Annotated in this window: 205 protein-coding genes, 1 tRNA gene, 1 other RNA gene and 1 pseudogene; 117 read left to right on the top strand and 91 right to left on the bottom strand. The window is 61.1% G+C overall.

The genetic code is table 11. The features are described from left to right. Positions 1-250: 250 nt before the first annotated feature. Together JFT44_RS16695 and JFT44_RS16690 are read right to left on the bottom strand one after the other, a co-directional pair. Positions 251-745 (bottom strand): SprT family zinc-dependent metalloprotease, encoded by a 495-nt coding sequence (locus JFT44_RS16695; RefSeq protein ID WP_057960419.1) that lies wholly within the window; start codon positions 743-745, stop codon positions 251-253. A gap of 128 nt (positions 746-873) precedes the next feature. Then, the gene (locus tag JFT44_RS16690) at positions 874-1,476 is read right to left on the bottom strand and encodes a Yip1 family protein (protein ID WP_057439628.1); all 603 of its coding nucleotides are present in this window, start codon (positions 1,474-1,476) and stop codon (positions 874-876) included. Between the two features lie 363 nt (positions 1,477-1,839). Between JFT44_RS16690 and ttcA the strand changes: the two genes are divergently transcribed. Continuing rightward, on the top strand, positions 1,840-2,664 hold the full coding sequence (gene ttcA, locus JFT44_RS16685; RefSeq protein ID WP_057439627.1) for a tRNA 2-thiocytidine(32) synthetase TtcA: 825 nt from the start codon (positions 1,840-1,842) through the stop codon (positions 2,662-2,664). 67 nt (positions 2,665-2,731) lie between these two features. Beyond that, complete coding sequence (locus tag JFT44_RS16680) at positions 2,732-3,403, top strand: DNA-3-methyladenine glycosylase I (RefSeq protein WP_057960415.1); 672 nt, start codon at positions 2,732-2,734, stop codon at positions 3,401-3,403. A 35-nt stretch (positions 3,404-3,438) separates the two neighbouring features. Here JFT44_RS16680 and JFT44_RS16675 read toward each other — a convergent pair whose 3' ends face one another. From JFT44_RS16675 to arsC, 3 genes are read right to left on the bottom strand one after another with little or no spacing between them, the layout of a single operon-like run. Then, a complete protein-coding gene (locus JFT44_RS16675) occupies positions 3,439-3,858 on the bottom strand; it encodes a DUF2069 domain-containing protein (protein ID WP_057439625.1) in 420 nt (139 codons plus the stop codon). Continuing rightward, on the bottom strand, positions 3,842-4,456 hold the full coding sequence (wrbA, locus tag JFT44_RS16670; protein WP_057960414.1) for an NAD(P)H:quinone oxidoreductase: 615 nt from the start codon (positions 4,454-4,456) through the stop codon (positions 3,842-3,844). Before wrbA ends, JFT44_RS16675 begins: the two co-directional genes overlap by 17 nt. Beyond that, complete coding sequence (gene arsC / locus JFT44_RS16665; protein ID WP_057439623.1) at positions 4,453-4,806, bottom strand: arsenate reductase (glutaredoxin); 354 nt, start codon at positions 4,804-4,806, stop codon at positions 4,453-4,455. The genes wrbA and arsC overlap by 4 nt, the downstream gene beginning before the upstream one ends. Positions 4,807-4,921: 115 nt before the next feature. On the opposite strand from arsC, the gene JFT44_RS16660 reads away from it, so the two are divergent. After that, complete coding sequence (locus JFT44_RS16660; RefSeq protein ID WP_057439622.1) at positions 4,922-5,383, top strand: TlpA disulfide reductase family protein; 462 nt, start codon at positions 4,922-4,924, stop codon at positions 5,381-5,383. A gap of 54 nt (positions 5,384-5,437) precedes the next feature. Here the strand turns inward: JFT44_RS16660 and JFT44_RS16655 are convergent, their stop codons facing one another. From JFT44_RS16655 to JFT44_RS16635, 5 genes are all read right to left on the bottom strand, one after another. Further along, positions 5,438-5,842: an META domain-containing protein gene (locus JFT44_RS16655; protein WP_057439621.1), complete on the bottom strand. Its 405-nt coding sequence runs from the start codon at positions 5,840-5,842 to the stop codon at positions 5,438-5,440. After that, the gene (locus tag JFT44_RS16650; protein WP_057439620.1) at positions 5,839-6,279 is read right to left on the bottom strand and encodes a hypothetical protein; all 441 of its coding nucleotides are present in this window, start codon (positions 6,277-6,279) and stop codon (positions 5,839-5,841) included. The genes JFT44_RS16655 and JFT44_RS16650 overlap by 4 nt, the downstream gene beginning before the upstream one ends. Positions 6,280-6,350: 71 nt before the next feature. Then, positions 6,351-7,340, bottom strand: a complete 990-nt coding sequence (locus tag JFT44_RS16645; protein ID WP_115128759.1) for a 2-hydroxyacid dehydrogenase — start codon at positions 7,338-7,340, stop codon at positions 6,351-6,353. Positions 7,341-7,451: 111 nt separating this feature from the next. Next, positions 7,452-10,205: a response regulator gene (locus JFT44_RS16640; RefSeq protein ID WP_057960410.1), complete on the bottom strand. Its 2,754-nt coding sequence runs from the start codon at positions 10,203-10,205 to the stop codon at positions 7,452-7,454. 219 nt (positions 10,206-10,424) lie between these two features. Then, entirely contained in the window at positions 10,425-10,940 is a 516-nt protein-coding gene (locus tag JFT44_RS16635; RefSeq protein ID WP_057439617.1) for a DUF2062 domain-containing protein, read from the bottom strand. Positions 10,941-11,076: 136 nt separating this feature from the next. Between JFT44_RS16635 and JFT44_RS16630 the strand changes: the two genes are divergently transcribed. The 12 genes from JFT44_RS16630 (at position 11,077) to JFT44_RS16575 (ending at position 22,523) form a co-directional block, all read left to right on the top strand. Then, positions 11,077-13,332, top strand: a complete 2,256-nt coding sequence (locus JFT44_RS16630) for a DNA internalization-related competence protein ComEC/Rec2 (RefSeq protein ID WP_198830929.1) — start codon at positions 11,077-11,079, stop codon at positions 13,330-13,332. A gap of 75 nt (positions 13,333-13,407) precedes the next feature. Next, positions 13,408-14,043, top strand: coding sequence for a MotA/TolQ/ExbB proton channel family protein (locus JFT44_RS16625; protein WP_029299724.1), 636 nt, complete (start codon positions 13,408-13,410; stop codon positions 14,041-14,043). After that, positions 14,040-14,468 carry a biopolymer transporter ExbD gene (locus JFT44_RS16620; RefSeq protein ID WP_170059654.1) on the top strand — a complete coding sequence of 143 codons (429 nt, stop codon included), beginning with the start codon at positions 14,040-14,042 and terminating at the stop codon, positions 14,466-14,468. The genes JFT44_RS16625 and JFT44_RS16620 overlap by 4 nt, the downstream gene beginning before the upstream one ends. After that, positions 14,468-15,478: a tetraacyldisaccharide 4'-kinase gene (lpxK, locus tag JFT44_RS16615; RefSeq protein ID WP_169990641.1), complete on the top strand. Its 1,011-nt coding sequence runs from the start codon at positions 14,468-14,470 to the stop codon at positions 15,476-15,478. The genes JFT44_RS16620 and lpxK overlap by 1 nt, the downstream gene beginning before the upstream one ends. Positions 15,479-15,502: 24 nt before the next feature. Continuing rightward, positions 15,503-15,688, top strand: coding sequence for a Trm112 family protein (locus JFT44_RS16610; RefSeq protein ID WP_003174668.1), 186 nt, complete (start codon positions 15,503-15,505; stop codon positions 15,686-15,688). After that, a complete protein-coding gene (gene kdsB, locus JFT44_RS16605) occupies positions 15,685-16,449 on the top strand; it encodes a 3-deoxy-manno-octulosonate cytidylyltransferase (RefSeq protein ID WP_120733916.1) in 765 nt (254 codons plus the stop codon). Before JFT44_RS16610 ends, kdsB begins: the two co-directional genes overlap by 4 nt. Next, positions 16,449-16,913 carry a low molecular weight protein-tyrosine-phosphatase gene (locus tag JFT44_RS16600; protein ID WP_057439613.1) on the top strand — a complete coding sequence of 155 codons (465 nt, stop codon included), beginning with the start codon at positions 16,449-16,451 and terminating at the stop codon, positions 16,911-16,913. The genes kdsB and JFT44_RS16600 overlap by 1 nt, the downstream gene beginning before the upstream one ends. Continuing rightward, positions 16,910-17,929: a UDP-N-acetylmuramate dehydrogenase gene (murB, locus tag JFT44_RS16595; protein WP_198830928.1), complete on the top strand. Its 1,020-nt coding sequence runs from the start codon at positions 16,910-16,912 to the stop codon at positions 17,927-17,929. Before JFT44_RS16600 ends, murB begins: the two co-directional genes overlap by 4 nt. A 244-nt stretch (positions 17,930-18,173) precedes the next feature. Then, on the top strand, positions 18,174-18,644 hold the full coding sequence (locus JFT44_RS16590) for a (2Fe-2S)-binding protein (protein ID WP_057960403.1): 471 nt from the start codon (positions 18,174-18,176) through the stop codon (positions 18,642-18,644). After that, on the top strand, positions 18,641-20,962 hold the full coding sequence (locus tag JFT44_RS16585) for a xanthine dehydrogenase family protein molybdopterin-binding subunit (protein ID WP_198830927.1): 2,322 nt from the start codon (positions 18,641-18,643) through the stop codon (positions 20,960-20,962). The genes JFT44_RS16590 and JFT44_RS16585 overlap by 4 nt, the downstream gene beginning before the upstream one ends. Beyond that, a complete protein-coding gene (locus JFT44_RS16580; RefSeq protein WP_198830926.1) occupies positions 20,962-21,948 on the top strand; it encodes an XdhC family protein in 987 nt (328 codons plus the stop codon). The genes JFT44_RS16585 and JFT44_RS16580 overlap by 1 nt, the downstream gene beginning before the upstream one ends. Then, on the top strand, positions 21,945-22,523 hold the full coding sequence (locus JFT44_RS16575; protein WP_198830925.1) for an NTP transferase domain-containing protein: 579 nt from the start codon (positions 21,945-21,947) through the stop codon (positions 22,521-22,523). Before JFT44_RS16580 ends, JFT44_RS16575 begins: the two co-directional genes overlap by 4 nt. Before the next feature lie 137 nt (positions 22,524-22,660). Here the strand turns inward: JFT44_RS16575 and rne are convergent, their stop codons facing one another. Continuing rightward, positions 22,661-25,888 carry a ribonuclease E gene (gene rne, locus JFT44_RS16570; protein WP_181818272.1) on the bottom strand — a complete coding sequence of 1,076 codons (3,228 nt, stop codon included), beginning with the start codon at positions 25,886-25,888 and terminating at the stop codon, positions 22,661-22,663. Between the two features lie 701 nt (positions 25,889-26,589). On the opposite strand from rne, the gene rluC reads away from it, so the two are divergent. Genes rluC through sppA form a run of 3 tightly spaced genes read left to right on the top strand, consistent with a single transcriptional unit; the run spans position 26,590 to position 29,209 of the window. After that, complete coding sequence (rluC, locus tag JFT44_RS16565; RefSeq protein WP_005790558.1) at positions 26,590-27,549, top strand: 23S rRNA pseudouridine(955/2504/2580) synthase RluC; 960 nt, start codon at positions 26,590-26,592, stop codon at positions 27,547-27,549. After that, positions 27,536-28,198, top strand: a complete 663-nt coding sequence (locus JFT44_RS16560) for an HAD-IIIA family hydrolase (protein WP_057439607.1) — start codon at positions 27,536-27,538, stop codon at positions 28,196-28,198. Before rluC ends, JFT44_RS16560 begins: the two co-directional genes overlap by 14 nt. Positions 28,199-28,219: 21 nt before the next feature. After that, positions 28,220-29,209 carry a signal peptide peptidase SppA gene (gene sppA / locus JFT44_RS16555; protein ID WP_057439606.1) on the top strand — a complete coding sequence of 330 codons (990 nt, stop codon included), beginning with the start codon at positions 28,220-28,222 and terminating at the stop codon, positions 29,207-29,209. Positions 29,210-29,341: 132 nt separating this feature from the next. Here the strand turns inward: sppA and JFT44_RS16550 are convergent, their stop codons facing one another. Beyond that, positions 29,342-29,920: a nucleoside triphosphate pyrophosphatase gene (locus tag JFT44_RS16550; protein WP_198830924.1), complete on the bottom strand. Its 579-nt coding sequence runs from the start codon at positions 29,918-29,920 to the stop codon at positions 29,342-29,344. Between the two features lie 105 nt (positions 29,921-30,025). On the opposite strand from JFT44_RS16550, the gene JFT44_RS16545 reads away from it, so the two are divergent. From JFT44_RS16545 to JFT44_RS16465, 17 genes are all read left to right on the top strand, one after another. Then, a complete protein-coding gene (locus tag JFT44_RS16545) occupies positions 30,026-30,556 on the top strand; it encodes a YceD family protein (RefSeq protein WP_057960396.1) in 531 nt (176 codons plus the stop codon). Positions 30,557-30,569: 13 nt separating this feature from the next. Further along, positions 30,570-30,752, top strand: coding sequence for a 50S ribosomal protein L32 (gene rpmF / locus JFT44_RS16540; RefSeq protein ID WP_004371305.1), 183 nt, complete (start codon positions 30,570-30,572; stop codon positions 30,750-30,752). A 4-nt stretch (positions 30,753-30,756) separates the two neighbouring features. Next, positions 30,757-31,767: a phosphate acyltransferase PlsX gene (plsX, locus tag JFT44_RS16535; protein WP_081044296.1), complete on the top strand. Its 1,011-nt coding sequence runs from the start codon at positions 30,757-30,759 to the stop codon at positions 31,765-31,767. Positions 31,768-31,894: 127 nt separating this feature from the next. Beyond that, positions 31,895-32,833 (top strand): ACP S-malonyltransferase, encoded by a 939-nt coding sequence (gene fabD, locus JFT44_RS16530; RefSeq protein WP_198830923.1) that lies wholly within the window; start codon positions 31,895-31,897, stop codon positions 32,831-32,833. Positions 32,834-32,850: 17 nt separating this feature from the next. Continuing rightward, positions 32,851-33,594, top strand: coding sequence for a 3-oxoacyl-ACP reductase FabG (fabG, locus tag JFT44_RS16525; protein WP_057439602.1), 744 nt, complete (start codon positions 32,851-32,853; stop codon positions 33,592-33,594). A 192-nt stretch (positions 33,595-33,786) separates the two neighbouring features. Next, positions 33,787-34,026, top strand: a complete 240-nt coding sequence (gene acpP / locus JFT44_RS16520; protein ID WP_057439601.1) for an acyl carrier protein — start codon at positions 33,787-33,789, stop codon at positions 34,024-34,026. A gap of 107 nt (positions 34,027-34,133) precedes the next feature. Next, positions 34,134-35,378 carry a beta-ketoacyl-ACP synthase II gene (gene fabF, locus JFT44_RS16515; protein ID WP_057960393.1) on the top strand — a complete coding sequence of 415 codons (1,245 nt, stop codon included), beginning with the start codon at positions 34,134-34,136 and terminating at the stop codon, positions 35,376-35,378. Beyond that, entirely contained in the window at positions 35,378-36,193 is an 816-nt protein-coding gene (pabC, locus tag JFT44_RS16510; protein WP_115128750.1) for an aminodeoxychorismate lyase, read from the top strand. The genes fabF and pabC overlap by 1 nt, the downstream gene beginning before the upstream one ends. A gap of 1 nt (position 36,194) precedes the next feature. Further along, positions 36,195-37,286, top strand: coding sequence for an endolytic transglycosylase MltG (mltG, locus tag JFT44_RS16505; protein WP_057960418.1), 1,092 nt, complete (start codon positions 36,195-36,197; stop codon positions 37,284-37,286). Positions 37,287-37,305: 19 nt separating this feature from the next. Next, positions 37,306-37,938: a dTMP kinase gene (tmk, locus tag JFT44_RS16500; protein ID WP_057960391.1), complete on the top strand. Its 633-nt coding sequence runs from the start codon at positions 37,306-37,308 to the stop codon at positions 37,936-37,938. Then, positions 37,931-38,917, top strand: coding sequence for a DNA polymerase III subunit delta' (locus JFT44_RS16495; protein ID WP_198830922.1), 987 nt, complete (start codon positions 37,931-37,933; stop codon positions 38,915-38,917). Before tmk ends, JFT44_RS16495 begins: the two co-directional genes overlap by 8 nt. Before the next feature lie 65 nt (positions 38,918-38,982). Next, a complete protein-coding gene (locus JFT44_RS16490) occupies positions 38,983-39,765 on the top strand; it encodes a TatD family hydrolase (protein ID WP_120733904.1) in 783 nt (260 codons plus the stop codon). Between the two features lie 426 nt (positions 39,766-40,191). After that, positions 40,192-40,845, top strand: a complete 654-nt coding sequence (locus tag JFT44_RS16485; RefSeq protein ID WP_057439597.1) for a TetR/AcrR family transcriptional regulator — start codon at positions 40,192-40,194, stop codon at positions 40,843-40,845. Positions 40,846-40,984: 139 nt separating this feature from the next. Further along, positions 40,985-41,953, top strand: a complete 969-nt coding sequence (locus tag JFT44_RS16480) for a GTP 3',8-cyclase MoaA (protein ID WP_198830921.1) — start codon at positions 40,985-40,987, stop codon at positions 41,951-41,953. 74 nt (positions 41,954-42,027) lie between these two features. After that, positions 42,028-42,633, top strand: coding sequence for a DUF4823 domain-containing protein (locus JFT44_RS16475; protein WP_057439595.1), 606 nt, complete (start codon positions 42,028-42,030; stop codon positions 42,631-42,633). Between the two features lie 16 nt (positions 42,634-42,649). After that, the gene (locus JFT44_RS16470) at positions 42,650-43,216 is read left to right on the top strand and encodes a DUF1285 domain-containing protein (protein ID WP_057439594.1); all 567 of its coding nucleotides are present in this window, start codon (positions 42,650-42,652) and stop codon (positions 43,214-43,216) included. Positions 43,217-43,223: 7 nt separating this feature from the next. Next, a complete protein-coding gene (locus JFT44_RS16465) occupies positions 43,224-43,961 on the top strand; it encodes a bifunctional 2-polyprenyl-6-hydroxyphenol methylase/3-demethylubiquinol 3-O-methyltransferase UbiG (protein WP_198830920.1) in 738 nt (245 codons plus the stop codon). Between the two features lie 65 nt (positions 43,962-44,026). On the opposite strand, the gene JFT44_RS16460 is transcribed toward JFT44_RS16465, so the two are convergent. The 3 genes from JFT44_RS16460 to JFT44_RS16450 all read right to left on the bottom strand — a co-directional run bounded on the left by JFT44_RS16460 (position 44,027) and on the right by JFT44_RS16450 (position 45,973). Further along, entirely contained in the window at positions 44,027-44,287 is a 261-nt protein-coding gene (locus JFT44_RS16460; RefSeq protein ID WP_057960387.1) for a hypothetical protein, read from the bottom strand. Between the two features lie 53 nt (positions 44,288-44,340). After that, positions 44,341-44,679, bottom strand: coding sequence for a hypothetical protein (locus JFT44_RS16455; RefSeq protein ID WP_057439593.1), 339 nt, complete (start codon positions 44,677-44,679; stop codon positions 44,341-44,343). An 85-nt stretch (positions 44,680-44,764) separates the two neighbouring features. Continuing rightward, positions 44,765-45,973, bottom strand: coding sequence for an MFS transporter (locus tag JFT44_RS16450; protein WP_198830919.1), 1,209 nt, complete (start codon positions 45,971-45,973; stop codon positions 44,765-44,767). Positions 45,974-46,157: 184 nt separating this feature from the next. Between JFT44_RS16450 and JFT44_RS16445 the strand changes: the two genes are divergently transcribed. Continuing rightward, positions 46,158-46,637, top strand: coding sequence for a GNAT family N-acetyltransferase (locus JFT44_RS16445; protein WP_057439591.1), 480 nt, complete (start codon positions 46,158-46,160; stop codon positions 46,635-46,637). A gap of 71 nt (positions 46,638-46,708) precedes the next feature. Further along, positions 46,709-47,512, top strand: a complete 804-nt coding sequence (locus tag JFT44_RS16440; protein WP_057960385.1) for an IclR family transcriptional regulator — start codon at positions 46,709-46,711, stop codon at positions 47,510-47,512. On the opposite strand, the gene JFT44_RS16435 is transcribed toward JFT44_RS16440, so the two are convergent. After that, positions 47,513-48,565, bottom strand: coding sequence for an NAD(P)-dependent alcohol dehydrogenase (locus JFT44_RS16435; protein WP_198830918.1), 1,053 nt, complete (start codon positions 48,563-48,565; stop codon positions 47,513-47,515). It abuts the gene before it with no gap. A 182-nt stretch (positions 48,566-48,747) separates the two neighbouring features. On the opposite strand from JFT44_RS16435, the gene JFT44_RS16430 reads away from it, so the two are divergent. Further along, entirely contained in the window at positions 48,748-49,641 is an 894-nt protein-coding gene (locus tag JFT44_RS16430; RefSeq protein ID WP_057439589.1) for an AraC family transcriptional regulator, read from the top strand. Between the two features lie 97 nt (positions 49,642-49,738). Here JFT44_RS16430 and JFT44_RS16425 read toward each other — a convergent pair whose 3' ends face one another. Next, complete coding sequence (locus JFT44_RS16425) at positions 49,739-51,403, bottom strand: electron transfer flavoprotein-ubiquinone oxidoreductase (protein ID WP_115128743.1); 1,665 nt, start codon at positions 51,401-51,403, stop codon at positions 49,739-49,741. Positions 51,404-51,959: 556 nt separating this feature from the next. On the opposite strand from JFT44_RS16425, the gene JFT44_RS16420 reads away from it, so the two are divergent. From JFT44_RS16420 to JFT44_RS16350, 15 genes are all read left to right on the top strand, one after another. After that, positions 51,960-52,709: an electron transfer flavoprotein subunit beta/FixA family protein gene (locus JFT44_RS16420; protein ID WP_057960382.1), complete on the top strand. Its 750-nt coding sequence runs from the start codon at positions 51,960-51,962 to the stop codon at positions 52,707-52,709. A gap of 2 nt (positions 52,710-52,711) precedes the next feature. After that, entirely contained in the window at positions 52,712-53,641 is a 930-nt protein-coding gene (locus JFT44_RS16415; RefSeq protein ID WP_057960381.1) for an electron transfer flavoprotein subunit alpha/FixB family protein, read from the top strand. An 80-nt stretch (positions 53,642-53,721) separates the two neighbouring features. Next, on the top strand, positions 53,722-54,537 hold the full coding sequence (locus tag JFT44_RS16410) for an ABC transporter substrate-binding protein (RefSeq protein WP_057439586.1): 816 nt from the start codon (positions 53,722-53,724) through the stop codon (positions 54,535-54,537). A 9-nt stretch (positions 54,538-54,546) separates the two neighbouring features. Beyond that, a complete protein-coding gene (locus tag JFT44_RS16405; protein ID WP_057439585.1) occupies positions 54,547-54,903 on the top strand; it encodes a DUF4398 domain-containing protein in 357 nt (118 codons plus the stop codon). Further along, complete coding sequence (locus JFT44_RS16400) at positions 54,900-55,703, top strand: OmpA family protein (protein WP_057960379.1); 804 nt, start codon at positions 54,900-54,902, stop codon at positions 55,701-55,703. Before JFT44_RS16405 ends, JFT44_RS16400 begins: the two co-directional genes overlap by 4 nt. Before the next feature lie 299 nt (positions 55,704-56,002). Next, positions 56,003-57,442, top strand: coding sequence for a PLP-dependent aminotransferase family protein (locus JFT44_RS16395; protein ID WP_057960378.1), 1,440 nt, complete (start codon positions 56,003-56,005; stop codon positions 57,440-57,442). 104 nt (positions 57,443-57,546) lie between these two features. Beyond that, on the top strand, positions 57,547-58,035 hold the full coding sequence (locus JFT44_RS16390) for a translation initiation factor 2 (RefSeq protein WP_115128740.1): 489 nt from the start codon (positions 57,547-57,549) through the stop codon (positions 58,033-58,035). A 160-nt stretch (positions 58,036-58,195) separates the two neighbouring features. Next, positions 58,196-58,450 carry a YkgJ family cysteine cluster protein gene (locus JFT44_RS16385; RefSeq protein ID WP_076961156.1) on the top strand — a complete coding sequence of 85 codons (255 nt, stop codon included), beginning with the start codon at positions 58,196-58,198 and terminating at the stop codon, positions 58,448-58,450. Between the two features lie 41 nt (positions 58,451-58,491). Further along, positions 58,492-59,100: an START domain-containing protein gene (locus JFT44_RS16380; RefSeq protein ID WP_057439582.1), complete on the top strand. Its 609-nt coding sequence runs from the start codon at positions 58,492-58,494 to the stop codon at positions 59,098-59,100. Positions 59,101-59,203: 103 nt separating this feature from the next. Continuing rightward, positions 59,204-59,440 (top strand): hypothetical protein, encoded by a 237-nt coding sequence (locus JFT44_RS16375; protein ID WP_233093274.1) that lies wholly within the window; start codon positions 59,204-59,206, stop codon positions 59,438-59,440. A 211-nt stretch (positions 59,441-59,651) separates the two neighbouring features. Next, positions 59,652-59,993 (top strand): ribonuclease E inhibitor RraB, encoded by a 342-nt coding sequence (locus tag JFT44_RS16370; protein WP_029299641.1) that lies wholly within the window; start codon positions 59,652-59,654, stop codon positions 59,991-59,993. Between the two features lie 4 nt (positions 59,994-59,997). Further along, a complete protein-coding gene (locus tag JFT44_RS16365) occupies positions 59,998-60,384 on the top strand; it encodes a hypothetical protein (protein ID WP_198830917.1) in 387 nt (128 codons plus the stop codon). A gap of 71 nt (positions 60,385-60,455) precedes the next feature. After that, complete coding sequence (locus JFT44_RS16360; RefSeq protein WP_057960374.1) at positions 60,456-61,865, top strand: circularly permuted type 2 ATP-grasp protein; 1,410 nt, start codon at positions 60,456-60,458, stop codon at positions 61,863-61,865. A 4-nt stretch (positions 61,866-61,869) separates the two neighbouring features. Continuing rightward, positions 61,870-62,820 (top strand): alpha-E domain-containing protein, encoded by a 951-nt coding sequence (locus JFT44_RS16355; RefSeq protein ID WP_169989625.1) that lies wholly within the window; start codon positions 61,870-61,872, stop codon positions 62,818-62,820. Further along, positions 62,817-63,620 (top strand): transglutaminase family protein, encoded by an 804-nt coding sequence (locus JFT44_RS16350; RefSeq protein ID WP_057960372.1) that lies wholly within the window; start codon positions 62,817-62,819, stop codon positions 63,618-63,620. The genes JFT44_RS16355 and JFT44_RS16350 overlap by 4 nt, the downstream gene beginning before the upstream one ends. A 39-nt stretch (positions 63,621-63,659) precedes the next feature. Here the strand turns inward: JFT44_RS16350 and JFT44_RS16345 are convergent, their stop codons facing one another. Continuing rightward, positions 63,660-64,481, bottom strand: coding sequence for a cytochrome c (locus JFT44_RS16345; RefSeq protein WP_198830916.1), 822 nt, complete (start codon positions 64,479-64,481; stop codon positions 63,660-63,662). A gap of 145 nt (positions 64,482-64,626) precedes the next feature. Next, positions 64,627-64,836, bottom strand: a complete 210-nt coding sequence (locus JFT44_RS16340; protein WP_169960798.1) for a hypothetical protein — start codon at positions 64,834-64,836, stop codon at positions 64,627-64,629. 303 nt (positions 64,837-65,139) lie between these two features. Between JFT44_RS16340 and JFT44_RS16335 the strand changes: the two genes are divergently transcribed. The 3 genes from JFT44_RS16335 (at position 65,140) to JFT44_RS16325 (ending at position 69,326) form a co-directional block, all read left to right on the top strand. Continuing rightward, positions 65,140-66,345 carry an acetyl-CoA C-acetyltransferase gene (locus JFT44_RS16335; protein ID WP_169960807.1) on the top strand — a complete coding sequence of 402 codons (1,206 nt, stop codon included), beginning with the start codon at positions 65,140-65,142 and terminating at the stop codon, positions 66,343-66,345. Between the two features lie 16 nt (positions 66,346-66,361). Then, on the top strand, positions 66,362-68,506 hold the full coding sequence (locus JFT44_RS16330) for a 3-hydroxyacyl-CoA dehydrogenase NAD-binding domain-containing protein (protein WP_198830915.1): 2,145 nt from the start codon (positions 66,362-66,364) through the stop codon (positions 68,504-68,506). A gap of 97 nt (positions 68,507-68,603) precedes the next feature. Continuing rightward, positions 68,604-69,326, top strand: coding sequence for an amidotransferase (locus JFT44_RS16325; RefSeq protein ID WP_057439578.1), 723 nt, complete (start codon positions 68,604-68,606; stop codon positions 69,324-69,326). A gap of 24 nt (positions 69,327-69,350) precedes the next feature. Here the strand turns inward: JFT44_RS16325 and JFT44_RS16320 are convergent, their stop codons facing one another. The 3 genes from JFT44_RS16320 to JFT44_RS16310 form a co-directional block, all read right to left on the bottom strand. Next, positions 69,351-70,322: a magnesium and cobalt transport protein CorA gene (locus tag JFT44_RS16320; protein WP_115128735.1), complete on the bottom strand. Its 972-nt coding sequence runs from the start codon at positions 70,320-70,322 to the stop codon at positions 69,351-69,353. Between the two features lie 80 nt (positions 70,323-70,402). Next, entirely contained in the window at positions 70,403-71,125 is a 723-nt protein-coding gene (locus JFT44_RS16315; protein WP_057439577.1) for a 1-acylglycerol-3-phosphate O-acyltransferase, read from the bottom strand. A gap of 335 nt (positions 71,126-71,460) precedes the next feature. After that, positions 71,461-72,150, bottom strand: a complete 690-nt coding sequence (locus tag JFT44_RS16310; protein WP_057960362.1) for a crotonase/enoyl-CoA hydratase family protein — start codon at positions 72,148-72,150, stop codon at positions 71,461-71,463. Positions 72,151-72,483: 333 nt separating this feature from the next. Here JFT44_RS16310 and JFT44_RS16305 point away from each other — a divergent pair. From JFT44_RS16305 to JFT44_RS16295, 3 genes are all read left to right on the top strand, one after another. Further along, positions 72,484-72,573, top strand: a tRNA-Ser gene (locus tag JFT44_RS16305). 612 nt (positions 72,574-73,185) lie between these two features. Continuing rightward, positions 73,186-74,178, top strand: a complete 993-nt coding sequence (locus JFT44_RS16300; RefSeq protein WP_057960361.1) for a hypothetical protein — start codon at positions 73,186-73,188, stop codon at positions 74,176-74,178. A 411-nt stretch (positions 74,179-74,589) separates the two neighbouring features. After that, a complete protein-coding gene (locus tag JFT44_RS16295; RefSeq protein WP_170059610.1) occupies positions 74,590-75,612 on the top strand; it encodes an alpha/beta fold hydrolase in 1,023 nt (340 codons plus the stop codon). Positions 75,613-75,622: 10 nt separating this feature from the next. Here JFT44_RS16295 and JFT44_RS16290 read toward each other — a convergent pair whose 3' ends face one another. After that, positions 75,623-75,994 carry a DUF2784 domain-containing protein gene (locus JFT44_RS16290; protein WP_057439546.1) on the bottom strand — a complete coding sequence of 124 codons (372 nt, stop codon included), beginning with the start codon at positions 75,992-75,994 and terminating at the stop codon, positions 75,623-75,625. Between the two features lie 143 nt (positions 75,995-76,137). Here JFT44_RS16290 and JFT44_RS16285 point away from each other — a divergent pair, with 143 nt between their 5' ends. Then, a complete protein-coding gene (locus JFT44_RS16285; protein WP_198830914.1) occupies positions 76,138-76,827 on the top strand; it encodes an HAD-IA family hydrolase in 690 nt (229 codons plus the stop codon). 38 nt (positions 76,828-76,865) lie between these two features. Here the strand turns inward: JFT44_RS16285 and JFT44_RS16280 are convergent, their stop codons facing one another. After that, the gene (locus JFT44_RS16280; RefSeq protein ID WP_057444986.1) at positions 76,866-77,612 is read right to left on the bottom strand and encodes a 3-oxoacyl-ACP reductase family protein; all 747 of its coding nucleotides are present in this window, start codon (positions 77,610-77,612) and stop codon (positions 76,866-76,868) included. A gap of 127 nt (positions 77,613-77,739) precedes the next feature. Here JFT44_RS16280 and JFT44_RS16275 point away from each other — a divergent pair, with 127 nt between their 5' ends. Together JFT44_RS16275 and JFT44_RS16270 are read left to right on the top strand one after the other, a co-directional pair. Continuing rightward, positions 77,740-78,663: a LysR family transcriptional regulator gene (locus tag JFT44_RS16275; RefSeq protein ID WP_115128731.1), complete on the top strand. Its 924-nt coding sequence runs from the start codon at positions 77,740-77,742 to the stop codon at positions 78,661-78,663. A 76-nt stretch (positions 78,664-78,739) separates the two neighbouring features. Beyond that, positions 78,740-79,231: an anti-virulence regulator CigR family protein gene (locus JFT44_RS16270; protein WP_374068244.1), complete on the top strand. Its 492-nt coding sequence runs from the start codon at positions 78,740-78,742 to the stop codon at positions 79,229-79,231. A 14-nt stretch (positions 79,232-79,245) separates the two neighbouring features. Here JFT44_RS16270 and JFT44_RS16265 read toward each other — a convergent pair whose 3' ends face one another. The 3 genes from JFT44_RS16265 to JFT44_RS16255 all read right to left on the bottom strand — a co-directional run bounded on the left by JFT44_RS16265 (position 79,246) and on the right by JFT44_RS16255 (position 82,754). After that, positions 79,246-79,974, bottom strand: a complete 729-nt coding sequence (locus tag JFT44_RS16265) for an aspartate/glutamate racemase family protein (RefSeq protein ID WP_198830912.1) — start codon at positions 79,972-79,974, stop codon at positions 79,246-79,248. A gap of 15 nt (positions 79,975-79,989) precedes the next feature. Then, entirely contained in the window at positions 79,990-81,519 is a 1,530-nt protein-coding gene (locus JFT44_RS16260) for an NCS1 family nucleobase:cation symporter-1 (RefSeq protein WP_198830911.1), read from the bottom strand. Between the two features lie 500 nt (positions 81,520-82,019). Continuing rightward, positions 82,020-82,754 (bottom strand): phosphoadenylyl-sulfate reductase, encoded by a 735-nt coding sequence (locus tag JFT44_RS16255; RefSeq protein WP_057960355.1) that lies wholly within the window; start codon positions 82,752-82,754, stop codon positions 82,020-82,022. A gap of 154 nt (positions 82,755-82,908) precedes the next feature. Between JFT44_RS16255 and thrH the strand changes: the two genes are divergently transcribed. Next, a complete protein-coding gene (gene thrH, locus JFT44_RS16250; protein WP_120733877.1) occupies positions 82,909-83,526 on the top strand; it encodes a bifunctional phosphoserine phosphatase/homoserine phosphotransferase ThrH in 618 nt (205 codons plus the stop codon). 131 nt (positions 83,527-83,657) lie between these two features. On the opposite strand, the gene JFT44_RS16245 is transcribed toward thrH, so the two are convergent. The 6 genes from JFT44_RS16245 to JFT44_RS16220 all read right to left on the bottom strand — a co-directional run bounded on the left by JFT44_RS16245 (position 83,658) and on the right by JFT44_RS16220 (position 88,932). After that, positions 83,658-83,876, bottom strand: a complete 219-nt coding sequence (locus JFT44_RS16245) for a type II toxin-antitoxin system HigA family antitoxin (protein WP_115128727.1) — start codon at positions 83,874-83,876, stop codon at positions 83,658-83,660. Beyond that, positions 83,873-84,178, bottom strand: coding sequence for a type II toxin-antitoxin system HigB family toxin (locus JFT44_RS16240; RefSeq protein ID WP_120733875.1), 306 nt, complete (start codon positions 84,176-84,178; stop codon positions 83,873-83,875). Before JFT44_RS16240 ends, JFT44_RS16245 begins: the two co-directional genes overlap by 4 nt. A gap of 239 nt (positions 84,179-84,417) precedes the next feature. After that, positions 84,418-85,761, bottom strand: coding sequence for an aminodeoxychorismate synthase component I (pabB, locus tag JFT44_RS16235; protein WP_198830910.1), 1,344 nt, complete (start codon positions 85,759-85,761; stop codon positions 84,418-84,420). 110 nt (positions 85,762-85,871) lie between these two features. Further along, the gene (locus JFT44_RS16230) at positions 85,872-86,858 is read right to left on the bottom strand and encodes an alpha-L-glutamate ligase-like protein (RefSeq protein WP_057960353.1); all 987 of its coding nucleotides are present in this window, start codon (positions 86,856-86,858) and stop codon (positions 85,872-85,874) included. After that, on the bottom strand, positions 86,858-88,390 hold the full coding sequence (locus JFT44_RS16225) for an inactive transglutaminase family protein (RefSeq protein WP_057960352.1): 1,533 nt from the start codon (positions 88,388-88,390) through the stop codon (positions 86,858-86,860). The genes JFT44_RS16230 and JFT44_RS16225 overlap by 1 nt, the downstream gene beginning before the upstream one ends. 5 nt (positions 88,391-88,395) lie before the next feature. Then, positions 88,396-88,932 (bottom strand): ATP-dependent zinc protease, encoded by a 537-nt coding sequence (locus tag JFT44_RS16220; RefSeq protein WP_057960351.1) that lies wholly within the window; start codon positions 88,930-88,932, stop codon positions 88,396-88,398. Positions 88,933-89,205: 273 nt separating this feature from the next. Here JFT44_RS16220 and JFT44_RS16215 point away from each other — a divergent pair, with 273 nt between their 5' ends. The 7 genes from JFT44_RS16215 to JFT44_RS16185 all read left to right on the top strand — a co-directional run bounded on the left by JFT44_RS16215 (position 89,206) and on the right by JFT44_RS16185 (position 98,782). Next, positions 89,206-89,916, top strand: coding sequence for a GntR family transcriptional regulator (locus JFT44_RS16215; RefSeq protein WP_057439536.1), 711 nt, complete (start codon positions 89,206-89,208; stop codon positions 89,914-89,916). After that, positions 89,913-90,806, top strand: coding sequence for a methylisocitrate lyase (gene prpB, locus JFT44_RS16210; protein WP_029298299.1), 894 nt, complete (start codon positions 89,913-89,915; stop codon positions 90,804-90,806). Before JFT44_RS16215 ends, prpB begins: the two co-directional genes overlap by 4 nt. Positions 90,807-90,847: 41 nt before the next feature. Next, complete coding sequence (gene prpC / locus JFT44_RS16205; protein ID WP_057439535.1) at positions 90,848-91,975, top strand: 2-methylcitrate synthase; 1,128 nt, start codon at positions 90,848-90,850, stop codon at positions 91,973-91,975. 202 nt (positions 91,976-92,177) lie between these two features. Continuing rightward, on the top strand, positions 92,178-94,772 hold the full coding sequence (acnD, locus tag JFT44_RS16200) for a Fe/S-dependent 2-methylisocitrate dehydratase AcnD (protein WP_198830909.1): 2,595 nt from the start codon (positions 92,178-92,180) through the stop codon (positions 94,770-94,772). 11 nt (positions 94,773-94,783) lie between these two features. Beyond that, complete coding sequence (prpF, locus tag JFT44_RS16195; RefSeq protein WP_169960539.1) at positions 94,784-95,974, top strand: 2-methylaconitate cis-trans isomerase PrpF; 1,191 nt, start codon at positions 94,784-94,786, stop codon at positions 95,972-95,974. A gap of 235 nt (positions 95,975-96,209) precedes the next feature. After that, on the top strand, positions 96,210-97,694 hold the full coding sequence (gene prpD, locus JFT44_RS16190; RefSeq protein WP_198830908.1) for a 2-methylcitrate dehydratase: 1,485 nt from the start codon (positions 96,210-96,212) through the stop codon (positions 97,692-97,694). Between the two features lie 137 nt (positions 97,695-97,831). Then, positions 97,832-98,782 carry a hypothetical protein gene (locus JFT44_RS16185; protein ID WP_198830907.1) on the top strand — a complete coding sequence of 317 codons (951 nt, stop codon included), beginning with the start codon at positions 97,832-97,834 and terminating at the stop codon, positions 98,780-98,782. 53 nt (positions 98,783-98,835) lie between these two features. Here JFT44_RS16185 and JFT44_RS16180 read toward each other — a convergent pair whose 3' ends face one another. The 5 genes from JFT44_RS16180 to JFT44_RS16160 are packed head-to-tail and all read right to left on the bottom strand — an operon-like array spanning position 98,836 to position 104,305. After that, positions 98,836-99,564, bottom strand: a complete 729-nt coding sequence (locus JFT44_RS16180) for an alanyl-tRNA editing protein (protein ID WP_115128717.1) — start codon at positions 99,562-99,564, stop codon at positions 98,836-98,838. 2 nt (positions 99,565-99,566) lie between these two features. Further along, positions 99,567-100,559, bottom strand: a complete 993-nt coding sequence (locus tag JFT44_RS16175) for a serine O-acetyltransferase (protein WP_057960345.1) — start codon at positions 100,557-100,559, stop codon at positions 99,567-99,569. A 23-nt stretch (positions 100,560-100,582) separates the two neighbouring features. Beyond that, entirely contained in the window at positions 100,583-101,497 is a 915-nt protein-coding gene (locus tag JFT44_RS16170; protein WP_057439531.1) for a PLP-dependent cysteine synthase family protein, read from the bottom strand. A gap of 25 nt (positions 101,498-101,522) precedes the next feature. Further along, a complete protein-coding gene (moeB, locus tag JFT44_RS16165; RefSeq protein WP_128592853.1) occupies positions 101,523-103,385 on the bottom strand; it encodes a molybdopterin-synthase adenylyltransferase MoeB in 1,863 nt (620 codons plus the stop codon). 26 nt (positions 103,386-103,411) lie between these two features. Beyond that, positions 103,412-104,305: a DMT family transporter gene (locus JFT44_RS16160; protein ID WP_162947804.1), complete on the bottom strand. Its 894-nt coding sequence runs from the start codon at positions 104,303-104,305 to the stop codon at positions 103,412-103,414. Positions 104,306-104,465: 160 nt separating this feature from the next. On the opposite strand from JFT44_RS16160, the gene JFT44_RS16155 reads away from it, so the two are divergent. Further along, a complete protein-coding gene (locus tag JFT44_RS16155; protein WP_115129428.1) occupies positions 104,466-105,890 on the top strand; it encodes a PLP-dependent aminotransferase family protein in 1,425 nt (474 codons plus the stop codon). A gap of 140 nt (positions 105,891-106,030) precedes the next feature. On the opposite strand, the gene JFT44_RS16150 is transcribed toward JFT44_RS16155, so the two are convergent. Further along, positions 106,031-106,849, bottom strand: coding sequence for a pyruvate, water dikinase regulatory protein (locus JFT44_RS16150; RefSeq protein ID WP_032863389.1), 819 nt, complete (start codon positions 106,847-106,849; stop codon positions 106,031-106,033). A 178-nt stretch (positions 106,850-107,027) separates the two neighbouring features. Here JFT44_RS16150 and ppsA point away from each other — a divergent pair, with 178 nt between their 5' ends. The 8 genes from ppsA to JFT44_RS16110 all read left to right on the top strand — a co-directional run bounded on the left by ppsA (position 107,028) and on the right by JFT44_RS16110 (position 115,155). Further along, entirely contained in the window at positions 107,028-109,403 is a 2,376-nt protein-coding gene (gene ppsA, locus JFT44_RS16145; protein ID WP_029298284.1) for a phosphoenolpyruvate synthase, read from the top strand. 99 nt (positions 109,404-109,502) lie between these two features. Then, the gene (locus JFT44_RS16140; RefSeq protein WP_120733862.1) at positions 109,503-110,492 is read left to right on the top strand and encodes an alpha/beta fold hydrolase; all 990 of its coding nucleotides are present in this window, start codon (positions 109,503-109,505) and stop codon (positions 110,490-110,492) included. 229 nt (positions 110,493-110,721) lie between these two features. After that, a complete protein-coding gene (rraA, locus tag JFT44_RS16135; RefSeq protein WP_029298280.1) occupies positions 110,722-111,213 on the top strand; it encodes a ribonuclease E activity regulator RraA in 492 nt (163 codons plus the stop codon). A gap of 23 nt (positions 111,214-111,236) precedes the next feature. Beyond that, positions 111,237-112,232, top strand: coding sequence for a zinc transporter ZntB (locus tag JFT44_RS16130; RefSeq protein WP_169960534.1), 996 nt, complete (start codon positions 111,237-111,239; stop codon positions 112,230-112,232). Between the two features lie 85 nt (positions 112,233-112,317). After that, positions 112,318-112,563, top strand: coding sequence for a hypothetical protein (locus JFT44_RS16125; protein ID WP_038442312.1), 246 nt, complete (start codon positions 112,318-112,320; stop codon positions 112,561-112,563). A 2-nt stretch (positions 112,564-112,565) separates the two neighbouring features. Continuing rightward, positions 112,566-113,390 (top strand): mechanosensitive ion channel domain-containing protein, encoded by an 825-nt coding sequence (locus JFT44_RS16120; RefSeq protein ID WP_057439525.1) that lies wholly within the window; start codon positions 112,566-112,568, stop codon positions 113,388-113,390. An 86-nt stretch (positions 113,391-113,476) separates the two neighbouring features. After that, on the top strand, positions 113,477-114,067 hold the full coding sequence (sigX, locus tag JFT44_RS16115; RefSeq protein ID WP_057439524.1) for an RNA polymerase sigma factor SigX: 591 nt from the start codon (positions 113,477-113,479) through the stop codon (positions 114,065-114,067). Positions 114,068-114,174: 107 nt separating this feature from the next. Continuing rightward, entirely contained in the window at positions 114,175-115,155 is a 981-nt protein-coding gene (locus tag JFT44_RS16110; RefSeq protein WP_057444927.1) for an OmpA family protein, read from the top strand. Positions 115,156-115,215: 60 nt separating this feature from the next. Here the strand turns inward: JFT44_RS16110 and cobA are convergent, their stop codons facing one another. The 8 genes from cobA to JFT44_RS16070 all read right to left on the bottom strand — a co-directional run bounded on the left by cobA (position 115,216) and on the right by JFT44_RS16070 (position 126,654). Then, complete coding sequence (cobA, locus tag JFT44_RS16105; RefSeq protein WP_057960343.1) at positions 115,216-115,953, bottom strand: uroporphyrinogen-III C-methyltransferase; 738 nt, start codon at positions 115,951-115,953, stop codon at positions 115,216-115,218. 11 nt (positions 115,954-115,964) lie between these two features. Then, positions 115,965-118,673: a nitrate reductase gene (locus JFT44_RS16100; protein ID WP_198830906.1), complete on the bottom strand. Its 2,709-nt coding sequence runs from the start codon at positions 118,671-118,673 to the stop codon at positions 115,965-115,967. Beyond that, a complete protein-coding gene (gene nirD / locus JFT44_RS16095; protein WP_057439522.1) occupies positions 118,673-118,990 on the bottom strand; it encodes a nitrite reductase small subunit NirD in 318 nt (105 codons plus the stop codon). The genes JFT44_RS16100 and nirD overlap by 1 nt, the downstream gene beginning before the upstream one ends. Then, positions 118,987-121,440 (bottom strand): nitrite reductase large subunit NirB, encoded by a 2,454-nt coding sequence (nirB, locus tag JFT44_RS16090; RefSeq protein WP_169960532.1) that lies wholly within the window; start codon positions 121,438-121,440, stop codon positions 118,987-118,989. The genes nirD and nirB overlap by 4 nt, the downstream gene beginning before the upstream one ends. A 272-nt stretch (positions 121,441-121,712) precedes the next feature. After that, positions 121,713-123,380: a bifunctional protein-serine/threonine kinase/phosphatase gene (locus tag JFT44_RS16085; protein ID WP_198830905.1), complete on the bottom strand. Its 1,668-nt coding sequence runs from the start codon at positions 123,378-123,380 to the stop codon at positions 121,713-121,715. Continuing rightward, the gene (locus JFT44_RS16080) at positions 123,380-124,591 is read right to left on the bottom strand and encodes a NarK/NasA family nitrate transporter (RefSeq protein WP_057960340.1); all 1,212 of its coding nucleotides are present in this window, start codon (positions 124,589-124,591) and stop codon (positions 123,380-123,382) included. Before JFT44_RS16080 ends, JFT44_RS16085 begins: the two co-directional genes overlap by 1 nt. A gap of 247 nt (positions 124,592-124,838) precedes the next feature. Beyond that, the gene (locus JFT44_RS16075) at positions 124,839-125,414 is read right to left on the bottom strand and encodes an ANTAR domain-containing response regulator (protein WP_057439520.1); all 576 of its coding nucleotides are present in this window, start codon (positions 125,412-125,414) and stop codon (positions 124,839-124,841) included. A gap of 13 nt (positions 125,415-125,427) precedes the next feature. Continuing rightward, positions 125,428-126,654, bottom strand: coding sequence for a CmpA/NrtA family ABC transporter substrate-binding protein (locus JFT44_RS16070; protein ID WP_198830904.1), 1,227 nt, complete (start codon positions 126,652-126,654; stop codon positions 125,428-125,430). A gap of 246 nt (positions 126,655-126,900) precedes the next feature. On the opposite strand from JFT44_RS16070, the gene JFT44_RS28995 reads away from it, so the two are divergent. The 4 genes from JFT44_RS28995 to JFT44_RS16050 all read left to right on the top strand — a co-directional run bounded on the left by JFT44_RS28995 (position 126,901) and on the right by JFT44_RS16050 (position 129,988). Beyond that, entirely contained in the window at positions 126,901-127,770 is an 870-nt protein-coding gene (locus JFT44_RS28995) for a secretin N-terminal domain-containing protein (protein WP_057960338.1), read from the top strand. 194 nt (positions 127,771-127,964) lie between these two features. After that, positions 127,965-128,387, top strand: a complete 423-nt coding sequence (locus JFT44_RS16060) for a winged helix-turn-helix domain-containing protein (protein WP_169960529.1) — start codon at positions 127,965-127,967, stop codon at positions 128,385-128,387. Continuing rightward, positions 128,384-128,848, top strand: coding sequence for a transglycosylase SLT domain-containing protein (locus tag JFT44_RS16055; protein WP_057444923.1), 465 nt, complete (start codon positions 128,384-128,386; stop codon positions 128,846-128,848). Before JFT44_RS16060 ends, JFT44_RS16055 begins: the two co-directional genes overlap by 4 nt. Before the next feature lie 90 nt (positions 128,849-128,938). Beyond that, positions 128,939-129,988 (top strand): quinone-dependent dihydroorotate dehydrogenase, encoded by a 1,050-nt coding sequence (locus JFT44_RS16050; RefSeq protein WP_057960337.1) that lies wholly within the window; start codon positions 128,939-128,941, stop codon positions 129,986-129,988. Between the two features lie 142 nt (positions 129,989-130,130). Here JFT44_RS16050 and rmf read toward each other — a convergent pair whose 3' ends face one another. Next, entirely contained in the window at positions 130,131-130,346 is a 216-nt protein-coding gene (gene rmf, locus JFT44_RS16045; protein ID WP_002553055.1) for a ribosome modulation factor, read from the bottom strand. A gap of 534 nt (positions 130,347-130,880) precedes the next feature. On the opposite strand from rmf, the gene rlmKL reads away from it, so the two are divergent. Next, positions 130,881-133,151 (top strand): bifunctional 23S rRNA (guanine(2069)-N(7))-methyltransferase RlmK/23S rRNA (guanine(2445)-N(2))-methyltransferase RlmL, encoded by a 2,271-nt coding sequence (gene rlmKL, locus JFT44_RS16040; RefSeq protein WP_057439518.1) that lies wholly within the window; start codon positions 130,881-130,883, stop codon positions 133,149-133,151. 135 nt (positions 133,152-133,286) lie between these two features. Beyond that, positions 133,287-135,686, top strand: coding sequence for a GGDEF domain-containing protein (locus tag JFT44_RS16035; protein ID WP_057960335.1), 2,400 nt, complete (start codon positions 133,287-133,289; stop codon positions 135,684-135,686). Positions 135,687-135,833: 147 nt separating this feature from the next. Here JFT44_RS16035 and dacB read toward each other — a convergent pair whose 3' ends face one another. Next, complete coding sequence (gene dacB / locus JFT44_RS16030; protein WP_186625625.1) at positions 135,834-137,294, bottom strand: D-alanyl-D-alanine carboxypeptidase/D-alanyl-D-alanine-endopeptidase; 1,461 nt, start codon at positions 137,292-137,294, stop codon at positions 135,834-135,836. Positions 137,295-137,531: 237 nt separating this feature from the next. Between dacB and JFT44_RS16025 the strand changes: the two genes are divergently transcribed. Continuing rightward, positions 137,532-137,876 carry a YggL family protein gene (locus JFT44_RS16025; protein ID WP_038442289.1) on the top strand — a complete coding sequence of 115 codons (345 nt, stop codon included), beginning with the start codon at positions 137,532-137,534 and terminating at the stop codon, positions 137,874-137,876. Between the two features lie 53 nt (positions 137,877-137,929). On the opposite strand, the gene JFT44_RS16020 is transcribed toward JFT44_RS16025, so the two are convergent. Then, complete coding sequence (locus JFT44_RS16020; RefSeq protein WP_057439514.1) at positions 137,930-139,120, bottom strand: benzoate/H(+) symporter BenE family transporter; 1,191 nt, start codon at positions 139,118-139,120, stop codon at positions 137,930-137,932. Positions 139,121-139,339: 219 nt separating this feature from the next. Here JFT44_RS16020 and JFT44_RS16015 point away from each other — a divergent pair, with 219 nt between their 5' ends. Beyond that, positions 139,340-140,104 carry a GntR family transcriptional regulator gene (locus JFT44_RS16015; protein WP_057439513.1) on the top strand — a complete coding sequence of 255 codons (765 nt, stop codon included), beginning with the start codon at positions 139,340-139,342 and terminating at the stop codon, positions 140,102-140,104. A 174-nt stretch (positions 140,105-140,278) separates the two neighbouring features. On the opposite strand, the gene guaD is transcribed toward JFT44_RS16015, so the two are convergent. The 4 genes from guaD to xdhA form a co-directional block, all read right to left on the bottom strand. Beyond that, positions 140,279-141,583: a guanine deaminase gene (gene guaD / locus JFT44_RS16010; RefSeq protein WP_057439512.1), complete on the bottom strand. Its 1,305-nt coding sequence runs from the start codon at positions 141,581-141,583 to the stop codon at positions 140,279-140,281. Between the two features lie 7 nt (positions 141,584-141,590). After that, positions 141,591-142,433 carry a xanthine dehydrogenase accessory protein XdhC gene (gene xdhC / locus JFT44_RS16005; protein WP_057960333.1) on the bottom strand — a complete coding sequence of 281 codons (843 nt, stop codon included), beginning with the start codon at positions 142,431-142,433 and terminating at the stop codon, positions 141,591-141,593. Positions 142,434-142,548: 115 nt separating this feature from the next. Then, the gene (gene xdhB, locus JFT44_RS16000) at positions 142,549-144,948 is read right to left on the bottom strand and encodes a xanthine dehydrogenase molybdopterin binding subunit (RefSeq protein WP_057439510.1); all 2,400 of its coding nucleotides are present in this window, start codon (positions 144,946-144,948) and stop codon (positions 142,549-142,551) included. Next, entirely contained in the window at positions 144,941-146,389 is a 1,449-nt protein-coding gene (xdhA, locus tag JFT44_RS15995; protein ID WP_186625619.1) for a xanthine dehydrogenase small subunit, read from the bottom strand. Before xdhA ends, xdhB begins: the two co-directional genes overlap by 8 nt. A 267-nt stretch (positions 146,390-146,656) precedes the next feature. Here xdhA and JFT44_RS15990 point away from each other — a divergent pair, with 267 nt between their 5' ends. The 6 genes from JFT44_RS15990 to ffs all read left to right on the top strand — a co-directional run bounded on the left by JFT44_RS15990 (position 146,657) and on the right by ffs (position 155,933). After that, on the top strand, positions 146,657-147,316 hold the full coding sequence (locus JFT44_RS15990; RefSeq protein WP_057439508.1) for a GntR family transcriptional regulator: 660 nt from the start codon (positions 146,657-146,659) through the stop codon (positions 147,314-147,316). A 2-nt stretch (positions 147,317-147,318) separates the two neighbouring features. Next, positions 147,319-150,807, top strand: a complete 3,489-nt coding sequence (gene smc, locus JFT44_RS15985) for a chromosome segregation protein SMC (RefSeq protein ID WP_198830903.1) — start codon at positions 147,319-147,321, stop codon at positions 150,805-150,807. 253 nt (positions 150,808-151,060) lie between these two features. Further along, positions 151,061-151,924, top strand: coding sequence for a cell division protein ZipA (gene zipA, locus JFT44_RS15980; protein ID WP_057444921.1), 864 nt, complete (start codon positions 151,061-151,063; stop codon positions 151,922-151,924). A gap of 88 nt (positions 151,925-152,012) precedes the next feature. Continuing rightward, positions 152,013-154,370, top strand: coding sequence for an NAD-dependent DNA ligase LigA (gene ligA, locus JFT44_RS15975; protein ID WP_198830902.1), 2,358 nt, complete (start codon positions 152,013-152,015; stop codon positions 154,368-154,370). A gap of 155 nt (positions 154,371-154,525) precedes the next feature. Then, positions 154,526-155,692 carry a putative zinc-binding metallopeptidase gene (locus JFT44_RS15970; protein WP_120733837.1) on the top strand — a complete coding sequence of 389 codons (1,167 nt, stop codon included), beginning with the start codon at positions 154,526-154,528 and terminating at the stop codon, positions 155,690-155,692. 144 nt (positions 155,693-155,836) lie between these two features. Continuing rightward, positions 155,837-155,933: signal recognition particle sRNA small type (gene ffs, locus JFT44_RS15965), an RNA gene on the top strand. A gap of 147 nt (positions 155,934-156,080) precedes the next feature. On the opposite strand, the gene JFT44_RS15960 is transcribed toward ffs, so the two are convergent. Both JFT44_RS15960 and JFT44_RS15955 read right to left on the bottom strand, forming a co-directional pair. Beyond that, positions 156,081-156,983 carry a DUF2167 domain-containing protein gene (locus tag JFT44_RS15960; protein ID WP_057960327.1) on the bottom strand — a complete coding sequence of 301 codons (903 nt, stop codon included), beginning with the start codon at positions 156,981-156,983 and terminating at the stop codon, positions 156,081-156,083. Between the two features lie 190 nt (positions 156,984-157,173). Further along, positions 157,174-157,488 carry a helix-turn-helix domain-containing protein gene (locus JFT44_RS15955; RefSeq protein ID WP_029298195.1) on the bottom strand — a complete coding sequence of 105 codons (315 nt, stop codon included), beginning with the start codon at positions 157,486-157,488 and terminating at the stop codon, positions 157,174-157,176. 458 nt (positions 157,489-157,946) lie between these two features. On the opposite strand from JFT44_RS15955, the pseudogene JFT44_RS29165 reads away from it, so the two are divergent. The 3 genes and pseudogenes from JFT44_RS29165 to JFT44_RS15945 form a co-directional block, all read left to right on the top strand. Further along, positions 157,947-158,228 (top strand): annotated as a pseudogene (locus tag JFT44_RS29165) (PAS domain-containing protein); the annotation flags it as partial. Between the two features lie 216 nt (positions 158,229-158,444). After that, positions 158,445-159,512 (top strand): methyl-accepting chemotaxis protein, encoded by a 1,068-nt coding sequence (locus tag JFT44_RS15950; protein ID WP_374068243.1) that lies wholly within the window; start codon positions 158,445-158,447, stop codon positions 159,510-159,512. Between the two features lie 18 nt (positions 159,513-159,530). Next, a complete protein-coding gene (locus JFT44_RS15945) occupies positions 159,531-161,222 on the top strand; it encodes a bifunctional diguanylate cyclase/phosphodiesterase (RefSeq protein WP_057960325.1) in 1,692 nt (563 codons plus the stop codon). Here JFT44_RS15945 and JFT44_RS15940 read toward each other — a convergent pair. Next, positions 161,201-161,968: an ABC transporter substrate-binding protein gene (locus tag JFT44_RS15940; protein WP_057960324.1), complete on the bottom strand. Its 768-nt coding sequence runs from the start codon at positions 161,966-161,968 to the stop codon at positions 161,201-161,203. The two genes, JFT44_RS15945 and JFT44_RS15940, sit on opposite strands and share 22 nt — an antisense overlap. Before the next feature lie 134 nt (positions 161,969-162,102). Here JFT44_RS15940 and dnaX point away from each other — a divergent pair, with 134 nt between their 5' ends. The 5 genes from dnaX to JFT44_RS15915 all read left to right on the top strand — a co-directional run bounded on the left by dnaX (position 162,103) and on the right by JFT44_RS15915 (position 167,724). Further along, positions 162,103-164,154, top strand: a complete 2,052-nt coding sequence (dnaX, locus tag JFT44_RS15935) for a DNA polymerase III subunit gamma/tau (protein WP_198830901.1) — start codon at positions 162,103-162,105, stop codon at positions 164,152-164,154. 66 nt (positions 164,155-164,220) lie between these two features. After that, positions 164,221-164,559, top strand: a complete 339-nt coding sequence (locus JFT44_RS15930) for a YbaB/EbfC family nucleoid-associated protein (protein WP_057439500.1) — start codon at positions 164,221-164,223, stop codon at positions 164,557-164,559. A gap of 141 nt (positions 164,560-164,700) precedes the next feature. After that, positions 164,701-165,726 carry an NADP-dependent oxidoreductase gene (locus JFT44_RS15925; protein ID WP_057439499.1) on the top strand — a complete coding sequence of 342 codons (1,026 nt, stop codon included), beginning with the start codon at positions 164,701-164,703 and terminating at the stop codon, positions 165,724-165,726. 58 nt (positions 165,727-165,784) lie between these two features. Next, positions 165,785-166,387, top strand: a complete 603-nt coding sequence (gene recR, locus JFT44_RS15920; protein ID WP_057439498.1) for a recombination mediator RecR — start codon at positions 165,785-165,787, stop codon at positions 166,385-166,387. A gap of 188 nt (positions 166,388-166,575) precedes the next feature. Then, positions 166,576-167,724, top strand: a complete 1,149-nt coding sequence (locus JFT44_RS15915; RefSeq protein ID WP_057439497.1) for an acyl-CoA dehydrogenase family protein — start codon at positions 166,576-166,578, stop codon at positions 167,722-167,724. 82 nt (positions 167,725-167,806) lie between these two features. Here the strand turns inward: JFT44_RS15915 and JFT44_RS15910 are convergent, their stop codons facing one another. Together JFT44_RS15910 and fnr are read right to left on the bottom strand one after the other, a co-directional pair. Then, positions 167,807-168,355, bottom strand: coding sequence for an adenine phosphoribosyltransferase (locus JFT44_RS15910; RefSeq protein WP_057439496.1), 549 nt, complete (start codon positions 168,353-168,355; stop codon positions 167,807-167,809). Between the two features lie 90 nt (positions 168,356-168,445). Continuing rightward, positions 168,446-169,180, bottom strand: a complete 735-nt coding sequence (gene fnr / locus JFT44_RS15905; protein ID WP_032863348.1) for a fumarate/nitrate reduction transcriptional regulator Fnr — start codon at positions 169,178-169,180, stop codon at positions 168,446-168,448. A 154-nt stretch (positions 169,181-169,334) separates the two neighbouring features. Here fnr and JFT44_RS15900 point away from each other — a divergent pair, with 154 nt between their 5' ends. Further along, complete coding sequence (locus tag JFT44_RS15900) at positions 169,335-169,805, top strand: hypothetical protein (RefSeq protein WP_057960322.1); 471 nt, start codon at positions 169,335-169,337, stop codon at positions 169,803-169,805. A 6-nt stretch (positions 169,806-169,811) separates the two neighbouring features. Here JFT44_RS15900 and hemN read toward each other — a convergent pair whose 3' ends face one another. From hemN to ccoN (JFT44_RS15820), 16 genes are all read right to left on the bottom strand, one after another. Further along, positions 169,812-171,194, bottom strand: coding sequence for an oxygen-independent coproporphyrinogen III oxidase (gene hemN, locus JFT44_RS15895; RefSeq protein WP_057960321.1), 1,383 nt, complete (start codon positions 171,192-171,194; stop codon positions 169,812-169,814). Between the two features lie 102 nt (positions 171,195-171,296). Next, positions 171,297-171,980, bottom strand: a complete 684-nt coding sequence (locus tag JFT44_RS15890) for a sulfite exporter TauE/SafE family protein (RefSeq protein ID WP_057439492.1) — start codon at positions 171,978-171,980, stop codon at positions 171,297-171,299. Continuing rightward, a complete protein-coding gene (gene ccoS / locus JFT44_RS15885; protein ID WP_057960320.1) occupies positions 171,973-172,200 on the bottom strand; it encodes a cbb3-type cytochrome oxidase assembly protein CcoS in 228 nt (75 codons plus the stop codon). The genes JFT44_RS15890 and ccoS overlap by 8 nt, the downstream gene beginning before the upstream one ends. Before the next feature lie 22 nt (positions 172,201-172,222). Beyond that, positions 172,223-174,673, bottom strand: a complete 2,451-nt coding sequence (locus JFT44_RS15880) for a heavy metal translocating P-type ATPase (RefSeq protein WP_198830900.1) — start codon at positions 174,671-174,673, stop codon at positions 172,223-172,225. Between the two features lie 96 nt (positions 174,674-174,769). Beyond that, the gene (locus JFT44_RS15875) at positions 174,770-175,309 is read right to left on the bottom strand and encodes a FixH family protein (RefSeq protein WP_057960318.1); all 540 of its coding nucleotides are present in this window, start codon (positions 175,307-175,309) and stop codon (positions 174,770-174,772) included. 14 nt (positions 175,310-175,323) lie between these two features. Continuing rightward, entirely contained in the window at positions 175,324-176,739 is a 1,416-nt protein-coding gene (ccoG, locus tag JFT44_RS15870; protein WP_198830899.1) for a cytochrome c oxidase accessory protein CcoG, read from the bottom strand. 207 nt (positions 176,740-176,946) lie between these two features. Then, positions 176,947-177,357: a type II toxin-antitoxin system VapC family toxin gene (locus JFT44_RS15865; protein WP_057439489.1), complete on the bottom strand. Its 411-nt coding sequence runs from the start codon at positions 177,355-177,357 to the stop codon at positions 176,947-176,949. Then, a complete protein-coding gene (locus tag JFT44_RS15860; protein ID WP_029300038.1) occupies positions 177,357-177,611 on the bottom strand; it encodes a type II toxin-antitoxin system Phd/YefM family antitoxin in 255 nt (84 codons plus the stop codon). The genes JFT44_RS15865 and JFT44_RS15860 overlap by 1 nt, the downstream gene beginning before the upstream one ends. Before the next feature lie 142 nt (positions 177,612-177,753). Next, entirely contained in the window at positions 177,754-178,737 is a 984-nt protein-coding gene (gene ccoP, locus JFT44_RS15855; RefSeq protein WP_198830898.1) for a cytochrome-c oxidase, cbb3-type subunit III, read from the bottom strand. Further along, positions 178,734-178,919 (bottom strand): CcoQ/FixQ family Cbb3-type cytochrome c oxidase assembly chaperone, encoded by a 186-nt coding sequence (locus JFT44_RS15850; protein ID WP_003175465.1) that lies wholly within the window; start codon positions 178,917-178,919, stop codon positions 178,734-178,736. Before JFT44_RS15850 ends, ccoP (JFT44_RS15855) begins: the two co-directional genes overlap by 4 nt. A gap of 5 nt (positions 178,920-178,924) precedes the next feature. Next, a complete protein-coding gene (gene ccoO, locus JFT44_RS15845; RefSeq protein ID WP_057439487.1) occupies positions 178,925-179,533 on the bottom strand; it encodes a cytochrome-c oxidase, cbb3-type subunit II in 609 nt (202 codons plus the stop codon). After that, a complete protein-coding gene (gene ccoN / locus JFT44_RS15840; protein ID WP_057439486.1) occupies positions 179,533-180,975 on the bottom strand; it encodes a cytochrome-c oxidase, cbb3-type subunit I in 1,443 nt (480 codons plus the stop codon). Before ccoN (JFT44_RS15840) ends, ccoO (JFT44_RS15845) begins: the two co-directional genes overlap by 1 nt. Positions 180,976-181,497: 522 nt before the next feature. Next, positions 181,498-182,421, bottom strand: coding sequence for a cytochrome-c oxidase, cbb3-type subunit III (gene ccoP / locus JFT44_RS15835; RefSeq protein ID WP_128592861.1), 924 nt, complete (start codon positions 182,419-182,421; stop codon positions 181,498-181,500). Further along, on the bottom strand, positions 182,418-182,636 hold the full coding sequence (locus tag JFT44_RS15830) for a cbb3-type cytochrome c oxidase subunit 3 (RefSeq protein WP_057439484.1): 219 nt from the start codon (positions 182,634-182,636) through the stop codon (positions 182,418-182,420). Before JFT44_RS15830 ends, ccoP (JFT44_RS15835) begins: the two co-directional genes overlap by 4 nt. Before the next feature lie 3 nt (positions 182,637-182,639). Further along, the gene (gene ccoO / locus JFT44_RS15825; protein WP_029300055.1) at positions 182,640-183,248 is read right to left on the bottom strand and encodes a cytochrome-c oxidase, cbb3-type subunit II; all 609 of its coding nucleotides are present in this window, start codon (positions 183,246-183,248) and stop codon (positions 182,640-182,642) included. A gap of 10 nt (positions 183,249-183,258) precedes the next feature. Beyond that, complete coding sequence (ccoN, locus tag JFT44_RS15820; RefSeq protein WP_070994710.1) at positions 183,259-184,683, bottom strand: cytochrome-c oxidase, cbb3-type subunit I; 1,425 nt, start codon at positions 184,681-184,683, stop codon at positions 183,259-183,261. Positions 184,684-184,762: 79 nt separating this feature from the next. Between ccoN (JFT44_RS15820) and JFT44_RS15815 the strand changes: the two genes are divergently transcribed. Beyond that, positions 184,763-185,455, top strand: a complete 693-nt coding sequence (locus tag JFT44_RS15815) for an alpha/beta family hydrolase (protein ID WP_198830897.1) — start codon at positions 184,763-184,765, stop codon at positions 185,453-185,455. A 103-nt stretch (positions 185,456-185,558) separates the two neighbouring features. Here the strand turns inward: JFT44_RS15815 and JFT44_RS15810 are convergent, their stop codons facing one another. From JFT44_RS15810 to acnA, 9 genes are all read right to left on the bottom strand, one after another. Beyond that, complete coding sequence (locus JFT44_RS15810; protein WP_057960312.1) at positions 185,559-187,124, bottom strand: PAS domain-containing methyl-accepting chemotaxis protein; 1,566 nt, start codon at positions 187,122-187,124, stop codon at positions 185,559-185,561. Positions 187,125-187,208: 84 nt separating this feature from the next. Beyond that, positions 187,209-188,381 carry a glycosyltransferase family 4 protein gene (locus JFT44_RS15805; protein ID WP_198830896.1) on the bottom strand — a complete coding sequence of 391 codons (1,173 nt, stop codon included), beginning with the start codon at positions 188,379-188,381 and terminating at the stop codon, positions 187,209-187,211. Further along, a complete protein-coding gene (locus JFT44_RS15800) occupies positions 188,378-189,586 on the bottom strand; it encodes a glycosyltransferase family 4 protein (protein ID WP_128592862.1) in 1,209 nt (402 codons plus the stop codon). The genes JFT44_RS15805 and JFT44_RS15800 overlap by 4 nt, the downstream gene beginning before the upstream one ends. A gap of 31 nt (positions 189,587-189,617) precedes the next feature. Next, on the bottom strand, positions 189,618-190,430 hold the full coding sequence (locus tag JFT44_RS15795) for a hypothetical protein (RefSeq protein ID WP_128592863.1): 813 nt from the start codon (positions 190,428-190,430) through the stop codon (positions 189,618-189,620). Next, positions 190,354-194,025 (bottom strand): glycosyltransferase, encoded by a 3,672-nt coding sequence (locus JFT44_RS15790; RefSeq protein ID WP_233098368.1) that lies wholly within the window; start codon positions 194,023-194,025, stop codon positions 190,354-190,356. The genes JFT44_RS15795 and JFT44_RS15790 overlap by 77 nt, the downstream gene beginning before the upstream one ends. Positions 194,026-194,047: 22 nt before the next feature. After that, a complete protein-coding gene (gene wecC / locus JFT44_RS15785) occupies positions 194,048-195,310 on the bottom strand; it encodes a UDP-N-acetyl-D-mannosamine dehydrogenase (protein WP_198830894.1) in 1,263 nt (420 codons plus the stop codon). Then, positions 195,307-196,446 carry a non-hydrolyzing UDP-N-acetylglucosamine 2-epimerase gene (gene wecB / locus JFT44_RS15780; protein ID WP_057444914.1) on the bottom strand — a complete coding sequence of 380 codons (1,140 nt, stop codon included), beginning with the start codon at positions 196,444-196,446 and terminating at the stop codon, positions 195,307-195,309. The genes wecC and wecB overlap by 4 nt, the downstream gene beginning before the upstream one ends. Before the next feature lie 219 nt (positions 196,447-196,665). Next, positions 196,666-197,457, bottom strand: coding sequence for a CPBP family intramembrane glutamic endopeptidase (locus tag JFT44_RS15775; protein ID WP_115128688.1), 792 nt, complete (start codon positions 197,455-197,457; stop codon positions 196,666-196,668). A 148-nt stretch (positions 197,458-197,605) separates the two neighbouring features. Continuing rightward, positions 197,606-200,347, bottom strand: a complete 2,742-nt coding sequence (acnA, locus tag JFT44_RS15770) for an aconitate hydratase AcnA (protein ID WP_057960305.1) — start codon at positions 200,345-200,347, stop codon at positions 197,606-197,608. A 190-nt stretch (positions 200,348-200,537) separates the two neighbouring features. Between acnA and rlmM the strand changes: the two genes are divergently transcribed. Beyond that, positions 200,538-201,611 carry a 23S rRNA (cytidine(2498)-2'-O)-methyltransferase RlmM gene (rlmM, locus tag JFT44_RS15765; RefSeq protein WP_029300064.1) on the top strand — a complete coding sequence of 358 codons (1,074 nt, stop codon included), beginning with the start codon at positions 200,538-200,540 and terminating at the stop codon, positions 201,609-201,611. 23 nt (positions 201,612-201,634) lie between these two features. Then, positions 201,635-201,886: a sulfurtransferase TusA gene (tusA, locus tag JFT44_RS15760; protein WP_057438513.1), complete on the top strand. Its 252-nt coding sequence runs from the start codon at positions 201,635-201,637 to the stop codon at positions 201,884-201,886. Here the strand turns inward: tusA and JFT44_RS15755 are convergent. Then, positions 201,883-203,268, bottom strand: coding sequence for an MATE family efflux transporter (locus JFT44_RS15755; RefSeq protein WP_282405419.1), 1,386 nt, complete (start codon positions 203,266-203,268; stop codon positions 201,883-201,885). The genes tusA and JFT44_RS15755 overlap by 4 nt on opposite strands. Before the next feature lie 142 nt (positions 203,269-203,410). Between JFT44_RS15755 and pdxB the strand changes: the two genes are divergently transcribed. Continuing rightward, the gene (gene pdxB / locus JFT44_RS15750) at positions 203,411-204,553 is read left to right on the top strand and encodes a 4-phosphoerythronate dehydrogenase PdxB (protein ID WP_198830892.1); all 1,143 of its coding nucleotides are present in this window, start codon (positions 203,411-203,413) and stop codon (positions 204,551-204,553) included. 63 nt (positions 204,554-204,616) lie between these two features. Here the strand turns inward: pdxB and JFT44_RS15745 are convergent, their stop codons facing one another. Continuing rightward, on the bottom strand, positions 204,617-204,790 hold the full coding sequence (locus JFT44_RS15745; RefSeq protein WP_032863322.1) for a PA1571 family protein: 174 nt from the start codon (positions 204,788-204,790) through the stop codon (positions 204,617-204,619). A 245-nt stretch (positions 204,791-205,035) separates the two neighbouring features. On the opposite strand from JFT44_RS15745, the gene JFT44_RS15740 reads away from it, so the two are divergent. Next, entirely contained in the window at positions 205,036-206,811 is a 1,776-nt protein-coding gene (locus tag JFT44_RS15740) for an ABC transporter transmembrane domain-containing protein (protein WP_164844806.1), read from the top strand. Between the two features lie 63 nt (positions 206,812-206,874). Here JFT44_RS15740 and JFT44_RS15735 read toward each other — a convergent pair whose 3' ends face one another. Continuing rightward, on the bottom strand, positions 206,875-208,803 hold the full coding sequence (locus tag JFT44_RS15735; protein ID WP_198799599.1) for a transglycosylase SLT domain-containing protein: 1,929 nt from the start codon (positions 208,801-208,803) through the stop codon (positions 206,875-206,877). 212 nt (positions 208,804-209,015) lie between these two features. On the opposite strand from JFT44_RS15735, the gene JFT44_RS15730 reads away from it, so the two are divergent. Next, positions 209,016-210,932, top strand: a complete 1,917-nt coding sequence (locus tag JFT44_RS15730) for an ATP-binding cassette domain-containing protein (RefSeq protein ID WP_057960300.1) — start codon at positions 209,016-209,018, stop codon at positions 210,930-210,932. Between the two features lie 178 nt (positions 210,933-211,110). Here the strand turns inward: JFT44_RS15730 and JFT44_RS15725 are convergent, their stop codons facing one another. Then, a complete protein-coding gene (locus tag JFT44_RS15725) occupies positions 211,111-211,548 on the bottom strand; it encodes a universal stress protein (protein ID WP_057438517.1) in 438 nt (145 codons plus the stop codon). A gap of 95 nt (positions 211,549-211,643) precedes the next feature. Between JFT44_RS15725 and JFT44_RS15720 the strand changes: the two genes are divergently transcribed. Next, on the top strand, positions 211,644-212,081 hold the full coding sequence (locus tag JFT44_RS15720; protein ID WP_057438518.1) for a hypothetical protein: 438 nt from the start codon (positions 211,644-211,646) through the stop codon (positions 212,079-212,081). A gap of 105 nt (positions 212,082-212,186) precedes the next feature. Here the strand turns inward: JFT44_RS15720 and JFT44_RS15715 are convergent, their stop codons facing one another. Next, on the bottom strand, positions 212,187-212,528 hold the full coding sequence (locus tag JFT44_RS15715) for a hypothetical protein (protein ID WP_157717225.1): 342 nt from the start codon (positions 212,526-212,528) through the stop codon (positions 212,187-212,189). Between the two features lie 17 nt (positions 212,529-212,545). Here JFT44_RS15715 and fadB point away from each other — a divergent pair, with 17 nt between their 5' ends. From fadB to JFT44_RS15685, 6 genes are all read left to right on the top strand, one after another. Then, positions 212,546-214,693 (top strand): fatty acid oxidation complex subunit alpha FadB, encoded by a 2,148-nt coding sequence (gene fadB / locus JFT44_RS15710; protein WP_057438519.1) that lies wholly within the window; start codon positions 212,546-212,548, stop codon positions 214,691-214,693. Positions 214,694-214,722: 29 nt separating this feature from the next. Next, positions 214,723-215,898 carry an acetyl-CoA C-acyltransferase FadA gene (gene fadA, locus JFT44_RS15705; protein ID WP_005786153.1) on the top strand — a complete coding sequence of 392 codons (1,176 nt, stop codon included), beginning with the start codon at positions 214,723-214,725 and terminating at the stop codon, positions 215,896-215,898. A gap of 95 nt (positions 215,899-215,993) precedes the next feature. Continuing rightward, positions 215,994-216,230, top strand: a complete 237-nt coding sequence (locus tag JFT44_RS15700; RefSeq protein WP_029300088.1) for a DUF1653 domain-containing protein — start codon at positions 215,994-215,996, stop codon at positions 216,228-216,230. A 114-nt stretch (positions 216,231-216,344) separates the two neighbouring features. Then, entirely contained in the window at positions 216,345-218,966 is a 2,622-nt protein-coding gene (gene topA, locus JFT44_RS15695) for a type I DNA topoisomerase (protein WP_057438521.1), read from the top strand. 129 nt (positions 218,967-219,095) lie between these two features. After that, entirely contained in the window at positions 219,096-219,617 is a 522-nt protein-coding gene (locus JFT44_RS15690) for a DUF6586 family protein (RefSeq protein ID WP_057438522.1), read from the top strand. A 122-nt stretch (positions 219,618-219,739) separates the two neighbouring features. Continuing rightward, entirely contained in the window at positions 219,740-219,973 is a 234-nt protein-coding gene (locus tag JFT44_RS15685; protein ID WP_026136850.1) for a hypothetical protein, read from the top strand. 150 nt (positions 219,974-220,123) lie between these two features. Here JFT44_RS15685 and sulA read toward each other — a convergent pair whose 3' ends face one another. Both sulA and lexA read right to left on the bottom strand, forming a co-directional pair. Further along, positions 220,124-220,603, bottom strand: coding sequence for an SOS-induced cell division inhibitor SulA (gene sulA / locus JFT44_RS15680; RefSeq protein ID WP_057438523.1), 480 nt, complete (start codon positions 220,601-220,603; stop codon positions 220,124-220,126). A gap of 10 nt (positions 220,604-220,613) precedes the next feature. Beyond that, positions 220,614-221,222, bottom strand: a complete 609-nt coding sequence (gene lexA, locus JFT44_RS15675) for a transcriptional repressor LexA (protein ID WP_029300096.1) — start codon at positions 221,220-221,222, stop codon at positions 220,614-220,616. A 263-nt stretch (positions 221,223-221,485) separates the two neighbouring features. Here lexA and JFT44_RS15670 point away from each other — a divergent pair, with 263 nt between their 5' ends. Both JFT44_RS15670 and nagZ read left to right on the top strand, forming a co-directional pair. Then, positions 221,486-222,193: a TetR/AcrR family transcriptional regulator gene (locus tag JFT44_RS15670; RefSeq protein ID WP_057438524.1), complete on the top strand. Its 708-nt coding sequence runs from the start codon at positions 221,486-221,488 to the stop codon at positions 222,191-222,193. Between the two features lie 140 nt (positions 222,194-222,333). Continuing rightward, the gene (gene nagZ / locus JFT44_RS15665; RefSeq protein ID WP_057438525.1) at positions 222,334-223,344 is read left to right on the top strand and encodes a beta-N-acetylhexosaminidase; all 1,011 of its coding nucleotides are present in this window, start codon (positions 222,334-222,336) and stop codon (positions 223,342-223,344) included. Positions 223,345-223,860: the final 516 nt, after the last annotated feature.

The raw sequence follows: 223,860 nt of genomic DNA, 5'->3' as shown, positions 1-223,860 counted from the left end.
GGCCACCTCATGAACGCTACTGGCAGACAGACACTCTTCAATCAGTGATTGCTTGAGCGCTAGGTTGTATTTCGTCATGGAACACCCTCCCGAGGGGTCAGGTGTCCAACATTCGGGGGGCAGTTCACGTAAGGGCGGAACCAATAGCCGCCATGACCGCAGCAACGGATATGTACACAAACCTAAGAATCACTAAAAAGATGTGTAGATACCTATGCCGCGATGGGGCCAGTGAAACCACCCCAAAACCTCACTCCACCCGAGTCTCCCCGGTAAACACCAACGTCCCCCGACACTTGCGGCACAAATACCGCCGCCCCTGATTCACCAACCCATGGCGCTGGGCCGAGAACGGGAAGTCACTGTCGGCACACGGGCACCGATAGATATAGCGGGTCACCCGCCGACGCTGAATCTCATAGGTATGGCAGCGATCGGGCGGCAGTTCGTAGACCCCGCGCATGATCAACTGCCATTCCTCACCATGGGGCTGGATGCGCTCGCCGAACAATTGGTGGGCGATCAGGTGCGCCACTTCGTGGGCCACCGTCTGTTTGAGGAAGTGTTGGCTGTTTTCCCGGTACAACTGGGGATTGAAGCGCAGCAGGTTCTCGTGCAAATGCGCGACACCGGCTTTCTGCCCACGCAGCTTGAGGCTGACCTGGGGGCGTTTGAAGCTTCGTTTGAAAAAGGATTCGGCTTGCAGGAAACAATCTTCGACGCGGGTATTGAGTTGCTCGGGCATGCTGTACATATCTCCAGAGATGTCCAGTATGCCGCATCCAGGGGTGTTTCCGAATCGGTCAGGCGCCGAATGGTCATGCATAACGCAAAAGCCACCTTGCGGTGGCTGTTCCTGCGCTGAAAAGACGGCTAGTTGGTGTAGATCGGACCGACGCCCAGGCCCCAGACAATCACGGTAAACGCCATGATCGCCACCAGGACCACCAGGCCTACCGCCAGCACCGAGCTGGAAAACAGGAAGCCTTCATCGGGGTCGATGCTCATGAAGGTCGGCAGCCCCACATAGAGCAGGTACACCGTGTAGCAGATGGCGGCCGTACCGACGACCATGCCCAGCCACATATGCGGATACAGCGCTGCCAGCCCGCCGATAAACAGGGGCGTGGCGGTATAGGTAGCGAACGCCACGCAGCGCGCCATGCTGGGGTTGGCGTCATAGGTGCGCGCCATCCAATGGATGAAGGCGCCCATTACCGCAACGCCGCCGAGCATCGCCAGGTAGGACATGATGGTCATCCACAGCGCACTTTCCTGGGTCAGCATGACCGGGGAGCGATTGCCGATGACCCACCCGACCTGGGTGGTGCCGATAAAGGCTGATACGGCGGGGATCGCCGCGAGAATCAGCGTATGGGTGAGGTACATGTGGCCGATGCTTTCTTCTTTATCGCCACGAATTTCCCGCCATTCCTGGTCGGGATGGGTGAAAAGCCCCACGACGTGATGGATCATGCCAGTCACTCCTGTCGTTATTGCCATCGCCCCCCAAGCGGAGCGCCCGCCGGCCAAGTGGCCTGAAAGGTCTGGATATGTGTGCGACCTTATGTCGCAGTATAGGAAGTCATGACCGGAAAAAGTGTGGGGCTTTAGAGCAAATTGCGCTGTAAACACTGGGCTTAATCGCGCCTGGGTCTGTGACGTGGAATGCAGCCCCCTGTGGGAGCTGGCTTGCCTGCGATGGCGGTGGGTCAGCCATGCATTTGTCGACTGACCTACCGCCATCGGGCGCAAGCCCCTCCCACATTGGAACTCGGTCGTTCATATCGTTAAAATACCCGGCTTTTCGTCCCACACCTTTTCGCGGATCCAAGCGCCATGGGCACCCTTACCGTCAATCAGAACAAACTGCAAAAACGCCTGCGGCGCCTGGCCGGTGAGGCTGTCGCTGACTTCAACATGATCGAAGAGGGCGACAAGGTCATGGTCTGCCTGTCCGGCGGCAAAGACAGCTACACCATGCTGGACGTGCTGCTGCACCTGCAAAAGGTCGCGCCGATCAAATTCGACATAGTGGCCGTCAACATGGACCAGAAGCAGCCCGGGTTCCCCGAGGACGTGCTGCCGGCCTACCTCAAGACCCTGGGCATCGAGTACCACATCGTCGAGAAAGACACCTATTCGGTGGTCAAGGAGCTGATTCCGGAAGGCAAGACCACCTGCTCGCTGTGTTCGCGCCTGCGCCGTGGCACGCTGTACACCTTTGCCGATGAAATCGGTGCAACCAAGATGGCCCTGGGTCATCACCGCGATGACATCGTCGAGACCTTCTTCCTCAATATGTTCTTCAACGGCTCCCTCAAGGCCATGCCGCCCAAGCTGCGCGCTGACGACGGGCGCAACGTGGTGATCCGCCCGCTGGCGTATTGCAACGAGAAGGACATCCAGGCCTACTCCGACTTCAAGCAATTCCCGATCATCCCCTGCAACCTCTGCGGTTCCCAGGAGAACCTGCAGCGCCAGGTGGTCAAGGACATGCTCCAGGAGTGGGAGCGCAAGACGCCGGGGCGTACCGAAAGCATCTTCCGCAGCCTGCAGAACGTGATCCCCTCGCAGTTGGCCGACCGCAACCTGTTTGACTTCACCAGCCTGCGCATCGACGAAACTGCGGCTTCGCGCTTCGTCAACATTGTGAACCTCTGAGCCTTTTCCAGGCTCTGACAGACGGCGCTGATGGGCGCCGTTTTCATTTCAACCCGTAGGAGAGGGCATGCGCGATTACAAATGGCTGCACGAATACTGTCTGAACCGCTTTGGTTCGGCAGCCGAGCTGGAAGCCCACCTGCCCGTGCCCAAGACCCCGGCGCAACTGCGCCAGATCAGCGACGACCGCTACCTGTCGACTCTGTCGCTGCGGGTGTTCCGCGCCGGGCTCAAGCACAGTGTGGTGGACGCCAAATGGCCGGCGTTCGAGCAGGTGTTCTTCGGCTTCGATCCCGAGAAAGTCGTGCTGATGGGCGCCGAGCACCTTGAGCGCCTGATGCAGGACACGCGGATCATCCGCCACCTGGGCAAGCTCAAGAGCGTGCCGCGCAACGCGCAGATGATTCTCGACGTCGAGCAGGAAAAGGGCAGCTTCGCGGCATTGATCGCCGACTGGCCGGTGACCGACATCGTCGGCTTGTGGAAATACCTGAGCAAGCACGGCCACCAGTTGGGCGGGCTGTCGGCACCGCGCTTCTTGCGCATGGTCGGCAAGGACACGTTTGTACCGAGTTATGACGTGGTTGCGGCATTGAATGCGCAGGAGATTGTCGACAAGGCCCCCACCAGCCTGCGGGACCTGGCGACGGTGCAGGCGGCGTTCAACCAGTGGCATGCCGAGAGCGGGCGGCCGATGTGCCAGTTGTCGATGATGCTGGCGTTTACCGTCAACCATTGAGACCGCGATGGGGCCTGATCGGCCCCACATAATCCTCAGGCTGGCTGACCTTCCCCCGCCAACCGCCGATTCAGCTGGAACCGCCAGCGCACATACAGCAGCGCCGTGCAGAACACCGCCAGGCTTGCCAGCATCTCCAGCACGCCAAACCACTGGCGGTTCGGGTCATAGGCCGCCAGGGCGCCTTTGATGAAATACAGGTTCACCACAAAGCACATCCACGAATGCCCGCGCGCACTGCCCATCAGCATGCCCGGCGCGAGGATCAGCAGCGGCACCAGTTCGATCAGCAGGATGACCCAGGGCCGTGCGCCATGCAGGTCGGCGATCAGCAGGTAATACACGCAGAGCAACCCCACCAGGCCGAAAAACGCCAGCAGGCTCAAGGCCCGTGCCACTTTGACCCGGGGCTCCAGCCAGGCCTGGGCCGGCAGGACTTTAGGCTTCTTGGCCACGGCCACTCTCCAGTTTCGCCGCAGTCTTCGCCAGGCGCAGGCCCAGGGCACGGCACAGGGCGATTTCATGGGGGTCCAGGGCACGTTTGCCATCGGCGCCGGAATGGTGGCTGGCGCCGTAGGGCGTACCGCCGCCCTGGGTGTCGAGCAGGGCCTGTTCGCTGTAGGGCAGGCCGGTGATCAGCATGCCGTGGTGCAGCAACGGCAGCAGCATCGACATCAAGGTGGTTTCCTGGCCGCCGTGCAGGCTGGCGGTCGAGGTGAAGACCCCGGCCGGCTTGCCGACGAGGGCGCCGGTCAGCCACAGGTTGCTGGTGCCGTCGAGAAAGTACTTCAAGGGCGCGGCCATGTTGCCAAAGCGCGTCGGGCTGCCCAGGGCCAGGCCCGAACAGTTCTTCAGGTCGTCGAGGCTGGCATACAGCGCGCCTTCGGCCGGGATGCTCGGGGCGACGGCTTCGCACTCGCTGGAGATCGCCGGCACGGTGCGCAGGCGCGCTTCCAGGCCGCCTTGCTCGATGCCTCGGGCAATCTGCCGGGCCATTTCACTGACCGAGCCGTTGCGGCTGTAATACAGCACCAGGATGTAGGGCGCGCTCACGGCAGAAGCTCCAGGATGTTTTCCGGCGGCCGGCCAATCACGGCCTTGTCGGCAGTGGCCAGGATCGGCCGTTCCATCAGCTTGGGATGGGCGGCGATGGCGGCAATCAATTGCGCCTCGCTGAGGCTGGCGTCGGCCAGGTTGAGGGTCTTGTATTCGTCTTCGCCGGTGCGCAGCAATTGCCGGGCGCTGATCCCCAGCTTGCCGAGCAGGGCTTCAAGCTGCGTGGCGTCCAGCGGGGTTTCCAGGTAGCGCACCACGTTCGGCGTGAGGCCACGGGCCTGCAGCAGTTCGAGCGCACCGCGGGATTTCGAGCAGCGCGGGTTGTGATAAAGCGTCAGATCGGTCATGTGCGGGTCGCATCTTGCGTAAGGTGGCGGGTATTCTACCTGCGCTGCGGCGTGTCCTTAAACCGTAAGAGGCGATCGGCCGCAGCCCACGTTCATTTTTGCTAAGGATTACCCCATGACACGGCGACTGATAGGCGCACTGGCAGTTATCACCACACTCCTGCTCAGCGGCTGCGGCAATGATTATGGCGTTGACCAATACGGCCAGAAAGTCGCGTCCGAGCGCGTCGACAAACAATGGTTGGTGATCAATTACTGGGCCGAATGGTGTGGCCCGTGCCGCATCGAAATCCCCGAGCTCAACGCCCTGGCCGAGCAGCTCAAGGGCCAGCCGGTCAGCGTGTTCGGCGTCAACTTCGATAATGTGCAGGGCGAAGAGCTCAAGAGCGCCAGCGAGAAGCTGGGCATCAAGTTCACGGTACTGGCACAGAACCCCGAGGCGATTTTTGATATCCCGCGCAGCGAAGCGTTGCCGGTGACCTACATCATTGATGACAAGGGCAAGGTGCGGGCGCAGATGTTGGGCGAGCAGACGGCGGCGGGGGTATTGGCCAAGCTCAAGGAACTGCGCGGCTAAACGGTTGCTCGCTGGCGATTGCGGTATGCCCGGCACACCGCAATCGTCAACGGATCAGCCTTCTTCCAGCCACAAACGCAGTGGCTTGCCCTCGGCAGGCCAGAAACGGGTCTGCTCGATGGGCGAGATGTCCCAGCGCTGCACGGTTTCCAGGGCCTTGAAGAAGCGCTGTTCCTGCTCCATCAGGGCTTCGGCACACAGCTTGCGGGTGCTGCCGATCTTGCCGAAGCTGAGTTTGTCACCCTCCAGGCTGTACGGCGCGAACCAGTGGTTGCAGCCGCCATTGCCATAGGCCCGGCCATCGGCACCGAGGGTCACGGTCAGGTGGGCGTAATCCATCAGGGGCCGTTCGCCGATCCACTCCACGATGTAGCTGTGATCCTGCTTGAGCTTGACCTCGTCGCTGGCGCAGCCGGCAAGGCCTGCGCCCAGCACTGCGATCATCAGCAGGCTCTTCATGGCGCGGCCTGCTGGCATTTCGGGCAACGGTGCTTGTCGCCGACGGTGGCCCAGCCCAACTCGGCAATGCGCGCAGTGGCGGCCGGTTGCAACGGTTCCTTGGTCAACTTGGTTTCCACCGCGAACTCAAACTCCAGCACGGCGTCGCAGCTGTCGCAATTGACCTTCCAGGTGTGAATCTCCAGCTCGCCGAACTTCGGCCCTTGCGCCATGGCAACCCATTGCCCGGCCGGGCGGATGGAGTAGCGCGCATCGCCTTCGACGGTCAGGCGCATCGACAGGGTTTTGCTGCCGCGCAAAGTGACGATCAGCACGTCGCCATGCTTGATCGAGCCACCATTGCCGGTGACTTGATAACGACCGGGCACCAGGGCGCGGCATTCGATCAGGGTGTGTTGTGGGCTCAGCAAACTGAAGCGGAAATCGTGTTCGGCCATGGATCCTCCAAATAGGCGCGGCATCCTATCACGCTCGCCTGTTCACCATGCGCGCGGTAGATGACCGTTGATCATCCCTGTACCAGGTTTTGCGCCTGGCCGTTGGCCCAGGCCTGGATATTGGCCAGGGTGGTCCCGGCAATCGCCGCCAGGGCCTCGCGTGTGAGGAATGCCTGGTGCGCGGTAATGATCACGTTGGGGAAGGTCAGCAGGCGTGCCAGCACATCGTCCTGCAAGGGCAGGTCCGAACGGTCTTCAAAAAACAGCTGGGCTTCTTCCTCGTACACATCCAGGCCCAGGTAGCCCAGCTGTCCATCCTTGAGCGCTTCGATCAATGCCGGGGTGTCCACCAGGCCGCCGCGCCCGGTGTTGATCAGCATCGCTCCCGGCTGCATATGGGCCAGGGATTGCGCATTGATCAGGTGCTTGCTGTCGGCGGTCAGCGGGCAGTGCAGGCTGATGATCTGTGCCTCGGCCAACAACTGGGGCAGGCTGACATAGCGCGCGCCAAGGGCTTCGACCTGCGGATTGGGGTAGGGATCGTATGCCAGCAAGCTGCAGCCAAAGCCGGCCATGATCTTGGCAAAGGTCGCGCCGATCTGCCCGGTCCCCACCACACCCACGGTCTTGCCCACCAGGTCGAAGCCGGTCAGGCCGTGCAGGCTGAAGTCGCCGTCGCGGGTACGGTTGTAGGCGCGGTGCAGGCGGCGGTTGAGGGCCAGCACCAGGGCCACGGCATGTTCGGCCACTGCATGGGGCGAGTACGCGGGCACCCGCACGATGGTCAGGCCCAGGCGCTTGGCGGCGGCCAGGTCCACATGGTTGTAGCCGGCCGAGCGCAGGGCAATCAGTTGTGTGCCGCCGGCCGCGAGGTGTTCGAGCACCGGGGCGCTGAGGTCGTCGTTGATAAAGGCACAGACCACTTCGTGCTTATCGGCCAGGGCCACGGTGTCGAGGTTCAGGCGTGCCGGTTGGAACTGCAACTCCATGCCCGCGGGCAAGGGTTCGGCGAGAAAGCTGTCGCGGTCATAGGTCTGGCTGCTGAAGAGGATGATGCGCATTAAGGGGCTCCCTGCAAAATAGCGTGTGGTGACACAAAACCTGTGGGCGCCGGCTTACCGGCGCCCACAGGAGATGTTGCCCGTCATTGGCGTTGGGCGTGTTGCTCTGCATCAGGCGTTGACCCGGGCCTCGCTGGCAAGGCGGGCGATGGCCATGTCCAGTTCATCCAGGGCAGCCATGGCCTTGGCGTCATCCTGCTTGAGCAAGGTTTCGGCGCGTTGGCAGGCTGCGCGCAATTGCGGCACGCCGCAGTAGCGGGTGGCGCCGTGCAGGCGGTGGACCCGTTCGATCAGGGCATTGTTGTCGTTGGCTTCGCGGGCGACGCAGACGGCCTCACGGTCAGCTTCCAGGGACGCCAGCAACATGGCCAGCATATCGGCGGCCAAGTCCGCCTTGCCGGCCGCCAGGCGCAAGCCCTCCTCATGGTCGAGTACCGGCAGTTGCGCGGCGGGGCCGTGGCCTTCGACTGCGCGTTCCGGGCCTTGATTGCGCAAGGCCAGGCCGGTCCATTTCAGCACCACCTGGGCCAGTTGCCGCTCGCTGATGGGTTTGGTCAGGTAGTCATCCATGCCGCTTTGCAGCAGGGCGCGTTTTTCATTGGCCATGGCGTGGGCCGTCAGGGCGACGATAGGCAGTGGCGTGCCGTGGCGCTCGCTTTCCCACTGACGAATCGCCTCGGTGCTCTGGCGCCCGTCCATGCCGGGCATCTGCACGTCCATGAGCACCAGGTCGAAGGCTTCTTTCTTCACCGCTTCGATGGCGCTATAGCCGCTTTCCACGGCCTGGACCTTGGCGCCCATGTCTTCGAGCAGGGTCTGTACCAGCAGCAGGTTGGCCGGGTTGTCGTCCACACACAGCACCCGTGGCGCACGGCTGGACAACGGCTCGCCCGGTTCACTGCGCAAGGGGCGCGGGCTGATCAGGTCGGACAGCGCCCGGCGCAATTTTCGGGTGCAGGCCGGCTTGGCCTGCAACTGGCTATTGGGGTTGGGCACCGACAGGTTGAACAGCATCTGCTCGGTGGTCGGGCACAGCACCAGCACTTTGCAGCCCAGGTGCTCAAGGTCCCACAGGTGTTGGTTGAGGCGCTCCGGCGGAATATCGTTGGCGGTGATGCCCAGTACCGCGAGGTCGATGGCCTGCTCGGTCTGGTGTGCGCTGGTGATGCCGTTGGTCAGGTTCTCCAGGCTGTTGAACGGCGTGACCTCCAGGCCGCAGTCTTCCAACTGGTGTTGCAGGGCCTGGCGCGCCAGTTCGTGGTTCTCCAGCACCGCCACACGCCGGCCCAACAGCGGCGGGGCGGGCAAGTCTTCGATATCGTCGCGGGTTTTTGGCAGGTTCAGGCTGATCCAGAACTCCGAACCCTCGCCTGGCGTGCTGTCGACGCCTATTTCGCCGCCCATCTGCTCGATCAGGCGCTTGGAAATCACCAGCCCCAACCCGGTGCCACCGGGCTGACGGGACAAGGAGTTATCCGCCTGGCTGAAGGCCTGGAACAGGGCGCGCACATCCTGGTTCGACAGGCCGATGCCGGTGTCCTGCACGCTGATGCGCAGTTGCACGCTGTCTTCCTGCTCGTCTTCGAGCATGGCCCGGGCGACGATGGTGCCTTCGCGGGTGAATTTGATGGCGTTGCTGACCAGGTTGGTGAGGATCTGCTTGAGACGCAGCGGGTCACCCACCAGGGACAGCGGAGTATCGCGGTAGACCAGGCTCACCAGCTCCAGCTGTTTGGCATGGGCGGCCGGGGCGAGGATGGTCAGGGTGTCTTGCAACAGGTCGCGCAGGTTGAACGGGATACTGTCGAGCACCAGCTTGCCGGCTTCGATTTTCGAGAAGTCGAGAATCTCGTTGATGATGCCCAGCAGGTTGTCGGCGGATTTTTCAATGGTGCCCAGGTAATCCAACTGACGGGGCGACAGCTCGCTTTTCTGCAACAGGTGGGTGAAACCGAGGATGCCATTGAGCGGTGTGCGGATTTCATGGCTCATATTGGCCAGGAACTCCGACTTGATGCGGCTGGCCTCCAGGGCCTCCTTACGGGCCAGGTCCAGCTCGATGTTCTGGATCTCGATGGTTTCCAGGTTCTGGCGCACGTCTTCGGTGGCCTGGTCGATGCTGTGTTGCAGTTCTTCCTGGGCGTTTTGCAGGGTTTCGGCCATGCGGTTGATGCCGGATGCCAACTGATCCAGCTCCTGGCTGCCCAGGGGCGGCAAACGGGTTTCCAGGTTGCCGTCCTTGAGCTGCGCCACCGCTTGTTTGATCTGGCCGATAGGCGAGTTGATCGTGCGGCTGATGCGCAGGGCCAGGGCCGCCGTGCAGATCAGGCCGATGGCAATCAACAGCAGGCTGGCGAACAGGCTGCGATAGCCGCGCAGCAGCATGCCGTTGTGGGACAGTTCCAGCTCGACCCAGCCCAGCAGGCGATCGGCTTCGTCGGGAATCAGCTCGCCGGCGAGATTGCGATGGCGGCCGAACACCGGCAGCAGGTAGCGGGTGGCGTCATTGCCGGTGCGTTGCAGCAGGTGTGAGCTGTTGCCGATGGGCGGCTGGTTGAGCATGGTCGGGCCGGCATGGGCCAGGGCCGAGCGGTCGGGCGCTAGGAAAGACACGGCCCGCACGTCGACTTGCTCCAGGGACTGGGTGGCGATGCGTTCCAGCAGGTCGGTGTTCTTGTTACCCAGTGCCGGTGCCACCAGCGGCGCCAGCTGTTCGGCGATCATCTCGCCGCGATTGAGCAGTTGGGTTTGCAGCTCCGAGAGCTGCATCCAGGTGAAATATCCGCCCAGGAGCAATGCCATCAGGCTGGTAGGCAACAAGGTCAGCAACAGTACGCGGCCTTTTATCCCCATTCTTCTTAGCACGCCACTCTCCTGCTACCACACTGATGTCGAGATTCTACGCAGGCATCCGGCCTGCGCTACCTGCGCAGTGTAGCCATATGAGGGGCTTGGAATCTTGCAAAAGATGCTTGAGGGGGGGGATGGCGGGCTTATTGAACCCATATCCGTTGCTGCGGTGCTCACCGGGACACCGCGGGTTGTCAGGCAGACAAACCAGCTCACAACAGGGGCGTTCGCCGACTACCGATTACGTTGCTGCCGTTTTTTCCACTGGTGCCCCACCCACCACCGCCAATACACCATGGTCATGCAGTACGCCAGCGCGCCCAAGACCAGGCCCAGCACCACCGAGCCCAGGAGGAACGGTTGCCACATGGTCGACAGTTGCCCGCTGATCCATTCCCAGGTCAGTTCATCGGGCAGGGTGCGGGCGGGGATGTTCATCAGCCAGGTGCCGGTCATATAGGTGCAGAAGAACACCACGGGCATGGTAATCGGGTTGGTCAGCCACACCAGGCTCACGGCAATGGGCATATTGCCGCGCACGGAAATGGCGAGGAAGGCCGCCAGCAGCATCTGCAAGGGTATGGGGATGAAGGCGGCAAACAGGCCGACAGCCATGGCCCGGGCAACTGAATGCCGATTGAGGTGCCAGAGGTTGGGATCATGGAGCAGCGTGCCGAGAAAGCGTAAGGACTTGTGTTCCCGAATGCTGGTCGGATCGGGCATGTACCGTTTGAATAAGTGCCGTGGCATAAGGGGTCCAGATCAGTTCGAGGGTCAAGTATGCCCGTATTCTACGAACGGGAAATTCAGACTTTGTGACAAAAAATCATAGTTCGCCCTGAACCACTCGGCTAACACTCAATGGGTCACTCTCAAGGAATGATCCATGCGTACAGGGATGTTTGCGCTGGCGTTGGGGCTGCTGGCGTTGCGCCTGCTGCCCGTCTTGCCGCCGGTCGGTTGGTTGCTGGTGTTGCCGGTGGTGGCGTTGATGCTACTGCCGTTTCGTACTTATCCGCTGGCGTTTTTCCTGTTGGGCCTGGCGTGGGCCTGTTTCAGCGCGCAACGGGCGCTTGACGACCGGCTCATCCCCGCGCTGGACGGCCAGACCCGCTGGCTGGAAGGGCGCGTCAGCGGGCTGCCGCAGCAGAGTGGTGGGGTGGTGCGCTTCGAACTGAGCGACAGCCGGTCACGCCAGGACCGGCTGCCCCAGCGCATCCGTGTGAGCTGGCAGGGCGGCCCGCCCGTGCGCAGTGGTGAGCGCTGGCGTTTGGCCGTGACCCTCAAGCGACCCTCCGGCCTGTTGAATTTCCAGGGCTTCGATCAAGAGGCCTGGCTGTTGGCCCAGCGTGTGGGGGCGACGGGGTCGGTCAAGGATGGCCAGCGCCTGGCGCCGGCCCGACATGCCTGGCGCGATGGGGTCCGCCAGCAGCTATTGGCGGTAGACGCCCGGGGGCGTGAAGCCGGGCTGGCCGCACTGGTGCTGGGCGATGGCTCCGGCTTGGCCGCCGAGGATTGGCGCATTTTGCAGGACACCGGCACCGTGCATCTATTGGTCATTTCCGGCCAGCATATCGGCCTGTTGTCGGGGTTGATCTATGCCTGGGTGGCCGGGCTGGCCCGCTACGGCTGCTGGCCCAGGCGTTTGCCCTGGCTGCCTTGGGCCTGCGGTCTGGCATTTGCCGCAGCGCTGGCCTACGGCTTGCTCGCCGGCTTTGCCGTGCCAGTGCAGCGGGCCTGTGTGATGGTGGGGCTGGTGTTGCTGTGGCGCCTGCGGTTTCGCCACCTGGGGATCTGGTGGCCACTGCTGCTGGCCCTGAATGCGGTGCTGCTCCTCGAACCCCTGGCCAGCCTGCAACCGGGTTTCTGGCTGTCATTTGCCGCCGTGGCCGTGTTGCTGCTGGCCTTCAGCGGCCGCCTGGGGCCCTGGCGGGCGTGGCAGGCCTGGACCCGTGCCCAATGGCTGATCGCGATTGGGCTGTTTCCGCTGCTACTGATCCTCGGTTTGCCGATCAGCTTGAGTGCGCCGCTGGCCAATCTGTTTGCGGTGCCGTGGATCAGCCTGCTGGTGTTGCCGCTGGCGCTGGCGGGCACGCTGTTGCTAGCGGTGCCATGGCTGGGCAGTGGCCTGTTGTGGCTGGCGGGGGGCGCGCTGGATTGGCTGTTCAAGGCCCTGGCCTGGCTGGCCGGGCACGTGCCAGCCTGGATGCCGGCCGAGGTGCCTGTGGGCTACTGGTTGCTCAGTCTGCTGGGCGCGGTGCTGTTATTGATGCCCAAGGGCATTCCCTTTCGCCTGCTGGGTTGGCCCCTGTTGCTGCTGGCGGTGTTCCCGCCCCGTGAGTCGATCCCGTTGGGCCAGGTGGCGGTGGAGCAACTGGATGTCGGCCAGGGCTTGTCGATTGTGTTGCGCACCCGCAACCACGTGCTGTTGTATGACGCCGGGCCACGGGTGGGGGATTTCGATCTTGGCGAGCGCTTGGTATTGCCGGCGCTGCGCAAGCTGGGGGTTGGCCAGGTGGACTTGATGCTGCTCAGCCATGCTGACGCCGATCATGCCGGTGGCGCGGCGGCGGTGGCCCGTGGGTTACCCGTCCGGCGCGTGGTGGGCGGGGAAACCGAGGGGTTGCCGGCGTTCCTCGGCACCCAGGCCTGTGTCAGCGGTGAGCAGTGGGAGTGGGACGGCGTGGTGTTCCAGCTGTGGCAATGGGCAGATGCCCGCAACGGCAACGCGAAGTCGTGCGTGCTGCAGGTCCAGGCCAATGGCGAGCGGTTGCTGCTGACCGGCGATATCGACCGCGAGGCCGAGCGGGCCTTGCTGGCCACGCCGCTGGCGGTCGCCACGGATTGGCTGCAAGTGCCCCATCATGGCAGTCGCAGTTCCTCGTCCTGGCCGTTTGTCCAGCAACTGGCCCCCAAGGCGGTGCTGATCTCCCGTGGGCGAGGCAATGGTTTCGGTCATCCGCACCCGCAAGTGGTGGCGCGTTACCAGCATTTGCGCAGCACCCTTTATGACAGCGCCGAACAGGGCGCGGTGCGTCTGCGCCTGGGGGCTTTCGAGGCGCCGGTCATGGCACGCAGCCAGCGCCGTTTCTGGCGCGCGCCTGTCATCGACAGTTACCAAAGGCCGGTGCCTGCGACATGATGGCTGTCGGCCGGCAGGCCCTTCCTCGCCAGCCTATATGCTAAAGTGGCGCACTTTTTCGAGGGGACATTCACTGTGTGGGAATTGGTCAAATCCGGCGGCTGGATGATGTTGCCGATCATTCTGAGCTCCATCGCCGCACTCGGCATTGTTGCCGAACGCCTGTGGACCCTGCGCGCCAGCCGTGTAACCCCTGATCATCTGCTGGGGCAGGTCTGGCGCTGGATCAAGGACAAGCAACTGGACAAGGAAAAGCTCAAGGAACTGCGGGCCAATTCCCCTCTGGGCGAGATCCTCGCTGCGGGCCTGGCCAACTCCAAGCACGGTCGCGAGATCATGAAGGAGTGCATTGAAGAAGCCGCCGCCCGGGTAATCCACGAACTGGAGCGCTATATCAATGCCCTGGGCACCATCGCGGCAATGGCGCCATTGCTGGGCTTGCTTGGCACCGTGCTGGGCATGATTGATATCTTCAGTGCCTTCACCGGGTCCGGCATGACCACCAACGCCTCGGTATTGGCCGGGGGTATTTCCAAGGCCCTGATCACCACGGCGGCGGGCCTGATGGTGGGGATCCCAGCGGTGTTTTTCCACCGATTCCTGCAACGCCGCATCGACGAGCTGGTGGTGGGCATGGAGCAGGAAGCCATCAAACTGGTGGAAGTGGTCCAGGGCGACCGTGATGTCGACCTGGTCGAGGGCAAAGCGTGAAATTTCGCCGCAAGCCCCGGGAAACGGTCGATATCAACCTGGCGTCGTTGATTGATGTGGTGTTCATCCTGCTGTTGTTTTTTGTCGTCACCACCACCTTTACCCGGGAAACCCAACTACGGGTCGAACTGCCGGAAGCCGTCAGCGGCTCGCCGGCCGAAGACCAGCAGCTCAAGCAACTGGAGATCACCATCAGCGCCGAAGGGGTGTTTTCGGTGAACAACCAGTTACTCGAGAAAAACGACGTGACCAGCGTGATGGATGCGCTGCAGAAGGAGTCCGGCGGTGATACGCAAATGCCGCTGTCCATCAGCGCCGATGGCAAGACCCCACACCAGGCTGTGATCACCGCGATGGATGCAGCCGGCAAGCTCGGTTTCAGCCATTTGCGCATGACCACCGTCGAGGCGGCGGGGCAACCCTGATGGCCTTGTCCGATCGTTTGCTCAAGGCCTGGTATGACGGCCACCCGGCGCTCAAGCTCCTGCAACCACTGGAGGCACTCTATCGCCGGGTGGTCAGGCGCAAGCGCGAGCGGTTCCTGGCGGGTGAGGGCACGATCTACCAAGCGCCGGTGCCTATAGTAGTGGTCGGCAATATCACTGTGGGTGGCACCGGCAAGACGCCGTTGATCCTGTGGTTGATCGAGCATTGCCAGCGCAGTGGCCTGCGGGTCGGTGTGGTCAGCCGTGGCTACGGGGCCAAGCCTGCGCAGTTGCCATGGCGGGTGCAGGCCAGCGACAGCGCGCAAGTGGCCGGCGACGAGCCCTTGTTGATCGTGCAGCGCAGCGGCGTCCCGCTGATGATCGACCCCGATCGCAGCCGGGCGGTGCAGGCGCTGTTGGCCAGTGAGCCCCTGGACCTGATCCTGTCCGACGATGGCTTGCAGCATTACCGTCTGGCCCGTGACCTTGAGTTGGTGCTGATCGACAACGCCCGTGGCCTGGGCAATCGCCGCTGCCTGCCTGCCGGGCCGTTGCGCGAGCCGGCCGAGCGCCTGCGCAGCGTCGATGCCCTGCTATATAACGGCGCCGGAGCTGATCGCGAGGATGGCTTTGCTTTCCGTCTGCTGCCGACCACGTTGGTCAACCTGCTGACCGGCGAGCGGCGGCCGCTGGACCATTTTCCCGTGGGGCAACGGGTGCATGCGGTCGCGGGCATCGGCAACCCACAACGTTTCTTCAATACCCTCGAAACGCTACACTGGCTGCCGATACCCCATGCGTTTGCCGACCATGCGCCCTACAGCGCCGAGGTCCTGAATTTTACGCCGTCACTGCCCCTGGTCATGACCGAAAAGGACGCGGTGAAGTGCCGCGCCTTTGCCCAGGCACACTGGTGGTACCTTGCAGTCGATGCCGCACCGTCACCGGCGTTTATCGCCTGGTTCGACACGCAACTGATGCGTCTGCTGCCTGCTCGACTTTTGCCTTAAAACGTTTTTATCCAGGAAACCCCCATGGACACCAAACTGCTCGATATCCTCGCTTGCCCGATCTGCAAAGGCCCGCTCAAGCTCAGTGCCGACAAGACCGAACTGATCAGCAAGGGCGCCGGCCTGGCGTACCCGATCCGCGACGGCATCCCGGTGATGCTGGAAAGCGAAGCCCGCACCCTGACGACCGACGAGCGCCTGGATAAATGACCACTGCCTTCACTGTTGTCATCCCCGCGCGCTACGCCTCCACCCGCCTGCCCGGCAAACCGCTGCAGATGATCGGCGCCAAGCCGATGATCCAGCTGGTCTGGGAGCAGGCCTGCAAAAGCAGCGCCCAACGCGTAGTGGTGGCCACTGATGATCTGCGGATCATCGAGGCCTGCAAGGGTTTTGGCGCCGAAGCGGTACTGACCCGTGAAGATCACAACTCCGGCACCGACCGCCTGGCCGAAGTGGCCACGCACCTGGGCCTGGCGCCGGACGCCATCGTGGTCAATGTGCAAGGCGACGAGCCGTTGATCCCGCCGTGTGTCATCGACCAGGTCGCGGCCAACCTGGCCGCCCACGCCGAAGCGCGCATGGCGACCCTGGCCGAGCCTATCGAAGACCTCGAGACCCTGTTCAACCCGAACGTGGTCAAGGTGGTCAGCGACATCAATGGCCTGGCCCTGACCTTCAGCCGTTCGACCCTGCCCTGGGCACGTGACGAATTCGCCAAACAGCGTGATGTGTTGCCGGCGGGCGTGCCGTATCGCCGCCATATCGGCATTTACGCCTACCGCGCCGGCTTCCTGCATGACTTCGTCACCTGGGGCCCGTGCTGGCTGGAAAACACCGAGGCCCTGGAGCAATTGCGGGCCCTGTGGCACGGCGTGCGTATTCATGTCGATGATGCGATGGAAGCGCCGCCGGCCGGTGTCGATACGCCGGAAGACCTCGAGCGCGTGCGTCGGTTGCTGGGGGCTTGATGGAAGTCCTGTTTGTCTGCCTGGGCAATATCTGCCGCTCGCCCACCGCCGAGGGCGTGCTGCGCCACAAACTGCGGGCCGCCGGGTTGGCGGACCAGGTCGAGGTGGCGTCTGCCGGTACCGGTGAATGGCATATCGGCAAGGCCCCGGACAAGCGCAGCCAGCAAGCAGCGCTGCGTCGTGGCTACGACTTGTCGGCCCAGCGCGCCCAGCAGGTGTCGCGCGCCGACTTTGCGCGCTACGACCTGATTCTGGCGATGGACCAGAGCAACCTGCGCAACCTCAAGGCCATGCAACCGGCCCAGGGCAAGGCCGAGCTGGACCTGTTCCTGCGCCGCTACGATGGGGCGGTGGATGAAGTGCCGGATCCGTACTACGACGGCGAGCAAGGTTTCGAGCAGGTCCTGGACCTGATCGAGGCCGCCTGTGATTTGCTGGTGATCGAATTGAAGGGGCGGTTATGAGTCTGGATGTGCAGCCCCAGGTTTCCCTGAAGGCCTTTAACAGTTTTGGCATTGATGTGCGTGCGCAATGGTTCGCCGAAGCCCATAGCGACGCCGATGTGCGCGAGGGCCTGGCCTATGCGGCCGCACAGCAGTTGCCGTTGCTGGTGATCGGGGGCGGCAGCAACCTGCTGCTGACCCAGGATATCCCGGCGTTGGTGTTGCGCATGGCAACCCAGGGGATCCGGGTACTGCACGACGACGGCCAGCAGGTGGTGGTGGAAGCCGAGGCGGGCGAGGCCTGGCATCCGTTTGTGCTATGGACCCTTGCACAAGGGTTCTCTGGCCTGGAAAACCTCAGCCTGATTCCCGGCACTGTCGGGGCGGCACCGATGCAGAACATTGGCGCCTACGGTGTCGAGATCAAGGATGTCTTCGCCGGGCTGACCGCCCTCGACCGCCAGACGGGCGAGTTGCGGGATTTCAGCCTGGAGGAATGCAACTTCGCCTACCGCGACAGCCTGTTCAAGCACGAAGTGGGGCGCTGGCTGATCCTGCGGGTGCGTTTTGCCCTGAACCGCGTCGCACACCTGAAGCTCGGCTATGGCCCGGTGCAACAGCGCCTGGCAGAGCAGGGCATTGCCCAGGCGACCCCGAGCGATGTCAGTCGGGCCATTTGCAGTATTCGCAGTGAAAAGCTGCCCGATCCTGCGGTCTTGGGCAACGCCGGCAGTTTCTTCAAGAACCCGCTGGTCTCCCAGGAGCTGGCGGCGCAGTTGCAGCTGCAATATCCCGATCTGGTGGCCTATCCCCAGGCGAATGGGCAAGTGAAGCTGGCGGCCGGCTGGTTGATTGAAAAGGCCGGCTGGAAGGGCTTTCGCGAGGGGGATGCCGGTGTGCATCGCTTGCAGGCGCTGGTGCTGGTCAATTATGGCGCGGCCACCGGCCTGGATATTTCCAGCCTGGCCCAGCGCATCCAGCGCGATATCGCCGAGCGCTTCAAGGTCGACCTGGAAATGGAGCCCAATCGTTATTGAGCTACGCTTCTAGCGTGTTGAACCAAGCCCTGCATTGCAGGGCTTTTTTGTTAATGCTGGGTTAACTTAGCAGGCTAACGATGCCTGTTTATTGTTCGATAGACCCTGTTTATCAAAGGCCCGGTGAAGACCTGTCTTCACAAGAGAGCCCGATTAGCCTGAGCCATCTGCGTGTACCGACTCCGCTCCCTTGAAAGCGGCAGATAGCTCGACCCCATAATCCAATCACTATGCGGGCGTGCCCATGATTACTCTGAAACTCAACGGTCAAGATCATCCACTGGATGCCACCGAGGATATGCCTCTGCTGTGGGCGATCCGCGATGTAGCGGGTTACAACGGCACCAAGTTCGGTTGCGGCATGGGGCTGTGTGGCGCCTGCACCATCCATATCGACGGTGCGCCGGCGCGCAGTTGCATCACGCCCATCGGCTCGGTCAAAGGGCAGAACGTCAGCACTATCGACAACCTGCATAACGACCCGATTGGCCAGGTGGTGCAGCAGGCGTGGCTGGATACGGCGGTGGCGCAATGCGGTTACTGCCAGGGCGGGCAGATCATGTCGGCCACGGCCTTGCTGAAAACCAACCCCAACCCCAGCGATGCACAGATTGAAGAAGCCATGGTCGGCAATATCTGCCGCTGCGGCACCTATAACCGCATCAAGACGGCGATTCGCCAGGCCGCGACTCAGTTGCAGGGGGCCAAGGCATGAGCCAGTTACCGAGCAATTTCGCCCTGAGCAACCTTAGCCGGCGCGGTTTCCTCAAGGGCGTCGGCGCGACCGGCGCGCTGGTGGTGGCTGCCAGTTGGGGCTTGCCCCAGGCCTTTGCCGACGAAGTGAAGCAATACGGCGGGGCCGCGATGCCCAATGGCCTGGTCGATGATCCCAAGGTCTATGTCAGCATCGCCACCGATGGCACCGTCACCGTGATCTGCAACCGCTCGGAGATGGGCCAGGGCGTGCGCACCAGCCTGACCATGGTGGTGGCCGATGAACTGGAGGCCGATTGGGCGCTGGTGAAGGTTGCGCAGGCGCCGGGTGACGAAGCGCGTTTTGGCAACCAGGATACTGACGGTTCGCGCAGCATGCGCCATTGGTTCGAACCGATGCGCCGCTGCGGCGCCGCCGTGCGGACCATGCTGGAACAGGCCGCTGCCGAGCAGTGGAAAGTCCCGCTGGGCGAATGCCGTGCACAGTTGCATAAAGTCATTCACCAGCCCAGCGGCCGCGAACTGGGCTATGGCGCCCTGGCCGCTGCCGCCAGCGCGTTGGCAGTGCCGGCGCGCGACAGCCTGCGGCTCAAGCAGCCCTCGGAGTTTCGCTATATCGGCAAGGAAGCCACCAAGGCCATCGACGGTGCCGATATCGTCAACGGCCGGGCGGTGTACGGCGCCGATGTGCATTTTGACGGCATGCTGTTCGCGACCATTGCGCGGCCCAAGGTATACGGCGGCAAGGTCAAGTCGTTCGATGCCAGCGCGGCGCTGAAAGTCCCCGGGGTGATCAAGGTCCTGCAAATCGAAAGCCGACCCATACCCTCGGAATTCCAGCCATTGGGTGGTGTGGCGGTGGTTGCCAGCAATACCTGGGCGGCGATCAAGGGCCGTGAGGCGTTGCAGATTGTCTGGGACGACGGCGCGAATGCTGGCTACAACTCCACCGACTATCGCAAGACCCTGGAGGCCGCGGCGCTCCAGCCCGGCAAAGTGGTGCGCAATACCGGCAGTATCGAGCAGGCCCTGAACGATGCCGACAGCACCCTCGAAGCCACGTATTACTTGCCACACCTGGCGCAGTCGCCGATGGAGCCGATGGTGGCCGTGGCCCGTTATCAAGACGGGCGATGCGAGGCCTGGGCTCCGAGCCAGGCACCGCAGGTCACGCGGGAACGGGTGGCCGAGCGCCTGGGCTTGCCGTTCGATAACGTCACGATCCACGTCACCCTGTTGGGCGGTGGCTTTGGGCGCAAGTCGAAACCGGATTTCATCATCGAAGCTGCGCTGCTGGCCAAGGAATTCCCCGGCAAGGCCGTGCGGGTGCAGTGGACCCGTGAAGACGATATTCATAACTCCTACTTCCATACCGTCTCCGCCGAGTACCTCAAGGCCGGCCTGAACAAGGACGGCCTGCCCTCTGGCTGGCTGCACCGCACCGTGGCACCCAGCATCACTGCGCTGTTTGCGCCGGGCATGAACCACGAGGCAGCGTTCGAGCTGGGTATGGGCTTTACCAACATGGCCTACGCCATTCCCAATGTGCGCCTGGAAAACCCCGAAGCGGCTGCCCACACCCGCGTGGGTTGGTACCGTTCGGTGTCGAACATCCCCCATGGGTTTGCCATTCAGAGCTTTGTCGATGAACTGGCCCATAAGGCCGGCCAGGATCCGCTGAAATATCAACTCAAGCTGCTGGGCCCGGATCGTCAGATTGATCCGCGAACCTTGAGTGAAGAGTGGAACTACGGCGAGTCCCCCGAGCGTTATCCGATTGATACCGCGCGCATGCGCGGCGTGCTGGAAACCGCCGCCAAGGCCGCCGGCTGGGGGCGCACGCTGCCCAAGGGGCGCGGCCTGGGGCTGGCGGTGCACTACAGCTTTGTGACCTATGTGGCGGCGGTGATCGAGGTGGAGGTCAAGGATGATGGCACGCTGATCGTGCATAAGGCTGATATTGCGGTGGACTGCGGGCCGCAGATCAACCCGGAGCGCATCCGTTCACAGTTCGAGGGCGCCTGCGTCATGGGCTTGGGCAATGCGGTCCTGGGAGAAATCAGCTTCAAGGATGGCAAGGTCCAGCAGGACAACTTCCATATGTATGAAGTGGCGCGCATGTCCCTGGCCCCCCGGGAAATCGCCATACATTTGGTCACGCCAGAAGGAGAGGTGCCCCTGGGTGGCGTCGGTGAGCCGGGCGTGCCACCGATTGCGCCAGCGCTGTGCAACGCGATATTTGCCGCCACCGGCAAGCGTATCCGCAGCTTGCCCGTGCGTTATCAACTGCAGGGCTGGCAACAGGCGGCGAAAGCCTGATGGACAGCGTGGATCTGAACGTCCTGCGCAGCGTGCTGGAGTGGCGCCGCGCGGGGCAGCGGGTGGTGCTGTACAGCGTGGTCCAGACTTGGGGTAGCGCGCCACGGCCGCCGGGGGCGATGCTGGCCCTGCGCGGCGATGGGGTGGTGATCGGCTCGGTTTCCGGTGGCTGCATTGAAGATGACCTGATCGCTCGGCTTTACGATGGTCGCTTGCCTGACGAAGGGCCGCCGGTGCAACTGGTGACCTATGGCGTGACCCGGGATGAAGCGGCGCGCTTTGGCCTGCCCTGCGGCGGCACCTTGCGCCTGACGGAGGAGCGGGTAGGTGATCCTGCCTGGGTCGCCGAGTTGCTGGCGCGTTGTGAGGCCCATGAAATAGTGGCCCGGGAGTTGGACTTGGCGACGGGCACCGTGCGTCTGAGCGCGGCGAGCCAGTCCGACATTGTCAGTTTTGATGGTGAGCGCTTGCGGGCCATCTACGGCCCGCGCTGGCGCCTGTTACTGATCGGTGCGGGGCAGATGTCGCGCTATGTGGCAGAAATGGCGCGGCTGTTGGATTTTGAAGTGCTGATCTGCGATCCACGCCAGGAGTTTGTCCATGGCTGGGAAGAACAACACGGGCGCTTTGTGCCGGGAATGCCCGATGAGGCCGTGCTCAATATCCAGACGGACGAGCGCACGGCCATTGTGGCCCTGACCCACGATCCGCGCCTGGACGACATGGCGCTGCTGACCGCGTTGAACTCCCGAGCGTTCTACATTGGTGCCCTGGGCTCGCGGGCCAATAGCCGCAAGCGTCGGGAGAACCTGGCGGTGTTGGGGCTGGGAGCCGAGGCGATTGCGCGGCTGCATGGTCCGATCGGTCTTCATATCGGCAGTCATACGCCGGCAGAGATCGCCTTGTCGCTGATGGCACACATCGTCGCGATCAAGAACGGTGTGGAACTGTTGCAAGCAAAACCGGTGCGGGAGGTGGTCAGTTGACGAGCACCATTACCGCCATCGTCCTGGCGGCGGGGCAGGGCAGCCGGTTCCGCGCGCAAGCCGGCCAGGACAAACTGCTGGCCCCTTGTAGGGGGCGTGATGGGGTGACACGGCCGGTCTTCGAGCAGGTGTTGGTCAATTTACCGGCCAGTATCACCCGGCGCTGGGTCGTCACCTCGCCTGCGCGCAGCGAGGTTATTCGCCTGGCCAGGGCATACGGTTGCGAAGTGCTGCTTGTGGATTCGGCGGGCATGGGCGACAGCATTGCGGCTGCCGTTGCCGCCAGTGGCCCGGCGGCGGGTTGGCTGGTGGTGTTGGGGGATATGCCGTTTATCCAGGCGGCGAGTATTGAGCGGGTGATAGAGCGGGTGGAGGGTGTCAGTGTGCCGGTGCATGCCGGTCAGCAGGGCCATCCTGTTGCGTTTGGCCCGGCACTGGGGCCTGCCTTGATGGGGTTGACTGGGGATCGTGGGGCCAGGGCGGTGTTTGCCCTGGCTGAGGTGCGGGAAGTGCCGGTGGATGATCCTGGGGTGTTGTGGGATGTGGACGTGCCGCAATCACTGGAATTCAGGTAGGGGCTGGAAGAGCTGGTCGGGGTGTCAGGTATTTATCCGTCATCGCTAACGATCATCGCAGGCAAGCCAGCTCCCACATGTCGCATAAAAAAGCCCCGCCTGATTGCTCAGGCGGGGCTTTTTAATTGCCGTTGGAATTAAGCGAGGGGTTTAGGCTCGTGCTCTTCTTCCAGGGCTTTTGGGTTGTGCTCTACCACTTCTTCAACGGAACGCAGGTTCTCGTCGATGGTTGGGGCAGTGTGCTCAACTTCTGCTTCGATGGCCGGTGCTGGCGCAACCGCTTCGACGACGGCCGGGGCCGCCGCTGCTGCTTCGGCTTCTTTCTGCAGACGCTCGGCTTCACGCTTGCGACGACGCACTTCACGCGGGTCGTTAGGCGCACGGCCGTTTTCGGTCAGGGCGCTGACAGGGGCTTCAACCACTGGGGCGACCACTTCGGCAACCACTGGGGTTTCCACAACCACCGGAGCAGGTTCGGCAACCACAACCGGTTCTGCAACCACCGCTGGTTCGGCGATAACCACTTCAGCAACCGGTGCTGGAGCTTCTTCTACCGGTGCCGGGGCAGGTGCTTCGGCGACGACGGCCGGCTCGGCAGTCCACTGGAAGGCGGTCTGTTCTTCGCGAACTTCACGCACTTCTGGGGTTGCTTCAGCGGCTGGCGCTTCGACAACAGCTTCGACCACAGGCTGGGGCTCAACCACGATTGCAGGTGCAGCCACTACTTCGGCTTCAGGCTGGGCTTCGCGGACCGGTGCAACTTCAACTTCTACAGCGGCAGGTGCTTCGACCACGGTGGTGGCTTCGACAACCGGTGCTTCAACTGCGGCAGTTTCCTGCACGGCAGCGGTGGCACGTTCGGCCTGCTGGTTGGCTTCGGCTTCGGCAGGTGCACTGATGACCGAGCTGGCAACTGCAGCGGTAACGGCCAGGCCAGCAGCCAGTTCGGTGCTGGTCGGTTCGTTGTTGGCGCTTTCTTCAGTGGCTTCGCCGGTCTCTTCCGAGCCTTCGATCACATTGCCGTTGGCGTCACGCTGACGCTCACGGCGGTTGCTGCGGCGACGCTGGCCACGGGAGCGGCGGCGTGGACGATCGCCTTCGGCGTTGTCCTGGCCATCTTCCTGTGGCTGTTCGTCGTTGTTCAGCAGTTCTTCTTCGCTGGCTGCGGCAGCCTGCTCGGCGCGTGGTTGACGCTCTTCACGCGGTGGGCGTGGAGCGCGTTCTTCACGGGGCTGGCGGGCCGGGCGTTCTTCAGTCGCGACATCAGTTGCTACGGCGGCAACAGCTGGGGCTGCGTCCAAAGGTTCACGCAGTTCACGTACACGTTCTTCACGCTCGCCACGTGGCTTGCGATCTTCACGCGGGGCGCGAGGGGCACGCGGTGCGCGTTCTTCACGTGGTGCACGCTCTTCGCGCGGAGCACGTTCTTCACGGGCTACGGCCGGGGTTTCTTCACGGGCTTCGCGCGGCTGGCGCTCTTCACGGGGTGCGCGCTCTTCACGCGGTGCACGTTCTTCGCGAGGCTTGCGCTCTTCGTCACGGCGACCGTTGCGGTTACGGCTCTGCTGGCGACCGTTGCGACGCTCTTCGTTGCGTGCAGGGCGTTCAGCGGCTGGCTTCTCGACCACGGCTGGAGCAACAGGCTCTTCCTTGGTGGCGAACAGGCTGACCAGCGACTTCACCAGGCCCTTGAACAGGCTTGGCTCCGGCAGGACGGCAGGCGCGGCCACCGGGGCGGCGACTTCAGTCGGTACCGGTGCGTTGGCACGGGCCGGTGCGGTCTTGACCGCGGCTTCCTGGCGCACCAGGGTGCGGGTTGCGGCGGCTGGCTGGACTTCTTCGACTTCGGCAGCGGCAGCGGCGATTTCGTAGCTGGACTGGCCGCTGTGGGCTTCCGGGCTGTCATCACGCAGGCGCTGGACTTCGAAGTGCGGCGTCTCGAGGTGATCGTTCGGCAGGATCACGATACGGGCACGGGTGCGCAGTTCGATCTTGGTGATCGAGTTGCGTTTTTCGTTGAGCAGGAAAGCTGCAACCGGGATCGGCACTTGTGCGCGGACTTCGGCGGTGCGGTCTTTCAGGGCTTCTTCTTCGATCAGGCGCAGGATCGCCAGGGACAGCGATTCAACGTCACGGATGATGCCGGTGCCGTTGCAACGCGGGCAGACGATGCCGCTGCTTTCGCCCAGGGATGGACGCAGGCGCTGACGGGACATTTCCAGCAGGCCGAAGCGCGAGATACGGCCAACCTGTACGCGGGCGCGGTCGGCTTCCAGGCATTCGCGGACTTTTTCTTCCACGGCGCGCTGGTTCTTGGCCGGGGTCATGTCGATGAAGTCGATCACGATCAGGCCGCCGATATCACGCAGGCGCAGTTGGCGCGCGATTTCTTCGGCTGCTTCCAGGTTGGTCTGCAACGCGGTTTCTTCGATGTCGCTGCCTTTGGTGGCGCGCGCCGAGTTGATGTCGATGGACACCAGGGCTTCGGTCGGATCGATCACGATGGAGCCGCCGGACGGCAGTTCGACCACGCGCTGGAAGGCGGTTTCGATCTGGCTTTCGATCTGGAAGCGGTTGAACAGCGGTACGCTGTCTTCGTACAGCTTGATCTTGCTGGCGTACTGCGGCATCACCTGGCGGATGAAGGTCAGGGCTTCGTCCTGTGCTTCAACGCTGTCGATCAGCACTTCGCCGATGTCCTGGCGCAGGTAGTCGCGGATGGCGCGGATGATCACGTTGCTTTCCTGATAGATCAGGAATGGCGCGGAGCGGTCCAGGGATGCTTCTTTAATAGCGGTCCACAGTTGCAGCAGGTAATCGAGGTCCCACTGCATTTCTTCGCTGCTGCGGCCAAGGCCGGCAGTGCGCACGATCAGGCCCATGTCGGCCGGAGCGATCAAGCCGTTCAGCGCTTCACGCAGTTCGTTGCGCTCTTCGCCTTCGATGCGACGGGAGATGCCGCCGGCACGCGGGTTGTTCGGCATCAGGACCAGGTAACGGCCAGCCAGGCTGATGAAAGTGGTCAGGGCGGCGCCCTTGTTGCCACGTTCTTCTTTTTCGACCTGGACGATGACTTCCTGGCCTTCGCTCAGGACGTCCTTGATGTTCACGCGGCCTTCAGGGGCTTTCTTGAAGTATTCGCGGGAGATTTCTTTGAGGGGCAGGAAGCCATGGCGCTCAGAGCCAAAATCGACAAAGGCAGCCTCAAGGCTTGGCTCGATGCGAGTAATCCGGCCTTTATAGATGTTGGCCTTCTTCTGCTCGCGTGCACCGGACTCGATGTCCAGGTCGTAGAGGCGTTGGCCATCTACCAGTGCAACACGCAACTCTTCGGGTTGAGTTGCGTTAATCAGCATTCTTTTCATGTTGTACCGTCGGTTTCCGGGCTGCCGGAAACGGCGTTCGGCACACACGACTTCTCACGGTCGGTGTCAGGTGCGTCAAGAGTGGTTGGCCACTCCAGTGTCCAGCAATACCGGCCAATTGGGCTGGTATCGCGACTTACGCGTCCTGCTTGCTGTGGTGACTTAATAAGCACTCAGTCAGGAGGAGGAATCAACCGGCGACTGTGGACGAGATGAAGCGTCTAAATATAAGCCTAGTGCTACACAGTCCGACGGTTGTGCATCTCCACCCTACACGTATCCCTGATAATTCGGGTGCTGCCGCGCGCAGAATCCGCAGCGGGTTGGCATTTACCGTGTTCTCCAATGGGGAGTTCACGCTCATGGCTAATAACAGGCGTTGTTTCCGAAGCATTCGCCGTGGTCTGGTACAAGACTGACTGCACTTTGTGAACTGGCCGTAAATATCGGCGCAAGAGACGAGTAATCACTCTGTTTCTTGCACTCGCTTCAGGCCTCATGTCACCTGCGCTTGTTACAATCTTGAGCCTTCCAGTGTGGCAAGAGCCCCGTAGGACGGCCTCGCGTCCTGATGAATTGCGATGGTCAGGGGCGGCAGTTTGCCGCGAGTCCTCTGTCCAGGCCGCTTTTGGCGGCGTTCGCGACTATAGCAGCAATGATTAAGTGCTTCAATTCCATAAAAAATTGTTATCATTCCCGACATGACGACTACCACCCCCCCGACCCCCAGCGTCCAGCTGCTTGAGGTCTCGCCGGAATATGCCGGCCAACGCATCGACAATTTTCTTCTGGCCAGGCTCAAGGGCGTGCCCAAGACCTTGATTTATCGCATTTTGCGTAAAGGCGAAGTGCGGGTGAACAAGGGCCGGATCAAGCCTGAGTACAAGCTGCAGGCGGGCGATATCGTCCGGGTGCCGCCGGTTCGCGTGCCTGAGCGTGACGAGCCTGTGCCGCTGGCCCAGGGCCTGTTGCAGCGCCTTGAAGCGTCGATTGTCTTCGAAGACAACAAGCTGATCGTGATCAACAAGCCGTGCGGCATTGCGGTGCACGGCGGTAGCGGCCTGAATTTCGGGGTGATCGAAGCCTTTCGTCAGTTGCGTCCGGATGCCAAGGAGCTGGAACTGGTCCATCGCCTGGACCGCGACACCTCCGGCCTGTTGATGATTGCCAAGAAGCGCAGCATGTTGCGTCACCTGCATACCGCCCTGCGCGGCGATGGTGTGGACAAGCGCTATATGGCCCTGGTGCGTGGCAACTGGGCATCTTCGATCAAGAGCGTGCGGGCACCGTTGCAGAAGAGCAACCTGCGCTCCGGCGAGCGCATGGTCGAGGTAGACGAGGAGGGCAAGGAGGCGCTGACCCTGTTCAAGGTGCTGCGGCGCTTCGGTGACTTCGCAACCATGGTCGAGGCCAAGCCGGTGACCGGGCGTACCCACCAGATTCGTGTGCATACCCTGCATGCGGGTCACTGTATTGCGGGCGATACCAAGTACGGCGACGAGGGTTTCTCCAAGGAGATTCGTGACCTTGGCGGCAAACGCCTGTTCCTGCATGCCTACATGCTGACGGTGCCATTGCCCGATGGTGGCGAATTGAAATTGCAGGCCCCTGTGGATGAGATGTGGGCCAAGACCGTGGAGCGCCTGAGTGTCGCGCCCTGACTACAAGCTGCTGATTTTTGACTGGGATGGCACCCTGTGCGATTCCATTGGTCGGATTGTCGAGTCCATGCACGTGGCCTCGACCCGTTCCGGCTTCGAGCTGTGCAGTGATCTGGCGGTCAAGGGCATTATTGGCCTGGGATTGCCCGAAGCCATTCGCACCTTGTACCCGCAGATCGCTGACAGTGAGCTGGTGGCGTTTCGCGAGCATTACGCCGATCACTACATTGCCCTTGAGTCCGAGCCTTCGCCTTTGTTTGAAGGGGTGGTGCAGTCGTTGGCGGCATTGCGTGAGCAGGGCTATCACCTGGCCGTGGCCACCGGCAAAGCCCGGCGTGGCCTGGATCGGGTGCTCAAGGCCAATGGTTGGGAAGACTATTTCGACGTCACCCGCGCTGCCGATGAAACCGCGAGCAAGCCCCATCCATTGATGCTGGAGCAGATCATGGCCCATTGCGGCGTGTCTGCCCGTGAGTCGCTGATGGTCGGCGATGCTTCGTTCGATCTGTTGATGGCGCGCAATGCCGGCATGGACAGTGTTGCCGTCAGCTACGGCGCCCAGTCCCCCGAAGCCTTGCAGGCTTACGAGCCGCGACTGACGATTGATCGGTTTTCGCAATTGCACGCCTGGCTCAACCAGGCCCATTAAGTTTTTGCTGGGGTAGATGGCATGACCGATGAGTGGAAGGCACCGACCAAGTCCGGTGCTGACAATGGCGATGATAAAAGCTGGAAGTTGTTGGAAAAGACCCTGCTGGCGGGCGTCCAGGAACAGCGCCGCGCCCGGCGCTGGGGGATCTTCTTCAAACTCCTGACCTTCACCTACCTGATTGGCATGCTGGTGTTGTTCAGTCCTTTGGTCGATATGGAAAAAAGCGCCGCCCGCAGTGGTAGCTATACCGCGTTGATCGAGGTGAGCGGGGTGATTGCCGACAAGGAGTCCGCCAGTGCCGACAATATCGTCAGCAGCTTGCGCACGGCCTTCGAGGATCCCAAGGTCAAGGGCGTGGTGTTGCGCATCAATAGCCCTGGCGGCAGTCCGGTGCAGTCGGGTTACGTCTATGACGAGATTCGCCGGCTGCGTGCCTTGCATCCAGAGACCAAGCTGTACGCGGTAATCTCTGACCTGGGCGCCTCGGGTGCCTATTACATCGCCAGCGCCGCCGACCAGATCTACGCCGACAAGGCCAGTCTGGTGGGTTCGATTGGCGTGACGGCGGCCGGCTACGGTTTTGTCGGGGCAATGGAGAAGCTGGGGGTTGAGCGTCGTACCTACACCTCCGGGGAGCACAAGTCGTTCCTTGACCCGTTCCAGCCGCAAAAGGCTGACGAAACCCAGTTCTGGCAGAGCGTGCTCGACACCACTCATCGCCAGTTCATTGCCAGCGTCAAGCAGGGGCGCGGTGAGCGGCTCAAGGATAAAGAACATCCGGAGTTGTTCTCGGGCCTGATCTGGTCGGGTGAGCAGGCATTGCCGCTGGGCTTGATTGATGGTCTGGGCAGTGCCAGTTCAGTGGCGCGGGATGTGATTGGCGAGAAGGAGTTGGTGGACTTTACCGTCCAGGAATCGCCGTTCGACCGTTTCTCCAAGAAGCTGGGGGCCAGTGTGGCGGAGAAGCTGGCGCTGTACATGGGCTTCCAGGGGCCGGCCTTGCGCTGATCTCGCGATTGGCATAGCTCAAAATGTGGGAGCGGGCTTGCCCGCGATTGCGGTGGGTCAGCCAACCAATGGGTTGCTGACAGGCCGTCATCGCGGGCAAGCCCGGCTCCCACATTGTTTTTTGTGGGGCTCTCAGGGGATTTGCACGCCTTCGGCCAGCAACATATCCACCAGGCGGATCAGCGGTAGGCCGATGAGGCTGGTGGCGTCTGGCCCTGCGGTGCTCTGAAACAGGCTCACCCCCAGTCCCTCGGCCTTGAAGCTGCCAGCGCAATCGTAGGGCTGCTCGATCCGCAGGTAGCGCTCGATCTGTGCCGGCGCCAGTTGGCGCATTGTGACGGTGAAGGGGATGCAGTCCACCTGGCAGTGCCCGGTGTCGCTATTGAGCAGGGCCAGGCCGGTCAGGAAGCTGACCTGTCTGCCACTGGCCGCCAGCAATTGCTCGCGGGCCTTTTCAAAGGTGTGGGGCTTGCCGATGATCTGGCCGTCCAGGGTCGCCACCTGGTCCGAGCCGATGATCAGCTGCCCTGGATGACTACCGGCCAGGGCGCGGGCTTTCTCTTCGGCCAGGCGCTTGACCAAGTCGATCGCGGACTCATTTATGCGATGGCTTTCGTCGATATCCGGAGAGCTGCAGATGAACGGCAGATGCAGGCGGTTCAACAGTTCCCGGCGATAAACCGAGCTGGAAGCGAGTAATAAAGGCAACATGTGGCTCTCCTCAAGGCAGTCGCGGATTCTAGCGAGCGGACAGTCTGGCGCACAGGGCTGAATTTCCTTTGACATGGGCGGGTGCATCCCTATAATGCTGCGCCTATGTTGAATGACCCGATTCCACCTCACGTTGACCCGCGCAAATTGGCTGATCGTGGCACCACCCTCCAAGGTGAAGTGTTGCTGGCCGATTTGGAGAGACTCTGCGACCCGCTTTCCGACACTGTCGGTACGGTGCAGGCTAAATTCGTTTTTGAGCGAGATGAACGTAAATCTGTGGTAATCCACAGCTTTATCGACACCGAGGTCAAAATGGTTTGCCAGCGTTGTCTTGAGCTGGTCACCCTGCCGATCCACAGCGAATGCAGTTATGCTGTGGTGAAAGAGGGTGCGAATACCCAGTCGTTGCCGAAAGGTTATGACGTGCTGGAACTGGGCGAAGATCCTTTGGATCTGCATGCACTGATCGAGGAGGAGCTTTTGCTCGCCTTGCCCATTGTGCCTGCTCATCATCCGGAAGAATGCCAGCAGCCGGCGGGGCTCGATGACGAGTCCGAACCGAGCGAGGACGAGGTAACGCGGTCCAACCCGTTCAGTGTATTGGCGCAGTTAAAGCGTGACCCAAACGTTTAGGAGTTAATCAATTATGGCTGTTCAGCAGAACAAAAAATCCCGCTCTGCCCGTGACATGCGTCGTTCGCACGATGCCCTGACGGCAAGCACTCTGTCTGTAGAAAAAACCACCGGTGAAGTTCACCTGCGTCACCACGTATCGCCAGAAGGCGTATACCGTGGCCGTAAAGTGATCGACAAGGGCGCTGACGAGTAATCACTTGTCTGCTCAAGTCATCGCGATTGACGCAATGGGCGGGGACTTCGGTCCCCGCAGCATTGTCCAGGCATGCATTGCCAGCCTGTCTGCTACGCCCTCGCTGCACCTGACCCTCGTCGGTCAACCTTCCCTTCTTGAAGAGCTGATTGCCAGTCATCCGGCTGTGGATCGCGCGCGCCTGACAATAATGCCGGCCAGCGAAACCATCGGCATGGATGAAAAGCCGGCCCAGGCCCTGCGTGGCAAACCTGATTCGTCAATGCGCGTGGCGCTTGAGTTGCTGCGCGATGGCAAGGTCCAGGCCTGTGTCAGCGCTGGCAATACCGGGGCCTTGATGGCGCTGTCGCGGCATGTGCTGAAAACCCTGCCGGGTATTGATCGGCCAGCGATGGTCGCGGCGATTCCGACGCAGGGTGGCTATTGCCAGTTGCTGGACCTGGGGGCAAATGTCGATTGCAGCGCCGAGCACCTGCTGCACTTTGCCCTGATGGGCTCGGTCGCGGCCGAGGCGCTGGGTGTGGTGCGGCCACGGGTGGCCTTGCTGAACATCGGCACCGAGGACATCAAGGGCAACCAGCAGGTCAAGTTGGCCGCTAGCCTGTTGCAGCAGGCGCGGGGCTTGAATTACATCGGGTTTGTCGAAGGCGATGGGTTGTATCGTGGCGAGGCCGATGTGGTGGTTTGTGACGGGTTTGTCGGAAATATCCTGCTTAAGTCCAGCGAAGGCCTGGCTACGATGATTGCTGCGCGGATCGAGGCGTTGTTCAAGCGCAATCTGGCTTCGCGGCTGGTGGGTGCCCTGGCGTTGCCGTTGATGCGGCGCTTGCAGGCGGACCTGGCCCCGGCGCGGCACAACGGCGCAAGCTTCCTCGGTCTGCAGGGTATTGTGGTAAAAAGCCACGGTTCTGCAGGTGTCCAGGGCTTTCAGAGTGCTATTGCGCGCGCGCTGATCGAGATCCAGGAGAACCTGCCGCAACGCTTGCATGGCCGTCTTGAGGATCTGTTGCCTTAGGCGAATCGGGCCGGGAATGCTTAAATGTGACCGGCCAGTTCAATTGACCATCCAATCTGTCAGTTTCTTGCGCTCCCAGCTGTGGGGCGTCAATTCACCGACGACCAGATCATTAGGGGCTTGTTACATGTCTACATCCCTCGCATTCGTCTTTCCAGGGCAGGGTTCGCAGTCCCTCGGCATGTTGGCCGAGCTGGGCGCGCAATACCCGCTGATCCTGGAAACATTCAAGGAAGCTTCCGCGGCCTTGGGCTACGACCTCTGGGCATTGACCCAGGACGGTCCGGAAGAACTGCTCAATCAAACCGATAAAACCCAGCCGGCCATCCTGGCGGCGTCCATCGCGCTGTGGCGCGTTTGGCTGGCCGAAGGCGGCGCACGCCCGGCTTTTGTTGCCGGTCACAGCCTGGGCGAGTACAGCGCCCTGGTTGCGGCAGGCAGCCTGACCCTCGCTGAAGCGGTCAAGCTGGTAGAGCGCCGTGGCCAACTGATGCAAGAGGCGGTTCCGGCCGGGCAGGGCGGCATGGCCGCGATCCTGGGCCTGGACGACGCGGTGGTGATCGAAGCCTGTGCCGAAGCGGCCCAGGGCGAAGTGGTCAGCGCGGTCAACTTCAACTCCCCTGGCCAGGTGGTGATCGCCGGCGCCAAGGCAGCAGTTGAGCGTGCCATCGAAGGCTGCAAGGCCCGTGGGGCCAAGCGTGCCTTGCCGCTGCCGGTCAGCGTACCGTCCCACTGCGAACTGATGCGCCCGGCGGCCGAGCGTTTTGCCGAGTCCGTCGCCGCCATCAACTGGCAGGCACCGCAGATCCCGCTGGTGCAAAACGTCAGCGCCGACGTGGCCCCGGACCTGGAAACTCTCAAGCGCGACCTGCTGGAGCAACTGTACAAGCCGGTGCGCTGGGTTGAATCCGTGCAGACCCTGGCTGCCAAGGGCGCGACCCAACTGGTTGAGTGTGGCCCGGGCAAAGTCCTGGCCGGTCTCAACAAGCGCTGCGCCGAAGGCGTGTCGACTTCCAATCTCAATACCCCGGATGGCTTCGCAGCCGCCCGCGCCGCACTGGCCTGAACTAAGGAGAAGCCTGCATGAGTCTGCAAGGTAAAGTTGCACTGGTTACCGGCGCAAGCCGTGGCATTGGCCAGGCGATTGCCCTGGAACTGGGCCGTCAGGGCGCGGTAGTGATTGGTACTGCCACCTCTGCCTCGGGCGCCGAGCGTATCGCCGCGACCCTCAAGGAAAACGGCGTGCAGGGCACCGGCCTGGAACTCAACGTGACCAGCGATGAGTCCGTGGCTGCTGTGCTTGCCGAGATCACCGCACAATTCGGTACGCCGGCTATTCTGGTGAACAACGCCGGTATCACCCGTGACAACCTGATGATGCGCATGAAAGACGACGAGTGGTACGACGTGGTCGATACCAACCTGAACAGTCTGTTTCGCCTGTCCAAGGGTGTTTTGCGCGGCATGACCAAGGCGCGTTGGGGGCGAATTATCAATATTGGCTCCGTAGTGGGTGCCATGGGCAACGCAGGCCAAGTAAACTACGCCTCTGCCAAGGCCGGCCTGGAAGGTTTCAGCCGTGCCCTGGCGCGTGAAGTCGGCTCGCGGTCGATTACGGTCAACTCGGTGGCTCCAGGGTTCATCGACACCGATATGACCCGCGAACTGCCAGAAGCGCAGCGTGAAGCGTTGCTGACGCAAATTCCGCTGGGTCGTCTGGGCCAGGCTCAAGAGATCGCCAATGTGGTCTCTTTCCTGGCATCTGACGGTGCGGCATACGTGACTGGGGCTACAATCCCGGTGAACGGCGGGATGTACATGAGTTAAATTGTGACGGATCGCTTCAAAAAAATGTCATACGAGCTGTCTAAAATCCGTTATAAAGCTGCAATCTATTTATAGACAGGTGGTCGGTAGGGTACGAGGGTGAAGCTTTCAGTTGAAAAGCTGAAAAGCCTTTCTATACACTTACCCACTGGCCAGCTGCCTGAATTTGTCCATTAGGAGTGAAAACAAGGTATGAGCACCATCGAAGAGCGCGTCAAGAAAATCGTTGCCGAGCAACTGGGCGTTAAAGAAGATGAAGTGAAAAACACTTCTTCCTTCGTTGAAGACCTGGGTGCCGACTCCCTTGACACCGTTGAGCTGGTGATGGCTCTGGAAGAGGAATTCGAGACCGAAATCCCGGACGAAGAAGCTGAAAAAATCACTACTGTTCAAGCTGCTATCGACTACGTTACTGCTCACAACGACAAGTAATTTGTAGTCGTCGCTTGCTGTTGGGAAAAACCGCACTGCTATAACGGCGTGCGGTTTTTTCTTTAGGTTTGATGCAAAGTGTCGTCATCAAGAAAAAGGAGAGTGCTGTGTCGCGTAGACGCGTCGTAGTCACCGGTATGGGTATGTTGTCGCCACTGGGCACGGATGTGCCGAGCAGTTGGCAGGGCATTCTGGCTGGCCACAGTGGTATTGGTCTGATTGAGCATACGGACCTTTCTGCCTATTCCACCCGTTTTGGCGGCTCGGTAAAGGGCTTCAATGTCGAGGAATATCTCTCGATCAAGGAATCCCGCAAACTCGACCTGTTCATTCAATACGGCCTGGCAGCCGGTTTTCAGGCAGTGCGTAATGCTGGCCTGGAAGTCACCGATGCCAACCGTGAGCGCATCGGCGTGGCCATGGGTTCGGGTATTGGCGGTTTGACCAATATCGAAGAAACCAGCCGCACGCTGCACGAATCCGGCCCTCGTCGAATTTCACCGTTCTTCGTCCCGGGCTCGATCATCAATATGATTTCCGGTTTCCTGTCCATCCATCTGGGTGCCCAGGGGCCTAACTACGCCATTTCCACGGCGTGCACCACGGGCACTCACTGCATCGGCATGGCGGCGCGCAATATCGCCTATGACGAGGCGGACGTGATGATTGCCGGTGGCGCCGAAATGGCCGCCTGTGGCCTGGGCATGGGCGGCTTCGGCGCGTCCCGTGCGCTGTCGACGCGCAATGACGAGCCAACCCGCGCCAGTCGTCCGTGGGACAAGGGCCGTGATGGCTTTGTACTGTCCGACGGTGCCGGTGCCCTGGTCCTCGAAGAGCTGGAGCATGCCAAAGCGCGCGGCGCAACGATCTATGCCGAGTTGATCGGTTTTGGCATGAGTGGCGACGCGTATCACATGACGTCGCCACCCGCCGACGGCGCAGGCGCTGCGCGCTGCATCAGCAATGCGTTGCGCGATGCGAAGATCAATGGCGATCAAGTGCAGTACATCAATGCCCACGGCACCTCGACACCCACTGGCGATCTGGCGGAAGCGCAGGCCATCAAGTCGGTGTTCGGCGAGCACGCCTACAAGCTGGCGGTCAGTTCTACCAAGTCCATGACCGGTCACCTGCTGGGTGCGGCAGGTGCGGTTGAGGCGATCTTCAGCGTGCTGGCGATCAAGGACCAGGTCGCACCGCCGACCATCAACCTGGATGAGCCGGATGAAGGCTGCGACCTGAACTTCGTACCTCACGAGGCGCAGAAAATGCCGATCGACGTGGTGCTGTCCAACTCGTTCGGCTTTGGCGGTACCAACGGTTCCCTGGTGTTCCGCCGGTTCGCCGAGTAATGCGCAGCTGGGTCGACGGTCAGCCAGCGGACGCAGTGCCGCTCAAAGATCGCGGCCTGGCCTACGGCGATGGTTTGTTTGAAACCCTCGCGGTCAAGGCCGGGCAGCCCGTGCTGCTCGACCGCCACCTGCAACGCCTCGACGAGGGTTGCAGGCGCCTGGCGCTCGTTGCTGATCAGGCACTGATCCGCGACGAGTTACTGGCCTATGCGGCGGCCCTCGGTGACGGCGTGCTCAAATTGATCCTGACCCGGGGCGATAGCCTGCGGGGGTATGGCATCAACGCAGGCGCACCCGTGCGCCGTATCCTGCAAGGCAGCCCGCCTGCTACCTATCCCCCGGCCCACGGTTCATCAGGTGTCCGCCTGTTCCCATGTGTCACGCGTTTGTCCGAGCAACCCTTGCTCGCCGGCCTCAAACACCTCAATCGCCTTGAACAGGTCCTGGCTCGCGCCGAGTGGCAGGATGCCGATCACGCGGAAGGATTGATGCTGGATATGTCCGGGCGCGTCATCGAAGGCGTGTTCAGCAACCTGTTCCTGGTGGATAACGGCCAGTTGTTGACTGCCGACCTGAGCCGCTGTGGTGTGGCTGGCGTCATGCGGGCCGAGCTGTTGGCCCGTGCCGAGGCGTTGGGGCTCGTCACGACCGTGACCGATATCAGCCTTGCGCAGCTGCAGCGGGCTGACGAAGTGTTTGTCTGCAATAGCGTATATGGCATTTGGCCGGTGCTTGGATGTGGGCCAATGAGCTGGTCGGCCGGGCCGCTCACCCGTAAACTGCAAGGCATTGTTCGCGCGCTATTGGGTGTTTGATTTGAGACGTAAAATTGTATTGCTGCTGGAGATCGGTCTGGTCCTGGCGGGTTTGCTATTGGGCTTTTCCGCCTGGAAGCTGAACTCGGCCTTGAAGCAACCGCTGAATCTGCCCCAGGAGCAATTGCTGGATGTAGCTGCTGGCGCGACCCCTACGGGCACTTTCAATCGTCTGGAAAGTGACGGTGTGCTGGAGGATGCCTTTTGGCTGCGTCTCTACTGGCGCTTTAACCTTGACGGCCAACCGCTGCACAGTGGCGAATACCGCATGACGCCAGGCCTGACGGCCCAGGGCCTGATTGGCCTGTGGCAGCGTGGCGAAGTGGTGCAGTACAGCCTGACCCTGGTGGAGGGCTGGAACTTCCGCCAGGTACGCAGTGCCTTGGCCAAGCATGAAAAGATCGAGCAGACCCTGTCGGGCTTGAGTGACACTGAGGTGATGGAAAAAATCGGCCATCCCGACGTGTTCCCCGAAGGGCGGTTCTTCCCCGATACCTACCGTTTCGTGCGCGGCATGACCGATGTCGAATTCCTGAAGAAAGCCTATAACCGCCTGGACGACGTACTGGCCCAGGAATGGCAGCGACGTGCCCCGGATGCGCCCTATACCGACCCCTACCAGGCGCTGATCATGGCGTCTCTGGTCGAGAAGGAAACCGGCGTGCCTGAAGAGCGTGGGCAGATTGCCGGGGTGTTTGTGCGGCGCCTGAAGATTGGCATGCTGCTGCAAACCGATCCCACGGTGATCTACGGCATGGGCGAGCGCTACAACGGCAAGTTGACGCGCGCGCACCTGAAAGAAGCCACACCCTATAACACCTACATGATCAGCGGCCTGCCGCCGACGCCGATTGCCATGGTTGGCCGCGAGGCGATTCATGCCGCGTTGAATCCGGTACCGGGCAGCAGCCTGTATTTCGTGGCCCGGGGCGATGGCAGCCATATTTTTTCCGATAGCCTGGACGCCCATAACGCGGCGGTGCGCGAGTACCAACTCAAGCGCCGCGCCGATTACCGCTCCAGCCCGGCACCCGCGCCGACCACCGTTGAGCCTGCCGCGCCTGACGCTGCGCCCGCGCAAAGCCCGCAATGACTCTGACTAAGGACTGCCTGTGACTGGCTTGTTTATTACCCTGGAAGGCCCGGAAGGCGCTGGCAAGAGTACCAACCGTGAATACCTGGCCGAGCGCTTGCGGGCTGAAGGTATCGAGGTGCTGCTGACCCGCGAGCCTGGCGGCACGCCCCTGGCCGAGAAGATCCGTGAGGTGTTGCTGGCCACTGGCGACGAGGTCATGCACCCGGACACCGAGCTGTTGCTGGTGTTTGCCGCCCGTGCCCAGCACTTGGCCGAAGTGATTCGCCCGGCGCTGGCCCGGGGCGCGGTGGTGATCTGCGACCGCTTCACCGATTCCACCTACGCCTATCAGGGCGCTGGCCGCGGCCTGTCCCTGGAGCGCATTGCGACCCTGGAGACCTTCGTCCAAGGCGACCTGCGCCCGCACTTGACCCTGGTCTTCGACCTGCCGGTAGACATCGGCCTGGCCCGGGCCAGCGCCCGTGGGCGCCTGGATCGTTTCGAGCTGGAAGGCCGAGCCTTTTTCGAGGCGGTGCGTGCGGCCTATCTCAAGCGTGCCGAAGCCGCGCCGTCGCGCTACTGCCTGCTGGATGCCGCTCAGCCCCTGGAACAGGTGCAGCGGGCCATCGATGAGCTGCTCCCCAAACTGTTGGAGCTGTACCGTGGCTGAAGCCTATCCGTGGCAGGACAGCCTCTGGCAGCAATTGGCCGGGCGTGCCCAGCACGCCCATGCCTATCTGCTCCATGGGCCGGTAGGCATCGGCAAGCGCGCCCTGGCCGAGCGCTTGATGGCCCGCCTGCTCTGCCAGCAGCCGGCAGGGCTGGAGGCCTGCGGGCACTGTAAGTCGTGCCTGCTGCTCAAGGCCGGCAGCCATCCGGACAACTACGTGCTGGAACCGGAGGAGGCGGACAAGGCGATCAAGGTCGACCAGGTGCGCGACCTGGTGAGCTTCGTGGTGCAGACCGCGCAGATGGGCGGGCGCAAGGTGGTATTGATCGAGCCGGTGGAGTCGATGAATATCAACGCCGCCAACGCCTTGCTCAAGAGCCTTGAGGAGCCTTCTGGTGATACGGTGTTGTTGCTGGTGAGTCACCAGTCCAGCCGTCTGCTGCCGACCATTCGCAGTCGCTGCGTGCAACAGGCCTGCCCACTGCCAAGCGAGGCCATGAGCTTGCAGTGGTTGGGCCAGGCCTTGCCCGAATGCACTGAGCAGGAGCGGGTCGAATTGCTGACCCTGGCAGCCGGCTCGCCCTTGGCAGCGGTCAGCCTGCAGGCCCAGTGCGTACGCGAGCAGCGTGCGCTGGTGGTCGACGGGGTGAAGAAGCTGCTCAAGCAGGAGCAGTCTGCCACGCAGTTGGCCGAAGGCTGGAAAGACGTGCCGCTGTTGCTGCTGTTTGACTGGTTCTGCGACTGGTCCAGCCTGATCCTGCGATACCAATTGACCCAGGACGAAAACGGCCTGGGCTTGATGGACATGCGCAAGGTGGTGCAATACCTGGCGCAGAAAAGTGCCCAGGACAAGGTATTGAACATCCAGGACTGGATCCTCGCCCAACGCCAGAAGGTGCTGGGTAAGGCCAACCTGAACCGGGTGCTGCTGCTTGAGGCCTTGCTGGTGCAGTGGGTCGGGCTGCTCGGTCGACGTTGATATTTTCGGGGCCGACGGATGTTTCGTCGGCCAGACACTTCCTGTGACGCAAGTTGTAACTTCTTATGCTCGTAGATTCCCATTGCCACCTTGATCGCCTCGACCTCGCCGCCCACAACGGCTCCCTGGACGCTGCCCTCGACGCTGCGCGTCAGCGTGGCGTCGGGCACTTCCTGTGCATTGGCGTCAGCGCCGAGAACGCCGCCGACGTCAAGGCCCTGGCCGAACGCTATGCCGATGTGGATTGCTCGGTGGGCATCCACCCCCTGGACCTCAAGCCCGGTGAAGCCCCGGCCCTTGAGTGGCTGCTGGACGAACTCAATCACCCGCGGGTGGTGGCTATTGGCGAGACCGGCCTGGACTACCACTACGAGCCGGAAGCCGCCGAGTTGCAGCAAGCCTCGTTCCGCCTGCACCTGCAAGCGGCGCAGCAGACCGGCAAGCCGGTGATCGTGCATACCCGCGGCGCCCGCGCCGACACCCTGGCCTTGCTGCGTGAAGCGGCGCTACCCCAGGCGGGTGTGTTGCACTGTTTTACCGAGGACTGGGAGATGGCCAAGGCGGCCCTCGACCTGGGGTTCTATATTTCCTTGTCGGGCATCGTCACCTTCCGCAACGCCGAGGCCCTGCGGGACGTGGCGCGCCAAGTGCCGGCCGATCGCTTGCTGGTCGAGACCGACTCACCCTACCTGGCGCCGATCCCCCATCGCGGCAAACCCAACCTGCCGGAATATGTGCGGGATGTGGCGGATTACCTGGCAATGCTGCGCGGCGAGTCGGTGGAGCGTTTTGCCGAGCAGACCACCGCCAACTTCAAGCGTCTGTTCCCGCTGGCCCACGTTCGCTGAATCCCAGGCAAAAAAAACCCGGGTTCTGGGGGGTGAATCCGGGCTAAGACCATTAGGAGTAAACAAGGATACGCGGTCCGTTGGTACCCATATCGGTGTGTCACTTGGGGGAGATGTCACACCGACAGATGAAGTATTGATCAGTATCCCGTGCAGTCCAGCCGCTTCTGGTCGTTTTTTAAACAGATTTGGAATACATCCGCTTCGCTTGAGTTCTCATGGGGCGGCAGTACATCGTGCGAATCTATGCTTTATTTCTGACCGATAGCGCCTGATTCGTTGGCGTGCTGTAAGTTTAGTGTATGGGTTGTTCATATAGACGTTGCCCAACGACCGTGCAGTCGGGATAATCCCTCGCACCGGGTAAAACGTTCCGTCATCGGCACGCTCATCCCTTCCAATACTGACCTCTGCAGACCTCTTTCTATGCACAAAGAACCCCGTAAGGTCCGTGAGTTTCGCCGCCGTGAGCAGGAAATTCTCGACACCGCGCTCAAATTGTTCCTCGAACAGGGTGAAGACAGCGTCACCGTCGAGATGATTGCGGATGCCGTGGGTATCGGCAAAGGCACGATCTATAAGCACTTCAAGTCCAAGGCCGAGATTTACTTGCGCCTGATGCTCGACTACGAGCGCGATTTGAACGAGTTGCTGCATTCGGCCGATGTCGACAAGGACAAGGAAGCCCTGTCCCGGGCGTACTTTGAGTTCCGCATGCGTGACCCGCAGCGTTACCGCCTGTTTGACCGCCTGGAAGAAAAAGTGGTCAAGGGCCACCAGGTGCCGGAAATGGTCGAGGAACTGCACAAGATCCGTGCCTCGAACTTCGAACGCCTGACCCTGCTGATCAAAGGTCGGATCAGCGAAGGCAAGCTGGAAGATGTGCCGCCTTATTTCCATTACTGCGCCGCGTGGGCGTTGGTGCATGGCGCCGTGGCGCTGTACCACTCGCCATTCTGGAGCAATGTGCTGGAAGATCAGGAAGGCTTCTTCCAATTCCTGATGGACATCGGCGTGCGCATGGGCAACAAGCGCAAGCACAGCAGCGACCAGCCTAACCCCGAGACGCCTGCCACCTAAGGCATTCATCCGGGCAATGGCCGGCTGATTTACTGCCGTATGTGATAACCCAGGAATATACTCAGGCAAGGACCTTGCTAAAATCTGATTTATGAGTCAGGTTTTAGCGCGCCCGAATTATCCTCTGCCGGAGTGATCCATGATCGTTGATCGTCAAGGCAGGCGTTTTCGCAATTTGCGGATCAGCCTGACCTCAGCCTGCAATTACGCCTGTACCTACTGCGTGCCCAACGGCAAGCGGCTGGTGGCTGCGCAGGACGAACTCTCGGCCGAGGCCATGGCGCGTGGCGTGGCCTACCTGATCGAGGCAGCGGGCATTGATCGCCTGCGGATCACCGGTGGCGAGCCACTGGTCAGCCCCAAGCTCGAAACCTTTATGCAGGCCGTCGGGCAGATGGGCTTGAGTGATATCAGCCTGACCACCAATGGCCAGTTACTGGCGCGCAAGTTGCCACTGCTGGTGGATGCCGGCATTCGTCGTATCAATGTGTCCCTTGACACCCTGGATGCCGATGCCTTTCGCGGGATTGCCCGGGGCGGCGACCTGGCCACGGTGCTCGATGGCATGGACCAGGCACGTGCGGCGGGGATCAAGATCAAGGTCAATATGGTGCCGCTGCGCGGGCAGAACCTCGACCAGGTGATGCCGCTGCTGGAATATTGCCTGGCGCGCGGTTATGAACTGCGTTTTATCGAGTTGATGCGCATGGGCCACCTGGCCAGCGACTCCAACGCCTTCCTGCAGCAATTTGTCAGCCTGCAACAACTGTTGAGCCTGATTGGCGAACATCACGAATACCTGCAGGCCGACGCCCCGGTGGATGCCACGGCCGTGCGCTATGAAATTCCCGGCCAGGGCTACTTCGGCGTGATCGCCAATGAAAGCGTGCCGTTTTGCCGAACCTGTTCACGCCTGCGTCTGTCTTCCACAGGTTGGCTGCACGGCTGTCTGTCTTCGAGCAACCGCCACTATGTCGGCGACTTGTTGGACAAGCCGCGTCATCAGGCCTTGCCGGCGTTACAGGGCTTGCTGGTCAAGGCCTTGGGCGATAAGCAGGAAGTGGCGTTTTCGGGCGGGGTGACGGTGATGAAGATCATTGGCGGCTAGCCAGGCAAGCTGGCGCAAAATCTGCATCTCGTGCCCATTCGCCGGTTTTCCGTCACCGGCCTCTGGAGGATAGGATGCGTAGTCTGGTTTTGTTGCTGGCGTCGTTTGCGCTGGGTGGCTGCATGACAGTCAGCGATATGGCCGAAGGCACTCGCTATCAGATGAGCGATGCCGGTTTGCTGGACCACAGCGACACACGTCGTTCCAACTCGGTTCGCATTCAGCCCGATTCCTTTGTGTTTATCGCCCAGGGTGCGTTCACGCCGCCGGGCAGTGCCTACCCGCGACCCAATGTGGTGGCCGAAGAAGCCTTCAACGGTTTTATCGAATACTTCCCCATGGTCCGCCGCGCCCGCGCCCCGGAAGGTTTGGAGCAGGCCATGGCCGAAGCCCGTGAAGCAGGTGCCCATTACCTGTTGTACACGCGGTTCGCCAAGGCTGATGATCGCATTGGCAATGCAGATGAATGGGCCGACCAGGAAGCCCTGGACCGGCTGGGTGTCGACAGTGGCGTGATCCAGATTATGTTGATCGAGACCAGCACCCAGTATTTGATTGATACTGCACGGATCCGCAGTCGTGGCGGTTTACTGACGTTCCACGACAATAAACCCGAAGATTTGCTTGGCCCACCGTTGCGGCAGTACGCCCGCAGCCTGCTGGGCATGAGCGACCAGTAATTCAAAGGAGAACAGCATGACGGGTTCGGCCAAGGCCAATGATTTGTTGGCACAGTTGCCCAAGGGCAAGGGACCGGCTCCGGTTCATCTGTGGAACCCGGATTTCTGTGGCGATATCGACATGCGTATCGCCCGCGACGGCACCTGGTACTACCTGGGCACCCCCATCGGGCGTAAACCGATGGTCAAGCTGTTCTCCAATATCATCCGCCGCGATGGCGATGATTACTTTTTGATCACTCCGGTGGAAAAGGTCGGGATCAAGGTAGATGACGCGCCATTTGTGGCGGTGTCGATGGAGGTCGAGGGGCAGGGCGAAAGCCAACTCCTGCGGTTTACCTCCAATGTCGAAGACGTCATCGAAGCCGGCCCCGAACACCCGTTGCGGGTGGTGATTGATCCGCAGACCCAGGAACCGTCGCCCTACGTGCGGGTGCGCAACAACCTTGAAGCACTGGTTCATCGCAACGTGTTCTACCAGATGGTGGAGCTGGCGGTGACGCGCCTGATCGACGGCGAGAGTTGGCTGGGCATCTGGAGTGGCGGGGTGTTCTTTCCGATAGGCTTGGAACCCAGGGATTGATACCGCCGTGACGCAGAATATCTACGATACCCCAGCCTTTTTCGCGGGCTACAGTCAAATGGGCCGCTCCCTGCAAGGGTTGGCAGGTGCGCCGGAATGGCCCGCGTTGCAGGCGTTGTTGCCGCTGATGCAGGGATTGAAGGTGGTGGACCTGGGCTGTGGTTATGGCTGGTTCAGCCGCTGGGCCCAGGAACAGGGCGCCGAACAGGTGCTGGGGCTGGACGTCTCGCAGAAGATGTTGGCGCGGGCGAAGGAAATGACTTCATCCTCGGCCATTACTTATAGCATTGCCGACCTCGAGCAGCTTGATCTGCCCGATGCGGCTTATGACCTGGCCTACAGCTCGCTGGCCTTTCACTACATCGCCGATCTACCCGGGCTGTTTGCCCGTATTCATAAAGCCCTGAAGCCGGGAGGACGGCTGGTTTTCTCCATCGAGCACCCGATCTTCATGGCGCCCCGGCAACCGGGCTGGCAGGTCGATGAGCAAGGGCGTAAAAGCTGGCCGCTGGACAGTTATCAACTGGAAGGGCCACGGGTCACCGACTGGCTGGCCAAGGGTGTGATCAAGCAGCACCGTACCCTGGGCACGCTGCTCAACATGTTGATCAAAGCAGGCTTGAGCCTGAGCCATATTGAAGAATGGGGCCCGAGTGCCGCGGACCTTGTGGCCCGGCCTGAGTTGGCGGAGGAGCTGGAGCGGCCGATGATGTTGCTGGTGGCTGCGCAACGCCCAACGCTGTAGGTGATGCCTGGCGAAAGGGCGAGCACTGCGCACTCAAGCGCAGCCTCGCCAGGGCTCGACAGCCGCTACGGCTGGCTTTCCAGCTTGCGGGCGGCGTCCACGCCAGAGGCCGTCAGTTTGATCGGCAGGTGCAGCGCGTGTTCGCCGGCCTCGTTGCAGGTCACGTGGCCTTCCTTGATCAGTCCACGCTCCTGAAGAGTGGCCAGGGTGCTGGCCACGATTTTTTCGCCCCGGTAGTTATCCAGCACCTCCTTACCCAAACCGTTCGGGTGCGCGTGCAGCAGGCGGGTGAGAACTTCTTTCTCCAGGTTTTTATCGACGTTCATGCATACCTCTTCAGGGTCAGTGGTGGGGTAGTGTTCGTCTGTCGGTCAAGGGGTCAAGGTTGTTTCGGTGCGCCGGGCAGGTTGTCATCGTTGCCGCTCGGGGCGGCGTTCTTGCCGGGACCGATCTTGCCGTTCTCCACATCGGTACCCAGGCCCTGGCGGTTGCCGTCATTGCCTTGGGTGCGTGGGTCGGCACCGTTCTGGATGATGGCTCCGCCATTGGTATCCAGGCCGGTGCCCATGGAGTCTTTGCTCTCTTGGGTGGCAGGGTTGGGCGGGCTGCCAATCGGGTCGGTCTTGCCGGTGGAAGGGTCGGACGCGGCGAAGCTGCCTAGAGATACCGCAGACAGCAAACCGGCGAGGGCGAGGGCAGTCACTTTGGAAGTATTCATGGTGGAGCCTCCATAGGAATAAAGTCCTTACCTTAGGTTGGTCTGCCCGCCCTTATTGTTGGTGCCTGGATCACGACGAACGGTGTCAGCTCACCTGTAAGATTTTGTGTTTGGCAACCCGGCGCCAGATCAGGCGCGCCAGCGTAATCAGCCAGTTGAGCAAGGCGATGCCCAGTACGCTCGCCAGTAGGGTCGGTACGCCTTGCTCGACGATCAGCTTGCCGGCCAGCAGCGGGAAGCCGAAGACCCCTATAAAGTACGACAGGCTGAACAGCAGCAAGGCCTGGGACGTGCTGGCGCTCGGCGCTTCATTGGCGGCCAGGCCGTTGATCACCGAATAGGTCAGGCCGTAACCGACCCCCAAGGTAACGGCCGCCAGCAAGTAGCTGAAGTTGTCATGCACGCCGAAGCTCAACAGCAGGATCGACACCACCATCAACCCAGACAACACACAGGCCGACCAGTACGCATCGCGCCTGACCAAAAAGCTGGCAATCAACAAACGACTGGTGATTGCCGCCCCCATGAAGCCCAGAAAGAACAGCGAATAATCCAGCCCATGGCTTGCCGCGTAGCTGGTCTGGAAACTCGACAGCCCGCCAAATACACAGCCGCCCAGGCCGACCATGATGATCGCGAACACCGCCTTGGACCCCAGCACACGCCGGGTGCTGGCCCAGGAGATTTTCGAGACGGCGCCGGCGCCCAGCGAGTTGGGTTGTTGCTGGAGATGGCTGCCCAGGCGCCAGAAGATCAGCACGCCCACGAGGCTTGCGAGGGCCGCGATATAAAACGCGGTTTCCAGGGGCAGGCCCAGGGCGCTGGCCGCCCGTCCCAACAAGGGGCCCGAACCGATGCCGGTCATCATGCTGCCCGACAGCCAGGCGAAATATTTGGCTCTTTGGCTGGGCTGCACCAGCATCGCCACGATGATCGGGCCCAGGGTATAGAACACGCCCCAGCCCAGCCCGAGGGCCAGGCCGAACAGCATCAGGCCCTGGCCAAAACCCGGCGTCAGGGCAAAACCCAGGCAGGCGGCCACCAGCAGGCTCCCCAGGCAGGCAATCGCGCGTGCGGCATCCAGGGCGTCGGCCAGGTGCCCGGACACAATCACCGCGATAAACGTACTGAGCATCGCCATGGAGATCACGCTGCCGGCGTCATGCTCGTTGCCGCCTCTGGAATCAATCAGCAGCGATAACAAAAACGTCGAACCGTACGACAGTGACAGCAGGTAGCTGGCAAGGCACAACAAGGCGAAGAGCTTTCCGCCAACCGGAGCAGTGGGGTGCATGGGCGAACCTGGGCGTCTGTTGGATTTATGGCGGACTTTTTACCATGCGCTACCGCCCGGTTTGTTCTGTGGTTACCGGTGCCAACATTGCTACAGGACGGAGTAATCACCTGCATAAAACCCTGCAAGCGGTCATCAAAGGGCCTTAGTATGTGTCCTTTCTTTTTTAGCCGCAGGCCTGTTCATGACCATCGAGATTCGTCCCGCCGTGCCCAGCGATGCTGCGCAGATCCTGACCTTCATCACTGAACTGGCCGAGTACGAAAAAGCCCGCCACGAAGTGATCGCCAGCGTGGTGGACATCGAGCGCAGCCTGTTCAGCGAAGGCGCTACTGCCCATGGCCTGATCTGCCTGCGTGATGGCTTGCCGATTGGTTTTGCGGTGTTTTTCTTTAGCTATTCCACCTGGCTGGGCAGCAACTGCCTGTACCTGGAAGACCTGTATATCAACCCGGAGCAGCGCGGCGGTGGGGCGGGCAAGAAGTTGCTGCGCCACCTGGCCAAGATCGCCTATGACAATGGTTGTGGGCGCTTTGAATGGAGCGTGCTGGACTGGAACGAGCCGGCCATTGCCTTCTATAAGTCCATCGGTGCCCAACCCCAGGAAGAATGGGTGCGGTACCGCATGGAAGGCGACGCATTGCGCGACTTTGCCCAGGGCTGAGATCGGCCCTGTCTTGGGGCCTGGCATTTGCCATAATGGCCGCCGCTTTCGCATTTCTAGATAGGCCCTACATGCAGGAAAACCCACCCATTCCCGCCAAAGACCCCGCGCCCACGGGCACCCAGACCCTGCTGCGCGGCCTGGGCGTGGTGCAGGCGGTGGCGGCCGGCGCGCGTGACCTCAAGGAAATCGCCCGGCGCATCGGCACCACCCGCAGCACCACCCACCGCCTGGCCAGTTGCCTGGTGGATGAGCGCTACCTGCGAGTGGTGCCGCAAGTCGGTTACCTGTTGGGGCCGAAGCTGATCGAACTGGGCTTCCAGGCGCGGGAAGAGCTGCCGCTGGTGACACTGGCGATACCCTATCTGGACGAGCTGTCGGCGCTGACCGGCGACACCATCCACCTGGCGATCCGCGAGTTCGACGATGTGCTGTACCTGCACAAGAACCCCGGGCGCAATGGTCCGGAAATGCGTTCTCGGGTCGGTCACCGCATGCCCCTGGCACGTACCGGGATCGGCAAGGCCTTGTTGCTCGATGACTCGCAAGAGGAGTGGCAGCGCCTGTATCAGGTCAGCTTGCCGGTAGGCGGGAAAAACCTGCACTGGCCGCAGCACCCGGAGCAATCCTGGGAGCAGTTTGAGCAGCGTATGCGTGAATACGTGGCGGGTGGCTATGCATTCGACCTGGAAGACAACGAGCCGTCGATCCGCTGCGTCGCCGCACCGGTGCGCGATGCCAGCCGGCGGATTGTCGCCGGCATCAGCATCGCCAGTACGGTGCCCTACATGCCGCTGGAAAAAATGGCCGAGCTGATCCCCCTGGTCAAGCAGGTCGCAGCGCGGCTGTCTGCGGAGTTGGGCGCGAAGGCCTGATCAGGCCTTCAAGGTGGCCATGTCGATCACGAAGCGGTACTTCACGTCGCCCGCAATCATGCGCGCATAGGCTTCGTTGATCTGGCGGATATCGAGCATTTCGATGTCGCAGGTAATGCCGTGCTCGGCGCAGAAATCCAGGACTTCCTGGGTTTCGGCAATGCCGCCGATCAGCGAGCCGGCCAGGACTTTACGGCCCAATACCAGCTTGGCGGCATTGACCGGCGGGTCGACCGGTTCGATCAAACCTACCAGGATATGCACGCCGTCAAAGCGCAGAACATCGAGGTAGGGGTTCAGATCGTGCTGCACCGGAATGGTGTCCAGCAGGAAGTCGAAGCTGCCGGCGGCGGCTTTCATCTGCTCGGCATCGGTGGACACGATCACATGATCGGCACCCTGGCGTCGGCCTTCTTCTGCCTTGTTCGCCGAGCGGGTGAACAGCGTCACTTCGGCGCCCATGGCCTTGGCGAACTTGATGCCCATATGGCCCAGGCCGCCCATGCCGAGAACCCCCACCTTGTCGCCGGCCTTGACCCCGTAGTGCTTGAGTGGCGAGTAAGTGGTGATGCCCGCGCAGAGGATCGGCGCGGCGCTGGCCAGGTCGAGCTTGGCCGGGATCTTCACCACGAAGTGCTCGCTGACCACGATGCTGTCGGAGTAGCCGCCCATGGTGTTGCTGCCGTCTACCCGGTCCGGGGTGGCGTAGGTCATGGTCGGGCCGTCGAGGCAGTATTGCTCCAGGTCCGATTTGCACGCTTCGCAATGGCGGCACGAATCCACCATGCAGCCCACGCCGACCAGGTCGCCAACCTTATGGGCGGTGACGCTGGCGCCGACGGCAGTGACCTTGCCGACAATCTCGTGGCCCGGCATCAATGGGTACACGGCGATGCCCCATTCGTTGCGCGCTTGGTGGATGTCGGAGTGGCAGACGCCGCAGTACAGGATTTCGATCGCCACGTCATCGGCGCGTGGGCTACGGCGCTCGAAGGACATGGGGGCGAGGGGAGTGGTGGCCGACTGGGCGGCATAACCGATGGCAGTGTACATGGTGCAAACCTCGCAAAAGCGTGGACGGGAGAGGTGGCGAATTCTGCGCGTCGACCCTGTGGGCGAACATGGCAAATGCTCCGAGTCTCATGCCTATTCGTCCGGGAGTGCCCGTGGATTGGATTCATTGGCCGCCAGACCTGCGATGATGTTCCTATCCCTTTTTCGCGAAGTTTTTTGCCATGTTGTTGACCCGCCATCTTGATGCCAACGCCACGCTGGTTTCCTTGATTGAGGGGCTTACGCCCTGCGACGGTTTCTCCCCGACCCACTTGGCGGGCGTGCAGGTGCTGCGCGCCAGTTGCGACGTGGCGCGCGGGCCGCAGATCTACGAACCGAGTCTGATGTTCGTGGCCCAGGGCAGCAAACTCGCCTACCTGGGCCCGCGCACCCTGGAATATGGCGCCGGGCATTACCTGATCCAGGCGATGCCGGTGCCGTTCGAATGCGAGACGTTTGCCATGGCCGCCGATGCCCCGCTGTATGGCGTGACCGTAGGCATTGATCGGGTGGTGCTGGGCGAATTAGTGATGGCTATGGGTATGCAGGCCGGCCCGCCGCCGGCGGCGCAGACTTTGGAGTCGATGAGCTCGGTGGTGCTCGATGACGCGATGCGCGGTTGCGTCGAGCGGCTGTTGCAGTGCCTGCACGATCCACTGGAAGCCCGGATCATGGGACCGGCGAGGGTGCGGGAATTACTGTTCACCGCCTTGCGCGGGCCACAGGCCGATGTGCTGCGGGCGCTGGTGGAACAGCAGGGGCAGTTCTCGCGGATTGCCACCTCATTGAATCACCTGCATGCCCATTACGCCGAACCGCTGAACATCGAGACCCTGGCCGGTTATGCGCATATGAGTGCGTCGACGTTTCATGAGCATTTCAAGCGCTGCACCCTGTTGTCGCCGGTGCAGTACCTCAAGCGCTTGCGCCTGCTCAAGGCCCAGCAGTTGTTACTGGCAGAAGGCATGGGTGTGGCGCAGGCGGCGCATAACGTGGGGTATCAGAGTACGTCGCAGTTCAGTCGGGAATATAAGCGCTATTTCCTGCGCAACCCGGGTGAAGAGCGAGCGGCATAGATGATCGTTCCCACGCGGAGCGGGGGAACGAGCAGGCAAGCCCACATTGACTCGAGTCGCCCATAAAAAAGGCTCCCATTTGGGAGCCTCAGTTGGCTTACATATTCGGGTAAGTCGGCCCACCCGCGCCTTCCGGCGTCACCCAGGTGATGTTCTGCGAAGGGTCCTTGATGTCACAGGTCTTGCAGTGCACACAGTTCTGGGCGTTGATCTGGAAGCGCTTCTCGCCGTCTTCCTGGGTGATCACTTCGTACACGCCAGCCGGGCAGTAGCGTTGCGCCGGTTCATCGTAGAGCGGCAGGTTGGTGCCGATCGGGATGCTCGGGTCCTTGAGTTTCAAGTGGCACGGCTGTTCTTCTTCATGGTTGGTGCTGGAGAGGAACACCGAGCTCAGCTTGTCGAAGCTCAGCTTGCCGTCGGGTTTGGGGTAGTCGATCTTCTGGCTGTCCTTGGCCAGCTTGAGGCAGGCGTAGTCCGGCTTGGTGTCATGCAGGGTGAACGGCATTTTGCCGCCGAGGATGTTCTGGTCGAACCAGTTGAAGCCGGCACCGATGATCGGGCCGAACTTGTGCATCGCCGGGCCGAAGTTACGGGTGGCGAACAGTTCCTCATAGAGCCAGCTGGCTTTGAAGCTGTCGACGTAGGCCGTCAGTTCATCACCGCCTTCGGATTCGGCGAACAGACGGTCAGCCACGGCGTCTGCGGCGAGCATGCCGGACTTCATGGCGGTGTGGCTGCCCTTGATCTTGGCCACGTTCATGGTGCCCAGGTCGCAACCGATCAGGGCGCCGCCCTTGAATACCATCTTCGGCAGCGAGTTGATGCCGCCCTTGGCCAGGGCGCGGGCGCCGTAGCTGATGCGCTTGCCGCCTTCCAGGTACTGGGCCAGCACCGGGTGATGCTTGAGGCGCTGGAACTCATCGAACGGCGACAGGAAGGTGTTGCTGTAGGACAGGTCGACGATCAGGCCTACGACCACCTGGTTGTTTTCCAGGTGATAGAGGAACGAACCACCGGTGTTCTCGTTGCGCATGATGTCCAGCGGCCAGCCGGCGGTGTGGACCACCAGGCCTGGTTGGTGCTTGGCCGGGTCGATTTCCCAGATTTCCTTGAGGCCGATGCCGTAGTGCTGTACGTCGGCATCGCTGTCCAGGTTGAAGCGCTGGATCAGTTGCTTGCCCAGGTGCCCACGGCAGCCTTCGGCGAACAGCGTGTACTTGCCGCGCAGTTCCATGCCTGGGGTGTACAGGCCTTCTTTGGGATGACCTTCACGGTCGACGCCGAGGTCGCCGGTGATGATCCCGCGCACAACGCCGTTTTCGTCGAACAGTACTTCCTGGGCCGCGAAACCTGGGTAGATTTCCACGCCCAGGTTCTCGGCCTGCTGGGCCAGCCAGCGGCACAGGTTACCCAGGGAGATGATGTAGTTGCCTTCGTTGTGCATGGTCTTGGGCACAAAGAAGTCAGGCACCTTGGTGGAGGTGTCGCTGCTGCGCAGTACATAGATGTCGTCGCGCACCACCGGGGTGTTGAGTGGAGCGCCCAGTTCTTTCCAGTCCGGGAACAACTCGTTCAGGGCGCGTGGTTCAAACACGGCGCCGGACAGGATATGTGCGCCGACTTCCGAGCCTTTTTCGACCACGCAGACGCTGATTTCCTTACCGGCTTCGGCGGCCTTCTGCTTCAGTCGGCAGGCGGCAGACAGGCCCGACGGCCCTGCGCCGACGATGACCACGTCGAATTCCATGTATTCGCGTTCCACAGGCTATCTCCTACTCAAGGCTCAACAGTTTTTTTTCTAATGGGTGGAGGTTCGGTGTTTTATCTGTCGTCTTCTGCGCCAATTTCTTACAAAAGGGCAGGGGACGACCCACCTTTCTCTCTAGGTGGCGCATTATATCTACACCACTCTCAGCGTCCAATACAAACGTTTGTTTGAATTGCCCGCGAGCTAGGTAAATCAAAGCAACGCGGCTTATATCTGACCATTTTGCTGTATTGACCGGAAAAGGTGTTCCGGTCAATATACGGTCGGTTTTGCGCTTCTCGTAGGCGGACTGCCGGTTTCAAGGCCACGTCCAAAGACTAGGCACTGCTCATGCAGGTTGACGCGCACGTAATGCTGGCGCGCAGTTTACACGTTGCAACGATGAATGACTTGTCAGTCACCCCTGACGAACGGTCTTTATTATTGAGTACGTGTAACGTTACCTGTCATGAAGGCCTGCGTTTTTAGAGGTGCCCTTGTGCGCCGTTGAGCATCTACCGCCAGGTTTATCCGGGCGGCTTCCTTTTCACCGGAGAGTAACGAGGAATCCATGAAGGTTCTTGTAGCTGTCAAACGCGTTGTCGATTACAACGTGAAAGTTCGCGTCAAGGCGGACAATTCCGGCGTCGATCTGGCTAACGTCAAAATGTCGATGAACCCCTTCTGCGAAATCGCCGTGGAAGAAGCCGTACGCCTGAAAGAAAAAGGTGTCGTGACTGAAATCGTCGTCGTTTCCATCGGTCCGACCACTGCTCAAGAGCAGCTGCGTACCGCCCTGGCCCTGGGTGCCGATCGCGCGGTTCTCGTCGAATCCGCTGAAGAGCTGACCTCGCTGGCCGTGGCCAAGCTGTTGAAAGCCGTTGTCGACAAGGAACAGCCGCAACTGGTGATCCTCGGCAAACAGGCCATCGACAGCGACAACAACCAGACTGGCCAGATGCTGGCTGCACTGACCGGTTACGGCCAGGGTACCTTTGCCTCGAAAGTCGAAGTCAGTGGCGACAGCGTTGCCGTGACCCGCGAAATCGACGGCGGCGCGCAGACCGTTTCCCTGAAACTGCCGGCCATCGTCACCACCGACCTGCGTTTGAACGAGCCGCGTTATGCGTCCCTGCCAAACATCATGAAAGCCAAGAAGAAGCCGCTTGAAGTGCTGACTCCGGATGCTTTGGGCGTTTCCACCGCCTCCACCAACAAGACCGTCAAAGTCGAAGCGCCAGCTGCACGCAGCGCGGGTATCAAGGTCAAGTCGGTGGCTGAACTGGTCGAGAAACTGAAAAACGAAGCGAAGGTGATCTGATCATGACTATCCTCGTAATCGCCGAACACGATAACAAGGTGCTGGCCCCGGCCACCCTGAACACCGTGGCTGCCGCTGCGAAAATCGGTGGTGATATCCACGTGCTGGTCGCTGGCCAGAATGTGGGTGCCGTGGCTGAAGCCGCCGCGAAAATCGCGGGTGTGAGCAAAGTACTGGCCGCCGACAACGCTGCCTACGCTCACCAGTTGCCGGAAAACGTTGCCCCTCTGGTTGCAGAGCTGGGCGCTGGCTACAGCCACATCCTGGCTGCCGCCACTTCCAACGGCAAAAACATCCTGCCGCGCGTTGCTGCGCAACTGGACGTTGACCAGATCTCCGAGATCGTTTCGGTCGAAAGCGCCGACACCTTCAAGCGCCCGATCTACGCCGGTAACGCCATTGCCACCGTACAGTCCACTGCTGCGGTCAAAGTGATCACCGTCCGTGCCACCGGTTTCGACCCGGTTGCCGCTGAAGGTGGTTCGGCTGCCGTTGAAGCGGTGGCTGCCGCGCACGACGCTGGTACTTCCAGCTTTGTTGGCGAAGAGCTGGCCAAGTCCGATCGTCCTGAGCTGACCGCTGCCAAGATCGTCGTTTCCGGCGGGCGTGGCATGCAGAACGGTGACAACTTCAAACACCTGTACGCCCTGGCCGACAAGCTGGGCGCTGCGGTCGGCGCTTCCCGCGCGGCTGTTGACGCAGGTTTCGTACCCAACGACATGCAGGTCGGCCAGACCGGCAAGATCGTTGCGCCACAGCTGTACATCGCGGTCGGTATCTCCGGCGCGATCCAGCACTTGGCCGGTATGAAAGACTCCAAGGTGATCGTTGCGATCAACAAGGACGAAGAAGCACCGATCTTCCAGGTGGCGGATTACGGCCTGGTTGCGGACTTGTTCGAAGCCGTACCTGAGTTGGAGAAGCTGGTCTAAACCAGCCGCTTCACTTATAAAGAGCCCGGTCTTATGACCGGGTTTTTTTTTGCACGCCACTCTTGATCGGGAAACACGCCATGGAACTGCGTCGCTGGACTGTACTGCTGGGCCTGTCACTGCTGCCGACCGTGTCTATCGCGGCTGGCAAATGCGAGCGCCTAGTGGTGACCGGCAGCCCGGATGCGCCGCCCTACCTGTGGCGTGACCCCCAAGCCCCCACCCACCTGATCGGCGCGAATGCCGATGTGTTGCAACAAGTGGCCAAGGAACTGGGGCTGAAAATCGACCTGCTGTACGGCGGCAAGCGTTCCCTGGCCCTTGAAGAAGTGCGCAGCGGGCGCATGGACATGCTGCTCGACGCGCCGCTGAACGTCAGCGAACTGGAGACCCTGGACTACATCCACCCGGCGCTGATGCAGGCCGATTACCGGGTGTGGACCCGCGTCGACTCGCCCCTGGTCTACGCCAGCGCGGCCGATTTGCATGGCCACAAAGGTGCGGTCTCGGAGCGGGCGCGCCTGTCCCCTGAGTTTGAAACCTTTGCCAGCGAGCACCTGACCCTGGAACGCGTGCCAACCCTGACCCCGGCCTTGCAGAAACTGTTGCTGGGTGAAGTGGACTACGTGCTGGCGGGACGTTACTCCGGCATGGCCATGGCCCAGACCCTGGGGATGAGCAAAGACTTGCTGGCCCGTGAGCTGCCGATTGATCAGCCGGGGCTGTTCCTGGCGATTTCCCACAACTCTGCCTGCAATGATCCGTGGTTGCGCGGACAGCTCGCGAAAAAGATGACAGAATTGGCCGCGTCCGGTCTGACGGAAGCCGCGTTGCAGCGCAATATCGAACGCTGGAAGACGCAGTTGCAACAACCCGTCGGTACCTCAACAAAGTAGGGATTTTTAGTGACTATTCGACCTCTTTTCGCCGCCCTCGCCGTAGTAACGCTGGCGGGCTGTGCCGCAGATCCTGCGCCGAATGAGCAAATGCGCCTGACCCAGCAAGCCCTGGAGCAAGCCGCCGCCGTGGGGGCCGTTGCTGACGACGTGCCCGAGTTGAAACTCGCCGAAACGAAGCTGGCCCAGGCCAAGGCCGATATGGCGGATGAATCCTACAAGGATGCCCGCATGCTGGCTGAACAGGCCGAACTGGATGCCCGCCTGGCAGAGGCACGGGTGCTGACGCAAAAAAGCCAGGAACAGTTGAATGTCCTCGACACCCGTATCACCCGCCTGCGCAAACAGCTGGGAGATGCTCAATGAACCGTCTGACCTGTGGGCTGCTATTGAGCAGCTTGGTGCTCGGCGGCTGTGCCAGCCACCCCAATAGCGACACTGCGTTGCAACAGGCCGGCAGCGACTTCCAGAAGGTCAAGGAAGACTCCAATGTATTGCGTATCGCGCCCAAGGACGTGATCCGCGCCGGTGAGTCCCTGGCCCGCGCCGACCGTCTGTCCAGCTACTGGGGCAGTGGTGGCGACGTGGTGCATTACGCCTACCTGAGCCAGCGCTACAGCGCGATTGCCCGGGAACATACGCAACTGGTGCTCAACGAAGAACGTGCCGCCAAACGCGAACTGGAGCGCCAACGCCTGCAACTGGCGCTGCGCGAGGCCAAATTGTTGAGCGTGCAACAACAGGGCAAGTGGCTCGAAGAGCAGATCGCCAGCCTGACCACCACCCAGACCGATCGTGGCCTGGTGATGACCCTGGGCGATGTGCTGTTCGACACCGGCCAGGCCGAACTGAAAAACTCCGCCAACCGTACAGTGCTGAAGATCGTGCAATTCCTGCAACTGAACCCCAAGCGCGTAGTGCGGATCGAGGGCTATACCGACAGTACCGGCGGCGAGCAGGAAAACCTCAAACTGTCCCGTGACCGGGCACAGGCCGTGGCGGACGTACTGGTTGACCTGGGCATTGATGACAAACGCATCCAGGTGGAAGGTTATGGCGATCAGTACCCGGTGGAAGTGAATGCTTCCGAACGGGGGCGGGCGCAGAACCGGCGTGTGGAGATTGTCTTCTCCGATGACAAGGGCCAGCTCGGCGCCGCGCGCTGAACCTCAGTTCTTGTGGGTGCCGGCTTGCCTGCGATACAGGCGACGCGGACTTTCAACTGAACCGCAGCGATGCCATCTCAGGCAAGCCAGCTCCCACAGGGAATAGGCTGTGTGTCTCGCCCCGTAACCCGATCCTCGATCGGGTTTTTCATGCCCGCCATTGCGTGCTCAACCCCTACAGTTTTTTCTATCACTGCCGCCCGTCCTCGACTATTGTGGCAACTGTCCCCGTACACTTCTAAACTGTGCCGGTATGTTTCACACAAAAATAAAATACCCGTGAAATCGAGTGCTGCGTCATGACCAATCTCTTGCTTTACCAACGTATCGCCCAGCAATTGGCTGAGGATATCCGGCGCGGTGTCTATCAACCGGGTGAGCGCGTGCCTTCGGTGCGCAAGATGAGCTCCCAGCTCAATGTCAGTCATGCCACGGTGTTGCAGGCCTACGCCAATCTCGAGGATCAGGGGTTGATCCGCGCGCGGCCGCAGTCCGGGTATTACGTGCACCAGACCCCGGCCCTGACCGCACCGACGCCGGATATCGCGCGGGTCGAGCGCCCGGGCCTGGTCACTCGCAGCAGCATCATTCAACAGGTCTTGGTCGAGTCCCGTCGTGAAGGGGTGTTCCCGCTGGGGGCCGCCGTGCCCAGTGTCGATTACCTGCCGGTACGCGCGCTGCACCAGCAACTGGCCAAGGTCACGCGCTTTCAGAGTCCACGGGCGTTCAGCTATATGTTCAGCCCGGGCTTTGAGCCGTTGCGGCGCCAGGTCGCGATTCGCATGCGCGATGCCGGCGTGGTGGTCGACCCGTCCGAAGTGGTGATCACCCACGGGTGTGTCGATGCGTTGCAGATGTCTTTGCGCGTGCTGACCCGTCCCGGCGACCTGATCGCCGCCGAGTCCCCCACCTATTACGGCCTGTTGCAACTGGCGGACTTGCTCGGCCTCAAGGTCATCGAGATCCCCAGCGACCCGGCCACCGGCATGAGCCTGGAGGCTCTGCAACTGGCGGCCAACCAATGGTCGATCAAGGCCCTGGTGCTGACCACGCGCCTGAGCAATCCCCTGGGCGGCACCATGCCCGAAGAGCGGCAGAAACAGTTGCTGCGCCTGGCCTCGGATTTCGATATCCAGATTGTTGAAGATGATATCTACGGCGAATTGATGTTCGAATTGGGCCGCACCAAGGCCCTCAAGGCGTATGACCGCCTGGACCGGGTGATCTACTGCTCGAGTTTTTCCAAGACCCTGTCCCCCGGCGTGCGCATCGGCTGGATGATTGCCGGCAAATACCAGCAGGAGATCCAGCGCCTGCAGATGTTCAGCACCCACTCGGCGTGCAGCGTCACGCAGATGGGGGTGGCGGCGTACCTGGAGAACGGCGGTTACGACCGGCACTTGCGCTACATTCGCCAGGAATACCGCAAGAACCTCAGCGCCTTCCAGTTGGCGGTGCAGCAGTATTTCCCCGAAGGCACGCAGATGAGCCGACCGACCGGCGGTTTTATCCTGTGGGTCAGCCTGCCGGGCAGGGTCAACACCCAGGAACTGCACGTGCGCGCCCTGCAGCAGGGCATCAGCATTGCGCCGGGGCTGATCTTCAGTAATACAGAACAGTTCAACCACTGTATCCGGCTTAATTGCGGTACCCCGTGGAACCGTGAAGCCGAGCGCGCCTTGATGACCCTGGGCATGCTGGCCAACCAGTTGTGCCAGGAGGCGGCGAGCGGGTTTTGAAGCGCCAAAGACGGGCAGGAACGGTAGGTGGCTAATCACCGCGCTTGTCATGCCGCGCTCAACAAGCGAGCATATGGCCTTCTGCCGTTAATGCTGTAGGCGATATGACTTATATTTTTCCTGCCGCGCTGTTGATCTGTCTGGCGGGCCTGTGCAACGCCACGCCCGTACTGGCAGCACCTGCCAGCGCGCCGATCGTGCTGGCAGCCGCTGAACAAAAGCCGGCGCCGGCTAAAAAAACGGTCCAGGCGAAAAAGCCCGCCCCGGTTAAAAAAGCCGCCAAGGTGAAAAAGCGCGCACCTACCGCCAGCAAATCCAAGTCGGCCCGTGAAGTGGCCCAGACCAAGCTGGCGCCTGCACAACTGGACCTCAGTCTGCCCCAGGAAATGGTCCGCCATCTGCAGCCCCTTGGCACCATGCCGCAACCTAGAAACGTACCGTTGTTGCCGCCGATGTTTGATGAGAAGCCGGTCGATAACAGTGCATTTCAGATCAACGGGCGCTTGCTCAGCAATGAAATGCAGTTGCAAATGCGCAATGAAGAGCGGCGCGACGTTGAAGGCGCGGCTCTGGATTTTGAATTCAAGAATTAATCTTCCCCGCAAAGTGACCTGATCCACTGACCTTCTGTCGCAGACTGGTCGGTCACTTTTGTTTTCTGCGAAAAACCCCTGTTAGACCATTTTAAAACGGATGTTTTAGGGCGTACTCTAGCCCGGCCATCAACACTATGTCGTCGAGGACCTGTTGGTCATGAAATGCCGTGAAGGCTGTGGCGCCTGCTGTATAGCCCCCTCCATCAGTTCGCCGTTGCCCGGTATGCCTAATGGCAAACCCGCAGGCGAACGCTGCCTGCATCTGTCGGTCGAACAGCTGTGCCAATTGTTTGGCCAGCCGGAGCGGCCTGCGGTGTGCGGTGCCTTTGCGGCAGATCTTGAGGTCTGTGGTAGTAGCCAGGAAGAAGCGATCAGGTTGATCGGCTGGTGGGAGCAGATGACGGCGGCTTAGTGGGCTTTAATGTCAGAACTTCAACAATAAGGAATACAACAATGGGTTCGCTGAAACGAATGGCTGTGTTGTGCGGTTTTACGGTGTTGTTTGCGGCTGCTGCACAGGCAGAAGAGTGGCAGGTTGCCAAGGATGAAGAAGGCATCAAAGTTGCCTTGAGTGAAGTGGCTGGCTCCAAGTACAAGGCTTATCGCGGCGTTACTGTGATCAAGGCGCCATTGGCCAAGGTCCAGGCCCTGCAGGACGATGTCGTCGGTGCCTGTAAGTGGATTCACGAATGCAAGTCGCAGAAGTTGCTCAAGAAGGAAGGCGACAAGAGCTGGACCTACACCCAGTTCAAGGCGCCGTTCCCGGTGACCGATCGTGACTCGATCCTGGAAATCACCACCACCCAGGCTGCCGATGGCAGCGTGACCCGCAAGCTGCTGGAAGTACCCACCTATCTGCCGGAAGAGAAGGGTTATGTGCGTGTGGCCCAGGTAGAAGGCTTCTGGAAACTGGTGCCCAAAGGTGCCGACCAGACCGAAGTGACCTACCAGGTCCACACCGAGCCAGGCGGCAGCGTGCCTTCCTGGTTGGCCAACAAGTTTGTGGTTGAAGCCCCCTTCAACACCTTGAAAGCCCTCAAGGCAGCGGCCGAGAAGCCGTAAGCCCGACCGATCAGGTGCCTCCTGCCTTGAGTGGAACGATCGCCGCGCCCTCAAGGTCCAGATAGGTATAAGCCCATCCATGGGCTTTATCGAGGAGGCACTGATGCAAAACTGGCAAGTTACCTTCGTTGATGATCACGGCGTGCAGTCCGTGGAGCAGTTCAGCTGCGCGCAAAAGCCCAGCCTCGAAGTCGCCGCACAGATGATTCGCACCAAATTACTGCCCATCCCCGCCAAACTGGACCTCAATGACCTGGACGGCCGCATCGCCGAACCGACGGTGAAAAGCCTGAAGGATCAGAACAGTATCCAGATCCTCGACATCTCTCCCGCCCCCTGAATATTCCCTGTACGTTGTTAAAGCGCTGCTGGTGGAGCTGATAGCTTCGCGCTACTCTGCAAGGGAGATCAGCGAATGAATCGCTAAGGTCTGGTCTTGTCAGCTACATGCTTGTTTTCCTGCGGCGATGTCATTGCCGTCTACCTGCGCTGTTCACGCGCAGGCCCTGGGAAGCACGGAAAGTCTATCCATCGGTTCAGGAGGACGTTTCATGAGCACAGCCTATCAAGAAGACATCAGCACCCACGTGTTACGCCGCATGAAAGAGGGCGGCTTTGACTTTTCACGTTTCCACCCCATCGAGTTCTACGCCATTTTCCCGGACGAGGAACGTGCGCGTCGGGCTGCGGGTCGGTTTCGTGGCGAGTCGATCAATGCCCAGGTCAGTGCGCGGGATGATGGCGCCTGGTTCCTGGAATTAAGCAAAGTCATGTTCGCCACCTATGACGGTATAGGTGATTTCGAGCAGGACTTTGAGGCGGTAGTCGAGCCCTTGGGCGGGATTATCGAAGGATGGGGTGTGAAGCACGAGGTTCGTGGGTTACCCATGTAGTCGCATGATCAATAAAGCAGCGTATCGGCTGACCCTTGGGTCGGCCGATTTTGTTTGTGGCGCGGCAAAGTACTGGGAACTTATTGCGAAAAATCCTTCACAAAAAAAAGGCCACCCGAGCAGGGTGGCCAAAAGGGAAGACCGGAAAGAAGGGGAACCGGTCGGTACTTGCACGAGCAAATTACCGGCGGTGCTGTGGGGATGCTGTAGGACGAATCCTGTTCAGCGAATGTGGGTGATTATCCGCAGGCTTTCCCGGGCAGTGAAATCAACTCTGACTATGCTGGTGATAGGCAATGCCTGCGTCGCTTTGAAGCGCGCGTGGCAACGCGCGGGCGTTAACTGCACCAGGACGGTGCGTAGCAGCCTTTTACTGTATCCAACTGATTGATACTTAAGTGTTTATGCCGCTGGCACGGGCCTTGCGACAGTCCGTTGCGTCCGGGTGACAAGGAGTTCGGCATGATCCGCACTTATTACGATGAAATGTACGATGAGGTCGGCCAGGTCCGGCCTCACTATCGCGAGTTTGCCCGTTGGCTGGCTGAAACCCCGACCGAACTGCTGGCCCAGCGCCGCCGTGAAGCCGATCTGCTGTTTCACCGCGCCGGTATCACCTTCACCCTGTACGGCGACGAACAGGGCACCGAGCGCCTGATTCCCTTCGATACCATCCCGCGCAGCATTCCCGCCAGTGAGTGGCGGGTGGTCGAACGTGGCTGTATTCAGCGGGTCAAGGCATTGAACCTGTTCCTCGCCGACCTGTATCACGACCAACGCATTATCAAGGCCGGGATTATTCCTGCCGAGCAAGTGTTGGCCAATGAGCAATACCAACTGGCGATGCAGGGCCTGGACCTGCACCGTGGTCTCTATTCCCACGTCTCTGGGGTCGATCTGGTACGGGATGGCGACGGCACGTACTACGTGCTGGAAGACAACCTGCGCACCCCCAGCGGTGTGAGCTATATGCTCGAAGACCGTAAGATGATGATGCGCCTGTTCCCTGAACTGTTCGCCGCCCAACGCATCGCGCCGATCGACCATTACCCCAACCTGCTGCTCGACACCCTGAAAAGTTCCAGCCCGCTGGACAACCCCAGTGTGGTGGTACTGACGCCAGGGCGGTTCAACAGTGCGTTTTTCGAACATGCGTTTCTCGCCCGGGAAATGGGCGTGGAACTGGTGGAGGGCGCCGACCTGTTCGTGCGTGACGACCGGGTATTCATGCGCACCACCGACGGGCCCAAGGCGGTGGACGTGATCTACCGGCGTCTCGACGATGCCTACCTCGACCCGTTGGCCTTCAACCCGGAGTCGATGCTCGGCGTGCCGGGCCTGCTGGCCGCCTATCGCTCGGGTAATGTGGTGCTGGCCAATGCCATTGGCACCGGGGTGGCGGATGACAAATCGGTGTATCCCTTCGTCACCGACATGATCCGCTTTTACCTGGATGAAGAACCCATTCTGAAGAACGTTCCGACGTTCCAGTGCCGCAAGCCTGACGAGCTGTCCCATGTACTGGCCAATTTGCCAGAGCTGGTGGTCAAGGAAACCCAGGGCTCCGGTGGCTACGGCATGCTGGTCGGGCCAGCCGCCACGGCCGCCGAGATCGAAGCCTTTCGCGCACGGATCAAGGCCAAGCCCCATGCCTACATTGCCCAGCCGACCCTGTGCCTGTCGACGTGCCCGACCTTTGTCGAAAACGGCATCGCACCGCGGCATATCGACCTGCGGCCGTTCGTCCTGTCGGGCAAGGAAACCCGCGTGGTGCCGGGCGGGCTGACCCGTGTCGCGCTGCGTGAAGGCTCGCTGGTGGTCAACTCGTCCCAGGGCGGCGGTACCAAAGACACCTGGGTGGTGGAGGATTGAAGCCATGTTGAGCAGAACTGCCTCGGATTTATATTGGATGTCGCGCTATCTGGAGCGCGCGGAAAACCTCGCGCGCATGCTGGATGTCAGCTATTCGCTGTCGCTGATGCCCCAGGATGGACGCGGCGATGGCCTGCACGAACTGGCCATGCCCCTGCTGATCACCGGCACCCTGGACGACTATCGCGCGCGTCACGGCGAGTTGCATGCCGAGCGTTTGTTGCACTTCTTTGCCTTGGACGCCGCCAATCCGGCGAGCATCTACAGTTGCCTGGGTGCCGCCCGCGCCAGTGCCCATGCCGTGCGTGGGCGAATCACCGCCGACATGTGGGAAAACATCAACGCCACCTGGCTGGATATTCGCGTCATCGCCCAGGAAGGCCTGAGCCGCTATGGCATGAGCCGTTTCTGCGAATGGGTCAAGGAACGCTCCCACCTGTTTCGCGGCGCCACCTACGGCACCATCATGCGCAACGACGCTTTTCGCTTTATTCGCCTGGGCACCTTTATCGAACGGGCGGACAACACTTTGCGCCTGTTGGATGCCCGCTACGAGATGGCCGGTGACCAGGCCGAAGTGGTGATTGATGGCACCGCCCACGCCTACTACCAATGGAGTGCGCTATTGCGGGCCTTGTCGTCGTTCGAGGCCTACACCGAAATCTACCGTGATGCCCCCGGCGCTCGTCAGGTGGCCGAACTGTTGCTGCTGCGTGCCGATGTGCCGCGCTCTTTGCGCGCGTGCAGCGAAGAAATCGACCAGATCCTCGCCAGCCTGCCCGGCCTCAACGGCCGCCCGGCGCAGCGCCTGGCCGCCGAGATGGACGCGCGCCTGCGCTTTACCGCGATTGACGAAATCCTCGAGGAAGGCCTGCACGCCTGGCTGACCGACTTCATCCCCCTGGTGCGCCAGTTGGGTAACGCCATTCACCATTCCTACCTGGAGGCGGCATGAGACTTTCTATCAGCCACGAAACCACCTACCGCTATGAAGACCAGGTGCGCGCAAGCATCCAGTACCTGCGCCTGACCCCTCACGACAGCGAGCGCCAGCATGTGCTCAGTTGGCAGCTGGATCTGCCGCGTCCGGTACGGGCCCAGTTGGACCCGTTCGGCAATATCCTGCATGTGCTGACCCTGGATGAGCCCCATGAATCAATCATCATCGGCGCCAGGGGCCAGGTGGATATCGACGAGTGGCGCGAGGCCGAGCATGATAGCCAGTCGCCATTTCCTTTCCAGCGTTGCACGCGCCTGACCGAACCGGACGAGGCCCTGCGTGCCTTTGCCGAGCAGCACTGTGGCAAGCGCCGGGATCGCACTGCCCTGATTGACCTGATGCACGCCCTCAACCAGCACATCGCCTATGTGCCGGGCGCCACCCAAGTGGAGACCAGCGCGGCCGAGGCGTTCGCCGGGCGGGCCGGGGTTTGTCAGGATCATGCCCACGCCTTCCTGGCCTGCGCGCGCAGCCTGGGGATCGCCACGCGCTATGTGTCGGGGTATTTGTACAGCGAGGACAGTGAACACCTGGCCAGCCACGCCTGGGCCGAAGCCTGGCTGGATGACGCCTGGTACAGCTTCGATGTGACCAACCAGTTGGCGCGCCCGGAGCGGCATTTGAAACTGGCAGTGGGCCTGGATTACCTCGATGCATGCCCGGTGCGCGGCATGCGCCGTGGCGGCGGGCACGAGCAGATGCATGCCAGGGTATTTGTGGCACCGAGCCCGGTGATTCTGGTGCAGCAGCAATAATCCCCGCCGCATCCTGCTGAAGCCGGCTAGCCGGCTCTATCAGTGCGCGTCGGTTTTGCGCGTGGCCATATGCTTCAAATACCCTACCAGCAACTCCAGGTCGGCATCCGGCAACACGCTGGCGGCAAACGCTGGCATTTTGGCTTGCGGCCAATGCCTCAGGCCCTGGGGATCACGGATATAACGCTTGAGGAAGTCGCCGCCGAAATACTCGGTCGGGCTGTAGGGCAGATTCAGATCCGGCCCTACCTGCGCGTCACCCGCGCCGTTTAGACGATGACAGGCCAGGCAGTTTTTCTGAAACAGGGCAAACCCCTGGTTGATCGGGTCATTCACCGCCAGCGCCGGGTCCGGCAGCAGCGCCGGGAAGCGTTCGGCAACGGTTCTCAGCTGTTTGATCGTCGAGATCTGAAATGGCCATTGTTCCGGGCTGATCCCGCTCGCCTGGGGCCGGGTCCATACCAGATAGAACGGCCCAGCACTGGGTTTGCCAGTGGCCAGTGGCGGCCAAGGATGAACCGGATCTTCCACCGCCAGCCACGCCTGGGCGCCGCTTTGCTGAAGCAGCGGTGCGGCGGCCAGTTCGGCGGCAAAACCATCCAGCGCCACCGCCTGCACATGGTTATGCGCCAGCAGGCCCGGTAAGAGTGCGGCCAGCGGCACCGCGCGATAGGTCATAGTGCGCTTGTAGGAAACGTCATCGACGATCTGCACGGTCTGCGCAGCCGGGTGCTTGAGCAGGTCTGCGGTTTGCCACGTGGTGCGGCTGTGATCCAGCTCGATGGTCAACGAGGCGGCGTTGGCGGGGTAGGCCAGGATCAGCAGCAACAGAACGATAAGGTGTTTCAAGGCAGGGCCCATCCGGCAATGGCGATAGGGTCTCAGGATACCGGACAACCACCACCAAACCGCAGGCAAAAAAGGCAGCCCCGGTTACGGGAACGCTCTAGGCGGTTTCCCGGACGGTGCTGCCAAAAGCTTGAGTATTCAGGTGTGATCGGCCCGCTCAACCAATGATCTTGGTCAGGTTGGGCAAAATCAGAATCAGTGTGGTGGCGAAGAGAATAAGCCCCGCCTGGCGAACTTTCGATTGTTTGAACATGGCTGACTGCCTTTTGTTGTTATTCCTGAGCCAAGCACCATCATTGGCTACATTAAGCCGGCTAGATGGCATTTTTCTTACAGCTGCTCCAGCAAGACCCGGCAGCAGCGTCATACACTTCTTACTGATTCAACCTTAGAGCCCTTGTCGGGCTTGACTTAGAACGCTTTCGTATCAAGTTATATTGAAAGCCGTTTAAAAAAGCATGAGGCATATAGCCATCTGCGCCCCAGCCCCTTGGCTAGACAGCTAAAACGATTAACCCGGTGTTTCCGATAGTCTCCTACCGTTCGTCTGAGCGTGGTCGTCAAGGTCAATGAGCGCATCGGTCATTGAATCTGCCCTCGCGGCGCTTAAGGTAAGGGCACGGTCGGCTCTCCCCTTGAGAGCTCCATTGCACAGTGGTTCGAGGACGTCATGACCCAAGCTTTGATCTTTGATGCGATACGTACGCCCCGGGGCAAAGGCAAGGCCGATGGCGCCTTGCACAGCGTCAAGCCGGTGAACCTGCTGGCCGGCTTGCTCACCGCCCTGCAACAGCGCAGCGACCTGGACACGCGCCAGGTGGATGACATCGTGCTCGGTTGCGTCACGCCGGTCGGGGATCAGGGCGCGGACATCGCCAAGACCGCCGCGCTGGTGGCCGACTGGGACGTCAGCGTCGCCGGTGTGCAGGTCAACCGCTTCTGCGCGTCGGGCCTGGAGGCGGTCAACCTCGGTGCGATGAAAGTGCGGTCCGGCTTCGAGGACCTGGTGGTGGTGGGCGGTGTCGAGTCCATGTCCCGCGTGCCCATGGGCAGTGACGGCGGTGCCTGGGTGCTGGACCCGCAGACCAATATGCACAGCCACTTCACGCCCCAGGGGATTGGTGCCGACCTGATTGCCACCCTGGAAGGCTTCTCCCGCGAAGATGTCGATGCCTTCGCCTTACACTCTCAGCAGAAAGCGGCGCGGGCCAGGTCAGAGGGTTCCTTCAAGAAATCCCTGATCCCGGTGCAGGACCAGAACGGGATCGTGTTGCTCGATCACGACGAATTTATCCGTGGCGACTCAACGCTCGAGGGCCTGGGCAAGCTCAAGCCGAGCTTCGAAATGATGGGGCAGATGGGCTTTGATGCCACGGCGTTGCGGGTCTACAGCCATGTCGAGCGCATCCAGCATGTGCATACACCGGGTAACAGCTCCGGGATTGTCGATGGCGCGGCCTTGATGCTGATCGGCTCCGAGGCCCGTGGCCGTGAACTGGGGCTGCATGCGCGTGCGCGCATCGTTGCCACGGCGGTGACCAGCACCGACCCGACCATCATGCTTACCGGCCCCGCGCCCGCCACTCGCAAGGCCCTGGCCAAGGCCGGCCTGCGGGTCGAGGACATCGACCTGTTCGAGGTCAACGAAGCCTTTGCCTCGGTGGTGCTCAAGTTCATCAAGGACATGGGCATCGACGCTGCCCGGGTCAACGTCAATGGCGGCTCGATTGCCATGGGCCACCCGCTGGGGGCCACGGGGTGCGCGATCCTCGGCACCTTGCTCGACGAACTGGAGGCGCGCCAGCAGCGCTACGGCCTGGCCACGCTCTGTGTGGGCGGCGGCATGGGTATCGCCACCATTATCGAACGCCTCTGAGCCTAAGGAATTTGTCATGACCGACGCCATTCGTTACGAAAAAGGCCAGGACCAGATCGTGGTGCTGACCCTCGACATGCCCGGCCAGAGTGCCAACACCATGAACGCGGCCTACCGCGAGGCCATGGCCGCCACCGTCGCGCGCCTGGACGCGGACAAGGACGCGATTGCCGGGGTCATTATTACCTCGGCGAAAAAAACCTTCTTTGCCGGCGGCGACCTCAATGAACTGATCAAAGTCGACAAGCCCCACGCCAAGGCGTTCTACGACATGGTCCTGGGTCTGAAGGCGCAACTGCGCAGCCTGGAAACCCTGGGCAAGCCGGTGGTGGCCGCGATCAACGGCGCGGCCCTCGGCGGTGGCTGGGAGTTGTGCCTGGCGTGCCAGCATCGTGTGGCGCTGGATCACCCAGCCCTGCAGATCGGCTTGCCGGAAGTCACCCTCGGCCTGCTGCCGGGCGGCGGCGGGGTGGTGCGCATGGTGCGCATGCTGGGCCTGGAGAAGGCTTTGCCGTACCTGCTGGAAGGCAAGAAGATCAGCGCGCAAAAGGCTCTGCAGGCCGGTTTGATCGACGAATTGGCGGCGGATCGCGACGAACTGCTGGCCAAGTCCCGGGCCTGGATCCTGGCCAATCCGACGGCTAGGCAGCCTTGGGATATCAAGGGTCATCAGATCCCCGGTGGCACACCGTCCAATCCGAAAGTCGCGCAAATGCTCGCCATTGCGCCGTCGATCCTGCGCAGCAAAACCAATGGCTGCTTCCCCGCGCCGGAGAAAATCCTCTGTGCTGCGGTGGAAGGCGCCCAAGTGGACTTCGACACCGCACACCTGATCGAGACCCGCTATTTCACCGAGCTCACCACCGGCCAGGTGGCGAAGAACATGATCGGCACCTTCTGGTTCCAGCTCAACGAAATCAACGCCGGTGGCTCACGCCCTGGGGGATTTGCGCCGTATGTCACACGCAAGGTCGGCATCCTCGGCGCCGGCATGATGGGCGCGGGGATTGCCTATACCAGCGCATCGGCGGGCGTGGAGGTGGTGCTCAAGGACGTCACGCTGGCAGCGGCAGAGAAGGGCAAGGCCCACTCGGCAGCGTTGCTGGACAAGAAGGTCAGCCGTGGGCAACTGACCCCTGAGCAGCGCGAAAGCACCCTGGCGCGGATCCATCCTACCGATAGCGATGCCGACCTGGCCGGTTGCGACCTGATCATCGAAGCCGTATTCGAAGACCGCGACCTCAAGGCCAAGGTCTCGGCCGCCGCCCAGCAGGTGGTAGGCGCTGACGCCGTGATCGCTTCCAATACGTCCACCTTGCCCATCAGCGGCCTGGCGAGCGCGGTGCCTGATCAAGGCAAGTTTATTGGCCTGCACTTCTTCAGCCCGGTGGAAAAAATGCCCCTGGTGGAAATCATCAAGGGCGCCAACACCAGCGCCGAAACCCTGGCTCGTGGTTTTGATTTCGTACTGCAAATCAAGAAGACCCCGATTGTGGTGAATGACAGTCGCGGCTTCTTCACCTCGCGGGTGTTCGGCACCTTCACCAATGAAGGCATTACCCTGCTCGGCGAAGGCGTGGCCGCGCCGATGATCGAGACCGAGGCGCGCAAGGCCGGGATGCCGATTGGCCCGCTGGCGATCTCTGACGAAGTTTCCCTCAACCTGATGAGCCATATCCGCCAGCAGACAGCCAAGGATCTGCATGCCGAAGGCAAGGCACTGCCCGAGCATCCGGCGTTTGCAGTGATTGACCTGCTGCTCAATGAGTACAAGCGCCCAGGCAAGGCGGCGGGCGGTGGTTTCTACGAGTACCCCAATGGTGGCCAGAAATACCTGTGGCCAGAACTCAAGGTGCGCTTTGAAAAGCCGGGCCAACAGATTTGCGCCCAGGACGTGCGCGACCGCCTGCTGTTTATCCAGGCCATCGAAACGGTACGGTGTGTGGAGGAGGGCGTGTTGATGTCCACTGCCGATGCCAATATCGGCTCGATCTTCGGCATCGGCTTTGCGGCCTGGACCGGCGGGGCGCTGCAGTTTATCAACCAGTATGGGCTGAACGACTTTGTGGCCCGGGCGCGTTACCTGGCCGAGCAGTATGGCGAGCGCTTCAGCCCGCCAGCGCTGTTGCTGGAAAAAGCCGCCCAGGGCACGACGTTCTAACCTCCCGACCGGGCCTGGGTGGGGCTTGCCTTGAAAGGGTATTTCAAGGCAGGCTGGTGGGTGTGCGTTATTCCCATCACCGTGTCAGGTATTTTTTATGTCGCTACGCGTCTGCATTCTGGAAACCGATATCCTGCGTCCGGAACTGGTCGATCAATATCAAGGTTACGGGCAGATGTTCCAGCGCCTGTTTTCGCAGCAGCCGATTGCCGCCGAATTCGTCGTCTACAACGTCATGGAAGGTCACTATCCGGCGGACAGCGAAGTGTTCGACGCCTACCTGGTCACGGGTAGCAAAGCGGACTCCTTCGCGACCGACCCGTGGATCGAAACCCTCAAGGCCTACCTGTTGAACCGCTATGAGCGGGGCGACAAGCTGCTTGGCATCTGTTTCGGCCATCAACTGCTGGCGCTGCTGCTGGGCGGCAAGAGCGAGCGTGCGAGCCAGGGCTGGGGCGTGGGCACCCACAACTATCAATTGGCCGCCAAGGCACCGTGGATGAGCCCGGTGGTGGAAGAACTGACCCTGTTGATCAGCCATCAGGATCAGGTCACGGCATTGCCGGAAAATGCCACGGTGATCGCCTCCAGCGACTTTTGCCCGTTTGCTGCCTACCACATCAATGACCAGGTGCTGTGCTTCCAGGGCCACCCGGAATTTATCCACGACTACTCCCGGGCCTTGCTCGATATCCGCCAGCTCAACCTGGGCGAGCAGATCTATCAGCAAGGTGTCGCCAGCCTTGCACGCGACCACCACGGCGTGACCGTGGCGGAATGGATGATGCGTTTTGTGGCCCACAAGCCGCAGGTCGCCTGACTGTGAGCGGTCGGGGTGGGCAGGTTACAGCCACCCCGAGCGCTTGAAGCTGGCCCACAACCCCGTGCACCCCGTCGCGATAAACCCCAGCACCGCAAAATAGCCGTAGTGCCATTGCAGCTCCGGCATATTCTGGAAGTTCATCCCGTAGATCCCGGCCACCGCTGTGGGGAAGGCGAGGATCGCCGCCCAGGCTGCAAACTTGCGCTGCACCACGCTCTGGCGCGAGGCTTCCAGCAGTACACCGATCTCGATGGTCTGGCTGGCGATGTCGCGCAGGGTCGAAAGGTCTTCCATCTGCCGCGTGACGTGGATCTCCACATCGCGGAAGTACGGGCGCATGTTCTTGTCGATAAACGGGAAGTCCAGCTTCTGCAGTTCCTCGCTGATTTCCACCATCGGCGCTACATGCCGGCGCAGCCGCAGTACGTCGCGGCGCAGGCCATGCAGGTTCTGGATATCGCGCTCATTCAGGGAGTTGCACAACACGTTGTGCTCCAGCGCGTCGATCTCGGCATGAATCGCCTCGCTCACCGGCTGGTAGTTTTCGGTGACAAAATCCAGCAGCGCATAGAGTACGAAATCCTCCCCGTGTTCCAGCAACAGCGGCCGCGCTTCACAGCGCTGGCGCACATAGCCGTAGGACGCCGAGTGGCCGTTGCGCGCGGTGATGATATAGCCTTTGCCGGCGAAGATATGGGTCTCGATAAACTCCAGCTTGCCCTCATGGCGCACCGGCGAGTAGGTCACGATAAACAGTGCGTCGCCAAAGGTTTCCAGCTTGGGGCGGCTGTGTTTTTCCAGGGCGTCTTCGATGGCCAGTTCATGCAGGTTGAACTGGCGTTGCAGGTTGGCCAGCTCCTGGGCGTCGGGCTCTTCCAGGCCGATCCACACAAAGTGACCGGGCTTGGCTGCCCAGGCGGCGCCTTCATCGAGGGTGATATTCTGGATTTTTTTCCCGGCGCTATAGACGGCCGCCGCAACAACTCTACCCATAATGCTGATCGCTTCTTTGACAAGTGGCAGTAACCGGCCAGCTTAGCCTGAAACGCCACCTTGTAGGAGCCGGCTGGCCTTCAGGGTTGTTGCAGTGCTTGATCCATGGCTTCAATACACTCGACCATCTGCCCCCGGCATTTCTCCATCAACTCGGGCATGTCATCCATCGTCAATCCTGCTGTAGGAATTGGCGCTAATGACCGGATCAAAATATCGCCACTGTTCCAGCGATTGAGCTTCATATGGGTCACATAGGTACTGACGCACACCGGCACAATCGGCACCCCGGCGGCAATCGCCATCTGGAACGCGCCCTTCTTGAACGGCAACAACGATTCGCCCAGGTTGCGCGTGCCTTCCGGAAACACCCAGATCGAAGTTTCTTCGTGTTGCAGGGTATGGGTGGTGGTCAACATCGAGCGCCGAGCCTTCTGCGCATTGCCCCGGTCAATCAGCACATTGCCCGCCAGCCAGAACAACTGGCCGAACAGCGGCACCCACTTCAGGCTTTTCTTACCGATGCATACGGTGCGATAGGGCACTACGTTGCCGAATACGAACAAATCATAGTTGGACTGGTGATTGGCAATAATCACGCAACTGTTCGGCTTGTCGCGCAGCGAGTCCACTTGTGCCTTGACCTGCAGGCGTAGGATCCACATGGCGGGCAGGGCATACAGGCGTGCGCACAGGCGACTGTTATCCGGGTTGAACGGCCGGCACACACCCAGCAATACTCCGAGCACACCGGCGATCAGAAAATGCAGGCCCATCAATAACATGCGTAAACAGTAAAGCATCGACACGGCCCATCGGGACAAAAGGTGGCGCAGTGTACGGACGTGCACTGTATTCGGCAATTACCCCAGTAGAGGTAGGAGATGGGCGATGTTTAAGGACATGTTTCAGCAGATGGAGACAGATGCCATCTAGAGCGGCTGCAAGGCGATTAACACTAGGCCGTAAGAAGAATCCCTGTGGCGAGCGGGCTTGCCCGCGTAGGGCTGCGAAGCAGCCCCAAAACTACCTGTAGGATCTGACTGGATAATTGCCGTGGCTTTAAAGGGGGCTGCTCTGCAGCCCTACGCGGGCAAGCCCGCTCGCCACGGGCTTTGATTGAGGCCGGTGTGGGTGATTAGCCCAGATGTTCCTGGTCCTGGATGATCGCGTTATCCAGCAACTCCAGCAGGGCCTTCCGCACCTTCAGCTTGGTGTGCTTGTGGGCATTCATATTGATCTTCTTCAACTGCCGCGCCGCTTCCAGGGCCGCGGCTTGCAGCTCTTCGGGTGCCACCACCTTATCGAGGAAACCGGCGCTCAGGGCGTCCTGCGGGGTGAACATCTCGGCATTGATCACCGAACGATGAAACGCCGACTTGCGCAAGCGATCCCGCGCCAGCTCAATCCCGGCATGGTGCATGGTCATGCCGATCATCACTTCATTCAGGCCAATGCTAAAGGGCCCCTCGACACCAATCCGGTAATCGGCCGACAACAACAGGAACGCCCCCTTGGCCACTGCATGCCCAGGGCACGCCACAATCACCGGGAACGGGTGCGACAACAGCCGGCGCGCCAGGGTCGAACCCGACGTCACCAGGCTGACCGCCTCTTTAGGGCCAGCCGTCATCACTTTCAAATCATAACCACCCGACAGAATCCCCGGCGTACCGGTGATAATCACCACCGCACGATCCTTCTCGGCCTGGTCCAGCGCTTCATTAAACGCACTGACCACGGCAGGGGAAATGGCATTGACCTTACCGTTGCTCAAGGTCAGGGTCGCGATACCGTCTTCGAGGTGGTAGGCAATCAACTCACTCATGACGCGATTCCTTGTAATACGTTTAATAGAAGGGCAGGCCGCAGACGTTACCCAGCATGACCGCCCCGGTAAAGCGCCATGACTGACTGGCCAGTCAGACTTTCCCCAACCACCTGGCCTGCAGCAGCCTACGACAGCGCTCGCCAGCCCCAGCGCACGCCTGCCGACAAGCCTTGAAAATGGCACAATCGCCACCCTTCACCCCGCGCCGCAGAGAAGGGAGCCGAGATAACCGTCTAAGCGCATGAAAATTCTGAAAAAAACCTTTGCCATCGGAAAAACTTTCGACTACATTAGCGCGCCTCGACAGACTGAATCAGTTTGACGAGATACGGTGAAGTGTCCGAGTGGCTTAAGGAGCACGCCTGGAAAGTGTGTATACAGGAAACTGTATCGAGAGTTCGAATCTCTCCTTCACCGCCACATTAAGTAAACACAAACCCCTGATTTTCCTAGAGAAAGTCGGGGGTTTGTGGTTTTTGGCGCCCAAAAAATGGGCCCATGGGACCACCGTGGGACTGGTGCTCTATTCTGATGCGGAAAGCGTGGCCAGTGACCGCGTGATCGGCAGGGCCATTTCAGCCGGCGGCAGACTACTTAGCATGCGCGTGGCGAACTTCTGCCAAGAGCGGGCCAGAGCAGAAGTTAGGCAGTCAGATTGCCGCCGCAGTGGTTGCGCACGTGAGGTGGGTGGGTTCTCACATGCCGCCTATTTCTGAGACTCCGCAGTGGTAGCTCAATTTCGAGCATTAAACGCCTGCTTTCGGTTTGTTTGCTCCAGATGACGCGCAGTTTGATTCGCCTCACCTAGCAGCACATATCGGGCCAGAAAAATAGGCTATACTGTATTAATTAACAGTGGTTTGGCGCGTGGGTACCGGCCCTCAAAGCTCCACTGGGCGCATTGCCCTAGGGCATGTTCCGGCTCCAACTAGGGCTTAACGGCATTACGAAAAATCTAGTCATGATCAATCTGCCGCTTCGCAGCCGGGTGATGTCTAGCAATAGAACCTTGATATCTGGGTACATATCCGTATGCACGAGAAACTCGATAGAACCGTTGAGATCCGCACATTCAATACAATTTCTGAGATTGAGGCGCTCCCTGGCTTCAAAAAAGAAAACCCAGTATCGCCTAAAAATTATAAACATATTCTTGGGGATTATTTTTTTAGCGATGAGGTGAAATGCTGTCTTCTGAAAAGCAATGACAAGCTATGCAATGAGGGCCACAAGTGGGGCTTTGTTGCTCTGCTTACAGATAACAGCATTACTCTTGTTGGCAACGATTGCGCCCAGACCAAATTTGACGGTAATTCAAAGCTTAACGCTGACAGAACTAAGTACCTGAATCAGAAGAAATATGAAGAAGGGCTTGAGCGCCTTCGAACGCTAGTGGAGCAAAAAGACTCCGCACTCAAGGAAGTTGTTCAAGTAAAGTCGGACTTGGCTACAGTCCAGGCTCGTGTTCATGCAATGCGGGAAAAACTCGGGCCTCAGACCATGAGGCATCTTGAGTCCATCGCCCGCACCGGCGCTTACGCACTGTCAGTAACGGGCGTGACGATAAAAGAATACACAGATAAGAAAGGGAAGATAAAAACTGATCGTCGTACCCAGCGTATGACGCTAGGTACGATAGCTAACACTTCTTTCCTTCTAGTTGAGAGATATCGAGACGTGTTGCAGAACCTCTCGGATGTCAAAAAAGCCTACGATGAAGCAGAGAAAATAGAGAAGAACGTCACCACACTAAAACTCAATGCTCTCACAAAAAAAATGGATGTCATTGAGCAGGCCAGAAAAAACGCCTTTCAACTTATCGAGCAAGAGCAAAAGTTTGCGGTCAGCGATTTAAGCCTCTTGTGTTACATTACTTCGGATAAAGTAGAGCGATACAAGTCAGCAAAATACGCTTTAGAGCAAGCCAATCAAGATTCCGGAAAAGAAAAAGCAAAGGAATGGTTTGCTGAGCGAGATCGTTTTTTTCGCAACCAGTTGAATGTTACAAAAATAGAAGTTTTGTAAAATAAATATAGAGCGCTGAATGCAAATAACGCCGCTTATGTCAAAAAAAGGCCCCCATACCTAAGCCAGGTCTGGGGGCTTTTTTGTGTGGGCATGGAAACCAGGCCCCGTAGGACTGGTATATCAGTCCCCTCGCCAAAGATATTGGTGTCGCTGATGCGCCTGCCGGGGCCGGGATCTGCGACGAGTTCCGGCCCCGCTTTACCGTGGATGTGCAGTTGTGGGCGAAGACGACGAACGGGTAGTTTCGAATCTCTTCTTCACCGCCACATCCTGAAGCCACAACCCTCCAGTTTTCCTAGAGAAAAACGGGGGGCTATGATTTCTGCTGCATGGAAAACAGCAATATGGGAATAATGTGGAAACACGCAGAGCCCCTGCGTGTACTCGCTCCCCTCAAGGAAGATCCCATTGAAAGCAGCCCTAGTCGCTCTGCTCCTCACCTGTGCCGCCACCACCGCCCTTGCCACTAACAACCCTGTCGGCTTCCAAACCTCGACCCTGGCAGACCCAAACAAAGAACGCCCGCTGGAGATGGTGGTCTGGTACCCCAGTTCCACCACTGCCACGCCAAAGGTGATTGACGACAACCCGGTGTTTTTCAGTGCCCTGGCTGTGCGTGATGCGCCTGCTGCGGTGGGTGAGTACCCGTTGGTGGTGCTTTCCCATGGTTTCGGCGGCAGTTGGGGCAACCAGGTGTGGTTGGCCAGTGCGATGGCCCAGCGGGGGTTTATCGTGGCGGCGGTCAATCATCCTGGCACTACCAGTAAGGACCGCAGTGCTCAAGCCGCCGCGCAGTTATGGCAGCGGCCGGTGGATATCCGTCGCGCTATCGACGCGGTGCTGGCGCAGCCAAAGCAATTTGGCAAGGTACAGCCCGGTCGAATTGCAGTGGTGGGTCATTCGCTGGGCGGTTGGACGGCGCTGGAAGTTGCCGGTGCCCGTTTCGACCCCGAGCGTTTTGCCCAGGACTGCAAGGTTCACCTGCAGTTGGCCCCTTGCGCGGTCTACCAGCAGATGAACCCAGTGCAGGCGCCGTTGGCAGCGGATTTGAGTGACAAGCGGGTCACTGCAATTGTTTCACTGGACCTGGGTCTGTCCCGTGGCTTTACCGATCAAAGCCTGGCGGCGTTGCCGGTGCCGACGTTGGTGATTGCTGCGGGCGTGCCCTCAACGGAGCTTCCCGCCGAGTTGGAATCCGCTGACTTGGCCAAACGCCTGCCAGCGGCAGCGACGCGCTATGTCGAAATCAGCGACGCCACTCACTTCAGCTTTATGGCCGTGTGCAAGCCGGGTGGAGAGGCGTTGATTGAAAAAAGCTCACCAGGCGACGGCATGATCTGCCGCGATGGCGAAGGTGCCCGCCCGCGTGAGGTGATTCAGCAGCAGGTCACTTCATTGATTGTTGAGTTTCTGGCGCAGCCAAAAGGCTAGGCCAACACGTTCAGTTCCCCGCCCGTGGCCCTCGCCTGATCAGGCGTGCGTACACCGCAATATTAATCAGCAAGACCAGGGCGCCCAGGCCCAGTTGGATCTGTGGCGTCAGCCCCGCGGGGTAGATCAGGGCAATGATGTAGTGCTCGATAAACCCTGCGCCATAACCCTCTTGCCCGGCGAGGTGGCGCAGCAGGTTTTCCCAGCGGGTCAGGGGGCAGGGCAGGTGGAAGACTTCTACGGCAACGCCCCAGGCCGCAGCGGGCAGGTGCAGCCACATGACCGGTCGCCACTTGAGGGCAAGCAGGCCGCCGAACAATACGAACAGGATGAAGCCAAGGTGAAACAACACCAGGGAGTCGGCAGCGAGTCGCAAGAGCATAGAAGGGGTCGCGTCAGGTGAGGCTGCCAAGTGTGCTGGATAGAGCCGCTTGAAACCAGAGGCGGGCGGTTGCGGTTGCTTGTAGGCCCGAGGCCCCGTTATTGTGCTGAATCCTTTTAGTCATCTGCCACGGATCTGTTGTGATGAACGCACCGCGTACTGCTGTTGGCCCGATCAAGGCCGTGATTTTCGATATGGACGGGTTGTTGCTGGATACCGAGGGTATCTACACCGAAGTCACGCAGATCATCGCCGAGCGCTACGGCCGTACCTACGACTGGGGCATCAAGCAGCACATCATTGGCCGTGGCGCCCAGGACCTGGCCGAGTATGTGGTCAAGGCGCTGGACTTGCCGATCACGCCTGAGGAGTTCCTGCGTATCCGTGAGCCCTTGATGAGCGAGCGTTTCCCCAAGGCGCTGGGCATGCCGGGCGCCGAGGCGTTGGTGCGGCATTTAAGTGCGCACAACATCCCGATAGCCGTGGGCACCAGTTCGTCGCGCAATTCGTTTGGGCACAAGACCACGTTGCACCGCGAATGGTTTGGCTTGTTCGGTACGATTGTCACCGCCGACGACCCTGAAGTTGGCGCAGCCAAGCCTGCGCCGGACATCTTCCTTACCGCTTCCCGCCGCCTGGGCGTTGCGCCCGAGGATTGCCTGGTGTTTGAAGACTCACCGTTTGGCGTGACCGCTGCCAAGGCCGCGAACATGACTGCCATCGCGGTGCCCGACGAAGCCATGGCCGACAGCAAGTACGCTCACGCTGACCAGATCATCCGCAAGCTCGCGGAGTTCGATCTGGCTGCGTATGGCCTGCCGCCAATGCGCTGAGCGTTGCAAGAGCCGGCAAGCCGGCTCTTATAGGGTGTTCAGGCGCTGAAACCGCCATCAATGGTCAGGCTGGCGCCGGTGATGTAACCGGCTTCCGGCCCTACCAGATAGGCGACAAAGCTGGCCACTTCCTCGACGTGCCCATAACGACCCACCGCCATAAAGCCAATCAGGCTCTCGGCAAATTCACTGTCGGCCGGGTTCATATCGGTGTCCACCGGGCCCGGTTGTACGTTGTTGATGGTAATCCCCCGTGGCCCCAGGTCGCGCGCCAGGCCTTTGGTCAAACCCACCAGCGCGGCTTTGCTCATTGCATAGGGGCCGCCACCGGCGAAAGGCATGCGCTCGGCGTTGGTGCTGCCGATATTGATGATGCGACCCCCTTCGCCCATGTGCCGGGCAGCTTCCTGGGTGGCAATAAACACACTGCGCACGTTGATGGCCAGTGTCTGGTCAAAGTCTTCCAGTTTGAAATCCTCCAGCGGGCCGACCGCCAGCACCCCGGCGTTGTTCACCAGGATATCCAGGCGCCCGAACGCGTCGACAGTGGCGTTGACCGCATTGCGAATGGCCACGGCATCGGCGCTGTCGGCGTGAATCGCCAGGGCCTTGCCGCCGTCACTGATCACGCTGTTCTGCAGGGCCTCGGCCTTGGCCGCGGAGCTGACGTAAGTAAAGGCAACGGCTGCACCTTGCGCGGCCAGGCGCTTGACGATGGCGGCGCCGATGCCGCGGGAACCGCCCTGGATCAAGGCAACTTTGCCGCTGAGGTTTTGCGTGGTCATGTCGATCTCCCAATGATGCAAGGCGCAGGTGCCTTGTTGTTGGCGCCGAGTATCGCCCTCACGGGCATCCCTCGGTAGACCGTGATTGCTATAGTCTGTGTAAACCAAAAGTTTAGAGTGATGCGATATGGAAAGCTTCGGCAGTATCGAATGCTTCGTGCGCAGTGCCGAAGGCGGCAGCTTTGCCGAAGCGGCCCGGCACCTGAGCCTGACGCCGGCCGCCGTCGGCAAAAGCGTGGCCAAGCTTGAAGCGCGCCTGGGGGTGCGGCTGTTCCAGCGCAGCACCCGGCGCCTCACATTGACCGAAGCCGGCAAGCTGTTTCTGGAGCAGGTCAGCGCCAGCCTCACCACCATCCAGAATGCCGTGGCCAACCTGGCCAGCGCCGAAGGCCGGCCGGTGGGCACGCTCAAAGTGAGTATGGGCACGGTGTTCGGCAACCGTTATGTGGTGCCGTTGCTGGCGGAGTTTCTGCGGCGTTTTCCCGATATCAGTCCGGATTGGCATTTTGATAATCGCCAGGTCGACCTGATCGGCCAGGGCTTTGACGCGGCCATTGGCGGCGGGTTCGAGCTGCCCCAGGGGGTGGTCGCCCGCAAGTTGACCCCGGCCCACCGGATTCTGGTGGCCTCGCCCGATTACCTGGCCAAGCGCCTGCCCGTGTGCGTCCCCGAAGATTTGGGGCTGTGCAATGGGATCCTGATCCGCTCGCCGCAAACCGGCCGCGTGCGCACCTGGCAACTGACCAACCGCGCCCGCGAACAGCGGCCGTTGATGCTCAAGCCGCGCATGACCATGGGCGACTCCGAAGCCGCGTGCTGCGCCTGCACCCAAGGTTTGGGTATTGCCCTGGTCAGCATGCCGATGGCCGTGCCGTTCCTCGACAGTGGCGCGGTGGTGCGGGTGCTGCCGGACTGGTACGTCGATGACGGCAACATCTCCCTGTACTACGCCGAACACAAGTTGCTGCCGGGCAAGACCCGGGTATTTGTCGACTTCATCCTCGAGCAGTTTGCCGAGCAGCGCCTGGCGCAGCGGTTCAGCGCGGTATAGCACTCACTGCTGAACTTGCTGCCCGTTAGTGTTCTAAGCTGATGCGGGCCAATGGGGCTTGCGACTGTCGAGACCGATCATGTCCATATCACGCGCTTTACTCGTATTTACCAGCCTGGCGTTGATTGCAGGCTCCCCAGCGCTGCTGGCTGATCCCGGCAATGGCAATGGCAATGGCAATGGCAATGGCAACGGCAAGGACAAGGACAAAGGCAGTGCCCATGGCAATAAGGGTGGTGGCCAGGGTAATCAGGGCCAGGGTGGTGGCAAGAAGGGTGCAGGCGCCCATTACAGCGGCCCGCAAATTGATATCGGGGGTGTGCGGGTAATCCTTGGTGACAACCGCGACTACTGGCGCGGTGGTTCGTCCCTGCCGCCGGGCATCCAGAAAAATCTGGCCCGTGGCAAACCCCTGCCACCGGGAATCGCCAAGAAACTTGATGGGCGCCTGTTGGGGCGGCTGCCCCATTACGACGGCTACGAATGGCAACAGGCTGGCACCGACCTGATCCTGGTGACGATTGCCACCGGGATCATTTATGAAGTGCTCAATGACGTCTTGAACTGATCGAGATCGGCGATTCAGCGTGCGAACCTGCCCGGCCAACCGATGATGTTCTTTGGCCGGGGTGTCCCATAGGTGCGCACCTTCGACGTCGACAACCCCAGCCTCACCAAGGATTCGGCCAGGGTTACCGCTGCAGTCACGCCATCCACCACCGGCACGCCGGTGCGTTGGCGGATCTTTTCATCCAGCCCGGCCATGCCGCCGCAACCCAGGCAGATCACTTCAGCCTTGTCTTCGCTAATGGCCAGTTCGGCTTGGCGCACAATCGCTTCCATGGCCCGCAGCGGGTGCTCCTCCAGCTCCAGTACCGCCATGCCGCTGGCCCGTACGGAGGCACAGCGTTCATACAGCCCGGAGAGCTTGAGCCGGTCTTCGATCAGCGGCACCGTGCGATCGAGGGTGGTGACCACTGAGTAAGCATGGCCGAGGAACATCGCGGTGCTGGCCGCGGCATCGGTGATATCCACCACTGGCACGTCCAGCAACTCCTGCAGGCCTTCGCGGCCATGCTCGCCATAACCGGCCTGGATCACCGCATCGAACGGCTGATCGTAGGCCATTACTCGGTCCATCACCGCAATGGCCGCCAGATAGCTTTCGAAATTGCCTTCCACTGATTCGGCACCAAAAAACGGCGTCAGCCCGACAATTTCGGTGCCCGCCGCTGCTACGCTGCGAGCCTGTTGGGCAATGGCTTGGGTAATGGATTCGGTGGTGTTGACGTTGACGACGAGAATGCGCATGGGATGACCTCCTGATCAATGACTGACGTTGTCGACAGCGATGCTCTCGCCGCTGATATCGGCATAAAACGGCTGACGCTTGGCGATCAGCAGATACAGCACCCCGGCAATGCCAGCGCCAAACAGCCAGGAGAACGGCGAGACGCTGGCAAACCCCGGCAACAGCGCCAGGACAATGGCAATCACCGCAGCCGGGACAAACGCCGCCACCGCCCGCAGGTTCACCCCGTGGCTGTAGTAGTAAGCGCCGTTGGGGTCTTCGCTATACAACTGCGGCACGTCGATCCGGCCCTTACGGATCAGCCAGTAGTCCACCATGATCACGCCATACAGTGGGCCCAGCAGCGCGCCCAGGCCGGAGAGGAAATACACAATCACCAGCGGGCTGTTGTAGAGGTTCCACGGCAGGATGAGCACCGCGAGGAACGCGCTGATCAGCCCGGCGCGCCGGAAGTTCAGGTACTTGGGGGCCAGGTTGCTCAGCACAAAGGCCGGGGCAACGAAGTTGGCCATGATGTTCACCGCCACGGTGACGATCAGGAATGCCAGGCAACCCAGCACCAGGAACAAGGTATTGGGAATGGCCGCGATGATCTGCGTGGGGCTTTCGATTACCTGGCCATTGAGTTGGAACTGCCCGCCGCACAGCAGCACGGTGATGATTGCGAACACCAGGATGTTCACCGGCAGGCCCCAGAAGTTGCCGACCTTGATGGTCTTGCGGCAAGGCGATGAGCGGGCGAAGTCGCAGAAATTGAGGATCAGGGTGCCGTAGATCGCCAGCCACAAGGCGCCGCCGGCAAAGATATTGCGCCACATCTCGCCACCGCTCAGGGGCTCGCGGATCGACCAGGCGATTTGGCCGTCGGCCTGGAAGTACATCCAGCCGGCCAGCGCCGCGACGGTCAGCAGGATAACGGGGCCGGCAAAGCCTTCGTAGCGTCGGACCATTTCCATGCCGTAGGCCAGAATCACCAGTTGCACAAACCAGATCATCACAAAACACGCCCAGCCCAAGGTGGACAGGCCGAGGATCGTGTTGTGGTCGTAGTCGGCAAATCCTGGATTAATCGCCACCAGCAGTACGCGAAAGACGACGGATGCGAGGTAGGTTTGAATCCCGAACCAGGCGATGGCAATCACGGCGCGGATCAACGCAGGAATTTGCGCGCCATGTATACCGAAACTTATCCGGCTGATCACCGGAAACGGCACACCGGTTTTCTGGCCCATGTAGCCGGACAGGTTCATAAAGAAATACACCAACGCCGCGCCGATCCCAAGTGACAACAAAATCTGCCAGGCACCGAGGCCCAGGGCATACAAGCCGATGGCAAAGGAGTAGTTGGCGATGTTGTGCACATCGTTGGTCCACAGGGCGAAGATGCTGTAGCCACCCCAGCGTCGACCTTCGACCTTGGTGGGCGCCAGGTCCTTGTTGTGCAGGCGTGGGCTCAGCACCAGCGGGCCGGAGTTTGCCGCCGCGGGGTTGGCTGTGGATGAGGGCAGATCCAGTGCAAGGTTATTGGAGATACTTGTAGGCATGCCGGCAGGCTCCTGGCATCTGCAGCGAGCGCGAGGGTTAGGCGCGGCTAGCGTGCGGACACGAAGTGTATGTGGGTTGTTGTTTAAGTTGTATACAAAAACTCCAACTCCATAAGCCACTTGTGTGCCAGGTTTATATCTAACAAAACTACCGCTAATTTCGTTTTTATAGGTCGATTGAGTAACCAGCTGAATTTGAAGAAATATAAATTGACCGATTGAACAGGAATTTATTTTTTGGCGGGGATATGGGAATCAAGAATGTAGGAAGTTAGCCGAAATGGGGTGTAACGTTTCGGTGCGTAATGATTAAAGTGCACACAAAAATGGCACTGTTGGTTACGTTTGTGTGTACAGGTTTAATGGTCGCTGGAAACAAATGTGGGAACTGGCTGGCTTGCAATGGCATCACCCCGGTATTCAATTACACCGAGGTGATGCCATTGCAAGCCAGCCAGCTCCCACACGCGCTTGTTGCGAGATTTTTCGCAGGTCAGGCTTCAGGCCTTGCTGATGATATTTCCCGCGTGCAGCCCACATTCCTTCTGGGTTGCTTCTTCCCACCACCAGCGGCCTTCACGCTCGTGCTGGTTTGGCAATACCGGTCGGGTGCAGGGTTCGCAGCCGATGCTGATAAAGCCGCGCTCATGCAGGCTGTTGTACGGCAACTCGAGCATGCGGATATAACCCCAGATCTCTTCACTGGTCATTTGCGCCAGCGGGTTGAACTTGTAGAGCGTGCGCTCGGGGGTGGAGAAGGCGCTATCGACTTCCAGGGCCGCCACCTGGCTACGGGTGCCGGGGCTCTGGTCGCGGCGCTGGCCGGTGGCCCAGGCACGTACGCCGGAGAGTTTGCGGCGCAGCGGTTCGATCTTGCGCACGCCGCAGCATTCGCCATGGCCGTCCTTGTAGAAGCTGAACAGGCCCTTTTCCTTGACGAAGGGTTCCAGCTTGCTCTGGTCCGGCGAGATCAATTCGATATCGATCTTGTAGAAGTCCCGCACCTGCTCGATAAACCGGTAGGTCTCCGGGTGCAGGCGGCCGGTGTCGAGGCTGAAGACCTTGACGTTTTTGTTCAGCTTCCAGGCCATATCCACCAGCACCACATCCTCGGCACCGCTGAAGGAAATCCACAGGTCATCGCCGAACTGGCTGAACGCCAGCTTGAGGATGTCCTGGGCGGACTTGTTGGCATAGGTCGCGGCGAGTTCAGCGACGTCGAAGGCTTGGTTCATCAGGACGGTTCCTACAGGTCAGTGGCGCTGAGCGCTCTATAGGAGTGGGATGTTAACAAAATCCGCTCTGCGTTGCGGTGGCCAGCGCGAATCGCTAGAGTTCGGCAGTCCTTTTGCTCGCTCAACTGAAAAAAAATCCAAATGGGAGTGTCTTGTGGAAATTGCCTGTCTCGACCTGGAAGGGGTGCTGGTTCCGGAAATCTGGATCGCCTTCGCTGAAAAAACCGGTATTGAATCCTTGCGGGCCACCACCCGGGACATTCCCGACTACGACGTCCTGATGAAGCAACGCCTGCGCATTCTCGACGAGCACGGCTTGAAGCTGTCGGACATTCAGGAAGTGATTGCCACCCTCAAACCGCTGGAAGGTGCGATCGAGTTCATCGACTGGCTGCGCGAGCGCTTCCAGGTGGTGATCCTGTCGGACACCTTCTATGAATTTTCCCAGCCGTTGATGCGTCAACTGGGCTTCCCGACCCTGCTTTGCCACCGCTTGATCACCGATGAAAATGACCGGGTGGTGAGCTATCAACTGCGCCAGAAAGATCCTAAGCGTCAGTCGGTGCTGGCCTTCAAGACCCTGTACTACCGGGTAATCGCTGCAGGCGATTCCTACAACGACACCACCATGTTGGGTGAGGCGGATCGTGGGATTCTGTTCCATGCACCGGAAAATGTGATTCGCGAGTTCCCGCAATTCCCGGCGGTGCATACTTTTGAGGACTTGAAGAAAGAGTTCATCAAGGCGTCGAACCGTTCGTTGAGCCTGTAAGTTATTGAGCGAGGCTGGTTGCCTCATCGCGAGCAAGCCCGCTCCCACATTCGGCCGCGTTTATCCTTTGGGAGCACGGTCGAATGAGGGAGCGGGCTTGTTTGCGATGAGGCCCTCGAAAACGCCAAAGATCAAACTCCCGCAAGCAACTGCTCATAAGGAATGCGCAAACCCTCGTGCAGGCGCTTGATCATGGCCAGGCTCAATTTGCGTTTGTGGTTCAGCACTTCCGACACGCGTCCGCTGGAGCCGATAAAGGGTTCCAGGTCACGGGCCGTCAGGCCCAGTTGGTCCACGCGCGCCAGCGCAGCGGCCAGGTCTTCGGGGGTACGAATAGGTTTGATGTTCATCGCACAGTCTCCGCGTTGATCTGGTCGTACTGGGCGTGGGTGCCTACAAATCGTATGAAACCCAGTTGCCGCGGGTAGTCGATCGCCATGATCACTCGATATTTATTGCCACCGATGTTGAGCACCACCCTTGCACCTTTGAGGATACTCGCGGTGCGAAGCTCCGCCTTCAGGTCTTGCGGCGTGTAAAAGGTGGACTTCTCCCTATGGCGATACCCTTCAACCAGGGGTGTTTGGGAGTCGGTGTAAGCCGGATGACTTTCCCAGAACTCCCATAAGGCGGCTCTTGCGATTAGTCGCACAAGTCAAGCCTCCCAATTTGGGAGAAATTAGGTGTCCCTTCCTGGATTTGTAACTCTTCACAGGGAGCGCGATGTGTAGGAAAAGGGCTTTGTTTTAACGGTGCAAACGATAAAGCGACAGAAGCAATAAGCAGTCGATCCATGTGATCCCTCACAGACGGCCAGGTGGAATGCCAGAGCCAGACGCTTTCCCTGCGCCCTGATACTGTCTACGGTGGTTCTGATTCAGGTTCTTTCCCTTACAGCCCTTCCAGTGTTTCCAGCAACACCCGCACCTTGGTCATCGACTCCTGGTACTCCGCCTGCCACTCGGAATCGGCGACGATCCCGCCGCCGCCCCAGCAACAGACCTGGCCATCCTTGACCAGCAGGCTGCGAATGGCGATGGAGCTGTCCATCTCGCCACGCACGTCCAGGTACAACAATGAACCGCAGTACAAGCCGCGCCGGGTCGGTTCCAGTTCGTCGATGATCTGCATCGCACGGATCTTCGGGGCGCCGGTGATCGAGCCGCCGGGGAAGCTGCCGGCGATCAGGTCCAGGGCGTCTTTGTCGTCGGCCAGTTCGCCGGTGACGCTGCTGACCAGGTGATGCACGTTGGGGTAGCTTTCCAGGCTGAACAGCTCCGGGACCTTGACCGAGCCGGTGCGGCAGGTGCGGCCCAGGTCATTGCGCAGCAGATCGACGATCATCAGGTTCTCTGCACGATCCTTGGGGCTGGCTAGGAGTTCGGCGGCGTTGGCCGCATCCTCTTGCGGAGTCAGCCCGCGGGGGCGGGTGCCCTTGATCGGACGGGTTTCCACCTGGCGCTGGTTGACCCGCACGAAACGCTCCGGTGACAGGCTGACTACCGCGCCATCATCCGGCAGGCTCTGAAAGCCCGAGAACGGCGTCGGGCAGGCGGCGCGCAAGGCGCAGTAGGCGACCCATGGATCGCCGTTGCAGGCCGCGCGAAAGCGTTGGGCGAAGTTGACCTGGTAGCAGTCGCCGGCCTGGATGTAATCCTGGATCCGCGCCAGGGCCTGTTCATAGGCTGCGGCGCTCAGGTCTGGGGTCATTGGGGTATGCAGCTTGAAGCTGGCCGGGGTGTCGGCGGCCGGTTGGCTGAACAGGGCCAGCAGGCGCTGGCGTTCGCTTTCCGGAAGTTTGGGGTGGAACACCAATTGGCTGGTGCGCGCCTGATGGTCGCTGACCAGTGCCCAGGCGTACAGGCCAAAACGGGCATCGGGCAGGCCGATATCGTCGATAGCCTGATGCGGCAGTTGCTCCAGGTGGCGGCCAAAATCGTAGCTCAGGTAGCCGATCAAGCCGCCGGCGAACGGCAGTTCATAGGGTGCGGGCAGGCTAGCCTCACCCAGCATCGTCAGATTTTCCCGCAGCCGTTGTAAGAAATCGCTACCGCTTTCGTCCGGCCATACCGCGAGGGTTGCTTCCGGCCAGGCGCTGAGCAAGTCATAGCGACCACGCTCGGCTGCCGGTCGGCCGCTGTCCAGCAGCACGGCGCCGGGTGCATGGCGGATCGCCGCAAAATACTCGGCGGGGTTTGCCCGATAGGGCAGGGGATGTACAGAGCAGGTCGACATGCGGGGTGAATCAGCCATGGGGCGGGGAGGGGATTGTAGTCCCCTGTAGGATTTGCTCCTAGAGGGGATGTCGGGGATGGTTGGATAGAGGGCGCAGCCGCGGGGCGCTGTCAGCCTTCCACGGGTGGAATATGCCCAAACATTTCCTGGGCAAACTTCACCCGTTCTTCCGCCGTTTCTGTCACGCCCGCCGCCTTCAGCTCTTCCAGTCGAGCTTCTACGGCATGGGTACGCAAGGTCAGGCCGCAATCGTTGGCAATCTGGATATTCAACCCGGGGCGCGCATTGAGTTCGAGGATCAGCGGGCCTTTTTCCTGGTCCAGCACCATGTCTACACCGATGTAACCCAGTCCGCACAGCTCGTAGCAGCCGGCGGCGAGTTTCATGAAACCGTCCCAGTTGGGCAGTTGCACACCGTCCACCGCGTTGGTGGTGTCGGGGTGCTTGGTAATGATGTTGTTCAGCCAGGTGCCGCGCAGGGTCAGGCCGGTGGCCAGGTCCACGCCCACGCCAATCGCGCCCTGGTGCAGGTTGGCCTTGCCGCCGGACTGACGGGTCGGCAAGCGCAGCATGGCCATCACCGGGTAGCCCATCAACACGATGATGCGGATATCCGGCACGCCTTCGTAGCTGATGCTCTTGAAGATCTGGTCGGGCACCACCCGGTATTCGATCAATGCGCGGTCACGGTGACCGCCCAGGGAATACAGGCCGGTGAGGATGCTGGAAATCTGGTGCTCGATTTCCTCGTGGCTGATGATCTTGCCGGACACCGTGCGATAGCGTCCTTCAAAACGGTCGGCGATCACCAGGATGCCGTCGCCGCCGGCGCCCTGGGCCGGCTTGATCACGAAGTCGCTACGGCCACCGATGATTTCGTCGAGCTTGTCGATTTCTTTCTCGGTGGAAATGATCCCGTACATCTCCGGCACATGGATGCCGGCCTGGATCGCCCGTTCCTTGGTGATGATTTTGTCATCGACAATCGGATACAGGCTGCGCTTGTTGTACTTGAGCACGTAGTCGGCATTACGCCGGTTGATGCCCATGATGCCCCGCGCTTCCAGGGCCTTCCAGGTCTTCCAGAACCCGAACATTACGAATCAGCCTTGAGGAAGGCTTTGAAACGCACCAGCTCGGTCAGGCGGTAGCCACGGTAGCGACCCATGGCCAGCATGAAGCCCACCAGGATCAACAGGATCGCCGGGAAGGTGAACACGAAGTAGATCAACTCCGGCACGCTCATGATCAGGTGGGCCAGGGAGGCAGCGAACAGGGTGCCAATCGCGACTTTCATCGCATGGCCGCCGCCGCGCTCTTCCCAGGTAATGGACAGGCGTTCGATGGTCATGGTCAGGATCACCATCGGGAACAGCGCCACCGACAGGCCGCGCTCCAGGCCCAGCTTGTGGCTGAACAGGCTGATGGCCGCAATCAACACCACGACAAAGGTCAGTACCACCGAGAGCCTCGGCAGCATCTGCAGCTTCAAATGCTCCAGGTACGACCGCAGGGACAGCCCCAGCGCCGTAATCACCGTAAACAGCACGATGCCAAAGCCCAGTTGCGTCTCGCGGAACGCCAGGGCAATCAGCACCGGGGTGAAGGTGCCCAGGGTCTGCAGGCCGATCAGGTTACGCAGGATCAGGATCACCAGCACGCCAATCGGGATCATCACCATGATCATGAAGGTCTGCTGGGTTTGCAGCGGCAGGCCGTAGAGCGAGTATTCGAGGAAGTTGGCGTCGGTGTTCTCGTCCGTCAGCTTGGCCAGGCGGATCGCGTTCATCTCGCTGTTGTTCAGGCTGAAGGTCACGGCGGCTTTCTTGCCGCCGTCGACGGTGATCAGGTTTTCATCGCCGGTCCACCACTGCAGGCGGTCGGAGGGCAGGCCCTGTTCGCCGGTTTCCGGGTTGAAGTACAGCCAGTCGTTGCCATTGAAGCTGCGCAGCCACAGTTCCGGGGTTTGCGGTTGGTCGGCTACCAGGCGGATGGTGTGGACCTTTTCCACCGGCACGTGGGCGATGGACAGCAGCAACTCGATGATCTTGGCCTTGTGCGGCGTCGACGGATCGCCCGCCAGCAGCAGCTTGACGTTGTCATCGTTGAGGTTGTTGGTGCGCTTGATGGCTTCGCTGATAAAGGTCTCGACATCGGCCGAGTGCTGGCGGATCGGTGCCAGCAGGGCCTCGGCGGCGATTTTTTCCGGGCCTTCCACGGCGATGCTGTCGCGGAAGGTCGGGCCCTTGACCTTGACCTTTTCGCCGCTGTAGCGCTTGGTCAGCACCAGGCGGTAGTAGAGGGTCTGGTTGCCCTTGGCGCGCCGGGCCGACCAGGTGACCTTGCGGTTGCCGTCGATGCGGTTGACGCTCACCCCATAGTTATTGGAGATGAAGCTCTCATTGAGGCTGACGAAGTCGCGGCTCAGGGGCGGCACGAACATCTGGACCTTGACCGGATCCTTGGCGTTGGCCACGAACTCGACCTTGGCGTCGATGTTCCACAGGTCGTCAGTGGCGTCCTCGGTCACCGGGATGCCGAGAACCAGGATCTGATAGGCCGTGACCGAAATGCCCAGTACCACCAGGATGGCGATCAGAATCTTCAAGTGCATATTAAGAGAGCGCATTGGAATTACTCGGCGGTATGAGCGTCGGCGGCGCAGGCAGGTTTGCCTGCTGCGTATTTAAGACTGGGGTCGACCAGCGCATCAAAGCGTTTCAAGGCTTCGGAGCCAATCAGCAGCGGATATTGGAAGGCGCTGCGGTCAGTCAAGTTCACTTCGATGCTGCGTAAAGCAGTGCCCATGCAGATGTCCAGGGCAATCACCGGACGGGCGGTGTAGTTCTTGTCCTCATCGGGGTCGTAGTCGCCGGCGCGGCGCTTGATCTTGCTGACGCGGGCCAGGGGACGCTCGATGGGGTGCGAATGGGCGGTGTCGATGGCCAGGTAGAAGCGGACCCAGGACTCACCGTTGCGCTTGAAGCGCTTGATGTCCCGGGCACTCAACGACGCAGTCTTGGCGCCGGTGTCGAGCTTGGCGGCGACTTCCAGGTCAATACCCGCCAGCTTGGCGTATTCATTGAGGCCATAGACGGTCTTCTCGGCAGCGATGCCAAGGCCCGGAAACATCAGTAGGCAAAACAATAGGGGGAAGGGCTTGAGTCTCATAGATCCTGAGGCGGTGCAGTGCGATGTTTGATTCAAGGCGACTGGCATTGCTGCGCAAGCTCCCTCGTGCGCCTTTTCATCCGGGGATGTCAGGCAAATGCGGCGGGCATTCTAACATGAAGGTTTTCTGGCGCCAGCGCTGGCAGCCGGCCATGCCCTTGTAGGATGCAAGGCAGGTTATTAGACGATTGTCGACAATGTGCATTTATTCTTTGACTATCAGGGGCTGATTGGCTAGTTTTTGCGACATTGCTTTTAAAGGTGTCGACAATCATGCTGGATCAGCTGGAAATTCCGGTAGTAGGGCAGGACGATTCCCAAACGATGTCTGAGAACGTCTTCCGTCGCATCCAGGCCGCCATCGTCAAGGGCGAGATTGCCCCCGGCAGCAAGATCTCCGAGCCTGAGCTGGCGCGCACCTACGGCATCAGCCGTGGCCCGCTGCGTGAGGCGATCCACCGCCTGGAGGGCCAGCGCCTGCTGGTGCGCGTGCCCCATGTCGGCGCTCGGGTGGTGTCCCTGAGCGAGGCTGAGCTGGTGGAACTCTACGAAATCCGCGAATCCCTCGAAGGCATGGCTTGCCGCCTGGCCGCCGAGCGCATGACCGACGAAGAAATCGAGGAGCTGCGCCAAGTCCTGCATACCCACGAGCGCGATGCCGCATTCCAGGCCGGTGTGGGCTACTACCAGCAGGAAGGCGACTTCGACTTTCATTACCGGATCATTCAAGGCGCGCGTAACCGCACCCTGACCCAAATGTTGTGCGGCGAGCTGTATCAACTGGTGCGCATGTACCGCATCCAGTTCTCCGCCACCCCCAATCGTCCACGCCAGGCATTTGCCGAGCATCACCGCATTCTTGACGCGATTGCCGATCGCGACGGTGAACTGGCCGAGTTGTTGATGCGCCGCCATATCGGCGCCTCCAAACGCAATATCGCCCGTCACTTCCCCGACGGCGCCCCCTCGAGAGGTGAGTCATGAGTTCCTATAAAAACAGCACCCCCGGCCAGCGTTTCCGTGATGCGGTCGCCAGCGAACACCCCCTGCAAGTGGTCGGCGCGATCAATGCCAACCACGCGCTGCTGGCCAAGCGCGCCGGTTTCAAGGCCATTTACCTGTCTGGTGGCGGGGTCGCCGCGGGCTCCCTGGGCGTGCCGGACTTGGGCATCACCGGCCTGGATGATGTGCTGACCGATGTGCGCCGTATCACCGATGTCTGCGACCTGCCGCTGTTGGTGGACGTGGACACCGGTTTCGGCTCCTCGGCGTTCAACGTGGCGCGCACCGTCAAGTCGATGATCAAGTTCGGCGCCGCCGCGATTCATATCGAGGACCAGGTGGGGGCCAAGCGTTGCGGCCATCGCCCGAACAAAGAGATCGTGTCCCAGCAGGAAATGGTCGACCGTATCAAGGCCGCCGTGGATGCCCGGACCGATGACAGCTTCGTGATCATGGCGCGTACCGACGCCCTGGCCGTGGAAGGCCTGGAGTCCGCCCTGGAACGTGCCGCCGCGTGCATCGAGGCCGGTGCCGACATGGTGTTCCCGGAAGCCATCACCGAGCTTGAGATGTACAAGCTGTTCGCTTCGCGGGTCAAAGCCCCGATCCTGGCCAACATCACGGAGTTCGGCGCGACCCCGCTGTACACCACCGAACAGTTGAAATCTGCCGATGTTTCCATCGTGCTGTACCCGCTGTCGGCTTTCCGCGCCATGAACAAGGCCGCCGAGAACGTCTACACCGCGATCCGTCGCGACGGCACCCAACAGAACGTGATCGACACCATGCAAACCCGCATGGAGCTTTACGATCGCATCGACTACCACACCTTCGAGCAGAAGCTCGACGCGCTGTTCGCCGCCAAGAAGTAAGCGCAGCGCCTCCCAGATAACTACAAAATTGGAGAAGAACCATGGCTGAAGCAAAAGTACTGAGTGGCGCCGGCCTGCGTGGCCAGGTGGCCGGGCAGACGGCACTGTCCACCGTGGGCCAGGCCGGTGCCGGCCTGACCTATCGCGGCTACGACGTGCGTGAACTGGCCGCCGACGCGCAGTTTGAAGAAGTCGCCTACCTGCTGTTGTACGGCGAATTGCCGAGCAAGGCCGAGCTGGCGGCCTACAGCGCCAAGCTGAGCAAGCTGCGTGACCTGCCCCAGGCGCTCAAGGAAGTGCTGGAACGCATCCCTGCCGACGCCCACCCGATGGACGTGATGCGCACCGGTTGCTCGTTCCTCGGCAATATCGAACCGGAAAAAGACTTCAGCGTGCAGCGCGATGTCACTGACCGCCTGCTGGCCGCGTTCCCGGCGATCATGTGCTACTGGTACCGCTTCAGCCACGACGGCAAGCGCATCGACTGCGTGACCGACGAGCCGAGCATCGGCGGGCATTTCCTGCACCTGCTGCATGGCAAGAAGCCGAGCGAGCTGCATGAAAAAGTCATGAACGTGTCGCTGATCCTCTACGCCGAGCACGAATTCAACGCCTCGACCTTCACCGCTCGTGTGTGTGCCTCGACCCTGTCCGACCTGTATTCCTGCGTCACCGCCGCCATCGGTTCCCTGCGCGGCCCGCTGCATGGCGGTGCCAACGAAGCGGCGATGGAAATGATCGAGCGTTTCTCCTCGGCCGAAGACGCCGTGAAAGGCACCCTCGGCATGCTGGAACGCAAGGACAAGATCATGGGCTTTGGCCACGCGATCTATAAAGACAACGACCCGCGCAATGAGGTGATCAAGGGCTGGTCGAAAAAACTCGCCGATGAAGTGGGCGACAAGGTGCTGTTCCCGGTCTCCGAAGCCATCGACAAGACCATGTGGGAACAGAAGAAACTGTTCCCCAACGCCGACTTCTACCATGCCTCGGCGTACCACTTCATGGGCATCCCGACCAAGCTGTTCACCCCGATCTTCGTCTGCTCACGCCTGACCGGCTGGGCGGCGCATGTGTTTGAGCAGCGCGCCAACAACCGCATCATCCGTCCAAGCGCCGAGTACATCGGCGTCGAGCAGCGCAAGTTCGTGCCAATCGAACGTCGCTGAGTGGGGAGACCGACAATCCGGAATTGGTAACCGAATCAAAAGCGTGGGAGCGGGCTTGCTCGCGAATACGGGGTAACAGTCACTGAATGTGTTGAATGACACACCACATTCGCGAGCAAGCCCGCTCCCACATTTTGACCTCATTCCAATTCTGGGGCGGCACAGGTCTTCCTTTTGTAACTACCGTGACCGAGTCCTGACGATGAACACTGAATTTCGCAAACCGCTCCCCGGCAGCCGCCTGGATTACTTCGACGCCCGTGCGGCTGTCGAGGCCATCACCCCCGGTGCCTACGCCACGCTGCCTTACACCTCCCGCGTGCTCGCCGAAAACCTGGTGCGTCGCTGCGACCCGGCGACCCTTAACGCTTCCCTGAGCCAATTGATCGAGCGCAAGCGCGACCTCGACTTCCCCTGGTTCCCGGCCCGGGTGGTGTGCCATGACATCCTCGGCCAGACCGCCCTGGTAGACCTCGCCGGCCTGCGTGACGCCATTGCCCTGCAAGGCGGCGACCCAGCCCAGGTCAATCCGGTGGTGCCGACCCAGCTGATCGTCGACCACTCCCTGGCCGTCGAGGCCGGTGGTTTCGACCCGCAGGCCTTCGAGAAAAACCGCGCCATTGAAGACCGCCGCAACGAAGACCGTTTCCACTTTATCGAGTGGACCAAAAAGGCTTTCAAAAACGTCGATGTGATCCCGCCAGGCAACGGCATCATGCACCAGATCAACCTGGAGAAAATGTCCCCGGTGATCCAGGTGCGTGACGGCGTGGCCTTCCCGGATACCTGCGTCGGCACCGACAGCCACACCCCCCACGTCGACGCCCTGGGCGTGATCGCCATCGGCGTTGGCGGCCTGGAAGCCGAGAGCGTGATGCTTGGCCGTGCGTCGTGGATGCGCCTGCCGGAAAGCGTTGGCGTCGAACTGACGGGCAAGCTGCAAGCGGGCATCACCGCCACCGACATGGTGCTGGCCCTGACCGAGTTCCTGCGCCAGCAGAAAGTTGTCGGTGCCTGGCTGGAGTTCTTCGGCGAAGGCGCCTCGGCCCTGACCCTGGGCGACCGCGCCACCATCTCCAACATGGCTCCGGAATACGGCGCCACGGCGGCGATGTTCTACATCGACGCGCAGACCATCGCTTACCTCAAACTCACCGGGCGTGAAGACGAACAAGTCGCCCTGGTCGAGCAGTATGCGCGGCATACCGGCCTGTGGGCCGATGACCTCAAGGGCGCGCAATACGAGCGTGGCCTGAGCTTCGACCTGTCCAGCGTCGTGCGCAATATGGCCGGCCCGAGCAACCCGCACGCCCGCGTGGCCACCAGCGACTTGGCGGCCAAGGGTATTTCCGGGCAATGGGATGACGTGCCGGGGCAAATGCCCGACGGCGCGGTGATCATCGCCGCCATCACCAGTTGCACCAACACCAGTAACCCACGCAACGTGATCGCCGCCGGCCTGCTGGCGCGCAATGCCAACAAGCTTGGGTTGGCCCGCAAGCCGTGGGTCAAGTCGTCCCTGGCGCCGGGTTCGAAAACCGTGGCCATGTACCTCGACGAAGCCGGGCTGACCAGCGAGCTGGAGCAGCTGGGTTTTGGCGTCGTGGCCTTCGCTTGCACCACTTGCAACGGCATGTCCGGTGCGCTCGATCCGGTGATCCAGCAAGAAATCATCGACCGCGACCTGTACGCCACCGCCGTGCTCTCGGGTAACCGCAACTTCGACGGGCGCATCCACCCGTACGCCAAGCAGGCATTCCTGGCTTCGCCACCGCTGGTGGTGGCCTATGCGATTGCCGGCACCATCCGTTTCGATATCGAGAAGGACGTGCTGGGCCTGGACGCCACCGGCAAGGAAATCCGCCTGCAGGACATCTGGCCGAGCGATGAAGAAATCGACGCAGTGGTCAAGGCCTCGGTCAAGCCGGAGCAGTTCCGCCAGGTCTACATCCCTATGTTCGCTATCCATGAAGACACCGGCCCGAAAGTCACGCCGCTGTACGACTGGCGCCCGCAGAGCACCTACATCCGCCGCCCGCCGTACTGGGAAGGCGCCCTGGCCGGTGCGCGTCCGCTCAAGGGCATGCGCCCGCTGGCGGTGCTGCCGGACAACATCACCACTGACCACCTGTCGCCGTCCAACGCGATCATGCTCGACAGCGCCGCCGGCGAATACCTGGCGAAAATGGGCCTGCCGGAAGTCGACTTCAACTCGTATGCAACGCACCGCGGCGACCACCTGACCGCCCAGCGCGCGACCTTTGCCAACCCCAAGCTGTTCAATGAAATGGTCCAGGAAAACGGCAAGGTCAAGCAGGGTTCCCTGGCGCGCATCGAGCCGGAAGGCAAGGTCACACGGATGTGGGAAGCCATCGAAACCTACATGGAGCGCAAGCAGCCGCTGATCATCATTGCCGGCGCCGACTACGGCCAGGGTTCGTCCCGCGACTGGGCGGCCAAGGGCGTGCGCCTGGCGGGTGTGGAAGCGATTGCCGCCGAAGGCTTCGAACGCATCCACCGCACCAACCTGGTGGGCATGGGCGTGCTGCCCCTGGAATTTTTGCCGGGTACCGACCGCAAGACCCTGCAGATTGATGGCAGCGAAACCTATGACGTGATCGGCGAGCGCACCCCGCGTGCGCAGTTGACTCTGGTGATCAACCGCAAGAATGGCGAGCGTGTCGAAGTGCCGGTGACCTGCCGCCTGGACACCGCTGAAGAAGTGTCGATCTACGAGGCGGGCGGCGTGTTGCAGCGTTTTGCCCAGGACTTCCTGGAATCGGCGGCGACCGCCTGAAGAGGATAACCATGACACACGTAGCGCAAATCAAGATCGCCGCCACCTACATGCGTGGCGGCACCAGCAAGGGCGTGTTTTTCAACCTCAAGGACCTGCCCGAATCGGCCCAGGTCCCGGGTGCGGCGCGCGATGCCTTGCTGCTACGGGTGATCGGCAGCCCCGATCCCTATGACAAACAGATCGACGGCATGGGCGGTGCCACCTCCAGCACCAGCAAAACCGTGATCCTCGCCAAGAGCACCCGCGCCGAGCATGACGTGGACTACCTGTTTGGCCAGGTCTCCATCGACAAGCCGTTCGTAGACTGGAGCGGCAACTGCGGCAACCTGTCAGCGGCGGTCGGCTCGTTTGCCATCAGCAGCGGCCTGGTGGATGCGGCCCGCATTCCCCACAACGGCGTGGCCGTGGTGCGGGTCTGGCAGGCGAATATCGGCAAGACCATCATCGCCCATGTGCCCATCACCAACGGTGCGGTGCAGGAAACCGGCGACTTCGAGCTGGATGGTGTGACCTTCCCGGCGGCGGAAGTGCAACTGGAGTTCATGGACCCGGCAGCGGAAGAAGAGGGCGGCGGCGGTTCGATGTTCCCTACCGGCAACCTGGTCGACGACTTGGAAGTACCGGGTGTCGGCACCTTCAAGGCGACGCTGATCAACGCCGGGATCCCAACGATTTTTATCAACGCCGAAGACCTCGGCTACACCGGCACCGAGCTGCAAGGCGCGATCAATAGCGATCCCAAAGCCCTGGCCATGTTCGAGCAGGTACGGGCCTATGGTGCATTGCGCATGGGCCTGATCAAGCACCTGGACGAAGCGGCCCAGCGCCAGCACACGCCGAAGGTGGCGTTTGTGGCCAAGCCTGCGGATTACCTGGCCTCCAGTGGCAAGGCGATCAAGGCCGGTGATGTGGATCTACTGGTGCGCGCGCTGTCCATGGGCAAGTTGCACCACGCGATGATGGGGACGGCGGCGGTGGCGATTGGCACGGCGGCGGCGATTTCCGGAACCCTGGTCAACCTCGCGGCGGGCGGTGTGGAACGCAACGCCGTGCGCTTCGGGCATCCGTCCGGCACCTTGCGCGTGGGCGCCGAAGCCAGCCAGGTCAACGGCGAATGGGTGGTAAAGAAAGCCATCATGAGCCGCAGTGCGCGGGTCTTGATGGAAGGCTACGTGCGCGTGCCCGGCGACGCATTCTAAAGCCCTGCGCCGGCCCCGATATGTGAGCGGGCTTGTGTGGGAGCGGGCTTGCCCGCGATAGCGGCGTGTCAGTCACGCAGATACCAACTGATCCAGCGCTATCGCGGGCAAGCCCGCTCCCACAAGGGGCGGCGGCCTCTGGATTTATGTACGAGAGCAGGCATTCAGACCTGCCACAAACCACCCACCCTGAGCCTGAGGAAGGAACACACCCAACCCATTTTGGAGTACTGCCATGAGCGCCAACGTCGACCAGAACAACCGCCCCGACTACGACCCGGTTTTGCAGGACATTGCCGACTACGTCCTCAACTACCGCATCGACTCCCCGGATGCCCTGGACACCGCCCGCAACTGCCTGATGGACACCCTCGGTTGTGGCCTGCTGGCCCTGCGTTTTCCCGAGTGCACCAAGCATTTGGGGCCGATTGTCGAAGGCACAGTGGTGCCGTTCGGTGCGCGGGTGCCGGGTACGTCCTATCGCCTGGACCCGGTCAAGGCCGCGTGGGACATCGGCTGCATCGTGCGTTGGCTCGATTACAACGACACCTGGCTCGCCGCCGAATGGGGCCATCCTTCGGATAACCTCGGTGGCATTCTCGCCGTCGCTGATCACCTGTCGCAAAAACGCGTGGCCCATGGCGAGGCGCCGTTGACCGTGCGCGCGGTGCTGGAAGCGATGATCATGGCCCACGAAATCCAGGGTGTGATTGCCCTGGAAAACTCCTTCAACCGCGTCGGCCTTGACCATGTGGTGTTGGTGAAAGTGGCCTCCACTGCTGTCTGTGCCAAGTTGATGGGGGCCAACCGCGAACAGATGCTGTCGGCACTGTCTCATGCCTTTGTCGATGGTCAGGCCTTGCGAACCTACCGGCATGCGCCAAACGCCGGGTCACGCAAATCCTGGGCGGCGGGGGATGCATCCAGCCGTGGTGTACGTCTGGCGGATATCGCTCTGCGTGGCGAGATGGGCATCCCCGGCGTGCTGAGCGCACCGCAGTGGGGCTTTTACGACGTGTTGTTCAGTCACACCAACAAGGACCTGGCCCTCAAGCCTGAGGACAAGCGCGCATTCAGTTTGCCCCAGCCCTATGGCACTTATGTGATGGAAAACGTGCTGTTCAAGATCAGCTTTCCTGCAGAGTTCCACGCCCAGACCGCCTGTGAAGCTGCTGTCACCTTGCACCCGCAGGTCAAGCACCGCTTGCACGAGATCGAGCGCATCGTGATCACCACCCACGAGTCGGCCATTCGCATCATTTCCAAGGTCGGCCCACTGGCCAATGCGGCCGACCGCGACCATTGCCTGCAATACATGACAGCCGTGCCCCTGGCGTTTGGCAACCTGGTCGCCGAGCAGTACGAAGATGAGTTCCATACGGCGCACCCGATCATTGATGAGTTGCGCGGCAAAATGGAAATCGTCGAAGACCCACGCTACAGCCGCGAGTACCTGGAAGCGGACAAGCGTTCCATTGCCAACGCGGTGCAGGTGTTCTTCACCGATGGCTCGAGCACCGAGCAGGTCGCGGTGGAATACCCGATTGGCCATCGTCGGCGCCGGGCGGATGGCATTCCTTTGCTGGAAGACAAGTTCAAGGCCAACCTGGGGACACGCTTCCCCGCGCAGCGCAGCGCCGAGATTTTTGCACTGTGCAAGGATCAGGCACGGCTTGAAGCGACGCCGGTGAACCGGTTTGTGGATTTGTGGGTGATATGAGGGCGTCGGGCGGCGAGTTGTGAAGTGGACATACTTTGCTATTCGTACGCCCGACATCGCCGGAACCTTATTCCGATAATGACCAATCAGATAGCCAGATGACCTGTTTTTGCCGGGGCATCCGGGATGCAATGCCCGTGAATCAACTACCTGAATCTGAGAGGTCCACTATGACGAGCGTAAGTCATTCGCAGTACGCACCCAGCCAGCCCTATGAAATGCCTCCCAAGCCAGCGTCCGTGCAGAACGAAGGCCGTGCTGAAACGGATGCCCCGCCCGGCGCGCAAGCAGATTCAACTCCACCCCGCCCACCGATGACTGCGCAGCAGCGTGGGCAGTTTGCGGCACATAAAGGCCTGGTCAATTCACCGTCATCCAGTGCCAATACTAACTCGCCTCAACTGGCGCAGCTCTCCCAGGAAAACAACCAGCTGCGTGACAGTCTTAACCAGTTGGTTGCCCACTTCACGCCGATAATCACTGAGCTTGAACAGCAGATAGCAAACCTGGGGCAGCAAGCCGGCATGATGGAGAGCCCTGCAAAAGGGGGCGCCCCATCGAAACAAGATGCCAGTGGCCGCGCAGATGCAGGGCAGGGCAAAGTGCCGCCTGAAGCCAGTGCTCGCGCAGACAACAACACGCCGGTGTCGGGGCCTGAGGCCCCTCGTAGCCTCGAGCAGCTGACTGCTGAAAATGACCAACTGCGCGAGACGATTGAGCGCCTGCAAACCCAGTTCACGGCGGTGGTGACTAAGCTGCAAAAGCAGATCCAGGCGTTGACCCAGAAAATGGGGGGGGCAGATGCCTCCGCAAATGAAGCCCCTGCCGCAGGTCCGAAGACTGACGGCAATGCCCCGTCGGCCCCCCCATCGGCTGAGCAAGCGCCCGGTGGCAAGGACGCTCCAGCAGCGGCTCAGACCCATGAGCCAACGCCACCGGCGAACCGCAGCGCCGACGATCTCATGCGCGACAACCAGCAACTGCGCGCACGTATAGATCAAATGATGACTGAGTTCACCCAGGTGATTACCCAGCTGCAACAGCAAGTCCAGCAATTGAGTGCCCAGATCAAAGCCCAGGCGAAGTAAAGGCAAGCGTGCCAATAGGGGCGTTTACCCCCCCCCGTTGGCAGCTTGATGCTTCACTCGAACCGCAGGATCACCCGCCGGTTGTGCTTGCTTTTTTTCTCGATTTTCTCGCAGAACACCCGGCCGATTTCTTCGGTGTTGACCACATGGGTGCCGCCACACGGCTGGATATCAATGCCGGCGATTTCAATCACCCGCACCGCGCCCTGGATCACCGGGGGCGCGACCGCCTGGGTGCGGGTGATCTGCAGCAGGGTGGAATATTCGGACGCCGGCATCGACAGCGACTTGACCTCATGGGCCTGCTCGATCAAGGCATTGAGGTCGCGGGTGATGCTCTCCTTGTCCAGGGTCATTTCCGGTAGGTCGAAATCCAGGCGGCCCTTGTCGGCGCTGATGCTGCAACCGGTCACCGGCGCGTCGATGATCGAGCACAGCAGATGCAGGCAGGTGTGCATCTTCATGTGCTGGTAGCGCCGTTCCCAGTCCAGGCCGGCGTCTACCTGCGCACCTGCGCGCAATGACTCGGGGCAGTGTTCCACTTGATGCCAGATGATCGAGCGCAGTACCGGGTCGCGCACAGTCCCGGTCACGTTGACTCGGCTGCCGTCCGCCAGAGTGAAGTAACCGGTGTCTCCGGGCTGGCCACCCCCGGTGGGGTAGAACAGGGTGTGTTCCAGGGCCACGCCCTGTTCGCTGACGGCAATCACGCGGGCGCTGAAGGCGTTCTGGTAAGGCGCGCTGTCAAACAGCGCCAGGGTTTCCATAGTGTGTACGGACATGTTCATCCTCCAACGATCAGTGGGCTGGTTTGCAGCAGGCGCCGCACCATTGCGCTCAACCCGGGTGGGGAGAGCAGGGTGACTTCGAACTTCGCCCCGCACACCTTCAGGTTCAGGGGCAGGCGCGGGGGATAGGTGGGGGCCTGCAGCGTGCGCAGGCGAAACTGCAAGTGATGACGCTCCTTGACCGTGGGCTCCAGCACCACGCCGGACAATGGATGGAAGTCGGCATCCAGCAGCGTGACCCGGTGGCTGATGTCGACTTCACCGACCACATGCAGGCGCTCGTCGAGGGCAAAGGCTCCGAGGTAGTTGCTGGCGTCCGATTCGTCGTTTTTCTGCAACTGGATCTGGTTGACCACCTTGACCTTGGTGCCTGCGGGCACGTCCTGGGTGATGACACAGGAGGGGCTGATAAACACGTTGTCGCCGATCAGCACATACCCGAGCACCCTGGCGCCCGCGCCGACTTCCACGTTGTTGCCTAGGCGCGGGTGGCGCTTGCCGTCCGGGTTGTTGGCGATGCCCCGGGCGCCCAGGGTCACGCCACACAGGATGTAGCAGTCATTGCCGATCTCGCAGGTTTCGCCGATTACCGTGCCAAAGCCATGATCCAGCACAAAGCGCCGGCCAATGCGGGCGGCCGGGTGGATTTCGGCGCCGGACAGGAGCTTGCCCTGGTTGCTCAAAGTCAGCGCAATGGCGCAGAACTGGCCGTGGGCCGGGTCGGGAAGGTTCCAGACACAATGCGCCAGCCGGTAATACAGCACGGCCTTGAACGAGGCGTAGGACTCCAGGATCAGTTCACCTCGGCCGCGGGACGCCGGATCGCGCCAGGCGTAGGCGATCAGGTCCTCGGCCACTTCCTGCGCCGCTGGCTGGATCAACTCCGCCAGGTGTGGCTGCAACTGTGCCATCTGCGCTGGCGACAGGGTGGTGATGAGGTGGGTCAGCAACTCATCGTGCAGCTGTTGCATGTCGATAAAGCCTCCCATGGAAGGCACCCCCGTAATTGTCGTTATTCGAAACAGGGCAGATAACTGTCGGCGCTGTCGTACACCATGGTCAGGACGACGGTGTCGGTGGGCAGTTCCGGGGCGAGCTTGGCGATGGCCACCATATTGGCGGCCGACGACAGTCCCAGGCTGATGGCGTCGGTACGCATGATGCGCTTCATCATTTCCAGGCAGTCGAGGCGCGAGACCTTGAGCATGCCGTCCAGCACATTCAGGTTGAGAATGCTCGGGATCAAGCCGATGGACAGGCCCTGGATATGGTGCGGCGCATGGCGGTCGCTGAGCAGGTCGCACTCCTCGGGCTCTACACCCATCACGCGGATCTGCGGCCAGGCGGCCTTGAGGGTTTCACCGATCCCGGTGATATGGCCCCCGGTGCCGATACCGCTGACGAAGTAGTCGACCTGGCGCTCGCCAAAGGCGCGGATGATTTCCGGGGCGGTGGTGTCGCGATGGGTCTGGGGGTTGGCGCCGTTGCGTTGCTGGTTGAGCATGACGAAGCTGGGGTTTTCCAGCTGCAGCTCCATGCACTTTTCGCCATGGGAGTTATTGCCCAGGCGGCTGTCCGACAGCACCACCTTGGCCCCATACAGGCGCAGCAGCTTTTGCTTTTCGGGGCTGTAGTTGTCGGGAATCACCAGCACCACTTTGTAGCCCAGCACATTGCCGGCCATCACCAGGCCGATGCCAGTGTTGCCCCCGCTGGGTTCGATGATGGTTTGCCCTGAGTTACGAATCAGGATGCCCCGGCGCTCGGCGTCGAGGATCATGCCCAGGGCAATCCGTGCCTTGTGGCTACCGCCCGGGTTCAGGGATTCAAGCTTGGCGAAGACCTCGATGCCGAGGTCTTCGGAGAATTGTTCCAGGCGCACGATGGGCGTTTGGCCGATGGCGTCGAGTATGGAGTTGTGCAGCATCAGATAAGTACCCCCAGGCCTGTGATCAGTACAAAGGCATGTCGGGTTCGACGTCGCGCACCCAATGTTTCATGCCGCCTTCAAGCACCCGGGTGTTGGCAAAGCCAGCGGCTAGCAAGGTGCTGGCGGCCTGCTCGGCGCGGATGCCGGCGTAGCAGATCAGGTAGTGGGTGTTGTCACGGCTGAGCGTGTCGAGGTGCTCGTCGAGCTGGGCCAGGGGGATGTGCACCACGCCGGGCAGTTGGCATACCTCCAGCTCGCTGGCGTCGCGCACATCCAGCAGGATGTCGGCGCTGCTGCGCTGCTCCAGCAACTGCTTGAGCATCTGGGGCTTGATGTAGTGCTCTGCGGCCAGGCTTGGAGCGCTGCGGATGGCATCGGCACAGACGGTGGCTGGGGGCTGATGTTCTTCACGCAGGTCGGAGCAGCACGGGCAGTCGGCGCGGCGCTTGAAACGGATTTCACTGAACTTCATGGCCAGGGCATCAAAGCGCATCAACCGGCCGGACAAGGATTCGCCCAGGCCAATCAATAGCTTGATCGCCTCGGTGGCCTGGATCATCCCGACCACGCCGGGCAGTACACCGATGACCCCGCCAGCACTGCAATTGGGCGCCAGTTCCGCCGGCGGGGCGTGGGGGTACAGGCAGCGGTAGCAGGGCCCGCCCTGGTAATTGAACACGCTGATCTGGCCGTCGAAACGGTAGATCGCGCCATACACCAGCGGCTTGCCCAATTGTACGCAGGCATCATTGACCCGGTAGCGGGTCTCGAAGTTGTCCGTGCCGTCGATCACCAGATCGTAGGCGCCGACCAGTTCCAGGGCATTGTCGGCGTTCAGCGCGGTGTCGTAGGTGTTGATCCGGATGTGCGCGTTGAGGTCCTGCAACCGGCGCTTGGCGGATTCGACCTTGGGCAGGCCCAGGGTGCTGTTGCCATGCACCACCTGGCGTTGCAGGTTGCTGCTTTCCACCACATCGAAGTCCACCAGGCCCAGGGTGCCGATGCCGGCAGCGGCCAGGTACAGGCTGATGGGCGAGCCCAGGCCGCCGGTGCCGATGATCAACACCCTGGCTTTTTTCAGGCTCAGTTGCCCTTCGCGGCCGACACCCGGCAGGGTGATATGGCGCACATAGCGCTGCACTTCCTCGTTGCTCAAGGACTCGATGTCCATGCCGCCGGAGGTGGCGAGCAGCACTTCGATTTTTGCTTTTTCGGGCAGCGGCTCGTCGGGGCCGATCAGTTCTTCCCCGGCCGTGAACAGGAAGTGTTCCTTGAGCCGGCCGTTGTTCTCGTGGAACAGGTGCGCCCGCAGCTGCGGGTAGCGGGCACAGAGGCCTTCAATGACTTCGCGCAATGTCGATCCGGCACCCTCGAGGGTCGATTCTGGCAACTTGGCCACACGGGCCAGGATGTCGGGGAAAGAGACAGCGTTCATGTACAACTCCGTTTGCAGGTCGTTGAAGGGGTTGAGGGCGAAGTGCGTGCCATCCCAGGCAAACAGCTTCGACCCAAGGGCCTTGCCCTGGCGGACATCCACCACCAGGTAACTGACGGGGTAGATCGGTTCCCCCATGTAGAGGGCCTTGTCCTGATCCTCGTCGCTGAAGTAGGCACCGACATCAGGGTGGGAGTGGTAAATCACCACCACCGGGTTGTCCGTGCGAAAGGCCTTGTTCATCAGCAGCGTGTCGGTCACCGAGAAGGTGTAGCCGTTGGCCGCGCTGCGGGGGTAGGCCTCGGGGTTCTTGCGGTGCAACTCGTTCTGGATATTGCTGCCCAGGTACACGCTGCCGTCGGCAAAGACAAAGCCGCAGCACTCTTCGGGATAGGTGCTGCTGGCGTGGGCGTAGATCTGCTCCAGGGCGGTTTGGCGGAGGACTTCCATGTTTCTCTCGCGTGGTGGGTAAAGGGTCAATTGGGTTTTGCCAGCAGCTTTTCGATCGGCAGCTTGGTGATTGCAAAGCCGGCCAGCAGGATCGCCGAATACAGCATCAGGTCCCGGGACAGTTCCAGGCCTTCGTACCAGGCACCGATGATCACGGCGAACACCGGGAAAATAATGAAGACGAACGACAGGATGATCGGGCTCAGGCGCTTGAGCAGCATGAAGTACACGATAAAACCGCCCACCGACGCTACCAGGCCCAGGTAGAACAGGGCGCTCCAGGACCGCAGGGTGATGGCCTCGAAGGTCGGCGATTCAAACCAGAGGCCGGCGACGAACAGCATCAGCCCGGCAATCCCGATGGGCAGGGTGTTGTAGGTGATCACGCTGATGGCGCTGCCTTTTTGCTTGGTAATGACATAGCACAAGGCATGCATGATCGCGGCGGTCAGAATCGCCAGTACGCCGAAGAACTCGGCATGGTCAAGGTGCAGTCCCTGACTCTTGAGGATCATGTACAGGCTGCCGAAACCGATGCCGATCCCGATGACCTGGGAAAAGTAGATGCGCTCGCGTAGGAACAATGCCGAGAAGATCAGGATAAACACTGGCATACAGCTGAACAGCAGGGCGGTCAGGCCGGACGAGACGTGCATCTCGCCGTAGTTGAGCAGGTAGTACGGCACGCTGAAATAGCACAGGGTCACGAACACAAAGAACCAGCGGCTCTCCCGTGGAAACAGGATTGGTTCGCGCCGCACCAGGGCAAAGCACAGGAACAGCGGAAAGGCGATGAGGAAGCGTAAGCCCGCCGAGGTCAGTGGCGGCACGCTTTCCACCGCGATCTTGATCCCCAGCCAGGTGGTGCCCCAGCTCAGGCAGACAATCAGAAACATCACACTGGTGATCAGGCCAGCCAGCCATTGTTTGTGGTTTTTGGTTTTTTCGGCATTTTCGATGACGGCGGACATTGGCATTGTTTATTGCTTCCCTGAGCCGGAATTGAACTCTATATTGAACTTGTAATTAGAGGTTTCACCCGGTGAATGAACCCGTAAAAGCACACTATTAGGGCGAATGATGGCTGTCAAAACAAATATTGACATGGTGTCAATCATGCGAGAGGGACTGTCCAATGGGCAGGGTGTGAAGTACAAGCGCCTGTCAGATGTCATGGAGCGGGGCATCCTCGAAGGCTTGATCGAACCGGGGCGCAAACTGCCCCCTCATCGGGTGCTTTCCGACAATCTGGGGGTGACCATCGGGACCATCAGCCGTGCCTACGGTGAACTGGAACGCCTGGGCCTGGTGGTGGCACGGGTGGGCGACGGAACATTCGTGCGCAAGCGTGGGATGGAGCGCCAGCGTGACGAAGGCTTTCGCAACGTCAGCGAGGAGCCGCGGCAGTACTTCGATATGAGCCGCAATATGCATATCCCTGGGCAGGAGACCACGTTCCTGGCCCAGAGCTTTGAAACCCTGGCCACCAATGCCAAGTTCCTGCAGGACATCAGTGCCTACACCCCGGACGCCGGCTTGCCCCGCTACCGCGCGGCAGGTGCGCAATGGTTGGTGCAGCGCGACTTTCATCCGATTCCCGAGCAGGTCATCTGTGTCAATGGAGGCCAGCATGGGTTGCTGTGCGCCTTGATGGCGTTGGTGCGCGCGGGCGACACGGTGGTGACCGAGCAGTTGACCTACCCCGGCCTGATCACCGCCGCGCGGATGCTGGGCATTCGCCTGATCGGCCTGGAAATGGATGAGGAAGGCGTGTTGCCAGCAGCCCTGGAGGAAGTCTGTCGTAATCACCGGGTGGCCGCCCTGTACTGCACGCCGACCATCCAGAACCCGACGACGGCGGTGTTGTCGGTTGCCCGCCGTGAGGCACTGGTCAGGGTGTGTCGCGAGCACAACCTGCTGATCCTCGAAGACGAGGCCCACGGTGTGCTGGTGCAAGATCGCCCGCCACCCCTGAGTCACTTTGCCCCAGAGCGCACGATTTTGATCAGCAGCCTGAGCAAGGCCGTGTCGGCCGGCTTGCGGGTGGGGTATGTGCATGCGCCACCGGCGCTGGTCAGTCGCATTTCTGCGGCCCTGCGTTCAACCTGCTGGATGGCCACGCCGGTGACCCTGGAGCTGGCCACGCAGTGGATTGAAAACGGCACGGCAGAGCATCTGCTGCGTCAACAGGTCAGTGAAATCAGCCGCCGCAAGGCGTTGGTCGAAGACCTGCTGAGCGGCCTGGAGTACCGGACTCATCTCAACAGCCCGCACTTCTGGATTGAAGTCCCGGAGCCTTGGCGGGCGTCGGAAATCGAGGCTGAACTCAAGCAGAACAATTACCTGATCGCCACAGCAGAAGCGTTTGCCGTAGGGCAGACGGCGGTGCCGCAGTTTATTCGGGCGAGTATCTGCAATACGTCTGAGGATGATCAGTTGCTGAGGGCCGGATTTGATGCGCTGGCTACGGCGCTGGGGCAGGGGGGGGACCGGTTCCACCTGTAAATGTTGTGGCGAGCGGGCTTGCCCGCGTTGGGCTGCGCAGTAGCCCCAAAACCAGGCCCTGATGAGTGTCTGGTGTGCCGTGTTCTTCCTTATTTAGGGCTGCTTCGCAGCCCAACGCGGGCAAGCCCGCTCGCCACAGGTTATTTGAAGCGCCGCTCAACACCTTTTTCCACAAGGATCTTCGCCGAAATTTCTTCCACCGAAAAGTGCGTGGAATTGATGTGCGCAATGTTTTCCCGGCGGAACAGATTTTCCACTTCCCGCACCTCGAACTCGCACTGGGCATAGCTCGAATAACGGCTGTTGGGTTTGCGTTCGTTACGGATCGCCGTCAGCCGGTCCGGGTCGATAGTCAGGCCAAACAGCTTGTGCTGATGGGTGCGCAGCACCGCCGGCAGTTGCAGGCGCTCCATATCGTCTTCGGTCAGCGGGTAGTTGGCCGCACGGATGCCGAATTGCATGGCCATGTACAGGCAGGTCGGGGTCTTGCCGCAGCGCGACACGCCGACCAGGATCAGGTCGGCCTTGTCGTAGTAGTGGGTGCGGGCGCCGTCGTCGTTGTCCAGGGCGAAGTTGACCGCCTCGATCCGCTCCATGTAGTTGGAGTTATGGCCAATGGAATGGGACTTGCCCACGGAGTATGAGGAATGTTCACTCAGCTCCTGTTCCAGGGGCGCGAGGAAGGTCGAGAAGATGTCGATCATGAAACCATTGGAGGTCGCGAGGATCTCACGGATGTCCTGATTGACGATGGTGTCGAAAATGATCGGGCGCATACCGTCTTTTTCGGCGGCCAGATTGATTTGTTGTACCATGGCCCGCGCTTTATCCACGTTATCGATATAAGGCCGGGTGAATTTGGCGAAGGTGATGCTTTCGAACTGCGCGAGCAGGCTTTGACCCAGGGTTTCGGCGGTAATGCCGGTGCCGTCGGAGATAAAGAAAGCAGATCGTTTCATTTGAGCCTTGGGCCTTAAGCTGATGACGAATCTTGGATATGATAGGCGCGGTTTTGCCGCCCCACAGTGGGCTGCATTCTCACTTATTTTCCAGGTCCAGGCCACAAACGCCGGTAAATGCTCCTACTGAGCCACCGGCGCCCTGAGCTTTTCCAACACAGTTAGTGGAGAGATCACCTTGGTAGAGTACGTAGTTTCCCTCGATAAGCTCGGCGTCCATGATGTAGAGCATGTGGGGGGCAAGAACGCATCCCTCGGCGAGATGATCAGTAATCTTGCGGGCGCTGGTGTTTCGGTGCCCGGTGGTTTCGCCACCACCGCCCAGGCATACCGCGATTTCCTCGAACTGAGCGGCCTCAACGACCAGATCCACGCTGCCCTGGACGCGCTCGACGTCGATGACGTCAACGCCCTGGCCAAGACCGGCGCACAGATCCGTCAGTGGATCATGGAAGCCGAGTTCCCCGAGAAGCTCAACGCAGAAATTCGCACCGCCTTCGCCACCCTGTCGGCCGGCAACCCGGACATGGCTGTCGCTGTGCGCTCCTCGGCCACCGCCGAAGACTTGCCCGACGCCTCCTTCGCCGGCCAGCAGGAAACCTTCCTGAATATCCGTGGCGTGGAAAACGTCATCCGTGCAGCCAAGGAAGTATTTGCCTCGCTGTTCAACGATCGCGCTATTTCCTACCGTGTGCACCAGGGTTTCGACCACAAACTGGTGGCCCTGTCTGCCGGCGTGCAGCGCATGGTGCGTTCGGAAACCGGGACTGCCGGCGTGATGTTCACCCTGGACACCGAATCGGGCTTCCGTGACGTGGTATTTATTACCGGCGCCTACGGCCTGGGCGAAACCGTCGTACAAGGCGCGGTCAACCCGGACGAGTTCTACGTGCACAAGCACACCCTTGAAGCCGGCCGCCCGGCGATCCTGCGCCGCAACCTGGGCAGCAAGGCTATCAAGATGATCTACGGCGACGAGGCCAAGGCCGGTCGCTCGGTGAAAACCGTTGATGTCGACAAGGCCGAGCGCGCGCGTTTCTGCCTCAGCGATGCCGAAGTCAGCGAATTGGCCAAGCAGGCGATGATCATCGAGAAGCACTACAAGTGCCCGATGGACATCGAATGGGCCAAGGATGGCGACGACGGCAAGCTGTACATCGTCCAGGCCCGCCCGGAAACCGTGAAAAGCCGTACTTCGGCCAATGTCATGGAACGCTACCTGTTGAAAGAAACCGGCACCGTGCTGGTGGAAGGCCGTGCCATCGGCCAGCGCATCGGCGCGGGCAAGGTGCGGATCATCAAGGACGTGTCCGAGATGGACAAGGTCCAGCCAGGTGACGTGCTGGTCTCCGACATGACCGACCCGGACTGGGAACCGGTGATGAAGCGCGCCAGCGCCATCGTCACCAACCGTGGCGGGCGTACCTGCCACGCGGCGATCATCGCCCGTGAACTGGGGATCCCAGCGGTTGTCGGTTGTGGCAACGCCACCCAATTGCTCAAGGACGGCCAGGGCGTTACCGTTTCCTGCGCCGAAGGCGATACCGGCTTCATCTTTGAAGGTGAGCTGGGCTTCGATATCAAGCAAAACTCCATCGACGCCATGCCCGACCTGCCGTTCAAGATCATGATGAACGTCGGCAACCCCGATCGCGCCTTTGATTTTGCGCAGTTGCCGAACGCCGGTGTGGGCCTGGCCCGCCTGGAATTCATCATCAACCGCATGATTGGCGTGCACCCCAAGGCCCTGTTGAACTACGACGGCCTGCCGGTGGAAATCAAGGACAGCGTCGACAAGCGCATTGCCGGCTACAACGATCCGGTAGGTTTCTACGTCGAGAAGCTGGTGGAAGGCATCAGCACCCTGGCGGCGGCGTTCTGGCCGAAGAAAGTCATCGTGCGCCTGTCGGACTTCAAGTCCAACGAATACGCGAACCTGATCGGCGGCAAGCTTTACGAGCCGGAAGAAGAGAACCCGATGCTGGGCTTCCGTGGCGCCTCGCGTTATATCAGCGAAGCATTCCGCGATTGCTTCGAGCTTGAGTGCCGCGCCCTCAAGCGTGTACGCAACGAGATGGGCCTGACCAACGTCGAGATCATGGTGCCCTTTGTGCGCACCCTGGGCGAAGCGAGCCAGGTCGTTGACCTGCTGGCCGAGAACGGTCTGACCCGTGGTGAAAACGGCCTGCGCGTGATCATGATGTGCGAGCTGCCGTCCAACGCCATCCTCGCCGAAGAGTTCCTGGAATTCTTCGACGGTTTCTCCATCGGCTCCAATGACCTGACCCAGTTGACCCTGGGCCTGGATCGCGACTCCGGGATCATCGCGCACCTGTTTGACGAGCGTAACCCTGCGGTCAAGAAGCTGCTGGCCAACGCCATCCAGGCTTGTAACAAGGCCGGCAAGTACATCGGGATCTGCGGCCAAGGCCCTTCCGATCACCCGGACCTGGCCAAATGGCTGATGGAACAGGGCATCGAAAGCGTCTCGTTGAACCCCGATTCCGTGCTGGAAACCTGGTTCTTCCTGGCTGAAGGTCAAGCCTCGGCGTAATTGCCATTTGCCGGCCAGCCAGTTTGGCTGGCCGGCATTTCTCATTCTGTACAGGGCGGAACTCCTACCGGACGCCGCCCTTTTTTGTGCAAGAACATTATGCAAAGCAGCAGCAACCTGTTTCCCGTCGCCTTGATCAGCGCTGAGCGTCGTGGCGACCTGAGTGAAGATGTCTATCGCCTCAAGCCTGGCAACAGCCCGGACGGCACCGTAGAACTGGCGGTGACACGCCTGGGCCTGGCCGATGTCGCGCAAAGCCGTGGCATACCGGTGGTGTTGGTGCATGGCAGCTTTTCCAATCGGCGGTTCTGGTATTCGCCCAAAGGTATTGGCCTGGGGGCGTACCTGGCGCGCCAGGGCTTTGATGTGTGGATCCCGGAGATGCGCGGCCACGGGCTTTCCCGACGCAACCACGACTACGCCAAGAATCGCGTCGCCGACTATGCTCGTTACGACTTGCCAGCCATCGCCGCTTTTGTGCGTGAGCAAAGCGCGCAGATTCCGCACTGGATCGGCCACTCGCTGGGTGGTACGACCTTGGCGGCAGCCTTGGGTGGCCAGTATCTGGGCGCGCCGGCTGTCGCGTCGGTGGCGCTGTTTGGCTGCCAGGTCAGTCGTACTTACTGGCCGTTGAAAATTCCGCCGGTGGAGTGGGGCGGGCGCTTGATTCTGAAGCGTTTTGCCCAACTCTCCGGTTCGCGGCTCAAGCGCGGGCCGGAAGATGAGCCCATCGGCCTGGCCTTGGAAAGCATGCGCTGGCACGGTTTGTTCGGGCGTTTTGGCGATGCTGAGCGCGACTGGTGGAAAGGCCTGGCTGAGGTCGATGTGCCGCTGCTGGCCGTGAGTGCCGCAGGCGATCATCAAGACCCGGACTGGGCCTGCCGCAAGCTGTTTGATCAGGTCGGCAGCGAGCACCGCCAATACCTGTGCCTGGGGCGCAAGCAGGGGTTCAGCGGTGATTTCGGGCATGTCGAAATGCTGGTCAGCAAAGCCGCCCAGGCCGAAGTATGGCCATTGGTGCAGCGTTGGTTGAATGATCCACTGACACCTTTGGTCGGCTCGCAGGCGCCTGTGCTCGGGAGCATCTGAGAAAAGGCTCTGCCAAGGGCGTTTCACTCGCGGTGGCTTGCGGCTAAGATATGACGCTTCGGGATGTTTTGGTCATATTCAGTCGCGCAGTGGCTATTGCGTTACGGTCTGGTGGGTCTGATCATGGTCGCCCGCGCAGTGGCAGGGCTTAAAGAATGCCCCTTGCGATGCGTTTTCCTGATGTAGCTGTGGATGTTCGACACCTTCTTTCACCGACAGGAGCTTCTCGATGAACCATTACGTTACCCCCGACCTGTGTGACGCCTACCCGGACCTGGTGCAGGTGCTGGAGCCGATGTTCGCCAACTTTGGTGGCCGGGACTCCTTCGGCGGCCAGATCGTGACCGTCAAGTGTTTTGAAGACAACTCACGGGTCAAGGAACAGGCTGAGCTGGACGGCACCGGCAAAGTGCTGGTGGTCGACGGTGGTGGTTCGCTGCGCTGCGCCTTGCTCGGCGACATGATTGCTGATCGAGCGGCGAAAAATGGCTGGGAAGGCTTGGTGATCTACGGTTGTGTGCGTGACGTTGACGTGTTGGCGCAGACCGACCTGGGCGTGCAGGCCCTGGCCAGCCACCCGAAAAAGAGTCATCGCCAGGGTGTGGGCGACCTGGGCGGGGCCGTGACTTTTGCTGGCGTGACATTCCGTCCGGGCGAATACGTCTACGCCGACAATAACGGCGTGATTGTTTCGCCCAGCCCGCTGAAAATGCCGGAATAACCGCAGTAGTCGATGGGGTGAGGATGTTCGAGGAAGAAAACGCGCAGTGGGGGCTGGTGCATGCCCTGGTGCTGGACGGTAAAGGTGGTGCGCGTTCGATTGCCCGGACCGAGCTTGACGACCTGCAACTGCAGCCCCAGGAAAGCCTGTGGCTGCATTGGGACCGCAGTCATCCCCAGACCCAGACCTGGTTGCGCAAATCCAGTGGCCTGAGCGAATTCGCCTGTGACCTGCTGCTGGAGGAGAACACCCGCCCGCGGCTGTTGCCGTTGCCGGACGACGAATTGCTGCTGTTTCTGCGCGGGATCAACCTCAATCCGGGGGCTGAACCGGAAGACATGGTGTCGGTGCGTATCTTCGCCGCGGCTGAACGGGTCATCTCCCTGCGTCTACGACCCTTGCGCGCCACCGACGAGTTGCTGGTGCAGTTGGCGGATGGAAAAGGCCCCAAGAGCGCTTCCGAGCTGATCTTGTACATGGCGCAGTACCTGACTCATAAAGTGCAGGATCTGGTCAGCGACCTGTCTGAAATCGTCGATATTGAAGAAGAAAAACTGGATGCCGACGAACGGTATACACCGGAACATGGCAACGTCCTGCAGATCCGTCGGCGTGCTGCTGCGCTCAAGCGTTTTCTGGCTCCGCAGCGGGATATTTTTGCGCAACTGACACGCATAAAATTGCCCTGGTTTGTCGATGACGATGCCGACTATTGGAATGAATTGAATAACAGCCTGACCCGTTACCTGGAAGAGCTGGAACTGAGCCGGGAGCGCGTGGGGCTGGTGCTGGAGGCCGAGGATCGGCGTTTGAGCGTGCGTATGAACCGCACCATGTACCGCTTCGGGATCATCACCGGGATCTTTTTGCCGATGAGTTTCCTGACCGGTTTGCTGGGGATCAACGTCGGGGGGATTCCGTTCTCCGAGAGTCCCTATGGATTCGTGGTGGCCTGCCTGTTGATGGTGTCAGTGGCCCTTGGACAATGGTGGTTGTTTCGACGTTTACGCTGGGTTTGACCTGAACGTGACCTGAACGCTGGGAGAGGTCATGTGACCCGACGAATTTTGCCCTCGTCTTTTAATTCACTTGCGAGAGGTCCCTATGCACGATCCGTTTGAACAGTCTTTGCGTGACATGCTTAACGCTTCGCCGTCCAACCGTGACGACGATGCTTGCCTGGGCCGCGTACTGAAAACCGCCAATCGCCAGGTAGGCGCGGGCGACCTGTTTGGTCTGCTCGGCCGCTGGGTGCCGGCACTGATGATGGCGCTGAACAATGGTTCGGCCCATGTATCACCTGTTTCTCGTCGTAAACCTATTGCTCGCACTGCTGATAAGGCTGATTGAATATGGAACTTGATCTCTGGACACAGAGTCTGGTCACTGCAATGACTGCGTTGTGGACCAAGGTGGCGAATTTCATTCCCAACCTGTTTGGTGCGCTGGTGCTGGTATTGCTGGGTTTTGTCGTGGCCAAGCTGCTCGACACCCTGCTCTCCAAATTACTCGCCAAGCTGGGCCTCGATCGCCTGATGGCTGGGACCGGGTTGACCAAGCTGCTGGGGCGCGCCGGGCTGCAAGTGCCGATCTCGACGCTGATCGGCAAGATCGTCTATTGGTTTGTTTTGCTGATTTTTCTGGTTTCTGCGGCGCAATCACTTGGACTTGAGCGAGTTTCAGCTACGCTCGACATGCTTGCGCTGTATTTGCCGAAAGTATTCGGCGGCGCGCTGGTGTTGCTGGTGGGTGTGTTGCTGGCGCAACTGGCCAATGGGCTGGTGCGCGGCGCTGCCGAGGGTGTAGGCCTGGACTATGCCGGCGGCCTGGGGCGAATTGCCCAGGGCCTGGTGATCATCATCAGTATTTCGGTGGCGATCAGCCAGCTGGAGGTCAAGACTGACCTGCTTAACCATGTGATTGTGATCGTTTTGATTACCGTTGGTCTGGCCGTTGCGCTGGCCATGGGGTTGGGAAGCCGGGGAATTGCCGGGCAGATTCTTGCGGGAATTTATGTGCGTGAGTTGTATCAGGTGGGGCAACACGTGCGTGTTGGCGAGGTCGAAGGGCAGATTGAAGAGATCGGTACGGTGAAAACCACGGTGCTGACCGATGATGGCGAACTAGTGTCGCTGTCCAATCGGGTTCTGCTGGAACAGCAGGTCAATAGCCGCTAACCCGGTAACCCTGCTAATGTACGCCGCCGCAAACTTGGGTATCCAGGCTGTGGCGGACATTGACCTGACTGTCGGCACGACTTGTTTTGAATAAAGCCCAAACGCTGTCCACGCGCTATGACCCCCGTGAGCTCTCTGATGAGGAGTTGGTCGCGCGCGCGCACACGGAGCTGTTTCACGTAACACGCGCGTACGAAGAATTGATGCGCAGGTATCAACGCACTCTGTTCAACGTTTGTTCAAGGTATTTAGGGAACGATCGTGATGCGGATGATGTCTGTCAGGAAGTGATGCTCAAGGTGTTGTATGGCCTGAAGAACTTCGAGGGTAAATCGAAGTTCAAAACCTGGCTCTACAGCATCACGTACAACGAGTGCATCACGCAGTATCGTAAGGAACGGCGAAAGCGTCGCTTGATGGACGCGTTGAGCCTTGACCCCCTTGAGGAGGCGTCTGAAGAAAAGACGCCGGCACCCGAGGAGAAGGGCGGGCTTGATCGCTGGTTGGTGCATGTGAACCCAATTGACCGGGAAATTCTGGTGCTACGATTTGTCGCAGAACTGGAATTTCAGGAAATTGCTGACATTATGCATATGGGTTTGAGTGCTACAAAAATGCGTTACAAACGTGCTCTTGATAAATTACGTGAGAAATTTGCGGACAGTACTGAAACTTAGTTCGGTGCAAATATCTCTTACGTGTAGGCAAGTTCTGTTAGACTTGTCGCCGAGTTGTCCCCCGGTATGTGGGACTGCTTTACAATCACCAGATGGGGATTTAACGGATGAAACTGAAAAACACCTTGGGCTTGGCCATTGGTTCTCTTATTGCCGCTACTTCTTTCGGCGTTCTGGCACAAGGCCAAGGCGCAGTTGAAGGCGAGCTGTTCTACAAGAAGCAGTACAACGATAGCGTCAAGCACATCGAAGACGGCTTCAATCCTGGCGCTCGCATCGGTTACTTCCTGACCGACGACCTGTCCTTGAACTTGTCCTACGACAAGACCAACCACACCCGTTCGACTGACGGTACTGGCAACCAGAAGATCAAAGGTGATACCGGCAGCCTCGTTGCTCAGTACCACTTCGGTCAAGCTGGCGTCGACTCCCTGCGTCCATACGTAGAAGGTGGTTTCGGTCACCAGAGCCGTGGCAACGTACGTGCTGACGGCCACACCGGTCGCGATCAGACTACTTTCGCTACCGTTGGTACCGGCGTTAAGTACTACTTCACCAACAACCTGTACGCTCGTGCCGGTGTTGAAGCTGACTACGGTCTGGACAACGGCAAGTGGGACTACTCCGCACTGGTCGGCCTGGGCGTAAACTTCGGCGGTAACGCTGGCGCAGCTGCTCCAGCTCCTACCCCAGCACCAGCTCCAGAGCCAGTTCCAGAGCCAGAAGCTCCGGTTGCTCAGGTTGTTCGTGTTGAGCTGGACGTGAAGTTCGACTTCGACAAGGCCGTTGTTAAGCCTAACAGCTACGGCGACGTGAAAAACCTGGCCGACTTCATGGCTCAGTACCCAGCTACCAACGTAGAAGTTGCTGGTCACACTGACTCCGTCGGTCCAGACGCCTACAACCAGAAGCTGTCCCAGCGTCGTGCTGACGCTGTTAAGCAAGTCCTGGTTAAAGATGGCGTAGCTCCTAGCCGTATCACTTCGGTTGGTTACGGCGAATCCCGCCCAGTTGCTGACAACGCAACTGAAGCTGGTCGCGCTGTTAACCGTCGTGTAGAAGCGTCGGTTGAAGCTCAAGCTCAGTAATTACTGAGTGCTAGAAAAAAGCCCGGCTTAGGCCGGGCTTTTTTTCGCCTGCCATTTGCCTCAGGCGCTTGCCAGCAAGGCGGCTTCCACGGCTGTGGCTGCTACCGCGCCGATCACCAGGATGGCTGGGCTCTTCAAGGCAAACCCCTGGGCATCCTCCTGCATGCGCGCCAGGGAACTGCGGCATTCGCGCTGCTGGGGCATCGAGGCGTTCTCGATCATGGCCACCGGCATATCTGCGGCCATGCCTCCTTCCAGTAACTGCTGGGCAATCTCTGCAAGCTTCGCCACACCCATGTAGACCACCAGTGTCGTGCCACCCTCGGCCAGTGCCCGCCAATTAAGGCTGCTGTCGTCCTGGGTATGGGCGGTGACAAGCGTCACGCCACGACTGATTCCCCGCAGTGTCAGCGGTATGTCGCAGTTTGTTGCACCCGCCAGCCCGGCCGTGATGCCATTGACCAACTCCACGCTGACCCCTCGCTCCTTCAGCCAACTGGCCTCTTCGCCGCCGCGTCCGAAAATGCACGGATCGCCGCCCTTCAGGCGCACCACGCATTTACCCTGGCGCGCATAACGCAGCATCAAGCGATGAATGAAATCCTGGGGTGTGGAACGGCACCCCCCGCGCTTGCCGACGGTAATCACCCGCGTACCGGGGCAATGCTCAAGTACCGCCGGGTTGACCAGATCATCAATCAGCACCACATCGGCCTCGTGCAGGGCCCGTACGGCCTTGAGGGTCAACAACTCCGGATCACCCGGGCCTGCGCCCACCAGCCAGACTTTTGCATTCATAGGTATTGCCCTCACACACTGATAGCGATTGGCTGCGAGGTGCTTGCCAATAGCCGTTTGATTTCGGGGACGCAGGAGCCACATTGCGTGCCGCAGCCCAATGCTTGTTTCAGCCCGTCCAGGTTCAGGCCGCGGCCGATGCCGGCGCATATCGCGCTTTCACTGACGTTTTTGCAGTTGCAGAGAATTCTATTGCTGGTCGTTCCACCACCGGGCGGCGCGCTTAGCGGTGCCAGCAGCCAGCGGCGTAACTGTTCGTCGGCGCGGCCTTCCAGCCACAGGCTTTGCAGCCAGTGGCGGGCGAGGGTTTCGCCGGCCAGGCGGATCGCGGTGATCCGGCCTTTCTCGATCCTTACCCGTTTACCGATGGAACGGCGCGGGTCGTCATAGGCCATGACCGGGCCGTCATTGAGGCCCAGCAATCGGTCGATGCTGTTGAGCAGTTGCAGGTCCGGTGCTTCGGTATGGGCAGCCCGCACCAGCAGGGCCGGCCGCTCACGCCCGGTCAGGCTCAGGCTGACGTAGGCAAACTGCTCACAAAGGGGGCGCAAGGCTTCGAAGTGTTGCTGCACATCGCCCTCGATCAGCGCGAACAAGTGCCAGGGCAATTGCACGGCTTCCAGGCGTACGCCGCTGTGTTTGAGTTCCGGCTGTTTCGACAGTGGGTCGAACGCCGGCTGGGTCAGCGCATTGACGCCACCCTTAAGGAAGCGATCGCCCCAATGCATCGGCAGGAATGCCTGGCCGGGTCGCACGCTGTCATCACTGGTCACCGCCACAATCACGTTGGCGCGACGGCTTTTGAGGTTGACCAGGTCGCCTTCCTTGAAACGGTGCCGGCGCAATTCGTCCGGGTGCAGGCTGAGCGATGCTTCGCTGACATGGCCAAAGAGTTGCGCCGCCGTGCCAGTACGGCTCATGCCATGCCATTGGTCACGCAGGCGGCCGGTGATCAGGGTCAGTGGAAAACGCGCGTCCCGCTGCTCTTTGGCGGCGCGATAAGGATCAGCGACAAACTGCGCACGACCACTGGCGGTCGGGAAGATGCCATCGGTGTACAGCCGTGGCGTGCCGGCCTGGGCCTTTGCGGGAAACGGCCATTGCTGCGGGCCGATGCGGTCGAGCAGGGCGTGGCTGAGGCCCGACAGGTCCAGGTCCTGACCACGGGTCAGCTGTTTGTATTCATCAAACACCTGCGCGGGCGTTTCAAAGGCAAACAGGCCGGTTTTTTGAGGACGCAAGCGGCGCTCCAGGCGCTGTGCGAAATCCACGGTAATCGCCCAGTCTGGTCGCGCTTCACCCGGTGGGGCGATGGCTTGGCGCACGTGGGAAATGCGCCGTTCGGAGTTGGTCACGGTGCCTTCTTTCTCGCCCCAACTGGCGGCGGGCAACAACAGGTCGGCAAAGGCGGCGGTTTCTGTGGTGCGGAAGGCTTCCTGCAACACCACGAACGGGCACGCGGCCAGGGCCTGGCGCACGTTGTTCTGGTCTGGCAACGATTGCGCGGGGTTGGTGCAAGCGATCCACAACGCTTTGATCTTGCCGGCCTGTATCTGCTCGAACAGTTCAATGGCGGTCAAGCCGGTGCTGCAGGGCAGTTGTTCAACCCCCCAGTAGGTGGCCACTTCGGCGCGATGCTCGGCGTTGCCGGCGTCGCGATGGCCTGGCAGCAGGTTCGACAGGCTGCCGGTCTCCCGGCCGCCCATGGCGTTGGGCTGGCCGGTCAGGGAAAAGGGCCCGCAACCCGGGCGGCCAATGGTGCCGGTGGCCAGGTGCAGGTTGATCAGCGCACTGTTTTTAGCGCTGCCAGCGGTGGACTGGTTCAACCCCATGCACCACAGCGACAGGAAGCTGGGCGAGGTGCCCACCCACTGTGCGCACTGGCGCAGTTGTTCGACACTGATCCCACACAATTGCGTGACCATCTGTGGCGTGTAGTCATGGACCAGCCGCTTCAACTCGACCAGACCCTCGGTATGAGCCTGGATAAAGTCGCGGTCGATCCAGTCTTCCCACAGCAACAGATGCAAAATCCCATGGAACAACGCCACATCAGTACCGGGCAGGATCGCCAGGTGCATATCCGCCAAGTCGCAGGTGTCGGTGCGCCGGGGGTCGATGACCAGCACTTTCATCTCGGGTCGGCGTGCCTTGGCCTCTTCCAGCCGGCGAAACAGTACGGGGTGGGCGTAGGCCATGTTACTGCCGACGATCATCACGCAATCGCTGGCCTCCAGGTCCTCATAGCTGCACGGCGGCGCATCGGCGCCCAGGCTGCGCTTGTAGCCGACCACTGCCGAAGACATGCACAGCCGGGAATTGCTGTCGATATTGTTGGTGCCCACCAGGGCCCGCGCGAGTTTATTGAAACTGTAGTAGTCCTCGGTCAACAGTTGCCCGGAGATATAGAACGCCACGCTGTCGGGGCCATGCTCGGCGATGGTGTCGGCGAATACATTGGCCGCGTGTTCCAGGGCCGTGTCCCAGTCGGTGCGGCCGCGGGCCAGCTCTTTGCCCAGGCGCAGCTGCGGGTACAACGCCCGCGCCGTCAGATCGCCGGTCAGGTGCAGGCTGGAACCCTTGCTGCACAACTTGCCGAAGTTGGCCGGGTGTGCCGGATCGCCGCTGACCCCGAAGATCTGCGTGCCATCGTGCTCGATCAGCACGCCGCAGCCGACCCCGCAGTAGCAGCAGGTCGATGCCGTGACCTGGCGGTTCATCAACCGGCGTCCCGCAGGGCCAGCATCACCCGGCCGTTTTCCACCCGGGCGTGGTGATGGTGGGCGCAGCCGATATCCGGGGCCTGGGCTTCGCCGGACGCCAGGTCGATCTGCCAGTTGTGCAGCGGGCAGGCCACTCGTTTGCCATAGATCAGCCCCTGGGACAGCGGCCCGCCCTTGTGCGGGCAGCGGTCATCGAGGGCGAACACTTCATCGTCACTGGTACGGAAAATCGCGATTTCCCCTTTCGGGCCACTGACAATGCGCGAGCCCAGGGAGTTGATTTCTTCGAGGGCGCAGATATCCAGCCAGTTCATAGCACTACCTCCAGCTGTTTGACGGCGATGGTGTCGAATTCCTTCTTCAGCAGCGGCTGCTCCAGGCGCTCTTTCCACGGGTCTTGTTCAAACGACAGGGAGAATTGCAGGCGCTCATTGAGGGCCTGGCGCCGCGCCGGGTCTTCCAGCACGGCCTTCTTGATGTGGTCCATGCCCACCCGTTGCAGGTAGTGCACGGTGCGCTCCAGGTAGAAGGCTTCTTCGCGGTACAGCTGTAGGAAAGCGCCGTTGTACTCACGTACTTCTTCGGCGGTCTTGAGCTTGACGAAAAACTCCGCGACCTCAGTCTTGATCCCGCCATTGCCGCCGATGTACATCTCCCAGCCCGAGTCGACGCCGATAATGCCCACATCCTTGATTCCGGCTTCCGAGCAATTGCGCGGGCACCCGGACACCGCCAGCTTGACCTTGTGGGGCGACCACATATTGAACAGGTCATGTTCCAGCTCAATGCCCAGTTGCGTGGAGTTCTGCGTGCCAAACCGGCAGAACTCGCTGCCAACACAGGTCTTCACGGTGCGGATGGATTTGCCGTAGGCATGCCCGGACGGCATATCGAGGTCTTTCCACACCCCGGGCAGGTCCTGTTTCCTGATGCCCAGCAAGTCGATGCGCTGGCCGCCGGTGACCTTGACCATCGGCACGTTGTACTTGTCGGCCACATCGGCAATCCGGCGCAGCTCGGAAGGATTGGTCACACCGCCCCACATCCGTGGGACTACCGAGTAGGTGCCGTCTTTCTGAATGTTGGCGTGGGCCCGTTCGTTGATCAGGCGCGATTGCGGGTCGTCCTTGGCTTCGCCCGGCCAGGTGGAAATCAGGTAGTAGTTGAGTGCCGGGCGGCAGGTGGCGCAACCGTTGGGCGTACGCCAGTTCAGGTAGCTCATGGTGTCGGCGATGGTCAGCAAGTGCTGGTCGCGAATGGCCTGGCGGATTTGCCCGTGATTGAGGTCGCTGCAGCCGCAGATGGCTTTTTCGCTTTTGGGTTTGACGTCGGCGGCGCCGCCCACGGTGTTGATCAGGATCTGCTCCACCAGCCCGGCACAGGAGCCGCAGGAGCTGGCGGCCTTGGTGTGTTTTTTCACCTCATCGACACTGAACAGGCCCTGTTCCTGGATCGCCTTGACGATGGTGCCCTTGCACACCCCGTTGCAGCCGCAGACTTCGGCGTTGTCGGCCATGCTCATGGCTTTGTCCTGGCCTTGGTGGCCTACATCGCCCAGGGCGTTTTCGCCGAACATCAGGTGATCGCGGATCTCACCGATGCCATGGTTCTCACGGATCTGCCGGAAATACCAACCGCCGTCGGCGGTATCGCCGTACAGGCAGGCGCCGACCAGTATGTCGTCCTTGATCACCAGCTTCTTATAGACGCCGCCGATAGGGTCGGAAAGGGTGATGGTCTCGGTGCCTTCGCCGCCCATGAAGTCGCCAGCAGAAAACAGGTCGATGCCGGTGACTTTCAGCTTGGTCGAGGTCACCGAGCCTTTGTAAGTGGCGAAGCCCAACTGCGCCAGGTGGTTGGCACACACCTTGGCCTGCTCGAACAGCGGCGCCACCAGGCCGTAGGCAATCCCACGATGGCTGGCGCACTCGCCGATGGCATAGATGCGCGGGTCGTAGGTTTGCATCGTGTCGTTGACCAGAATCCCACGGTTGCACGGGATGCCGGACTGTTCCGCCAGCTCGGTGTTGGGGCGGATACCGGCAGCCATCACCACCAGGTCAGCCGGAATCACCTCGCCATTTTTGAACTGCACCGAGCCCACGCGACCATTGCCGGCGTCATGCAGGGCCTGGGTCTGCTCGCACAGGCGAAACACCAGGCCCCGGCTTTCCAGTTCGGTTTGCAGCAACTGGCCGCTGGTCTTGTCCAACTGGCGTTCCAGCAGCCATTCGCCGATATGCACCACGGTCACGTGCATGCCGCGCAACATAAGGCCATTGGCCGCTTCCAGGCCCAGCAAGCCGCCACCGATGACCACCGCGTGCTTGTGGGTGCGGGCGGTGTCGATCATGGCCTGGGTGTCGGCGATATCGCGGTAGCCAATTACACCCTGCAAGGTATTGCCGGGGATCGGCAGGATAAACGGGGTCGAGCCGGTGGCGATCAGCAGGCGATCGTATTCGGCTTCCGTGCCGTCTTCGGCGATGACTTTGCGCTTGACCCGGTCGATCTGCACCACCTTGCGGTTGAGCAGCAGCTTGATGTTGTTTTGCAGGTACCAGTCCAGGTCGTTGAGCACGATCTCTTCGAACGTCTGCTCACCGGCCAGCACCGGTGACAGCAGGATGCGGTTGTAGTTGGTATGGGGCTCGGCGCCAAAGACCGTAATGTCATACAGCTCGGTGCTCAGCTTCAGCAGTTCTTCAAGGGTGCGAACCCCGGCCATGCCGTTGCCGATCATCACCAGTTTGAGTTTCTTCATGTCGTTCTCCGCAGTGGCTCGACAAATCACGCGCAAACAAAAAAGGCGTCCCGCTAGTTGCCTAGCGAGGACGCCTTTGTCCTGGTCCCGTTCTCTCGGGAAAGCCCCACCTTCGTCGTTGAAGGGTGGGCTGTATGTGGGGGTGTTGCAGAAGCTAATGCAGTGGTTGTGCCAAGTCGCGCAACGCCGGGTTTACTGGGGTTTTAGTGGATGCTCCAAGGTCTTTACGCACCATTTAAAGGCGGGATGCCCACAACTGGCGCACCTGCCTCCTATAGGGATAACAGATACAGCAACAGCAGATTGATCAGCAACGACACCAACGCCAGGGTTTGCCAGACCTTCAGCGGCTCGCGCTCCAGCAGTGGCCGCGGGCGCAGGCTCAGTTCGCGGCGGTCGGCCTGTTCCAGCACCAGCAGCCATTCCTCGGCGGTTTCGTAACGTTGGACCGCCTGTGCCGCCACCGAGCGCTCCAGGCTCTGCTGCAACCAGTCGGGCAGGTCGGGTCGATAACGGCTGGCACTGACTGGTGTGTTGAAGCGGGGGCGCTGGAACGCTTCGATTTCACCGTAGGGATAATGCCCGGTCAGCAGGTAATACAGGCTCACGCCGACGCTGTACAAATCCTGCTGCGGTGTCGGACGTTCGCCGCTGAAGGCTTCGGGCGCGATAAAGCTGGGGGTGCCCGGCAACAGGTGAGCGCGGTCTTCGGATAAGCCGGGGCAATAGGCCAGGCCAAAATCCAGCACCCGCAGTTCGCCGTCTTCCCCCAACAGCAGGTTTTCCGGCTTGATGTCACGGTGCAGGATTTGCCGGCGATGCAGCATGCCCACCGCCCGCAGCAAGCGCTCGGCGATGGACTGCCATTGCGCCAGCGGCAAGGGGCCTTGCTGCTGGAACAGTTCGGCCAGGGTCTGCCCGCTGTATTCACGCATCACATAGTACAAATGCTGACGCCCGCCGCCCGGATGGACTTCAGGAAATGCCCGTCCCGCCACCCGGCGCAAAAACCATTCTTCCGCGAGCAGGGCCTGGGCCGCATCGTTGTCATCGTCGCGACCCGGGGCCAGGGTTTTCAGCAGCCAGGCTTGCTGCTGGGTATCACGTACCCGATACAGCAACGACTGCCGACTGTGCGCCAGCACGCACTCCACCTGCCAGCCTTCAAAGGCTTGCCCGGCCTTCAACGGCGGCGGCAGTGGCCACTGCTGCAACTGCACCAGCGCATCACCCAGGGTCGCGGCGCCAAGCTGGTCGATGCGCACCAGCAGGGCGCTGGCATTGTCCTGGCTACCCGCCAGGTGCGCCGCATTGACCAGGGTGTTCACGGCCAGATCCAGGTCGGCCTGTTCGCGCAGGATCGCGCGGATGCTGTGATCGGCCAGGGTCGCCCATACCCCATCGCTGAGCAGCAGGAAGCACTCGCCCTGGCGCAGTTCACCGTCGAGAAAATCCACCACCAGATGCTGGTCCAGGCCCAGGGCGCGCTTGAGCACATGCTGCATGCCCGGTTGCTCCCAGACATGTTCTTCAGTGATGCGCTGCAACTCGCCCGCGAACCAGCGATACACCCGGCAGTCACCGACATGGGCCAAGGTAAAACGCTGGCCGCGAAACACCAGGGCACTGAGGGTGGTCAGCAACGGCTGGCCGCCGCCATTGGCCTGCAGCCAGCGATTTTGCGCGAGCAACAGGCGGTCCAGGGCCTGGGCCACGCCCCAGGTTTGCGGCGTGGCGTAGTAGTCCAGGGCCAGGGCCTGCAAGGTCGAGCGCGCGGCCAGGCCGCCGTCGGCGCATTGGCTGACACCATCGGCGATGGCACACAGATAGCCCTTGCTCGCGGCCAGCTCCGGGGCCGGGGTGACCAGGCGCAGGGCGTCCTGGTTTTCCGCGCGCGGCCCAGTGGCGCTGGCCTGGGCCACGCTCAGTTGCAGGCTCATCAGACCCGCGCTGCGGTGACGGCAGCCGAACCCCAGGTGGTCCTCCAACGCCGCTTCACGCCATACAGGCCGAACCACGCCAGCACGCCCAGGCTGGCGAACAGCCACAACGCCAACTGATAGCTGCCGGTGCTTTGCTTGATTGCGCCCATACCCGCAGCCAGGGCGAAACCGCCGATACCGCCGGCCATACCGATCAACCCGGTCATCACGCCGATCTCCCGGCGAAAGCGCTGGGGCACCAACTGGAAGACCGCGCCGTTACCGGCCCCCAGGCCGAGCATGGTGCATACGAACAGGGCCAGTGCAGCGTAGGAACTCGGTAGGTTGAAGCCCACTGCCGCGATGCACACCACCGCCACGCCGTACATACCCAGCAGGGTGCGGATCCCACCGAACCGGTCGGCCAGGGCACCGCCCAGGGGCCGCATCAGGCTGCCGCCGAACACACAGGCGGCGGTGTAGTAGCCGGCAGTGACCGGGCTCAAGCCATATTGGTCGTTGAAGTAGCCGGGCAGGGCGCTGGCCAGGCCGATAAAGCCACCGAAGGTCACGCTGTAGAAGAACATGAACCACCAACTGTCGCGGTCGCCCAGGGCCTTGAAGTAGTCGGCCATGGATTTGGCTTTCGGTCGCTCAGGCGCATTGCGCGCCAGCCAGGCGAATACGATCAAGGTCAGGACCAGCGGGATCAGGGCAAAGCCAAACACGTTGCTCCAGCCAAAGGCGGCGGCGATCAGCGGCGCCAGCAATGCGGCGAACACCGTGCCGGAATTGCCCGCACCGGCGATGCCCATGGCCTTGCCCTGGTGTTCGGCGGGGTACCACTGGGAGGCCAACGGCAGGGCCACGGCAAACGAGGCCCCGGCCATGCCGAGAAACAGCCCCAGCAGCAGCGCCTGTTCATAGCTGTGGATCCCCAGTTTCCAGGCACAGAACAGCGCCACAATCACGATCACCTGGCCGATCAGGCCGGCGGTCTTGGGCGACAACTTGTCTGCCAGCATGCCCATCAAGAAGCGCAGGATCGCGCCCGCCAGGATCGGTGTGGCAACCATCAGCCCGCGTTGCTGGGTGGTCAGTTGCAGGTCGGCGGCGATCTGCACCGCCAGCGGGCCCAATAGATACCAGACCATGAAACTCAGGTCGAAATACAGGAACGCGGCAAACAAGGTCGGGGTGTGCCCGGATTTCCAGAAGCTTGATTTCATCACGCACCTCAGATTGGGGGTCTTGTAGAAGGCCTGGTGATGGAACGGCCAGCGAAGGCCGCCCCACCCAAACGAAAAAACGCCGCCACCGGGTTCGCCTGGGCAAACCGGATGTGCGACGTCTTTGTCGTGGAGGGGCAACCGCCGTTGGCTACCTGGGGTGTTTGGTTTGCAAGTCTTGCGCCAATCGTGACACTGCCATCGCGGGCAAGCCCGTTTCCACAGTGGGCGAGGGTAGTTGTGTGTCTCAGCCTAACAATTCACTCATGGCAATAATCTGCTCGGCCACCTGGATCAACTTCTGCTGGCGGCTCATGGCTTGGCGGCGCATCAGGGTGTAGGCCTGTTCTTCATTGCAGTCCTTCATTTTCATCAGCAAACCCTTGGCCAGCTCGATGCGCTTGCGTTCCGCCAGTTGCTGGTCGCGGGCCTGCAGCTGCGCACGCAGGGCCTGATCGCTCTCGAAGCGTGCCATGGCCACATCGAGGATCGGCTGCAGGCGCTGGGCCTGGATGCCCTCGACGATGTAGGCACTGACCCCGGACTTGATCGCCTGGCGCATCACGTTGGGGTCATGTTCGTCGGTAAACATCACGATGGGGCGGGGCTGGTCACGGCTGACCAGCACCACTTGCTCCATCACATCGCGGCCGGGTGACTCGGTATCGATCAGAATCACATCCGGGCGCACCGTTTCGACGCGCGCCGGCAGGTCGATGGTCAGGCCGGACTCGTCGATCACCTCAAAACCGGCCTCGGTCAGTGCACTTTTGAGGCGCCCGACTTTGCGTGGGGTGTCATTGATCAGCAGGATTCGCAACATGGCTGGCCTCCCATCAGCGCAAGGCGTGGCGGACGACATCGTCGGCCAGGGCATGCAGGCGGAAGCTACGGGCGTAGGCAGCCGGATCCGAGCCATCCCAGACCTTGCCGTCGATCAATTGGCTGCTGCGCATGTCCGCGCCCCAGGCTGCCACACCCACCGCCGTCGCGGCCTGGCGGTAGAGGTCCAGTTGCTGCACCTGCCGGGAAACGGCGAGGTAGTCAGGGTCGTCACGCAGCAGGCCCCAGCGGCGGAACTGGGTCATGAACCACATGCCGTCGGACAGGTACGGCAGGTTGACCTCGCCACCGCCATGGAAGCGCAGCGCGTGCACGTCTTGCCAGTGGTTGCCCAGGCCATCGTCATAAGCCCCGAGCAGGCGCGGTTCGATGCAGTCGAGTGGGGCGTCCAGATATTCCCTGGCGCTGAGCAGTTGCGCGGTGGAGCGGCGGTTCTCCAGGCTGTCGTCGATAAAACGGCTGGCCTCCAGGATCGCCATTACCAGCACGCGGGCGGTGTTGGGGTATTGCTCGACAAACGCCTGGGTGCAGCCCAGGACTTTTTCCGGGTGATCCGGCCAGATCGCCTGGCTGGTGGCCAGGGTAAAGCCCTGGTTCTGCTGCACCGCGCTGGCGCACCAGGGTTCGCCCACACACAGGCCGTCAATCCGCCCGGCCTGCAAGTGCGCGACCATCTGCGGCGGCGGCACCACCACACTCTCGACATCGCGCAGCGGATGAATGCCTTGGCTGGCCAGCCAGTAATACAACCACATGGCGTGGGTGCCGGTGGGAAACGTCTGGGCGAAGGTGAGTTTTGTCCGGCTTTGGTGCACCTTGCGCGCCAGTGCCTCAGGACTGGTCACGCCCTGGTGCTGCAGGCCCTGGGACAAGTTGATGCCCTGGCCGTTCTGGTTCAGGCCCATCAGCACCGCCATGTCGGTTGGCGCCACGCCGCCGATGCCCAGGTGCACCGCATAGATCAGGCCATACAGGCTGTGGGCGGCGTCCAGTTCGCCGCTGACCAGCTTGTCGCGCAGGCCGGCCCAGGATGACTGGCGCTTGAGGTTCAGCGTCAGCCCGTACGGCTGGGCAAACCCCTGGGTCGCCGCGACCACCAGCGAGGCGCAATCGCTCAAGGCCATGAAGCCCAGGTCGAGGCTGCTCTTTTCCGGGGCATCGCTGCCGTTGACCCAGGCCAGGGGGTTATTGGCCTGGCTGTTGCCCACCTGATCACTCATCAACACCTACCTTCTGTGTGAAAAAAGGCGTCGTTCCGTAGGGCGGCTTGCAAGCCTCCTGCAGGTAACGACGCCTTTGTGCTTGAGCCCGTTCCGTCGTTGGTGCGGGCCGCGATACACAAGACAAAGCAAGGCACATGCCACGGCGCAGGGCGTTCCGTGGTTGATCAGGTTTTCATCAAGATTGCATTGCGCGGGCCTTTCACTATGGCGCTCCTTCGGGCAACACCCTTCAGGAAACCCCGCGTGCTTCTTGATCAATCTATCGCAGCGACCTGCGCTGCCTTTTTGCAGCGCTGGCTGCTGGGCGGGCTGTTGATGCTCGCTGCCCTGCCAGCCATGGGCGCGACCTACCTGGCGTTGGATGAAAGCCTTTCGGGCTTCTTCGCCCGGCTTGCGGTGCCCTTGGGGCAGCCCATCGTGGTCAGCAAGCGGGCGGCGGGCAAGCGCATCACCGGGCAATTTGATTTTGCCGACGCGCAAGCGGTCCTCGAGACGGTAGCGTTGCAGCACGAATTGATCTGGTACAGCGACGGCCAGGTGCTACATCTCTACGACGCCAGCGAGGCCAAGAGTTCCGGGGTGATTCTGCGGCACATGAGCGTCGACAGATTGCGTGTGGTCATGCGGCGCGCGGGGCTCGACGAGGCGCGCTACCCGCTGCGCAAGGCCGGTGCGCGATTGTTTTATGTGTCCGGGCCCGCCAATTATGTTGATCACGTATTGCGCCTGGCCCAACTGATGGACCGCCAACGCCCGGCACGGCGCCAGGCGTTACCGGAAGTCGGTGTCGTGCAGGTGCTGAATCATGACGTGGCAGACCACCAGTACGACATGGGGCCGCAAAAAATCACCGTGCCCGGCATGGCAACGCTGGTCGAGCGTCGGCTTGCCGAGCTTGGGCGCAAGGCCGGCACTGGCGCAGCGGTAATCGCCTACCCACAGGTCAACAGCCTGTTGATCAAGGGAAGCGCGCAGCAGTTGCGGTTTATCAAAGAACTGGTGGCTGAATTGGATACACCCACGGCTCCCGTGATGGGCTCTGTTTCGACCCCCCTGAGCTCTGATCAATACGAGCGCGTCCGGCGTGCATTTGCTCGCATCGCCGAGCAATGAAAGCAGGCATTACCTATGGCGAACGGGGGCTGTTGACCTCGAAAGTTCCTACGAAACACTCCCGGAAAACTTCGAAGCACAGGGTTTTTTCCTAACGTGCAATTGGCTGCGGGTTTCTATAGTCGCGATATCTCCAGGCGGTGCGATATCAATATTCAAGGCGCCGCGTATGTCAGACAGGAACAGAGGTTTGCATGGTTGCTGCAGTTGAGGGCTTGGTCAGGGGCTCCCTCGCCTTTGGTCATTGGAAGTTGCAGGGTGATGGCCGGCTGACCGCCGAAGGTCGCGACATTCAGTTACCCCCCAAGGAATGTCATGTGTTGCGCTTGTTGCTGGCCACGCCCGGCGTATTGGTGACCAAGGACTACCTGCTGGAGCAGGTCTGGCCCCATATCGACATCGCCGAAGAGTCCCTGACCCGTTGTATCTACTCATTGCGCAAGCAATTGGAGGGCGATAGGCGGTTGATCGCGACAGTGTATGGCCGCGGTTATCGCTTCAATGGCCGGGTAAGGGTGCTCGAGCGGCATGGCCAGGCAGCGCAAGGTGCGGGTGCTCCACGGCGTGCTTGCCCGGCCTGTGGCTGGTACGCCGAAGCGGCTGTCGAGCAGGCATGAAACGAGCCTGCAGGCTGGGGCTGCTGTTACTTATCCTGGGCAAGGCGAGTGAGGCCGGGGCTTATTGTTGGGCCGAGGCCGCCCGCCAATACGATATCGAGCCGGAGTTACTGCAAGCCATTGCCGCCGTGGAGTCCGGCTATCGCGCCGAGGCCATGAACTACAGCAATAACAATGGCAGCCGTGACATCGGCCTGATGCAGATCAACAGCATTCATCTGCCGCGCCTGCTCAAGCAGGGGATTACCGAGCAGCGTCTGTTGGATGAGCCGTGCCTGTCGGTGGAGGTGGGGGCGTCGATTCTGGCCGACTTCATCAAGCAGTTTGGTTACAACTGGACCGCCGTGGGCGCCTACAACGTCGGGCCTGGGGCAGGGGGCGAGCGTGATGCGCTGCGCCTGCGTTATGCGCAGAAGATCTGGGCGCGCTACGAAGAGTTGATGCAGCATCGAAACGGATGATCGACCGGCGGTGTGCCATGCCTCGCACGTACCCGCCACCCCGGCTATAATCGCCGCCACCTTTCGCCGCCATCCGAGTCAAGCCCGCCCATGTATACCCTGGCCCGCCAGCTGTTGTTCAAACTCTCCCCGGAAACTTCCCACGATCTGTCCCTGGACCTGATCGGCGCGGGTGGCCGCCTGGGGCTCAATGGCCTGGTGTGCAAGGCGCCGGCAAAGATGCCGGTCTCGGTGATGGGGCTCGATTTCCCCAACCCGGTGGGCCTGGCAGCTGGCCTGGACAAGAACGGTGCTGCCATCGACGGCTTTGCGCAGTTGGGCTTCGGTTTTGTCGAGATCGGCACCGTCACGCCGCGTCCGCAGCCGGGCAATCCCAAGCCGCGCATTTTCCGCCTGCCGGAGGCCGAGGCGATCATCAATCGCATGGGGTTCAACAACCTGGGCGTCGATCACCTGCTGGCGCGGGTCCAGGCCGCCAAGTACAAGGGCATCCTCGGGATCAATATCGGCAAGAACTTCGACACCCCGGTGGAACGTGCGGTAGATGACTACCTGCTCTGCCTGGACAAGGTCTACGCCCATGCCAGCTATGTGACCGTCAACGTCAGCTCGCCCAACACCCCGGGCCTGCGCAGCCTGCAGTTTGGCGACTCGCTCAAGCAACTGCTCGAAGCCCTGCGCCAGCGCCAGGAAGACCTGGCGGTACGCCATGGCAAGCGCGTGCCCTTGGCGATCAAGATCGCCCCGGACATGAACGACGAAGAAACCGTGCTGGTGGCCCAGGCCCTGGTGGATGCGGGGATGGATGCGGTGATTGCCACCAACACCACCCTCAGCCGTGCCGGCGTTGAAGGCCTGGCTTTCGGTGACGAGGCGGGTGGGCTTTCCGGCGCGCCGGTGCGTGACCAGAGCACCCATATCGTCAAGGTGCTGGCGGCCGAGTTGGCCGGGCGTTTGCCGATCATCGCCGTGGGCGGTATCACCGAAGGCAAGCACGCCGCCGAGAAAATCGCCGCGGGTGCCAGCCTGGTGCAGTTGTATTCCGGGTTTATCTACAAGGGTCCAGCGTTGATTCGCCAATCGGTGGACGCCATTGCGGCGAGCGGGCTTGCCCCGCGTGGGACTGCAAAGCAGCCCTGAAGCTGCTGCTGCGCAGGGGTTTCAAGCCCATAAAAAAGGGCTCCTCGAAGGAGCCCCTGGGCCGAAGCCCGCCGCCCGGATGGGGCGTGCGTGGTTAAGTTGTTACATTCTTCAAGGTGGTTGTCGGAATTACGTGCCCTGATTAGCCGACGGCGTGAAGTTCGTTGAGTCTGTGGATCCCCGCAGTGCCGGTCATACCGTCCCAGTTGTCGCCGCGTCCTTCGCGCCAGCCGTTAATCCAGGCTTGGCGTACTGACGGTAGAGTAAATGGGCAAAGCTCACGGGATTTGCCATGAACGCCATACTGATATCCGCGTAAAAATGCTCTTTCCAACGGATCACGCTTAAGTCTTCTCATAGGGTGTTTCCCTCACTTGTTGACTGTCTTGATATCCTTCGGCCTCGTCCGAGGCCGGGCAGAGTTTTTCTGCCGTTGGTGTGGCTCGCTGCCGGCGTGGCGAGCCTCTGTGTCAGCGTCGTTGTGGCGCTAACCTGTGTTGAGTTCTAACCAATAGGTCACATGGTTTCAATGATCGTTTTGTCATAAGCACGTAACGATAACGATGCTATAGCCATAAGCTGGGATGGCTTTTCGCCCCATTTATTGGGCAAAGCCAGCTATGATGTGCCCTGTATAGAGGATGGGTTTAATCCTTTAGTGAGAATACCCGCCGCTTGCAGTCGGTTATTATTCGACGAAGGGTCAGAATATTTCCTTTTGTTGCTCAAATTATCTCTCTGCCCCGGCAATCAAGGCCCTGCAGGTCTGGACACCGGGGTGGAACGGCACACATTCGTGCCACGCGAGCGCTCTTCAAGAAAAGCGCTTGATTGAAAACCGAACGCGCGATGCGTCGCCCGTTCACTTATTGCTGAAAAGCCTGGAATCCCCATGTCGGACCGTTACGAACTCTTCCTCACTTGCCCCAAGGGCCTCGAAGGCCTGCTGATCGAGGAAGCCGTCGGGCTTGGCCTTGAAGACGCCCGCGAGCACACCTCGGCTGTGCGCGGCATGGCCGACATGGAAACCGCCTACCGCCTGTGCCTCTGGTCGCGCCTGGCCAACCGTGTACTGCTGGTGCTCAAGCGCTTCCCGATGAAGGATGCCGAAGACCTGTACCACGGGGTGCTGGATATCGAATGGCAAGACCATATGGTCCCTGACGGCACCCTGGCGGTGGAGTTCAGCGGCCACGGTTCGGGCATCGACAACACCCACTTCGGCGCGCTGAAGGTCAAGGATGCGATTGTCGACAAGCTGCGCACCCCGACCGGTGAACGCCCGTCCATCGACAAGATCAACCCCGACCTGCGCATTCACCTGCGCCTGGACCGTGGCGAAGCGATCCTCTCCCTCGACCTGTCCGGCCACAGCCTGCACCAGCGCGGTTACCGCCTGCAGCAGGGCGCGGCACCGTTGAAGGAAAACCTCGCGGCGGCAATTTTGATTCGTGCCGGCTGGCCGCGCATTGCTGCTGAAAACGGCGCGTTGACTGACCCGATGTGCGGCGTCGGTACCTTCCTGGTGGAAGGTGCGATGATCGCCGCCGACATGGCCCCCAACCTTAATCGCGAGCAGTGGGGCTTCACCGCCTGGCTTGGCCACGTGCCGGCCCTGTGGAAAAAACTCCACACCGAGGCCAGCGAGCGTGCGGCCATCGGCATGAACAAGCCGCCATTGTGGATCCGCGGTTACGAAGCCGATCCGCGCCTGATCCAGCCTGCGCGCAACAACATCGAGCGTGCCGGCCTGAGCCACTGGATCAAGATTTACCAGGGCGAAGTCGGCACCTTCGAGCCGCGCCCGGACCAGAACCAGAAAGGCCTGGTGATCTGCAACCCGCCGTACGGCGAGCGCCTGGGTGACGAAGCCAGCCTGTTGTACCTCTACCAGAATCTCGGTGAGCGTCTGCGCCAGGCGTGCATGGGCTGGGAGGCGGCGGTGTTCACCGGCGCCCCGGACCTGGGCAAGCGCATGGGCATTCGTAGCCACAAGCAGTATTCGTTCTGGAACGGCGCGTTGCCGTGCAAGCTGCTGCTGATCAAGGTCAACCCGGACCAGTTCGTCACCGGCGAGCGCCGCACCCCGGAGCAGCGCCAGGCCGAACGTGAGCAGGCCGCCTACGACCAGGCCCCGACCGAGCCGCAAGAGCGCCAGTACAACAAGAACGGTAACCCGATCAAACCTGCGCCTGCACCGGCGCCAGTGGTTGAGCAGGCGCGCTTGAGCGAAGGCGGGCAGATGTTTGCCAACCGCCTGCAAAAGAATCTCAAGCTGCTGGGCAAGTGGGCCAAGCGCGAGGGTGTCGATTGCTACCGCGTGTACGATGCCGATATGCCGGAATACTCCATGGCCATCGACCTGTACCACGACTGGGTGCACGTCCAGGAATACGTGGCACCAAAGTCCATCGACCCGGAAAAAGCCTCGGCGCGCATGTTCGATGCCCTGGCCGCCATTCCCCAGGCGCTGAACATCGACAAGAGCCGTGTGGTGGTCAAGCGCCGCGAGCGTCAGAGCGGCACCAAGCAGTACGAGCGCCAGAGCGCCCAGGGCAAGTTCACCGAAGTCAGCGAAGGCGGGGTGAAGCTGCTGGTCAACCTCACTGACTACCTGGACACCGGTCTGTTTCTCGACCACCGCCCGATGCGCATGCGCATCCAGAAAGAAGCTGCCGGCAAGCGCTTCCTCAACCTGTATTGCTACACCGCCACCGCCAGCGTGCACGCAGCCAAGGGCGGCGCGCGCAGCACCACCAGCGTCGACCTGTCGAAAACCTATCTGGACTGGGCGCGCCGCAACCTGTCCCTCAATGGCTTCTCCGACAAGAACCGCCTGGAGCAGGGCGATGTGATGGCGTGGCTGGAAGCCAGCCGTGATGAGTTCGACCTGATCTTCATCGACCCGCCGACCTTCTCCAACTCCAAGCGCATGGAAGGTGTGTTCGACGTCCAGCGTGACCACGTGCAATTGCTCGACCTGGCCATGGCCCGCCTGGCGCCGGGCGGGGTGCTGTATTTCTCCAACAACTTCCGCAAGTTCCAGTTGGAAGACAACCTGGGCGAGCGCTATGCCGTCGAGGAAATCAGCGATAAAACCATTGATCCGGATTTTGCCCGTAACCCGAAAATCCATCGTGCCTGGAAAATCACCGCACGCTGATCGACCTTGAAGCCGCAAGCCTGGATTTTTCCGGGCTCGCGGTTTTTTTACGCTGGTCAAAAGAGGGCTCGATGGCTATAACTAACCTCTTAGCCGAAGTAGCGCTCCTGCACGCTGGTGTTTCGAGTTTTGCCTATGCCGTTGCAAGCCGTCCGCCCGAAAATACTGGGATTTATCAGCGAGCAGGCATCCGCTTGGCTGGTGGCATTGGTGGTCTTGCTGGTGGGGGTGGCGCTCACCGCCGTGCTGGCGCTGACCACGGCCGATCGGCATCACCAGCAGGTCCGCCAGCGTTTCCAGTTATTGGTCAACGAGCGCTATAGCCGCCTGGAAGAGCGTTTCGAAGACCAGGAGCAGCGCCTGGGCAGCCTGCAGCGTTTTTTCGTCAACTCCCATGATGTTTCCCGCGAAGATTTCGATGGGTTCGCCCAGCCGTTGCTGTTGCGCGCCCGTGCCTATGCCTGGGCGCCCCGGGTAGCGCGTGATCAGCGCCGGGCGTTCGAACAACAGGTGTCACGCCAGCGTGGCGCGCCTTTCTCCATTCGTGAGTTGAATGAAGCCGGGGCGCTGGTACCGGCGCACGAGCGTGACGAGTACGTGCCGGTGTTGTACAGCCAGACCCAGAGCATCCTCGGCTCGCCCTTGGGGTTTGACCTGCTGGCCCAGCCGTTGCGCCGCTCGACGATCGAGCGGGCGTACCGTTCCGCAACCATTGCCGTATCCCAACCGATGTCGCTGGTGGGGGTGGAGCCGGCGTATACCATGGGCGTGTTGCTGGTAGCACCGGTCACTCGGCCGCCCACCGCGCAAATGCCCTACAACGAACCCTACGGTTTCGTCATGGCGGTGATCAGCATGCGCCAATTGGTAGCCGACGGTTTGCCCAAGCCCGCGCGGGATAACCTGGTGATGCAGATTGTCGACACCTCCGATACTCAACAGCAGGTGCTGTATGAGTCGGACAATCCCGTGGGCGATAGCAGCCTGGAGTCGATCCGCCGGCTGACCCTGGGCGATCATGTCTACGCCTTGAGCCTGCGTCCCAGCCAGGTGTTCGTGCAGGCCAATCACTCTTCGACGAGCAGTATCCTGGCCATGGGCGGTTTGCTCAGCCTGTTGCTCAGTGCCTTGCTCTATGTGCTGGTCAGCCAGCGGCAGCGGGCGCTGAGGCTGGTCCAGCAGCGTACGGGGCAATTGCACCAGCGCGAGTATGAGTTGCGTGGCGCCCATGGCCAGTTGCGCAGCGTGCTCAACGCCGCGACCCAGGTGGCGATCATTGCCACGGACTTGCGGGGCGTGATCAGCACGTTCAATGCCGGCGCCGAGAAGATGCTGGGTTATCAGGCCGACCAGGTGCTCGGTCACATGACCCTCGAAAGCCTGCACCTGGCGCCCGAACTGGAAGCCCGTGCGGTGCAGTTGAGCCAGGCGCTGGGCAAACGGATCATGCCCGGCCAGGCGATGCTGGTGGAGGGCAGCGACAGCCTGCATGAGGCCCGGGAGTGGACGTTGGTGCGCCAGGACGGCAGCCAGTTGACCGTGAATATGCTGGCCACGGCATTGCTTGACGAGCATGGCTTGTGGATCGGGCACCTGGCGATCTGCCTGGATGTCACCGAGCAGAAACGCGCGTATGAGGCCCTGGCGGCGCGGGATCGTTTGCTGAAAAAACTCAGTGCCCACGTGCCGGGCGGGATCTTCCAGTTCACCCTCGAACCCAATGACAACTGGCGGTTTATCTACGCCAGCGATGGTATTCGCGATATCTACGAAATCGACCCGGGGTTGCTGCAACAGGATGCCAAGCAAGTCTTCGAGCGTATTCATCCCCAGGACGCAGAGCGCATCCGCGCCTCTATCCGCCTGTCCGCGCTGCAGTTGAGTCACTGGCGCGAAGAATATCGGGTACAACTGCCGGGCCGGGGCCTGCGTTGGATCCGTGGCGAGGCGACGCCGGAAGAGTTACCCGGTGGCGGTACGCTATGGCATGGCTATGTGTCGGATATCTCCGATCTCAAGCGGGTGGAAGAAGAGTTGCGGGCACTGTCCATCACCGATTCGTTGACGGGTATCCATAACCGTCGCTACTTCCAGGATCGGCTGAAGGCCGAGATGAGTCGGGTGCGGCGTACGTCGGGGTCGCTGGCGGTGATCATGCTGGATATTGATCACTTCAAGCGCATCAATGACCAGCATGGGCACGCGGCGGGGGATGGTGTGCTGCAGGAGCTGTGCCGGCGTATCAGCCTGCGCCTGCGCCGCAGCGATGTGTTCTGCCGCCTCGGCGGCGAGGAATTCATGGTGCTGTGTCCCAATACCGATGGTGTCCAGGCCTACAGCCTGGCCGTTGAGTTGTGGGAAGTGCTGCGCAGTACGCCAATGGACGGCGTCGGCACGGTGACGGCGAGTTTTGGCGTAGCCAGTTGGCGGGTCGATGAGGGCGTGGATGGCTTGTTGCTGCGCGCGGATTCGGCGGTGTATGCGGCCAAGCAGGCGGGCAGGGATCGGGTCGAGGCGCAGCGGTTGCCTGCCTGAGCACCGTATACCTAATGTGGGAGCGGGCTTGCTCGCGATGACGGTGTATCAGTCGCCAGATGTATTGACTGACACACCGTCATCGCGAGCAAGCCCGCTCCCACATTTAGTCCGCAGTGGTTGCAAAAGGTTGGTAAGCCAACCGCTCTATAGGCCCGGCGCAGCCGCCGCCAGCTTCGGCTGGCGATACAGATCCAGCAGCACCTGGTCCAGCACCGACGATGCACCCCACGGCTTCGGATCGTTGAGAATCGCCACCACCGCCCAGGTATTGCCATTGTTGTCACGGCTGAAGCCGGCAATCGCACGTACTGTGTTCAGGGTGCCGGTCTTGACGTGGGCTTCGCCGCGCAGGGCTGTGGTTCTCAGGCGCTTGCGCATGGTGCCGTCACTGCCGGCAATCGGCATCGAGCTGATGAACTCGGCCGCATACGGGCTTCTCCAGGCGGCCTGCAGCATAGTCGCCATTTCCCGGGCGCTGACCCGTTCGGCACGGGACAGGCCGGAACCGTTCTCCATTACCAAGTGCGGAGCCGTGATGCCTTTTTTCGCCAGCCACTGGCGGATCACGCGCTGTGCTGCCCTGGCGTCGTCGCCGTCGGCATCGGTGCGGTATTGCGCGCCGAGGCTGAGGAACAGCTGCTGGGCCATGGTGTTGTTACTGTATTTATTGATGTCGCGGATGATCTCGGCCAAGTCCGGGGAGAACGTCCGGGCCAGGACCTTGGCGGTTTTCGGCACCGGGGCCAGCACATCGCGGCCCTGGATCGTGCCGCCCAACTCTTTCCAGATCGCGCGCACGGCGCCGGCGGTGTAGGTGGCATGGTCGAGCAGCGACAGATACGTCTGCGAGCTGCAGCCATCGCCCAACTGGCCGCTGACGGTCACGGTGACACTGCCGTCGGCGGCGGTGACCGGGTTGTAGCGCACATCACCGGTGCACTGCTTGGCGTTGCTGGCCTTGACCTGATTGTCGATCTGGATGCTGGCAATCGGCGGTTCCACCGAGACCAACACCTTTCCCGAATCATTGCGGGTCACAAAGCGCAGGGCCTTGAGGTTGACCAGCAGGGCGTCCGGCTTGACCAGGAACGGCTTGTTGGCATCGTTGCCGTCGTCGTTGAACTCCGGCAGTTGGGGCTGGATAAAGAAGCCGCGGTCCAGCACCAGGTCGCCGGTGACTTGCTGTACACCATTGGCGCGCAGGTCGCGCATCAGCAGCCAGAGCTTTTCCATGTTCAGCTTGGGATCGCCGCCGCCCTTGAGGTACAGGTTGCCCCGCAGGATGCCGCCACTGAGGGTGCCGTCGGTGTAGAACTCGGTTTTCCACTGATGGTTGGGGCCGAGCATTTCCAGGGCCGCGTAGGTGGTGACCAGTTTCATGGTCGACGCCGGGTTGACCGACACGTCAGCGTTGAACACCGTGGCGCTGCCGGGGCCATTGAGCGGAATCATTACCAGGGACAGGGCATTGTTCTGCAGTTTGGCTTTCTTCAGGGCTTCCTGGACTTTGGGTGGCAGGGTGGTATTGATCGGGGCGGCGGTGACCGAGAGCGCCAGGGGCAAAAGGAAACTGGCGAGTAATATTGGACGCAAGGATTTGATCATAAGAAGTAAGACCCTACTGCAGAGGAGGGTGAATATAGCGGGGGCTATGTAAGAAAATCCCCCAGTGGTCATGAAAGTGTCGGCATTATGCCCCAAGGTGGGGCTACTTGTGCCTCAACCATAGCTGCAAATGATGGATTTTTTTCGCGCTATCGTGCCACCCGTCTTGGATTGCCGGGCAATTCGCGCCTTAAACTGGTAGAGTGCCGGCCGTTAATACTTAAGAGGATTGTTCCAATGGCGACTAACCGTTCCCGGCGTCTGCGCAAAAAACTGTGCGTTGATGAATTTCAAGAGCTGGGTTTCGAACTGAACCTGGATTTCAAAGAAGGTTTGGACGACGAAGCGGTTGACGCTTTCCTCGACGCCTTCCTGACCGAAGCGATGGATGGCAATGGCCTGGACTACGTGGGCGGCGATGACTTCGGTCTGGTCTGCAAAGCCACCCGTGGTTCGGTCAACGAAGAACAGCGTGCAGCGGTTGAAGCGTGGCTCAAGGCTCGCCCAGAGCTGACCCGCGTTGAAGTCAGCGAACTGCTGGACGCCTGGCATCCAGAGACACCGGTTAACCCGGCTGTCTGATGTCATGAAAAAGCGACCCGCCCGGGTCGCTTTTTCGTTTCAAGGTATTAAATTCAGGCCTTGCGCCAGTTCAGAATCACCAGCGTCAACACCCCCGCCACAATCCCCCAGAATGCCGAACCGATGGAAAACAGCGTCAACCCCGACGCCGTGACCATAAAGGTGATCAGTGCTGCTTCCCGTTCCTTGGGCTCATTCATGGCAATGCTCAGGCCATTGATGATCGAGCCGAACAACGCCAATGCGGCAATCGACAGCACCAACTCCTTGGGCAATGCGGCGAACAACGCCGCCAAGGTCGCGCCAAATACCCCGGCAACCCCGTAGAAAATCCCGCACCACACGGCGGCGGTGTAGCGCTTGTTGCGGTCCTCATGGGCATGGGGGCCGGTGCAGATGGCCGCGCTGATGGCGGCCAGGTTGATGCCGTGGGAGCCAAACGGCGCGAGCACCAGTGAGGCCAGGCCGGTGGCGGTGATCAGCGGTGAGGCGGGCACGTCGTAGCCATCGGCGCGCAATACCGCGACCCCGGGCATGTTCTGCGAGGTCATCGCCACCACAAACAACGGAATGCCGATGCTGATGGTCGCCGCCAGGGAAAAGTGCGGCGTGGTCCACACCGGTGTCGCCACTTCCAGGCTGAACCCGCTGAAGTCCAGGAGCCCCATCAGCCCGGACAAGGCAGTACCGATCAGCAGCGCCGCCAGTACGGCATATCGGGGCGACAGGCGCTTGATGATCAGGTAGGTAAAGAACATGCCCAATACCAGGGCGGTACGGTGCTGCGCGGCGACGAAAATCTCGCTGCCGATCTTGAACAGGATCCCGGCCAGCAGCGCGGCGGCCAGTGAGGCAGGGATTTTCTTCACCAGTTTTTCAAAGCTGCCGGTGAGGCCACAGATCGTCACCAGTACCGCGCAGGTGATGTAGGCGCCAATGGCCTCGCCATAGCTGACCCCGCCCAGGCTGGTAATCAACAGCGCCGCGCCGGGGGTCGACCAGGCAATGGTGATGGGCGTGCGGTAGCGCAGGGACAGGCCGATGCTGCACACCGCCATGCCGATGGAAATCGCCCAGATCCACGAGGAAATTTGCCCGGTGGTCAGGCCGGCAGCCTGGCCGGCCTGGAACATCAGCACCAGGGAGCTGGTGTAACCGGTCATCATGGCGATAAAGCCGGCGACAATGGCCGAAGGCGAAGTGTCGGCCAGTGGGCGCAGCGGCGCCTGGGTCGCGTCGGTCATGGGGCGGTGTTCCTTGTACCTGGGAAATCGTGGAATCAAGCCTAAACTCAAACGTAACTGACTGTTGCAATACAGCCGGTGGCGCAAACAGCCGTACAGTGTGTTGGCGCAACGGGTTGTGTACAATGTGCGCTGTTTTTACGCGATACTTGCCAGCGACCGCTGTACTCTTATTACAGTCAACGTCAATTCGCCGCCGTTCTCCCGACCCGAGTGCCCATGAACGAACAGTTGCAGCCCCTCAAGAAACAGCCGCGAGCCGGTAAGGCCGGTCGCAGTGGAACCCAGGACGATATCGTCTACGCGCATATCTTCGAGGCCATCCTCGAGCAACGCCTGGCGCCCGGTACCAAATTGAGTGAAGAAGCACTGGGCGAGATCTTTGGCGTCAGCCGCACCATCATCCGTCGCGCACTGTCGCGCCTGGCCCATGAAGGCGTGGTGTTGTTGCGCCCCAATCGGGGTGCGGTGGTGGCCAGCCCAAGCGTCGAGGAAGCCCGCCAGGTGTTCCTGGCCCGGCGCCTGGTCGAGCGGGCGATCACCGAATTGGCGGTGCAGCATGCCTCGACCGAAGAGCTGGCCGAACTGCGGCAGATGGTCAATGACGAGCGCGACAGCTTCTCCCGTGGCGATCGCGGCGCGGGTATCCGGCTCTCTGGCGAGTTCCACCTGAAACTGGCCGAAGCGGCAAAAAATGCCCCGCTGATCAGTTTCCAGCGCAGCCTGGTGTCCCAGACCTCGCTGATCATCGCCCAGTATGAAAGCGGCAACCGCTCACACTGTTCCTATGACGAGCACACCCAGTTGATCGATGCCATCGAGGCTCGGGATGTGGGGTTGGCGGTGAACCTGATGATGCACCACATGGATCACATCGACAGCAAGCTCAACCTCGATGAGGAAAGTGCGTCGGATGATCTGCATGCGGTGTTCTCACATTTGCTGCAGACCAAGAAGCCGGGTCGCTCCTCTATAAAACTGTAAACCCCGTTCAAACTGTGGGAGCTGGCTTGCCTTAATGCCAGTCAGTCAAGCGCAGATCCCCTGTGGGAGCGGGCTTGCTCGCGAAAGCAGTGGGTCAGTCAACATCAATGTTGGCTGGGCCGAGGTCTTCGCGAGCAAGCCCGCTCCCGCATTGGTTTGTGGTGCCCTTCAAAATCAGCGTTGATGCACCAGTTGGCCCGCTGCATACGTCTGCATCACCGCCCGATCATCCCCCAGCGTCATCAGCACAAACAACGTCTCGGCAATGTCCTTGGCCTGCTTCAAGCGATAGCTGAGCAGTGGCGTGGCGTTGTAGTCCAGTACCAGGAAGTCGGCATCGGTGCCCGGCTGCAGGGTGCCGATCTTGTCTTCCAGGCGCAGCGCTTTGGCGCCGCCCAGGGTCGCCAGGTACAGCGATTTGAACGGGCTCAGGCGTGCGCCCTGCAATTGCATGACCTTGTAGGCCTCGTTCAGCGTCTGCAGCAGCGAGAAACTGGTACCGCCCCCCACATCCGTGCCCAGGCCCACGTTGAGCTGGTGCTTCTCGGCCATCGGCAGGTTGAACAAGCCGCTGCCGAGGAAGAAGTTCGATGTCGGGCAGAACGCGACCGCTGAACCGGCTTCGGCCAGGCGCGCGCATTCGTCGTCGCACAGGTGTACGCCATGGGCGAATACCGAACGTTCCCCCAGCAGCTTGTAGTGGTCGTACACGTCCAGGTAGCCGCTGCGCTCCGGGAACAGCTCCTTGACCCATTGCACTTCCTGCAGGTTTTCACTGATGTGCGTCTGCATGTACAGGTCCGGGTATTCCCCCAGCAACTGCCCGGCGAGGGTCAACTGTTCCGGTGTGCTGGTAGGCGCGAAGCGCGGCGTAACAGCGTAGTGCAAACGGCCTTTGCCGTGCCAGCGTTCGATCAGCGCCTTGCTCTCCTGGTAGCCGGATTCGGCGGTGTCGGTCAGGTAGTCCGGCGCATTGCGGTCCATCATCACCTTGCCGGCGATCATGCGCAGGTCGAGCTTCTCGGCAGCCTCAAAAAATGAGTTCACCGATTGCGGGTGCACACTGCCGAACACCAGGGCGGTGGTGGTGCCATTGCGCAGCAGTTCCTTGATAAAGATATCCGCCACTTCTTCGGCGTGGGCTTTATCGGCGAACTGGCTTTCACAAGGGAAGGTGTAGGTGTTGAGCCAATCCAGCAGTTGTTCGCCGTAGGCCCCGACCATGCCGGTTTGCGGCAGGTGGATATGAGTGTCGATCAGGCCGGGGGTGATCAGCGCGTCCTGGTAATGGGTGATTTCGATATCGGCCGCCAGCGTCGGCAGCAATTCGCTGGCATGCCCGAGGGCGCTGATCTGGCCGTTGTCGATCACCAGCAGGCCGTCCTCGAAATACTCATAGGAGGCGTCAATCCCGACGATGGCGGGGTCGGCGAGGCTGTGCAGAATGGCGGCACGGTAGGCTTTACGAGTCAAAGGCATGGTCGTCTCAATTCATAGCTTGGCTGCGGCGAGATACCGGCAGCAGTTTGGCAATGGGTTCGGCGCTCGCGGTGTGCTGGCCGAAGTTGGCGTTATAGGTGGCGATGATCTCGCCGGCGATGGAGATGGCGATTTCCACCGGCAATTTGCCCTTCACCTCGGTGAGGCCCATGGGGCAGCGCATGCGTTGCAACTGCGCAGCCTCGAAGCCGCGCTCACGCAGGCGGTGTTCAAACTTGACGCGTTTGGTCTGCGAGCCGATCAGGCCGAAGTAGGCAAAGTCATTGCGCTTGAGCAGGGCGGCGGTCAGTTCCAGATCCAGTGGGTGATTATGGGTCATGACGATGCAGTAACTGCCCGCAGGCAGGTCGGCAATTTCATCGACCGGCTCTTCGCTGACGATTTTACGCACGCCCTGGGGGATATGCTCCGGGAATTCCTGTTCCCGCGAGTCGATCCAGCGCACCCGGCACGGCAGGCTGGCCAGCAGCGGCACCAGGGCGCGACCGACATGGCCGGCGCCGAACACGGCAATCTGCGCCTGCACCTGGCCCATGGGTTCGAACAGCAGCACGGTGACGCCGCCACAGCACTGGCCGAGGCTGGCACCGAGGCTGAAGCGCTCCAGATGGGTGTTGTGCTGACCGCTGGCGAGCATGTCGCGGGCGATCTGCATGGCCTTGTATTCCAGGTGGCCGCCGCCGATGGTGTCGAAGGTTTGCGCGGCGCTGACTACCATCTTCGAACCGGCATTGCGCGGCGTGGAGCCGAGCTCTTCGATAATGGTCACCAGCACGCAGGGTTCACCCTGGTGTTGCAGGTCGGCGAGGGCGCTGATCCAGTTGTTCATGTCTACCTCAACATTGCTGTTGTCAGTCAGGCCGTCATCGCGGGCAAGCCCGCTCCCACAAGGGAATGCATTCCAAATGTGGGAGCGGGCTTGCCCGCGATGGCAGCACCTCGGTCTAGAGCGAAGCCATCTCGGTCTCAGCCTCAACCACCGTCGCCGCCTGCAATTGACGCATTTGCTCACAGCCCCACAACACCCGCTCCGGGGTCGCCGGCGCATCAATCTTCGGTTGATGGCGATAGTCACCCAGGCTCGCCACCGCATCCTTGATCGCGCACCACGAAGCAATCCCGAGCATAAATGGCGGTTCGCCCACGGCCTTGGAATGGAACACCGTGTCCTCCGGGTTCTTGCGGTTTTCTACCAGTTTGACCCGCAAATCCAGGGGCATGTCCGCCACGGCCGGAATCTTGTAGCTGGCCGGGCCATTGGTCATCAGCTTGCCCTTGTTGTTCCACACCAGCTCTTCCATGGTCAGCCAGCCCATGCCCTGGATAAAGCCGCCTTCGACCTGGCCAATGTCGATGGCCGGGTTCAGCGAGGCGCCCACGTCGTGGAGGATGTCGGTGCGCAGCATCTTGTACTCGCCGGTCAGGGTGTCGACGATCACTTCGCAGCAGGCTGCGCCGAAGGCGAAGTAGTAGAACGGCCGGCCCCGCGCCTGGCTGCGGTCGTAGAAAATTTTCGGGGTCTTGTAGAAGCCGGTACTCGACAGCGACACCTGGGCGAAATACGCCTGCTGGATCAGCTCCTCGAACGTCAGGATCAGTTCACGCACCCGCACATGGCCGTTGTGGAACTCCACGTCCGCCTCGCTGACGTCGTACTTGCGCGCAGCGAACTCCACCAGGCGTTGCTTGATGGTTTCGGCGGCGTTCTGCGCGGCCTTGCCGTTCAGGTCGGCGCCGCTGGAGGCGGCGGTCGGCGAGGTGTTGGGCACCTTGTCGGTGTTGGTCGCGGTGATCTGCACCCGGTCGATTTCCACCTGAAAGATCTCGGCCACCACTTGCGCGACCTTGATGTTCAGGCCCTGGCCCATCTCGGTGCCGCCATGGTTCAAGTGGATGCTGCCGTCGGTGTAGATATGGATCAACGCGCCGGCCTGGTTGAGGAAGCTGGCGGTAAACGAAATACCGAACTTCACCGGCGTCAGCGCCAGGCCCTTTTTCAGGATCGGGCTGTGGGCGTTGTACAGGCGGATCGCTTCGCGGCGTTCGGCGTACTGGCTGCTGGCCTCAAGCTCGGCGGTCATTTCTTCGAGCATGTTGTGCTCGACGGTCTGGTAGTAGTGGGTGACGTTGCGCTCGGTCTTGCCATAGTAGTTGGCCTTGCGCACGGCCAGCGGGTCCAGGGCCAGATGGCGGGCGATGGCGTCCATCACTTCCTCGATGGCGACCATGCCTTGCGGGCCGCCGAAACCACGGTAGGCGGTGTTGGAGGCGGTGTTGGTCTTGCAGCGATGACCGTTGACGGTGGCATCGCCCAGGTAATACGCGTTGTCGGAGTGGAACATCGCCCGGTCGACAATCGAGTTCGACAGGTCCGGCGAGCAGCCGCAGTTACCCGCCAGGTCCAGATTGATCCCGTGCAGGCGGCCGTTGTCGTCGAAGCCCACGTCGTATTCGATGTAGAACGGGTGGCGCTTGCCGGTCATCAGCATGTCTTCGACCCGTGGCAGACGCATCTTGGTCGGCTGGCCGGTCAGGCGCGCCACCACTGCGCACAGGCATGCCGGGCTGGCGGCCTGGGTTTCCTTGCCGCCAAAACCACCGCCCATGCGGCGCATATCCACCACGATTTTGTTCATCGACACGTCCAGTACTTCGGCCACCAGTTTCTGCACTTCGGTGGGGTTCTGGGTGGAGCAGTAGACGATCATGCCGCCGTCTTCGGTGGGCATCACCGAGGAGATCTGGGTCTCCAGGTAGAAGTGTTCCTGGCCGCCGATATGCAGGGTGCCCTGGATACGGTTTTTCGCGCTCGCCAGGGCGCTCGCCGAATCACCGCGCTGGTGGGTGTGGCTGTCCAGCACGAAATGTTTATTGCGGAAGGCCTCGACCACATCCAGCACCGGCTCCAGGTCTTCGTATTCGATCACCGCGGCCATGGCCGCCTTGCGTGCGGTTTCCAGGTCGCGGGCGGCGACGGCCAGGACTACCTGGCCGACGAACTGCACGGTGTCGATGGCCAGCAACGGGTCGCCGGGCATCAGCGGGCCGATGTCTTTCAGGCCCGGTACGTCTTCGTGGGTGATGACAATGCGCACACCGTCAAAGGCGTAGCAGGGTGCGGTGTCGATACTGAGGATTCGGGCGTGGGCGCGGTCGGACATGCGCGCATACAGGTGCAACTGGTTGGGGAATTCCAGGCGATCATCAATGTACTGCGCTTCGCCCGACACATGCTTGGCGGCGCTGTCATGCTTGACGCTACGCCCGACCCCGGACGTCAGGTCCTGGGCAAACAGCGCGGCCATTTCGGCTTGGGTTTTTACCACGGCGTGATGGTTAGACATAAGCGGTCACCCGAGTCTCGATGTGCGGCGTTTGCAGTTCGATGAAGTATTTGCGCAGCAGGTTCTGGGCGCTGAGCAGGCGGTATTCCTTGCTCGCACGGAAGTCCGACAGCGGGGTGAAATCCTCGGCCAGGGCCGCGCAGGCTTTCTCCACGGTGGCGCTGTTCCAGGTGGCGCCGATCAGCAGGGCCTCGCAGTGTTGTGCGCGTTTGGGGGTGGCGGCCATGCCACCGAAGGCGACGCGGGCATCGCTGATCACCCCATTGTCGAACTTCAGATTGAAGGCTGCGCAGACTGCCGAGATGTCATCGTCCAGGCGCTTGGAAACCTTGTAGGCGCGAAACAGCGCGTGGCCCTTGGGCACGATGATCTTCTCGATGAACTCACTGTCCTGACGGGCAGTGACGCGGTAGTCGATAAAGTAGTCTTCCAGGGCCAGGGTGCGGCGCACGTTGCCCTTGCACAGCACGATCTGCGCGCCGAGGGCGATCAGCAGCGGCGGCGAGTCACCGATGGGCGAGGCGTTGCCGATATTGCCGCCGAGGGTGCCCTGGTTGCGGATTTGCAGGGAGGCGAAGCGGTGCAGCAGGTCGCCGAAGTCCGGGTACTCGTGGTGCAGCGCGCTGTAGCAGTCGGAGAGGGCGGTAGCGGCGCCGATTTCCAGGCGGTCGTCAAAGGTCTCGATGCGCTTCATGGCTTCAATGTTGCCGACGTAGATCATCACCGGCAGCACGCGGTGGAACTGGGTGACCTCCAGCGCCAGGTCGGTACCGCCGGCCAGCAGCCGGGCTTGGGGGTAGGCGTCGTAGAGGTCGGCCAGGTCGGCGACGGTCAGGGGCACCAGGCAGCGTTTGTCGCCGCTGTTCAGTTCGCCGGTTTGCGTCGGCGCGATGGCCTTGAGGCGGGCGATGGTCTGCGCCTCGCGGCTGTCGAACTGGTCCTGGGGCTTGTTGCAGCAGGCTTGCTCGGCAGCGGCCAGGATCGGCCGGTAGCCGGTGCAGCGGCACAGGTTGCCGGCCAGGGCTTCGTGGGCCTTGGCGCTGTCGGGGGCGTCGCTGTTTTTTTGCAGGGCGAACAGCGACATTACAAAACCGGGGGTGCAGAAACCGCATTGGGAACCATGGCACTCGACCATGGCCTGTTGCACGCTGTGCAGTTGGCCCTGGTGCTTGAGGTCTTCCACGGTGATCAGTTGTTTGCCGTGCAGGGATGAGACAAACGTCAGGCACGAATTGAGGCTGCGATAGCGAATCTGCTCGGCACCTTGCTCGTCGGTATGCAGCTCGCCGACTACCACGGTGCAGGCACCACAGTCGCCGCTGGCGCAGCCTTCCTTGGTTCCGGATTTGCCCAGGTGCTCACGCAGGTAGTTGAGCACAGTCAGGTTCGGGTCCAGGTCATGCTCGCTACGGAGCTCCTGGTTGATTAAAAACTGGATCACGGAAGGCCTCGCAGACTCATTATTGTTGTTAACCGCTTTGCGCCGAATCTAGTCATGTCTGACTTTTCGGTCAACGATTTTCTGACCAGAAGGTCAAGAAAATGCGATTGCAACACCTTTGATTATGGTTCAGATCCCTGTAACCGCCGTTTTCAGGGGCGCCTGGGCTTTATCGTCTGCTTATTTCATGCCAAATTCGGCGTTGCTGGCTCAGTGATTGCGCTACACTGCCGCCCTTGTACCGATAGCAGATTTTGAAGGGAAAACATGACGTTCAAGGCGCCGGATAGTCTTGCCGAGCAAATCGCTCACCACCTCGCCGAACGCATCATTCGCGGCGATCTCAAGCCTGGGGAGCGGATCCAGGAACAGAAAGTCACGCTGGCGCTGAATGTCAGCCGTGGCTCCGTGCGCGAAGCCTTGCTGATCCTCGAGCGACGGCACCTGATCGCCATCCTGCCGCGCCGTGGCGCCCACGTCACCGAGCTCACCGCGCACAAGGTGCAGAGCCTGTGCACGCTGATGAGCGAGCTGTACATCCTGCTGGGCAATGCGGTCGCCGAAGGCTGGCAGACCCAGGCCGACATGGCGCCCTTCGTGCAGATCCAGCAACGGCTGGTGAGCAATTTCGAGCGCCAGGACATCCGCGCTTTTGTCGAAGAATGCTTCAATGTCATGCGCGCCGCGTACCCCTTTGCCAATAACCCGTACCTGCAGGAAACCGTCGAAAACCTGCAACCGGCGATGAACCGCGCCTATTACCTGGCCCTGGATCAACGCAAGGCGTCGATGAGCGAGTACCTGGCGCTGTTCGAGCAACTGCTCGCCGCTGTACTGGCCCGTGATCTGCCGCAGATCCGCCAAGTGCTCTCGGCCTATGGCCAGCGCAGTTGTTCACTGGTTATCGCAGCCCTGGCGGACGCCTAAGCGTGCGGCTCAAGTGCATCAAACTGGCGGGGTTCAAATCCTTCGTCGACCCGACCACGGTGAACTTCCCCAGTAACATGGCGGCAGTGGTCGGGCCCAATGGCTGCGGCAAGTCGAACATCATCGACGCCGTGCGCTGGGTGATGGGCGAGAGCTCGGCGAAAAACCTGCGTGGCGAGTCGATGACCGACGTCATCTTCAATGGCTCCACCAGCCGCACGCCGGTCAGTCAGGCCAGCATCGAACTGGTGTTCGACAACTCCGACGGTACCCTGGTGGGTGAATACGCCGCCTACGCGGAAATCTCCATCCGCCGCAAAGTGACGCGCGACAGCCAGAACAGTTACTTCCTCAACGGCACCAAGTGCCGGCGCCGCGACATTACCGACATCTTCCTCGGCACCGGCCTGGGCCCGCGCAGCTACTCGATTATCGAACAGGGCATGATCTCCAAGCTGATCGAAGCCAAGCCCGAGGACCTGCGCAACTTTATCGAGGAAGCGGCCGGTATCTCCAAGTACAAGGAGCGCCGCCGCGAGACCGAAAACCGCATCCGCCGCACCCACGAAAACCTCGCGCGCCTGACCGACCTGCGTGAAGAGCTGGAGCGCCAGATGGAGCGCCTGCACCGCCAGGCCCAGGCCGCCGAGAAATACCAGGAATACAAAGGCGAAGAACGCCAGCTCAAGGCGCAACTCTCGGCGCTGCGCTGGCAGGCCTTGAATGACCAGGTGGGCCAGCGCGAAGCGATTATCGGCACCCAGGAAATCAGCTTCGAAGCCCTGGTGGCTGAGCAGCGCAATGCCGACGCCAGCATCGAACGCCTGCGTGACGGTCACCATGACTTGTCCGAGCGCTTCAACCTGGTGCAGGGCCGCTTCTATTCGGTGGGCGGCGATATTGCGCGGGTCGAGCAGAGCATCCAGCACGGCCAGCAGCGCTTGCGCCAGTTGCAGGATGACCTGAAGGAAGCGGAGCGAGCGCGCCTGGAAACCGAGTCGCACCTGGGCCACGACCGCACCTTGCTGCTGACCCTCGGCGAAGAGCTGGACATGCTCATCCCCGAGCAGGAAATCACCAGCGCCGCCGCCGAAGAGGCCGCCGCCGCCCTGGAAGAATCCGAAACCACCATGCACGGTTGGCAGGAACAGTGGGATGCGTTCAACCTGCGCTCCGCCGAGCCGCGGCGCCAGGCTGAGGTGCAGCAGTCGCGCATCCAGCAACTGGAAACCAGTATGGAACGCCTGGCCGAGCGCCAGCGCCGGGTCCTGGAGGAGCGCGCCTTGCTGGCCGCTGCCCCGGAAGACGCGGCGATCATGGCGCTGAGCGAGCAGTTGGCCGAAAGCGAAATGACGCTCGAAGAGCTGGAAGCCAGCGAAGAACAGCAAGTGGAGCGCCTGGAGCAATTGCGCCAGGAACTGCAGCAGGCGACCCAGGCGCAGCAGCAGGCCCAGGGTGATTTGCAGCGCCTCAACGGGCGCCTGGCCTCCCTTGAAGCCTTGCAGCAGGCGGCACTGGATCCCGGCACGGGCACCGCAGAATGGCTGCGTGACCAGCACCTGGCCGAGCGTCCGCGCCTGGCCGAAGGCTTGAAGGTCGAAGCCGGTTGGGAACTGGCCGTGGAGACCGTGCTTGGCGCGGATCTGCAGGCGGTGCTGGTGGATGACTTTGGCGGGTTTGACCTGGCCGGTTTCACCCAGGGCGACTTGCGTCTGCTCAGCCCGGCAGCCGATGGCACCCGCGTGCCGGGCAGCCTGTTGGATAAAGTCGAGGCGCCGATTGATCTGTCGCCCTGGCTGGGCCAGGTCAAACCGGTGGATTCCCTGGAGCAGGCCCTGGCGTTGCGTGGCCAATTGGCCTCTGGCGAAAGCCTGATCAGCCGCGACGGCTACTGGGTCGGCCGGCACTTTTTGCGGGTGCGCCGCGCCAGTGAAGCCGAAAGCGGCGTATTGGCCCGTGGCCAGGAAATCGTCAACCTGAGTGCCGAGCGCGAAGAGCGCGAGGCGACCCTGGAGTCCCTGGAAACCCAACTGCAAACCCTGCGCGCCACCCAGCGCCAGCAAGAGACCGGCCGCGAACATTTGCGCCGCCTGTTGCAGGACGAAGCGCGCCAGCAGGGCGAACTGAAAGCCCAGCTCTCGGCCAGCAAGGCCAAGGCCGAGCAGTTGACCCTGCGCCGTACCCGTCTCGATGAAGAAGTGGCCGAGATGGGCGAACAGCGCGCCCTCGAACATGAACAAGTCGGCGAAGCGCGCCTGCAGTTGCAGGACGCCCTCGACAGCATGGCCCTCGACACCGAGCAGCGCGAACTGCTGTTGGCCCAGCGTGACAGCCTGCGCGAACGCCTCGATCGGGTACGCCAGGAAGCACGCCAGCACAAGGATCACGCCCACCAGTTGGCGGTGCGCCTGGGCTCGTTGCGCGCTCAGCACGATTCCACGCGCCAGGCCCTGGAGCGCCTGGAGATGCAGTCCGAACGCCTGACGGAAAAGCGCGAGCAACTGAGTCTCAACCTGGAGGAGGGCGAGGCGCCCCTGGAAGAGCTGCGCTTGAAGCTCGAAGAGTTGCTCGATAAACGCATGAGCGTCGACGAAGAACTCAAGACCGCGCAGATCGCTCTGGAAGACGCCGACCGCGAACTGCGCGACGCAGAAAAGCGCCGGACTCAGGCCGAGCAGCAATCACAATTGATCCGCAGCCAGCTCGAACAGCAGCGCATGGAATGGCAGGCCCTGACGGTGCGCCGCAAAACCTTGCAGGATCAGTTGCTGGAAGATGGCTACGACCTGCACGGCGTACTCAATACCTTGACCGCCGAGGCCAACGAGAAAGAAGCCGAAGAAGAACTTGAGCGCATTGCCGCGCGCATTCAGCGACTCGGCGCGATCAACCTCGCCGCCATCGACGAATACCAGCAGCAGTCCGAGCGTAAACGTTACCTGGATGCCCAGAACGCCGATCTGGTGGAAGCCCTGGACACCCTGGAAAACGTCATTCGCAAGATCGACAAGGAAACCCGTAACCGCTTCAAAGATACCTTTGATCAGATTAATGGCGGTTTACAGGCCTTATTCCCAAAAGTTTTCGGCGGTGGCAGCGCTTACTTGGAACTGACGGGCGAAGATCTACTCGATACAGGGGTAACGATCATGGCGCGGCCTCCGGGCAAGAAGAACAGCACCATCCATTTGTTGTCCGGCGGCGAGAAGGCCCTGACCGCATTGGCCCTGGTGTTTGCCATCTTCAAGTTGAACCCGGCGCCGTTCTGCATGCTCGATGAAGTTGACGCGCCGCTGGATGACGCTAACGTTGGACGCTATGCCCGCCTGGTTAAAGAGATGTCCCAGACGGTGCAGTTCATCTATATCACCCACAACAAGATCGCCATGGAAATGGCGGATCAATTGATGGGGGTGACCATGCATGAACCGGGCTGTTCGCGACTGGTGGCGGTGGATGTGGAAGAGGCGATGGCGATGGTGGAAAGTTAGCGCCAAGTTGCTAGCTTCAAGGGGCGTGAGTGTCGGCTTGAAGCTTATGATTTGTAGCTTAATTCCTGCGTCAGCCGACACATTTTGCGCCAACTGTGTAAAGTTATCTTTGGTCGTGCTAGTTTAATGTCAATTTTTCGTATGCGTGGGCAAAACGTCAGTCAGAACATAGAGTTGGCGCCACGTTTTAAAGCGGTTTGCACGGTGCTAAACCCCTTATTTTTCAGCATTTTTTATAGAGGCAAGGGATTACATGGAAATCGGTCTGCGCGAGTGGCTGATCGTCATCGGCATTATTGTAATAGCCGGTATTCTTTTTGATGGCTGGCGCCGTATGCGCGGCGGCAAGGGCAAGCTGAAATTCCGTCTGGACCGTAACCTGTCCAATTTGCCCGACGACGACGGCGCTGCCGAGCTGCTGGGGCCGCCCCGTGTCCTGGACACCCATAAAGAGCCGCAGCTGGACGAGCACGACCTGCCGTCGATGAGCGCCCCGGTGCGTGAAGCCCGCGAACCGTCGTCCAAACGTGGCAAGCGCGGCAGCGCTGCTGTGGCCGAGCCGCATCAGGGCGACCTGAACCTCGACGTGGACGAAGGCCCGAGCTTCAGCAGCCGCGATGGTGATTTCCCGGATGAAAGCCCGGCCAAGAGCGCGCCACGTGAGTCCACCAAGGACCAGCCGGCAGCTGAAGAAGTGCTGGTGATCAGCGTGATCTGCCGCGACGCGGCCGGTTTCAAGGGCCCGGCGCTGTTGCAGAACATCCTGGAAAGCGGCCTGCGTTTCGGCGAGATGGATATTTTCCACCGTCACGAAAGCATGGCCGGCAACGGTGAAGTACTGTTCTCCATGGCCAACGCGGTCAAGCCGGGCACCTTCGATCTGGACGATATCGACCTGTTCAGCACCCCTGCCGTGAGCTTCTTCCTCGGCCTGCCAGGCCCGCGTCACCCGAAACAGGCGTTCGACGTCATGGTGGCCGCAGCCCGCAAGCTGTCCCAGGAGCTCAATGGCGAGCTCAAGGACGACCAGCGCAGCGTGCTAACCGCCCAGACCATCGAACACTACCGTCAGCGCATCGTCGAGTTCGAGCGTCGCGCCCTGACACAGAAACGCTGAGGACGGGTCTTCAGCGTTGTCAGTAGAATTAAGCGCACTAACATATTGAGCAGCTTCGGCTGCTCTTTTGCTTTATGAGAGAACACCCATGACCGCCGCCCACACCCGCATACTCGAGCTGCGCGCTGAACTGGATCAGCACAACTACCGTTACCACGTACTCGACGAGCCGAGCATTCCGGACGCCGAATACGACCGGCTGTTCCACGAACTCAAGGCGCTGGAAGCCGAGCACCCGGACCTGGTGACTCGCGACTCACCGACGCAGCGGGTTGGCAGTGCGGCGCTGTCGGCCTTTACCCAGGTGCGTCACGAGATCCCGATGCTCAGCCTGGGCAACGCCTTTGATGAAACCACCATGCTGGAGTTTGATCGTCGCGTTACCGAGGGCCTCGACCTGCCGGTGGGCGATCTGTTTGGCGGTGGTGCGGCGGTGGAGTACAGCTGCGAACCCAAGCTCGATGGCCTGGCGGTCAGCCTGCTGTATCAGGATGGCGAGTTGGTACGCGGCGCGACCCGTGGCGACGGCACCACCGGCGAAGACATCAGCGTGAATGTGCGCACCGTGCGCAATATCCCGCTGAAACTGCAGGGCACGGGCTGGCCGGCAACGCTGGAAGTGCGCGGTGAAGTGTTCATGTCCAAGGCCGGTTTCGAGCGTTTGAACGCCACGCAACTGGAAGTCGGCGGCAAGACCTTCGCCAACCCGCGTAACGCGGCGGCGGGCAGCCTGCGCCAACTCGACTCGAAGATCACCGCCAGTCGCCCCCTGGAGTTCTGCTGCTACGGCGTGACCACGGACATCAGCGACACCCATATCGGCAACCTCCAGCAGTTGCAGAAGTGGGGTATGCCCATCAGCCACGAGTTGAAGCTGGCCAAGGGGATTGAGGATTGCCTGGCGTACTACCGCGACATCGGTGAGCGGCGTAACAGCCTGCCCTATGAAATCGACGGTGTGGTGTTCAAGGTCAACAGCATCGCCTACCAGCGCGAATTGGGCTTTCGCGCCCGCGAGCCGCGCTGGGCCATCGCCCATAAGTTTCCGGCGATGGAAGAACTGACTGAATTGCTCGACGTTGAATTCCAGGTCGGCCGCACCGGCGCGGTGACGCCGGTGGCGCGCTTGAAGCCGGTCAAGGTGGCGGGAGTCACCGTATCCAATGCGACATTGCACAACATGGACGAAGTGGCGCGCCTGGGCTTGATGATCGGTGACACCGTGATCATCCGCCGTGCCGGTGATGTGATCCCACAGGTCGTGTCGGTGGTTACCGAGCGTCGCCCGGAAAATGCCCGCGCCGTGCAGATCCCGGAAAGCTGCCCGGTGTGCGGTTCCCATGTGGAGCGCACGCAACTGGTCAAGCGCAGCAAGGGCAAGGAAACCGTCAGCGAGGGCGCGGTGTATCGCTGTGTCGGGCGCCTGGCCTGTGGTGCGCAGCTCAAGCAGGCGATTATCCATTTTGTCTCGCGGCGGGCCATGGATATCGACGGCCTGGGCGACAAGACCATCGAGCAGTTGGTCGATGAGAAACTCATCGGCTCGCCGGCGGACCTGTACAAGCTCAAGTACGAACAGATCTTCGACCTGGAAGGCTTCGCCGATGTTTCCAGCAAGAAACTGATCGCCGCCATCGAAAACAGCAAGACCCCAACCCTGGCGCGGTTCATCTACGCCCTGGGTATTCCCGATGTGGGTGAGGAAACCGCCAAGGTCCTGGCGCGTTCCCTGGCGTCCCTGGAGCGTGTGCAGCGGGCGTTGCCGGAAGTGCTGACGTACTTGCCGGATGTGGGCCTGGAAGTGGCGCACGAGATCCACAGCTTCTTTGAAGACGGGCACAACCAGCAGGTGATCGGCGCGCTGCTGTCGCCGGACGAGTGCGCGCTGGTCTTGCAGGACCAGGGTGAGCTGAGTGCCGAGTTCGCTGCCAGTACCACCCTGGGCGGCCTGCTCGACAAGTTGCATGTACCTTCCGTGGGGCCGGGAGCCGCGCAGAAGCTGGCGGACAGGTTTGGCTCCCTGGAGGGTGTTATCCAGGCCGATTGGCTGGATATGCGCCAGGCGCTGCCGGAGAAGCAGGCCAAGGCCGTGCGTGAGTTCTTCGATAATCCGGACAATGCCCATCGTGCGCTGGCCATCGAGCAGCAGCTCAAGGACTTCGGCATGCACTGGCAGAGTGAGAAGAAGGTGGTTGAAGGCTTGCCCGAGGCGGGGCATACCTGGGTGCTGACCGGCTCCCTGGAACTGATGAGTCGCGACGTGGCCAAGGCAAAGCTCGAAAGCCTGGGGGCCAAGGTGGCGGGTTCGGTCTCGGCGAAGACCCATTGCGTGGTCGCCGGGCCGGGTGCCGGCTCGAAACTGGCCAAGGCCAGCGAGCTGGGGCTGAAGGTCCTGGACGAAGAGGCTTTTGTCGCATTCCTGGCCAGCCACAACATTCCCCTCTGATGATCGTTCCCACGCTCTGCGTGGGAATGCATTCCAGCACGTTCCGCGACCCAACAGCGGACGCAGAGGCCCATGGCGTCATTGCCAGGCAGAACGTGGGAACGATCTTGCGCGGTAAATGATCTAGTCTTGGGCACGCCCCTGGAGAGATCGCCATGTACCGCTTCTTCGAACAGCTCAGTTCGCGCATCGCCGCGCCATTCATGGGCGGGGGTTCGCGCAACAGCAAGGTCTGGCAGTGCCGTTGCGGGCAATCCCTGTTTTTTCGTAACAGCCAATGCCTGGCCTGTTCGGCGCTGTTGGGTTACCTGCCCGAGCAAAGCCGGCTGGCGTCCCTGCAACCGGGGCCGGTGGTCGATACCTGGCTGCAGGACGACAACCTCGACGCCGGCGCCTGGCGCCGCTGCGCCAACCTCGATACCCCAGCGGCCTGCAACTGGCTGATCCCGGCCTACAGCACCGCGCCGCTGTGTGTGGCGTGCAGCCTTAATCGCACCATTCCCGACCTGTCGATTCCGGAAAACCCCGAGCGCTGGCGCAAGGTGGAAACCGCCAAACGCCGGCTGGTGGCGCAATTGATCAGCCTGGGGTTGCAGGTGATCCCCAAAACAGTCGACGAGACCAATGGCCTGGCTTTTGACTTCGTGGGTATCGACCTGGCAGGCAAGGCCCCCACCACGGGCCATGCCAATGGCTTGATCACCCTGGATATCAAGGAGGCCGACGACGAGCACCGCGAGAAAATCCGCGTGCAGATGCGCGAGCCGTACCGCACCTTGCTCGGTCACTTCCGCCATGAGGTCGGCCACTACTATTGGGATCGCCTGATCGCCGGCAGTCATTGGTTGCAGCCGTTTCGCAACCTGTTCGGCGACGAACGCGCCAGTTATACCGACGCCCTCGACCAGCACTACCAGAACGGCCCGCGCCCGGACTGGCAGCAAACCTGCGTCAGCGCCTACGCCACCATGCATCCTTGGGAAGACTGGGCAGAAACCTGGGCCCATTACCTGCACATGATGGACGCGGTCGACACCGCCCTGGGGTTTGGCATGAGCGCACGGGAGATGGACCTGGACTACCAGCCATTTCCCCTCACCACCCTCTATGACCCGCAGCACCCTGGCGGCCCGGCGTTCCTGTCGTTCGTCAACGCCTGGATCGAGCTGGCCGGCATGCTCAATGAACTGTCCCGCAGCATGGGGCAGCCGGATTTCTATCCCTTCGTGCTGCCGCCGGCAGTGATTGCCAAGTTGCACTTCATCCACTTGGTGATCCAGGAAGAGGGCGGCCGTGCGGATGAGGTATTGAAAGCCCAATGATCAAAAGATGCGAGGGTGTTCTTGAGGGCTATGGCAAGTACTTGAACCTCTTGGCTTTTTAATCCTGCGCCAACGGTTGTAACTTCCGATGAGATCGGTACAATGGCCCCGCTTGCCGAGAGGCCAGCGTCGTTATGGTGACCCCATCGGTCCCCCCGCAACGATTACCCGTGAACCTGGTCAGATCCGGAAGGAAGCAGCCACAGCGGGAACATTGTGTGCCGGGGTGTGGCTGGTGGGGTTGCCTCCATAACGCCCCCTCGCAACAACCCTCTTGTTTATTCCGCTATCCAATTCATCAGAATTTTTCACTTGCCCAGGCCTGATTGCGCCCGAGGCCAAGCTATTTGTACGCCGCGATTGCTCGCGGCGTTTTCGTGTGTGGCGATCAGCCTTTGTTGCGGTTGAAGAACTTGCGTGCGCCTGCCAGCAACGCCACCACGCCAATCACCAGAAACTTCTTGGCGGCCAGCAGGAAGATGCCGATCTTGGCAAATAGCCCGGCCTTGCCGGCAATCCCGCCAGCGACCAGTGCGGCCAGGCCATAAGAGGCCAGCTTGTCGGTGCTCGGGTTGTAGTCGGTGTAGAGGTTGCCGTCGGTGAAGTTGGTGAAGGCCAGGACCTTGGGCAGTTCCTGCTTGATGGTGGGCAGGTCGGCCATGGCGGCGACGGCGTTGAGTTCCAGCACGCCCTCGCGGCCCAGCACGCGGATGCTGTAGTTGAGGGTGTTCTGCTCGGCGTCGTCGGCTTTCAGTTCCCGGGCCCAGTACATCTTGTGGGACGGTTGATCGTAGTGCGGCGGTTCGGCCCAGCCCAGCAGGTGCAGGCCGGCATAGCCTTGCTTCTGGCGTTCCTTGTTGTCCTCGGCATCGTCTTCCTGCATTTGCTTGAGCAGTTCGGTGTAGTCGATTTTTGCCGCATCTTCGTCGGAAATATGCCCGTCGTCCTTGTAGCTGACAATCACGCCCCAGCCGCGTGCCGACAGTGGGCTGACGGCCTTGGGCACGATCATGCCCAGGGTGTTGAAGCCCGGCGGGTTGCCCCAGCCGTCGGTGAGCAGACGTTCGGTGTCGTTGGGATCCAGATAGTAGAACTCGTCGTTGAGCTTGAGCGTAGCGATGCCGCCGGGCAGGGTGACGGTGCCGGTTTGCTGCTTGAGGGAGGCGAGGAAGTGCTCGGCGGTTTCGGCGGGTGCGCTGGCTTCGACTGGCGCCGGGGCTGCGGTGGCATAGACCGGTGCGGCAGGCAGGCTCAAGGCGGCTGCCGCCACCAGCAGGCGGAGGTAGTTCATGGTAGTCCCTTACATTTTGAAATAACTTCGCGAGAGGATACCGAATCTGCCTGGGCCGCGCGAGTATGCTGGCAAAAGGCGTGGCCCAGCGCCTGCCAGGAGAGGGGCTGTCCGGTCGGATCATGTCAGTAGGCAAAGAGCAAAGAACAGGCGACGTCAGTGGCCTGCTCTTTTTTATGTCGTACGAGCTCTAAGGCTTGGACAAGGCCTGGTCTACCGCCGCTATCAGCTTTCCCAGATCCTTCGGGGTGGCTTTATGAATGACACCGAACAGATAAGCGCGCTGTTCTTCCTCATCGCCCAGATCGGCAAAAAAGACTTTCAGCTTCACTCCCAAGGCCTCCGCAAACAAGAACAGAGCGTCAACGCTGGGTGTATAGGTGCCGGTTTCGAAGCGGCTAATGGTTTTAGGGTCAAAACCGGTTTTCTCACCTAGTTCAGCCTGAGTAAGCCCCGCTACCTTTCGGTAGCGTCTGATGGCTGGACCCAAACTTGAAATTTGCATCGCTCAATTCCCATTTAGAATCAAGAACTTAACGATAAATATTGGCATTAGACAACGGCACGCACCATCACCTTTTCTTGCAAAATGTGATGTAATTCGTAGAATCGGCGTTTAGGACAAGTATTTGGCGGTGTCGTTTCACAGGGCACCTTTATGAAACAGGAAATCATTGCTTTCTCCTCACTTTCATAAAGGTAGTTGCAAAACAGTTGCTTGGCCGCAGCGCCAAGCTCGCTCTTGCGCGCCCACGCAACCCTCGCCTTTCACACCAGACGCTCGAATTAAAGCCTAGTTGATCTTCGCTAAACCGAAGGTCAGGTGCTGGGCAAAACCTGGTTTGGCTGCCCAATGGCGCCAGCCAGCCCATTGACGGTTTACCCGTCTGGAAATACCCCTCCATCTGCAGGATCTATCCGATCCTGAGCAGGTGGATCGAATGCTGTCCATGGAGCTTTAAAGTGCGCGTCAATTTGCCGGTCACCACAGTTGAACAGACTTTCGGGGAGCAGCAACGGCTCATTTCCGCAACTGACATCAATAGCCACATTACTTACTGCAACGACGAGTTTGCCGCCATGAGCGGCTTCACCCAGGCTGAACTGATAGGCAGTACCCACAATCTGGTGCGCCACCCGGACATGCCGCCCGCGGTCTTTGAGCTGATGTGGCGCTACCTCAAGGCCGGCCAGAGCTGGATGGGCGTGGTCAAGAACCGTTGCAAAAACGGCAACTTCTATTGGGTCAGCGCCTATGTGACGCCGATCCTCGAAGACGGTCGCCTGGTAGGTTATGAGTCGGTGCGGGTCAAGCCGACGCGCGAGCAGGTGCGGCGTGCCGAAGCGCTCTACGCACGTTTGCGTGCCGGGCGTTCGGCGGTTTCGCCGTTGCAGCGCCTGGGCCAGGTCGGCAATGCCCTAGCCGTTCCCGCCTTGGCGGCAGTGCTCGCTGGCGGGGCGATGCAATGGTTGCCGGGCGGGTGGGCCCAGGCCTCTGTGGCGCTGCTGTTTCTCGGCCTCGGCGCCTGGGCGCACCTGCGTCTGGGGAGGCAGCTCAAGCAGATTGTCGAGCACACGCCCAATACCTTTTCCGACCCTATCAGCGCCATGACCTACAGCGATGCGCTGGGTCCGGCTGCGCAACTGGAAATGATCCTGATCAGCGAAGAGGCGCGCTTGAAAACCGCGCTCACGCGTCTGAGCGACCTGGCCACCCAGATGGCCGAGGCTGCTGCTCATTCCAGCATGTTATCGGGCACCACCGAGTCGGCGCTGCTGGAGCAACGCGCAGAAACCGATATGACCGCCGCCGCCATGACCGAAATGGCCGCGTCCATCGCCGAAGTGGCAACCCACGTCCAGCAGACCGCCAGCGAAGCCCGCACCGCCAATGACCTGGCTGAGCAGGGCAGTCATGTTGTCGGCACCACACGCGAGGCGATTCAACTGCTGGCCAGTACTGTCACCCAGATCAACCAGGCGGTGGGCCATCTGGCCGACCAGACCCAGGAAATCCGTGTGGCCGCTAGCATGATCCAGGCCATCGCCGACCAGACCAACCTGCTGGCCCTGAATGCCGCTATCGAAGCGGCGCGGGCCGGCGAGCAAGGCCGTGGCTTTGCCGTGGTGGCCGATGAAGTGCGGGCGCTGGCGGGCAAGACCCGGCAGTCGACCGAACAGATCCAGGGCATCATCCAGAGCTTGCGTGCCGGGGCCGATCAGGCGGTGGACATTGCCAGCACCGGTATTCAAGAGGCCGAGCAAGGCGTGCAGCAGGTACTGCAAGCGCAACAGGCACTGCTGGGCATTCGTCAGGCGGTGGAACGCATTACCGGCATGAGTCAGCAAATGGCTGCAGCCTCACAGGAACAATCCCACGTCGCAGAGGATGTTTCACAACAGATCAATAACGTCGCGGCCACGGTACAAAAGACAGCGGGCAACGCCAACGCTGCAGTCACCCGGGGCCGGGAACTTGAAAGCATCTCTTCCGGGTTGCGTGCCCTGGTCGAGCGGTTCAACCGCTAGCCACCTAGAGCCACATTCATGGATGAGAAATACCGCAGGGCCGTGGATGCCGCCGCCATTTTCTCCGAGACAGACCTCACCGGCCGCATCACCTACGTCAACGACCAATTCTGCGGCATGTCCGGCTACAGCCGCGACGAGTTGCTGGGGCGTAACCACCGGATCCTCAGCTCCGGATTGCACCCTGCCGGGTTTTTCCAGGGCATGTGGCGCACCATCACCGAAGGCCGGGTCTGGCGCGGGGAAATCTGTAACCGCGCCAAGGATGGCTCGCTGTACTGGGTCGATAGCACCATGGTGCCGCTGGTCGATCAGCGTACCGGGAAGGTGCAGAAGTACGTGTCGATTCGTTTTGACGTCAGCGAAAAGCGTCAGTTGCTGCAGACCCTGCAATGGCGGGTCGGTCACGATGTGCTGACCGGGCTGCCCAATCGCGCTTACCTCTCCGAATTGCTCGTGCAGTCCCTGGAGTTTTCCCGCAACGAGCAAATCCCCCTGGCGGTGTGCATGCTCGACCTGGATGGCTTCAAGGCCGTCAACGACGGCTATGGGCATGCCAGTGGCGACTTGTTGCTGGTGGAGGTTGCGCGTCGCCTGCGTGAGATTATTCGTGGCGAAGATGTGGTCGCCAGGCTGGCCGGTGACGAGTTTGTACTGATCCTGCGCTACGTGCGCGATGCCGATGAGCTTAACGGCGCGCTGCGGCGGATCCTCACGGCCATCTCCGAGCCGTATTCGATCCAGGGCGCGCAGATCAACGTGTTTGCCAGTATCGGTGTGACCTTGTTCCCCCTGGACGATGAGGACGCCGATACGTTGCTGCGCCATGCCGACCAGGCCATGTATGTGGCCAAGCAAAGTGGGCGCAACCGCTACCAGCTATTTGACGTGTCCCTGGAGCAGGAGGTCAAGGCCACCCACCAGACGGTCCAGCAGATTCGCCAGGCCCTGGCGGCGGGGGAGTTGTGCCTGCACTTCCACCCCAAGATCAACCTGCGCCACGGCCAGGTGGTGGGGTTTGAAGCGTTGCTGCGCTGGCAGCATCCGATGCGCGGGTTGGTGGCGCCCAAGGATTTCCTGTCGTTGATCGAGCAGACCGACCTGATCGTGGATGTCGGCGAGTGGGTGATGGATCAGGTGCTGGCGCAGATGCGTCAGTGGCAGGAGGCTGGGCACTGCTGGCCGGTCAGCGTGAACATCGCGGCCCGGCATTTCCAGCGTGCGGATTTTGTCGAGCGCCTGCAGCAACTGCTGGCCCAGCATCCCGATGTCGCGCCACACATGCTTGATCTGGAAATTGCCGAATCGGTGGCCATCGACCATATCCAACGGGTCACCGAGCACCTGGCGGCGTGCCAGGCGCTGGGGGTGCGGTTTTCCCTGGATGATTTCGGCACCGGCTATTCCTCCCTCAGCTACCTCAAGCGCCTGCCGACCCAGACCATCAAGATCGACAAGTCGTTTGTGCGTGACATCCTGCACGACAAGGACGACCTGGCCTTGACCCAGGCGGTGATCGGCCTGGCCCGGGCATTTGGCCGCGAAGTGATCGCCGAGGGCCTGGAAACTCTTGAACATGGCCAGTTGCTGCTGCGCATGGGCTGCGAAGTGGCCCAGGGTTATTACTTCGCCCAGCCCATGCCGGCTGACGAGGTGCCGGCCTGGGCCGCCGGGTTTGACCTGCTCAACTATGGTGCGGGCGACGATTGAGGCGGGCGCTCGCGGTCACCGGTGTAGAGCCTGATGATGCCGTCAATCTCCCCCGACATCTTCATGCGCAGCAATGTGCGCAAAATGTGCTGCACGGGCAGGGCTGGGTCGTTACGCACGTAGCAGCCCAGGCTCTGCTCCTCGATCACGGCCACTACGTGCAGCCTGCGGTCCACGGGTAGCCGCTGATTGAAGCGCTCCAGGGCCCATTCGTTGGTGACGGCATACCTGAAGCGTCCCGCCACCAGCTTGTGCAGCACTTGCTCTTCGCTGCGGGCGTCGTCGCGCTGCAGCTGGCCGTTGGCGAACAGCGGCTCGAGAGTCGGGTAGCTGTAGTTGAGCACGGTGCCGATATTCTGCGCAGCCAGCTTCGCCACATTCACCGACAACGGCGGGGCGTGGACGCTGACCAGCACATTACGCTGCACCAGCAAGGGGATGCTCCAGACATAATCGCCGGACAGGTTGCTCAGCCACGCCTGTGCGACGTAGCAGCGCACATCAATTTCGCCATGCTCCATGGCTGGGGCGATGCGGGCTCGGGCCAATACCTGGAACTGCGCCGGATGGCCAACCTGGGTGGCCAGGCTTAACATCAGGTCATACAAAATGCCCTGGGTCGGCTGGCCGGCCTCGATCTGCACCAGGGGCATGGCCCAGCTGTCGGAAATGGCGAAGCGCAACGGGGCGGGTGCCGCCAGGCTCAGTGTGGTGATCATCCATAAAGCGCCCAGGACTACGCGCATAAACTCTCCGAGATCAGCCCTTGGGAGGGGAGGCCACTACCAGCTTAGTCAGATTAGGCGAGCGTGCCGGATGCAATTTCGCCCCTGCTCCGCTAGCATTACCGGCTTCCGCTTCCCAGTTGCGACGGTTTTCGATGAGTTATCAGGTTCTTGCACGTAAATGGCGTCCGCGCTCGTTCCGCGAAATGGTCGGCCAGACCCATGTGCTCAAGGCTCTGATCAATGCCTTGGACAGCCAGCGGCTGCACCACGCCTACCTGTTCACCGGCACTCGCGGGGTGGGCAAGACCACCATTGCGCGGATCATTGCCAAGTGCCTGAACTGTGAGACAGGCATCACCTCCACCCCCTGCGGCACCTGCTCGGTGTGCCGGGAGATCGACGAGGGGCGCTTTGTCGACCTGATCGAGATCGACGCCGCGAGCCGCACCAAGGTCGAGGACACCCGCGAACTGCTCGACAACGTGCAGTACGCCCCCAGCCGTGGCCGCTTCAAGGTCTACCTGATCGACGAAGTGCACATGCTTTCCAGCCACTCCTTCAACGCCCTGTTGAAAACCCTGGAGGAGCCGCCGCCCTACGTTAAATTCATCTTGGCCACCACCGACCCGCAGAAACTTCCTGCAACGATTTTGTCGCGGTGCCTGCAGTTCTCCCTGAAGAACATGACCCCCGAGCGGGTGGTCGAGCATTTGACCCACGTGCTGGGGGTGGAGAACGTGCCGTTCGAAGACGACGCGCTGTGGCTGCTGGGCCGCGCCGCCGATGGTTCGATGCGCGACGCCATGAGCCTGACCGACCAGGCCATTGCCTTCGGTGAAGGCAAAGTGATGGCCGCCGATGTGCGCGCCATGCTCGGCACCCTCGATCACGGGCAAGTGTTTGACGTACTGCATGCGTTGATCGAAGGCGATGCCAAGGCGCTGCTCGAAGCCGCGCGCCATTTGTCGGAGCAAGGCCCGGACTGGAATGGCGTGCTCTCGGAAATTCTCAACGTGCTGCACCGCGTCGCTATCGCCCAGGCGCTGCCTGAAGGGGTCGATAACGGCCACGGCGACCGCGACCGCGTGTTGGCCCTGGCCCAGGCGTTGCCGGCCGAAGATGTGCAGTTCTATTACCAGATGGGCCTGATCGGGCGCCGAGACCTGCCCTTGGCCCCGGACCCGCGCGGCGGCTTTGAAATGGTCATGCTGCGCATGCTGGCGTTCCGCCCGGCGGACACCGCCGATGCGCCGAGACAGCCGCTAAAGCCAGTGGGGATCAGCCAGGCCACAGTTGATTCCGCCAAACCAGTGGCTGGCGCGGCGGTCGTCGCGCCAGTGATCGCGCCGGAACCTGTGGCAGTCACTGCCGCCCCGGTCGCGGTTGAGCCGGTGGCGCCTGTAGCGGTGCCGGAGCCGGTTGCCGAGCCTGAGCCCGCGCCTGTGGTCGATCTGCCCTGGAACGACCCGGTAGAGGCCGTGGCCGAGCAGGAGCCTGCAGTCGAGGCCGTGCTGGAAACCACCAGCGAGCAGCCCGAGCTCACGCCCATGCCCACGCCGACCCCCGACAGCGCAGTGCCGGACGCGCCGGAATGGGTCGCCGCCCCCGTGCCCGAGCCGACCATCGCCGAAGTGGACGCCGCTACCCCCGGCATCGACCTGGATGACGAACCGCCGCTGGACGAAGATTACATCGAGCCGGACATGGATTCGGCCTACAGCTACCTGGACGACCTGGCCAGCGAACACACCGCCGAGCCCGCGCCGGAGCCCGAGGCAGAACCTGCCGCGATGCCGGCCACCGGCCTCGCCCTGCAATGGCTGGAGCTGTTCCCGAAATTGCCGATCTCCGGCATGACCGGGAGCATCGCCGCCAACTGCACGCTGATTGCCGTCGATGGCGATCACTGGCTGTTGCACCTGGACCCGGCCCACAGTGCCCTGTTCAACGCGACCCAGCAGCGCCGCCTCAACGACGCCCTGAATCAGTTCCACGAACGCACCCTGACGGTGACCATCGAGCTGATCAAGCCCGAGCAGGAAACCCCGGCCCAGGCCGCCACCCGTCGCCGGCTCAACCGCCAGCGCGAGGCCGAGGAGTCGATCCAGGCCGATCCGCTGATCCAGCAGATGATGGAGCAGTTTGGCGCGGTGGTGCGACACGATACTATTGAACCTGTCGAAGCCCAGGCTGCAGCGGGCTGATAATTGCAGGCGCCGTGCCTTGAGGCTCGGCGCCGTATTGATCCACGTACTTTTGAGGTGATTCCCATGATGAAAGGTGGCATGGCCGGCCTGATGAAGCAGGCGCAGCAGATGCAGGAAAAAATGGCCAAGATGCAGGAAGAACTGGCCAACGCCGAAGTCACCGGTAAAGCCGGTGGCGATATGGTCAGCGTGGTGATGACCGGTCGTCACGACATCAAGCGTGTGAGCATCGACCCAAGCGTATTGCCGGGCATTGGCGAAGACGACCTGGAAATGCTCGAAGCCTTGTTCGCTGCGGCCGTCAACGACGCCGTGCGCAAGATCGAAGCCAACAGCCAGGACAAAATGTCCGGCGTGACCGCGGGCATGCAACTGCCGCCGGGCATGAAGCTGCCGTTCTGATCGACTCGCGCGACTGCAAAAATGCCAGGCATCGTGCCTGGCATTTTTGTTTGTGTCGGGCACAATCGAACGTCAGCCTTGCAATGGCTGTCTGCACTCTATACCGCTGAATTCAATCACCGATATAAAGGAGCCCCGCTGATGACCGAAGCCATGACCCTTAACCAGCGCATCGTCCTGGTATCCCGCCCGCAGGGTGCGCCCGTGCCGGAAAACTTCCGCCTGGAGCGCGTAGCGCTGCCAGACCTCGCAGACGGCCAGGTTCTGCTCAAGACCCTGTTCCTGTCCCTTGACCCCTACATGCGTGGGCGCATGAGTGACGCGCCGTCCTACGCCGCGCCGGTAGAAATCGGCGAGGTGATGACTGGCGGTGCTGTGAGCCGCATCGAGCAGTCGCGCAACCCCAAGTTCGAGGTGGGCGACCTGGTGGTCGGCGCCACCGGCTGGCAAAGCCATAGCATCAGCGACGGACGCAACCTGATGCCGGTGCCCAAGGGCCTGCCGAGCCCGTCCATGGCCCTGGGTGTGCTGGGCATGCCCGGCATGACGGCCTACATGGGCCTGATGGATATCGGCCAACCCAAGGCCGGGGAAACCCTGGTGGTGGCGGCGGCCTCCGGTGCGGTGGGCTCGGTGGTCGGCCAGGTGGCCAAGCTCAAGGGCCTGCGGGTGGTCGGCGTGGCCGGCGGTGCGGACAAGTGCCGTTATGTGGTGGAGGAGCTGGGGTTTGACGCGTGCATCGACCACAAGAGCGCGGACTTTGCCGAAGAGCTGGCCCAGGCCTGCGACAAAGGGGTGGATATCTATTATGAAAACGTCGGCGGCAAGGTCTTCGACGCTGTGCTGCCCTTGCTCAATCCCAAGGCACGGATCCCCCTGTGTGGCCTGATTGCCGGCTACAACGCCCATGAGGCGCCCACCGGCCCTGATCGCCTGCCAGCGCTGCAACGCACCCTGTTGACCAAGCGCGTGCGTATCCAGGGGTTTATCGTGTTCGACGACTATGGCGACCGCCACCCGGAATTTATCAGCGCCATGGCGCCCTGGGTGCGGGACGGCAAGGTCAAGTTCCGCGAAGACGTGGTCGATGGTCTGGAGCAGGCTCCCGAGGCCTTTATCGGCCTGTTGGAAGGGCGCAACTTCGGCAAGTTGGTCGTGCGTATTTGACGCTTATCCGAGGCGCGGGTATAAACCGCGTCTCGTTGTTTTGTCGGACCTTTGCCCCATGAGCTTCAGCCCTCTGATTCGTCAACTGATCGACGCCCTGCGCACCTTGCCGGGCGTGGGCCAGAAAACCGCCCAGCGCATGGCGCTGCAACTGCTGGAGCGTGACCGCAGCGGTGGCTCGCGACTGGCCCAGGCCTTGAGCCAGGCCATGGACGGTGTGGGCCATTGCCGCCAGTGCCGCACCCTCACCGAAGAAGAACTGTGCCCGCAATGCGCCGACCCCCGTCGCGACGATACGCTGCTGTGCGTGGTCGAAGGGCCGATGGACGTCTACGCGGTGGAGCAGACCGGCTATCGCGGGCGCTACTTCGTGCTCAAGGGCCACCTGTCGCCGCTCGACGGCCTGGGGCCGGAGGCCATTGGTATCCCGCAGTTGGTGGCGCGCATTGAAGGGCAGGGCACCTTTACCGAGGTGATTCTGGCCACCAACCCGACGGTGGAAGGGGAAGCCACGGCGCATTACATCGCCCAACTGCTGACCAACAAAGGCTTGATCACCTCGCGCATCGCCCATGGCGTGCCGTTGGGTGGCGAGCTGGAACTGGTGGACGGCGGCACCCTGGCGCACTCGTTTGCCGGGCGTAAACCTATCGCGCTCTAAGCCCAATATCCTCTGGCACGCTGGCTTGTGTGGGAGCTGGCTTGCCTGCGATGGCATCGCCTCGGTCCTCCTGATACACCGCAGTGCCTGCATCGCAGGCAAGCCCGCTCCTACATGGGTTCTGCGTTCGGCTTGATAACCAAGCAAGCGCTTGGTAAGTTCGCTCCATCTCTGCATGGAGCTTGCCGATGTCTGCCTACCAGGAATATTTCGACCCCAGTCACCAATTGGTCCGCGACAGCGTGCGCCGTTTTGTCGAGCGCGAGATTCTGCCGGGCATCGAGCAATGGGAGGAGGCCGAACACTTCCCCCGCGAGCTGTACCTCAAGGCCGGCGCGGCGGGGATTCTCGGCATTGGCTACCCTGAAGCCCTGGGCGGCAGCCATGAGGGCGACCTGTTCGCCAAGGTCGCCGCCAGCGAAGAGCTGATGCGTTGTGGCTCCGGTGGTGTAGTGGCGGGGCTGGGCTCGCTGGATATCGGCCTGCCGCCCGTCGTCAAATGGGCGCGCCCCGCAGTGCGCGAGCGCGTGGCCCCGCAGGTGCTGTCCGGTGAGAAGATCATGGCCCTGGCCGTCACCGAGCCCGGTGGCGGCTCCGACGTGGCCAGCCTGCAAACCCGTGCGGTGCGCGATGGCGATTGTTATCGGGTCAGTGGCAGCAAGACTTTTATCACCAGTGGCGCACGCGCCGACTACTACACCGTCGCCGTGCGTACCGGCGGGCCTGGCTTTGCCGGCATCAGCCTGTTATTGATCGAGAAAGACACGCCTGGCTTCACCGTCGGCCAGCCGCTGAAGAAGATGGGCTGGTGGGCGTCGGACACTGCCGAGCTGTTCTTCGATGATTGTCAGGTGCCGGTGGGTAATCTGATCGGCGGCGAAAACATGGGCTTTGCCTGCATCATGGGCAACTTCCAGAGCGAGCGCCTGGCCCTGGCATTAATGGCCAATATGACCGCGCAGATGGCCCTGGAAGAGAGCCTGAAGTGGGCTGCGCAGCGGCAGGCCTTTGGCAAGCCGATTGGCAAGTTCCAGGTGCTCAAGCACCGCCTGGCGGAGATGGCCACGGCGGTCGAGGTTTCCCGCGAGTTCACTTACCGCCAGGCGGCGAAGATGGCGGCGGGCAAGAGCGTGATCAAGGAGATCTCCATGGCCAAGAACCTGGCCACCGACACCGCCGACCGCGTGACGTATGACGCGGTGCAGATCCTGGGTGGCCTGGGCTATATGCGCGGCAGCCTGGTGGAGCGGCTATACCGCGACAATCGGATTTTGTCGATTGGCGGCGGGACCCGGGAGGTGATGAATGAAATCATCAGTAAGCAGATGGGCTTGTGATTGAGGGGGCTCCCACCTTTGAATGGGTTCGCAAATCAAAATGTGGGCTTGCCCGCGATGAAGCCCACAAGACCCGCGCAAATTACCGCTCAGTCAACCCAAACTGCGTCAAACAGAACGTAGGGATCCCCATATCCTCCAGACGCTGCGAGCCGCCCAACTCCGGCAGGTCAATAATCGCCGCCGCCTCAAAAATCCGCGCGCCCATGCGCCGCGTCAGGTTTGCTGCAGCAATCAAGGTGCCACCGGTGGCGATCAAGTCATCGAACATCAACACCGAATCCCCTTCACACAGGCTGTCGGCGTGCACTTCGAGGAAGGCTTCGCCATATTCGGTCTGATAGCCCTCGGACAGCACGTCCGCTGGCAGCTTGCCTTGCTTGCGGAACAGGATCAGCGGCTTGTTCAGTTGGTAGGCAATCACCGAACCGATCAAAAAGCCTCGGGCGTCCATCGCGCCGATATGGCTGAACTCGGCTTCGACGTAGCGGTGGATAAAGGTGTCGGCCACCAGGCGCATGGCCTTGGGCGACTGGAACAGCGGCGTGATATCACGAAAGATCACCCCAGGCTTGGGGAAGTCGATGACGGGGCGAATCAGGGATTTGATGTCGAAGGCGTCGAAAGTCATCGTCGGGAGTCCTGGGCGCAAAGACCCAGCAGTATACCTGCGGCCTCGCCGGTTGGCTTGGCCACAAGTGTCGCGCCCCTCGTGCGCCGATCAGCCGTCGAGGGAGCCGCCGGCCAGCGCGCAGAGCTGGATCGGGTCGAGGATGTGCACTTCCTTGCCCTCGGCGGCAATCAGTTCATTCTGCTGGAAGCGCGTGAACACCCGGGACACGGTTTCTACCGCCAGGCCCAGGTAATTGCCGATTTCGTTGCGCGACATGCTCAGGCGGAACTGATTGGCCGAGAAACCACGGGCGCGGAAGCGCGCCGACAGGTTGACCAGGAAGGTGGCAATCCGTTCGTCGGCGGTTTTCTTCGACAGCAACAGCATCATTTGCTGGTCGTCCCGGATTTCCCGGCTCATCACTCGCATCAACTGGCGGCGCAACTGCGGCAATTGCAGGGCCAGTTCATCCAGGCGTTCGAAGGGAATCTCGCACACCGACGTGGTTTCCAGGGCCTGGGCCGACACCGGGTGGATCTCGGTGTCCATGCCCGATAGGCCAACCAGCTCGCTGGGCAGGTGGAAACCGGTGATTTGCTCTTCGCCACTATCGCTCAGGCTGAACGTCTTCAAGGCGCCCGAGCGTACTGCATAGACGGAATCGAACTTGTCGCCCTGGCGAAACAGAAACTCGCCTTTCTTCAGTGGGCGACCACGTTTAACGATTTCGTCCAGCGCATCCATGTCTTCCAGATTCAGCGAAAGTGGCAAGCAGAGGGGAGCCAGGCTGCAATCCTTGCAGTGAGCCTGGCTATGAGCGCGCAGTTTAACTGGCTCGGACATTTCTTAAATCCTTGTGGGAAAACACACATAAGACGTAAGGGTACCGCACTGAGGGACTATCAAGCCAGCCTGTACAAAAAACCGGCAGAGATATAAAGATTTTTACCCGGTGGCCGATGAACTGCTAACGACCAAGAGCTTGGAGGCTCACGATATGCTTTCCATCGACGGCAATCTTCCGTCCCGCACCACTGTGCCGACGCTGCTTGAACCGAAAAAAACCAGCACCGTGGGCGCCGGTACCGAATCAACGGCGCTGGGTGAAACCCAGCCTGCCGAAGGCGTGAGCGTGACCTTTTCCGGTGCGTCGCTGAAGGCTGCCAGCGCCGAGAAGACGGCCAACGATGATATCGAAGAAAGCGGGCTGGACGAGAACGTGCAGAAACTGCTGAAAATGATTCGCCAGTTGAAGCAGCAGATCGCGGAAAAGATGGCAGAGATGTCGGCGATCATGTCCGACAAGCGCCTCAGCCCGGAGCAGGTCCTGGCGAAACTGAGCGGCGTGCAATCGGCGCTGGGCGGCTTGCAAGCCTCGCTGACCGGCGCCTATGCGTCGTTGAGCGAAGCGATGAAGAACCTGAGCGCCGAAGACGCGGTGAAGGCCGCCTCGTTGATGGCCAAGTAACCCGGCTCAGATCACCCGTGAAAAGCGCTGCCTATTCTGTTGCTCCAGATAGGCATCGAACACCATGCACACCGAGCGCACCAACAGGCGCCCGGCTGGCAGCACCCGGATTCCCTTGGCGTTGAGTTCGATCAGGCCGTCTCCGGCCATTACTTCGAGTTGCGGCCAGAGCTCGGCGAAATAACCGCGAAAATCCACGGTGAAGGCCTGCTCGATGCTGTCGAAGTCCAGGCTGAAGTGACAGATCAGCTGTTGGATCACCGCCCCTCGTAAACGATCGTCCGCCTTGCACAGCAGGCCGCGACTGGTGGCCAGTTGCGCGCCGGCCAGGGCATTCTGGTAATGACTCAGGTCGCTGCTGTTCTGGCAGTACAAGTCACCAATCTGACTGATGGCCGAAACGCCGAGCCCGATCAAATCGCAATGACCGTGGGTGGTGTAGCCCTGGAAATTGCGTTGCAGGGTGCCCTCTTCCTGGGCGATGGCCAGTTCGTCGTCGGGCAGGGCGAAGTGGTCCATGCCGATGTAGGTGTAGCCGGCGGCTGTCAGTTGCTCGATGGTTTCCTGCAGCATCTGCAACTTGACGGCGGGAGCCGGCAGGTCTTCGCTGTTGATCCGTCGCTGGGGCAGGAAGCGTTCCGGCAGGTGGGCATAGTTGAATACGGACAGGCGGTCGGGTTGCAGGCTGATGACTTCGGCCACCGTGTGGGCGAAATGCTCGGGGGTCTGCTTGGGCAGGCCGTAGATCAGGTCAATGTTGATCGAGCGAAACTGCAGGGTGCGCGCGGCGTCAATCACCGCGCGGGTCTCTTCCAGGCTTTGCAGGCGATTGACCGCCCGTTGCACCTCGGGGTCCAGGTCCTGCACGCCGATGCTCACACGGTTAAAGCCCAGTTCACGCAACAGGCCCATGGTGGCCCAGTCGGCTTCCCGTGGGTCGATCTCAATGCCGTAGTCGCCGGAATCGTCATCCAGCAGGTTGAAGTGTTGGCGCAGTTGCGCCATCAGTTGGCGCAATTCGTCGTGGCTGAGAAAGGTCGGGGTGCCGCCGCCAAAATGCAGCTGTTGCACCTGTTGGTGGGGGTCCAGGTGGCAGGCCACCAGTTGAATCTCTTGCTCCAGGCGCTGCAGGTAGGCCTGGGCGCGACCGCGGTCCTTGGTAATGACTTTGTTGCAGGCGCAGTAGTAGCAGATGTTCGCGCAGAACGGCACGTGCACATACAGCGACAGCGGGCGCACGGCCTTGCGGCTGTCGCGCAGGGCGTGCAGCAGGTCAAAGGTGCCGACCTGGCTGGTGAATTGTACGGCGGTGGGGTAGGAGGTGTAGCGCGGTCCTGCCAGGTCGTAGCGATGAATCAGATCAGTGTCCCAACGAATGGCGTCGAGCATGCGGGCGTTCCCCGGATTGGCTAGTGGGCCGAGTCTAGGGGCATGGCTGGGCGGTCATCTTGATTTGTATCAACGGGGAGCGGCGCTATGCCACATGGCCTTTTAGTGGCCCATCAGCCAGTGCTGATGGGGCCCGGGTAGGGTCCAGATACCGAACACAATCACCAGCAGGCCGCCGGCCATGCGCACACTGCGCTTGCGTAACAGCGCGGTGACGCGCTCCGCCGCCAGCCCGGTGGCGAGCAGTACCGGCCAGGTGCCGAGGCCAAAAGCGAGCATCAGCAACCCGCTGTCCACGGCGTTGCCCTGGCTGGCCGCCCACAACAAGGTGCTGTAGACCAGGCCGCACGGCAACCAGCCCCACAGCGCGCCCAGCAGCAGGGCGCGGGGCAGGCTGGACACCGGTAGCAAACGGTTGGCAAACGGCTGGATATGCCGCCACAGGCCGCGCCCGAGGCTTTCGATACGGGTCAGGCCGCTCCACCAGCCGGCCAGGTACAAGCCCATGCTGATCAGTAGCAGGCCGGCCAGGATGCGCATGAACATCGCCGCCGGGCTGTTGGCCACGGCCCAGCCGGCCAGGCCGATCAATACGCCGGCGGCGGCATAGCTGAGGATGCGTCCCAGGTTGTACGCCAGCAGCAGGCGAAACCGCCGGCTGCGCTGTTCCGGGGGGATGGCCAGGGTCAATGCGCCCATCAGGCCACCGCACATCCCCAGGCAATGGCCGCCGCCCAGCAGGCCGAGGATCAGCGCGGAAACCAGCAGCGGCGCGAGGTCAAGCATGGGGCGGCGCCGGCTCGTCAGGCTTGGCCGGTGGCTGCGGGTGGCTGCTGGCCTCGTCGACAGCGGCCAGGTGCTTGGGATCCTGGTCGTCGAACAGCACGCTGTGGGCCGGCCCGTCGAGGTCGTCATACTGGCCGCTGTCCACCGCCCAGAAGAAGATGTAGATGGCGATGGCGACGATCAGCAGCGCCGCAGGAATCATTACGTAAAGAGCTGGCATCGCTACTCCATGCCCGCGCGGCTCAAGCCGGCAGCGGACGGGGCTGTGGGGTGGTGCTCGCGGCACTGGCGCGCGGCAGGCGCGTCAGGCGCAGGGCGTTGAGCACCACGGTCAACGAACTGAGGGACATGCCGATCGCGGCCCAGATCGGCGTGATCCAACCGAGGGCGGCGAACGGCAACATCAGGCCATTGTACAGCCCGGCCCACAGCAGGTTTTCAATGATTACCCGGCGCGTACGCCGCGCCAGGCTGAACGCTTGCACCAGGGCATCCAGGCGGTTGGACAGCAGCACCGCGTCGGCGCTGGTTTTTGCCAGGTCAGTGGCCGAGCCCATGGCCACGCTGATATCCGCCGCGGCCAATACCGGCACGTCATTCACGCCGTCACCGAGCATCAACACCTTGCGGCCTTCCTTGTGCAACTGTTGCAGCACTTGCAGCTTGTCATCCGGGCGCAGGCCGCCACGGGCTTCATCAATCCCCAATTCGGCGGCGACGCTGGCGACCATCGGCGAGCTGTCGCCCGATAGCAGCAAGGTGCGCCAGCCCCGCGCCTTGCACGCGGCCAGCAGTGCCGGCGCATCGCTGCGCAGGCGATCATCCAGGACAAACCAGGCCAGGGCGCCGCCAGTATCGCCCAGCAGCAGCCATTGGCCAGCGTCTTGCGGCGAATCGGGTATCGCGCAGCCGCTTAATTCACAGACGAAACCGGGCTGGCCGATCCGCAGCAGGCGTTCACCGACCCGACCTTCGAGCCCCAGGCCGGGGGTGCTGAGCACTTCATCAGCCGCCAGCGGGGCGCGGCCGAAGGCCCGGGCAATCGGGTGTTCGGAGCGGTTTTCGAGGGCGGCGGCCAGGGCCAGGGCCAAGTCGCTGCTTATGCTGCCCAGTGGCCGGATGGCGCGCAGGGCCAGGCGGCCCTCGGTGAGGGTGCCGGTCTTGTCGAAAATCACTGTGTCGATCTGGTTCAAGCCTTCCAGCACATGGCCTCGGGTCAGCAACAGGCCGAGTTTGTGCAGGGTGCCGGTGGCGGCAGTCAAGGCGGTGGGGGTTGCCAGGGACAAGGCGCATGGGCAAGTCGCCACCAGCATTGCCAGGACAATCCAGAACGCCCGCGAGGGGTCCAGTTCCCACCACAGCAGGCCAATCACGGCGGCGGCGATCAGCGAGCAAAGCAGGAACCATTGCGCGGCGCGGTCGGCGATCTCGGCCAGGCGTGGCTTTTCGGCCTGAGCCCGCTCCAGCAGGCGCACGATGGCCGACAAGCGGGTGTCATGGCCCAGGGCGCGCACTTCCACGGTCAGCGCGCCTTCGACGTTGAGAGTGCCGGCGGTGACGCTATCGCCGGCTTGTCGCGGTTGTGGCAGGTATTCGCCGGTGAGCAGGGATTCATCAATGCTCGACTGGCCATCCAGGATCACCCCGTCAGCCGGCAGGATCGCGCCCGGATGCACCAGCACCCGGTCGCCCAGGGCCAATTCGGTGAGCAGGATGCGTTCGCTCTGGCCATCGCCTTTGAGGCGCAGGCACGAGGCCGGCAGCAGGTTGACCAGTTGGGCGGTGGCGGCGGCGGTGCGTTCTCGGGCGCGGCGCTCCAGGTAGCGCCCGGCCAGCAGGAACAGGGCGAACATGCCTACGGCATCGAAATACAACTCGCCCACCCCCGTGATGGCGGTCCAGATGCCCGCCAGGTAAGCGCCGCCAATGGCCAATGACACCGAGACATCCATGGTCAGGTGGCGGGTGCGCAGGTCGCGCATGGCGCCCTTGAAAAACGGCGCGCAGCTGTAGAACACAATGGGGGTGGTCAGAAATAGCGCGACCCAGCGCAGGATCACGTGCAGCTCGGGGCTCAGGTCGATATTGAATTCCGGCCAGGTGGCCATGGTCGCCATCATCGCCTGGAACCACAGCAAGCCGGCGACCCCGAGTTGGCGCAGGGCCAGGCGGTTTTCGCTGGCCAGTTGTTCGGCGGCGCGGTCGGCCTGATACGGGTGAGCGGCGTAGCCAATCTGGCGCAGCTCGCTGAGCACCTGGCTCAACGGCAATTGCGCGTCGGCCCAGCGCACATGCAGGCGATGGTTGGACAGGTTCAGCCGCGCCTCGGCCACGGCCGGCAGGCTGCGCAGGTGTTTTTCGATCAGCCAGCCACAGGCGGCGCAACTGATGCCTTCCATCAACAGGGTGGCTTCGGCCAGGTCGCCGTCGTGGCGCACGAAGGGCTTTTGCACATCGGCGCGGTCGTACAGCGCCAATTCGTCGACCAGTTGCACCGGCAAGGCTTCGGGGTTGGCCGAGGCTTCACTGCGGTGCTGGTAGTAGCTTTCCAGGCCGCCCGCGACAATTGCCTCGGCCACTGCCTGGCAACCCGGGCAGCAGAGCTCGCGGGGCTCGCCGAGGATCACCGCGGTGAAGCGGCTGCCGGGCGGGACGGGGAGGGCGCAGTGGTAGCAGGGGGTTGGGGTGGTCATGGCTTTGGATCTGTGTGGGCAGGGAGGGCCTCATCGCGCGCAAGCCCGCTCCCTCTGTAGGAGCAGGCTTGTCCGCGATGCGCGAAGCGCAGGCTTTCAGTTCTTCAGGTCTTCAGCACCCTGCAACGGCTCGTCACCCAACTTCAAGTCGGTGCCATGGCTGACTTCTTCCTCTTCAAACATACGCCAGGTACGGTCGCCTTCGACCCCCAGCAGTTCGACGAAGCGGCGGCCTTCGACCTTGTCAGTCACCTGGCCGATATAACGCCCCGGCTCGCTCTGGCTGCGGGTGAGCACGACCTTGCGGTCTTTCTCCGGCTGGGTCGGCGAAATCAGGTTCAGTTCCAGAGTGGTCGGCCCGCTGTTGCCCGTGAGAAACAGCTCCACTTCCCCGGTCAGTTCATCCAGGTGCAGGGTGGCGCGCATTTGCAGGGTCTGGGCCAGCAATTCGCGGTCCAGGGAGCGGTTGATGCCTTTGCCGGCCTCGTAGTAGTTGTCGTTGACCAGGTTGTCCGGGTTGTTCACCGCGATGGTCACCATGGACAAGGTCAACGTCACCGAGCAGGCCAGGATGGCAATGATGATCCAGGGCCAGAGGTGCTTGTACCAGGGGCTTGCGGCAGTTGCTACGGGCATTGTTCTGCTCTCTTTTAACGAATTTGTGGGCCGATGAATCGGCTCTTGGCTTCAACGTGGACGCTGTCATCGTCAGCATCCTTGAGGATGAATTTCACCTCGTTGGTGCTCGATGGCATTTGTTCCGGCGCGCTCGACAGCTCCACCGGCATGGTGAAGATTTCCCCGGCGGCGACCTTGATTTCGCGCTTGCCTTGTAGCTTGAGGTCCGGCAGGCCGCTGGCGTCCAGCACGTAGGTGTGATCGCGCTGGTCCTTGTTCATGATTTTCAGGCTGTAGACGTTCTCGATCCGCCCTTCGGCGTTTTCGCGGTACAGCACGCGGTCCTTGCTGACGTCGAAACCCACCAGCGAACGCATGAAGAACGCCGTGGCCAGCAGGGTGATCATCGCCAGCAGCACCAGCGCATAGCCGATCAGGCGCGGACGCAACTTGTGGGTCTTTTGCCCCGACAGGTTATGTTCGGTGGTGTAGCTGATCAACCCACGAGGGTAGTCCATCTTGTCCATGATGGTGTCGCAAGCGTCGATACAGGCCGCGCAGCCAATGCACTCAATCTGCAGGCCGTCACGGATGTCGATCCCGGTGGGGCAGACCTGTACGCACATGGTGCAGTCGATGCAATCCCCCAGGCCCAGGGCCTTGTAGTCCACGCCTTTCTTGCGCGGGCCTCGGGCTTCGCCGCGACGCGGGTCATAGGAAACGATCAGGGTGTCTTTGTCGAACATCACGCTCTGGAAGCGCGCATACGGACACATGTAGATGCACACTTGCTCACGCAGCCAGCCGGCGTTGCCGTAAGTGGCGAGGGTGAAGAAGCCAACCCAGAAGTACGACCAGCCATCGGCCTGGCCGGTGAAGAACTCGAAGACCAGTTCGCGAATCGGCGAGAAGTAGCCGACAAAGGTCATGCCGGTGACAAAACCGATCAGCAGCCACAGCGTGTGCTTGCTGAGTTTACGCAGGAGCTTGTTGGCGCTCATCGGCGCCTTGTCCAGCTTGATCCGCTGGTTGCGGTCGCCTTCGGTGACCTTTTCGCACCACATGTAGATCCAGGTCCACACGCTTTGCGGGCAGGTGTAGCCGCACCAGATACGCCCGGCGTACACGGTGATAAAGAACAGGCCGAACGCGGAGATGATCAGGATGCCCGACAGCAGGATGAAGTCCTGGGGCCAGAATGTCGCACCGAAAATGAAGAATTTGCGCTCTGGCAGGTTCCACCAGACGGCCTGGTGTCCGCCCCAGTTCAGCCATACCGTACCGAAGTACAGCAGGAACAGGCCAGCACCGCCGAGCATCCGCAGATTGCGGAACATCCCGGTGAAGGCTCGAGTGTAGATTTTCTCCCGCGAGGCGTAGAGATCGACAGTGTTGCTGGTTTTTTTGGCAGGCGGGGTAACGTCGTGTACCGGAATCTGATCGCTCATCATTGCATCCCACGGCAGTGGAGATTTGCCTCGGCCAGTACGTGCCAACCGGGGTCAAAATAGGGGTCTAGCAGTGGCGCAATGATACGCCTGTAGTACGGGTGAACGGGTGCGACCTTTGGTCGCGTTGGGGGAAATCAATTGATGGTGTACGTGACTTGAATCAATTGACAGGAGGAGTATGGACGGTTTTTCAGGGCTCGAAGGTCATTGGTCCCACGGGTTGATCAGTTTCACGCCGCTGCTTTGGAAGTCGGCGACATTGCGGGTGACCACGGTCAGGCCATGAACCAGAGCGGTTGCGGCGATCAGCGCATCACCTTCGTTAGCGCGATCTGGCACATGCAGGCTGGCGCAGCGCAAGGCCACGGCAGCGTCAATTGGCAGGATCCTGGCATCGAAGGCCGGCATGACATGGCGTTTGAGCCAGGTGCGCAAGACCTTGCCCTGCGCGGGGTCACGGCGTTCCATTCGCAGCACCCCAGTCTCCAGTTCCTTCAAGGTAATCGCCGAAATATACAGGCGTGGCGCAGCGACGGTTTTGGCCCACGCCACCACATTTTTGTCGGCTTGGGGTTTGCGTAACTCGGAAATGACATTGGTATCGAGCAGATACATCAAGAGAGGTCCACGGGTCGATGGATAATTACGGCACGTTCGGTTTCAAACTCGATATCCGCCGCTTCGGGCATCACCAACAGGTCAACAATATCGGCGTTGATGCCTGTCAATTTTTGGTAGTCCTCAATACTTAGCAGCACATGAGCAGGCTTGCCTCGGTCGGTAATAAAAACCGGTCCTTGGCGCGCGGCTTTTTTGGCACCGCTTGTGTCTTGGTTGAATTCGCGGCTGGAGATTGTCGTGATAGTCATGGGGCGCCTCCCAGCGGGATGGGGGAATGTAGTTACGTTACTACGGCGCAGTTGCAAGCTACAAGCAGTCGATGCGCTTCACTGGAAACAAAAAAGCCCCGTCAGCATGCGCTATACGGGGCTTTCTCTTGCGGCTTGCAGCTTACTTCTGTTCTTGCTGCTCTTGCTGCTCTTTGTGCGACAGGCTGTAAACATACGCCGCCAGCAAGTGCACCTTGTCGTTACCTTGCAGTTGCTCCTGCGCAGGCATCTGGCCCTGGCGGCCGTAACGGATGGTCTGCTGCAGTTGGGCGAAGCTGGAACCGTAGATGAACGCGCCCGGGTGGGTCAGGTCAGGTGCGCCCATCGCTGGCGTACCTTTACCGGCCGGGCCGTGGCAGGCCACGCAGTTGGCGGCGAAGAGTTTCTCGCCGTTGGCCACGTCGGCCTTGGCGCCTTCCGGCAGCTTGCGGCCATCGAGGTTGGTCAGCACAAAGCCGGCCACGTCGGCCACGCCTTGTTCGCCGATGACTTCAGACCAGCCCGGCATCACCGCATGGCGGCCGGCCATGATGGTGGCCTTGATGGTCTCTGGCTCGCCGCCCCAGCGCCAGTCGGCGTCGGTCAGGTTGGGGAAGCCGTAGGCACCCTTGGCGTCGGAGCCGTGGCAGACCGAGCAGTTGGAGGCGAACAGGCGGCCCCCCATCTTCAGGGCTTGCGGGTCCTTGGCTACTTCCTCAATGGGCATGGCCGCAAATTTGGCGAAGATCGGCCCAAACTTGGCGTCCGAGCGTGCCATTTCCTTTTCCCACTCGTGCACGCCGGTCCAGCCGGTCTGGCCGTTGGCGAATGGGGTTTGCTTGTCGTTATCGAGGTAGGCATAGCCCGGCAGCAGGCCTTTCCAGTTGCCCAGGCCCGGGTACAGCACCAGGTAACCCAGGGCAAACACGATGGTGCCGACGAACAGCATGAACCACCACTTTGGCAGTGGGTTGTCGTATTCCTCGATGCCATCGAACGAGTGACCAACTGTCTCGTCCGTTTGCTCGGCGCGCTGGCCCTTGCGGGTCGACAGCAGCAGCCAGGTCAGGGCAAAAATGGTACCCAGACTGAGGACTGTGACGTACAGACTCCAGAACGTAGTCATTCTTTGTTACTCCTAGAAGCTTGCTCGACGTGCTTGATGGCTTCGGGATCATCCGCAAAAGGCAGCAAGGTCGCGTCTTCAAACTCTGACTTGCGCTTGGGGCTGAATACCCACAACGCCAGACCGATAAAGGCCACCATCACGACAACGGTGCCCAGGCCTCGAATCATCCCGATATCCATTCAGATCACCGTTTGCTTTTGATGATGGTGCCCAGGCCTTGCAGGTAGGCCACCAGCGCGTCCATTTCGGTCTTGCCCTTGACGGCTGCCTCGGCACCGGCGATGTCTTCGTCGGTGTAAGGCACGCCGAGGGTGCGCAAGACTTCCATTTTCTTGGCGGTGTCTTTGCCGTCGAGCTTGTTTTCCACGAGGAACGGGTACGCCGGCATTTTCGACTCGGGCACTACGTTGCGCGGGTTGTACAAGTGCGCACGCTGCCAGTCATCGGAGTAACGACCGCCAACACGGGCCAGGTCCGGACCGGTACGCTTGGAACCCCACAGGAACGGGTGGTCCCACACGCTTTCACCGGCGACCGAGTAGTGGCCGTAGCGTTCGGTTTCGGCACGGAACGGGCGGATCATCTGCGAGTGGCAGCCGACGCAGCCGTTGGCGATGTAGATATCGCGGCCTTCCAGTTCAAGGGCGGTACGCGGCTTCATGCCTTCGACCGGCTTGTTGGTCACGTCCTGGAAAAACAGCGGAACGATCTGGGTCAGGCCGCCGATACTCACGGCGATGACCATGAAGAAGGCCAGCAGGCCGATATTCTTCTCGACTACTTCGTGCTTCATCAGTGAGCTCCCACGACGGCGATCTTGGTGGCGGCTTCAGCCTCTACAGGGTTGGAAGCACGCACGGTGCGCCATACGTTGTAGGCCATGAACAGCATGCCGCTGGCAAAGAACGCACCACCGAGGGCGCGGACGATGAAACCAGGATGGCTGGCTTGCAGCGCTTCGACGAAGGAATAGGTGAGGGTGCCGTCGTCGTTGATCGCACGCCACATCAGGCCCTGGGTGATGCCGTTGACCCACATCGAGGCGATGTAGAGCACGGTGCCGATAGTGGCCAGCCAGAAGTGGGTGTTGATCAGGCTGGTGCTGTGCATCTGCGCCCGGCCATACAGCTTGGGAATCATGTGGTACAGCGCGCCGATGGAAATCATCGCTACCCAGCCGAGAGCGCCGGCGTGTACGTGGCCGATGGTCCAGTCGGTGTAGTGGGACAGCGAGTTGACGGTCTTGATGGCCATCATCGGGCCTTCGAAGGTCGACATGCCGTAGAACGCCAGCGACACCACCAGAAAGCGCAGGATCGGGTCGGTGCGCAGCTTATGCCAGGCGCCCGACAGGGTCATCATGCCGTTGATCATGCCGCCCCAGCTCGGAGCCAGCAGGATGATCGACATGGCCATGCCCAGTGACTGTGCCCAATCTGGCAGTGCGGTGTAGTGCAGGTGGTGCGGACCGGCCCAGATATACAGGGTGATCAGTGCCCAGAAGTGCACGATGGACAGGCGATAGGAGTAGATCGGACGCTCGGCCTGTTTCGGCACGAAGTAGTACATCATCCCCAGAAAGCCCGTGGTCAGGAAGAACCCTACGGCGTTGTGGCCGTACCACCACTGGATCATCGCATCGGTCGCACCGGCGTAGGCCGAGTAGGACTTGAAGAAACTCACCGGCAACGAGGCGTGGTTGACGATGTGCAGCATCGCCGTCACGACGATGAATGCGCCGTAGAACCAGTTGCCAACGTAAATGTGCTTGGTCTTGCGCTTGACGATGGTGCCAAAGAACACGATGCCATAGGTCACCCAGACGATCGCCAGAAGGATGGCAAGGGGCCATTCCAATTCCGCGTATTCCTTGGTGGTGGTGAAGCCCATTGGCAGGGTGATGATGGCGCCCACGATAACCGCTTGCCAGCCCCAGAAGGTGAAGGCGGCGAGACCGTCGGAAATCAGTCGCGTCTGGCAGGTTCGCTGCACGACATAGTAGGAAGTGGCAAACAGTGCACATCCGCCGAAGGCGAAGATCACCAGGTTGGTGTGCAGCGGGCGTAGGCGTCCAAACGTCGTCCATGGCAGGTCGAAGTTCAACTCCGGCCAGACCAGTTGCGAGGCGATGAAGACACCGAGCCCCATGCCAAGGATCCCCCAGACCACCGTCATGATGGCGAACTGGCGGACTACCTTATAGTTATAAGCAGTCGGACTGATTGCTGTGCTCATTCTAAGGTTCCACGGTTTAGGTGTTTTATTAGGATAAAAATCGGTCGCAAGTATGGAGAAAGCGGGGTGCCATTGCAACGTAACGCTGACCTGCGTCAATGCTTTACAAACCAGATTCTGCGCCCTTTCCATGTTTGGCGTAAGGACAAAATCAAAAATGAAAAGCTGACTGGTTGGACAGGAATTTTGCAGGGGTGCAGGCACTTGCGCGCAGGTCTGGGCAAACAAGCTGACGCAGTGACGAATGGTCAATGGCGTGACAGCCGGTAACTGTCAGCCTTTGCGCCTGTCACCTTGCTTGAATGTCAGACTCATCGCGTGCAAGTCGGTCTGCGACCGCTCAACACCGGTCTACTGTCGGAACAAGCGTAGACCCGAATGGCGGGAGGGGAAAGGTGTGCTTTAGAAGGGTGCGACAATGGGGCGCAGGGGGCAGCGGTGAGTGGCAAGTCTGGAGCGGGAGAGGGGGGGGCTGCAAGAGCCGAGTTGAGAACTCTTCTCTTGCAGCTTGTAGCGTGCAGCTTACTTCTGCTCTTTCTGCGACAGGCTGTAGACGTAGGCCGCCAGCAGGTGGACCTTGTCGTTGCCTTGCAGTGCTTCCTGCGCCGGCATCTGGCCTTGGCGACCGTGACGGATGGTCTGTTGCAACTGCGCCAGGCTGGTGCCGTAGATGAAGCCGGCAGGTTGCGTCAGGTTCGGCGCGCCCATGGCTTCTACACCGTGGCCCTCTGGGCCGTGGCAGGCCACGCAAGTGGTGCTGAACGCTTGCTGGCCGGCGACCAGGTCAACCTTGCTGTCAGCCGGCAGCGGCAACTTGGCCAGGTCGTGGCGTACATAGGCAGCGACGTTTTTCACACCGTCTTCGCCCAGCACTTCACCCCAGGCCGGCATTGCAGCGTGGCGACCATTCATGATGGTCAGCTTGATTGCGTCCGCCGAACCACCCCAGCGCCAGTTGTCGTCCGCCAGGTTCGGGAAGCCATAGGCGCCCTTGGCATCGGAGCCGTGGCACACCGCGCAGTTGGAGGCAAACAGGCGACCGCCCATTTTCAGCGCTTGTGGGTCTTTGGCGACCTCTTCCACGGGCATGGCTGCGAATTTGGCGAAGATCGGCCCGAACTTGGCGTCGGCCCTGGCCATTTCCTTGTCCCATTCCTTGGTCTGGGTCCAGCCGTCTTCATAGCCCGGCAAGACACCTTTCCAGTTGCCCAGGCCCGGATAGAGGATCAGGTAGCCGACGGCAAATACCAGGGTGCCGGCGAACAACATGAACCACCATTGGGGCAGAGGGTTGTCGTACTCCTCAATCCCGTCGAAGGCGTGGCCCATGGTCTGGTCGACGCTGCCTTTGGTCTCGCCCTTGCGGGTGCCGAACAACAGCCAGGTCAGGCCGATCAGGCTGCCGAGGGTCAGTACACAGATCCATGTACTCCAAAAGGTAGTCATGGCCGAATGCTCCTTGTTACAGGCTCTTCTTGAGCGTCGGATGGGGTGCCGGTGGCGTCAGGCTTAGGCTCATCGGCAAATGGCAGCAGGCAGGCCTCGGCGAACTCCGGGTTGCGCTTGGAGTTGAACACCCACAGCGACAGGCCGATGAAGGCAATTGCCACCACCAGCGTGCCGAGGCCGCGGATCATTCCGGTATCCAGTTCAAAACCCATGGTTCACCTCTTGCTCTTGATTGCAGTGCCGAGCACTTGCAGGTAAGAGACCAGAGCGTCCATTTCGGTCTTGCCCTTGAGGCTGTCCACGGCGGCGGTGATGTCCGCGTCGGTGTACGGCACGCCGAGGGTGCGCATGACCTTGAGCTTGGTTTCGGTGTGGCTGCTGTCGACCTGGGCGGTGACCAGCCATGGATAGGCCGGCATCTTCGACTCAGGCACGACGTTGCGCGGGTTGTACAAGTGCGCGCGGTGCCAGTCGTCGGAGTAGCGTGCACCTACCCGGGCCAGGTCCGGACCGGTACGCTTGGAGCCCCACAGGAACGGGTGGTCCCACACGCTTTCGCCGGCGACCGAGTAGTGGCCGTAGCGTTCGGTCTCGGCGCGGAACGGCCGGATCATTTGCGAGTGGCACTGTACGCAGCCTTCGCGGATGTAGATGTCACGGCCTTCCAGTTGCAGCGCGGTGTAGGGCTTCATGCCTTCGACCGGCTTGTTGGTGACGTCCTGGAAGAACAGCGGGACGATCTGCGTCAGGCCACCGATACTCACGGCGAGCACCATCAGCAGCATCAGCAGGCCGACGTTCTTTTCAATCGTTTCGTGTTTCATCATCGACTCCTCAGGCCATCCGCGCCGCAGCGGCTACTTCGGCAGGTTGTGCCGAACGCACGGTGCGCCAAGTGTTGTAAGCCATCAGGAACATGCCGCTGAGGAAGATCGCACCACCCACCAACCGCACGATGAAGCCTGGGTGGCTGGCCACCAGGGTTTCGACGAAGGAGTAGGTCAAGGTGCCGTCTTCGTTGACTGCACGCCACATCAGGCCCTGGGCAATGCCGTTGACCCACATCGAAGCGATGTAGAGCACGGTGCCGATAGTGGCCAGCCAGAAGTGCGCGTTGATCAGGCCGAGGCTGTACATCTGCTCGCGACCGAAGACTTTCGGGATCATGTGGTACAGCGCGCCGATGGAAATCATCGCCACCCAACCCAGAGCGCCGGCGTGTACGTGGCCGATGGTCCAGTCGGTGTAGTGGGACAGGGCGTTGACCGTCTTGATCGCCATCATCGGACCTTCAAAGGTCGACATGCCGTAGAACGCCAGCGATACAACGAGGAAGCGCAGGATCGGGTCGCTGCGCAGCTTATGCCAGGCGCCCGAGAGGGTCATCATGCCGTTGATCATGCCGCCCCAGCTTGGCGCCAGCAGAACCAGCGACATCACCATGCCCAGGGACTGTGCCCAGTCCGGCAGCGCGGTGTAGTGCAAGTGGTGAGGACCGGCCCAGATGTACAGGGTGATCAGTGCCCAGAAGTGCACGATGGACAAGCGATAGGAGTAAACCGGACGCTCGGCCTGTTTCGGCACGAAGTAGTACATCATCCCCAGGAAGCCTGCGGTGAGGAAGAAACCTACGGCGTTATGGCCGTACCACCACTGCACCATGGCATCCGTCGCACCACCGTACAGCGAGTAGGACTTGGTCAGGCTGACCGGGATTTCCAGGTTGTTGACGATATGCAGGATCGCTACGGTGATGATGAACGCACCGAAGAACCAGTTACCGACGTAGATATGCTTGGTGTTGCGCTTGGCCACGGTGCCGAAGAACACGATGGCATAGGCGACCCAGACAATGGTGATCAGGATGTCGATAGGCCATTCCAGCTCGGCGTATTCCTTGGAACTGGTATAGCCCAGTGGCAAGCTGATTGCCGCCAGCAGGATCACCAATTGCCAGCCCCAGAAGCAGAACGCGGCGACTTTCGGCGCGAACAGCTGGGTCTGGCAGGTGCGTTGCACCGCGTAGAAGGAGCTGGCAAACAGCGCGCAGCCACCAAACGCGAAAATCACCGCGTTGGTGTGCAGTGGGCGCAATCGACCGAAACTGGTCCAAGGCAGGTTGAAGTTGAGTTCGGGCCATACCAACTGGGCGGCGAGAAAAACCCCGAGCCCCATGCCGACGATGCCCCACACCACCGTCATAATGGCGAATTGGCGGACCACCTTGTAGTTATAGGCGGTACTTAAAGTAGTGTTCATGGTTCCCCATCCACGGTTCAACCCAAGCAGATGCAGCACTTGGGCTGGAGTTATAGGCAGACTAAAAAGCGAGGCAAGCATGGGCAAAGAGCACAAGGCCAGTATTGACGGGGATCAATGGGCGCAGTGTGTGGGTGAATACGGTTGGTTGTGGAATGCAGCCACGCGCGAGGGCGCTGGCCCATCACCCACACTGATCCTGGCCCACGGTGCTGGCGCGCCGATGGACTCCGGCTTTATGGACGACATGGCTGCACGCCTTGCCGGGCATGGCGTGAACGTATTGCGCTTCGAGTTTCCCTACATGGCCCAGCGCCGTGTGGACGGGGGCAGGCGCCCACCGAATCCGGCTCCAAAGCTGCTGGAATGCTGGCGCGAGGTATATGCCCAGGTGCGACGTCATGTCGCTGGGCCTTTGGCTATTGGCGGCAAGTCCATGGGCGGGCGGATGGCCAGTTTATTGGCCGATGAATTGGCGGCTGATGCACTGGTGTGCCTGGGGTATCCGTTCTATGCGGTGGGCAAGCCAGAAAAGCCACGGGTCGAGCATCTGGCCGGGCTGAAGACCCCGACCTTGATAGTGCAGGGCGAGCGCGATGCGCTGGGTAATCGGGCGGCGGTGGAGGGGTATGTGCTGTCGCCGAGCATCGAGGTGATGTGGCTGGTGGCGGGGGATCATGATTTGAAGCCGCTGAAGGCTTCGGGGTTTAGTCATACGCAGCATTTGGAAGCTGCGGCGCAGAGGATCGCTGCGTTTCTCGGCGCCTGTTAGGGCCTCATCGCGAGCAAGCTCGCTCCCACATTTTGAATGGATTCACAAATCAAAGTGTGGGAGCGAGCTTGCTCGCGATAGGGCTAGATCAGGCAGTCAATCCCTAGCGGTTAAACCGCTCCACCAACGAATACTGCGTATTCGCCGTATGCGTCAGCTCTTCACTCAACTGCGCCGAGTTCAACGCCTGCTCCGACGTCTGGTCCGCCAACAGCGCAATGGTGCTGATATTGCGGCTGATCTCTTCGGCCACCGAGCTTTGCTCCTCGGTCGCGGCGGCGATCTGGGTGGTCATGTCGGTAATATGGGCCACCGCCTCACTGATCCCCACCAGCGCCGCGTCAGCTTCCATCACCCGTGCCACGCCTTCTTCAGCCTGGCGATGCCCGGCATCCATGGTCTGCACGGCGGTGCTGGCGGTCTGTTGCAGCTTGGCGATCAGGGCATGGATCTGCCCGGTGGATTCGCTGGTGCGTTGCGCCAGCTGCCGCACTTCATCGGCTACCACTGCAAACCCACGGCCCATCTCACCGGCACGCGCCGCTTCGATGGCGGCGTTGAGGGCCAGCAGGTTGGTCTGGTCGGCAATGCCTTTGATCACATCCACCACGCCGCCGATTTCGTCGCTGTCCTTGGCCAGTTGGGTCACGGTTGTCCCGGTCTCTCCAACCACCACCGACAGGCGCTGGATGGCTTCGCGGGTTTCCCCGGCAATGTCCCGGCCACGGCTGGTCAGGCGATTGGCTTCCTGGGTCGCATCGGCCGTGCGCTGTACATGGCTGGCGACTTCCTGGGTGGTGGCGGCCATCTGATTGACGGCGGTGGCCACCTGCTCGGTCTCGACGCGCTGGCGTTCCAGGCCGGTTGAACTGTTGTGGGCCAGGGTGTTGGACTGGCGCGCCTGGTCGTTGAGGTGCTCGGCGGTGTCCTGCAAACGGGTCAGGCAGGTCTTCAGGCGGGCTTCCTGGCTGAGGATCGACATCTCCAGTCGCGCCTGCGCGCCACGGCTGTCGGTGTACATCTGCGCAATCAGCGGGTCGGAGGTGGTCTGTTCGGCCAGGCGCAGCAGGCGCTTGAGGCCGCGCTGCTGCCAGCTCAGGCCGAGCAGGCCCAGGGGCACCGACAAGGCGGCGGCCAGGGCAAAACCCCAGTGGGAGTCGAACCAGACGCCGATCAGGAAGCTCAATTGGCTGACCAGGATAAACGGCAGCCAGTCCTGCAGTACCGGCAACCATTTATCGCTGCGCGGGATGGCCGACTTGCCCTGGTTGATTCGTTGGTACAGCGCTTCGGCACGGCGGATCTGCTCGGCGGTCGGCTTGACCCGCACCGATTCGTAGCCGATCACCTGTTCGCCGTCGAACACCGGGGTCACGTAGGCGTTGACCCAGTAGTGATCGCCGGTCTTGCAGCGGTTCTTAACGATGCCCATCCATGGCAAGCCTTGTTTGAGCGTCGTCCACATATGCGCGAACACGGCCGCCGGCACATCCGGGTGGCGAACCAGGTTGTGCGGGGCGCGCATCAGTTCATCCCGGGAAAACCCACTGATCTCGACAAACGCATCGTTGCAGTAAGTGATCACGCCTTTGGCATCGGTCGTGGAGATCAACCGTTGTTGAGCGGGGAAGGTACGTTCGCGCTGGGTAACGGGTTGGTTATTACGCATGATTGATCAATCCGCAAGGCTTTGACAGGTTGTCGGCCCCGGCGGGCTTTTATTTAACTTATTTTTGCAATAATCAGCGGGTTTCTATCGGGTGCCCAGGATGTCCATCGCCATGCGCTGGTGGATGGTGGTCCGTGCGTAATCGCGAACGAATGCCGAGCGGTCGGTGGGCTCGAGCTTGAGTCGAGCCAGTGCGGCGATGGCGGACTCCACATCTGCCGGGGCAAACACCGAAGCGTTGGCGATATGGGTAGTGGCGAAGTGTTTTGAGTAGCCTTCCAGGCCTGCCAGGATCGGCTTGCCGGTGGCGGCGTATTCGAACAACTTGGAAGGAATGACCTTGAGGAACGCCTTGAATGTATTGAGGTGCAAAAAAAGCACATCAGCCTGGTCATAGTGAGTGATGAGCTGGGCGCGGGGTGTCGGTGCAATCAGTTCGACATTCGTGATCTGCCGGCTTTGCAGTTCATCCCGCAACTTTTGTAGCGTGCCGCCATGGCCGATCACGAAGAAGCGCGCCCTGTCAGCCAAGCGTTCAGCCAACTGCGGGATGATTTTTTCCAGGCCCTGGCCTGCGCCGATATTGCCGGCATAGACAATTTTCAGGCGATCGGCAGGTGCCCAGGGGGTGTCCTGTGGGAGTGCTGGCTGGCAGAAGAGGGCGTCAATGCCATTGGTGAAGGTGGAAAACGTCTTATGCGGGTAGCGCTCGACGAAGTAACTGAGAAACCCCGGTGACACCAGGTTGATCCGCGATGCCTGGTTTATCGTAAGCCGTTCGACCACGTAAAACAGCCGGGCCAGGCACTTGCCTATAACGCCGGGGAATAGATCGGGCAATACATCGACGAAAATATCGCGGATATCCAGATAGAGTGGCGTCTTGCGTGCGCTGGCGATAGACGCCGCCAGGGCGGCGGTCATCAGCCGCGAGGAGGAGGCGAGGATCAAGTCGTACTCTTTGCCCTTTATCGCTTTGCGCACCCCATGGGCATAGGCAACAAACCCCCAGGCCTGATCGCGGAAGTTCCTGGGGTGCTTGGGCAGGGCTATGCGCGTAATACAAAGCCCTGGCCGCTGTTGGGCATCGCTGTCTACCGTGCAAGAGGTGGCATAGCGGTTGGGATGAGTGGTGAGCAAGTCGATCTGCACCTCGTCGCCCGGGTGCGCCAGCAGGGCCTCAACCATCGCTTCGACTCGGAATGCCGCCAGGTCAGGCGGGTAATAGAAGCTCAGTAGCAGAATTCGTATGGTCATGGATGGCCCTGGTCCTTGCCTGCCAACCGGTGGTACAGCCCCACCAGTTCGGCTTCTTGCTGTTCCCAGTTCAAATATCTGGCGGCAATCAGGCTATTGCTGGCATACCTGCGGCGTAACGCGGGATCACCCAGTAGGCGGGTGAGGGCTGTTTGCAGTTGCACGTCGTCACCCGCCGGTACCAGCAGCCCGATGTCATGGGCTCTGACAATCCGGCGAATTTCCGGGAAGTCCGTGGCGATCACCGGCAGCCCGGCGATCACGTACTCGAACAATTTGTTGGAGTCGGTGGTGAAGTGGTTCAGGCAGGTGTTTTCGATGGGTTGCACACCAATGTCGGCCGACGCGGTGTAGCTGGGCAAATCCGCCAGGGGCACCACCGGGATAAAATGCACCCGTTCGGCCAGGCCCAGTTCATTGCATAACGTCATTAACGGCACGCAGAGCTTGCCGCCGCCGATCAGCACGAAATAGGCATCCGGTACCCTTGCCGCTACCCGCAACAGCCGTTCCAGCCCGCGTCCCTGCTGCAATCCTCCCTGATAAACGATGATCGGCCAGGGCTGCAACAGCCCCAGTTCGTTGCGGATCCGTTGCGTCGGCGGGTTGTTGCTGAACCGGGGGCGATTCTGCAGCACCTGCGGGCGGGCAATCGCGTATGCCCGGGCAAAGAACTTCGCCCGCGTCTCGGTGGTGGTGATGTTGCCGTCAGTCCTGGGCATCAGCGTGCGCTCGATCAGCGCTACCCACTTGCGGTAGCGCCCGTAACCTTCGCGGCTGGTGCTGAGCTCGTGGGCGTCGTACACCAGCTTGGCGCCACTGAGCCGGGCGGCGAGCCAGGCGCTGGGCAGGGTATTGACGTCATGGGCGTGGATCACCGTGGCGCGGTGCCCGGCAATGCGCGCTATCAGGCCGATATGGGTCCACAGCCGGGCAACTACGCGCAGGACGGTCATTGGGTTGCCAGCAGCCGACGCGCTCGGCGATTGTTGCGCTTTGACACGGCGCCATCGCCATAACGGACGTCGTGCGACCCGAACTACCCGGGTGCCATCCATGAGGGTTTCCTTACTACGGGTCACGCCGGGAGTATGCAGCGCGAATACCGTGACTAGATAGCCAGCCGACTGAAGGGTCTGGGCTTGTTTCAATACCCGGGCGTCATTGCGGAATTCGTTCCATACGAGCATGGCAATACGAGTCAAGGGAACCCTCTCCTGTTCGGCTAGTTGAGAATCAATGGGCGAAGAACAGGGCATTGATTTTCTGCTGATGGTTTTTCAGATAAATAGCGTCCTCAATCATCGACTTGAGCCGGGCAAGACTTTGCCGGACCAGAATCAACGAGATAAGGGCGATATAGATGGGGGTAGGGGTCATGTACAGAAAGTCCATGACCATAAAGGCAAATGTTCCCAGGAAGCCCAGGGAGGACAGGGCATTGAGCAGCGCATGATGGTGGCGCTGCACAATTGAACGGATGCGGTCTTTGCGGTTGTATAAAACGATGATCAGTGTCGTGACGACCGCAATGTAAGTAAGGGCAATGGTCAGTAACGCGGGGTAGATGTAAAGGAGTGCGCCGAGGGTAATTGTCACGAAGCTGGCCGCTGACAAACCTCGGGTGAACCGGGAAAACGCCAGTACCGCCAACGGTCGCTGATGACTCAAGCTGTGGGACTTTTGGTTGTGCTTCATCAGTTGGTAGGCGCCCGTTCTGGAATAGCGCGACGCAATCAGCTCGGACAGTAAGTACAAGCCATAAAACAGAGCGGTCAATAAACTAAGGCCGATAATCAGCCAGGGCTTGCTGAATGACTTGAGGGCCGGGGGTAAATACTCGGGTATCGACTCGGAGCCCAACAGGATGAGTATTTTGATCGGCAACAGGAAGGTCACGATCAATAGGCCTTGCGCGCAGAAGTGGGCGGTATGGGCGGTGAAGGTGGCGGTCGGAGTGACCCGCATGAATTTACGAGCCAATGACATGCACCAGCCCAGAGTCGATAGCAGGGTGATCTGTAATGTCGACGCTTTCTCGATGGTCATTTGAGTCTCGTATGAGGTTGAGTTCAGCCTGTGATATCTGCAGCGTGTCGCTTTGCATAACCACCCGTTGTCTGGCGCGCAGGGACTTTTCCTGGAACGTGCGGGGGTTCAGGAACAGGGTTTCAATGGCGTCGCTCAGCTCGATGAAGCTCTCTGGGGCCGCGAGAAAACCACATTCATCATCGACAAACTCCGGTATTGCGCCGACTCGATTAGTAATCGGCACTAAGCCCGAGGCCATTGCCTCGTCGCGAGAAACACCCTGGGTGTCCATGCGACTGGGGCACAGGAACACCCCATAGTCTTTATGTAGTTCGGCGATTTCGGATTGTTTCAAGTAACCCTTGTCAATCCGCACATTCGCGTATTGGCGCAGGGGGGCCAATGTTTCCTCAAATAAAGGCCCGTCCCCGATCAGGCGAAATTGCAGTTCACTGAACCAGGGTTTTTGCGCCAGCAACTGGATGGCCTTGACACTCAGGTCATTGGCATAAGTGCGCGATACATAGGGGCGGATCGAGAGGATTTTCTTGCGTTGTTCAGGCGGTTTTTCCTGATAGGAAAACAACTGGGTATTAATCGGGTTGTGAATGATCCGGTACTGGTTTTTGGGTAAGCGAAAACCCAGGTCTTCCATGACTTCCTCGGCAAAGTGATGGGAGACGAACACCAGTTGCAAATGGGCCGGCATGGGGTTCAACAGGTTGCGCCAGAAACCCAAGCGCCGCTCGCTTTCAAGTGTGCCCAGTTGCTGTTGTTCTGCGCTGAGGTAGTTGTGCGCCCGCCGCCACCATGGCTGGATTTCGGAGCCATGGACCCAGACAATTGTGGGGAGGGCGTGCTTGCGCAACACCTCCCACATCTGCGGATCCAGGAAGTGCACCAGCACCGATTGGTATGACCCCGACCCGAGCATGTTTGCCAGGGCTGCCTGGGAGCCGGTGATGACATCGACGTTTTCAAACTCTTGGTAACTGACCGGCTCATTTGGCCGCAGGCGGAACACATCCACCGCTAGCCCTTGCGCTTGATACGCGCTCACACGGGTATGCAAAAAGCCGTTCCGGTACAGGTCGTCATAGGCCGGGTAATGGTTGCTCAGCAGCAAGTGCCCGGCTTTGCCGAGCAGGGTCGATGGCTGCGTATCGCGATGGCCCAGGACCAGCGCCTTGATTGTTGTGCTGCCACTTGCGTAAGCGCGGATCCCCAGGCGCACGCAGGCCGTTTCGGGGGGGACATCACAGCTCAGGTTGCAATTAGCCGTGTGCAGCTGATGGCTGATGCGTTGTTTCTGCGCATCTAGAAACAGGATGACCAACTGAATATTCAGGCCTGGGGTGGCATCGAGGAACAGCTTCAGGGGAGCGCTGCTAGCCAGTTGGTCCACGGGCAGTTCCTGCCGGGCATAGTGGTATTCGTGCCGACCGTCCGCGAGGGTTGAACTGATGTGCCAGGTACCTGCGTCGACCTCGGCTTGCAGCAACCTACTGCCTAGTGGGGCAAACAGCTTTGCCAAGGCTTCGCCGCTGATGTACGGCGTGCTGACACTCACTTGCAGCGGGGGGATGGTTTCTGCGTGACGTTGCAGTGTGTCGAGGGGGATACCGCTAGCCACCTCAACATCATCCACCACGGCGCTGACGTGCTGTGGGTTGGCGCCAGCCGCATTTTTGCAGTAGTTGAAGGCATCGGTTGCCAGGGCCAGAGGGTTTCGGTACTCGAGGGAGGGCAGGGCGTGGAGCCAGGCGCAGGCAGTTTGCCCGGCCAGCGACGAGGGTTTGATCAGTGCGCAACGGGCGGCGATGGCACTGCTGCAACGGTAGTCTTGCCCTGCGTTCTGTAGATGGATGCCATGCTCGTCGGCTGCGTAGTGCGCCACCTTGCCGATCACGCTGGTCTGGCTGTAGCGCGTGGCCAGGGCCAGGTCGAGCAAGTAGTGGGGGCCGTAATAGTCCTCGGCGAGCATCCCGCCCACCCAGGCTGCGCCGTTGGCCAGTTCAGCCACGGTAATGGCATTCAATTGCTTGCGGCTGATCAGGCGCAAGCGTGGGTCCGTAGCGGTTGCCCCCGAGTGCACCACTACCGTCATGAGGATATTGCTGTAGCGCTGGCGCTGCAGGTGCCGGGTCAGTGCCAGCAGCTCGGCGTTGTTGACCGCGTTGGCGATGATGCAGATCGTGGGCAAGGGATCGTCTTGAGGCGTGCCGGTGACTTTGGCCATGACATACCGCAAGCGATGAGCGTAAGTGTGTTCCTGCATCACCTTGCGCAAGCCGGCCAGGCGCAGTTTGGCGCTGTATTGCGGGTTGTCCGCCAGTGTCTTGAGCTGGTTGAGCATGTGTGAACTGTTGTCGGTGGCGATAACCAGATCCCCCAACAGCACGCGCAGGCCGCGGGAGAAATTGCTGACAGTCAGGGTGTTGGAGCCCAGCAGCTCGAAGACGCGTCGCGCAAACATCGACTGGGATTGCTTGACCGAGTTGAGATTGATCCCGTAGCGATAGCCTTTGTAGGCCAGGGCCATTTGATCGGCTCTCAAGGTCCCTACGATGTAAGGTTGATACTCCACAGGGAACTGATAGTTGGAGTCTTGTTTGCCGAGGTTGCGGTCGTAGATCTCCAAGGGGCGCAAACGTGACAGTTCACTGATGAGGTTGACGAGGTCGCGGATCCGATCGGGATAACGGACGTAGTAGGAACCGGCAAAGCAGAACCCGTCCTTGCGTTCATACAGCTCAATCGGGTTGTGCACCGCCGGCTGGCAGGCAAAGGGCAGCAGGTAGACGCGGTCGTGTCCCAGTGCGCCTTTATAGCGGTGAATGCAGTCGATATCGGTGGTGAATACAAAGTCGAATTGCTTGGCCGTATTCAGGAAGGTGTCGTAGTGCACGGGGTCTTCCTTGTTCCAGAACACTGTAGGCACGTGGTGTTCCCTGCACCACTGCACGACGCCCCGCAGCTCTTCGCAATTGTGCCCCACCTTGTTGCGCCACACGTCATCCTGGCCGCGCCATGCCGACTCGATAAACAGCAGTTCGGGTTGGAACGCTTCGAGTTCCGCCAGGTAGCGGGTCGGGGTCAGTTGCAGCAACTGGCATTCATGGCGGTAGGCATCGTAGGTAAATGCGTCCATCACGCAGGCCATTCTTAATTGTTTGGCATTCTCCTGGGCGCCTGGCAGCAGATGGCGGTGGACATGCTCGGCCTCTGCCAGCGGGCGGGGCGCGGGGGTCGCGATAACCGGCGCGGTGGCAGGCAGCGACTGCCGTACATGCTCAACCTTTGTGGGGGTGCAAATCGGGCGGTTCCTGCGGGCTTGCCGGTACAGCCTGAACAAGATCGCCGGCAGGCGCAGCAATGCGCCCAGCGAGCGGGTGCCGGTCTTCAACTGGTAGCCCAATTGATAGGTGAGGCTGGCGCGAGTCTTGATCAGCCGCTGTTCTGCCAGGTGGCGCTTGGCATTGGCACTGTTCAGGCTGTCGTCAAGCGTGGCGATCTGCTCAAGAGCGCGGGTGAGGGCCGCCTGCAATTGTTCGCTGTTCGCGCGTTGCTCCTCAAGGTCCTGGCGCAGTTGCTTGTGTAAGGCGCGTTCCATCGCATTCATCCTTGATTCGTTCTCAAGCCGCCAGCACGCCGGCAGCATCAATCACCAGAAGGCCATCGCGCAGGGCGGGCATCGACATGAATTCGCGATGCCTGACCAGCACGACATGAATCTGCGCCCGCTCGAGGGCGTCGGTGGTATCGGTCAGCGCGTGCATCGCCATGTCGGCGGGCAGCCCCTCGATGTTCGGTTCTACCAGCAGCAGTTTTACCCCCAGCTCCTTGCCCAGTTGCCGGGCGATACCCAGGGCGGGGCTTTCACGCAGGTCGTCGATATCGGCCTTGAACGCCAGGCCATAGCAGGCGATCCGTACGCTGCCTGCCTGCAGGTCGGTACGCTTGAGCAGCAGCGTGGCCAACGCCAGCTTGACCTGTTGGATCACCCACTGCGGCTTATACTCATTGACCTCGCGGGCCGTACGGATCAGGCGCGCCAGTTCCGGGGTCTGGCTGACGATGAACCACGGATCGACGGCAATGCAGTGCCCGCCCACACCCGGACCTGGCTGGAGGATGTTCACCCGCGGGTGATGGTTGGCCAGGCGAATCAGCTCCCAAGGGTTGATCCTCAACTGTGCGCAGATCATTGACAGCTCATTGGCGAAGGCAATATTGACGTCGCGAAAGCTGTTTTCCGTGAGCTTGCACATTTCTGCCGTACGCGCGTCGGTCACAAGGCACTGGCCTTCGACGAACGTCTGGTACAACTGCGCTGCGGCGGCCGAACAGGCCGGCGTCAGGCCGCCGATGATCCGATCATTGCTCACCAGTTCGCGTAGTACATGGCCCGGCAACACACGCTCCGGGCAGTGGGCGATGCGGATATCACTGGCTTCGCCGTGGGTTGCCGGGAAGGTCAGGTCGGGGCGCGCCCGGGCAAGCCACTGGGCCATGCGCTCGGTGGTGCCCACCGGGGAAGTGGACTCGAGGATGACCAGGTCGCGTTTTTTCAGCGCCGGGGCCAGGGTTTCGACCGCTGCCCGGATATAGCTCAGGTCGGGTTCATGGTTGTCCTTGAATGGCGTGGGGACGGCGATCAGGAACGCCTGCGCAGGTTCCACCGTGGTGGTTGCCCGCAGGTAGCCTTGGGTGATCACCGCGTGAACCAGCAGCTCCAGCCCGGGCTCGACAATATGCACGGCCCCGCGATTGATGATGTCCACGGTGCGCGGGTTGATATCCACGCCGACCACCTGTTTTTTGCGCGAGGCAAAAATGGCTGCGGTTGGCAGGCCGATGTAGCCCAGGCCGATGACGCAAATTTTCTCGACACTCATGCGGCGGCCTCGTTTTTTTGTGGAAGGTCCAGTAGCGCTGCCCGAATACGCAGGCAAGCGTTACCGTCGCCATAAGGGTTATGGGCGATGCTCATTTGCCGATACTCGGCCTCGTTCTCCAGCAATTGGTTGAGGTGATGGGTGATGCAACCGATGTCGGTGCCTACCAGCCTGACGGTGCCTGCCGCGACCGCTTCGGGGCGCTCTGTGGTCTCGCGCATCACCAGCACCGGCTTGCCCAGGGCGGGTGCTTCTTCCTGGATGCCGCCCGAATCGGTCAGGATCAGGTGGGCGCGGGTCATCAGGTACACGAAGGGCAAGTAATCCTGGGGGGCGATCAGGTACACGTTGTCGATCCCCGCCAGCAGACGTTTCACCGGCTGCTGTACGTTGGGGTTCAGGTGCACGGGGTAAACAAAGGCCACGTCCGGAAAGCACCGGGCGCTGTGAGCCAGGGCCTGGCAGATACGCTCCAGACCTTCGCCAAAGTTCTCGCGGCGATGACCCGTCACCAGCACCATGCGTTGCCCCAGGGGCAGGAAGGCAAACTGCCGATCAAGCCTGGCGCGGATCGGCACCAGTTTCTCCACCGTACTGAGCAGCGCATCAATCACGGTGTTGCCCGTGACATGGATGCTGTCCGGGGCTACGCCTTCATTGAGCAGGTTTTGCCGGGATGTTTGCGTGGGCGCAAAGTGGATCGTCGCCAGGCTGCCGGTCAGGCGCCGATTGCCTTCTTCCGGCCAGGGCGAGTACAGGTCGTTGGTGCGCAGCCCGGCCTCGATGTGGGCAATCGGGATCTGCCGGTAATAGGCCGCCAGGCTGGCGGCGAAGGTGGTGGCGGTGTCGCCGTGAACCAGGATCACATCCGGCTTGAAGTCATCCAGCACCGCCTGCAGCCCCTGGATGATGGCCGTGGTCACATCCGTCAGGTTTTGGCCTGCCTTCATGATGTTCAGGTCGTAATCAGGTACCAGCTCAAACAGCTCAAGCACTTGGTCCAGCATCTCGCGATGCTGCGCGGTGACACAGATTCTTGCGTCGAAATCGGCATCAGCTGCCAGTTGGATCGCCAGCGGCGCCATTTTTATGGCCTCCGGACGAGTACCGAAGATGGACAGGGTCTTGAGAGTCATGGGCGTGGGTTCTTATTGGGTACCTGACACACAGGCGTGGGTTCCCTCATCGCAGTCCCGGCAATTGAAAGCTCTGCTGGTTGGGTGAGTACGAAAGCTCCTAGGCATTCTGCCGAACGGGGGTAGGTGCGACCACTGACCGTACGGCTAGGTTTTATCGAACCCCGAACACACAAAAGCCGCCCGAAGGCGGCTTTGTGTTCAGTGCAGAGTGGCGGCTCAGCCCGCCAGCATCGGGTAGGTAAACAGCCCGAAATGCAGCAGGTTCAAGCCAAAGTGTGTGGCAATCGCTGCGCCCAGGCCGCCGAAGCGGTAGGCCAGGCCGTACCCCGCGCCGGCGATACTGGCCAGCAGCACCCATTGCCAACCCGCGCCCACATGCACCAGGCCAAACAGCAGCGAGGCCAGCAGCAAGGCGAGGTTTTCGCCATAAGGCAGTTGCTTGAAGCGCCGGCTCAGGCCGCCCTGGATATAGCCGCGAAACAGTGCCTCCTCAACCAGGGTCACCAGTAACAGGTTGTTCAACACCCAGAGCCAGGCCTGGTCCGGCCATTTGGGCGCCCAACTGATAATGCCCAGAAGCACCGCCCCGCCGAGGGCGGCGATGGTGGTCAGGGTCAAGGCCAGGGCCGTGGCATAGATCGACAGGCGCAACGGGCGGCGAGCGACGATCCACGGGCAGACCAGCAGCAGCCAGAAACCGATCAGCGGTTTGTCCTGGTTCAGGTACATCGAGAAGGGCACGGCATCGGCGCTGAAGCGCTGCGGGTCGATGCCGCGACCGTTGTAGAAACCGGGCAGCCAGTGCATCGCCAGGCCGAGGGCCAATACAATGAACAGGCCATGGCCGAGGTAGCGGGCCCATGGGATGTGTTGTTGGCGCACGGCGTAACCTGCCACCAGCAAGAGGCCGATGGACACCAGGGCCAGTAAACCCAGTTGCCCGTAGGCCAGGGCCAGTGCATAGCCGATGGATAGAAGTGCCAGGTACAGCCAGGGTAAAGCGGGCATTGAAAATCCTTGTGACGTAAAAATGACGCAATTGCTTTTGCAGGAACCGGCAAGCCGGTTCCTGCAACGGGTGCGTATTATAGCGGCGGGACCTGGAGGCAAAAATGAAAACACCGCCCGTAGGCGGTGTTTTGTCTGGCTTGACGCGTTATGAAGCAATCAACTGACGCAATACATAGTGCAGAATCCCGCCCGCCTTGAAGTACTCAACTTCATTGAGGGTGTCGATCCGGCACAGCACCTCGACCTTCTCGCTACGGCCATCTTCGCGGGTAATCACCAGCGTCAGGTTCATGCGTGGTTCGATCTCGGCATGGGTCAGGCCGAGGATGTCGATCTTCTCCTTGCCGGTCAGCTGCAGGGCCTTGCGGTTCTGGTCCAGCTTGAACTGCAACGGCAGCACGCCCATGCCCACCAGGTTGGAGCGGTGGATGCGCTCGAAGCTCTCGGCGATCACCGCCTTGACCCCCAGCAAGTTGGTGCCCTTGGCGGCCCAGTCGCGGCTGGAGCCGGTGCCGTATTCCTGGCCTGCGATCACCACCAATGGCGTGCCGGATGCCTGGTATTTCATGGCCGCATCGTAGATCGGCATCTTCTCGCCGGTAGGAATGTAGAGGGTGTTTCCCCCTTCTTCGCCGCCGAGCATTTCGTTGCGGATGCGGATGTTGGCGAAGGTGCCGCGCATCATCACTTCATGGTTGCCGCGGCGCGAGCCGTAGGAGTTGAAGTCCCGCGGTTCCACACCCTGTTCGCGCAGGTAGCGTCCGGCAGGGCTGTCGGCCTTGATATTGCCGGCAGGGGAGATGTGGTCGGTGGTCACCGAGTCGCCAAGCAGGGCCAGGATATTGGCGCCCTGCACATCCTTGATCACCGGCAGCGGCCCGGCGATGTCATCGAAGAACGGCGGGTGCTGGATATAGGTGGAGTCTTCCTGCCACACATAAGTCGCGGCCTGCGGCACTTCAATGGCTTGCCACTGTGCGTCACCGGCAAACACCTCGGCGTATTCCTTGTGGAACATGCTGGTGCTGACCTGGGCCACCGCGTCGGCGATCTCCTGGCTGCTGGGCCAGATATCGCGCAGGTAGACCGGCTGGCCATCCTTGCCGGTGCCCAGGGGCTCGCTGCTGATATCAATGCGCACGGTCCCGGCCAGGGCATAGGCCACCACCAGCGGTGGCGAGGCCAGCCAGTTGGTTTTCACCAGCGGGTGCACGCGGCCTTCGAAGTTTCGGTTGCCGGACAGCACCGACGCTACCGTCAGGTCGGCTTGCTGAATGGCTTTCTCGATAGGCTCAGGCAGCGGCCCGGAGTTGCCGATGCAGGTAGTGCAGCCATAGCCCACCAGGTCGAAGCCCAGTTGGTCCAGGTAGGGGGTCAGGCCGGCGGCGTTGTAGTAGTCGGTGACCACCTTGGAGCCGGGCGCCAGCGAGCTCTTTACCCAGGGCTTGCGGCTCAGGCCCTTTTCCACGGCTTTTTTCGCGACCAGGCCGGCGGCCATCATCACGCTCGGGTTGGAGGTGTTGGTGCACGAAGTAATCGCCGCAATCACCACCGCGCCGTTTTTCAGGCGATAGGTCTGGCCTTCGAAGTCGTAGTCGGCTTCACCCACCAGGTCGGCATTGCCCACCGCAACACCGCCACCGCCTTCACTTTCCAGGCGACCTTCTTCCTTGCTGGCAGGCTTGAACTGCAAGTCGAGGAAGTCGCTGAAGGCCTGGCTCACATCCGGCAGCGAGACCCGGTCCTGTGGGCGTTTCGGCCCGGCCAGGCTGGCCTCGACAGTGCCCATGTCGAGGGCCAGGCTGTCGGTGAACACTGGTTCTTCACCGGCGTTGCGCCACAGGCCCTGGGCCTTGGTATAGGCCTCGACCAGCTTGACGGTGGCGGCAGGCCGGCCCGACAGGCGCAGGTAGTCCAGGGTCACGTCATCCACTGGGAAAAAGCCGCAGGTGGCGCCGTATTCCGGGGCCATGTTGGCGATGGTGGCGCGGTCGGCCAGGGGCAGGTCGGCGAGGCCGTCGCCATAGAACTCGACGAACTTGCCCACTACGCCTTTTTTACGCAGCATCTGCGTGACCGTCAGTACCAGGTCGGTGGCGGTGATGCCTTCTTTCAATTTGCCGGTGAGCTTGAAGCCGATCACTTCCGGGATCAGCATAGACACCGGCTGGCCGAGCATCGCCGCTTCTGCCTCGATACCGCCCACGCCCCAGCCCAGCACGCCGAGGCCGTTGATCATGGTGGTGTGGGAGTCGGTGCCCACCAGGGTGTCGGGGAAGGCGTAGGTGCGGCCATCTTCGTCCTTGGTCCACACGGTGCGGCCCAGGTACTCCAGGTTGACCTGGTGACAGATGCCGGTACCCGGCGGCACGACGCTGAAATTATCAAAGGCGCTCTGGCCCCAGCGCAGGAACGCATAACGTTCGCCGTTGCGCTGCATTTCGATATCGACGTTTTGCTCGAAGGCGTCGGCATTGCCGAACTTGTCGACCATCACCGAGTGGTCAATCACCAGGTCCACCGGCGACAGCGGGTTGATGCGCTGCGGATCGCCACCGGCCTTGGCCACGGCGGCGCGCATGGCGGCCAGGTCGACCACCGCGGGTACGCCGGTAAAGTCCTGCATCAATACTCGGGCCGGGCGGTACTGGATTTCGCGATCGGAGCGGCGCTCCTTGAGCCAGGCGGCAAGGGCCTTGAGGTCGGCGCCGGTGACGGTTTTATCGTCCTCCCAGCGCAGCAGGTTTTCCAGCAGCACCTTGAGGGACATCGGCAACTTGTCCAGGTCTCCCAGGCTCTTGGCGGCTTCGGGCAGGCTGAAGTAGTGGTAGGTCTTGCTGTCGATTTGCAGGGTCTTAAGGGTTCTCAGGCTATCAACGGATGACATTACATGACTCCTTATGGTCCGCACGGCTACGGACCTGACGGGACGAACAGAGCTTATAAGCTAGCCCGGTTTTCAGTAGCAGGCTAATTACTGGACTCTATGGGCAAGTCCAAGGTTCCGAACTCAGCTATCATGCGCGCGTTTTCATGACAGGCATTGCGATAGAGCAAGCCAGTTGCCAGGAGATTCAATGAACACCCTTTTTATGCACTGCCGCCCGGGTTTTGAAGGCGAAGTCTGTTCCGAGATCGCGGAACACGCCGCGCGCCTGAACGTTTCCGGCTATGCCAAGGCCAAGACCGGCAGCGCCTGCGCCGAATTTGTCTGCACCGAAGAAGACGGCGCCCAGCGCCTGATGCGCGGCCAACGCTTTGCCGAGCTGATCTTCCCAAGGCAGTGGGCGCGTGGGGTGTTCATCGACTTGCCGGAAACCGACCGCATCAGCGTGATCCTCGCGCACCTGCGGGATTTCCCGGTGTGCGGCAGCCTGTGGCTGGAGATGGTCGATACCAACGACGGCAAGGAACTGTCGAACTTCTGCAAGAAATTCGAAGTGCATCTGCGCAAGGCCCTGCTGGCCGCCGGCAAACTGGTCGAAGACCCGAGCAAGCCGCGCCTGCTGCTGACCTTCAAGAGCGGTCGCGAAGTGTTTATGGGCCTGGCCGAGTCAAACAACTCGGCGATGTGGCCGATGGGCATCCCGCGCCTGAAATTCCCCCGTGACGCGCCCAGCCGCTCGACCTTGAAGCTGGAGGAGGCCTGGCACCACTTTATCCCCCGCGACCAGTGGGACGAGCGCCTGCACGGCGACATGACCGGGGTAGACCTCGGCGCAGCGCCAGGCGGCTGGACCTGGCAGTTGGTCAATCGCGGCATGCTGGTGACGGCGATTGATAACGGCCCCATGGCCGAAAGCCTGATGGACACCGGCCTGGTGCAACACTTGATGGCGGATGGTTTTACCTTCACCCCCAAGCAGCCGGTGGACTGGATGGTCTGCGATATCGTCGAGAAGCCGGCGCGTAACGCGGCCCTGCTGGAAACCTGGATTGGCGAGGGGCATTGCCGCGAAGCGGTGGTCAACCTCAAGTTGCCGATGAAACAGCGCTACGCCGAAGTAAAACGCCTGCTGGAGCGCATCGAAGAAGGCTTCAAGGCGCGGGGCATCCGGGTAGAAATCGGTTGCAAGCAGCTGTACCACGACCGTGAGGAAGTGACCTGCCACCTGCGCCGCCTGGACGTAAAGAAACCCAAGGCCCGCTAAAGACGACCTTGTAGGAGTGAGTGATGAGCGACATTTTTGACCCTGCCGTCGACGGCACCCTCGACGCCACCGGCCTCAACTGCCCGGAGCCGGTAATGATGCTGCACCAGCACATCCGTGACCTGGCGCCCGGCGGCCTGCTCAAGGTGATCGCGACCGATCCCTCGACCCGCCGCGATATCCCCAAGTTCTGCGTGTTCCTGGACCATGAACTGGTGGAACAGCGCGAAGAGGCGGGGACTTACCTGTACTGGATCCGCAAGAAGCTCGCTTAAACCGCCGTGCGGATGCGCTTGCGCGCACTGCGTGCCAGGCGCAGCACCAGCATCGCCGCCGCGCAACTGAGGCCGACGATCAGGCCCTGCCACAAGCCGCTCGGGCCGCTGGGCTGGCCCAGCCAGTCGGTCAGCCCCAGCAAGTAACCCACCGGCAGGCCCAAGCCCCAATAGGCGAACAGGGTCAGGACCATGGTCACCCGGGTGTCCTGGTAGCCACGCAACGCGCCGGCGGCCGTCACCTGGATCGCATCCGAGAACTGGAACAGCGCCGCAAACACAATCAGCATCGCCGCCACCTGGACCACCTGCGGGTCGGCGGTGTAGATCGTGGCGATCTGCTCGCGAAACAACAGCATCAGGCTGCACGATAGGCAGGCATAGGCCAGTGCGGTGCCCATCCCCACGCCAGCGGCGAAGCGCGCTTCACGGGGTTCGCCACGGCCCAGGGCCTGGCCGACCCGCACGGTCACGGCCATGCTCAGGGAGTAGGGGATCATGAACACCAGGGAACTGAAGTTCAGGGCGATCTGATGCCCGGCGACCACGGTTGCGCCCAGGCTGCCGATCAGCAGGGCGATCACCGCAAAGATGCTCGACTCGGCAAATACGGCGATGCCAATCGGCAGGCCGATGCTCAGGATACGCTTGATCACCGACCATTTCGGCCAGTCGAAGCGTTTGAACAGCTCGCTGGCGTGATAGGCCGGGGCCCAGCGGGTCCACCCGACGAAGCCCAGCATCATTGCCCACATCACAATCCCGGTGGCCCAGCCGCAGCCCACGCCGCCCATGGCCGGCACACCGAAATGGCCATAGATGAACACGTAGTTCAACGGAATATTCAACGCCAGCCCGCCCAGGCCGAGGAGCATGCTTGGGCGCGTGCGGCCCAGGCCGTCACTGAAGCAGCGCAGCACGTAGTAAAGCGCCACCGCCGGCATGCCCGCCGCGATGCCGTGCAGGTAGCCCATGCAGGGGGCGATCAGCTCGGGATCGACGTTCATCGCATGCAGGATCGGTTCGGCACTGATCAGCAGCAATGACGCGGTGCCTCCCACCACCAGCGCCAACCACAACGCCTGGCGCACCAGCGGGCCGATCTCGGCGTGGCTGCCGGCGCCAAAGCGCTGCGCGACTTTGGGGGTGGTGGCCAGCAAGGTGCCGGTCATCAACAGATACACCGGAATCCAGATGGAGTTACCCAGGGCCACCGCCGCCAGGTCTCGCGCACTGACGCGCCCGGCCATCACCGCATCGACAAAACCCATGGCGGTGGTGGCCAGTTGCCCGATCATGATCGGCAGGGCCAGCGCCAGCAGGCTGTGGACTTCCCGGCGAACGCGGGCAGGGCGGGAGAGGGTTGTGGTGGCAGTGTTCACGTACAGATGTCCGATAAGGGAGAGCTCAGGACGGCGCATTCTACGCCTTGACGGATGGGTCAGGAAAATACCTGTGTAGCGGATTTGTAAACGCGCCACAGGCTGGTGCCTGTACACTGCGGGTCCGCCAAAGGAGCCTGCCATGCTGATTGTTGCCGACGAAAATATCCCGCTGCTCGATGCGTTCTTCGAAGGGTTTGGCGAGATCCGCCGCGTGCCCGGTCGGGCCATTGACCGCGCCGCCATTGAACAGGCCGATGTGCTGCTGGTGCGTTCGGTGACCAACGTCAACCGCGCGCTGCTGGAAGGCTCGCCGGTACGGTTCGTCGGCACCTGCACCATCGGCACCGATCATCTGGACCTCGATTACTTTCAGCGGGCCGGTATCCAATGGTCCAGCGCGCCGGGTTGCAACGCCCGGGGGGTGGTGGATTATGTGCTGGGGAGCCTGTTGACCCTGGCTGAAATCGAGGGCGCAGATCTGAACCAGCGGACGTATGGTATCGTCGGTGCCGGTGAAGTGGGCGGGCGCCTGGTCAAGGTGCTCAAGGGCCTGGGCTGGAAGGTGCTGGTCTGCGATCCGCCACGCCAGGTCGCCGAAGACGGTGATTACGTCAGCCTGGAACAGATCATCGAGCAATGTGATGTGATCAGCCTGCATACCCCGCTGAAAAAATCCGGCAGTGGCTCGACCTGGCACCTGCTGGATCGCCAGCGCCTGGAGCAGTTTCAGCCGGGTACCTGGCTGATCAACGCCAGCCGCGGCCCGGTGGTGGATAACGCGGCGCTGCGCGAGGTGTTGCTGGACCGCGAAGACCTGCAGGCGGTGCTGGATGTGTGGGAAGGCGAGCCCGAAGTGGATGTCGAGCTGGCCGAGTTGTGCGTGCTGGCGACCCCGCATATCGCCGGCTACAGCCTGGACGGCAAGCAGCGCGGCACGGCGCAGATCTACCAGGCGCTGTGCGCGCACCTTGGGCAGCCGGCGGGCATTCAGTTGAGTGACTTGCTGCCTGAGCCTTGGCTGGCGGAGGTTAACCTCAATGCCAGCACCGACCCGGCCTGGGCCCTGGCGACGCTGTGCCGCAGCGTCTACGACCCGCGGCGCGATGATGCAGATTTCCGCCGCAGCCTCGTGGGCACTGTGGAGGAGCAGCGCAAGGCGTTCGACCTGCTGCGCAAGCACTATCCGGACCGCCGCGAGATTGACGGCTTGAAGGTGCGGATCAGCGGTGAGTCGGCAGCCTTGCAGGCCCTCGTCACCAGCTTGGGCGCAAGCCTTTGCTGATCGACATAGCGCAGGCATAAAAAACCCGGCCACCTGGGCCGGGTCTGAAAGAGCTGGGGCGTATCAGCCTTGCTGGGCAGGCTTGACCAGTTTCTGCTCCAGTTCGGCGCAGGCGCCCTGGATCATCTCTTCGGTAATCTGCACTTCACGGCCCTGTGCATCGATGTACGAGCAAGGCAACTGCTGTGGCTGGCGGATTACTTCAACTTTGTCAGTGCTGCTGGTTTGCAAGGACATGGCCTGTCTCCTCATCAGGTTGTGTACCTACTCTAATTCCCCCGCGTGACCGAGCTGTTACAACTCCATGGCCCGTCGACGGATCGAATGCCCACTCCAGCAGAAATCACGCTGGATTTCCAGCCGGAGTTTAGACCGATAGCCTCTAGGGCTTAGTCTTGCCGGGCATAATTAACCTGACTCATTGTGATTTGCCCAAGTTCAATCCGATTGCAGTGTAGGCTTGGGGGTGTCTTCCTCAGGTGATGCTCTCCATGCTTTCAGCCCGTCAACGCCGCGCCATTCGCCTGGCCACCCGCTTTATTGCCCCCTATCGCTGGCAGGCTGTCGGCGCCTTGCTCGCGCTGATCGTCACCGCAGGCATTACCTTGTCCATGGGCCAGGGTATTCGGCTGTTGGTGGACCAGGGCTTTATGACCCAATCGCCGCACCTGCTCAACCAGTCCATCGGCCTGTTCATGATCCTCGTGCTGGGTCTGGCGGTGGGCACGTTTGCGCGCTTTTACCTGGTGTCGTGGATCGGCGAGCGGGTGGTCGCGGACATTCGTCGGCTGGTGTTCAACCACCTGATCTACCTGCATCCGGGGTTCTACGAGCACAACCGCAGCTCGGAAATCCAGTCGCGCTTGACCGCCGACACTACATTGCTGCAATCGGTGATCGGCTCATCCTTGTCGCTGTTCCTGCGCAACGCGTTGATGGTGATCGGCGGGATTGTGTTGCTGTTTATCACCAACCCCAAGCTCACCAGCATTGTGGTGGTGGCGCTGCCGCTGGTGCTGGCGCCGATCCTGATCTTCGGTCGCCGCGTGCGCAGCCTGTCGCGCCAGAGCCAGGACCGGATTGCCGACGTCGGCAGCTACGTGTCCGAGACCCTGGGCCAGATCAAGACCGTGCAGGCCTACAACCATCAGGTGCAGGATGAGCAGCGCTTCGCGCGGACGGTGGAGGAGGCGTTCACCACGGCGCGCAAACGCATCGTCCAGCGTGCCTGGTTGATCACTCTGGTGATTGTGCTGGTGCTGGGTGCCGTCGGCGTGATGCTGTGGGTGGGCGGCATGGATGTGATTGCCGGGCGCATCTCCGGCGGTGAGCTGGCGGCCTTTGTGTTCTACAGCCTGATCGTCGGCAGCGCCTTTGGCACCTTGAGCGAAGTGATCGGCGAGCTGCAACGGGCTGCCGGGGCGGCGGAGCGGATTGCCGAGCTGTTGCAGTCGAGCAATGACATCCAGGCGCCGGCGACTGGTGCGATCAAGTTGCCGCAACGGGTCAGTGGCCGTCTGGAGCTGCAAGACCTGTATTTCTCCTACCCCTCGCGTCCCGATCGCTATGCCATCGAAGGCCTGAACCTGAGCGTCAAGGCTGGCGAAACCCTGGCCCTGGTCGGCCCGTCCGGGGCGGGCAAGTCCACCCTGTTCGACTTGCTGTTGCGTTTCTATGACCCGCAGCAGGGGCAGGTGCTGCTCGAAGGCCAGCCGCTGACCGATCTCGACCCGCTGGACCTGCGCCGCTGCTTTGCCTTGGTGTCCCAGAGCCCGGCGCTGTTTTTTGGCAGCGTCGAAGACAACATCCGCTACGGCAACCCGCAGGCCAGTTTTGCCCAGGTCGAAGAAGCGGCGCGCATTGCCCATGCCCACGATTTCATCCTGCAAATGCCTGACGGTTACCAGACCCATCTGGGGGATGGCGGCCTGGGCCTTTCCGGCGGTCAGCGCCAACGTCTGGCCATTGCCCGGGCCTTGCTGGTGGATGCGCCCATTCTGTTGCTGGACGAGGCCACCAGTGCCTTGGACGCGCAGAGCGAGCATTTGATCCAGCAGGCGTTGCCGCAACTGATGCAGGGGCGCACCACCCTGGTGATCGCCCACCGCCTGGCCACGGTAAAAAACGCCGACCGGATCGCGGTGATGGATCAAGGGAAATTGGTCGCAGTGGGCACCCATCAGCAGCTGATTGCCAGCAACCCGCTGTATGCGCGGCTGGCGGCCCTGCAATTCAGCGATGGCCACGACGAACCCTAAAAAAATGCCCGCGTCTCACAACGCGGGCACTTGCAGCTTCAAGCGGGCAGCATCTACCGGCTGTTACTGGTCATCAAAATAACGTTCGTGCCAGTCCACCAGCGGCTGTGGCGAGTTGAGCTTCTGCCCGTAGATCACCGAATAAGACAGCACGTTCTGCACATACTGGCGGGTTTCGTCGAACGGGATGCTTTCCACCCACACGTCGAAACTCAGGTGGTCGGCGCCGCGCAGCCATTGGCGTACGCGGCCAGGGCCGGCGTTGTAGGCCGCGGAGGCGAGCACGCGGTTGCCGTTGAACTGGCTGTGCACCTGGCTCAGGTAGGCGGCGCCGAGTTGGATATTCTTGTCCGGGTCCAGCACCTGCTGCGGTGACGCCAGCGGGATGCTGAACTTGCGCGCGGTTTCCTTGGCGGTGGCGGGCATCAGTTGCATCAGGCCGCTGGCGCCGACGCCGGAGCGGGCGTCATCCATAAACGCGCTTTCCTGACGGGTGATGGCGAACACCCAGCTCGAATGCAGGCCACGGACCTTGGCTTCACGCACCAGAGTGTCGCGGTGGGCCATGGGGAAGCGGATATCCAGGTCGTCCCAGTACTTGGCCTGGCTGATGGTGCGGATCGCCGGGAAGTACCACTTCATGTCGTAGGCAAGCTTGGCTTGGGCAACCATTTCGTCACGGTTGAAGTGGCGGCTGACGTGATACCACTCGCGGCGGCCGTCGACGATCTGGCCACGGGCATAAAATTCCAGGGCGCGGCGTACACCCGGGGTATTGCGCACCTTGTTGACCAGCGCCTGGCTCATGACCAGCGGCTGATTATTGAGTTGATACGGGGCCTGGGAGCGATCCGCGGCAAGGAAACCATAAAAATCCCGCTCCTTTGCCAGGCCCTTGTACAGCACCAGTGCATGGGGGTTCTTCGGCTCGGCCAGTTCCAGGGCGCGGGCCTGCCAGTAGCGCCAGCGGTTGGTGGTGGCCAGGTCCTGGGGCAGCTTGCGGGTCAACTGGTAGGCATCTTCCCAGCGGGCCAGGCGCAGCAGCAGGCGCAGGCGCCATTCGGAGACGGTGTTGTCACGCAACTCCGGGTCGTATTTGGTCATCACATCCAGGGCGCGCGGGTCGTAGCGGCGCGCCAGGGTCAGGCCGATTTCCCGGGCGATGGAGACTTTTTCGTCACGGGAGAAGTGCATGCTGCTGGCATACCCATCCAGCAGGGCCATGGCTTGTTCCGGATCCTGGCGCGCCAGGCGGCGCAAGCCCAGGCCAACGGCGTCGGACATGGCCGCGGTGGCCGGCAGGAAGCGTGATGGGTCGCTGAGCATGGCGGGCTTTTGCGCCACATCCACCATCAAGCGGCCCTGGGCGCCGAGGGTGGGCAAGGTTTTCACCAGGCTGTTGGCCAGCGCATAGTTACGGGCTTCGGCGGCCAGCTTGGTGCGGTCCCAGATTTTCTGTTCGGTCAATTGCCCGGCGGCGGCCCATTGGCCAAAGGTGGCATCGCAGGCGGCGGGTTGGGATTTACCGGTCATCCACAGGGCTTCGGCGGTCTTGTAGCCTTCGGCCTTGAGGTTGTGGCTCAACTGGTATTGGCCGTGGAGGCAGTCCAGTTCGGTGAAATTGAGCTTGGCGTCGTAGTACTTTTCAAAGGTCTGCCAATCGCCACGCTCGGCCAGCCAGCGCAACCAGCGTAGTTTCATCCAGTTGGCCTGGGGCAGGTCGCCATGTTTGGCCAGGAACTGTTCGATTTCCTGGTTGCTCGCGGACTTCAGGCGGGCGGTCAGTTCGTCATAGGCCAGGTAAGGCGTCAGCGGATAGTCGGCCAGGGCCTGGCTGTATTGCATGTACGGCCCGGTGTCACCTTTGGCCAGGGCGCGCTTGGCTTGGTCGTAATATTGGCGTTGGGTGGTCAGGTCCACGGCCTGGGCGGTCTGGACGGCGGTGGAGGAAAGAAGCAGGCAAGATAAAAAGCTGAAAAGGCGACTGCGCATGAGACGTCCGTGCAAAGAAATCAGGACTAGTGCCGGCGCCGCCGACACTGATTACCCCTAGCTTAGCCTTTTGCCTACAGCCGGTGAAAGCTTTGCTGGCTGCTTCGCTGAAGTTCTCAAGAAATGTCCTACAGAACGTGTCGGGCACGAAAATGCCGGCCGCTTCACCCCCCAACTCAGGTAGAATGCGCGCCCAGTTTTTGGAGAAGCGTATGACCCTGCTCAAATTCAGCGATGTGTCCCTTGCTTTCGGCGCTATGCCGTTGTTGGACAAGGTGTCCTGGCAGATCGCCCGTGGTGAGCGGGTGTGCATCATCGGCCGCAACGGCACCGGCAAGTCCAGCATGATGAAGCTGGTAAAAGGCGACCAGAAGCCCGATGACGGCTCCGTGTGGCGCGCCCCGGGCCTGAAGATCGGCGAATTGCCGCAAGAATTGCCGGTGGCCGACGAACGGACCGTGTTCGACGTGGTTGCCGAAGGCCTCGACGGTGTGGGCGCATTGCTTGCCGAATACCATCACCTGGCGCAGAACTGCGTCACCGATGCCGACCTGGACAAACTGATGCACGTCCAGCAAGACCTCGAAGCCCGTGATGGCTGGCGCTTGCAGCAATTGGTCGACAGCACCCTGAGCCGCCTGCAACTGCCGGCCGACAAGACCCTCGCCGAGTTGTCCGGCGGCTGGCGTCGCCGTGTGCTGCTGGCCCAGGCTCTGGTTTCCGAGCCGGATCTGCTGCTGCTCGACGAACCAACCAACCACCTGGATATCGGCGCGATTGCCTGGCTTGAAGAAGCCCTCAAAGACTTCCAGGGCGCCGTGCTGTTCATCACGCACGACCGTTCTTTCCTGCAGAACCTCGCCACGCGCATCCTCGAGCTGGATCGCGGCGGCCTGATCGACTGGAACGGCGACTACGCCAGCTTCCTGGTGCACAAGGAAGCCACCCTGGCCGCTGAAGAAACCGCCAACGCGCTGTTCGACAAGAAGCTGGCCCAGGAAGAAGTGTGGATCCGCCAGGGCATCAAGGCCCGCCGCACCCGTAACGAAGGCCGTGTACGGGCCCTGAAAGCCTTGCGTGTGGAACGCAGCGAACGTCGCGAGCGCACCGGCAAGGCCAATATCCAGCTCGATACCGCCGACAAGTCGGGCAAGCAGGTGATGGTCCTGGAGAACGTCAGCTTCCATCACCCGGATGGCCCGTTCCTGATCAAAGACTTCTCCATGGTCCTGCAGCGCGGCGACCGCATCGGCCTGCTGGGTGCCAACGGTACCGGCAAGACCACCCTGCTCAAGCTGATGCTCAGCGGTCTGCAACCGACCAGCGGCACCGTGGAAGAGGGGACGCGCATCGACGTGGCCTACTTCGACCAGTTGCGCCACCAGTTGGACCTGGAAAAGACCGTGATCGACAACGTCGCCGAAGGCCGCGACTTTATCGACATCGACGGCCAGAGCCGCCACGTGTTGAGCTACCTGGGCGACTTCCTGTTCAGCCCGCAACGTGCGCGCACGCCGGTCAAGGCGTTGTCTGGCGGCGAGCGTGCGCGTCTGCTGCTGGCCAAGTTGTTCAGCAAACCGGCCAACCTGCTGGTGCTCGACGAACCAACCAACGACCTCGACGTGGAAACGCTGGAGTTGCTGGAAGAGGTCCTGCTGACCTTCAACGGTACCGTACTGATGGTCAGCCACGACCGGGCATTCCTCGACAACGTGGTCACCAGCACTCTGGTCTTCGAAGGTGAAGGCAAGGTGCGCGAATACGTCGGTGGTTACCAGGACTGGCTGCGCCAGGGCGGCTCGCCGCGCCTGCTGGGCGTGACCGAGAGCAAGTCTGGCAAGGCCGACTTGAACTCTGCTGTGGTTGCACCGGCTGCTGTTGCGCCGGTTCAGGAAGCCGCGCCGGCTGCCAAGAAGAAGCTCAGCTACAAGCTGCAGCGTGAGCTCGAAGCCCTGCCGGGTGAGATCGAAGCCAAGGAAAAGCAGATTGCTGCAGTGGAGGCCGACATGGCTGACGCGGGCTTCTACCTGCGTCCGGCGGCAGAAACGGCCAAGGTCATCGAGTCCCTGGAGAAGCTGAACCAGGAGCTGGAAGTCTTGGTTGAGCGTTGGGCCGAGCTGGATGCCTGATTGATTCAGCGGCAATAAAAAACCGGTGCTCTTACGAGTACCGGTTTTTTTATATGAAATGCACTTCAACAGGTAGGAGCTGGCTTGCCGGCGATAGCGGTCTGCCAGCCACCCGATGTATCAACTGACAGGCTGCTATCGCAGGTAAGCCAGCTCCTACATCTGATGTGCAGTGCTCTTACGAGCTTTTTACCAGCTTCACTGCCAGTACGTCGCACGGTGCGCCGTGCAATACGTCGTTGGCGGTCGAGCCCAGCAGCAACGCCAAGCCGTGGCGACCATGGCTGCCGACCACGATCAGGTCGCAGTTCTGTTCCTTGGCCAGATGATGGATTTCCTGGCGTGGCTGGCCGTAAGTCAGGTGGCTTTGGTCTTTTTTCAGTGCGGGATATTTGGCAATCAGTCGGTCCAGGCGCTCCTTGGCCTGGTCGAACTGCTGCTGTTGCAGTTGCGAAAGGTCCATCGGTACGTCGCCGCCAAAGGCCATGGCCATGGGTTCGACGATATGCACCAGCGACAGCTTCACGGTATCGCCGGCAATGGCCACGGCGCGCTTGATCACCGGATCGCACTCTTCGGTCAGATCCACGGCGACCAGAATATGTTGGTAAGTCATGAGGCGTTCCTCCAGGGGACTGCAATAAGTTCAGTATGGCTGCTTTCAAGCGGATGGGGTCAAATCCGCTCATCTAGAAATTCGGGAGTACACATATGACGGTCTGGATAGTGGTGTCAATCCTTCTAGTGGTCTTGAGCCCTCTGGCATGGCTGCGGCCCTCGCGCCACCAGAGCGGGCGCATGGCCCTGCGCATGGAGGCGCGACGCATCGGCCTGGCGATGCAACTGTCGCCCCAGGAATGGCCGCACTGGCTCAAGCAGGAGCCGCCCAGCCCCTGTGCGCAGTACTGTCGGCCACGGCGCGGCAGCAAACCCGCGCTGTGGGTTTACTGGCAGCAGGAGCCAGGTGTGTGGGTCAACCAATGGCAGGAAATCTGCGTGGACGAGAAGTTGTTGCCGCATTTTGCAACGCTGCCGGCCAATGTCTTCAAAGTGGAGGCGGACAAGCAGATGATCGCCCTGTACTGGGGCGAGAAGGGCGAGTCCAGTGACTTGCAGGCCATCAGTGCGTTACTCAAGGCCCTGGCCTGAGGCAATAAAAAGCCCGACATCATCATCGGGCTGGAGTTGGCCAGGCAGGCCGGTCATTCTGCGTTTCATCGCGCCGCGCATTCGCGCCGGCGTTCCCACATGCGGCTAGCCTAGCCGGATATCCGCCGCTGTACAGGCCTTTGCTGGCTCTTTTGGATTATTGATCAGGTGAATACCTGCGCATTGATTCGCCTTGGCGGTTATGAAATGACTGAAAAGTCGCGTTTTTACAGCGCTTTCGGGCGATTGACAATTGTCGGAATTTGGCTGAAGGTGGCGTACCCAAATCAAACGGGCGTATGAATTGAGTGTTTGTCTGTCAGGCATCTCATACATAATCCCGACTATCGCATTGGCGGGTGTGCCTGGCGCGTTGGCGTGAGCATTGACGAAATGATCAATGCCCGACCAGGGGCCAGCGTCCGATGTGTACTGTTCAGCTTCCATATCGTGGAGATCAGTTGATGATTTACGAAGGTAAAGCCATCACGGTTAAGGCTCTTGAAAGTGGCATCGTCGAATTGAAATTCGACCTCAAGGGTGAGTCCGTCAACAAGTTCAACCGTCTAACCCTGAACGAACTGCGTCAGGCCGTAGACACCATCAAGGCTGATGCATCGATCAAAGGTGTGATCGTCTCCAGCGGCAAGGACGTGTTTATCGTCGGCGCTGACATCACCGAATTCGTCGACAACTTCAAGCTGCCCGATGCCGAGCTTGTGGCTGGCAACCTCGAAGCCAACAAGATTTTCAGCGATTTCGAAGACCTCAACGTGCCGACCGTTGCCGCGATCAATGGCATCGCTCTGGGCGGCGGTCTGGAAATGTGCCTGGCTGCGGACTTCCGCGTCATGGCTTCCAGCGCGAAAATCGGCCTGCCGGAAGTCAAGCTGGGTATCTACCCGGGCTTCGGCGGTACCGTGCGCCTGCCGCGTATCATCGGTGCCGACAACGCCATCGAGTGGATCGCCGCCGGCAAGGAAAACCGTGCTGAAGACGCGCTGAAAGTCGGCGCCGTCGATGCTGTGGTTGCTCCGGAAAAACTCGCAGAAGCGGCACTGAACCTGATCAAGGGCGCCATCAGCGGCGAATTTGACTACAAGGCCAAGCGTCAGCCTAAGCTGGAAAAACTCAAGCTCAACGCCATCGAACAAATGATGTCGTTCGAAACCGCCAAGGGTTTTGTGGCCGGTCAAGCGGGCCCTAACTACCCGGCGCCGGTCGAAGCGATCAAGACCATCCAGAAAGCCGCGAACTTCGGTCGCGACAAGGCCCTGGAAATCGAAGCTGCCGGCTTCGTCAAGCTGGCCAAGACTTCTGCTGCGCAGAGCTTGATCGGCCTGTTCCTGAACGATCAGGAACTGAAGAAAAAAGCCAAGGCCTACGACGAAATCGCCAAAGACGTGAAACAGGCTGCCGTACTCGGCGCCGGGATCATGGGCGGTGGTATTGCCTATCAGTCGGCGTCCAAAGGCACGCCGATCCTGATGAAAGACATCAACGAGCACGGTATCGAGCAAGGCCTGGCGGAAGCTGCCAAGCTGCTGGTCGGCCGCGTTGATAAAGGTCGCATGACCGCTGCGAAAATGGCTGAAGTGCTTAACGGCATTCGTCCTACGCTGTCCTACGGTGATTTCGGCCATGTCGACCTGGTGGTCGAAGCGGTTGTCGAGAACCCGAAGGTCAAGCAGGCGGTACTGGCTGAAGTCGAAGCCCAGGTCAAAGAAGACACGATCCTGGCGTCCAACACCTCGACCATTTCCATCACCTTGCTGGCCAAGGCCCTCAAGCGTCCGGAAAACTTCGTCGGCATGCACTTCTTCAACCCGGTGCACATGATGCCGCTGGTAGAAGTGATCCGTGGCGAGAAGTCCAGCGAGCTGGCTGTTGCCACCACCGTTGCCTACGCCAAGAAAATGGGCAAGAACCCGATCGTGGTCAACGACTGCCCGGGCTTCTTGGTCAACCGCGTGCTGTTCCCGTACTTCGGCGGTTTCGCCAAGCTGGTCAGCGCTGGCGTGGACTTTGTGCGTATCGACAAGGTCATGGAAAAATTCGGCTGGCCCATGGGCCCGGCGTACCTGATGGACGTGGTAGGCATCGACACCGGCCACCACGGTCGCGACGTCATGGCTGAAGGCTTCCCGGACCGCATGAAGGACGACCGTCGTTCGGCTGTCGATGCACTCTACGAAGCCAAGCGCCTGGGCCAGAAGAATGGCAAGGGCTTCTACGCCTACGAGACCGACAAGAAGGGCAAGCAGAAGAAAGTTGCCGACCCATCGGTTCACGAAGTGCTGGCACCCATCGTCTACGAGCAGCGTGAGGTGTCTGACGAAGACATCATCAACTGGATGATGATCGCCCTGTGCCTGGAAACCGTACGTTGCCTGGAAGACGGCATCGTCGAAACCGCCGCCGAAGCCGATATGGGCCTGGTGTACGGTATTGGTTTCCCTCCATTCCGTGGCGGTGCGCTGCGTTACATCGACTCGATCGGTGTGGCCGAGTTCGTTGCCCTGGCTGATCAGTACGCTGATCTGGGCCCGCTGTACCACCCGACTGCGAAGCTGCGCGAGATGGCCAAGAATGGCCAGAGCTTCTTCGGTTAAGTGCCCAGACGACTAGAGCGAGAATATTTATGAGCTTGAATCCAAGAGACGTCGTGATTGTCGACTTCGGTCGTACTCCGATGGGCCGCTCCAAGGGCGGCATGCACCGCAACACCCGTGCCGAAGATATGTCGGCGCACCTGATCAGCAAGTTGCTGGAGCGTAACGTCAAGGTCGACCCGAACGAGGTCGAGGACGTGATCTGGGGCTGCGTCAACCAGACCCTGGAGCAGGGCTGGAACATCGCGCGCATGGCCTCCTTGATGACGCAGATCCCGCACACCGCGGCCGGCCAGACCGTCAGCCGCCTGTGTGGCTCGTCGATGAGCGCGCTGCACACGGCTGCCCAGGCGATCATGACCGGCAACGGTGATGTGTTCGTGGTCGGTGGCGTGGAGCACATGGGTCACGTCAGCATGATGCACGGTGTCGATCCTAACCCGCACATGTCGCTGTACGCGGCGAAAGCCTCGGGCATGATGGGCCTGACTGCGGAAATGCTCGGCAAGATGCATGGCATCACCCGTGAAGCCCAGGACGCCTTTGGCTTGCGCTCCCACCAGTTGGCCCACAAGGCGACTGTGGAAGGCAAGTTCAAGGATGAAATCATCCCGATGAACGGCTACGACGAGAACGGTTTCCTGAAACTGTTCGACTACGACGAAACCATTCGTCCGGACACCACCCTGGAAAGCCTGGCGGCCTTGAAGCCGGCGTTCAATCCAAAGGGCGGCACCGTGACAGCCGGTACGTCGTCGCAGATCACTGATGGTGCTTCGTGCATGATCGTGATGTCGGCTCAGCGTGCCCAGGACCTGGGGATCCAGCCTCTGGCGGTGATCCGTTCCATGGCCGTAGCGGGTGTGGACCCGGCGATCATGGGCTATGGTCCAGTACCGGCCACACAAAAAGCCTTGAAGCGCGCAGGTCTGAGCATCTCCGACATCGACTTCTTCGAGCTCAACGAAGCTTTCGCCGCACAGGCCTTGCCAGTGCTGAAAGATTTGAAAGTACTCGACAAGATGAACGAGAAGGTTAACCTGCACGGCGGTGCGATTGCCCTGGGCCACCCATTCGGTTGCTCCGGTGCACGTATCTCCGGCACCTTGCTTAACGTGATGAAGCAAAATGGCGGCAACCTGGGGGTTGCAACCATGTGCATTGGTCTCGGCCAAGGCATTTCCACCGTCTTCGAACGCGTCTAAGCGTTGGGTTGACGGAAGCCGGGGCCCAGTGCCCCGGTTTTTGTTTTTTGGAATTTTTAATTTTTTTTTAATAAATTTTGTAAGAGGGTCAGAGCATGAAAGTCGAACCAGGGCTCTACCAGCATTATAAAGGTCCCAAGTACCGCGTTTTTAATGTGGCACGGCACTCCGAGACCGAGGAAGAAGTGGTGTTCTACCAAGCACTGTATGGCGATTACGGCTTTTGGGTGCGTCCCTTGAGCATGTTCCTGGAGACCGTCGAGGTTGACGGCAAGCAGGTCCCGCGCTTTGCTTTGGTGCAGGTCGAACCCAGTCTTTTTTCAGGGCAATAACGGCGGGTTGCGCGCAATGCTGCGCTTGACCTCACTGTGTTGCCACTATATATAGCGTTGCCGCGTCAGGCGCCAACCGCCTTTCTCTTCTCGAATTCAGGAATTTTCCGATCCATGGGCAAATCGCTGGTCATTGTGGAATCCCCGGCTAAGGCCAAGACCATCAACAAGTACTTGGGTAACGAGTACGTGGTGAAGTCGAGTATCGGCCATATCCGAGACCTGCCCACCAGCGGTTCGGCTAGCGCCAGCAAGGAGCCTGCTGCCAAGCGCGGCAAGGCGGCTGCGGGCGAAGGTCCGGTGCTCTCGCCTAAAGAGAAGGCGCGCAAGCAGTTGGTCTCGCGCATGGGTGTGGACCCGGATCATGGCTGGAAGGCCAAGTACGAAATCCTTCCGGGCAAGGAAAAGGTGATCGAGGAGCTGCGCCGGCTCGCCAAGGATGCTGACACCATCTATCTCGCGACGGACTTGGACCGCGAAGGGGAAGCCATTGCCTGGCACCTGCGCGAAGCCATCGGTGGGGATGACAGCCGCTATAAGCGCGTGGTGTTCAACGAAATCACCAAGAAGGCGATCCAGGAAGCCTTCTCCAAGCCGGGCGAGTTGGACATTGACCGCGTCAATGCCCAACAGGCGCGGCGCTTCCTCGACCGCGTCGTCGGCTACATGGTCTCGCCACTGCTGTGGGCGAAGATCGCCCGCGGCCTGTCCGCTGGCCGTGTGCAATCGGTAGCGGTCAAGCTGGTGGTGGAGCGTGAGCGCGAGATTCGTGCGTTCAACCCTGAAGAGTACTGGGAAGTCCACGCGGACCTCGGTACCGCCAAGGGCAATAACGTGCGCTTTGAAGTGGCCCGCGAGAAAGGCGAGGCCTTCAAGCCGCTCAACGAAGCCCAGGCCATGGCCGCGCTGGACAAGCTCAAGGCTTCCAGCTACAGCATCGTCAAGCGTGAAGACAAGCCCACCAGCAGCAAGCCGTCGGCGCCGTTCATCACCTCCACCCTGCAACAGGCCGCGAGCAACCGCCTGGGCTTTGGCGTGAAGAAGACGATGATGATGGCCCAGCGTCTGTACGAAGCGGGCTACATCACTTATATGCGTACTGACTCCACCAACCTGTCGGTGGACGCGGTGGCGATGGCGCGTACTTATATTGAAAGCGAGTTCGGCAAGAAGTACCTGCCGGAGAAGCCAAACGTCTACAGCAGCAAGGAAGGCGCACAAGAGGCTCACGAAGCGATTCGTCCGTCCGACGCCAATACCGAGCCAAGCAAGCTGACCGGCATGGAGCGCGACGCTGAGCGCCTCTACGAGCTGATCTGGCGCCAGTTCCTGGCGTGCCAGATGCTGCCGGCGCAATACCTGTCCACTACCGTCACAGTGGGTGCCGGGGACTTCGAGCTGCGTGCCAAGGGCCGGATCCTCAAGTTCGACGGCTATACCCGCGTGATGCCGCAAATCGCCAAGCCGGGTGATGACGATGTGCTGCCAGACATGGCCCAGGGCGATGCGCTGAAGCTGATCAAACTCGATCCGAGCCAGCACTTCACCAAGCCACCACCCCGTTATTCGGAAGCCAGCCTGGTCAAGGAGATGGAAAAACGCGGTATCGGTCGTCCTTCGACCTATGCGGCGATCATTTCCACGATCCAGGACCGTGGCTACGTTGCCTTGCACAACCGTCGTTTCTATTCGGAAAAGATGGGCGATATCGTTACTGAGCGTCTGTCCGAGAGCTTCTCCAACCTGATGGACTACGGCTTTACTGCCGGCATGGAAGAGAATCTCGATGACGTGGCCCAGGGCGAGCGCGACTGGAAAAATGTACTCGACGAGTTCTATGGCGACTTCAAGAAAAAACTCGAAGTAGCCGAGAGCCCGGAAAACGGCATGCGTGCCAACCAGCCGGTGATGACGGATATTCCGTGCACCACCTGCGGTCGTCCAATGCAGATCCGTACCGCGTCGACCGGTGTGTTCCTGGGTTGCTCGGGCTACAGCCTGCCGCCCAAAGAGCGCTGCAAGGCCACCGTCAACCTGGTGCCAGGTGATGAAATCGCTGCCGATGACGAGGGTGAATCCGAGTCGCTGGTGCTGCGTGGCAAGCACCGTTGCCCGATCTGCAGCACGGCCATGGATGCCTACCTGCTGGACGAGAAGCACAAGCTGCACATCTGCGGTAACAACCCCGATTGCAACGGCTACGAGATCGAAGAAGGCACCTATCGCATCAAGGGCTATGAAGGCCCGAGCCTGGAATGCGACAAGTGCGGCAGCGAGATGCAGCTCAAGACCGGTCGTTTCGGCAAGTTCTTCGGTTGCACCAACCCGACCTGCAAGAACACCCGCAAACTGCTGAAAAGCGGTGACGCGGCGCCGCCGAAGATGGACCCGGTGAAGATGCCCGAGCTCAAATGCGAGAAGGTCAACGACACCTATATCCTGCGTGACGGCGCTTCGGGCTTGTTCCTGGCCGCCAGCCAGTTCCCGAAAAACCGCGAGACCCGTGCGCCGCTGGTGCTGGAGATCGTGCCGCACAAGGATGAAATCGATCCGAAGTACCACTTCCTGTGCGAAGCGCCGAAGAAGGATCCCGACGGTCGCCCGGCCGTGATCCGCTACAGCCGCAAGACCAAGGAGCAGTACGTGCAGACCGAAGTGGACGGCAAGCCTACGGGCTGGAAAGCCTTCTACGACGGTGGCAAGTGGAAGGTCGAGGATAAGCGCCAGGGCGCTTGATCCAGCACCTGCGTTGAAGTAAAGGCCGCCTTCACAGGCGGCCTTTTGGTTTGCGCTTGCAGTGGACTTGTCTCATCCTTGACACTGTTCAGCCAGCATCACATCTATGTCGTTGTGGAGACTGCCGTCATGGCCAACGAACTCTATACCCGTACCAACCAGAAAATTTACTTCGCGGGTTTGTCCCTGGAAGCCCTTGGCCGCGCCGAGGAAGGAAAGGAGATGAACGCTATCGCGCTGGTCCAGGCGGGGCGAGAGTCGGCGTTGTTTCACCTGTACGGGGCCTTGCTGGGCCTGTGTCATGAAATTGCCGGCTTCTATCGTTTGCCCCAGGCGAATGCGCCACGGGCCGAGGATATCCTGACCCGTGAGGTGCAGGAGTCGCTGGCTATTCCTGAGTTGGCTGAATTGGTGGAAATGGCCCGCAGCCCCGACAGTTGGCTGGCACGCTTGTTGGCTGCGCATTCGGCGATGTTCCAGCCGCCGCGTGTGCCGCACAAGCCCAAGGGCGATGTGACCCAGCCGCTGATCGTTGCGGTCAGCCTGGAAGAGGAAGGGCCGGAGCCACTGAGCCGGGCCGAACTGGAGAGTTGGCGCCAGGAGCTGAAGAAGCTGGCGATCCGCTTTCGGGATGGATTGAACGAGTGCTGAGTCGGGTGTACTCGGCAGGCCTTTGACCATTCATCAAGCCGCACGGCAAGCTGCCTCAGATACCGAGCGATGCAGCCCTCATGCCTGATATAATGCCGGGCTATCCTGGAGAACAGATTTTTATGCCAACGTCCTTTCTGGAAATTGTTGAATTGCCCGACGGCCGAATTGAGCTGCGCAGGGCTGAGGACGAGGGTTCTCTGGTGACTTTGGATTTTTCCGAGGACGCCAAGGCGTTCCTGCAAGGCCAGCATGTGGAAGTGGCAAAAGCCATGTTGAGCGTGGGTGTGCAGATGGCGGGGCGCCTGGCTGAAGGCGAACCTGAAAAAGACGACGGTCCACGGGTTCTTCACTGAGTCCGTTTGGCGTTTTTTAAGATTCAAATGTTCAATCGGCTTCTCAATTCTGTAGAAGCCTTGCGTCCATCGCAGGCACTGACTTGACGTCAGGCTGCAATCGGACGACCTGTGCCACTCCCGAGAACGCGTTGCGCGCCAGTCTCGGGTTTATCCCAATCGAATATTCAAACTTTGTGCATCGCCTGTGCGCGCTGCGCTGATCAACTGCTGCTTGGCCGAAGCGCCCAGCGGGTTCAGCCAGCTGACGACGGTGTGGCTACGCCCCAGGCGCAATGCCTCGCAGGTCAGTTGCTGGGCGCTCTGGGCGCCGCGTGGTTGCAGCAGCAGGATGCGCTCGCGGTTCAGGCCCGCGTCCCGCAGCCAGGCTTGGGTCAGGCTGGAGGGCGGGGCGATCAGGGTCAGCCAGCGGGCGTCCTGTTCCTCGCTCAGTTCACGCAGGATCGGCGCCAGCAAACTCAGGCAGTTCCCGGCAGCGCCGCGCAACGACAATTCACTGAAGACCTCCGGTTCGGCGGGGGCGGTCCATGGGGACTCCACCGCCTCGCTGAGGATAGGTGCAAGTGGCTGGGCCAGAAAGGCCTCAAACAGCGGCAGTTGTGTATGTTGTTGCGCGTGTGGGAACTGCATGATGCCTCCGTTAGCGGCGAATTACGCCGACACTCAAGCCTTCGATCACCAGGTCCTGATCCTTCAGGTTGACTTCAATCGGCGAAAACTCAGGGTTTTCTGCCAGCAGCCAGACTTTGCTGCCTTCGCGCTTGAAGCGCTTGACCGTTACTTCATCGCCAATGCGGGCCACGACGATCTGGCCGTTACGCGCTTCGCGGGTGGTGTGCACGGCCAGCAGGTCGCCGTCGAAGATGCCCACGTCCTTCATGCTCATGCCATGGACCCGCAACAGATAATCGGCGCGAGGATGGAAGAAGGTCGGGTTGATGTTGCAGGACTCTTCGACGTGCTGTTGTGCCAGAATCGGCGCACCGGCAGCGACCCGGCCGATGATCGGCAGTGTCGATTCGTCAGCCTTGGCTTCGAAGCCAGGGATGCGAATACCGCGGGACGCACCCGGGGTCATTTCGATCGCACCCTTGCGGGCAAGGGCCTTCAGGTGTTCTTCGGCAGCATTGGGGGATTTGAACCCCAGCTCCAGGGCGATTTCTGCCCGGGTCGGCGGATAGCCGTTGTCGTCGAGGCAGCGCTTGATAAAAGCGAGAATCTCAGCTTGGCGTGGCGTCAGTTTTAGCATGTTGATCGCTCTGTCTTTTTATACAGTGACTGGGATTATATACAGTGAACTGCGCTTGGCAATCATCGTTTTTGCCGACTCCGCCGGACGGTCATCCGTCGGGCCCTGCAAAGCCTGGAGACAGCGCTGCCTACAGGCGGTGGAAGATGTGATTAAATAGGTGCGAATCGGGTGACTGACCGGCCGGAAAACGGACCTGCAGGCTTGACATTGCACAAGGTGAAACGTATGTTTCAAACAAGTGTTTGTCAGGCGGAGTAGCCATGGCCCAGTCGGAAACCGTTGAACGCATTCTCGATGCTGCCGAGCAGTTGTTCGCGGAAAAAGGATTTGCTGAAACTTCATTGCGGCTTATCACCAGCAAGGCCGGGGTCAACCTGGCAGCAGTGAACTATCATTTCGGCTCGAAAAAAGCCCTGATTCAGGCGGTCTTCTCGCGCTTCCTGGGGCCATTCTGCATCAGCCTCGACCGTGAGCTGGAGCGGCGCCAGGCCAAGCCTGAGAATAAGCCGAGCCTGGAAGACCTGCTGGAAATCCTCGTCGAGCAAGCCCTGGTGGTACAGCCGCGCAGCGGCAACGACCTGTCGATCTTCATGCGCCTGCTGGGCCTGGCGTTCAGTCAGAGCCAGGGCCACTTGCGACGATACCTCGAAGATATGTACGGCAAAGTATTCCGTCGCTACATGTTGCTGGTGAACGAGGCGGCCCCGCGTATTCCCCCTATCGAATTGTTCTGGCGCGTGCACTTCATGCTCGGTGCTGCTGCGTTCAGCATGTCCGGGATCAAAGCCTTGCGCGCCATCGCCGAGACCGATTTCGGCGTCAACACCTCCATCGAGCAGGTGATGCGCCTGATGGTGCCGTTCCTGGCTGCCGGTATGCGCGCGGAAAGCGGCGTCACCGACCCGGCCATGGCCGCCGCTCAACTGCGCCCGCGCAGCAAGTCCGTCCCGGTGGCGGCCAAGGTTTAGCCACTGGCGTCTGGGCGCAACCGCTTGCATCCGCTAAGCTAGCCGCCCATGCCGATTTCAACTATTTATCCGCACTTCACCGCCTTGCCTGGCTTGACCTGGCGAGGCGGTGAAGTGCGCGCGTCATTCAAGGAAAATTTATGACTGCTGCCCTGCAAGGCTCTTTGATGGTGGACGTCGCCGGCACCTGGCTGACGGCTGAAGATCGCCACTTGTTGCGCCAGCCTGAAGTGGGCGGCCTGATCATTTTTGCGCGCAACATCGAGCATCCGCGCCAGGTGCGGGAGTTGAGCGCCGCCATTCGCGCAGTGCGCCCGGACCTGTTGCTGGCTGTGGATCAGGAAGGCGGTCGGGTCCAGCGCCTGCGCCAGGGGTTTGTGCGCCTGCCGGCCATGCGGGCGCTGGCGGACAATGCCAATGCCGAATACCTGGCCGAGCAGTGCGGTTGGGTCATGGCCACGGAAGTACTGGCCGTCGGCCTGGACCTGAGCTTCGCCCCCGTGCTGGACCTCGACTACCAGCGCAGCGCCGTCGTAGGCACGCGCTCGTTCGAAGGTGATCCCGAGCGTGCCGCGTTGCTGGCCGGCGCCTTTATCCGGGGCATGAACAGCGCTGGCATGGCCGCCACCGGCAAGCACTTCCCGGGTCATGGCTGGGCCGAGGCAGATTCCCACGTCGCCATTCCCGTTGATGAGCGCAGCCTGGAACAACTGCGCACCCATGACCTGGTGCCGTTCGCGCGCCTGAGCAAGCAATTGGCCGCGGTCATGCCGGCCCACGTTATTTACCCACAGGTGGATAACCAGCCGGCCGGCTTCTCGCGTCGCTGGTTGCAGGACATCCTGCGCGGCGAATTGCAGTTCGATGGGGTGATTTTCAGTGATGACCTGTCCATGGCCGGTGCCCACGTGGTGGGGGATGCGGCGAGCCGGATCGAGGCTGCTTTAAGTGCTGGCTGCGACATGGGCCTGGTGTGCAATGACCGCGCAGCGGCCGAACTGGCCCTGAGTGCCGCCCAGCGCATGAAGGTCACGCCATCGGCACGTATTGCCCGTATGCGTGGGCAGGCGATTGCGTCGACTGACTATAAGCAGGATCCGCGTTGGTTGGCGGCGCTTGGCGCGCTTCGGGATGCACAGTTGATCGAATGAGATTGAGGTGCGCCCATCGCAGGCAAGCCAGCTCCCACATTTGATTTGTGGCGGTACCAAAAATCTCTGCCCCAGTGAGACCCCCTGTGGGAGCGGGCTTGCCCGCGATCGCGGCAGCCCAGTCACTCTTTCTGGCGGCTGACCCACCGCTATCGCAGGCAAGCCAGCTCCCACATTTGATTTGTGGCGGTACCAAAAATCTCTGCCCCAGTGAGCCCCCCTGTGGGAGCGGGCTTGCCCGCGATGGCGGCAGCCCAGTCACTCTTTCTGGCGGTTGACCCACCGCTATCGCAGGCAAGCCAGCTCCCACATTTGATTTGTGGCGGTACCAAAAATCTCTGCCCCAGTGAGATCCCCTGTGGGAGTGGGCTTGCCCGCGATCGCGGCAACCCAGTCACTCTTTCTGGCGGCTGACCCACCGCTATCGCAGGCAAGCCAGCTCCCACATTTGATTTGTGGCGGTACCAAAAATCTCTGCCCCAGTGAGCCCCCTGTGGGAGCGGGCTTGCCCGCGAT

Origin of the sequence: Pseudomonas sp. MF5691 (genome assembly GCF_016405645.1) — a bacterium.
GTDB classification, from domain to species: Bacteria; Pseudomonadota; Gammaproteobacteria; order Pseudomonadales; family Pseudomonadaceae; genus Aquipseudomonas; species Aquipseudomonas shahriarae.
Note: the sequence above shows the minus strand (reverse complement) of the source record. Positions and strands in the feature narration are given on the sequence as shown.

Excerpts from the sequence above, each read along its gene's own strand:
- JFT44_RS16395 (WP_057960378.1), top strand. The coding sequence starts at position 56,003 with ATGACCAATCTCTTGCTTTACCAACGTATCGCCCAGCAATTGGCTGAG.
- JFT44_RS15740 (WP_164844806.1), top strand. The coding sequence starts at position 205,036 with ATGCTCTCCATGCTTTCAGCCCGTCAACGCCGCGCCATTCGCCTGGCC.
- JFT44_RS15915 (WP_057439497.1), top strand. The coding sequence starts at position 166,576 with ATGTCTGCCTACCAGGAATATTTCGACCCCAGTCACCAATTGGTCCGC.
- JFT44_RS16655 (WP_057439621.1), bottom strand. The coding sequence starts at position 5,842 with ATGAAGAGCCTGCTGATGATCGCAGTGCTGGGCGCAGGCCTTGCCGGC.
- JFT44_RS15880 (WP_198830900.1), bottom strand. The coding sequence starts at position 174,673 with ATGACCACCCCAACCCCCTGCTACCACTGCGCCCTCCCCGTCCCGCCC.
- JFT44_RS16355 (WP_169989625.1), top strand. The coding sequence starts at position 61,870 with ATGTTGAGCAGAACTGCCTCGGATTTATATTGGATGTCGCGCTATCTG.
- JFT44_RS16015 (WP_057439513.1), top strand. The coding sequence starts at position 139,340 with ATGAACGAACAGTTGCAGCCCCTCAAGAAACAGCCGCGAGCCGGTAAG.
- JFT44_RS16480 (WP_198830921.1), top strand. The coding sequence starts at position 40,985 with ATGATCGTTGATCGTCAAGGCAGGCGTTTTCGCAATTTGCGGATCAGC.
- nirD (WP_057439522.1), bottom strand. The coding sequence starts at position 118,990 with ATGAACTGGCTGGATATCTGCGCCCTCGAAGAAATCAACTCCCTGGGC.
- JFT44_RS16660 (WP_057439622.1), top strand. The coding sequence starts at position 4,922 with ATGACACGGCGACTGATAGGCGCACTGGCAGTTATCACCACACTCCTG.
- JFT44_RS16470 (WP_057439594.1), top strand. The coding sequence starts at position 42,650 with ATGACGGGTTCGGCCAAGGCCAATGATTTGTTGGCACAGTTGCCCAAG.
- JFT44_RS16350 (WP_057960372.1), top strand. The coding sequence starts at position 62,817 with ATGAGACTTTCTATCAGCCACGAAACCACCTACCGCTATGAAGACCAG.
- JFT44_RS15960 (WP_057960327.1), bottom strand. The coding sequence starts at position 156,983 with ATGAACTACCTCCGCCTGCTGGTGGCGGCAGCCGCCTTGAGCCTGCCT.
- JFT44_RS15745 (WP_032863322.1), bottom strand. The coding sequence starts at position 204,790 with ATGTCCTTGCAAACCAGCAGCACTGACAAAGTTGAAGTAATCCGCCAG.
- JFT44_RS16590 (WP_057960403.1), top strand. The coding sequence starts at position 18,174 with ATGATTACTCTGAAACTCAACGGTCAAGATCATCCACTGGATGCCACC.
- sulA (WP_057438523.1), bottom strand. The coding sequence starts at position 220,603 with ATGCAGTTCCCACACGCGCAACAACATACACAACTGCCGCTGTTTGAG.
- JFT44_RS15815 (WP_198830897.1), top strand. The coding sequence starts at position 184,763 with ATGGGCAAAGAGCACAAGGCCAGTATTGACGGGGATCAATGGGCGCAG.
- JFT44_RS15795 (WP_128592863.1), bottom strand. The coding sequence starts at position 190,430 with ATGACCATCGAGAAAGCGTCGACATTACAGATCACCCTGCTATCGACT.
- JFT44_RS15810 (WP_057960312.1), bottom strand. The coding sequence starts at position 187,124 with ATGCGTAATAACCAACCCGTTACCCAGCGCGAACGTACCTTCCCCGCT.
- JFT44_RS15860 (WP_029300038.1), bottom strand. The coding sequence starts at position 177,611 with ATGACTATCACGACAATCTCCAGCCGCGAATTCAACCAAGACACAAGC.
- prpC (WP_057439535.1), top strand. The coding sequence starts at position 90,848 with ATGGCTGAAGCAAAAGTACTGAGTGGCGCCGGCCTGCGTGGCCAGGTG.
- JFT44_RS15775 (WP_115128688.1), bottom strand. The coding sequence starts at position 197,457 with ATGCCCGCTTTACCCTGGCTGTACCTGGCACTTCTATCCATCGGCTAT.
- JFT44_RS16175 (WP_057960345.1), bottom strand. The coding sequence starts at position 100,559 with ATGGGAGGCTTTATCGACATGCAACAGCTGCACGATGAGTTGCTGACC.
- prpB (WP_029298299.1), top strand. The coding sequence starts at position 89,913 with ATGAGTTCCTATAAAAACAGCACCCCCGGCCAGCGTTTCCGTGATGCG.
- JFT44_RS16365 (WP_198830917.1), top strand. The coding sequence starts at position 59,998 with ATGATCAATAAAGCAGCGTATCGGCTGACCCTTGGGTCGGCCGATTTT.
- JFT44_RS15670 (WP_057438524.1), top strand. The coding sequence starts at position 221,486 with ATGGCCCAGTCGGAAACCGTTGAACGCATTCTCGATGCTGCCGAGCAG.
- rraA (WP_029298280.1), top strand. The coding sequence starts at position 110,722 with ATGAACCATTACGTTACCCCCGACCTGTGTGACGCCTACCCGGACCTG.
- JFT44_RS16370 (WP_029299641.1), top strand. The coding sequence starts at position 59,652 with ATGAGCACAGCCTATCAAGAAGACATCAGCACCCACGTGTTACGCCGC.
- JFT44_RS16055 (WP_057444923.1), top strand. The coding sequence starts at position 128,384 with ATGAAACGAGCCTGCAGGCTGGGGCTGCTGTTACTTATCCTGGGCAAG.
- JFT44_RS15990 (WP_057439508.1), top strand. The coding sequence starts at position 146,657 with ATGACGTTCAAGGCGCCGGATAGTCTTGCCGAGCAAATCGCTCACCAC.
- moeB (WP_128592853.1), bottom strand. The coding sequence starts at position 103,385 with ATGGAAGTCCTCCGCCAAACCGCCCTGGAGCAGATCTACGCCCACGCC.
- JFT44_RS16455 (WP_057439593.1), bottom strand. The coding sequence starts at position 44,679 with ATGAATACTTCCAAAGTGACTGCCCTCGCCCTCGCCGGTTTGCTGTCT.
- rmf (WP_002553055.1), bottom strand. The coding sequence starts at position 130,346 with ATGAGAAGACTTAAGCGTGATCCGTTGGAAAGAGCATTTTTACGCGGA.
- JFT44_RS16635 (WP_057439617.1), bottom strand. The coding sequence starts at position 10,940 with ATGCCACGGCACTTATTCAAACGGTACATGCCCGATCCGACCAGCATT.
- lpxK (WP_169990641.1), top strand. The coding sequence starts at position 14,468 with ATGGCCTTGTCCGATCGTTTGCTCAAGGCCTGGTATGACGGCCACCCG.
- fabD (WP_198830923.1), top strand. The coding sequence starts at position 31,895 with ATGTCTACATCCCTCGCATTCGTCTTTCCAGGGCAGGGTTCGCAGTCC.
- JFT44_RS16335 (WP_169960807.1), top strand. The coding sequence starts at position 65,140 with ATGACCCAAGCTTTGATCTTTGATGCGATACGTACGCCCCGGGGCAAA.
- JFT44_RS15720 (WP_057438518.1), top strand. The coding sequence starts at position 211,644 with ATGACGGTCTGGATAGTGGTGTCAATCCTTCTAGTGGTCTTGAGCCCT.
- JFT44_RS16070 (WP_198830904.1), bottom strand. The coding sequence starts at position 126,654 with ATGAGTGATCAGGTGGGCAACAGCCAGGCCAATAACCCCCTGGCCTGG.
- JFT44_RS16260 (WP_198830911.1), bottom strand. The coding sequence starts at position 81,519 with ATGCCTACAAGTATCTCCAATAACCTTGCACTGGATCTGCCCTCATCC.
- JFT44_RS16170 (WP_057439531.1), bottom strand. The coding sequence starts at position 101,497 with ATGCTGCACAACTCCATACTCGACGCCATCGGCCAAACGCCCATCGTG.
- rluC (WP_005790558.1), top strand. The coding sequence starts at position 26,590 with ATGACGACTACCACCCCCCCGACCCCCAGCGTCCAGCTGCTTGAGGTC.
- recR (WP_057439498.1), top strand. The coding sequence starts at position 165,785 with ATGAGCTTCAGCCCTCTGATTCGTCAACTGATCGACGCCCTGCGCACC.
- JFT44_RS16610 (WP_003174668.1), top strand. The coding sequence starts at position 15,503 with ATGGACACCAAACTGCTCGATATCCTCGCTTGCCCGATCTGCAAAGGC.
- JFT44_RS16545 (WP_057960396.1), top strand. The coding sequence starts at position 30,026 with ATGTTGAATGACCCGATTCCACCTCACGTTGACCCGCGCAAATTGGCT.
- JFT44_RS16050 (WP_057960337.1), top strand. The coding sequence starts at position 128,939 with ATGTATACCCTGGCCCGCCAGCTGTTGTTCAAACTCTCCCCGGAAACT.
- JFT44_RS16020 (WP_057439514.1), bottom strand. The coding sequence starts at position 139,120 with ATGACCGACGCGACCCAGGCGCCGCTGCGCCCACTGGCCGACACTTCG.
- JFT44_RS16645 (WP_115128759.1), bottom strand. The coding sequence starts at position 7,340 with ATGCGCATCATCCTCTTCAGCAGCCAGACCTATGACCGCGACAGCTTT.
- JFT44_RS16280 (WP_057444986.1), bottom strand. The coding sequence starts at position 77,612 with ATGACCACGCAAAACCTCAGCGGCAAAGTTGCCTTGATCCAGGGCGGT.
- JFT44_RS15700 (WP_029300088.1), top strand. The coding sequence starts at position 215,994 with ATGAAAGTCGAACCAGGGCTCTACCAGCATTATAAAGGTCCCAAGTAC.
- rlmKL (WP_057439518.1), top strand. The coding sequence starts at position 130,881 with ATGTCGGACCGTTACGAACTCTTCCTCACTTGCCCCAAGGGCCTCGAA.
- JFT44_RS16080 (WP_057960340.1), bottom strand. The coding sequence starts at position 124,591 with ATGAAATCAAGCTTCTGGAAATCCGGGCACACCCCGACCTTGTTTGCC.
- rlmM (WP_029300064.1), top strand. The coding sequence starts at position 200,538 with ATGAACACCCTTTTTATGCACTGCCGCCCGGGTTTTGAAGGCGAAGTC.
- JFT44_RS16310 (WP_057960362.1), bottom strand. The coding sequence starts at position 72,150 with ATGAGTGAGTTGATTGCCTACCACCTCGAAGACGGTATCGCGACCCTG.
- JFT44_RS16400 (WP_057960379.1), top strand. The coding sequence starts at position 54,900 with ATGAACCGTCTGACCTGTGGGCTGCTATTGAGCAGCTTGGTGCTCGGC.
- pabB (WP_198830910.1), bottom strand. The coding sequence starts at position 85,761 with ATGTCGACCTGCTCTGTACATCCCCTGCCCTATCGGGCAAACCCCGCC.
- topA (WP_057438521.1), top strand. The coding sequence starts at position 216,345 with ATGGGCAAATCGCTGGTCATTGTGGAATCCCCGGCTAAGGCCAAGACC.
- arsC (WP_057439623.1), bottom strand. The coding sequence starts at position 4,806 with ATGACCGATCTGACGCTTTATCACAACCCGCGCTGCTCGAAATCCCGC.
- lexA (WP_029300096.1), bottom strand. The coding sequence starts at position 221,222 with ATGCTAAAACTGACGCCACGCCAAGCTGAGATTCTCGCTTTTATCAAG.
- JFT44_RS15715 (WP_157717225.1), bottom strand. The coding sequence starts at position 212,528 with ATGGAAGCTGAACAGTACACATCGGACGCTGGCCCCTGGTCGGGCATT.
- JFT44_RS16360 (WP_057960374.1), top strand. The coding sequence starts at position 60,456 with ATGATCCGCACTTATTACGATGAAATGTACGATGAGGTCGGCCAGGTC.
- ttcA (WP_057439627.1), top strand. The coding sequence starts at position 1,840 with ATGGGCACCCTTACCGTCAATCAGAACAAACTGCAAAAACGCCTGCGG.
- JFT44_RS16285 (WP_198830914.1), top strand. The coding sequence starts at position 76,138 with ATGAACGCACCGCGTACTGCTGTTGGCCCGATCAAGGCCGTGATTTTC.
- JFT44_RS16220 (WP_057960351.1), bottom strand. The coding sequence starts at position 88,932 with ATGAGACTCAAGCCCTTCCCCCTATTGTTTTGCCTACTGATGTTTCCG.
- JFT44_RS16345 (WP_198830916.1), bottom strand. The coding sequence starts at position 64,481 with ATGGGCCCTGCCTTGAAACACCTTATCGTTCTGTTGCTGCTGATCCTG.
- acnD (WP_198830909.1), top strand. The coding sequence starts at position 92,178 with ATGAACACTGAATTTCGCAAACCGCTCCCCGGCAGCCGCCTGGATTAC.
- JFT44_RS15940 (WP_057960324.1), bottom strand. The coding sequence starts at position 161,968 with ATGCGCGTAGTCCTGGGCGCTTTATGGATGATCACCACACTGAGCCTG.
- JFT44_RS16475 (WP_057439595.1), top strand. The coding sequence starts at position 42,028 with ATGCGTAGTCTGGTTTTGTTGCTGGCGTCGTTTGCGCTGGGTGGCTGC.
- ccoN (WP_057439486.1), bottom strand. The coding sequence starts at position 180,975 with ATGAGCACAGCAATCAGTCCGACTGCTTATAACTATAAGGTAGTCCGC.
- JFT44_RS15925 (WP_057439499.1), top strand. The coding sequence starts at position 164,701 with ATGACCGAAGCCATGACCCTTAACCAGCGCATCGTCCTGGTATCCCGC.
- fabG (WP_057439602.1), top strand. The coding sequence starts at position 32,851 with ATGAGTCTGCAAGGTAAAGTTGCACTGGTTACCGGCGCAAGCCGTGGC.
- JFT44_RS16630 (WP_198830929.1), top strand. The coding sequence starts at position 11,077 with ATGCGTACAGGGATGTTTGCGCTGGCGTTGGGGCTGCTGGCGTTGCGC.
- rpmF (WP_004371305.1), top strand. The coding sequence starts at position 30,570 with ATGGCTGTTCAGCAGAACAAAAAATCCCGCTCTGCCCGTGACATGCGT.
- JFT44_RS16320 (WP_115128735.1), bottom strand. The coding sequence starts at position 70,322 with ATGGGTAGAGTTGTTGCGGCGGCCGTCTATAGCGCCGGGAAAAAAATC.
- JFT44_RS16440 (WP_057960385.1), top strand. The coding sequence starts at position 46,709 with ATGCAGGAAAACCCACCCATTCCCGCCAAAGACCCCGCGCCCACGGGC.
- JFT44_RS16680 (WP_057960415.1), top strand. The coding sequence starts at position 2,732 with ATGCGCGATTACAAATGGCTGCACGAATACTGTCTGAACCGCTTTGGT.
- JFT44_RS15875 (WP_057960318.1), bottom strand. The coding sequence starts at position 175,309 with ATGCCCGTAGCAACTGCCGCAAGCCCCTGGTACAAGCACCTCTGGCCC.
- sppA (WP_057439606.1), top strand. The coding sequence starts at position 28,220 with ATGACCGATGAGTGGAAGGCACCGACCAAGTCCGGTGCTGACAATGGC.
- JFT44_RS15955 (WP_029298195.1), bottom strand. The coding sequence starts at position 157,488 with ATGCAAATTTCAAGTTTGGGTCCAGCCATCAGACGCTACCGAAAGGTA.
- JFT44_RS16245 (WP_115128727.1), bottom strand. The coding sequence starts at position 83,876 with ATGAACATCAAACCTATTCGTACCCCCGAAGACCTGGCCGCTGCGCTG.
- fadA (WP_005786153.1), top strand. The coding sequence starts at position 214,723 with ATGAGCTTGAATCCAAGAGACGTCGTGATTGTCGACTTCGGTCGTACT.
- JFT44_RS16650 (WP_057439620.1), bottom strand. The coding sequence starts at position 6,279 with ATGGCCGAACACGATTTCCGCTTCAGTTTGCTGAGCCCACAACACACC.
- JFT44_RS16075 (WP_057439520.1), bottom strand. The coding sequence starts at position 125,414 with ATGTTGCGAATCCTGCTGATCAATGACACCCCACGCAAAGTCGGGCGC.
- JFT44_RS16445 (WP_057439591.1), top strand. The coding sequence starts at position 46,158 with ATGACCATCGAGATTCGTCCCGCCGTGCCCAGCGATGCTGCGCAGATC.
- JFT44_RS16110 (WP_057444927.1), top strand. The coding sequence starts at position 114,175 with ATGAAACTGAAAAACACCTTGGGCTTGGCCATTGGTTCTCTTATTGCC.
- wecB (WP_057444914.1), bottom strand. The coding sequence starts at position 196,446 with ATGACTCTCAAGACCCTGTCCATCTTCGGTACTCGTCCGGAGGCCATA.
- dacB (WP_186625625.1), bottom strand. The coding sequence starts at position 137,294 with ATGATCAAATCCTTGCGTCCAATATTACTCGCCAGTTTCCTTTTGCCC.
- JFT44_RS15910 (WP_057439496.1), bottom strand. The coding sequence starts at position 168,355 with ATGACTTTCGACGCCTTCGACATCAAATCCCTGATTCGCCCCGTCATC.
- JFT44_RS15805 (WP_198830896.1), bottom strand. The coding sequence starts at position 188,381 with ATGACCATACGAATTCTGCTACTGAGCTTCTATTACCCGCCTGACCTG.
- JFT44_RS16430 (WP_057439589.1), top strand. The coding sequence starts at position 48,748 with ATGTTGTTGACCCGCCATCTTGATGCCAACGCCACGCTGGTTTCCTTG.
- JFT44_RS16580 (WP_198830926.1), top strand. The coding sequence starts at position 20,962 with ATGGACAGCGTGGATCTGAACGTCCTGCGCAGCGTGCTGGAGTGGCGC.
- JFT44_RS16125 (WP_038442312.1), top strand. The coding sequence starts at position 112,318 with ATGCACGATCCGTTTGAACAGTCTTTGCGTGACATGCTTAACGCTTCG.
- JFT44_RS15890 (WP_057439492.1), bottom strand. The coding sequence starts at position 171,980 with ATGCTTGACCTCGCGCCGCTGCTGGTTTCCGCGCTGATCCTCGGCCTG.
- JFT44_RS15865 (WP_057439489.1), bottom strand. The coding sequence starts at position 177,357 with ATGTATCTGCTCGATACCAATGTCATTTCCGAGTTACGCAAACCCCAA.
- JFT44_RS15945 (WP_057960325.1), top strand. The coding sequence starts at position 159,531 with ATGGATGAGAAATACCGCAGGGCCGTGGATGCCGCCGCCATTTTCTCC.
- JFT44_RS15790 (WP_233098368.1), bottom strand. The coding sequence starts at position 194,025 with ATGGAACGCGCCTTACACAAGCAACTGCGCCAGGACCTTGAGGAGCAA.
- JFT44_RS16155 (WP_115129428.1), top strand. The coding sequence starts at position 104,466 with ATGGCTGTCAAAACAAATATTGACATGGTGTCAATCATGCGAGAGGGA.
- JFT44_RS15725 (WP_057438517.1), bottom strand. The coding sequence starts at position 211,548 with ATGACTTACCAACATATTCTGGTCGCCGTGGATCTGACCGAAGAGTGC.
- JFT44_RS16460 (WP_057960387.1), bottom strand. The coding sequence starts at position 44,287 with ATGAACGTCGATAAAAACCTGGAGAAAGAAGTTCTCACCCGCCTGCTG.
- JFT44_RS15830 (WP_057439484.1), bottom strand. The coding sequence starts at position 182,636 with ATGGGTTTTGAACTGGATACCGGAATGATCCGCGGCCTCGGCACGCTG.
- prpF (WP_169960539.1), top strand. The coding sequence starts at position 94,784 with ATGACACACGTAGCGCAAATCAAGATCGCCGCCACCTACATGCGTGGC.
- JFT44_RS16215 (WP_057439536.1), top strand. The coding sequence starts at position 89,206 with ATGCTGGATCAGCTGGAAATTCCGGTAGTAGGGCAGGACGATTCCCAA.
- JFT44_RS16035 (WP_057960335.1), top strand. The coding sequence starts at position 133,287 with ATGCCGTTGCAAGCCGTCCGCCCGAAAATACTGGGATTTATCAGCGAG.
- JFT44_RS16410 (WP_057439586.1), top strand. The coding sequence starts at position 53,722 with ATGGAACTGCGTCGCTGGACTGTACTGCTGGGCCTGTCACTGCTGCCG.
- JFT44_RS16085 (WP_198830905.1), bottom strand. The coding sequence starts at position 123,380 with ATGAGCCTGCAACTGAGCGTGGCCCAGGCCAGCGCCACTGGGCCGCGC.
- prpD (WP_198830908.1), top strand. The coding sequence starts at position 96,210 with ATGAGCGCCAACGTCGACCAGAACAACCGCCCCGACTACGACCCGGTT.
- JFT44_RS16315 (WP_057439577.1), bottom strand. The coding sequence starts at position 71,125 with ATGCTTTACTGTTTACGCATGTTATTGATGGGCCTGCATTTTCTGATC.
- ccoP (WP_128592861.1), bottom strand. The coding sequence starts at position 182,421 with ATGACTACCTTTTGGAGTACATGGATCTGTGTACTGACCCTCGGCAGC.
- JFT44_RS15730 (WP_057960300.1), top strand. The coding sequence starts at position 209,016 with ATGACCCTGCTCAAATTCAGCGATGTGTCCCTTGCTTTCGGCGCTATG.
- ccoO (WP_029300055.1), bottom strand. The coding sequence starts at position 183,248 with ATGAAACACGAAACGATTGAAAAGAACGTCGGCCTGCTGATGCTGCTG.
- ccoG (WP_198830899.1), bottom strand. The coding sequence starts at position 176,739 with ATGAGCGATCAGATTCCGGTACACGACGTTACCCCGCCTGCCAAAAAA.
- JFT44_RS15690 (WP_057438522.1), top strand. The coding sequence starts at position 219,096 with ATGGCCAACGAACTCTATACCCGTACCAACCAGAAAATTTACTTCGCG.
- nirB (WP_169960532.1), bottom strand. The coding sequence starts at position 121,440 with ATGAAGAAACTCAAACTGGTGATGATCGGCAACGGCATGGCCGGGGTT.
- cobA (WP_057960343.1), bottom strand. The coding sequence starts at position 115,953 with ATGAATGCAAAAGTCTGGCTGGTGGGCGCAGGCCCGGGTGATCCGGAG.
- JFT44_RS15900 (WP_057960322.1), top strand. The coding sequence starts at position 169,335 with ATGCTTTCCATCGACGGCAATCTTCCGTCCCGCACCACTGTGCCGACG.
- JFT44_RS16380 (WP_057439582.1), top strand. The coding sequence starts at position 58,492 with ATGGGTTCGCTGAAACGAATGGCTGTGTTGTGCGGTTTTACGGTGTTG.
- pdxB (WP_198830892.1), top strand. The coding sequence starts at position 203,411 with ATGCTGATTGTTGCCGACGAAAATATCCCGCTGCTCGATGCGTTCTTC.
- tusA (WP_057438513.1), top strand. The coding sequence starts at position 201,635 with ATGAGCGACATTTTTGACCCTGCCGTCGACGGCACCCTCGACGCCACC.
- JFT44_RS16490 (WP_120733904.1), top strand. The coding sequence starts at position 38,983 with ATGCTCGTAGATTCCCATTGCCACCTTGATCGCCTCGACCTCGCCGCC.
- nagZ (WP_057438525.1), top strand. The coding sequence starts at position 222,334 with ATGACTGCTGCCCTGCAAGGCTCTTTGATGGTGGACGTCGCCGGCACC.
- JFT44_RS16225 (WP_057960352.1), bottom strand. The coding sequence starts at position 88,390 with ATGCGCTCTCTTAATATGCACTTGAAGATTCTGATCGCCATCCTGGTG.
- JFT44_RS16300 (WP_057960361.1), top strand. The coding sequence starts at position 73,186 with ATGCACGAGAAACTCGATAGAACCGTTGAGATCCGCACATTCAATACA.
- JFT44_RS16435 (WP_198830918.1), bottom strand. The coding sequence starts at position 48,565 with ATGTACACTGCCATCGGTTATGCCGCCCAGTCGGCCACCACTCCCCTC.
- ccoS (WP_057960320.1), bottom strand. The coding sequence starts at position 172,200 with ATGCCAGCTCTTTACGTAATGATTCCTGCGGCGCTGCTGATCGTCGCC.
- JFT44_RS15850 (WP_003175465.1), bottom strand. The coding sequence starts at position 178,919 with ATGGATATCGGGATGATTCGAGGCCTGGGCACCGTTGTCGTGATGGTG.
- rne (WP_181818272.1), bottom strand. The coding sequence starts at position 25,888 with ATGAAAAGAATGCTGATTAACGCAACTCAACCCGAAGAGTTGCGTGTT.
- JFT44_RS16325 (WP_057439578.1), top strand. The coding sequence starts at position 68,604 with ATGTCGCTACGCGTCTGCATTCTGGAAACCGATATCCTGCGTCCGGAA.
- JFT44_RS16025 (WP_038442289.1), top strand. The coding sequence starts at position 137,532 with ATGGCGACTAACCGTTCCCGGCGTCTGCGCAAAAAACTGTGCGTTGAT.
- murB (WP_198830928.1), top strand. The coding sequence starts at position 16,910 with ATGAGTCTGGATGTGCAGCCCCAGGTTTCCCTGAAGGCCTTTAACAGT.
- hemN (WP_057960321.1), bottom strand. The coding sequence starts at position 171,194 with ATGCTCGACGCCATTCGTTGGGACACTGATCTGATTCATCGCTACGAC.
- JFT44_RS16385 (WP_076961156.1), top strand. The coding sequence starts at position 58,196 with ATGAAATGCCGTGAAGGCTGTGGCGCCTGCTGTATAGCCCCCTCCATC.
- JFT44_RS16690 (WP_057439628.1), bottom strand. The coding sequence starts at position 1,476 with ATGATCCATCACGTCGTGGGGCTTTTCACCCATCCCGACCAGGAATGG.
- JFT44_RS16130 (WP_169960534.1), top strand. The coding sequence starts at position 111,237 with ATGTTCGAGGAAGAAAACGCGCAGTGGGGGCTGGTGCATGCCCTGGTG.
- JFT44_RS16275 (WP_115128731.1), top strand. The coding sequence starts at position 77,740 with ATGGAAAGCTTCGGCAGTATCGAATGCTTCGTGCGCAGTGCCGAAGGC.
- ccoO (WP_057439487.1), bottom strand. The coding sequence starts at position 179,533 with ATGAAGCACGAAGTAGTCGAGAAGAATATCGGCCTGCTGGCCTTCTTC.
- JFT44_RS16330 (WP_198830915.1), top strand. The coding sequence starts at position 66,362 with ATGACCGACGCCATTCGTTACGAAAAAGGCCAGGACCAGATCGTGGTG.
- JFT44_RS16230 (WP_057960353.1), bottom strand. The coding sequence starts at position 86,858 with ATGTTCGGGTTCTGGAAGACCTGGAAGGCCCTGGAAGCGCGGGGCATC.
- xdhB (WP_057439510.1), bottom strand. The coding sequence starts at position 144,948 with ATGTCTAACCATCACGCCGTGGTAAAAACCCAAGCCGAAATGGCCGCG.
- JFT44_RS15930 (WP_057439500.1), top strand. The coding sequence starts at position 164,221 with ATGATGAAAGGTGGCATGGCCGGCCTGATGAAGCAGGCGCAGCAGATG.
- JFT44_RS15950 (WP_374068243.1), top strand. The coding sequence starts at position 158,445 with ATGCAATGGTTGCCGGGCGGGTGGGCCCAGGCCTCTGTGGCGCTGCTG.
- ccoP (WP_198830898.1), bottom strand. The coding sequence starts at position 178,737 with ATGACTACGTTCTGGAGTCTGTACGTCACAGTCCTCAGTCTGGGTACC.
- JFT44_RS16150 (WP_032863389.1), bottom strand. The coding sequence starts at position 106,849 with ATGAAACGATCTGCTTTCTTTATCTCCGACGGCACCGGCATTACCGCC.
- ligA (WP_198830902.1), top strand. The coding sequence starts at position 152,013 with ATGACCGCCGCCCACACCCGCATACTCGAGCTGCGCGCTGAACTGGAT.
- JFT44_RS16265 (WP_198830912.1), bottom strand. The coding sequence starts at position 79,974 with ATGCGCATTCTCGTCGTCAACGTCAACACCACCGAATCCATTACCCAA.
- fnr (WP_032863348.1), bottom strand. The coding sequence starts at position 169,180 with ATGTCCGAGCCAGTTAAACTGCGCGCTCATAGCCAGGCTCACTGCAAG.
- wecC (WP_198830894.1), bottom strand. The coding sequence starts at position 195,310 with ATGAGTGTCGAGAAAATTTGCGTCATCGGCCTGGGCTACATCGGCCTG.
- JFT44_RS16340 (WP_169960798.1), bottom strand. The coding sequence starts at position 64,836 with ATGACGCTGCTGCCGGGTCTTGCTGGAGCAGCTGTAAGAAAAATGCCA.
- JFT44_RS15685 (WP_026136850.1), top strand. The coding sequence starts at position 219,740 with ATGCCAACGTCCTTTCTGGAAATTGTTGAATTGCCCGACGGCCGAATT.
- guaD (WP_057439512.1), bottom strand. The coding sequence starts at position 141,583 with ATGCCTTTGACTCGTAAAGCCTACCGTGCCGCCATTCTGCACAGCCTC.
- acnA (WP_057960305.1), bottom strand. The coding sequence starts at position 200,347 with ATGTCATCCGTTGATAGCCTGAGAACCCTTAAGACCCTGCAAATCGAC.
- ccoN (WP_070994710.1), bottom strand. The coding sequence starts at position 184,683 with ATGAACACTACTTTAAGTACCGCCTATAACTACAAGGTGGTCCGCCAA.
- dnaX (WP_198830901.1), top strand. The coding sequence starts at position 162,103 with ATGAGTTATCAGGTTCTTGCACGTAAATGGCGTCCGCGCTCGTTCCGC.
- JFT44_RS16550 (WP_198830924.1), bottom strand. The coding sequence starts at position 29,920 with ATGTTGCCTTTATTACTCGCTTCCAGCTCGGTTTATCGCCGGGAACTG.
- JFT44_RS16100 (WP_198830906.1), bottom strand. The coding sequence starts at position 118,673 with ATGAACCGCCAGGTCACGGCATCGACCTGCTGCTACTGCGGGGTCGGC.
- JFT44_RS16695 (WP_057960419.1), bottom strand. The coding sequence starts at position 745 with ATGCCCGAGCAACTCAATACCCGCGTCGAAGATTGTTTCCTGCAAGCC.
- JFT44_RS16120 (WP_057439525.1), top strand. The coding sequence starts at position 112,566 with ATGGAACTTGATCTCTGGACACAGAGTCTGGTCACTGCAATGACTGCG.
- zipA (WP_057444921.1), top strand. The coding sequence starts at position 151,061 with ATGGAAATCGGTCTGCGCGAGTGGCTGATCGTCATCGGCATTATTGTA.
- JFT44_RS16585 (WP_198830927.1), top strand. The coding sequence starts at position 18,641 with ATGAGCCAGTTACCGAGCAATTTCGCCCTGAGCAACCTTAGCCGGCGC.
- JFT44_RS16290 (WP_057439546.1), bottom strand. The coding sequence starts at position 75,994 with ATGCTCTTGCGACTCGCTGCCGACTCCCTGGTGTTGTTTCACCTTGGC.
- fadB (WP_057438519.1), top strand. The coding sequence starts at position 212,546 with ATGATTTACGAAGGTAAAGCCATCACGGTTAAGGCTCTTGAAAGTGGC.
- JFT44_RS16600 (WP_057439613.1), top strand. The coding sequence starts at position 16,449 with ATGGAAGTCCTGTTTGTCTGCCTGGGCAATATCTGCCGCTCGCCCACC.
- JFT44_RS16140 (WP_120733862.1), top strand. The coding sequence starts at position 109,503 with ATGCAAAGCAGCAGCAACCTGTTTCCCGTCGCCTTGATCAGCGCTGAG.
- JFT44_RS16415 (WP_057960381.1), top strand. The coding sequence starts at position 52,712 with ATGACTATCCTCGTAATCGCCGAACACGATAACAAGGTGCTGGCCCCG.
- JFT44_RS16390 (WP_115128740.1), top strand. The coding sequence starts at position 57,547 with ATGACTTATATTTTTCCTGCCGCGCTGTTGATCTGTCTGGCGGGCCTG.
- JFT44_RS16485 (WP_057439597.1), top strand. The coding sequence starts at position 40,192 with ATGCACAAAGAACCCCGTAAGGTCCGTGAGTTTCGCCGCCGTGAGCAG.
- xdhC (WP_057960333.1), bottom strand. The coding sequence starts at position 142,433 with ATGAACAACTGGATCAGCGCCCTCGCCGACCTGCAACACCAGGGTGAA.
- JFT44_RS16420 (WP_057960382.1), top strand. The coding sequence starts at position 51,960 with ATGAAGGTTCTTGTAGCTGTCAAACGCGTTGTCGATTACAACGTGAAA.
- pabC (WP_115128750.1), top strand. The coding sequence starts at position 35,378 with ATGCGCAGCTGGGTCGACGGTCAGCCAGCGGACGCAGTGCCGCTCAAA.
- JFT44_RS16255 (WP_057960355.1), bottom strand. The coding sequence starts at position 82,754 with ATGAACCAAGCCTTCGACGTCGCTGAACTCGCCGCGACCTATGCCAAC.
- JFT44_RS16375 (WP_233093274.1), top strand. The coding sequence starts at position 59,204 with ATGCAAAACTGGCAAGTTACCTTCGTTGATGATCACGGCGTGCAGTCC.
- kdsB (WP_120733916.1), top strand. The coding sequence starts at position 15,685 with ATGACCACTGCCTTCACTGTTGTCATCCCCGCGCGCTACGCCTCCACC.
- JFT44_RS16450 (WP_198830919.1), bottom strand. The coding sequence starts at position 45,973 with ATGCACCCCACTGCTCCGGTTGGCGGAAAGCTCTTCGCCTTGTTGTGC.
- JFT44_RS16060 (WP_169960529.1), top strand. The coding sequence starts at position 127,965 with ATGGTTGCTGCAGTTGAGGGCTTGGTCAGGGGCTCCCTCGCCTTTGGT.
- JFT44_RS15970 (WP_120733837.1), top strand. The coding sequence starts at position 154,526 with ATGTACCGCTTCTTCGAACAGCTCAGTTCGCGCATCGCCGCGCCATTC.
- JFT44_RS16180 (WP_115128717.1), bottom strand. The coding sequence starts at position 99,564 with ATGTCCGTACACACTATGGAAACCCTGGCGCTGTTTGACAGCGCGCCT.
- JFT44_RS15735 (WP_198799599.1), bottom strand. The coding sequence starts at position 208,803 with ATGCGCAGTCGCCTTTTCAGCTTTTTATCTTGCCTGCTTCTTTCCTCC.
- acpP (WP_057439601.1), top strand. The coding sequence starts at position 33,787 with ATGAGCACCATCGAAGAGCGCGTCAAGAAAATCGTTGCCGAGCAACTG.